This is a genomic window from Leptospira fletcheri (genome assembly GCF_004769195.1).
GTDB classification, from domain to species: domain Bacteria; phylum Spirochaetota; class Leptospiria; order Leptospirales; family Leptospiraceae; genus Leptospira_B; species Leptospira_B fletcheri.
This window is the reverse complement of the sequence record NZ_RQET01000010.1, coordinates 1-173,944: the sequence shown is the minus strand read 5'-3', so window position 1 is coordinate 173,944 and position 173,944 is coordinate 1. Positions and strand designations below refer to the sequence as shown.

The window sequence follows — 173,944 nt, the reverse complement described above, 5'->3', positions numbered from 1 at the left end:
AGAAAAGGCAGAATCCAAAAAACCAAATGCCAATTTGTTTCGGGTAGATAATAAGAGAAAAAGAAGCTCTGAATATCAATACCCAAGTAATCCTTAATGAAACCGGGAAAGACCATTCGTTTGTCATAACCATTGTGAAAACTCTCTTCTCGTAACATATAACTCACACTTTGGCCGAGCGTAATTGATGAAGAAATAGCAAGTGAAGCCCAAAGCAGGAATTTTTTCCAAATACGTTGATCTAAATCGGTTATTGTATATATATCCAAGACCCCTCGGATCGAAATGAAATGTATGATAGGTAATATGGCAATCCAATACCTACCTACGGGACAAGCCCCTAAGGAATATGTTATATGGATTATGTTCTGCACGTGACCGGAGGCAATTAATAGAATTGTGAAGAATCCTTCGCCAAATTTATTTCTATAGATCATTGCGAAACCGATCGGAAAAAAATACACCAAAGGATTCAAAGGCAGAATCCCATGATCTACGTCAAAAATGTAGTATCCTAAGTACCGTTGGACTATGTTTTTCAGACTGGTGTCTTGAGAGGAATAGTGCGAAATGCTGCCGTAAAGTGCAATGTTATATCCGATGAATAATAAGATAGAGATGAAATATGCAGATCCTCCTGTTAGCACAGTTTTAATTTCATGCCGCATTTGCCATGCCCAATAAGAGAAAATAATTAGAGAAGCTGCCGCGAATTTAATATGTGCAAAAGGCAAAAGAGCGCAGAGTATAGGGATTACCTTCGAATATTTTTGAAAAGACCTTATGGTCAATAAAGCATAAGATAAGAAGATAATTGCAGAAGCCAGTGTTTCTGGATAGATTTGATTTGAATAAGCCAGAGTCGGCATGCTTACGAGAAATAAGCAACCAATCAAAATAATAAAAAATCCTTTCTTCTTTCGAATGGATAAATAACAAACAAGTGCTCCGGTGATCGAGCTCAGAAAAATCATACTTATTTTTGCGACTAACCAAGGGATCGGTAAAATAGTTCCATGTTGGTTTAAAACTGCCGGTAATAGAACTGCAGATAGGAGAGGATAGTGGATCGGAGGTTCTGCACCGTCTTTTAAAACTACCGTATGATGGTCGAAGTTTCTGAAAAGAAGAGTGTTATGAATGTTTTGATATTGGTTTCTCAAATCAAGGTCGTGATCTTCTAACATCGATTCTGCTATTAGTAAATATTGCGGCTCATCACCGGTCATTTGCTGCCGAAGTTGGCTGAGTGCAAGAAAATATAAGGAAAATATGAATAGGGAAAGGTTAGTGAAAGAAAGGAATTTGTCTCTTGAAAATGAGCGAACTGCGACTAAAACAGCGATCAATGAAGATACAAATATAAGAAGTATGATGGAATAAAAAAGCTTAGATTCGGAGGACTTTTTCTGGTCTACAAAAATTACTTCGCTTTCCGCTAAGGGCTCTTTCAGTGAAAACTTGAGATTGGCTATACTTCTTTCGGAAGCGAACTCGATTTTAGTTGGGGTTGCCGTTATTTGCCACTTTCCAAGGTGATTGCTTCCTTCAAAAGCCGTTAAGGTTATGGGATTTTTCGTAAAGCCTGTTACGAAAAATGTGAATTTCTTATCTTTACCTTTCGCAAAACAGGCTCCAAAATTCTGTCCTTGAACGGAGTAGGAGTTTCCCTCTTGCCATAGATTTATAGGAGGTGTTTCACAATACGTGTTTCCGTTCAATAGATAAATAATTGGAGGAAAGAGGGATAAAAAAAAGAAGAAAAGAGGTACCCATAAAATCGCTTTTCGAAAATTCAATGCCGACATCGCTTGCCCTAGTAATTGCATTTATTGAATCTATATCGAAAGACGTGAAGAAGAATTTTTAGCATTGTCCCGTTAATTTGTAGATATTTCATTCCAAATAGGGCAGCAACAGTTCTTGAAAAACTTGGTTCCTTGGAACAGGGGATCAATTATTATTGATTGATTCAAAATCAATCTTTGAAGCGCAATTCCGCGATTAAATTTAAAAAATGAAATCCTAGTAATGGGTAGTGAGATTTAGGTCAAATCTGCTCGAAGACTAAGCGGGGTTAGTACGGTAGACTGATGAGGAATATAGTCGGTCCTGGATATTATTTCTAAATGTGAGTGGTTGTTAGGTTTACAGAGAAATCTTTGCAGGTAAAATTTTGGACTACTTTATGCCTAACCGCTGTTATTCTCCCGCTTTTGAATTGCGATAAACTCCTCAAAGGTCAAAACCTTGGTGCTTCTCAGAATTCCCCGTAGAGTCTGAAATTCCTTTTTGTTCGGGCTTGTAGAAACCTCTTTCGAACTCCCCGCTACTAAGATCGCTTCAAGGGTCAGAAGATTCTCCGGTACTTTTAAGGACTTTTCTATCTTGGTTCGATCAGTTTTCGAATGCTCCAAGGTATACAGTAACTTACTCAAACTATCGATTTCGTTAGATAACTCTGAACTCCAGTTACAGGATTTCTTCTTTTGGTCCCAGGATAGGAGCGGGGTATCCGGCGCCAGGATGCCGTACACCCGAAGAGTGGTAGGCCCGACGAAGGAAAGAGATTTACGATACTCTAAGGGAATCATATCCACCAATTCAAGAATTAAATCCTTCCAGTAGGATTTCTTCTGACTCTTTGGTTCCTCCGCCGAAATGCCTATCTCCAATTCCTTTATGATGCTTTCTATTCTACCACTTTGGATGTTTCTTACGATCTTCCAGACTTCGTCAGAAACGTCACCTTGGGATTTTTTGAAGAGTCTCAGGATGCTTTTCTGATCCAGTTCGTTAAGATCCGAGAAGTTGGCTTCTTTGGAAAGGATAGATTCAATCTTTCCAGTTTCAGATGGCGGGATTTTCGAAATCCTGTGCTTGAACACAAAGTCTTCTGCAAGCCTCCAGTCGCTCTCTGTTCTACTTGTAAAGACGCTTGTAGTATACTTGTGAAGCTCATCCACGTTTATGATTACGGTCGATTTCTCCTTCTTATTCCGGATGACTTCCGTATTCCCGGTCGTTAGCTTGATTGAGAAATTCCTCTTATCGGACCCTGAAGAAGAAGCTTTAACCTAGTAATAGTACGGACAGACATTTCGCAACTTCTCGGTTACTATCGGCAACTTCTTGGGTCTCATTTCGCTTAATGCAGAATCGAACTCATTTCGAGTTCATGAAAGAAATGTAACATATCTGAGAAAGAAAATGCTAAGGAATCTTCTATGTCTCACTCGGATCTTCTTTCCGCAATCAGCGGGACACTTCGCTCTAAAAAACAATCGAATGTCCCGGTACAAATGCGCTTTTTTAATATGTTACGGGGATTGATAGTCCAAGTAGTCCATATAGACGAGCAAGGAAATCGAATTCTTTGGTGCGAGCTTTCGTATTATGCCCAGCAAACGATTACAACTTTCCAGGGGGCAAGTTATGAGGTTCGATCGGTACTTGGAGGAGCGATTATTTGTGCCGGGACAGTTCCGGAACCGCCGAAGCTGCCACATATCCCCCGTTGGGATTTGATGATCCATCAATATCAGTTCGCTCAGCCGAACCAGATCGGAGACGTACCTAAATCGAGTAGTACGATCATCATTCCTCCAAACAGTCCTCGGGTTCTCGTAGGCTACAGTGAAAATGCAGGGAATACAATATTAAGGATACAATATTGGGAAAGATCTCCCGAATCGATTTCCCTGGCTCCGAAACATAAACACGTAATCTATAGTTCTCAACAGGCGGGTACAACTTGGTCTTCTTCTTCGGAAGAGACTTTGGCTGAAGCGGCCAGCTTGAGCGTAGGTGCGGGCATTGGAGCTTTTTCCGTCAGTGCGAGCGGCTCAGTGAGCAATAGCAGTACTACGGGATTTAGCGCAACTGAGGAATCGGATTCGGAAACTCAAATAGAAACCAGAGTGGAGAATACTACACAGCACGATATTATCGCATTCGAATGGCGCCTTGTGGATGAAACTTTGGTCATCCACAAGGATAAATATTTGGCTTCCTACGCAGTAGCGCAAAGCCCTTCCGTCATCGAAGTATTAGAGTTCTCTCCTGGAAAAGAATTCATCGAGCAGCTGGAACTGACTTTGATTGAAAGCATTACTAGCGACCGGTCCGGTTTACTCCCCGGTGAATTCGGTCAAAAGTTGGAAAAAGCGCATTCAGTAGAGGAAGGGAGAACTAGAATATCATGAATCCATTATATGTAAAAGCAATGTACGGAAAACTCCCCTCGGTGCCGAAGGGAAATCCTGTTACAGTCACCGTGAAGAACAGTCTATCCGTGGATGTGATGGGTTTTAAATTGGATCAGTACGGTATGCGGGACATTCTTTTTTTCCCTTCCTTCTGGGTCCAAGCGGGAAGTTCCATCGAGTTTTCTCCCCAGAAACCTCGTATTTCAGAATGGGTCCTACATCCAGGGGATGCTCTTTTGTTCACAGAGGTCGTAACCGGCGCTTTTATTTCCGCAGCATTGGTCTCCGATGAGGCGAATCAAACCATCCAACTGACTCAATCGATTCTTTGTGATCCGAACGATATCGGACCTTTTCCTAGGCCAAATCCGGAGATCGGGATCATCGTTCCTACGAACGGCCCAAGGGTCCTCGTGGGGCTAAATGCGGGTGGAAAGTTAGTTCGCTCCCAATATTGGCAACGTTCCGCGGATTCGATTACCTTAAAACCAGGTATGAAACGGACAATCGAACATACAGTGCGTTCCGGTAAGACTCAAACTTCCAGTACTCAGGATACGTTTGAAGCTGCAGTTAATTTATCCGCAAATGTAGGATGGGGAGTGGTTAGCGCAAGCGCCTCAGCGGATCTATCCTACAGTTCTTTGAAGTCCAGCTCGTTTACCATATCTCAGCGGAGTACTTATACCGTTATAGATATTTTTGAGAATATATCCACAGAACCGATGACGATTTTCGTGTGGCAGCTGATAGACGAGTTGGTCAGCATCGATTGGCAGAAAGACAAGGGTTATTTCGTGAAAGGAACCGTGAGCAATGTGCTCACTCCTGCCATTGTATGTACTGTCGGGCCGAAAAATGAAATCAAGATCGGTTATACTGCAGGAAAGATGATTCGATTGGAGAAGGAATAAAGAATTATGGGTGATGCGGAAAAACTTCGCCCTTTTTTGAAAGAGGCAAGGCGGCTATTAGAGGAGAAAAGGGACGAAATTATTTCCGTCGGTTTTGGCATTGGAACTGTTAGCAACGAGAAAAATGGAGGGTATGACGGAACAGGATTAGGAATCCTTCTTATCGTACCAGACTTTGCGGAGATAGACGATTTTCCGGAAAAGATTTCGGTTCAAATCAAGGGAGAATTAAAGTCCGCTCCGACGATCCTATGGCAGATGGCTCCTCCCGGGACAATGATCCCAAATAACAAGCCGCCGGATCCGGTTCGCAAGCAGAAACAGGATCCCTTGGTGGGAGGCATCAGTATTAGCGGAGGTACCGGCCCTTGGTACAATCGACAGAATCCTTCCGCCGGAACCCTCGGCATGGTAGTGAAACAAGGAGCTAAAAAGGTACTTTTAACAAATGCTCATGTCGTACGTAAATGGGATCGAAGTGAAACTTTAAATAATCGAGTGTTCCAGCCGGGTTTGGGCGATGGTCTCGGACACAAGGAGTCGCTTTGGATCGGTAGGCAAACCAAAAAATACCAAAATATATATAAAGAAAAAACATACATTGATGCTGCAATCGTCTCCCTTAGGGAAGGGGACGACAAAGCAAGAAGAGCGGATTTAAAGACACTGGTCCATAACGAACCCGCGGTGGCCGCCGGAACAACTAAGACAAAATTGTTTTCTCCAGTTCAAAAATCCGGTCGAACTACAAATGTCACGAATGGAATCGTACGATGCATTGGATTGGAGTGGATTTCAAATTTTCGGGACGATCATACTAAGTCGGGGATCGTAATCACTCCTAAAAAATCCAACCAATTATTTGCAGAGCATGGAGATAGCGGTTCGGTAGTACTTTCGAAGAATGGAACTCCCGTCGGTTTATTATGGAGGGGAGAATATTTCAAACAGCCCCGTTCTAAAAAGCCGGATGATTTATGGCAGATGGTATTTGCATCCCCTATAGGTCTTGTGTGCGAAGCTTTAAATATCCAGTTCCCGATGTCGGAAGGTCTTGAGGACGAAGATGCGAAGTATGTTCGTATCGTGCGACACCAGGAAAAGTCACGACCCTTTTAAGAAATTCTGCAAGGTGATAGGATTTGTCCGGTATTTCTTCGGATCGGGAAACGTGCTATTTCCGGTTTTTCGCGAGCTGTGGATCATTCTTGGTACGATCGATCGAAATTTAATCCATCACTTATATCATCGATCGTTTTCAATGTGCAATCGGAGAGTTTTGACCAAGTCTCATTCTTTTTGTCGCTATCTATCCTGCTATTTGATTTTTTAACTTTACATGTTAAATAGTTGGCGCTTTTCGAATTCAATTCGCCGGTATTCCGCCAGGTACTATTATAATCATAACCGATGAGTCTTAAGGCGGAGCTTTGGTACCAAAAAATATAAGTATAATCCCAAGTGTTCCATGTGCCAGCGTTGGCCCAATATCCAAGGTTAATATACAATGTACCTTTGGTAATTACGGGGCATGAGGAAAGAGGGTCGTTCATTGTCGGGACCGTATACCGAGGAATGAAAGAATGATTTTCTACGGCTAATCTAAATCCTCCTTGATTCGGAAGCCCAAGTGCAACGACCAAAATACGAGGATTTGAATTCATCGTATCAACTCCGATTCCATTTCGATTCGCAATAATTTTTTTGCTATCATTTTGATGTAGCAAGAGAACCAAATCCGGAATTGTATCTTTGCTAATATCACCGGTTTGTTCGCATTCAATGATCCAGCCTTTGGGAACAAAATCTTTAGAAGATTTCCCGGTCCTTGCCAATTTGGGAAAGGCAGAATCCGGCATCGGGGGAATCTCAAAGTCGGTATTTTCTTCGGCTCTTAATGTCGAGAAATGAATCAATAATAGACAAATACACAATAGAAAAGCATTCATCCATTCGATCTTTTTAAAGGATACATTTGTCATATTGAAAATGTTCTTTATTTTTAAGGAACGATAGATAACGTCCAGAATATTTCGCGCTTGCTAATATCAGGAAAGGGTCTCCTTACGCGCCCAAAAACGTTGTTCGTGTGAAATTGCGGTTCAAAGTCGTTAGGTGAAAGGAGCAGGTATCAAATTTCGATTCCAAGGATTCTTGCCCTTTTTTGCTTATGAATCAATTGTGTCGTTCGGAGACAAACATGAAAAACCGTGGTAATCGGAAAGCAAAAACAATTCCTTCTCATTCGATCGATGGACCAGAGCCAACCCGTCTTGCTATTTCTCCACGGTGGACCCGGTAGTCCAGAAACGGGGCTTGTCCGCAAGTTCCATTCTGAGCTGAACGACATTATACTGTCGTTTTGTGGGAGCAACGAGGTGCAGGGCGATCCTACTCGTTTACGGAATCTTCCACTTCCCTGACCCTGAATCAGTTCATTCAAGATACGTACGAAGTCACTTAGTATCTGAAAACAAGGTTTCATCAAAATAAGATCTTCCTAGTCGGACATTCGTAAGGGTCTTACCTTGCAATGCAATCATAGCCGCCGGACTGCTTGTGAACACTAGTAAGCAGGAAGCGATATCGTATGACTGTACTCTCCGGCAAGCGAGAGAGGAGAATCATTCCGAGGCTATTCAGGCGCTCGAAGCCGTCGATTCTTACGGGCAGAGATGATTTTCAGACTCCTTTTGAGTTATCCCTAGAATATTACAAAGGTAAAGGCCCAAAAGAAGAAATGGCTTTGGTTCGAAAACTAGGCTCACATGCAGATTTTTGAAGAATCGGAAAAATATATCGATTTGATGCTGCATGATGTGCGGACACTTGCTCAGTAAATTGGACTACAATTTTCTGTCGGCCTTGATAGATTCGAAAATAACTTATTTTATGGATCGAATCCTTGTGCGTTTCGAAGAGCGGAATACGATCGAAGGTCTGTGGCCGTAAGTAGCTCGAAACGTCCTGCTGAAATGAGCGGAGTCCGAAAATCCCGCTATATGTGCGGCCTCCGTAAGATTCACGGATTTAGGCATGTTTCTTGCGGCGACTTTTAGTCTTAGATTCAGTATGTATTTCCGGACGGAAATAAATAACGTTTCCTTAAATAGATGCCGGAATCTATCCTCCGATAAGTTCACCAATTTTGCGAGTTTCTCGAGTTTTATTTCCTGTGGATGCGGTATTAACGCAAGAGAATGCAGGTGGTTTACGACCGTCATCACTCGCGGGTCCAAAGAGCGTCCTTCTTTGTACGGAAAAATGGAGCCGAAGACGGTCTCTACTATATATTTCAGTATTTCGTAAACTTCTTCGTCGGTCGTTTCCTCCAGCATGGCTTTTTTTACGAGTTCGCTCAGGTTGGGAATTTTTCCGGAATCGAATGTTTGGACGCCTCCCTTCATCAATCCCTCGATCCGTCCGAAAAGTTCCGAATCCGGGTCGATGTATAAATTCATTACGTGGGTTTGCTTTGCCATCTCTCGGTAGATCCGGTTCGGAGGGAGGAATGCTCCGGTGAATTCTATCGAGGTTCCGTCGGAAAGGTAGAGGAAGGCAGGTTTCTCAACTGAAATCAGGATGGAGGCGGCATAAAGACTGTGCAAAGCGGTGGTTTCCTCCCATGCGGCATAGAGAACATGCGAATCCCATATATAAAGGGAGTTTTTCATTACGGAACCCCGTTGCATAAAAATAAAATCAAAACCACAATTTCAGCCTTCGAGCTTATCTGAAAGCGAAAGAAGGGAACGGAATAAATATTTCCAATAGCCGAATTGTTCAAAACAAAATAGCCTGTTTAACCGCTTCATTCAAGCAATACCTCGCCGCGATTCGTATACTGAAATCGAAGATCCTGAAAAGAAAGAAATTTCGGTAAAGGATCATCGGTATCGTTAAGTGACTCGCTCAGTTCTCTCCGCGTCTTTAAGTCTTCTGAAACCTTTTTGAGGTTCAGAAAACGGACGCGGGATTTTTTTACCTTAGCGAAAAACGGAGAGGGACCATGAAGAATATAGGAGTGATAGGGGCCGGACAAATGGGATCCGGTATATCGCAGGTTCTGGGACAGGCTGATTATAATGTTAAGTTATATGACATCAGCGAACATCAACTGGATAAATCGATTGTTACAATAGAAAGGAATTTGTCCAAATTGTTCCAAAAAGGAAGCCTCCCCGAGGCGAAGATTCGGTCGACTCTTTCGAATATAAGGAAGGTCTCGAATTTATCCGATTTCGAGGATTGCGATTTCGTCATAGAAGCCGTCAGCGAAGACGAAAGAGTCAAGATTCATATATTTGAAAAACTTGATTCTCTGGTAAAAAACGGTGCAGTTCTCGCTTCCAATACCTCCTCAATCTCGATTACCAGGATCGCTTCCGCAACCAACCGTCCTGCAAGCGTGATCGGACTTCATTTCATGAATCCTGTTCCGTTAATGAAGCTGGTAGAAATCATACGGGGTCATAATACCTCGGACTCAACCTTCCAAAAAGCCAAAGAATTGGTCGGGCATTTGGGAAAGGAATCCTGCGTATCGGAGGATTATCCCGCCTTTATCGTAAATCGCGTCCTGATTCCTATGATCAACGAAGCGATCTTCGCGGTTTACGAGGGCGTAGGGAAACCTGAGGAAATCGATAAAGGAATGAAGTTGGGTACCAACCAACCTATGGGTCCCATCACTCTCGCCGATTTTATCGGTTTGGATACCTGTCTTGCCGTTATGAACGTATTGTTCAGCGGATTTAAGGAACCCAAATATCGCCCTTGTCCTCTGCTCGTAAAGATGGTTGAAGCGGGACATCTGGGCAGAAAAACCGGACGCGGTTTTTACCGCTACGAAATCTAGAAAGGATACTAATCGGGGAAGTTAAGAAATGGATTTTCTATTAAACGAAGAGCAAATCATCCTCCAGGATAACGTTCGTCAATTCGTGAACGAAAAGATTAAACCGATCGCTTCGATCATCGATGCGGAGCACAAGATTCCGGACGAACTGATCGGCCAGATGGCCGATATGGGTTTTTTAGGAAGTTATCTTCCCGAGAAATACCAAGGAGCAGGATTGGATATCCTCTCCTATATCCTCATCATCGAGGAAATCTCCAAAGCTTGTGCGTCCACAGGAGTGCTCATCTCGGGTCATACTTCCCTGGCTTGCGATCCTATTTATAGGTTCGGGAGCGATCGGCAAAAGGAGAAATGGCTTCCGGATCTCGCGACAGGTAAGAAGATCGGATGCTTTTTGTTAACCGAACCCGATGCGGGAAGCGACGCGGCGAATCTAAGCACCACATATAAGAGAGACGGTGAATCTTTCGTCATTAACGGAAGCAAGAATTTCATTACGAACGGAGCATTTCTCGGAACCGGAATCGTTTTTGCGAGTTCCGATCGAAATCTGAAGCACAAGGGAATTTCCGCCTTCATCGTAGATCTGAAAAGCCCAGGAGTCGTGATTCTCAAAAACGAAAGTAAAATGGGGATCCGCGGGAGTTATACTACCGCATTCGCGTTAGACGAAGTAAAAATTCCCGCCGAGAATCTGTTGGGTGAGGAACACCAAGGTTTCAAAGTAAGCATGGAAACCTTAAACGGGGGAAGGATCGGAATCGCAGCCCAAGCATTGGGAATCGGCGAAGGCGCTTTCGAAAGATCTCTTCAGTATGCAAAGGAAAGAAAACAGTTCGGAAAACCCATAGGAGATCTTCAGGCGATTCAATTCAAATTGGCCGACATGTATACTCGGCTGGAACAAAGCAAAATGCTTACGTATCGAGCCGCTTGGGCAAAGGACCATCTTCCCAGCTACGCGATGGAATCCGCCATGTGTAAGGTTTCCGCTTCGGAAGCGGCCACTTTCGTGACGAAGGAAGCTCTTCAAATTCACGGAGGCTACGGTTTTATCACCGATTACGAAGTGGAACGTATGTTTCGCGACGCTAAAATCACGGAAATCTACGAAGGGACCAGCGAAATCCAGCGCGTAGTGATTTCTAAAATGCTTCTTCAATACAAATAAATACATCAGTAATTTATAAATTACTGGAAATTAGATTAGACATATTTTACCGGAATAGAGGATGAAATGAAGACTGCGGATACGGAAAATTTACAAGAGAAACATGAAAAAGGGAATCACGGATCGATCAGTTTCGTGAATCGAGAAAAGAATGGCGACTTCTCCACCTCCATTTTATTTGCGGGCCAAGGAAGTAATCCGATCCCGGAATTGCTTTCCCTTTACGAAACGGAGGGAGAAAATTCGGAATTCTTTTCCTCTTTATTTTCCGTTGTCGAAGCTTGCATAAGCAAGGTCGATTCGGAGAATTATTCTTTTTTGTATCCTCGGGGGTTTTCCCTACGGGAATGGTTTCAAAATCCGGAAGAAATCCCGAAAGAGCTTCTTCTGCGTTCCTCGCTATACAGTGTGCCACTGGTATTTGCCGCTCAAGCGGGAAACTTATTCCGCTTTTTAAGAAACGGAGAAGATTGGCGAGAACTTAGAAAGCGCGCGAGCGGAATCTACGGTCATTCCCAAGGAATTTTTGCCGGGCTATTGTTTTCTTCCTCGAACGACAAGGCTTCCTTTCTTCATCATTTCGAAACCATTTTTGCTGCTATGTTCTTTCTGATCTATAGGGCTCAAATCCTATACCCCGACATGCCGCTGGATCCGGAAACGACGCGTCGGTTCGGAAAAACAGGAGAAAAAGCTTCTTCCATGGCCCAGATGCGTTTTCCGGAATCGAACGGACGGATAGAGGATATTCTGAAAGAGTATAACTCTTCTTCGAAGTCCGACAAAATATGTCTTTGTTTACTGAATAATTCCAGCGATAAGGTTTTCGGAGGATCGCCCGAGGCGTTACTGAAATTCCGGGATTATCTGTCTCGATCCGGATTCGAAGGTTTGAAGACCTGGAATTTCGTCAACGCGTCCCTGCCTTTTCATTCCTTCTTTCTGAGTGAAGTCGTAGAAATCGTTCAGTCCGATTTTTATCGGATCGGATTTTTCCCGAAAGCAGAGGAACTTGCAATTCCGTTATACGATACGAGAGACGGATCCGATCTCCGTTTGTCGCATAAAAATCTTTCCTACGAATTTGCCGCAATGGTTGCGAGAGATATGCTAGATTGGAATCGGACTCTTTCTTCCCTGCTTTCGAGGGACGGAAAACATCTTTTCCTTTCTTTCGGTCCGGGAGAATTCGTGGAGAAACTTACCGTTCCTTTCCTAAAGGGTCGCTCGGTCTTGGTGAAAAACCTGAGCCAAGAGGAGGGGTTTCGAGCGTATACGAGATCCCGGGATTTGGCGTTTCCAGACGCATGGTCCGACTACGCCGTCCGATTCGCGAAACTTCCCTCAGGACAGGACTTTCCACTCAACCGTTATTCCAAATGGACCGGGCGTCCTCCCGTATTCGGAGGTGGAATGACTCCATCGACAATGGAACCCGAGATTGTCATCGCCGCGGCAAAGGAAGGCTACGTTGTAGAGTGGGCCGGGGGAGGTCAGGTTACAGAGGATTTATTTCGCGCGAGATTGAAAAGGGTGCAGGACGGCATTCCTTCCGGATGTGGGATCGTGATCAATCTGCTCTATCTAGATTCTTATCTTTGGAATCTGCATGTTCCATTGGTCAAGAAATGCAAATCGGAGGGGTTTCCGATCGAAGGCGTAACCATCTCCGCCGGAATTCCGGATACGGAAGAAGCGGTTACATTATTAAACGAATTTGCTTCCTTAGGAATCTGGTTGAATTCATTCAAACCCGGAACCGTAGAACAGGTGCAAAAGGTGTTGAAGATCGCCGATAAGGTTCCGCACCTCACTTTGATGATGCAGATCGAAGGAGGGGCAGCCGGTGGACACCATAGCTGGGAGGAATTGGAGGATTTAGTCCAAAGCACATATGCCTCCATTCGAAAAAGATCCAACGTAATTTTGGCAGTGGGAGGAGGTATCGCTTCTCCCGAAGACGCAGCTCTTTGGTTATCCGGAGATTGGGATTCGAAAGTAAGAAAGCCGGTAGATGCGGTCTTTCTCGGTACGAGGCTAATGTCCGCACTGGAATGTATGACGTCCCTCCCGATCAAGGAAGAGCTGGTCAGATTGTCCGGCTCCAGGGATTGGAAGAAAACCAAAGATGGAAAGGATGTCGGCGGAGTTATTTCGGGTAAATCCGGATTAGGCGCTGATATTTATTATGCTTCGAATCTCTGGACGGAACTTTCTGATTTGGCGGAAAGGCTGACCAAAGGTATAGAACCGAAGGAGGCTCGCGAGAACATCGGGAAAAACCGGGAAAAGATATTAAATCTTTTGAATCAAACCGCTAAGCCTTATTTCGGAGATTTGGATTCTATGACCTATCATCGAGTCCTTAGAAGGTATGTGGAGCTGGTATGTCCTGGAGAAAAGCTTCGCTCACCCGAAGGGAATTGGCCGGACCATCCTTTCATCGATCGAAGTTTCAGATCACGTCTCCAGGAGCTGGTGTATCGTTTCGAAGGGCGACTGGTATCCGAAGAATCGGACGCTTCTTCCTTGCTTCAAGATCCGAAGGAGTTAGACGATCCCGAAAAATTCCTCGAAGAATGGGGGAAAAAATATCCGACAGGCGAGGGCACATATCTGCTTCCGGAAGATCGGGAATTCTTTCTGGATGTTTGCAAACGTTCCGGCAAACCGGTCAATTTCGTTCCGGTACTGGACGAAGATCTGGTACGTTGGATTCGTTCCGATTCGCTCTGGTATTCCCATTGTATCGGAATGCGTCCGGAAGCATGCGCTTGGATCCCCGGTCCTAGCGCACTGGTCGGAATTCAGAAAAGCAACGAGCCCGTCGCTCACATTCTGAAGAACTTCGTAGAAGGGGTAAAAGGGAAAGCGGAAAGGGTAGAGTCGGATTTTTGGAAGGATTTCTTGCCCGCTTCTAAAACGGTAGATCCGAATCAAATTCAGATCCTGAAGACCGAGGATCGCAAGGAAGTCAGAAGGGTCGTCGGAGAATTTCCGGATGCAGCGGAGTGGGTCTCCTTCTTAAGCTCGCAAGGAAGGGGTATCCTTTCTGCGGCTCTCTCCTATCCCCGCTTGGGTGGAAAGATCTCCGATATTCCCACGCTATTTTCGTCCGAAGAATACGAACGCTTCTCTTGGAAAACGGATGATTTCGGTAGGTTCACGGAGATATCCGCTTTTGGGAAGGACAAGGAAATTCCTTCCGTTCGATTTACCGCTCTGGACGAGAACAATGCAGAGCTAGTCCTTTTTTTCAATCACCCTTCCAAGCAGAAATCGATTCCTTTTAAGAGACGAATCTATTCCGAAGGTCGTCCGAATTCCATAATTCTAGAAGACTTGGGTTTCCGTGCAGATTCGATTTCGGATTTTTACGAAAAAGTCTGGGGCTTGGACGGTACGTCCGATTTTAGACCTATATACCGACGTCCGAATCCGTCTTCATTGATTTCACATAACGAATTCGTTTTAACGAACCAAGATATAGTCGGGTTTAGAACGGCCACAAACGATTATTTCCGTAAGGATTTGGCGGAAGGAGAGTCGCTTACAGCTCCGTTATCGATGGGAGTCGTCTTCGGTTGGAAGAGTATGATTTCCTCTTTGTTTTCCTTTTCCAAAGTGGATCTCTTTAGGCTGCTTCATCTATCCCAGAAATTCAAATGGGTTCCCGAGTTTTCCGATCTTAAGGCTGGAGATCGGGTTTTATGTTCTTCTAGAATTTCGAAGGTGGATAGACTCGGGGATTCTTTGGTTCTCTATGTCTCCGGAAATATCAAGACGGGAGAGAAGTCGCTCGCAGAATTTGAAACCGGATTTCTATTGAGAGGAAAAACAAACAATCTTCTTCGTTTCGATTCTATTCCTATCGATCATTGCATTCTACTAAACTCGGAGGCGGAAGCGGATGCCTTCCGTACCATCTCCTGGATATCGAAACGGAGTAATGCGGATCCGGTTCAGGTCGGGGACATCGTTCATTTCCAATCTTCGGATGTACTTTCCATTGAAGGAACTTCGAAGAGGAGATTCAAGGCGGAAGGGAACATTTTTAGGACGGATTCCCGGGGAAACCGATCCGCGTACGGGAAGTTTCGGCTTTTTGAGAAGTTCGATCAGGAACGAAAATCCAGCATCAATCGAGTTTTCGAAACGTTTCAGAATTCGCGCTCGGAACAACCGTTGGCAAAAAAATATAGGATCGTTTCGGAAACGTTTCCTGCCCCTAGTTCGATGGATTCCTATTCCGTCTTTTCCAAGGATGCAAATCCGATTCATACGGATCCTAAATTCGCGAGACTGGGCGGGTGGAACGGTCCGATCGTGCACGGCCTATGGACTTCCTCTCAGGCAGTGAGCATCCTGATTCGATTCGCATGCGGAGGAGATCCGAGACGATTGGTTTCCTTCGAGGAAAGGTTCGAATCCCCGGTTTCTACGGACGAGGAACTAAGACTGAATGCATATCACATAGCGCAGCAGGAAGGAAATCTGGTTCTGGAGGTTTCCGTCGAAAACGAAAAAGGGGAGATGAAGCTTCGTGGTAAGGCGCTCGTATCTCCCGCGAAAACCGCATACGCATTCACCGGCCAAGGTTCGCAATCGCAAGGAATGGGAATGAAGCTTTTGGAGGAATTTCCGGAAGCTCGAGAGATTTGGACGCAGGCCGAGAAGACCGCTACGAAAGAATTCGGTTTTTCTTTGCTGGAAATCGTACGAAACAATCCCACGTCGATTTATTGTGGAGGGAAAAATTGGGTGCATCCGAAAGGAGTGCTGCACTTGACCCAATTCACTCAGGTAGCCCTCGTGGCAAAATCTCTCGCGGATTGGGCGATTCTGAAAAAGAGAGGCTACTTGGTACCGAATTCTCCGTTTGCGGGACATTCGTTAGGCGAATTTTCGGCTTTGGCTGCGAGGGGATTTCTCCGGTCGGAGAACGTATTCAACATCGTTTATAACCGCGGATTCACGATGCAAAGGCTGGTTCCGAGAGATCCGGAAGGAAAAAGCGATTATGCGATGAGCGTCGTTTTGGGGAACAGACATGTCGGCTTAGACCAGGAAAAGATTCTACAACTCGTAGAGGAGGCCAAGAGTAAAACGGGCCTTCACTTGGAAGTAGTGAATTATAATATTCGAGATAAACAATATTCAGTTACTGGAAACATAAAAGCCTTGGAACAGCTTGAAGCGGATTGCAAAAAATTCGCCCGGGGCAAAAAGACCACGATTCGACTGGAAGGAATCGACGTACCGTTCCATTCCAGGATCCTATTTTCCGGAGTTTCCGAGTTCAGAAATACGCTAGAGAAAAATATTCCGAAGGATCTTCCTTTGCATGATCTGGACGGCAAATACATTCCGAATTTGGTAGCCCTTCCGTTCGGTTGCTCGGAGGATTTTCTTAAAAAAATCCACGAAACGTCCGGTAGCGAAAAGATCGCGGAACTCATGAAGCTGAAACAGAAAGACCTGGATTCGAACGAAATTCGAAGAGTTATTCTGATCGAACTTCTAGCGTACCAATTCGCGATGCCCGTCCAGTGGATCCGCACGCAGGAACTTCTATTCGGAGAGATGGAAATACGACGTTTCATCGATGTGGGAGCGAGAGGGGATTTGGCGGGGATGGCAAGGCAGAGCCTAAAAGAAAAAATCGATTCCTCCGATTTCCAAATTCTACATTTAGAAGAGAATCGGAATGAGGTTTTTTACGAAAAAGAGGATACCTCGGAAACGGAATGGACCAGGAAGTTCGACACCGAAGATATCGCCGTAGAGGAAGTTCTCCCGAAAGAGGTTCCTGCAAAAGCGCCCGAAGAGATATCGGTACAATCTATCCCTTCTTCCTTTGCGTCCGGATCTTTGGAACCGGTTCATTTGCCTTTGGCAAAAAAGGACGCGTTATTCGCGTTGATCTCTTTGAAAGCGGGAATCAGAGCGGAAGAGATTTCCGAAACGGCCAGCTTAGACGAGTTGTTCGGAGGAAATTCCTCTAAACGGAACCAAGCGCTTGCGGATATCGGAGCGGAATTTCGGACGAATGCGTTGGATGGAGCTCATGACAAGTCTTTGAAAGAACTGATCCAAGTTCTAAACGACAAAGCTGTCTACGAGCAACCTGGACCTTACCTGAGGAATTCTTTCGAAGATATGATCAAAAAGTTCTTTCCACCCGATGTAGGTAGAAAGGAAATTTTTCGCCATCTGAAAGAGGAAAGACTTTTGTCGGAAAGCGGGGTTTTTGCCGCAAGTTCATATCTTCCTCTTTTGGCGAGGGAGGGAGATTCTCTCGGAAAGGGAAAGCTGAGTCCGATCGGGTTAAAATCCAGGATTGCGGGATCGAAAGAAGCGTATAGATGGTTGGACCAAGCCTTGGATCTATTTGCTGTCTGGAAAAATATCTCGATCCCTAAAAAGGAGCATTCCCTTGGCATCGGAGGTGGAGGATTGAAAGTGGACGCCGCTGCTTTGGAAGCGTTAGAGCGGAAATACTTCGGCCTCGATGGTGCCTTTGCAAAATCTCTCCGAGAACTTAAGAAAAGACTTTTGGATGAGGACCCGTATTCGGAATTCCTTTTGCAGGATCTGAATTCTCTGGAGAACGCTCGTTCTACCGTACCAGTTTCCGCGGATCAGATTCCTCCGATCTTTTCGGAAAAGAAAATCGTATCTTTCCGGAATTCTCTACAATGGGCCAAGAAGAGAATTCTGGTCCGTGCGGCGGAATTTTCGAAAGGGGAGATTTCCGAATTTTCGCCCGAAGACCTTCTCTACTTCCGAAACGTCGTCAATGCGGAGCTGGAAGAAGTCTTGGATTTTTGGAGAGAAAAATTCGAATCTAGGATTCAAAATCCAAGGAATGCAGAGGAAGCGGATCGGAGCGGGATTGCGAGTAGAGAGTTTGCTCGTTTGGTTTCGCGGATTCGCGGAAAGGAAAACAAGAATCCCATTTTCGTTTATCCACGTCTTGTATTCCGTCCGACTCTTCGTGAAACAGAATCGGGGTCCTTTCTTTGCGAAGAAATCGAGGTGAAATCCGATCCTTGGTCGGGGAGACACTCTCGGGTATCCGTTCTAGAAACAAGCGCCGATTCCGGAAATTCCTTCCGTGCGGACGCGAAGACTACTCAAGAATTTACCAGAGTATTAAACGAACTATGCAGATTGGGCGTCTCCTTCGCGGGTAAAAAGGTACTCGTTACAGGAGCCGGACCGGGTTCCATCGCATTGGAGACGGTCAAGGCGTTTCTACTCGGAGGGGCGGAAGTCGTTTTGACCACAACTTCGTATTCTTCCGAAAGGATCCAATTTTATAAGCGGATTTTTCAGCGCTTCGGGGTAAGAGGAGCCTCGCTGGAAGTGGTTCCGTTCTCACAGGGTTCGTTTGCGGACGTTCGTTCCCTTTCCGAGCGATTCTCGGCAAAAAAATGGTATCCTGATTTTCTTCTTCCATTCGCGGCGGTCGGAGAAGAAAACACAGTATCTGCGTTAGACGATTCCTCTTTACTTTCTCTTCGAGTCATGCTGATCGGAGTGGAAAAATTGATCGGTGAACTGGGAAGGGCTAGGATCGCTTCCGACGTTTCCGAAGGAAAACTCAGTGTGATTCTTCCGCTTTCTCCGAATCACGGAATGTTCGGAAGAGATGGAATGTATTCCGAGACTAAAATCGGATTGGAAACCTTGTTCCGGAAAAGATTTTCCGAAAGGGAAGAATGGGGAAGCTCAGTTCGCATATTAGGATCCGTTATCGGATGGGTTCGGGGAACAGGGCTTATGGAAGCTAACGATCTGCTCGCTCCTATACTAGAGGATAAAACCGGCATTCGGACTTTCTCAAAAATGGAGATGGGATATTTGTTGGTCGGCTTAGCTGCCTGGAGTCAGAGAAACCAATCTCCGGAAGTGGTAAAAGCGGATTTTACGGGAGGTTTGCGAAACGTAAACGGATTAGGAGAAATACTCGCAGAGAGTAGAAGCGAAGTCGTAGCTCGGTCCAAAAGGAATTCGGAATTTCGATCCATCCTTCGGAATCTAGAAGAGCCACGGAAAGAAAAGAGAATTCGAAAATTCCCTGGTCAAGGGTTGCGTGTTCCCGGGATTCCATCAGATGCGGATCTGAGGGAATTCAATAGCGGACCAATTCCAGAACTGGAAAAAATGGTGTGCATCGTCGGATACGCGGAGATCGGTCCTGGCGGGAGTTCTATGACCCGCTGGGAACTGGAAAAGAACGGGAGTCTATCTCTCGAAGCGAGTCTCGAGATGGCTTGGATGATGGGTTACGTTCGTTACCAAGCTGGGGAAAAAGGACGGGTTTGGACGGACGCGCAAACCGGAGAGGAAATTCCGGAATGGCAAGTAAAGGAAAGGTACGAATCCGAGATCTTGAAACATTCCGGAATCCGAATCGTGGAGAAAAAAAGTTCCGGATTCGATCCTACATCCATACCAGTCTTCACAGATATCGTGCTTGAAGAGGATTTTTACATTCCCGTATCCGGACCGGAAGAAGCGGCGGAACTTAAAAAAGCGGAACCCGAAATCACAGAAATATACCATAACGCTCCATCCGAGAAATGGTTTATTAAACGAAGAAAAGGATCCGTCCTCAAGGTCAAGAAGGCTGCCGGACTCCAAAGACGCGTGGCCGGGCAGATTCCTGACGGTTGGGATCCTGAAAGGTACGGAATCCCCAAGGATCTAGTCAGACAGGTGGATCCGGTTACGGTCTTTAATCTCTACTGTACTTGCGAAGCCTATCTTCGAGCTGGACTGGATCCGTTCGAACTTTTCGAAAACGTTCACCCAAGCCAAGTGGGAACGAGCGTAGGTTCCGGAATGGGGGGAATGCAGAAACTGAAGAGATTGTTTCTGGATTATCGGTTGGGAGAAGAAAGACAGCACGATGCCTTGCAGGAGGCGTTGATCAACGTGAACGCCGCTTGGGCGGTAACGACATATGCCGGGATTTACGGGGTCATGCAAACTCCCGTCGCGGCTTGCGCGACCGGAGGAGTATCCTTGGAATTGGCGCGCGATTCCATCCTTTCCGGAAAAGCGAAATTCATGATCGCAGGAGCCTTCGACGATCTTGCAGAAGAAAGCATGATCGGTTTCGGAGATATGAATGCGACCGCGAATACGGACGATATGGAGGCAAGCGGAATCGATCCCTCTCGCGTATGCCGTCCGAACGACGTCCGAAGAAACGGATTTTTGGAATCTCAGGGTGGCGGGGTCGTTTTGTTGGCGAGAGGGGATTTGGCTTTGGCAATGGGGCTACCGGTTTACGGAATTCTAGGATACGCTGCTTCTAGAACGGACGGCATTCAGACTTCCATTCCCGCACCGGGGCTAGGACTACTTTCTCTAGCTGCCGAATCCAAAACCGAGATTTCTCCTCTCAGACAAGCGCTGGAAAATTTCGGTCTGGATGCGGACGCGATCGCGGTCGCTTATAAGCACGATACTTCCACTAAGGCTAACGATAAAAACGAGAATAAGTTGTTGTGCACTATTATGGGAAAATTGGGAAGAAGGCCCGGAAATCTTTTGCCTGTCGTTTCCCAAAAATCTCTCACAGGTCATCCGAAAGCCGGTGCCGCGATGTGGCAGACGATCGGACTTCTGCAAGCGATCGAGGAAGGGACCGTTTCCGGAAACAGAAATCTGGAAGACGTGGATTTCGATATGAACGCGTATTCGCAAATCTGTTTTACGGACGAATCCATCTCCTTCGGTAGGCACGACTGGAAGGCGGGAATTCTGACTACATTAGGATTCGGTCATATAGGAGCCTTGGCATTGCTTTTGCATCGCAACTTTTTTTGGACGAAGATTTCCGCGGACCAAAAAAAAGAATATCTGCAAAAACTCGAGAGGAGGAACACTTTCGCCCTTCGTAAATATAACGAAATCCGTTTAGACGTCGGCGAGAAACTTTACGAAAGAAAAACGCATTCTTTCGTAGATACGGAGCGGGAGGAATCGGTTCTTTTAGATGCGGAATTCCGTCTAGGCGCTCAATCGCCGGAAAATCGGACGGCGGAATCGTTTTCTTTTTCCCCGGAGTCTGCAAAGCGCTAAGGAGGAAGAGATGAAAAAGACGGAAATTCCAAAAGACGAATCCGAATCGATCGCTCTTGCGCAAGGAATCTCGGAGATAGAATTCCATCGTACGAAACTGAAGGAGCTGAACGCGACTTTTCGTATGAAGGCGTTCAAATCGCAGAAGAGACAGGGTAAACTTCAGAAAGTGTTGGTTGCAAACAGAGGGGAAATCGCCAAGCGTTTTTTCTTCGCACTGCACGAGGAGGGAATCCGATCCATTGCCGTGGTTGCGGACAAAGACCGGGGACAGTCCTGGTTCGAGTTCGCGGACGAAGTGGTTTATATAGGAGAAGCGAAGAATTATGCCAGCATACCGGTGATCTGTGCCGCCTTGCTCGAAAGCGGAGCGAATGCGATATATCCCGGTTACGGTTTTCTGTCCGAAAATTACGAATTCGTAGAAATGTTAAGCGAAGTACAAACTTTCTACGAAAGGGAAATCGTTTTCATGGGTCCGAAAGCTTCCGTTATGCGGAAAGTCGGAAATAAATTGGACGCTAGACATTTGGCCAACCAAAACGGCGTTCCTCTGTTCCTAGGCTCCGGTTCCATAGGAGGTATAGAAGAGGCTCTTAGAGAAGCGGAGCGGATCGGGTATCCGATCATCTTAAAACTCGATGCCGGGGGAGGCGGAAAGGGAATGCTTGTCGTTCGTAATCCGGCGGAACTGGCGCCCGCGATCGAAAGCGCCATTCGGATCGGGAGAAGTTCCTACGGAAACGAGACCTTCTACTTGGAAAAATTCATAGAAAGGCCGGCGCACTTCGAAGTACAGATTTTTAACGGAATCGCAGTCGGAATCCGTAAATGTGCGGTGCAGAGGAGAAATCAAAAGATCATAGAGGAATCGGGAGAACATTTTCTACCTCATTCGACCCAACTCCAGTTGCTTTCTAGCGCGGAGAAAATAGCGGGACTTTCCGGATATTCGAACGATTGCGGAGCCGGTACGGTCGAGTTTCTTTTGGATCGGGAAACCGGCCAATTCGGATTTTTAGAAATGAATACCCGCCTGCAAGTGGAGTATGCGGTTACGGACCAATCGGTGGGAGTGGATTTGGTCAAATGGCAAATCTTTCTTTTCGACGATCGCGAAGATCACATCCCGTACCATTCCGCTTTGCAGTCCAGATTTCGCGAGCGAGAACATTCGATCCAGTGCCGGATTTATGCGGAAGATCCGTACCAAAATTATTCTCCTTCTCCCGGAAAAATCAAAGAACTGGAATTGCCTACGTTCAACGGAATACGTTGCGATTTCGGTTTCAAAAAAGGGGATAGTATACCGGGAGAATTCGACCCCATGGTCGGAAAGCTACTCGCATTCGGAAAGAATCGATTCGAAGCCTTGCAGCGCATGGAACGGGCTTTGAGCGAGATTTATATGAGGGGAATCACTTCCAATATCGAACAACTTCTTTCCGTGATACGACATCCGAAATTTCGGGAGGGAGACTACGACAATCGGTTGCTGGACGAATTTTCTGAATTGGTTTCGGCGAAGACGGATCTTTTGGAGGAATCCATAACCTACGCCTGCATCGGGGAAAGTCTTCGGGAAACGGGACGATCGGTCGCGGAGATTTTTAGGGAACGGAATTTGACTCAACTCATCTATTCAGATATGGAAACCGAATCCCCAGTACATTATAAAGTTTTTATCAACGATTCTTCCTATAACGTTTTTCTTTTGCGGACCGGTATATCCGAATTCTGGATCGGAGGAGAAGGACTTTCACTCAGGCGTGTTCGGGTCAGCAGATATTCTAGAGACGGGTTTCAATTCTTAGCCGAATCCGGAGATAGAAATGTTTCCGTAAAGATCGATGCGAAACCGAATTTTCAATTGATCCGTTTTTTCGATTCCAAAGGGTCCGTGCGGTATTCCCGCCTAAAAATCACCTCCGAAGGCAAACAGGATTCAGGAGATGACGCCGGGGTTCTTCGGTCCCCCTTCCAAGGAACATTCGTAAAATTATGCGATGATCCTGAAACCGGAAAGCCTTGGATATTAGGAAGTGGAATCAAAAAGGGAGATTCTCTCATCGTTATTTCGGCCATGAAAATGGAAACGCTACTCAAGGCGCCCGTCGACGGAACCTTATCATATCTGATTGAAAAGGGAGATCTCAACAGATTGATTCAAGGAAATACCGCTTCCGGTCAAATTCTAGGAAAGAGTTTTGGGGAAGGGGAAATTCTCGCAAAAGTGACATCCAGTCAATCAGAGCTCGAACCCGAAATCTCTTCCCTGCAACTTCCATCCAAGATCGGACAACAGAACGGGAAGACAGAAACCTCTTCTTCTCTATCTAGACTGGAAAAATGGAGCGATGTTCCCACGGACGTATCTGAGGATCACGAAGCGGATTTTATGAAAAAACCCTATTCCGCGATCCAGAGGAAAGAGGTCCGTCTCCTGCTGAGGTCTTGGTTATTGGGATTCTGCTCCGGATCGGGAACAAAGAGTAAAATATCCTGTCTTCTAAAAGGACTGGAAAAAGAAGAGATCCTGAAAAATCAGAAAGAAAGAAGCGAGTGGGAAGATTTTGTCAAATTGTTCTTCCGGTATATCGTTCTGACGAAACGATTATTTTCGTCCGATTTTCTTCCGGGTCGCTCCCATTTCAGCGAATTGCAAAGAGCGTTGATCCACTGGGATCAAGAAGGATTTAAGCCGGCAAAGGAACCTGCAAAACTTCTATCCAGACTGTTTGCCTTTTACGGAGCAAAACCTTGGACGCAATTTCGTCGGATGCAAGACCAAGGCATCGCCTTCGGTTATATATTATCCGCCTATAAGAATCAGTTGGCTCAGCCGGATTTCTATGCAGAGATACTTTTGGCGTTGGAGCCGTTCCTCCCGGAAGCCAAGTCTTTTGACATCTTTCTCCACGAGTTGCTTGCGTTGGAGGAAAGAGACAGAGACCCCAAACTCGAAAAAATACTGAAAAGAATTCTGAACAAAAGAAAATCCAATTCGTTTAACATTCCAGAAGGAGTAAGGACTCTCGCCAAACGTCACCAGTCCAAATACCTGATTTTTACTAAGGATCCGATGAACTTAGTTTCAGAAGGAGATTTCAATCCGGGGAAACTCTCGGAATTCCGATCCGACCTATTTTTCGCTTCCGAAAATCTACCGGAGAAATTTGAGGATCTTCTTTCCAAAAAATTGGATTATTGGAAAGGTAGAACGCAAATTCGCCGATTGGAATTCCCCTCCGAAAGATATTTTTTATACCTAACGGAGTCAAAGGGAAAAACCGAACTTCTGCTCATTGCCCGACTGGAATCGGACCCTTCGGAAAATACCGGGATCGACTCGGAAGGAAAGTTCTATAACGAAAATCTGGAAAACGAATGCATTGCCGCTGTATCTTTACTCGCTGTCGCCAACCGTTTTCATTCCGCGTCTTCGATACGTCTGGAGCTCGTAGTCGAAAAAAGGGAAATACCGTTAAAGGATGATGCTTCTCCAGCGAGAGACTTAGAACATGACATTCTAAGAAATAGCGCCGCTTCTATACTGGAGTTTTTCCTCCATGCGGATTATTCCGGACTGATTTTGGAAATCATAGATGCTTTCGATAAATCCAAAATTTATTCCTTCTTTTTTAGGGATGGAAAGCTTCGGATGGATATATTAGGAAAAGAAGATATAAGATTCCCTTATTCTAAGGAAATCGAATCTAAAAATTCCAAAATGTACGAAAAAGGGAAATGGCCCCTGGAAAGATGGGTGGAGGAAACGTTCGATTCCGATTCCTTTCGCGAGATCCGGATTCCGGGACTTGATTTCCCGGAAAACAATGCAAACGGGATGATTCCGATCGGCGCGAAGATTTTCGTGGGAAAAATTTCCGGACAAGAAGCGGTATTTTTCTTCAAAGACTCGAGAGTTGCAGGAGGTGCGACAGGGGATAAGGAGGGAAGAAAATACTTCGCTGCTGCGTGTATTGCCTATCGGATGGATCTTCCCCTTTACGTTTGGAACGACGGAGCAGGAGCGAATATCAAAGAGGGAATGGTCTCCCTGAACCGTGCAGCGGAAGGATTTTTCGTGAATTCTCTTTTGACGGGACGAGTACCAGCCAGGGAATTTATGGCAGCCATAGAATCCCACAACGATCCTGCGATTTCCGAATTGTTTTCCGCGATTCACGGATTGGAAGATCTGAACTTTCGGCCGTATCTTCCGGAGGATCGACCGTCGAGGTGTTTGGTCGTCGCAGTCGGTGTGGGATCTTCTACAGGATTGGATGTGTACGGTTCCTCCCAAGCATCTATACAAGTTCTATTGGACGAAGAACAGTCCTATCGCGTTTTGACGGGAGCTGCCGTGATCGAGTCCGTAACCGGGGAAAGGTTTACCAATTACGAGATCGGTGGAGCGAAAATTATGGGTCGGGGTAGCGGCACGGTGGACTTCGTCGCGAACGATAAGGTCCACTTGATTTCGATCCTTTTTCGGATTCAGAAAATCCTTTTCGGATCTCCGAAAAATCGATGGGAAGAAATTGCACCGCTTCCCGAAAGAAATTCTACCACCAATCAGGAGATAACGCGTCGGGACGTCATATCTGAATCGACTCTTCGATCCTTATCCGATGAAGGTGATTTTTTAGCGATCAAGGAAAACTATTCGGGCGGGGAAGCCTTGGTCGCAGGGCTTTTGAGACTGAAGAAAGTTCCTCTCGTAGTCCTAGGACCGAGATCGGAGTTCGGATTCCACTCCTACCCATCATTAATAAAAGCGAAAGAATCCTTGAGGATTGCGCAAAAAACCGGAGCGGGAATCCTTCTGGTTTATGGAAGGACTTGGTTCAGCAACTCCTATCTGGAGGACGGAGAATCGTTCCGGATCGGTAGAGATATATTAAATCTTTTGTCCGCCAACCGGGAGCCGGTTCTTCATATCGTTAAAGATTCGAAAAGTCTAAAGTTATCCGAAAATACGATTTCAGGAGACGTATGGATTCTCATCGAAGGAAGCCGGAAGGAAAAACAGGAACTGCCGGCTGGATCTGTTTTCAAGACCCCGACGTTCCTCGTCAGTGACGAACGAACGGCTTTTTCGGTCGCTAGAGACGTCTTTTCCTTGCTTCGTTATAGAAATCGAATCCAAGAAAACCCGGTTCCGAGTGGTATACCGAGTCTACCGAAAGATCTCAGCCAGGCTTATGATATGCGCTCTTCCATAATCGAACCCACTTTGGATGAGGGTACGTTTTTGGAATTCTTTCAAACCGATCCAGGGTCGAGTTTGATCACGGGACTAGGCAGGATCGCCGGAAAAACGGTGGGAATCATCGCGGACCAACCGAAAGACGGAGGGGCGCCAGATGCCTCCGGAACGGAAAAATTCCGAATCTTTATGGAATTTCTATCCAAATTCGAACTTCCTTTGGTGATGCTTTCCGATGCTCCCGGTTTCGTGCCGGGGCTGAAACAGGAGAGACTTCGAATCCAGCAGATCGGAGGAGAGTCATTGGATATCAATGTTCTTTCCAAGAATCCGGTCGTATCCGTAGTTCTACGACAGAATTACGGAGGAAGACAAATTCATGCATTTAGCGGATTCTTGAGACCGGGAATTTCCTATTGCTCCATGAAAGAAAGTACACTAGCGGTGATGGGAGCGTTTTCGGCGTTCGATCTTTTTCACGGGGGAAAAGTAGCGCGCTTGGAAGAAGAGGGGAAGAAAGAAGAAGTGGAAACGCTACGGAAAGAGTTTTTAGAATCGTTTCGAAAGAAAGCAAAAGCTTCTCAGGACGCGTTATCGACAGGAGTGGTTGATCAATTGTTCGACGAGATCTCGGAGTTAAGAGGCGCGATCTTAGAGGGGCTTTTACAAGCAGAGAAGAGGTGTAGGGATTGGAATGCACGTAGGTTTTCGTACGAGTCTAACGAAGAAATCTTTCCTTCGTGTAAAGAATGAGAAAGAACAAGGATTTTCTCAGACATTTCTTATTATAAAATATTTGTTGTATTATAATATGAAAAAACCTACCGAAAAGGTTTAGCCGAATCTTTCAAATAAATCCGCCGGATTCAGCCGTAGCGTTCAAGTTCCGGAATCTGATCACTGCTATACTCTAGGTTGCAGTGAAAAGGAAACTTTTCAAAGCGAAAAGCCCTACGCGAAAGGAAGAACGAAATATGAGAACGTTGGCCGATTTATTCAAAGATTCCGCCGAAAAATTCGGAGGAAAAACCGCTTTTCGCTATCGAGATCATCAGAAAAGGATCTCCGAACTTTCCTATTCGGAATTGTATTCGTCCGCGCTCTCTTTGGCAGAGGCGTTGATCTATTTGGGTTTAAAGCAAAAGGAACATGTGGCTATCCTTTCCGACAACCGAGTCGAGTGGATTATAGCGGATGCATCCGTTTTACTTTCCGGATGTGCCGACGTCCCAAGAGGTTCCGATATTACCGATACCGAAATCGTTTATATTCTGAATCATAGCGAAAGTAGAATCGTCTTCGTCGAAAATTTGAAACTACTGAACCGAATTTTGCGGAATCAATCGCTTCTGGAGTCGGAATCCATCTTTATATTGCTCCAGAGTCCGAAGGACGAGGAAACGGGGGCATATAATATCTACGATCTTATCGAAAAAGGGCGTGCCTTACGACAGAAAGGATCTCGCAAGGTGGAAAGCAGGATCAGCGAAATCGGATCGGAAGACCTTTTTACGATCATCTATACTTCCGGTACCACCGGAAAGCCGAAAGGTGTACAACTGACTCATTCCAATATGATCCACCAAATAAGTGCGGTTGTCCCGTTACTCGAATTGGGGGAAGAGGACAGAGCGGTTACAATATTACCGATCTGGCATATATTCGAAAGATTTCTGGAATATTGCTGCATCAGCGCGGGGGCCTCGACTTTTTATTCGAATCTTCCGGAGCTAAAGCAAAATCTGTTGGAATATAAACCTACGATATTCGGTTCCGCTCCGCGAGTTTGGGAAATGCTCGCGAACGGAATCCTCGCCAAGATCAACGATTCCGCCAGAACGAACGCTCTGAGTAGAAGATTATTCCATCTGTCCTGTTTCTACACGAGAACCGTCGGAAAGGCGAAAGCTTTTTTGACCGGGAACGAACTGGATCTGAGCGGTAGAAATGCGGTATGGACCGTATTCAGAGGAATCCAGATGACAACGGTCTATTTACTTCTCGGACCGTTTTATCTATCGGTTCTTTTTTCCGCTTTGGGATTCTGGTTCAGCATCCATTCTTATTCTTACGAATTTCCGTTACTATCCTTCCTCCTAGGCGCTATTTTTTCAGTGTTGAACAGCTTTATGTTGGATCGATGGATTTTGTCGAAGTATAGAGTCATGCTTACTGGCGGGGAACTCAGGGTTCCGATTTCGGGAGGTGGCGCGTTGCCGAACCGAGTGGACGTATTTTTGGATTCGATCGGTATCCGGATTTTAGAAGGTTATGGAATGACGGAAACTTCTCCGACAATTTCCATTCGTAGATTCCGTCGAATGGTATTGGGCAGTGTAGGGCACATCCTACCGAAGACAAGATTACAGGTACGATCGGAAACGAACGAAGTGTTATCCGAAATCGACGATTCCGGTAGGTTCGTACAGGGTAGGCCGGGAAGAAAAGGAATCATCTTCGTTCAGGGACCGCAGGTGATGAAGGGATATTTCAAAAGCGAAGCGGAAACCGAGGCTGCCCTTAAGGGAGGCTGGATGAACACGGGGGATTTGGGGATTATCGGTTTTAATCACACTCTTACGCTTGCCGGAAGGGCGAAGGAGACCATTGTGCTACGAGGCGGGGAAAACGTCGAACCTGTACCGATCGAGGCTTGTCTTCAATCTTCCGAATTCATCAGTCAATGTATGGTAATCGGTCAGGACCAAAAAAATCTGGGCGCCATTATCGTTCCGGATTTCGAGGCATTACAAAAATGGGCAAAGGATCGGAATATCAGATCTTCTTCGACAGCGGATCTGTTAAAGAATCGGAAAGTAATAGATCTCTTCCGAAGCGAAATCAAATCCTTAAACAATTCGAAGTCCGGATTCAAGTCGTTCGAGCAAATTACCCCTTTTTTGTTGATTGAAAAAACGTTCGAAGTCGGGGACGAACTGACGAATCTACAAAAACTGAAGAGATCCGTAATTTTAGAGAAGTATCGCGAAAGGATCCAAAGCTTGTACAGAGTTGCGGAATTCAATGGAGCCTTGAACGGTCCGTTTGTCGAATGACAAGCCGATAAAAATCTATACTCGGAAAGAGATGGCTCTGGGAAAATTTCATGGATTTCATATACTTAAACTTCTATTCATTCGGCTCCACTCTTGCCGGCCTGTTCTGTCTTTATATAGCGATTTTCTTTATTACGATTAAGGAAAGAAGTCCAGCCGCATTGATTCTGGGAGGAGCGGGAATATCGGCCGCTCTTTTTCATTTCGCCTACGCCGTAGGTTTTATGACCGTCGAGGTCTGGGGGGTGTATCACCGCTGGTTGGTCATACCGACCGCGTTAATGACCTTCTCACATTTGGTCCTTGTGTTCTTTTATTTCCCTTCCCCCAAATATGAAAGGTTCGGTCTCTCCTTATACTCGATTCTGCTTTCCGTAATCGGAATCATTGCAGTTTATTATATCGCTATTTCTTACCACAGTGTCGGAATTTTCGTCCGGGGAAACCATTATCGCGATTTCGAAACATATTCGTTCTACAAGTACTACTCCATAATCGTTCTGGTCTACAATACCGTTTTTGTGGCGGCCGGAATTTGGAGAGCGTTTTCGGAAAGAGGACGGGAAAGAAGGGCCGTAATTTACATGCTTCTGGCCTTCTGCATGATCTCGGTGATCCCGGCCTTAACGAACGCTTTAAACAGAAACGGCTCGATTTCGAGGATCGTATACCAACAGGCGGTGGACCTTTCCTTTGTGATCGGATTCTTTCTATTGCTCGTGATCTACCTGAATATTTCGAAAGAAAAAACGACCGTTTTGAGTAGGATCATCGGAATCTCCATGGCTACGTTCTTTCTTGTGTTTCAAATCGTGGCTTATCTTATTCTGAACGAATACGAGGCGCAGTACGATAAGATCCGTTTTCAAGAGGCGAAACTGATCGTTAAAAATAAGGAACAACCGGCGGATCTGAAATACGTTCTTGCATACGGAACGATTCCCGGAGAGTCCGTAAGAGATACGGAGGTCGCTCAGAATACGATCCCGAAGATCCAAAACGGAAATAAAGAAGCCAAACTTTTCCTTCTTAGGTCCGCGTTAAGCGATATGAAAAACGCCTCCGGAAAAGAGAGATGGAAAAAAGCCGAATTTCTGTTTTCGGGCTTCGAAACGGACCAAAACGAGTTTTTGTCGTATCGGGAGGGTCTCCGCGAATTTCTACTCTCTCGGGAGGAAAAATCGATTTCAGATTCTGAAATGTCCGGATTCTTCGGAGATATCAACGGGTTCGTCACGATAGCGGGAAATAAGCTCGTCCAACTTCCCGACAAAAGGAACGAAAGTGCAGTACTCGCAATTTTGAATTCGGGCAAACCTGGACTTTCAGCGATGATGAAAATCGCAGGCGGTAAGTATTCTGAGGCTCGAAGGAAAGGCGTATCTTCGGAAAAACTCTCCGTACTTTTGTCCGAATCCCTTTGCCCTGCCTATTTCGAAGGACAAAGAATCTATCGGGGAATGAACGATCGGGATCGCACCGGAACGAGTTCACCGGAATATTTCGTTTCCTATTTCATTCAGGATGAAACGACTCAAACCGTATACGAAGTCGGTTTCGATTATAAGGTCTATCGAGGTTATATACATTCACCTTCTTCGATATTAGCGGTTTGTCTGATTTCCATCATGTTTGTCGTTATCGTAGGATTCAAATATTTCTTCAGATACGCCTTGATCCGTCCGATGAACGACGTCGTCGCGGGATTGCAAGCGATTCACTCCGGAAATCTTCAATACAGACTCGTTCCGAGCGTGGAGGACGAGATCGGGTTCATCGCGCGCTCGTTCAATCATATGGCGGACAGCATTCTGGTTGCTCGGGACAATCTGGAAAAATACGCACAGGACCTCGAAAACAAGGTAAATGAAAGAACGAAAGAACTCCAGCACTCGTTAACCGAAGTGAAGGATCTAAAGGAACAACAGGACGGGGATTACTTCCTCATGTCTCTTCTTTTGAAGCCTTTGGGAGTGAATCGGGCAGCGCAAGAAAACGTTAAGGTCGAATTCTTTACTGAACAGAAGAAGAAATTCAAATTTCGTAATTATGATTCAGAAATCGGAGGGGATATCAGTACCTCGAAAAGAATCTTTTTACGCGGAAAAAAATATACGGTCTTTTTGAATGCGGACGCCATGGGTAAGTCCATGCAGGGAGCCGGCGGGGCACTCGTACTGGGAGCCGTCTTCGAGGCGATCCTGGAACGGACGAATCTGATCGAATCCGTACGGAATCATTCCCCGGAAAAATGGTTGAAAGACGCGTTTCTGGAATTGCATAAGGTTTTTGAAAGTTTTGACGGCTCTATGCTGGTTTCCTTGGTTCTAGGATTGGTGGACGACGAAGTCGGAATCCTTTATTATGTGAACGCAGAGCATCCATGGACGGTACTTTATAGAAACGGAGTCGCAAGCTTTATCGAAAGCGAAATGACGTTCCGCAAATTAGGAACCGGAGGGATTAACGGTCATATATATGTGAAAACCCTTCAACTGGAGCCGGGAGATGTGATCATCGCCGGATCGGACGGACGTGATGATTTTATGCTGCTTGGAAAGGACGATAAGAAATTAAACGACGACCACACGAAATTTCTAGAATTCGTGCATCAGGGAACGGGATCTCTCAGGAAAATATACGAATCGATCACTTCCAACGGTAGGCTTACGGACGATCTTTCTCTGGTGCGTATCGCCTTTAAAGAGGAAAACGTAAATGTTCCGGAAGCGAATCCTAATAGGGATTTTTTAAAAAATACGGAACTTGCCGGGATGTTTCGGCAGGCCAAACGGATCGCACAGACGGAAAATTTCGGCGAAGCGATTCCAATCTTCCAAAAATTAGAATCTCTTCATAATAGAGTTCCTCTGATCAAGAAATACCTTACGCTTCTGCACCTTCGCAAAGGATTGTACCGGGAAGCCGCACATTATGCGGAAGATTATTTGAACTTGGATCCCTTAGACAATGAGATGCTTTACTTCATATCTTACACTTTGAAAAAATGCCGTGAATTCGAAAGGGCTGCCGATTTTGGAGAACGCTTGAGGCTACGAAATCCGTCGCACTTTAAGAATCTGTTGAATCTTTCCGGCATTTACATGGCTTTGAATGATCCGAACAAGGCGGAAGCAATTGCAAACGATGCTTTCTCGATCGATCCTGAGAATTTGAAGGTGAATTCTTTTCTGGAGACCTTGAAACGAAGAAGGGATTAGAGGTGGTTCTAAAAATGCCCTTTTTCCCGAACAGGATCGGCTTGCTCGAGAGTCAGTACAGTTCATTTATCCCTAGTTGAAAAATGGAGACGGAATATTTCCACCTCATTAACTTCTATTTTATAGAGCCCAACTCGATTTTCAGAGTCACAGGTCCATCCTCCGGAAGTGCGCGCGAGGATTTTCCTTTTGCTTGGATCCGAAAACTGCATTCCCGCAGGGTTTTACCGGAAGTTTTGCCCGGCTCCAGCTCGCCGCCGATCTTGGCTTTCGCCAGATTGCATTCGAACAAAAGAAGTAAAAGAGGAAAAAGCAGTATTATAGAAAATATGTTCAGCGGATTCGCAAAAACGGATTTCGATCGATTTTAAATCACCGAAAAACACGGAAAGAACGGAACCGGAGTTTTCCTGGAAAGGTTGGATCAATCGATCTTCCGAAACGGAAAAGTCCTTTCCGATCTCATTCATGCGGATGGTATCCGAAAGTTCTTGTCTCATTCGTGCGCGATTTTTCGGATTCTGTCGTCTATTTTCTTTCCGTTTTTTCGAAAGGAAATACCGCTTCGTAGTAGTTCCGTATGCAATATGAAACGCGTACGTACTGGCTAGACGACGATAAAAAGCGAAGACAGTCCTGAATCTCTTTAAAGGCAAGCACGTCAGAATGTCGTTTTATAGAATCAGTAATTTTCCGCTTTCGGAAAAGAAAAATATTGAAACCGGCGATTTTCATCCGGAATAAGGTGCAAGTCTTGGAAGAGGAGCACTCCGAAGAGTTCCAAAATTCTGTGAGTTTCGATGCTAAAGTGTAGCGCCGGACCCACTCCCACCCAGAAGTTAATATTGCTATACTGGGAAGCTTCCTCACATTTCCGAAGTAATACGGAGTAACATGTATTTGCATTAATGGTTAGCATTCCGATCGTTCTTGGCCCTTTTTTCCCATCGCGAAGCAATACTTCCGGAAAATCATCGTTCGGCCAATTTTTTAAAGGGTGTGATATGCTCGAAATCTTTGAACCCTGTTTTCCGTACGCAGTGGAGATTTCGATCGGCATTTTAGCGATTCCCAATCCCGTGCCGAGAATTCCCAATTCTACGCCGGCTCCGATTCCGTAGCCGACTTTGAGTACAAAAATATCCACCACTCCTTTCAAAATGTTACCGAAGTATTTAAAGGGAAAAAGCGCGATATTTAGAATACTGTAGTCTCGGATGGTCGAATTTTTCGCGTTAATCCGCGATACGGATACATTGAATTTCGATTTGATAGGATATGGAGCAAACAAGTCATATTGCTTCAAAATAGCCCGTGCTTTCTGTAGGTAGAGTACGGATTTATTGATATGTTCTTTGTACCCGCTGTCATCAAGACTTAGATCTAAAGCACCTCTAGCGTTCTCCGATTCCGCTAATTCGAGCAAACCGTTCAACGTATTTTCCACATAAAGATTCGCCGATTTGGAAGTGGTTTGCACTTTTTGTTCGATTCTTCTTTGGTAATTCTCATAAGTAGGGTTCTTTTTCGGAAAAGTTAGATATTCCTTGGCATCGTCGTTTGCTTTTTTGTACAGGGAATATGCTATGGAAAAATTCAATTTTCTGTATTCTTCATCGGCTTCCTTTTCCATATACTTCATGGAGGCCAATTTGACCTCCGCAATACGGGATCTAAGGTTTTCCAATATGACGACTTTGTTTTTATATTCTTTTTCCTCCAGGATTTGGCTCGAGAGTTCCTTATAGGATTCGAAATACTGGTCCAATTTGGCTTGTGATATGGAGATTTCCCTGTTCAAGTCCACATCGATCACCGATATCTTCGCCTGGAAAAAACCGAAATAAGCATTGTCCGTCTTTTGTGAAATATAGGTTAGAAGTCCTTGCAGTTGGTTTTGGTATTCTGCACTCAAGGATCGGATCGAAGATGCGGATTTTGAATAGATTTCAATCGATTCGCGGTATTTTTTTTGTGCAAGAAGTCGATCCGCCGTAAGCAAGTATTCGTTTATTTTGTCTGTCAATGCGGACAAATTTGTATCCCCAGTGGAAAAATTATAGGCTTCGATTTTTTCAGGGGAAATTGCGTTCAATTTTATTTTCGGGATTTCAAAAGATATTTCTTCGGGTTTCGGCGCATTGAGTTTGTTGATGGAATATTTTACATCCTTGACTTTTTTCGCAATTTCGTCCGCGTAATAATCGAACTGGTAGGAAACCAGAGGAATCGTTTCGGAAAGAAAAACTTCGAACCCTTCAGCGCGCGAAGTTCGTTTTACCGCTTTGATCGTTAAAAGATAGTCGTTTGAACGAAGGGAAAGATCTCCGGATACCAAAATATCGAAATCTGCCAAAGTCCGAAGATTGTCTAGACCCTCTTTTGTCCCGAATCCGGAAAGTTGCAGAGACGCTTGATTTACGAGAGAGCCCATCGCATTTTCGCTCATGACAATGAACTCGTTTTCCGATCGGTCGATCAGTTTGAGCGTCAATAGATTGGTTAATGCCTCTGTTGTGTCTCCGGAGACATTCCCCCCATGTCGAACGGATTGAAGGAAAAGTTTCGGCGATTTGGAAGATGACGTTTTGTCCATCGCGACAGGAACGGTCTGCATCTTCGTGGAAGCGCAACTTAAAATGAGAAAAATAGCTGCAATCGAAATCTGTTTCAAAGAAGAATCCTAGTTTTGATTATGAGTTTTGTATAAAATTGTCTATATAAGAAAAATGATTTATTGATATGTGTTGAATTATCTTTGAAATTGTAAATAATTTAATATAATTATGACTTGAATTTTTACCGATTTTTTATATAGACATGTACCGACTCAGAAAGAGCGGAGCGTTTTATTTTGTTCGTAAGAATAGCGCCGTTGGTACTTCCAGATTTTGGATTCGGACAAACGAACTTTTTTTTCCAAAAACGAATATGTCTCTTTCATTTAAGGCTTTTTTTCTCTAAGTATGCAACAGAAGAGTCATAAATCCTTTAAATAAGGAGAAAAGTAAATATTTTTATTTCATTTGGGCTAAAATTTGCTATATAAAGAAAAATAAATTTTGAAGTTACTACGGTCAAAATCGTTTCGTTCGTTTATAAGCTTTTTATAAAACGAATGAATATTTTCCAGATCTCATCCGTTTGGAACGACTTTCAAAATGTAAGCAAAGGATTTTCGCGGGTTTGATTGACAAAGATGAAAATCGCATTTAGAAATCCGAAAGGAACAGGGGGGTTCGTTATGATCGACCACACGGGGCTTCAAGTCAGTAATCCGGCTGCAAGTCGAAATTTTTATGAGAAAGCGTTGGCACCGGTTGGATATAAATTATTAATCGAAGTGCCGAAAGAATTTACGGAAGGAAAAGAGGTTTTGGGTTATGGGGAACCTTCTAAGGCCGATTTTTGGGTAGCAGAAGGAATTCCCAATTCCCCTCGTTTGCATATCGCGTTTCGAGCGCAGCATCGCGGGATCGTGGACTCTTTTTATAAGGCAGCGTTGGCGGCAGGAGGAAAGGACAACGGGCCACCGGGATTGAGAGCGCATTACCATAAGGATTATTATGCGGCTTTCGTCCTGGATCCGGACGGGCATAATATCGAGGTCGTATGCCATCACCCAGAATCCTCCTAAATTTCCCGGTCAAGTTCGGATTTTTGCGTGCGACCAGGATTCGATTTTGGTATATTCCTAATGTTTTGATCTCCGATTTTGGATCTTCGGATATACTATTTTTTTAGGAGAAGATTTCCTTGTCTACCCCCGATTTTCGTCTACTTTTTGAATCGGTTCCAGGACTCTATTTGGTGTTGGATCCTAAATTGAATATCATCGCGGTGAGCGAGGCATATCTTTCTGCCACCAAGACGGTTCGGTCCGAAATTTTAGGGCGGTGGATCTTCGACGTTTTTCCGGATAATCCTTCGGATCCGTCCGCGACCGGAGTTAGCAATTTGCGAGATTCTTTGGAAGCGGTTTTAAGGGACAAGAAACAGAACGCGATGGCGGTGCAAAAATACGATATCCGCTTACCGGAATCGGAAGGAGGACACTTCATCGCCAAATACTGGAGCCCGGTGAATTGCCCAGTTTTAGATTCCGCGGGTAATACGATTTATATCGTTCACCGAGTAGAAGACGTCACCGAATTCGTGGAACTCAAAAATTCGGAGAATCAAAAGAGCCAGATCACCGAAGAACTGCTTTCCAAAACCGCCTTGATGGAATCGGAAATCTACCGGCGTGCCCAAGAAGTACAAAAAGCGAATAAGCTGCTGCTCCAAGCGAACGAGGAATTGTCCAGAAGAGAAAAAGAATTGCAGCAATTGTACGAAAGATTGCACGAAATGAACCAATTGAAATCTCAATTCTTTGCGAATGTCAGTCACGAATTGAGAACTCCTTTAACTCTGATCCTTGCCCCTTTACGAAAACTGATGGCAAAGGAAAGCATAGGCGAAACGTATCGTTCCGATTTTCAGGTGATGGAAAGGAACGCCCAGACTCTTCTAAAGCACGTCAACGATCTACTGGATATTTCTAAGGTGGAAGCCGGAAAGATGAACGTAGAGTATGCCGAAGTCGACGTATCCAAATTATTACAAAGAATCGCTTCCCATTTCGATTCCGTTGCCGTCGAACGTTCCATCCTATTCGATGTGGAAACATCCGGGCAATTGTTTGCGGAATTGGATCCGGCAAAGGTGGAAAGGATATTTTTAAATCTGATTTCGAACGCGTTTAAATTCGCTCCCGTAGGGGGAAAGGTCTCCTGCTCCGCGAAAAAAATGGGCGATGTCGCCATGGTCCAAGTGAGCGATAACGGTCCGGGAGTTCCCGAAAAACTTAGGGAAGCGATTTTCGAAAGATTTCGACAGGTGAACGAAGGGGATTCCCGTTCCTTCGGAGGGACCGGCTTGGGGCTTGCGATCGCAAAGGAATTTGCGGAACTCCACTACGGTAGAATCCATGTGGAGGAAAATCCGGGCGGGGGAGCTCTTTTTCAACTTAGCCTTCCCTTAAAAGCGCCGACTTCCGTGACACTTGTAAACGGAGATGAAAACGAACTCTCTCAAGCTACTTTATTGGGTACCTTGCACGAGTTTCGACGTTACCAAACCGATGAGAGGCCGGATCTCGAAGATACCAATCTACCGAGCGCCCTGGTAGTGGAAGACAATCCCGAGATGAGGGAATATATATTCGATACGCTGAAGAGCGAATTTAACGTAACCATGGCGGTAAACGGAAAAGAGGGATTGGAAAAGGCGATTCACATCGTTCCGGATGTTCTGATCACCGATATCATGATGCCTGTGATGAGCGGAGATATCATGGTCCGCGAAATCCGAAAAATACCGGAACTGAATCGGATGCCAATCCTTCTACTGAGCGCCAAGTCGGACGACGATTTGAGGATTAAATTGCTGCAGGAAGGCGGCCAAGACTATGTTTTAAAACCTTTTCTCCAAGAGGAGCTTTTAGCTAGGGTAAGAAATTTCGCCGCTCTCAAGAAGGCGCAGGAAGATTTGGAACAATCCAACCGCGAAATGGAGGCCTTCAGTTATTCGATTTCCCACGACCTGCGTTCTCCTATTCGTGGCATTGAGGGATTGGGGAAAATCCTGTTAGAAGATTATTTGGCCGTACTGGACGAGGAAGGGCGCAAAATGCTTTCCGTTATCGTTAGTACTGCCACGCATATGGCTAGGCTTGTGGACGATTTGCTTTCCTTTCACAAGGTAACGAAACTAACGGTAAATTTCCAAGAGATCGATACCTCCAATGTTGTGGATGAAGTCTTGACGAGTCTAAAAAGCGAGTACTCGAGCGAGAAGTACCGTGTGGAAATCGGAGAATTGCCTCGGATCTTCGGGGATTCGACGACGATTCGTCAAGTCTGGATGAACCTTTTGTCGAATGCGTTTAAATATTCCTCTAAGAGGGAAAATCCGGAGATTCGGATCGGATGCAAAAGCGAAAACGGAGAAAACGAATTCTTCGTAAAAGACAATGGCGCCGGATTCAATCCCGAATATGTCGATCGGCTATTCAAGGTATTCCAACGTTTACATTCGATCAACGAATTCGATGGGACCGGCGTAGGATTAGCGATTGTAGCAAGGATCGTGAGTCGTCACGGAGGAAGAGTGCGCGCGGAAAGTACCGTCGATCAAGGAGCAACATTTTACTTTTCTCTTCCGAAAGTGAAATGAAGGGTTTGGAGGGAAGGAAATCCTGAATACTTTGTATGCCATGTAACGTGTCTGATATTCGCACTTTAGGTGGATAAAAGAGCTTTCCCAAATTTCAGAAAAAAGTTGCGATATATCGTTTTTATCGGGTGAATTTTTTGATTGCGTTTCAATCCAAATTGTGTCTTTTTTCTAGGGCAGGATTCTTTGATGCGACATCCGTACAATGCATCCGAGCTTTTAATTTTGGAAGGAAGGATGAAAGTCAGTTATCTAAGTTTCATCGTTTGTTTTTGGTTGGTTTCCGCAGGTTGCACTGGGATTAATTATTTATATATGGTTGGAATCACCCCGAACACCAATCCGACGAAAGATTATGCGAACCTATTTTATCTGTACGCGAAAGGAGGAGCTATCATTCATAGCGGCACGGTACCTGGTTCCATCGGGAGAAATGCGGAGGGTAAACTTTCCGGTTCTAGTTGCTCTTATAATATAATGCGTTTCATTTCCTACGGAGACTCCTCGATCGAAGCTGCTAAAGCGAAGGGGAAAATTTCCAGGGTTGCCGCAGTCGAATATGAGCAATTTGCTGTGTTAGGAATCGGCTATCATAGTTTTTGTACGATTGTTTTCGGATCTTCGAACGACTCCAATGTCCCAGATTGGAAAGCCGATCTAGAAAAGCCTGCTGCCGGAAAGAAAAAATAAATTAGGAACGAAAATCGAATGGGAAAAAAATCATTTTTATACATCCTCTTACTAGGAAGTTTTGTGCAGCTTTTCGATTGTGCACCGATCGGTCCGTCGGGGGGATTTTTATTCAGTGACTATAAATTTCCGGGAGAAATTAACTCTTCCAACAACATACCAACAACCAAAAAAGCCGAAGGCTGCCAGTACAATGTATTGAGCGTGGTGACCTGGGGAAGCGCAAGCGCAGGGCGAATCGCGATGGAAAACCGGATTACTAGAATTGCAACAATAGACCATTCCACCATGAGTATTCTATACCTTTACCAAGACTATTGCACTATTATAACAGGAGAATAGGAAAGAATGAATCGAACCAAAGTTTTTTTAAGCATGATTGTCTCCGCTTTTCTACTTACAGGCTGCGCGAGTACTCCGTTACCGGCACTTATTTTCAATTCTTCCGAGCACCATGTCTCCGGTTCCCCGATTACCGGACCGACGGACGTAAAGATCCTTAAGAGCGGAAAATCTTGCAGCAACTACTCCATTCTGAATTGGCTCTTCTATTCGGGCGGAGAAGGGAGTATCGAAGAAGCGATGAAAGACGGAAAAATCACAAAGGTTGCAGTCGTGGATAAGAGTGCGTTTTCCATCCTGAGCTTTATATTCTCCCGGGAATGCGTGCTCGTTTTCGGAGAATGATTCTTTTTTCTCTCAGAATCCCCTGGAAATTTCAGGGGATTCTGGTATTTCCTTCTTTGAAATTCTAGATAAAAACTTACCTTCCTCTTCCTGCCTTGTTCGTGCCGCGTTCTTGCCGAGTTTTTTCAAATCGTTTTTAGACCAAAAACCTAGCTTTCCGGGCTCCAACACGTGATTTCCTCCCCCAAAAATCATCTAAAAGGCAAAAAAGACTTGCTGTAGAAATAAAATACTATATATATGTTACCTTATGAAAAGTTTAGTTTATCTGGAACGAATTTCGTTGGTTCCCGTATTTAAAAACACTCTTCATGCAGGAACTCCTACAAAGTCTCCCGATCCGCGCAAAATGAGAGACACCCTTTCTTTCTTGGAACGTGGAAAAGCGAGTAAAATCTTTGTTTCCGTAAAGGGAGATGCGTGGAAGAATTTCGGAATTTTCGACAAGGACCGTTTAGTAATCGATCGACTCAAGGAAATGGAAGATGGGTCCGTCGTATTGGTTTATAGCCGAGGAAATTATTTGTTTCGTAAAGTATCCGTCACTATATTGGGAACTTTTCTTCTCGGACCTGAGAAAGGGAATACTCCGATTCCGATCGATTTGTTGGAAGAGAGGATCTTGGGTGTTGTAACGGGGATCGTTCATCGAGTTTCTTAGTGTCGTACCGTTTTCTTTTGATTTGTAGCAAAAATTTGCCGTCCCAAAGCGAACTTTTTTCTATAAAATTTTAGGAAAGATACGATCTGAGAATGATTTTAACGCTTGGTAGAATCTGAAAGAGTGAGAAAATATTAGAACCCCAGCGGAAAGGCGCTCGACAGGAAGTTCGTGTGAAATCGTCTTCCCAAGGTATCCGCTAAGGAGAATTGAAAATGGATTGGGAGCAAACAATCAAAATGCTTTTTGCATTGGCAATATTAGGCTTCGGCTTATACACCCAATGGCCGAGGAGAAAAACGAACCAGCAGATCAAAGAGGAGATCAATCGTCTTTAGTTTTTATCGTTCGAAACGGAAGGATCCCTTCCGGATAGTGACGCCGAAGAAAAGCAGGGGCAGAAAATTGCCCTTGCTTTCCGTCGATGGATTTAACGGGTTAGGATTTCGATCCCGTTTCCGTGATCCCAAAGACCCTCCAGAACTTTTCCTCCTTGTTTTACGGTATATACTTTCGGAGTACTATCCCCCCAATCCGCATTGACTGTGTCTCCATCCAGCATCGCGGTTCCTTGGAAACGGATTCCCACCGACCAGATTACGTCATAACTGCCGATATCGTTTTTCTTAAAGGTCACCGTTCCTTTGTATTTGGTACCGTTCGGATTGATTCCTTGCGCTTTATACGTTCCGCTTATGTCGAGTGGTGCTTCCGCCACCGTTACACCGAAAGCCGTAACCAAAATTACGATTACAGCTAACGCTAGTATTCTTCTCGAAAGCCTTAACATACGACCCACCTCCTGCGGTATCCTTTGGATCTTAGACCTCTTTCCGAAATTCTCAACCCGGTTTTTTTCCATGCACGAAAATATTACTGAACATTATCATTTGTATTACATATATATTACAAATTAAGAGAAACAGTATCTATCCGTTATGTAGTACGCCTCCTCTGAAATCATCTCTTTCCGAGGCAGAGATTGGCGGGAACGGGAAAGCTCTTTAATCCGAATGATTTTCCACGTCTTTAGCGAGTGGAGAGTGGAAGGATTTTTTGAACTTGAAGTAGATTTGTCGAAAGGGGAGCAGGTAGATGGAAGTTAGCCTAGAATAATCCAGAGGATTCAAATTCTTTAAACCGAAATCTGTAGATTCTTTCTCTTTCGGATCCGGAATATGAAGGCTACCCCAAATCAAATCCCAGAATGCGAACGTAACTCCCAGATTCCTGTTTTGTAAATCCCTGTCTTTACTATGGTGTGTCTGGTGTTGGGCCGGGCTTAGGATAATATGACTGAGCCAGTTCGGAAAATGCAGAGAAACATGCGAATGCCTCAGATTCGCATACAAGTTGAAAACGAAAACCCCCGCGTTGACGCCGAGAAAAGAGGTCATCGTGATCCCTTGAGGATAAAGATAAGTCGCAATTCCAGTCACGAGACCGGAACCGATCGCTCCGCAAGAATTCACCAAAATTCCTTCTATCGGATGTACTCTATAGACCGTCAGGGGATTCAGTACTTCCGCGGAATGGTGGAATTTATGAAATTCCCATAAGTAGGAGTTTTTATGCATCATCCAGTGCGCAAAGGATCTGCCGAAATCGTTCAGCAACCAGAATGCTATGGAATAGATTCCGATTCCCAATATGCTCGGAGATTCTCCCAGTTGGAACCAACCGAACAAGAAGATCAGGCTTCGGTTGAATATCGAAGCTACTGCTAAGGCTGAGACCACGAAATATCCGAAGGAAAGAGGGAAAAGAATCGTATTCAAAAAATAATATTTATAATCCACGATCGCGGATGGATGGAACCAGACTTTACCGGAGAAGATGTTCCCTAAGTATTCCCGAGTAGAAAATCCTCTCCGGCGAACGCTTCTCCAGATGACCAGAAAAAGCGTGATTAAGACGGAAGATACAAGGTAAGCCCAATAGATTTTGACCGAAGGTACGAACAGGATTCGGATCGGATTTAAAATCGCGGAGAAAAGATTCGAAAGATGCAAGTCCATGGGGCTTTGCTTTTATTAAAGAAAGCCCCATTTCTAAGGTCAACCGGTTTTAAGCGAGGATCCGTCCGTGATCTATAACTCGTTCGCGTCGACCAGCAGGAAATTCGGAGAAACCTGTCTGAGTTTTTTTAAAGAATAGGAGCCTTTGTCCGACTTTACCTTCATTTTCCAAACGAGACAATCCAGAGAATCCGGAGCATTCCTGATTTCATCGTACAGTCTGGCGGAAAGCGAATTTCTACCGATTCCGGAATAGGTCCTTGCCAACCAAAGTTGAGCCTGTTGTTTTCGGAAGGGAGAAGATTCCAGTCTTACGGTTTCTTCCAAGAGATAGGATCCTTTTTGGAATTCCCCTTTTTCGATGTGCAGGATTCCGCGTAGGAAAAGAAGGGAAGGGTCCGAGTCCGATCCTTTGTCAGCTTCCTCCAGCCGATCCAGCATATCGTCGATTCCTCCTAACTTCGGATCGTCGTTTATCAGCATCGCTTCCTTGTAATATTCTATCGCTTTTTTCTTTTCTTTCGTTTTTGTTTCTTGGCTCTTTCCTTTCTTCCCTACGGATTCGTCTTTGGATTTTTTCGTCAGAGAAGGGAAGGTGTAGCCGGGAGCTGCATCCCAGCGCATGGGAATTTCAAGATACGGACCGCTTCCGGTCGGAGCGAGTCCCACAGAAACGTAAAGTTTCTCCGCTTCAGGGCTCATGACTACGGATTTGACCGAAGTGATTTGTCGTATCGTGGAACCCATGGTCCGGGATTCTCCGCTTGTAGGATCTACGGAATCGTTCAATAAGTTCTGGAGGTCTTTTACAGTAGTTCCTTTCGACTTCTGTTCCGCCAGAAGTTGAGTGGCCCTCTGGAATCTGCTGCGGGTATGGTGGCAAAAGGAAGGAGCTGCCAAGAGTTCTCCATCCTGCAGCTTCGGGCTGAAATAATGGTTCGTATTCACCATGCTTTCCGATTTTCTATCGGAGTAGGTGACTTCCACATTTCCGAAATTGGTTTCGATTACGGCGGCTTTGGAACCTTTTTCGTTGCAGTTGGTGAGGATCGCGCCCCAAGTCGAATTGATTTTGTATCTCTTAGCGAGGGAAACCGCTTCTTCGATACTTCTGGATTCCGAGATCATTTTATGACCGAAATCGACCACTCCTAAACCGCTGAATCCTACCTTTTTGTGGAATCTAGTGTGAAAAGACAAAGTCAAGCCCGCTTCGTTGAATGCGGTGATTCCCGGGACGTCCGCACCTCTGCAAGCGACGTAGCCATAGCGAATTCCCGTATCCGTCGGATTGCAGAAGACGACGATGGGTCGTTTGTCCCAGACTTCCACTCCCGGAAAATCGAAATTTCGCGCGTGATATAAGTTCTTATCTTTGCTTTGATTCCCCCATACAGCAACACTTGTACAAGCCGGCACTAGCTGAGGATTCAACAACGGCTCCAAACGACGGAGTTCCGGCAGCACGCGGAGCATTCCCATGATTCCGACCGCGTTTTGAAATGCGTCCATCGTGAACATTTCCTTTTCTATGCTCGACCGGATCCCTGCGGCTTTGAGAGCGGCCAGAGTTCTCTTGGAATATTCCGGCCAACGGTGGGAATTCATTTTGGCCTCGGCCAATTTCATGCTTAGAGAAACGAATCCTTTGGAAAGTAAGTTTCGATTCTTTCTGGGTAAACTGCCCAACAAAAGGTTTTGCGCCATCACAGGATAAAAATCGAAGATCGGTTCGTATTGCCCGATCTCCCGCATGATCTCTCCGAATTGTCTTCCCATCTCTTCTTGGGTTCCCTTTAGCTGGATCACCGCCAGCGGAATCGTTTTTGCTTCCATAAGGAACGATTTTATCCGGATCCGAAAAAGATTCGACCGGACCGATAGGTCCAACCGTTTCATCCGATCGGATGGGACTTAACCTCCGAAAAATGGATAGAAAATGGGGTTTGCCCGTCGGAGAGTGTCCGTTCAGATTCATGGAACTCCTCCAAAGTTGTCTAAAATCCTTCGTTTATTTCGGATCGGGCCTGTCGTTCCTATATTGTTTCTTGGAATGGACCAAGAAAAGGCGCGCGAATCGGACCCTTATATTCGTGACATTCCTTACCGGAGCGACCCTGCTTCGATATGCTTGGTATTTCGATCGTCTTTATTTCATTTCCCCTTATCTTTTTCTTTTCTTATACACCGGAGTATCTTCCGTAGGTCCCGTTCTCTGGAGTTATGTGAATTCCCGTTTGGTAGAGGAATGGGAGGAGGCGGACCTTTCCTTTTCGGTTCGGAGGCAATGGCCCCATCTGATTCCGGCGGTACTATTCGCATTTTCCGAAATTCTATTTTTTACCCAGGATTCCGAAAGACTTCGCGAATTGATGTCCAGTAGCCAGAAGGAGTTCTCCTTGGATTGGATTCACTTGGCCGCAATCCTAGCCTCCATTCAAGTTTCTTCATACTCAGTCGCTTGCCTATGGATTTATCATAAAGTGAGTCGAAAATATGAGATCTACGAGTTGAAACTGGTATGGGTGGTATTGCTTTTACCTGTGGTCGCCAATTCCTTTATCGGTGCGGCCTTTTTTCTGAAGAACATGTTTTTATTCGAATTAGGCGCCGGCTGCGTGAGCATGATTTTGGTGCTGATGTTCGTATTGAGGGAAAGGAATCCGGACTTTTTCGACGAAATGAGGACGGTGATCCGCAATTCAAAATACCAGAATACCGCATTGCTTCCTCAGGAGATCAAACAAGCGGACGAGAAGCTGCGCCGTATCATGGAAGAGGAATTCGTTTATCGGGACAGCGAACTTCGGCTGGGGGATTTGGCTGCAGGACTGGGCTTGAGCCTTCACCAGACCTCAAGGTATTTGAACGAGATACAGAGAATGACCTTTTACGAACTCATCAATCGATATCGGGTACAGGAAGCCTGTAAACTTCTTCTCTCCCAAGCGGACAAATCGGTATTGGAGGTGGGCTTCGAAGTCGGATTCAATTCCAAATCCGCCTTCAATTCCCAGTTTGTCCGAGCGATGGGGGTGTCACCCGGAATTTACAGAAAAAACAAATCTTCGAGTCCGCCAAAAACATAGTTCATTCTCCTTTTGAGAAATAAGTTTTTCCTTTACCTACGTCTTGGGAAATTCGAATTTACCTCTATGCAAACCGGATCGAAGAAAACGTATCTTACTCTGTTTGCATTGGCTTTGCTTCTAACCGTCTGTAAGCAGGAAGAAACCGATGTCTCTTATCAACCGAACGGGTCCGGCACCTTAGATTTATCTAAGCGTGAGATCTTTCTCGGCTCGAAAACGATCCCTCTGGACGGACAATGGAATTTTTATTGGAACCGCCTAATCCCCGTTGTCGGGGACGGATCGAATCCCTTCTGGAAAGGAGGAGAAAAGGCTCGCGTCCCGGAAGTTTGGAATCACTTATCCTTCCAAGGGAAAAGGTTGGACGGAATCGGTTTCGCATCCTATCGATTGAAACTCTTTCTACCTCCTGACTCCCAGCCATATGCGATTTCCATCCCGGATCTTGGTACATCTTATGAATTCTATGCGAACGGCCTTCTTATTGCGAGCGCCGGAAAAGTAGGCAAGGATCCGGAAACCTCGACCGCCGGTTACAAACCACAGATCGCGGTCCTTTCCGGCAAGAACCTGGACTTGGTTCTGCACATTTCCAATTTTCAAAATCGTTGGGGAGGATTCTGGAGTTCGGTCCGTGTAGGGCACTGGTCCGATGTGTTAAGCGAACGGGAAAGGAGTCTTACCGTGGATATTTGTCTGGCTATGATCGCAGCGATCATGTCGGTCTATAACCTTTTCCTTTATTTTTTTAGAAGGAAAGAACCGGCTCCCTTGCTTTTTTCCCTGCATTGTTTTCTGATTCTCTGCAGGATCCTGACTACCGGAGAGAGATTGGGATACCGAATCCTAGGAGATTCCCTTTGGGAATATTCCAATAAGCTGGAATATTTTTCCGTCTACGCTTCCGCTCCTACGCTGTACGCTTTCTTGAATCGATATTGTCCCACCGAGTTCTGGAGAAGATTCGGTCTATGGTTGACTTCCCCGTATTATATAATATGCGCGTTAGTTCTTTTTTTTCCGAATCGATATTATACTCTGACTCTTTTTCCCGCTTCAATGTATGCACTCTTCGTCACCATGCCGACTTGGGCAATCCTGTTAAGCCAGGGGATTCGACGAAACTTGGAAGGTGCCGCCATCCTCATGCTAGGATATGCGGTGATCACGCTTTGTACGATAGGCGATATTTTAAACAGTATGGGACTTTTTCGGATCCATTATCTGATTCCGTACGGTCAGATTTTTTTGATCGTTTGCTATTCGCTCTTGATCTCCAAGATTTTTTCCGTGTCTTTCCGAAAGTCGACGGAACTCTCCTCCAAAATGAAATCCTTAGTCTCGTATACGAGAGAAATCATGTTATCCTCTTCTTACAGGCATTCCGCTCATTACGTATTAAGCATACTTTCCGAAACGGACAGGAAAGGAAGCAGGGATAAAATACACGTCTATCTGGAAGATTCAAAATCCTCCTCCTGGAGAAAATATTCGACGGATGGCGAGCGAGTATCCGAGGATCTGATGTCCGATCAGGAAATGGAGAAATACTTAGGCTGCGATCCGTCCGCGTTAGAAAAGCCGTTTATCAAAGAAAAAAGATTCATCGTTCCGGTCCGGCATCCGATTTCAGCTCGCCTGCTTTTGGATATTCCCTTGCATAAGGAATCTTTACAGGATTCCAGTTTGGATTGGGTTCAGGGAATCGCAGATGCTTTCGCATTTTCCATCCAGAATATCAATAGACAGGACCGGGACAAATTAGCGATCATCGGAGAATTGTCCGCGGAAATCGTGCACGATATTGGGCATCATATCATGATCTTGCGGCAACACCTGAGAAATCTAGGTGAGTACGAGGAAAAAAGGAAACAGGCTGCGGTCCGGCAAGCAGAAAAGGAAACCGAAGCTCTCTCCAATTTATCTTTGGACATTCTGGACGTATCGAAAAACAGGATTATTCTAGACCTGCAGAACGTTAAAATCGGGGATTATTTCCGCGAGATACGGGACGACCTTCGCCATTTCTTTTTGTCCCTGGAAAAGGAAATGAAATTAACGTGTACGATTCAAGCGCGCGGGAAATTCAAATTAGATCCTTTCCGGATCCGAAGGCTGATCTTCAATTTGGCCAAGAACGCAGCGGAAGCTACGCCCCAAAAGGGGCTTTTCAGCATTCGCGTGGAAAAGGAATCGAACATTCTGTATCTGATCTTCGAGGATAACGGATCCGGCTTTAACTCGGATTTAAAAGAGAGATTGTACGAGCCCATGGGTATCCTGAGTAGCTCCAAACCTCACGGAGCAGGGTTAGGGCTTTCGATCATTGGAAAAATCGTATCGGCTCATGGAGGAGAGATTCTGATCGATTCGGGCAAGGGGAGGGGCTCCAGGTTTACGATTCTATTGCCCGAATCAGGGGTTTAGGCGGCGTCATAAAAAATCCGGGGATTTCAACTGAAAGAGAATCTTGCTCAATTCTACCATATTACTAATTTCTAATTTTTTAAAAATTGAAGTGCGATGGGATTCCACTGTGCGCACGCTCAAATTCAATTCTTCCGCGATTTCACGGTTGAGTTTGCCTTTGGACAGAAATTTCAGAATTTCGGTTTCCCTCTGCGTCAATCTCCGAATGATCTCCGCGGCCTCCCGTAATTGTTCCGTGTCATATCTAAAACTCGTGATCTCTCCGGGAAAAACCTTTCCGCCTTTCAGGATTTGGCGTAAAGAGGATAGAATGGATTCTATCGGCTCGCTTTTTAATATATATCCGTCCGCGCCTGCCGCAATCGCATTCTGAAGATAAGACCAATCTCGATGCATGGTCAGAAAAACCACTTTCAGATCCGGGAATTTCCGTTTTACCGAGTCTATTTCCTGGATACCGTTTTCATTTTCGAGGGACACGTCGCAAATCAATAAGTCCGCCCTGGAAAATCCCATTAATCGGATTCCATCCTTTATGGAGGAGGCGGTTCCGCAAACTTCGTATCCGTCCAAAGATTCGATCTCCGACTGTAAGCCGGAGCGTATGAGAGGATGATCGTCAATAATGAAGATTTTCTTCGAAACCTTGAGGCTCATTGGTTTTTCTTTTAACAAATCGGAATTTTAGGATCAATCCGGAAATGCACGATCCTGGTCGCTTCCGGAAATTTCCGTACTCTCTTAATTGGCTTGAAAAATCGATTCGCCTTCGTTCTGAGATCCGTATCCGGGCGTAGTGCAAGTGGTTTGCGCGTAGGACCCAATGAATCCGAAACCGCTGATATTATAATAATTCCGAGTATTGATCCCTCCCGTAGTCGGGTAGGTGCATCTTCCGGTTCTATTCGGAAGGTTTGAAGCATTCACAGTGGTGCAACTGTCGGGCACGTCTGCGGCGGAACCGCTCCCCATAAAATCGTAGCAAAGACTTTGGGAATTGATTTCGTTGAATGTGGAAGCCGGAACGATGGACCCGTTCGCTATGTTCGTACTGAAGCTCGTTCCCAAACCCCCGGCATATTTCACCTGAAAGATATAGTTGCCGGTGCTGCTTAGGGTCACTTTCTTAAACTGAGCCGCGCTCGTATTGGATTCCACGATCGTTGTCGGTCCGGACGTCGGAGAAGTAAAATAATAGAAATTTAAACTAGTAGCAGAATAACCGAATGTGTTGAACAAATGGTCTCCCGTCACGGAAGTATTAAAGGAGAAAAAACTGCTAGGATCCTGGGGAGAAATCGGGCGGATGAGTCCGTTCGGTTGTCCGATCGTAATCGCAACAAGAGGTCGATAACGGGCCGTTTTGGAAATGAATACGGCTCCTTTTTGGGTCACTACGATAGGCACTGTGGTATTTTCGGAAATTCCTGAAATGGTAGGCATGACAAATTGGAGCCCGGTGGACCCGACCAAAGTGATTCCGGTCGCCTGTACCGAGCCTATGGTTACGGTATAATCGGATGCAATCCCGGAGAAAGTATAACCGGTGATCGTATTTTGGGAACCCGGAAAGCCCAAATCGAAAACGAAATCCGCTATTTGGGAATTCAAAAGCAGAAACGCCAATAAGGTTTGGTTATCGTTCCCTCCGTTCCCGTGACGGCATTTCATGGCTCCAGTCATGGTGATCGCGAGCAAACCTAAAATCGCTTTCCAGTATTTCCAATTTATCGACATCTGTGTCCGACCTGTTGTCCGTTAATAATAAAGATTATGTTCTTTTTTGAACGGCTTCGCTATCCGTACGAGTACGGATCTTCGGTCGAAAACCATCGGAATTTACGAAGAAAATTCTGATGGAAATGAGAAAAAAATCCTACGAATGTCGAAATTTCACGGGGTGGAACGACGGTAAGGAGAACAAAAAAATTCGTTCTAAAACCGCAAGATAGGGAGTATGAAAATGAAGTACCAACTTCTAATTTATATAGATGAAAAGCTCGAGGCATCCAGATCCAAACAGGAGCTGGAGCAAAGGTCTGAGGATTACACCACCTATACTCAGGAACTTTTAAAGTCCGGAAAAATGGTCGGAGGAGACAGGCTCCATCCTACCTCGTCCGCCGCAACGGTGAAACTTCGGGAAGGAAAAAGAATCACAACCCACGGACCTTTTGCCGAGACAAAGGAACAACTCGGAGGTTACTATTTAGTGGACTGTTCGAATTTGGACGAGGCTTTGGACTGGGCCGCAAAATGCCCCGGAGCCAAGCATGGAACCATGGAAGTTCGACCAGTCTATGACCTGGGACCGAAACCGAATTGATTTCGAATTTCGCACAAGAACGAGAAAAGAAGGAGTCGAACGATGGAGAATTCGGAAAAGACGATTTCCCAAACCATCGAACGGATCCATAAAAGCGAATACGGCCAAATCCTAGCTTCCCTCGTAAACACGTTCGGAGACTGGGATTTGGCCGAGGAAGCTCTTCAGGAATCCTTCTTGGCGGCAGTCCAACAATGGGAACAGCAGGGTGTTCCGAAGCGACCGGGAGCCTGGCTCCTCGTAGTTGCCCGAAGAAAAGCCTTGGATAGAATCCGTAAAAACAAGCCAGTCACCGTAGATCCGGGAAATTTGGAGAATCGATCCTTTTCTTCCGAAAGAGAAATCCAGTACGAGGAGGAAGAAATTGCGGACGAAAGACTAAAGCTGATTTTTACCTGCTGTCACCCCGCTTTACCCATGGAACATCGGATCGCTCTCACTTTGCGCGCATTAGGCGGATTAACCACGCAGGAAATCGCTTCCGCTTTTCTGGTTCCTGTTCCGACCTTGGCGCAAAGACTCGTCCGAGCAAAGAAAAAAATCAAGGAATCAGGAATTCCTTTTTATATTCCGCCTATCCACTTACTACCGGAACGAATCGAATCCGTTTTGGCGGTAATCTATCTGATTTTTACGGAAGGATACGCGTCCACAAGCGGCGACGTGCTGATCCGCAAGGAATTGTGCGACGAGGCGATCCGACTTTGCAGAATGCTGGAAATTCTGATTCGAAAGAATCTGCTTTCTCCAGATATTCCGGATGAGGAGTTGAGCGAGGTTTGGGGACTTCTCTCCTTGATGTTGTTAAACCACTCCAGAAGAAATTCACGGATCGATTCTTCCGGAAGGATCGTATTGTTAGACGAACAGGATCGGACATTATGGAATCGGGAGGAGATCCAGGAAGGCTTGGCCTTATTGCAAAAAGCGCTTTCCTTAGGTAGTGTCGGTCCCTACCTGGTGCAGGCAGCGATCGGTGCGGAACATGCGATTTCCTCGCATTCCTCCCGGACGGATTGGAAGAAAATTGCCGAATGGTATGAGTTGCTTCTAAAAATGGAGGACACCCCCGTAATACGGCTCAATCACGCGGTGGCGGTCTCTATTGCGGAAGGCCCGGAAAGAGGCCTCCTTTTGTTGAGCGCTCTCGGAAAGGATCTCTCTTCTTACGCACCGTACTATCTGGCCGTAGCCGACGTTCAGAAAAGATTAGGTTCGTCAGAATCGGCAAAGGAATCCTACGCGCAGGCGTTGGCTTTTACAAACAACGAAGTGGAAAAGGAATTCATCCGATCCAAATTCGACGAAACCAGATAAAAAGGTCTTATTTTTTGACGAAGGTCAGGAAATGCTCCACTTCCTTTTTGGATCCAACGATAAAAGTCGTCCTTTCATGCAGTTCGGAAGGTTGTAAATCGAGGATTCTCTTCCCTTCCACTGTTACGGCCATACCGCCCGCTTGTTCCGCGATCAAAGCCATGGGTGCGACCTCGTACAAAAGTCTCAATTTTCCTTTGGGGTATTTGGAAGACTTCGTATCATTGGGATATAGGAAAATTCCGCCCTTCAATAAATTCCGATGGAAATCCGCGACGAGAGAACCGATATAACGAGCCGATTGGGGCTTTCTTCCGCCCTCAATGGACTTGATGTCTCTGATGTAATTTTTCACTTCGTCGGACCAGTAATTATAATTTCCCTCGTTGATGGAATAGATGCCTCCCGATTCCGGCATTTTCATTTCCGGATGAGAAAGAATGAATTCTCCGCAGGAAGGATCCAAGGTAAAGCCGGAGACTCCTTTTCCGACTCCGACCGAGAGAACCAACATGGTGGAAGAACCGTAGACGATATAACCTGCGGCTCTTTGTTTGGCTCCCTTTTGGAGAAGGTCTTCCTTCGTGCCCGGGGTTCCTTGGGGAGAACTCCTGAGGTGGACCGAAAAAATCGTTCCTATTGAAACGTTTGCGTCTATATTGGAGGATCCGTCCAGAGGATCGATCGCGATCGTATATTTTCCGATCTTATAGCCGGCAGGAACGGGGACAATGTCCTCCTGTTCTTCGCTACCCATCACGCATAAATGTCCGCAGCGGGTCAACGTATGCGTGAAAATCCGATCCGCATATTCGTCCAGTTTCATGACCGTCTCTCCCTGGACGTTCGTCTGATCGGTGGAACCGAGAATATTGTCCAGAAGTCCGGCCTTTCTTACTTCTCGGGAAACGATTTTGGCTGCGTAGACCAAATGGCTCATCAATGCCGTAAAATCCCCCGTTGCCTGAGGAAGTTTTAATTGCTCCTCGATCAAATACTGAGATAAGCTCATTAATTGGGTGGGGTGGGCGCTGGTCACTGGATTTTCCTCATCGATTCAAAGATCTATAACCCGGTTATGAAATCGCGACCCGCCAGGAAGACAAGTCGGAAAAAAGCTGAAAATCCTGCCCGACCCGTCGATATTTACATTAGCCGTGGATTTTCCTCCTACGAATAAGAATCAAATTCCGGACGTATTCGAAGAGTTTACGAACCAGTTCCTGAGGGATGTTAAGAATTCCTTGAGTACGCAGATGGTGCTTACTCATTTCTATTTTCAGGATCTTTCCCAGTATTTCCGTCTGTTGGGAGAGCAAAAATCCGGGGAAATCATAGAAGAGCTAAAATCCGTAATCCAAGCCCACTTGCGTCCTTATGATAAATTGTACGTGCTGAATCCGAGATCTGTTCTTACTTTTTGCCCGGATTGCAAGTTGGAAATCGTAAAAAGCAGATTCGACGAAGTGATTTTTCAAGTGAATCACCTGATCATCGATTACGAGATTCGGTTCTTAGAGATTACCGAACCGGTGGATTCTTTTCGTCCTGTGTACGAAAAGTTGCTACAACCGCTGGTCGGGCATTAAAACCGTTTTTCCGAAAAATTCTCTTTTTGCACCGAAAAATCTGTCTCTTGCGATCCGTGCATTGTACCGTAAATCAAAAGGTGAGGCTACAAACGGATGGAAGAGACGGCAAAGAAATTTAGATCCACATTGGAACGTTATATCAATTACCGTGGAATCGACATCATCCTCACCCTAAAAGATGGTACGGTGATCGAATTGGATAAAAACCGTAGGATCGACGGAGAATTCGTCATCAAAAACGGCCAGTTCGGAATTGAAGCGACGATCGAACTACGCGAAATCCAGAAAGCGGAGTTTTATGCCGCTTAAAGCAGCGATTGCTCGGATTTCCTCCCCCAGAGGAAACTTGCGATTTCTGTCAGGACCGGCAGAAAAGGGATTCGATTTGACCAAGGATGGCAAAATCCCCCGTTTTTGTTCAAGAAAAGTAGTTTATTTCCATTGACAAGAAAACATCCTATAAGAAAGTAGTAAATCAGGGGCTTCTCGCCCTAATTTCCGGACCCAAAGTTGATCTCTGGGATCGGGTTTTCCTGCCGTACGGCCGAAATCCGCATTTCCGGTATTAAAAATCCGAACAGGAGGAGTTCCACCGAATGGTAGGAATCATCGTAAAGGAAGGAGAATCCATCGAATCCGCACTCAAGCGATTCAAAAGAGATTGCGCGAACGCAGGAATCATGAGCGAAATCAAACGTCGTGAATTCTACGAAAAACCGAGCATCAAAAAAAAGAAAGCACTCGAGTCCGCGAAACGCAAATTAGAAAAGAAAAAACGCCTTTTTTCTCGCAAGGACCGCGGTTAATCCGCGTTCCGGCGTTTCGAACCTAAAAAGGGGAGAGGGATGTCCCTACAAGCTAAGATCAATGAAGACCTGAAAGAGGCGATTAAGACAAAACAAGAGCCTCTATTGTCCACGTTACGGCTGTTAAAAGCGGATATCCAGTATGAGCTCACGAAGACGGGGGCTCAGCAGCTCATCGATGAGCAAATTATTGCTTTGATCAAGCGCGGTTATGTAAAGAGGAACGATGCGATTCAGATGTATGAAAAAGCGAATCGCACCGATTTGGCGGATAAAGAGAAGGCGGAAGCGGAAGTCTTAAAGTCTTATCTTCCTCCGGAAGTTGGCGAAGAGCAGATTTTAGCCGCTCTGGAAAAAATTATCGCGGAAGTAAAACCTACCGGGCCGAAGGATATCGGCAAGGTCATGGGGAGAGTCATGGCCGAATTTAAAGGGTTGAACATAGACGGGTCCAAGGTATCTGCGATTGTAAAATCCAAACTTTCCTAAGCGGGACAGTCCATTGCAATTCCAAAGGGAGTTTATCGACCGAGTACGCAGGGAAGTTCCCATTGAAAGCTATATCAGTAGGTTTGTACCCCTACAAAAAAGGGGAAAAAACATGGTGGGACTTTGTCCGTTTCACCAGGAAAAATCCCCGTCTTTTAACGTATCTCTAGATAAACAATTCTACCATTGCTTCGGATGTAAGGCTTCCGGAGATATTTTCCAGTTCGTGATGAGTTATGAACGGGTGGATTTTCAGAGGGCAAAGGAAATTCTTTCCGAATATTCCGGAATCGCCATCCAGGAAAAAGGACGAGAAGAGCAGGAAAGAACCGAGCTTTTGTATAAGGTAAATCGAAAAGCGCTGCAATTTTACTTGGACATGATGCGTTCTCCGCAAGGAATTCCCGCCCGCGAATATCTCGGTTCCCGCGGATTAGGAGAGGAACTCCAGAAAAGCTTTCAGCTCGGCTTTGCACCAGCCGGTTTCCAGAATTTGATTCCGAAAGTCTTTTCCAGCAAGGAAGAAATCAAGGCCGCGATCGAAGTAGGATTGGTTCGGGAGTCCGAGAAAGGCAGGGAACCTTACGATTTTTTCCGCGAACGGATTATGTTTCCTGTGTTGGACTTGTCCGGAAGGGTGATCGCTTTTTCCGGTCGAATCCTTGGTCCGGGAAAGGAAGCGAAATATGTGAACAGCCCGGCTTCCTCCATTTTCGATAAGGGACGGACGTTTTACCATCTGTACCAGGCAAAAGAAAGCATCCAGAAATCCAGAACTGCAGTGCTGGTGGAAGGCTATTTAGACGTGATCGGGTTGGTTTCCAAGGGGATCGAGAACGTGGTCGCCAGCATGGGAACTGCGGTGACGGAAAACCATATCAGAAATATGAAAAAATTCGCGGATCGTTTCCTTCTGCTTTTGGACGGGGACTCGGCCGGAAGAAAGGGGGCACTTCATGGAGCCGAACTCTGTCTAAAGGAAGGTTTGGAATGCTCCGTCGTTATGCTTCCCGAAGGCAAGGATCCTTTCGATCTTTCCAAAACATTCGGGCGCCAGGAATTACAGAAATTATTGGAATCTGCCGTTCCGGCTTCTTCCTTCGTGGTGGATGAATTGCTGGAAAAAACGGATTCTCGGGCTCTTCCGGAAAAAAAACGAAAGGCCCTGGATAACCTATACCAATTTTTACGCGGTTTCAATCGTGATTCCGATCGGGAATTTTTCCTAGGTTTGGGCGCGAGAAAGTTGGGCATCAGTATGGATGCGGTTTTGCGAGATTATAAAGGGGGCGGAGCCAAGTTCGCACCTGCCGGGTCCGATAATAAAGTGAAGCCCGGAGTGAAGAAAAGCGGTCCAACCGCTGCGGAAACCTGTGAGAGAAAATTGGTCGCGCTACTCGTCAGAATGAATTCGCTTTTCTCCTTTTCCGAAGAGATTTCCTCCATGGAATTTTTGGATCCCAAAAGCGCCTTCCTTTGGGATTTTTTATACACGAGATACGTAAGCGAAGAGGAAATTTCCCCCGCGTCCGTCCTGTCTTCCGAGATTCCGGGAGAATTCAAGGAAGCGATCGCGCCGTTTCTGTTGGAAGATTCCGAAATGAGTCGAGAGGACGCAGCAAAGGTTTTCGGCTTATTGACGAAGCAACAAAAGGTATTCGTGAACGACGAAAGAATGAAGGAACTCGATCGGGACTCCACTCTGGACCAGATGGAGAAACTTACGAGATTGGCATATTACAAGACCGAGAAAGAAAAACTTTTAGCGCACATTCGCGACGCAGGCTCGGCGCTATGATAGAGGAAATCCCATGATGGAAAATTTACAAAGCATGCCCGAAGTTCAGAAGATCATCGCGATAGGAAAGGCGAACAGCGAAATTTCCTACGACGAGATCAACGAGATACTTCCGGACAAGATCCTAAACTCCGAAAAGATAGACGACGTCTTCACTCTTCTTCACGAGATGGGAATCGAAATCGTGGAGGAATATACCAGGAAAACTTTGGAACCTTCTTCCTCCACGGTTCTTAAAGACGATCCCGGTCTTGTGCCCGCTAAACCGGCGAGAAAGAAAAAAGAATCCGCCTCGGCTGCGGGCGGTTCGGAAGATCCGATCCGACTCTATCTGAAAGAGATCGGAAAGGTAAATCTTATCTCCGGGGAAACGGAGGTCTTTCTCGCCAAGAAGATAGAGAAGGGCGAAAAGATCATCGAAGAAACCATCCTCGGTTCCTCGATTTTACGCGCCAACTTCATCAAACTTCTTCCTAAGATCCGCAGTAAGAAGACGAAGGTCTACGACTTAGTTCGCGTGGATAAGATGTACGCGATGAACGCGGAAGAAGCGAAGAAGCTAGAAGAGCTTTTTTTCAAAAACATTTCCGTCATCCAAGAGCAGGAAAAAGTACTGCAAGAGGCCCAATCCCGGATCCGCAAATATTCCGAAAATTCCAAGAAATATAAGGAATTTAAGGAGAAGATCGATGTTTCGAAAGGGATCATCGATACGGCGATCCGAGAACTGGGAGTGTCCCAAAAGGAAATCCAGAAAATCTCGCAAAAGATCAAATCGATGGTCTTTCGCATCAAGGAAATCGATCGTCATTTCCTGAAAATCAAGGCTCAGTACGGCTACGACGTCCGCGATATCAAGGCCTTCAACCGTTTCATCGAGAAAAACGAGAAGTTGGACGATATCGAAAAGATGATGGGCGTCTCCATAGACGAAGTCCGCGAAGTCATCAAAGACATTCGAAACAACGAAAGAAAACTGCGCCGCATGGAGCAGGAAGCCGGTTCCTCCGTCCAAGAGATCAAGGACTGGGGAGAAAAAATCATCAAAGGGGAAAGGGAGATCGCGCAGGCCAAAAAGGAATTGGTCAAGGCGAATTTAAGATTGGTCGTTTCCATCGCAAAACGTTATGCGAACAGGGGAATGCATTTCTTCGATCTCATCCAGGAAGGAAACATCGGTCTGATCAAGGCGGTGGACAAATTCGAATATAAGAAGGGATATAAATTTTCCACATACGCCACCTGGTGGATCCGCCAAGCGATCACTAGAGCGATTTCCGATCAGGCGAGAACGATCCGGGTCCCTGTGCATATGATCGAGCAGGTCAATAAGGTGATCCGCGAAACGAGATTGTTCGTACAGGAATTCGGAAGAGATCCTTCCAACGAGGAGATTGCGGAAAGACTCGGTTGGCCCGTACAAAAAGTGAAGGCCGTTAAAAACGTCGCCAGGGAGCCGATTTCTTTGGAAATTCCCGTAGGTTCGGAAGAGGATTCAGAATTAGGCGACTTCATCGAAGACAAGGATGTGGAATCTCCCGTGAATTCCGCGGCGTCGAGTATTCTTGCGGAGCAGATCAGACAAGTTCTTCATACCTTGCCTGCGAGGGAACAGAAAGTCATCCGGATGAGGTTCGGTTTGGATGACGGTTATCCACAAACGTTAGAGGAAGTCGGATACCAGTTCAAAGTGACCCGGGAGAGGATCCGTCAGATAGAGGCAAAAGCGCTGCGAAGACTCCGCCACCCGTCCCGTTCCAAGAAACTTCGGGATTATATCGACTAAGAGCCTTTCGAACCTGCAAAGGACCGGACGGGAAACCGTCCGGAATTCTTTTTCCCTCCGGAAAAGTGCGGTTATTTTTTTCCCTTTTCCCAGACACTTCCCGACAAATTGCGTATCAGTAAGAACGCGGATTCTTCCTGTTTTTTACGCTCCGATTCTTTCCAGCCTAGATGTTTAGAAAGGATTTGGGCGACGGGCGAGACCAATTTTTCCGATAATTTCAAATCTAAAAATTGGACTCGGAACCTGCGTGCGATCACGTCCGTCACGGTCAGAGCGAATTCCTCAACTGCAAACCACTCCACTTCCTCTTTATAATAGCCGGATCCTGGAAGTAAAAGGGAAGGTTTCTTTCCTAAAACGGTAAAGACTTCCCCACCATAGGCATCTTGGAGACGTTTTGCAGTCTCGGGAGAAGTTTTGTACATCTTTTGGATTTCCGAATGAAGTTCTTCCGAATAGCCTTTTTTTCCGGGAAACTCGTAGTGGTAGGTATTGCAGCCGGAATTCGGCGCAAGATTTCCCTCTTGAACGACGCGATCGATCAGGTCCTCGGACATTTTCCGGTAGGTCGACCATTTTCCTCCTCCCATCGTAACCAGGCCGGAAGGAGAGACCAAGATCACCTCCTCCCTGGAGATACTTTTCGTATCCTGGTTTCCTTCCGGCGAGATGAGAGGTCGGATCCCTGCATATACCGAAAGAATATCTTTTCGTTCCAATTTTTTTTCAAGATAGTCGGAACCCGTCTGCAGAAGAAATTCCACTTCCGATTCCAGGGGCAGAGGATCTTCCGAAATCTCATGGACGGGAGTGTCCGTCGTACCCAGCACCACATGGTTTTCCCAAGGAATCATAAAGACCACGCGACCGTCTTTCGTTTTGGGAATGATCAGAGCCGTATTGCATGGAATGGTTTCTTTTTTGAATACTAGATGAATTCCTTGGCTCGGGGAAAGCACGCGATAGGTCCTAGGATCGTCCTTCAAGCGGATGTCGTCCACCCAAGGCCCGGTGGCATTGATCACCACCTTCGATTTGACTTCGATCGTTTGACCCGAAAGCAGGTCCTTGATTTTTGCTCCTGCGATTTTTCCGTTCTTTTTTTGAAAAGATACGAGTTCCGTTCGGTTGAGTACTACGGCTCCTTCCTTTCGAGCGGACCTAGCCAATAGTACGTTCAGCCTGGAATCGTTAAATTGGGAATCGTAATATACGATTCCTCCGGCCAGATGCTCCCTCTTTAAGGCGGGAAAATCCTTGAGGACTTCCTCTTTGGAAGCCCTTTTGTGAGCGGGGAGTCTTCCTTTCCAAGCCAGAATGTCGTACATGGTCATTCCTATGCTATAGTACGTTTTTTCGTAAAATTTATAGGTAGGAAGAACGAAGGGGAGAGGTTTTACCAAATGGGGAGCGTTTTCCAGGAGTCTTTGTCTCTCCGTCAGGGCCTCGTGGATGAGTTTAAAATGAAATTGGGCAAGGTATCTGACTCCGCCATGAATGAGCTTCGTGGAGCGAGAAGAAGTGCCCGAGGCAAAATCCGATTTTTCAATCAATGCAGTTTTCAAGCCTCGCAAACTTGCGTCGAGCGCCGCCCCCGCGCCGGTAGCTCCTCCGCCAAGGATCAAAACGTCGAATTCCGTTTCCGAGAGGTTCTTAAATCCGGCTTTGCGATCTTGTTTTTGCATTCTTAGTTTCTTCCTGCTTTACAGACTGGTTTCCGCCTGCGAATTTGCAAATAGATTTCCTAAATCGGAACGACTTAAAGGACTCCATGGACCCAAAGAAACAGATAGAGATCATCAAACGCGGTTGCGTAGACGTTATCAGCGAAGAGGAACTTCTGTCGAAACTCAACCGTAAGAAAACTCTGAAAATTAAGGCGGGTTTCGACCCTACCGCCCCGGACCTGCACCTCGGGCATTTCGTTTTACTCAGAAAGATGAGACACTTCCAAGAGTTAGGTCATGACGTTCAATTTTTATTGGGTGACTTCACGGCCATGATCGGAGATCCGACCGGAAAATCCGAAACTAGAAAGCGCCTTTCCAAAGAGGAGGTTCTGGAAAATTCCAAGACGTACCAAAACCAAGTCTTTCAGGTACTGGATCGGGAAAAGACCAGGATTGTGTACAATTCGGAATGGTGTTCCAGAATGAATTTCGAGAACGTACTTGTGCTTTCCTCTAAATACAGCGTTGCTCGACTTTTGGAGAGGGACGATTTCAGTAAACGTTATAAATCCGGGCAACCGATATCATTGATCGAATTCCTGTACCCTCTGGTCCAAGGTTACGATTCGGTGGAAATGGAAGCGGATGTGGAATTAGGCGGTACGGACCAAAAATTCAATCTGCTCGTGGGTCGCGATTTACAGAGAGAATACGGAAAAGAACCCCAGTGCGTTTTGACCGTTCCTCTTTTGGTAGGATTGGACGGAGTCAGGAAGATGTCGAAGTCGCTCGGCAACTACGTAGGGATCACGGAAGAACCCATCGAAATGTTCGGCAAATTGATGTCCATGGCAGACGATTTGATGTGGAACTATTTCGAACTATTGACCGACCTAGCCATGGACAAGGTCGAAGAGCGAAAAAAAGGGATGGAATCCGGAAATCTTCATCCTAAGGAAGTGAAGACGGAGTTAGCCAAACTGATTATGGACCAATTTTCTCCGGAGGAAAAAAATCGGGAAGCGATCGAAGAGTGGAACAAGGTTCACAATCCTAAATCCAGGGCGGTCCCCGAAGAAGTTCCGGTCGCCAAATTAGGAGAGGAGTTTTTTTCGGAATCTCAAAATCCCCAATTGGTCTGGGTTTTGGCCAAGTTGAATTTTCTTCCTTCGGTTTCGGAAGGAAGAAGGATCATCAAGGCTGGAGGAATTTATGTCGATGAGGAAAAGGTCGGAGACGAAAAATTTACCATTTCTAGGGGCGGAGAGTACTTGATTCGCCAGGGTAAAAAGGGAAAATTCCTCCGTTTGGTCACCTGAGATCCGACGTTCAAGATATGCTCAGCGAAGAAGAATCCTCCGTACTTTCTAAAACCATTAAGGAAATCCAGGATACCGGAATCGAATCCGAGGAATTGGAGAGAAAGTTTCGTATGATTCGCTTGGTTTCCTCCGGAATCTTCTTTTTCATTCTGATTTTGACTACCGTATTCGCCTTAGCGAGACGTTTGGATTCCCTGCAAAATACGGTGGAAACCCAGAATAAAGTCATTTCCGTACTTTCCGAGGACATCACAAGCCTTAGATTGGAGGAGCAGCAGCGGGAGGAAGAAGTGCTCCGTTTTAAATCCTCTTTATTGGACGACGTGCCGGAAGGAGACCTTCAGGAAGAGGTGGATAAGAATTTCTCTTTGCTGGAACATTCCTTAAGCGCGAGGGGCACCGGAAAGAATATCACGAGAGGAAATCCGAATTTCAAAGAAATCGCACTTACTTTCGATTTGGGCACCGGAGAGGATTTACAGATTCTTTACGAATTCATGAATCGATTTCCCATCAAAGTCACTTTGTTCGTTTCCAACGAAAACCCCGCAAAAAAAGGGGGGTCCCTATTTTCGAGCACGAACATCACGTATTTGCGAAAGTTGTCTGGAATGAAAGAAAGAATCGTGTTCGGAAATCACACTTGGAGCCATTATAATTTACCTAGAAGCCTAAAAGAACCTTCCCTGAGAAAGCGGGCCTTGTTGAGTTACGTGGACGACGAGATTCCAGATATGGACGATCTGTTGGTGGAAATGAAATCCGTTGAGGAAAGATTTAAGACTCTAACGGGAAAAGAATTAACCAAATATTATAGACTTCCTTATGGGGCCATCGATCCGATTTTATTGGACGTATACGCAGAACACGGATACGTGAATCATATTTTTTGGAGCAATAACAACGTCGGTTCTCTGGATGTCCCCGACTTCGTTTATAAAAAATACATCACGAGAAGAGACTCCAGCGGAAAAATCAAACTGATCCCGAATCCACATTACAAAACAAAGCAGGAAATGTTGGATTTTCTCTATCGCTGGGAAAAGTCCGACAAGAACGGGATGAACGGCGCCATCATTCTCATGCATCTAGGCTCGCCTAGACAAACGGAAAAGTTGATCTATATTCTACCCGATTTCATCCAAGCCATGATGGATAAAGGATACAAATTCGTCACGGTTCCGGAAGTGTTGAACGACAAACAAGATTGAGATCGGACTTCGACTGGTTCTTTAGTCTAGAACGGGACCGGAAAGTTCCAGCGAGTCGTTGAATCCAAACATCTTCGTGTCCTTCAACCTGTCCACGTACAGCACCCCTTTCAAATGGTCGCATTCATGTTGAAAAACGACAGCCTCATATCCTTCCAACACTTCTTCGTGACGGTTTCCTTTTTCGTCCATCCAAGTAACGCGGATCTTGTTCGGTCTTTCCACGAAACCGCGCATGCCGGGAACGGACAGGCATCCTTCCCAATTTCCGTCCACGGATTCCGTCAAAGGAGTGATCTCCGGATTGAGTATGACCCTTTCTTTGACTCGGGAACTTTCGGGATAATCCTCCTTGGGATCCGTTCCGACGACGACCATTTGTTTCAGAATTCCGATCTGAGGCGCCGCTAAACCGACTCCTTCGGCATGTCTCATCGTATCGAACATGTCCCGGATTAACTTCTTGAATTCTTTCGTCTGCAATTCGTCGGTGTGAACTGGTTTGCAACCCTTGCGGAGAAGCGGGTCGCCGATTTTGAGAATTTTACGTATGGACATATCTATTAAAATCTTGTCCTAGACTTAGACCGTTTTTGAACAGTATTATTCCGAAAGGAGTCTAGGATTTTCCCGAGTTCCTTCCTGTCGGGGACGGAAAATCTAGGATTCCGGGACTCCCATCGGTAAATTCTAGGATTTGCGGCCAGTTTAGAAAGGAACTCCGACTGGTCGGAAAGAGGAAGAACAGTTCTAGGCAATACCATTCCCAAGGGGGGAAGTACGGGGGCCGAATAAAAATCGGAGGAATCGAATTCGGAGAGGATTCGATCCAAGGCGAAAGGTTGGAGAAAAAATCCCGGTAACAAATGCAAGTTCTTTAACAGCCAATCCGTCTTTTCTAAAAAAGGAATCCGAAAACCCGAAATCGGAGGAGGATTCGGAAAGACTAGGAATAAAAATTGTATTTTTTCCGGGAGTTTTTGAGCGATTTCCCAAGCGAATCTTACGGAAAAACCCTCCGCTACGATTCCGATCTTTTTTTTCCTAGAGGAAATCGAATCCAGCAATTGGGCAAAGGTATCCTTCCCCAGATTTTTAGGCGGAGTCGCTAGAGTAAAGTACGTACCCTTTCTCGGAATCGGCTCTTCCGACTCGTTGGAAAGATGCCATAGGTCCCGAATCCAGAGGATTTCTTCCCCATTGGGAGAACCCGTATCCGTAAAAGTCCAATGGTTATCGTTCATAAGTCCCAAAAGATATTGACAGTGGCCGTGAAAAGTAAGTAGTTATAGGGAAGAAAACGGGAGGGTGTTGGAGACGAGGGGAATCGAACCCCCGACCTTTTGAATGCCATTCAAACGCTCTCCCAACTGAGCTACGTCCCCTCGGGCCCAAAGATTCCACGGGAAGGCGTGCTGTCAATAGATAATTGTTAGGAGCACATGGATGAGCGAATCCATAGAGGAATTAAAGAAAAAAATAAAGATTCAGAACGACATTATCAAGGGCTATGAAAAAGTCCTAAGGCTCAACGAACAGGAATTAGAGAATGCGGACGAAATCATCCGGATGTACGAGACGATCATCCAGTACTCCGGCCAAGAATTAAAGAATGTGAAAGAAGCTTTCGACGCTACTTCCATAGTCACGAATCTTTCCAGAGACGAACTTATTACCGCAATGAACAGAATTAAGGAATTGGAACTCACCAATAAAAAACTGCGGGAAGAATCTCTCAAGTTCCAATCTTAAGCGTTTCACACTTGTCCCAAGTCAAAAAACAGGAGACTCTACTTCGAAGCCGTCCGGACGGCTCCCTCGTCTTAGAGGAAGGAGAGGGAGTCTCCGCTATCTTCGAAAGTTTTTTGCGGGAATCGATCGGACTTACGCACGCCGAGAGTGGAGCCGTATTCTCACGGTTTCATTCCGGCGGACTCCGACTGGTGTCAGGATCTTCGGACAAGGATTTGGTGGAAGCAGCGGATTGGGTGTTTTCCCACGATGGAAAAGATCTGTTGCTCGATAGAGGAAAATCTCCTCCTTGGGCAAAGAGTTCTTCTCCGGCTCCTCTTATCGTCTGCAAATTGAAACTAAACGGGCTCGGGGATCCCGCTCAGAAAGAATCCGCTTATGCGGTTTTAGTACTGAGAGGGAAGCGAACCCTAGATAAGTTCGCTAAGACCGACTTCGAACTTTTACGAACCACCTGTAGAACCATCGGAAGACTTCTGCGCGAATCCTACGTTTCGGGGGATTCTTCTTTAGTCACTCTCTCCTTATTGGCAACGACTCAGTTGGTTCTTGAGGCGGCTCAGGCCAAAAGACAGTCCGAACGTTTCGATTTTTTATTAACCGAAGTGATCCGCGTATCCGGCCTGATCAATTCCTCCTTGGATCTGTCTCAGCTTTTGGAAGCGATCATGCTTTCCTCTAAAACGGTATTTCGAACCGAAGCTTGTAGCGTACTTCTCCTAGATGAAACCAAGGAACACCTTTACTTTCATACGGTCTTGGGTGAAAAAAGCGAAGCCGTCACGAAGATGAAAGTACCAGTCGCAAAGGGCGTGGCAGGCTTAGTCGTCCGAGAAAGCAAACCGATGATCATCAACGACGCGCAGAACGACGATCGAGTCTATAAGGAAGTGGATCGGGTTTCCCAATTTACGACTCGGAATATCATGGCTGCTCCGCTGGTCGCGAACGACGAAGTGATCGGAGTTATAGAAGCGATCAACACCGTGGACAGGGAGGCGTTTACGAACGAGGACCTGGAACTTTTCCTAAGTTTTTCCGGAACCTCGGCTCTTGCCATACAAAAGACCGGACTGCTGCAGAACTTGGAACTCGCAAACAGGGACTTGAGAAAAAAAGTCTCCGAGCTCGAATCTCTTTTCGAACTTTCGCATGCGGTGACTCAATCTAGAAATCGATTAGGTCTTGTTCGGAAGACGATCCGCATGGTACACCACGAACTGGACGCCACTATTTCGGGAATCTTCCTGTACAGCCTTAGCAGAGAGGGAAGCATCAGTTGCGCCTTTTTTGACGGAGTACACGAAAGGATCGATCGGATTCCCGAAGCCGAGATCGAGACTTCGCAGATTTTCGCGAGCATTCGAGAAGGGCTACCCATATTGAAGCGGGATATTCTAAACCAACCCTTTCCTCACTCTCTGGATAGAACCTATCTGAAAGGTTCCTATATTATCGTTCCGTTATTTCTTTCTAGCGGGGAACCGTACGGCGCCGTCACTGTGGCGGATCGTAAGGACAAACTGTCCTATAGGGATTCCGATTTTCGCCTTTTGCAAACCATGGCCTCCCAAGTCACGAAGGGATTCGAAGCGTTTCGATTGCGGAACGAGATGCTAGCCAAAAAAGCGATCCAGCAGGAAATCGATATCACCCGAAAAATCCAGCAGAATATTCTTCCTTCCGAAAAAGTCTTTCTATCCAATTTCGATTTGGGAATTCTTTCCTACCCGGCCAAAGATGTGTCGGGTGACTTTTACGATTACTACCAATACAGCGACGGACAATATTCCTTTTTGGTCGCGGATGTTTCCGGAAAAAGTCTTCCCGCTGCGCTTTTTATGGCGATGAGTTCCTCGATCATCCGCACTCTCGCGAGAAATCACGACCTGACTCCGGAGGAAATCTTACGTCAGGGAAACGAACTCATTTTCGAAGATTCCCATTTCGGGATGTTCGTAACCGCTTTCTTTATCCATTACAATCCGTCCATCTTTACTGTGGAATATGCATCCGCCGGACACAACGATCAGGTTTGGATCAAAGAAGACGGATCCTACGAATTGATTAAAGGCCAGGGTCCTCCCTTAGGAGTGATTCCAACGGCGAAATATAAGGGTGGAAATTTCAGAGTGCGCCCTGGCGACATCGTAGTTCTCTATACGGACGGGGCGGTGGAAGAAAAGGATCCTCAGGGTGCGGAATTCGGTCTGGAAAGAATGATCGAAGAGATCAAAATCAGACGCCATCTTCCGTCCAGACAGATCGTTCAGGAGCTCTATTCGATCATTCGAACTTTTTCGGGCTCCAAAGAACCGTTCGACGATTTTACAGTTTTGCTTCTGAAATTCAACGACGACTTCCAGTTTTACCGCACATTCGACGCAAATACCTCCCAGATTCCGGTATTTCGGGAGTTCATCTACGATACGATCAAAGTCAGAAATTTGGACGAGGCTTTTCGGGACGATATACTTCTTGCTTGCGACGAAGCCGGGACGAATATAGTGATGCACGGATATAAGGATACTCTACTCAGAAATCCGAAATTCGATTGTAAAATACGCTTTACTGAAGATTCTATCACGATCGTCCTCACGGATTCCGGCGCTGGATTCAATCGATCTACGGTACAAAACCCTTCGATCGAGGAAAATCTATCCGGTAAAAGGAAGGGAGGATTCGGTGTGTATTTAATCGAAAAACTGATGGACTCGGTGGACTATAACACCGAAGAAGGGCGGAACATTCTGACCCTCAAGAAAAACTTTCGCTAGCGGCGGTTGAAAATGGAGCTTACTGTAGAAATCAAAGGGAATTCACGAGTCGTTCATCTGATCGGAAACATGGACGTTCACAATACCCATAAAATCGAACAGGCGTTCATGGAACATATCAATAAAGCCGGCGAATCAAATATCGTTCTGGATATGTCCAACGTGGAATTCGTTTCTTCGGCAGGCTTGCGTGTGATCGTGGGATCCTTACGCGTCTGCAAGGAACGTGAAATTCAGCTCAAATTGGCTGCGCTGCGTCCGGCAGTCCGCAAGGTATTCGAAATCATCGATATGGATTCCCTTTTTAAGATTTACGACACGGTGGATTCCGCCTTAAAATAAAGCGGGATCGTTTCCGTTATTAACCGAAGCACTTAGATCCCTCTTCGGTCTCGCATTGCGCTTACTGAAGCTAGGGGCTTCCTTTATTTTCCGCTTTCCTCCCTGGCCTTTTTAAAAAAACTGTGTACCGGCAAGCCTCGGCCCGTATAGAATCGCCTTCCAAAGCAAACGGCGGACATACTTCGTTCAAATTCCGAGGAGAGCCATTATTCCCAACGGACAGGAACAAGCATGTCGGAACAAACCTATTCCCTGGAAAATCCCTTCCTCAATCCTTCCGGACTCCACCAAGGCGCCGTTTCCGGAGGCATCTACGAAGAAGCCAATGCAATGGGCAAGGAATTGCTTGCCAAGCCTTTGCAGGGAGGCGGAACGGATCGGATCCTGGTTCAGCATTCCAAAGGACGGATGACCGTTTGGGAACGTATCAAGGTTCTGACAGAATCCGAACCGAATATTCTATATCAGAATTGGGGAAAAAATTTAGACGGAGCCTCTCTCGTCACCGGAATCTTAAACATTAACGGAAGAGACGTCGCCGTTTACGGACACGACTTTACCTTGCGTGCCGGATCCATGGATGCAACCAACGGAAGTAAACTTGCCAGATTGATCTATATGGCGGGCGAACATGGAATTCCTCTCATCGGAATGAACGACTCGGCAGGAGCTTATGTTCCCGCGGGAGTCGGAGGTTTGGACGGGTATTCGGAAGCGTTTACAGCCTTGCGTAAGATCAGCGGGGTGGTTCCGAGCATCATGCTTATGTTCGGGTTCAACGCAGGAGGCGGATCATATCTTCCCCGTCAGGGATCTTTTATGATCCAATCCGAAAACACCTTTTTCGGTCTGACCGGTCCCGGAGTGGTCAAATCGGTATTGGGAGAGGATATCTCCGCAGACGATTTAGGAGGTCCGAAAGTACACGGGCAAAGCGGAGTGGTGGATCTCGTCACCAACGACGAGTTAGGCTCTCTTCGCACCTCGCTTCGATTGCTATCCTATCTCCCGAATAACAACTCTTCCTTCGCGCCTTTCCATCCGACTTCGGATCCCACGGATCGGTTCATATACGAGGAGGACATTCTATTCAAGAAGACCTTCAATTCACCTACAGGGATGAATACTCCCTTTGACATTACTCTTTACATTCAGAACATCTGCGACCACGGACAGTATTTCGAACTGCAACCCCAGCGCGCCAGAAATCTGGTCACTGCCTTCGGAAGAATCGGAGGTCACGTAGTAGGGTTCGTGGCAAATAACTCCGCGGTATCCTCCGGACAGATCGATATCGCCGCGGCAAGGAAAGGAACCAGATTCATCCGATTCTGCAACGTTTATAATATCCCGGTGATCTTCCTGGAAGATACCACAGGATTCCTCCCCGGAAAAGAACAGGAGCATAACGGAATCGTTTTAGAAGGACGCAAGCTATTGGATTCCATTATAGATCTTAGAACACCTCGTCTGACTCTGATCATTCGTAATGCATTCGGGGGAGCCTATGCTTCCTTTAACTCCTACCATACGGGCGCGAATATGGTATTCGCATTGCCGACCGCAAGAATCGCGGTTATGGGTCCCGCAGGAAAGGATTACGTCTATAAGGATGAAATGACCGCCATTCACAAAGAGTTTCAGGAAAATCTGAAAAAAGGAATGGGGGAAAAAGAAGCGGTCTCCATAAGGGATAAGAAATTCCAAGTTCTTTCCCAACAATATGAAAAAGAGCTGATGAACCCGAAAGAGGCGCTTTCCCTGGGTTCCGTTTCCAGAATCGTGCTTCCGGGAACGACTCGAAGCATTCTATTCCAGAATCTTGACTACCTAGTCCGTCACTATAAACCGGCACCGATGTCCGGACCACAAAGGGAGTTCGAATAAGAACCGATGATCGACTACCAAAACCGACGCATTAAATTCCACGAATCTTCTTCCCCATGGATCCGATCTTTTTCGCTCGAATCCATCAAGTGCTTAATCGTTTGTCGCGGCCCGGTACGTAAGGAAGCGATGGAGATTTTCGACCTGATCGGAATCCGCGAATACGGGATCCTTCTTTCCGAAAAAGATTCGGTGGTTTATCCCATGTCCTTGGCCCCCGAATTGAGAGGATTCCGATTTCCTTCCAATATCCATCGCGTTCCCGACTATATGGGAGCCGGAGCGGAAGAAAAGGCGGCTAGAATCAAACAGATTATCGGGATCGCAAAAGAGAACCAATATACTCACATTTTCGCCGGCTACGGCTTCATGGCGGAAGACGCAGAATTTATCGAAGCCGTAGAAAAGAGCGGAATCATCTTTATGGGACCCTCCGCATATGTGGCCCACCAAGCCGGTTCTAAGGATGAGGCCAAAAAATTGGCCCGGAAGTTGAACGTTTCCGTCACTCCCGGAGTAGATAATATCTCCGCGATTTGTCTTCTAAAAAAAGCGAAGGACAAGTCGGCGTTGGAAACGCTCGCAAAGGAAAAAGGAATCCCCTTTACCTTCGATTCTTCCAAGAGTTTGGAAGACAATGCGGAAGCACTGCTATATCTAGGATACGATAGGATCATAGAACTGGTGACCATCGCGGATCTGCAAATGCAAGCCGAGTTGGAATGCGCCGAGATCTGGAAAAAATACTCTTCGAACCGAATCCGTTTTAAATACGTCGGAGGCGGAGGAGGAAAGGGACAACGGGTAGTCGCGCAACCGGAAGAAGTCAAAACCGCCGTTCAGGAAATTCTATCCGAATCCAAAGTGACCGCTCCCGGATCCAACCGGAACTTTTTGATAGAGTTGAACATCGAAAAAACTAGGCACAACGAGATACAATTAATCGGAAACGGAGAATGGTGTCTAGCCCTAGGCGGAAGAGATTGTTCCGTGCAGATGCACGAACAAAAACTTTTGGAAATTTCTCTGACCCAAGAGCTTTTGGAAAAGGAAATCGAAACCGCGGAAAAAGTCTCCCGTAAGAAAGCGGAGATATTAAAGGCCGATCTGAAAGTTCTGAAAGAAATGGAGGAACAATCCGAAAGATTCGGCGAAGCAGTAAAACTGAACAGCGTTTCCACATTCGAGTTGATCGTAGAAGGAACAAACCATTTCTTCATGGAGATGAATACCCGGATTCAAGTGGAGCACAGGGTGACCGAAATGGTCTATACTCTGAAGTTTATGAATCCGGAAAATAAGGCGGAATTTTTCGTAGTAGACAGTTTGATCGAAGCGATGGCGTTGATTTCGCTTCACGGAAAACGTTTACCGAAACCCGCTCGCTCCGTTCGAAACGTTTCCGGCGCGGAAGTGCGAATCAATGCCACCAATAAAGCCATCCAACCGCACGCTGGTGGAATTATCCTGAATTGGTCAAAATCCTTGCCGGAAGAGATTCGTGACGACCAAGGTATTTCGGTACGAAACCCGGATACGGGCCTCTTCGTTCATTATCGGGTCGCCGGCGCTTACGACTCCAATATAGCTCTTCTCATAACGTACGGATCTACCCGGGAAGATAATCTTCGCAAACTGGGAAATATTCTGCGAAAAACGGAATTGAGAGGGCAGGACCTTCAGACGAACCTGATCGTACATTACGGATTGATTAATTGGATTCTAGGCAAGGATCCTATGTTCAAGCCTTCCACCGCGTTTATGATCTCGTACTTGGCTGCCGTAGGTTCCTTAGAAGCCCTGGCAAAGGACGTGGACTTAGAAGTAGCGTGGAAGAAAGTAGGTTCCTCCGGTCCTGTAGAAGCGAAAAAGACGTCCGGTCGAAAACTGACCTTGATCACAAGACCGCTCGGAGATCTGCTTTCCGACGCACATCTTTTGGCGGGCTTTTTAGGATACCACCTGAACAGGTCCTGGAAGCTGGAAAAGGAAAACGTAATATGGCTTAGAAACCCGCTTCACGTCCTTTCCGACCTTTATACGTATCTGAATATGGAAGGGGAACTTCACCAATCTCCGTCCGAAAAGATTTGGGACCACGATGATCAAATCCTGAAGACGGGTCTCGCCTTCTATTCGGAATTGGAAAAACGCACCGGTACCAAAGCGGATTCCGCCGAATGGGATTCCTTTTTCGCCGCAAAGAAAGCGCCCGCAGAATTCGACGATGTACTTTGGTCCCGTGCGATTTCCTCCCACAAAGGTTTCCAGATCGGATTGGAGCTATTGAAAATCATTCCGAATCTAGGAAACAGGTCCAGATTTTATACACTTTCCGTAGACGAAAATCTAGAGCCCGTAATTCCGGACGAATTCAAGAATGCCGCCACTAGAGACGCTCTTATTAAGTATTTGGCGCCGGCTCCTAAAGCAAGCTCGGATGAGATCGTATCGCCCATGGGGGGAATGTTCTACTCCAGGGAAGCTCCGGACCTTCCTCCAATCATCCAGGAAGGGGACCATTTTAAAGCCGGACAAGCTTTGTTCATCGTCGAAGTAATGAAAATGTTCAATAAGGTTACGGCTCCTTTCTCCGGAAGAGTTAAAGAGATCGTATTGAAAGAAAGCGACGGCAAGATCATCCAGAAAGGCCAGACCATTTTTAAAATCGTTCCAGACGAAATCCTAAAAGTGGAAACGCCGGAAGAAATTCAGGAGAGAAAGAACAAAACGACCCTCTCTCTTCTTTGAGAATCCACAAATTCCAGGGAAAGACTTCCGGAAGTACCGGGAGTCTTCCTTGGAATCTCCCGGAAATTTCAGGAAGATTCTGTTCCCGGAAATTTTCACACCTTTTATTTTTTCCTTCCGATCTATAATTTATCCCCTAAAATTATACCAAAATCGATAGCGCGCTTAACGTTTTCGGTTTATAATATGTCCCGCCCCCGAAATAAAATGAAGAAAGTCAAATATTTAGAAAATCTAATAATTGACATCTTATTCAAAAATTGTATTAATCTTTCCATAAATTAGCAAATAAAATAATACATACCGGAAAACTTCGACCCACGGTCGAGCGGGAGTATAGCAGGAGAGCCGAACCGATGGATGTTACTTTTCTGACAGGTATTTTAGTATTTTGGACCAGAGTCAATAGAACACGTATTTCCGGGAGAAATCGCTTTGGTTTCAAAGAAAGTGTAATTATGGGAATTACATTCCATTCGAATGAGGGAGCTTGATCGATGAACAACGCTCATTACACCGAAGCAAATCTGCTTGAATCCGGAACGGAACTGAGACTGCTGATTTTAAGTTCCTCGCAAAGTCTGTGGAAAACTGCGGAAACAAAATTATCCGATTTTTCCACAAATCTGGTCCCGGCGGATTCATATGAAGAAGCTCTGAAAGATATTATATCAACCACTCCCGATCTGTTACTTGTGGAGTACGAAACGGTCTCAGAAAATCTGCACACGAGACTTTCTCTTCTTCATAAGCTTTGTCCGGAAAGTCTATTTTTGTTCGTATTGCCTGCAAAGGCCAGGATTCGAACCCTGGAAGGTTATGATTGGATTTGGAGCTATTTGCGGGAGGAAACGCTTAACGAGGATTTATCCTCCGAAATCTCGACGGCGATCTTCCACATCCTAGAATTAAATCAAAAGATCAAGTTACAGAGTGCAAAAAAGGAAAATCTGTCTTACGAATTGGAATGGTTGGTCTGGAAAGAGTCCATTTCCGTTACGAATGATTTGCAATTGGGAAAGGGAATCATTCACAATCTTGCCAATAGTATGTTTCAAGGAATCGGAATCGGATCCTTGGTCGGCCAATTGGACCTCTGCGAGTTCTTTATGAAAAAGGACGAGGAATGCACTCGATTGCCCGAAAAACTGATGGATGTAGTTTTGAGCACTAAGGATGCCCTTCGAGAAAGAATCGATCAGATCGAATTCTTTAAAAGATACCTGGACCTAAACGTAGAAAGGGTGCCGATGTCATCTTCGGAACTGAGGGATTCCGTGGAGAGAATCGGAAAAGAACTCCTTCCTACTTTTCGGATTAAAAATCATACTCTTTCGATTTCCGACCCGTTCGAACCCTCCGTTTTCCATTGCAGCTCGGAGTTTCTCAACTTTTCGCTGTATGAAATCTTAATTAATGCGATGAAATTCTCTCCTGAGGGTTCCGAGATCGCGGTTTCTTTCAATGTGACGGAGCAATACAGCAGCTTGCTCGTCAAAAATTCTCCTAGTCGATCTACAAACGGAATTTGCGGCGTTCCGGAGGAGTATTATCATAAAGTATTCGAACCTTTCTTTCGTATCAGTAATCTGTACGATGAGCGTTTTTATACGAAAGAATTAGGGATGGGGATCGGCCTAAATGTGGTACGAAATCTTGCCAAGCAGATCGACTGCAAAACCTATCTCTACGAAGTCAAGGGAAGCAGAAACAATCTTCCCGGTCGAGAGGTTGTGATCGAGCTCAAATTCAAAAACGTCTCCTCCGAATCGGCGTCCGAGCTATAACGAAAGCAATGAAACGCTCGGAAAAAAGGATCCCGCTCGGCAGGGGAATCTGCTATGTTACCGATTTTCAGTCGGCAAATTTCTCCTCGTTAGATTCCGAGGATCCGATCGCCGGGGATTTCGTGAGATTTCTATTCAAAAAATACGAAGGTATTCTGGCCAGAATGCCGTTCGATACGGTACATATAGGTACGTTTCAATTGGAGGATCCGGAACGTTTCCATTCGGTTCGTAAAACGGGAAAGGTTTTTTATCTAAAGGACATCCGCAATTCGGAAGGAGAGAATCCAGAAGACGAAAACCCATGGGACGATAATAAATTCATAAAGGAATCTCCAGAAGTTCTTAGGGAAAGATACAAAAACGAAAATATAAGATCCGAGTTGATCTTACCTATCTTCATTCGTGAAAAATCCACATCCAGTCCGTCGCCGTTCGCCTATCTTTGGCTTCAAAGTAAGCAGAAAGGAATTTCAGAAGAAATGTTAACCGAAATGATGGACATAACCGCACAGATGTCCGATCAGCTAAAAAATCCCTCAAAGCAGACATTCGCAGGCAAATTTGCCGTTTCTGACATTTCACATAATGGTGTCGGTTTTTCCCTGACGGGCGATCTCCTTCGTGAAACACTCAATCAGCACGAAAGCTACGATTTTACGCTACATTTGCCGAATCAGAAACCCTTTTTGCTAAACGGGTCTTTGCGTTGGTGGACCAAAGCGGAGGAGGGAACGGTCAAGGTCGGATTGAAAATCGATTGGACAAACTTCGAAGAAGCGGAACGTTCCAGATTCGAAGGTTCCCTCCTCGGGATCGTAAGGAAGGAAGAAGGAGTACCTATCGGTGCGGGCAAACTATCGGAAGAAAAGGAAGAGATTTTTAGAAAAGTCTTATATTTGGACGATGATCCAACTTCTTTATCCAGGATGTCGGTTTTATTCCAAAAACAACGGATACAACTGATTACGGCTTCCTCGCTTTCGGAAGCGTTTTTTAAATGCAGCTTAGAGACCCCGGCGATCATCATCAGCGGAATTAAGTGGCAGGGGATGGAAGACTTGGTGGTGTTGAAAGCACTTAGGAAAGTATCTCCCGGCTGCCTGGTAATTATCTATTCCGAATACGAGGTCGCATCACTTAGGATGGTCTCTTATAATTGGATCTGGGCGCAATTGAGAAAGCCGGAACAGGAAAAACAATTGTTACAATCCACCTTGGATGCCGTCGAATGTTATCAAAGCAAAATCCGAAACTATCGCGCGGTTTTGGAAGACGAATCCTCTCTTTCCGGTGAAATAGATTGGCTTTTGTGGAAAGATTATCAAAGAAATTCGGATCAGATGACGATCGGAAAAAACATATTGAATAATATTTCGCATAGTTCCGCTCAAGGATTGGGTCTAGGTTCGCTTTTGATCAACCTCGATCTGGCCGAAATCTGCATGAAGAGGGAAGACGGAGAAGTTCTGATCCCGAACGACCTAATGCGCACCCTTTTGGAAAACAAGAATATGATGCGTAATTGGACGGATAAATTGGAGAACCTAAAGAGCCTTTTCGATTTGAAGATCGAGGATGAGGCCATAGAGATGAGGAGGATACAGGAACTCCTGTCTCAGACAATAACCTCCGTCGATAAACTCGCCCAGATAAAAAACAATCAGATCTCCTTCGAAAGTAAATTTCCGGATCGCGTAGTGAATAGCAACGGAAAGTTTTTAACGTTTGCCGTTAAGGAACTTTTAATTAACGCCATGAAATTCTCTCCTGAAGGCGCGCACATACAGGTAATGTTGTATGCCGACGACAAAAACGTCAGTATCGGTATCTTAAACGAAATCGACGGAGGAGAAACAGGCAAATCGGGGATACCGGAAAAATATTCGGATAAGGTGTTCGAACCGTTTTTTAAATTAAATCATATATATGACGAGCGTTTCCACAAGGAGGATTTCGGATTCGGCATAGGGCTGAATATGGTCCAAAATCTGGGACGGCAAGTCGGATGTTCCGTCCGCTTAAGCGAAGTGAACGACTACACGGGAGCCAAAATCCGCCGAAAGGTAGCTGCGGAAATCAAATTACCCATACTACATTCAGTTCAATAATTTTCCCGGAAGTTTAAAGCTCATGGAATCCTCCCTGGAATCGGGGAAGAGTTGGACTTCGACTCCGGGATAAAAATGTCTGAGCTTCTCTATAATTTCATCCACCAAAATCTGCGGAGTGGAGGCTCCTGCGGTGATTCCGAGAATGCTGATTCGATTCTTTTCCAGATATTCCTTATCCAGATCCTCCGAAGAGGTAACTTTAAAGGAGGACGGCCTGGACTTCTGCGCCAATTGGAGGAGCCGTAAGGAATTGGAACTATTATCCGCTCCGATCACAAGCATCGCATCTATGGAATCCATCATTTGGGCCACGGCTTCCTGTCTTTCGGTTGTCGCATAACAAATATCGTCTTTGGCGGGGTGTTCTACGGAAGGGAAAAGTTCCGAAATCCGATTTACGATGATCTGGGTGTCGGCGACGGAGAGGGTGGTCTGCATCAGGTATGTGATCGGTTTTTCCGGATCTATCCGATCCGCAAGCTTCTCCACGTCCTCGGGCGATTCGACCAAATACATTCTTGCTTCTCCCATGGTGCCGATGGCTTCATCGTGACCCTGATGGCCTATGTAGATGATTTGATATTCGTCTTTGTAGCGTCTCGCTTTGCGATGCACCCGAGTCACGAGGGGACAGGTAGCGTCTCCGACTTTCATGTTTCTAAGTTTTGCATCTTCGACTACGGTGGGAGAAACTCCGTGAGCCGAAAAAATCACGGTGGCGCCGTCGGGAGCTTCGCCCAATTCGTTGATGAAGCGGATCCCTCTTTTCTTCATGTCTTCCACCACTCGACGGTTGTGAACGATCTCCTTCCGTACATAGATCTGTTCATCGGACTGAGCCTGTACCTGTTCCACGTAGGAGATGGCGTATTTCACTCCGGCACAAAAACCGCGAGGATTTGCCAGATAAATGGTTTGCAACATGAGTAACTTCAGCTTCCCCGATCCAGGTCGCGACGCGCAAGCATTTTAAGTCCGCAAGATCTTCCCTAAAAACATGCCATTTGCCCTTGAAAAGGGGACCGGATAATCAAGTTCCTTAGCGTGAAAAAGGGACATAGAAATCGAAAGAAGGAAGAATTCTTTTATCCGATCGTACCAAAAAAAGTGTCTTATCGGTTTTTCGGAACCAGTCGATCCAAAATGTGAAGAGGTCAAGGAAGACCTCTAGGAAAGTCACATTCCTCGAAAGAGGATTCGGATTCAAGGAGGAACCGAATGATTATTAACCACAATATCAGTGCCATTTTCGCTCACAGAACGTTGAAGTTCAACAGCGAAAACATGACTAAAGACATCGAGAAATTGTCTTCCGGTATGAGAATCAACCGTGCCGGAGACGACGCATCGGGTTTGGCTGTGTCTGAGAAGATGCGGACCCAGGTCGGAGGTTTGCGCAGAGCGGAACAGAACACTGAGGACGGTATGTCGCTGATCCAAACGGCAGAAGGGTATCTCCAAGAAACCCACGAAGTCGTCCAAAGGATTCGCGTCCTCGCAGTTCAAGCCGCCAACGGTATCTACACCGAGGAAGACCGTCAGCAAATCCAAGTGGAAGTCTCCCAGTTGATCGACGAGATCGACAGGATCGCTTCCCAGGCCGAATTCAACAAGATGAAACTCCTGACCGGAGCTTTTGCAAGGTTGAATCCGACCGCAAGTATGTGGTTCCACATGGGTGCGAATATGCACCAGAGAGAAAGGGTATATATCGAAACGATGAATACCGCGGCTTTGGGCCTCAGAAACCCGACTGTCTTGACCTTTATCTCTCTTTCTACGGCGGGAAAAGCCAACTCCGTAATCGGATTGGCGGACGATGCACTCAGGCTGATCTCTAAACAGAGAGCGGACTTGGGCGCTTACTACAACCGTCTGGAACATGCCGCTAAGGGGTTGATGAACGCTTATGAAAACATCCAAGCAGCAGAGTCTCGGATCAGAGATACGGATATGGCTGAACAAATGACCAGCTTTACCCGTTACCAGATCCTGACTCAGGCGGCCACTGCGATGCTCGCACAAGCGAACATGAAACCACAAACCGTGTTGCAGTTACTCAAGTAACCTTCCGGTAGCTTCTCGACCGGTTTTCTAACCGAGAGCCGGTCGAGAGGACCTTAAGCGAATGCAGGTTCTTTCGACGGGACCGACGGATTTATAATTTTGTTATAAATCGCCGTACGACTCTGAAGCCTAACGTTCTAAACGCGGACCGTTGGGCTTTTTTTGTACTAAAAATCATTGTATTTGTAACGGCTGCGGATTTACTCGGAAGGGATTCACTTTAGGGAGACCCGCTTGGAGTTCCTTTTCAGATCCGTTCCTTTTTTGACCTTCCTGTATTTTTTTCTTCTGCTTTTCGGTCTAGGTTCTTTTCCATTAATCGACTGGGACGAGAATATTTACGGCGCCGCCTCCAAAAGCATGTATCTATCCGGGGATTTTTTCCGGATTTCGGTAAACGGACAACTTTTCACGGAAAAACCTCCTCTTTATTTCTGGTTGGCTTCTTTCTCTTATTTTTGTTTTGGTCTGAACGAATTTTCCACACGTTTTCCTTCCGCGCTCAGCGGTCTTTTGGCCTTCGTTTCCGTTTTTTGGCTGGGAAAAAAACTGAAATCCTCCTCGTTCGGATTGGTTTGGGCATTGGTATATTCTTCGTCCCTTTTGCCTTTGGTGCTGGCAAGAACCGCTTACATCGATCACCTGTTCAATACCTTTATCTTTTTAGGTTCGGCGGGATTGATTCTCTATGATCAGAAATCCAGAAAAGGGGAGGAACAAGCTTGGATGTATTCCGCCTTTGCCTCGTTTTGTATGGCATTGGCAGTATTGGCCAAAGGACCCCTCGGACTTGCCATCCCGGTCGCTTCCTTTTTGGCGATGAGAGTCGCGGAACGTAGGTTTCGAATTTCGTTTTGGCACGTAACGATCGGAATCGTAATTTTCATTTCCGGTGTTTCTTCCTATTATCTCACCGACTATCTCCTACATGGAAGAGAATTTCTAGACGGCTTTCTGGAATTTCAAAAGAAACTTTTAACGAAGTCTCTGGAATCGCATACCGGTCCTTGGTTTTACCATTTCATCGTAGCCTTAGTCGGATTTTTTCCGTGGACTCCCTTTCTGTTCGCTTATCTCAAGAGGGAAAACCTGGAACTGCTCCGAAAGGAAGAACTTCGCTCTCCTGCAATCTTTCTCTTAAGCTGGACGGTCTTAGTACTACTGATCTTTTCCATCGTAAAAACGAAACTTCCCCATTATTCCTCTTCGTTTTACTTTCCTCTTTCCTTCTTCGCTGCCGTCTTACTGGAAGAGAGGGGAAAAGAATTTTTGGATCAGAAAAAAGGATTCTTCCTGGCTGTCGGCATTTTCGGCGCCTTCCTGTCTTTGCTTTTCGCATCCCTTCCTCTTGTGGCGGAATACCTGATCTCTCAAGGTACGTTTTCGGAGTCCAAGGTTCCAACTTTTTCCTGGACGGACGCTCTTCCGGGAATCCTGCTACTCTTAGGACTTTCTACCTCCGTTTTGTCGGTATTCCTTCTTCCTTCCGGAAAGGATTTGGTGCGTCGCTTTCTCCTTCCTGTTTGGTTGACGCTTCTCCTCTTTCTCTCCTCTCTTTCCTTGACTCTCGTTCCGAAAGTATTGGCTTTGCTGCAGGACAAAAACCTTCGTCTGTTTGACCGGGCAATACAGGAGGGGGGAGAAGTCGTATTTTATAAATACCTATCCTTTTATCCTATGTTCTATCGGGATCAGAAAATCCATATCATAGGAAGTTACAAGTTCTTGGACGAGACGGAAATTCTGACCGAACCTCAGGAGAAAAAACTGTTTTTGATCGGAAACGAAAATAGTCTTACGGAACTGACCTTTCTCTATCCAAAGAAGAGGTTCGAACCTGTAGCTAAGGACGGAGGATTGATTCTAGTTCGTATTTGGAACGCGGAAAAACCGCGTTAAGACTTATCGAATTTCAACAATTGGAGTTCGAAATTGAATCTTTGGATTTTCGATACCGTATGCAGGATCAGTCCGATCGAAAAATTCAGAACGGAGACCACCATCAATCCGGTGGCTAAAACAGCCAGAGGGACGTGGTATACGTACCGGTAGCGGAGAAAATCCAGTATGGCTGGGGCGCCCGCCGCAATAGCCGCTAGTAGAGATAGCACGGATAAAAAGCCGAAAAAATGCATGGGCTTATAATCCTTGAAAATCCAAAGGATATGATTCACTACGCGATAACCGTCGCTAATCGTATTCAATTTGGAAACGCTTCCCGCCGGCCTGTCCTTGTAGGATATGGGAATCTCTCGGATCGCAAAACGTTTGTCCAAGGAATGGAGCGTCATCTCTATTTCCAATTCGAATCCGGAGGATAAGACCGGGTAGTTCTTGATGAACTTTCGGGAAAAGACACGATAACCGCTCATCGCGTCCTTTAGCTTCGCACCGAAAAGAAGGTTGATAATGGCGATCACAAGATTGTTTCCCAAAGAATGGAATCTACGCTTGTTTTCCTTGTGATAGATTCCTTGGCTCAATCTGTCCCCGACGACCATATCCAACTCTTCGGTTTCCAAGGCGTCGATCAGCTTTTGAACTTCCTCGGCAGGGTAGGTGGTATCGGCGTCGGTCATCACGTAAATGTCGGCTTCCGCATAGAAAAATGCCTTTCGTACCGCGTTCGCTTTTCCTTGTCTCTTTTCCGACAACACCTTCCCTTTGATTTTGTTTTTTTTCAAAGTTTCGGCAGCGATGGAATTCGTTCGATCGGAGGAGTTATTATCTACGATCCAGAATTCCGCCTCGGGCAATTCCTGATAAAAAGCGAGAATCGTTTCTCGGATCGTGATTTCCTCGTTGTAGGCTGGGAGGATGACTGCAATTTTTTTAGATTTCAATTTTCTTAGACCAGTGAGAAACGCGAATCCGGTGAGGAGGATCGTATCCTTCTCCTTCGTTTCAAATCTAAACTTTTTCGGGAAGGAGAACGCAACAATCTTTTCGGAAAAAGAGGAAATCTTGGGAATTGGAAAGACAAATTGACGTCGGAACAAATATATAGCAATCTGATTGCAAGCAAATTCCCCCGAACACAATACGAGAGGTATCTCTTAAAATTCCGATGTGGAAACGAGTTCTGATCTATTTTCTCCCCGTTCTTCCGCTTTTCTTTTTCGGATGGATCGTCTGGGCGATTCTTTTCCTACGTTCCCCTTTAAAAATGAAACCTCACGGAGAATGGAACAAAGGAGAGTTATCGAATCCATACGCGGCCTCTAAGAAAAAAAAATGGACCAAGGCCGCCATCCATTTACATACGAATCAAGCTTGGTTTACGCCTCTTCGCAATTCCCCGGAAGAAGTTGCGGAAGTATATGCAAATCACGGATACGAATTGCTCGCGTTTACGGATTACGAAAAGATCACCCGCGTTCCCTCGGGAAAAATCGCCGGATTGTCGGGATACGAATGGGGAAGAAATTTTCGAAAACGGCACATGACCGTTTTAGGTTCCCGAGAAGTGGATCACGATATGTTCCCGCTGTATTCTTCTCCCGAAAACATCCAATGGGAAATCGATCTGCAGAATCGGAAAGGGAATTTCGTTACGATCAACCATCCTTCCTTATACGACAGTTTCCCCCTTCCTTTTTTGGAAAAGTTGAGCGGCTACAATGCGATCGAAGTCCTTTCCCCCTTCGGAGATATCCTGGAATATTGGGATCGACTCTTAAGCCTAGGCGTGTCCTCTTTTTGCATGGCAAGCGACGACCTGCATTACCTTCCCAAAGAGGAATACCTAAAGGTAACGAAAGATTCCTTTCCGTCTCTCCGAGAATTCGCCACGAAGATGTCGGACCAGGACGGAGAATCCTTGATGAGATACGTTCTGATCAATTCGGATTCCTTGGAAGAAAAGGATATCCTTTCCTCCCTGAAAGCGGGTAATTACGCCTGCGTTCGGAAGATGGACCGAGTATTGGCGGATCCGAAACTCAAAGTCTTCGGTATTCGGAACGGTAAAGAGGTTTATTACGAATTCGAGGACCTCCCTTTAACCGTTGATTTTATCGGGAAAAACGGGAAGCTCCTTTCCAGATCCTATGGGCAAAAAAAGGGGAGTTATCGTTTTCAACCGGAGGATCTTTATGTTCGAATCCAAATCGTCTTCCCCACTGCGGTGGTCTTAAGTAACCCGTTTTATCAAAAGTGACTTTTTTTCTTGACAAAGCCGTCCCGGATTCAGTCAGATCATTGTGATGCATTCCTCCAAGAAAGTGGCCGGAATTTTACTCCTGGGCTTTGCGCTTCAGGTTTCCTGCGCTTCCTTGGCTAGTCTTTTCGGCATTTGCCCGATAGACAGTTCTCAGAAACGTTTCCAAACAGTCGCACAATCGGAAGCGGGCGTTCCACTCTGTCATACGGACCGATCCTCGCAGAAAGAACCCTCGGAATCAGAATCTGGAGATTGCTGCCAAAAGGATTTTACGGCTTCCTCGGAAGACTCGGTTTTCAGAGTTTCCTTGGATAAGTTGAAGATGGAAATCATTTCCCTCCCGTTCTCTCTTCCGGTACAAGCGAAATTAGAGAATCCATCTTTCCACAGTATTGCTGCCAACCAGAGCGGTTCCTTTTCCAAGATCCGTATATACAACTTTCTACAAGTTTTTCTAATTTAATCCGACGCTTTTCAATTCCCCTTTTTTAACTTTGGAGGATTTTATGAGCGTACTACGCATTCTTTTTCTATCATTTCTATTCCTTCTCTCCTTTTCCGTCTTCGGAGAGAACAAAAAGTTGGAGGACATTCTGGAGATTCTGGCAACGGAACATCCGGAAGCGAAGACTCTTGCCGGCGTTTCACACGCGCACAAATCGCATTCGGAAGCGTCCGGAATCTTACCGGATCCGAAAATCGGTTTCGCTTATCGTAATTATCCGACTCGAAACGGTTATTCGTTAAACGGAAACCGAGCCTTGGATACTCCCACCATGACCGGAATCGAATTTTCCGTTTCCCAGGAGTTCCCGTTTCCCGGAAAATTAGGAACGGAGAAACGGATTTCGAAGATCATGGAAGCCGAGGCCGGCCTGGGATATCAGGTCGGAGTCAATCGGATGTTGGGTGATTTTTTTATCCGCCTAAATCGCTATAAAAGAGCGGAGAGAAAGAAGGAATTCAATTCCAGAATTCTGGAACTCCTGGGAGTCCAAAAATCCGTTTTGGAAGGCGCCTATTCCTCCGGGTCCGTTCCTTTAACGGGAGCGTTGAAGGTTTCCGTAGCAAGGACGGAAGCTCTGGAAAAGCAGGAGGAATACAACACTCTTCTTAAGGATCTGACCTCTCAACTGGAATATTACCGGATCGAAAATCGAATTTCCTCGAACGATTTTTACGGGATCGACCTGGAATCCTACTTGGAAGAAAGCGTACGCAGATTGGGAGAGATCGCCGGTTCCGGAAAATCGGCAGCGGAGGAAACTCCGGATTATAAAATTCTAATCGAAGAGGAAAAAAGACTCAAAGAACAATCCAAGCTGACGAAGTATTCTCTGGCTCCGCAAACGGAAGTGTTCTTCTCTTACATGAAAAGAAGGTCTCAAACATTTGCGGCGGATACCGGGCCTTTGAATTACGGACTCATGGATACGACGGAATACAGAGGAGATCTTTTCAGCGTAGGCGTAAATATGAGGGTTCCGGTCTGGTCCGCTTTGAAATGGAATTCCATCACGGGAGAAACGGAACATCTAGCGGAAGTGGGAAAGGATTCCGTAGACAAAACCCGCTCTCAATTGGTATCGGAAATCACCCGAAACATGGAATTGATCCGGGGAACCTCCAACCAGATCCAAATCATCGAAAAAAAATTACTTCCGGAAATGGAGAGAATCGTCCGTGCAGGATCCTCTCTATATGCGCCCGGAAAAGCAAACCTACAGGACACGTTGGTTTCGCAGGTGGAAGTCTGGAATACCAGAATTCGATTAGAGGACTTGAAAGAGCGCAAAAACGAGACAGTTTTGAATCTTCTCAAACTCTTAAGCCTGATCTACCGCGAACCGAAAATCCCGAGCCATGAAAAACATGGATGACCGATAGGGAAATTTATAGACAATGAACGCTTTCAATCAACCGAAGACCAACCGATTTATCTCCGACCTGTTTGGACAAACGAAAAGCCTCGTTTTCAGAACGACGCTCTGCGCACTCCTCGTCTCGACGATCTTTTGCGCCAAAAAAAAGGAAATTTATTATTGCCCTATGCACCCTACCTATACTAGCGACCGACCCGGTACCTGCCCGATTTGCGGAATGGACCTAGTCAAAAAGGGTGCCACGGAATTGAATCAAAAGAAGGATCCGGAACGTTCTTCCGAATTAGAAACCGGAAACTCATCCGAACAATCCGCGAACGAATTTTTTCTTTCCGAAGAGAAACAAAGATCCATCGGAATCAAAACGGACAAGGTGTTACGACGGAATCTTACCAAAAAGATAAATCTATATTCCAATGTGGCCTACGATCCGGATTTGTATGCGGCCTTGATGGAATACAAGGCGGCGCTTAGATCGTCCGAGCTCTTTCCCGAAACGGGATCTTCGATCACAATCACGAACCTACAGCTACGTTTAAGGCAGTTGGGTCTGTCGACGGAGCAGATCAGAATCTGGACTTCCGGCCAAAGAGACCCGTCCGAATTGATCCTAGGTGGGAAGGGGGGAAAGGCTCATATCTATTCTCAAATTTACGAATCGGATCTTTCCAGCGCGAAGGCGGGACTTACGTTTCGTTTCAAAACGGAAGTATATCCGAACATCGAATTCGAAGGAAAAATCAAAAGCATAGATACGATCCTGGATAAAAATAACAGAACGCTCCGACTGCGAAGCGAAGTATCGGACCCTAAACAGCTTTTGAAACCTCAGATGTTCGGGAACGGAAACATAGAAATCTCCTTTTCCGCGATATTAAGCGTTCCCACCTCCGCAATTTTGGATACGGGGACCAGAAAGTTGGCTTACGTCCGCACCGGACCGGATCGATTCAGAGGAGTGGAAATTCGAACAGGAAAAACGATAGAGAATTGGACGGAAGTTCTATCCGGATTGGAGGAAGGGGATACTGTCGTGACCGAATCCACTTTTTTAATCGATTCCGAGGCGAGGATTCGTCTAGGCGATTCGGGCGAACATAAGCATTGATCCGGAGAAAAAAATGATCCAGAACATAATTCGATTTTCCGCAAATAATAAATTTTTAATCTTGCTGTTCACGTTGGCGCTTCTCGTCGCTTCCTACGTTTCCATGAAAACGATTCCCTTGGATGCGATCCCCGATCTTTCGGATACGCAAGTGATCGTATATTCCAGGTGGGATAGAAGCCCGGACATCATCGAAGATCAGGTGACGTATCCTATCGTTACCGCGCTGCTGGGTGCGCCCAAAATCAAGGTAGTGCGCGGTTTTTCCGATTTCGGCTTTTCGTACGTATACGTGATCTTTCAGGATGGAACGGATATATACTGGGCCCGTTCCAGGGTTCTGGAATATCTTTCCCGGATCCAAGCTCAGCTTCCGCAAGGGGTAAAAACGGAACTCGGACCGGATGCGAGCGCAGTAGGATGGGTGTTTCAGTACGCCTTGGTAGACACGACCGGAAGTCAAACTTTGGCGGATCTTCGGACCTACCAGGACTTTCACCTCAGATATCTCCTGAATTCCGTCCCCGGAGTCTCGGAAGTAGCCGGAATCGGCGGATTCAAAAAGCAGTACCAAATCACGGTACATCCCAACGCTTTAAGATCCTATAATGTAGGATTCGAAACTCTCGTCCAGAAGATCAAGGAGAGCAACCAGGAGACGGGCGGTCGTCTTTTGGAAATTTCCGGAGCGGAATACATGGTCCGAGGAAGGGGTTACCTCAGGTCCTTGCAGGATATAGAGAACATCCCGCTATCGACGGACGTGAACGGCACTCCGATTTTACTCAGGAACGTCGCCTCCGTACAATTCGGTCCGGATATCCGTCGGGGGATCGCCGATTTGAACGGGGAAGGGGATGTAGTCGGCGGCACTATCGTAATGCGACACGGTGAAAACGCACTCTCCGTGATCGAAAGAGTGAAAACGAAATTGGAGGATCTCAAGAAGAGCCTTCCGTCCGGAACGGAAATCGTAACCACATACGACCGGTCCGAACTGATCGAGCATGCCATTTCCAACCTAAAATTCAAACTCGTGGAAGAAATGCTGATCGTCTCGTTGGTCATCCTTTTGTTTCTATGGCATTTTCCTTCCGCGATCATTCCCATTTTAACGATCCCGATTTCGGTAATCATCGCGTTCATTCCCATGAATCTGATGGATATCAACGCGAATATCATGTCTTTGGCGGGGATGGCAATTTCCATAGGAGTACTGGTGGACGGAGCGATCGTAGAGGTGGAGAACGCTTATAAGAAATTGGAGGAATGGGAATCCGGCGGAAGAAAAGGGGATTACCATCTGATCCGTTTGGAAGCTCTGCTGGAAGTAGGTCCTTCCGTTTTCTTTTCCCTTCTGGTGATTGCGGTCGCATTCTTTCCGATTTTCACTCTCGTCGATCAGGAAGGACGACTTTTCAGACCTCTCGCTTATTCTAAAAATATCGCGATGGCGGTCGCCGCAATTCTTGCCATCACGTTAGATCCCGCTTTCCGGATGGTTTTTACCAGAATGGAACCTTTCCAATTCAAAAGCGCGATTCTCTCCAAAATAGCCAGCACGTTGTTGGTCGGAAAATATTATCCGGAGGAAAAACATCCTGTCAGTAGGATATTATTTCGATTGTACGAACCGGCATGTCGTTGGGTTCTGAATCGACCCAAGACGACGATTGTTTCCGCAATTTTAGCGATCTTAGTCAGTGTCCCCGTTTATTTCAGCCTGGGATCCGAATTCATGCCCCAATTGTATGAGGAATCCTTGCTGTATATGCCTACGACTCTACCGGGGATATCCGTAGCGGAAGCGGAAAAGCTGCTAGTAGTGATGGATCGCAAACTCAAATCGTTTCCGGAAGTCAAAACGGTATTCGGTAAAGCTGGTAGATCGGATACAGCGACGGATCCCGCTCCTTTTTCGATGATGGAAACCGTGATTCTTCTCAAGTCCAAGGAAGAATGGCGGGAAGGAAACCGCTTTTATTCCGGATGGCCGAAGCTGCTCCAAGCCCCTTTTCGTTTATTCATCAATCCGAAACTCAACAAGGACGAGCTCGTAGATCTGATGAATCGAGAGATGCAATTTCCCGGTGCGACGAACGCGTGGACTATGCCGATCAAGACGAGAATCGACATGCTGAGTACAGGAATGAGAACCCCGATCGGGATCAAGATCTTAGGCTCTTCCCTAGAGGAGATCGAAAAGATCGGAGTGCAGATAGAATCCGTCTTAAGAACCGAAAAGGACGTACGTAGCGTATTCGCCGAGCGGACAGCAGGCGGATATTTTTTGGATATCCAACTGAGACGGGATAAGCTGGCAAGATATAATATTTCGGTCGACTCGGCCCAACAGATCGTCGTTGCCGCGATCGGCGGGGAACCCGTGACACAAACCGTCGAAGGACGGGAACGATTCTCAGTCAATGTCCGTTATCCCAGAGAATTAAGAGACTCGGTCGATAAGATCCGATCCATACTCGTTCCGACCAAGGAATTCGGTCATATCCCCGTCGGAGAAATTGCGGACGTAACTACAAAGACCGGGCCTTCGATGATCCGAGACGAAAACGGATTTTTGGCGGGATACGTCTACTTGGATACTTCCACCTCCGATATCGGGGGCTTTGTGGATCGGGCCAAACGAACGGTGGCGGAAAAAATCTCCATACCTGCGGGGTATTCCATCGTATGGAGCGGTCAGTACGAGAATATGCTCCGTGTCAGGGAGAGAATGAAGTACATCCTGCCTCTGACTCTGTTCGTTATTTTCCTTTTGATCTATCTGAACACGAAGTCCTACGCCAAGACTTTCATCGTCCTTTTGGCCGTACCGTTTTCACTGATCGGAGCAGTATGGCTTCTTTACATACTAGATTACCAGGTGTCTGTCGCGGTTTGGGTAGGAATGATCGCCTTAATGGGACTGGATGCGGAGACAGGAGTTTTTATGCTCCTATATCTGGATCTCTCTTACGAAAGCGCGGAACGTACCAAAGGCTTTTTGACCCGAGAAGATCGCATCCTGGCCGTGATCCACGGAGCCGTTCATAGAGTACGTCCGAAAATCATGACCGTACTTGCCGCTATGATGGGACTCCTGCCGATCATGTGGTCGGACGGAACCGGTTCCGACGTAATGAAACGGATCGCCGCTCCTATGGTAGGGGGTCTGGTAACCAGCTTCCTTTTGGAACTGCTCGTCTATCCCCCCATCTATCTGCTCTGGAAGGAGGGAAGATTCGGTCGATCGGTTCCAGCTAAGAAAGAAAGTTCGGACCTTTCTCTCGTCCGCGACTTGGCGCCGGAAAAAACAAAACGTAAGAGATAACGGAGAAGATAAAAACGTATAGCTGCTTAAAAAATAGACAGTATAAAGGAATGTTCCATTTTTTCAATTTTCATCTTGCTAATACGGCTTCCGACTTCTAGAATATGTAAAGGCGGACCAAGAAAAACAAATTGGAATCGATCCGCCGCCATTGGAGACAAAATGAAAAAACTGTTAGTTGCAACTCTAATGTTGACCATCCTTCCGTTGGTCAACATTCACGCCTTCAGCGAGCTTGAAAAACTTCTGATCGCCGAAGCTACGACCCCAGAACTGAAGAAAATTGCGAAAGACTATTTTCTGAGAAAAGCCCAAGACCAAAAGGAATTGGCCGAAAAATATAGAAGCATGAGCAATTTGAATCGTGGAGGAAAATCCACTTCGGAAGATTCCGAAAGGAAGAAGTACAAACAACTCGCCGATCATGTAAGCCTGGAATCCGCGAAGTACAAAGAGCAGGCGGATAAGTTCTAAATCATCCCCTGCAACGGTTGCCGACGGAGAGGGTTTTTTTGCCAAACTCTCTAGAAGCCGTCGGTAACCGGAATCGTTCTAATCCAGAGAAACGGTTTCCACCTGATTGTATTCCGGAACTTCCACCGCCCAAGAGTATTCGGTTTCTATCTTTTTCTTCAGCCCTTCGGCTCCGTCTTTTTCACCGTGAACCACGAAAATCTTAGGCTGAGTTCCTTTTAACTCTGACAGCCAATCCAACAATTCTCCCTGGTCTGCGTGGGCCGAAAATCCTTCGATCATATCGACGGAACAAAGGACAGGATGCCATTTTCCGCGAATTTTGATTTCTTTTTTTCCTTCCCATAACTGTCTCCCTCTGGTTCCTTCCGCTTGGTACCCTGCGAGGAGAATCAGAGAATTTTTATCCTTTAAGGTTTCCTCTAAATAGGTCAAAACCCTACCTCCGGTGACCATTCCGCTTCCTGCAATTACGATCTTCGGCTCTTTTAAGGCGGAAATCCTTCTGGATTCATCCGGGCGCTGCACGATCCGGATCTGTTCGCAAATCTTTTCTAAATCGTCCCGATTCAGTTTATGCCAACCTTCTCCTGCGCGGCGGAAGACTTCTAGAATATGCTGGCCCATAGGAGAGTCCATGTAGATCGGAATGGAAGGGATCCGTTCTTCGGTGCGCAATTTCCAAAGCAAATACATGAGGAGCTGAGTTCTTTCCACGGCAAAACTGGGGATGACGATGGTTCCGTTTTTGCGATGGAATTCGTTGATCAAGGAGACCAATTTCCCCGCCGAGTCTTCGGAATGTATCCGATTTCCGTAGGTAGATTCGATCAGAACCACGTCAGCTTGCTTCGGCTTTTTGGGAGGAAACAGAAGAGGATCTTCCTTTCGACCCAAATCTCCTGAAAACACGAAAGTCTTGTTTTTCACCCGGATCTCGATCGAACTCGCTCCCAAAATATGACCCGCATAAAAAAAGCGGACCCGAATTCCGGGAAATAGCTCAAAAGGAGCGTCTAACGTTTGTTTTCGAAAATGGGAAATCGTTTTTTCCACATCTTCGGAATCATAAAGGGGGAGGGCGGGAGAATGTTTGGAGTATCCGTGCTTATTGGCCGCTTCCGCATCTTCCTCTTGCAATCGGGCGCTATCCTTCAGGATGATTTCCGCGATTTCAAGCGTAGGTTCCGTTCCGAAGATCTCTCCGGAGAATCCCGATTTTACCAATCGGGGAAGGTACCCCGTATGATCCAAATGCCCGTGAGTCAGTAAAACCGCATCGATATGCGCCGCCTCCGGAGGGAGTGACTCCCAATTTCGAAGCCTCAGTTCCTTGATCCCCTGGAACAATCCACAATCGATGAGTACATTCTTTCCCAAGGCCTGGAACAAGAACTTGGAACCGGTAACCGTCCCCACCGCTCCTAAAAATCGTATGCTCGCCACTTCGGAATTCATTCTAAGGTCCGTCGGCCTCCCGAAACTTTACAAAAAGTTATAAAAAGGCCCGCATTCTTCGCGGGCCTTTCGTTTCAATTTTGTAAATTCTTTCTCCTTACTAGAAATCCAGCAAGAGAAAATGTATAGGAACGGTTTTACTAAAAATCAACCGAATCTTTCGCTAAGCAACTTGACTACTTGCTCCGGTCTCATATTCGCTTGCGCGAGCATGGCGACCCCACTTTTCGTTAAAATCTGATTTTTCGTAAATTCAACGATATGTTCCGCCATATCCGCGTCGCGAACCCTACTTTCTGCGGCGACCATATTGATATAATTCGCCTGTAGACCTTCCGCTGTGATTTCGAGACGATTGTAGTACGCCCCCAAATCGGATCTCTGTTTGTTGACTCTCTGGATCGCGTTGTCCAAAATTCCGATCATCGAGTTGGAAGAGGCAGGAGTGGACAAAGTTTGCTTCTTCCCGTTGTTTTCCAACTGGAGAGCTGCCGCATTCATCGCGTCCACGAAGATCTCCAATCTTTCATTTTGGTTCGGTCCCACATGCAATTGGATGGGATTCTTGGATTCCTTGGAATAGTTCCCGCTCAGAGGCCGAATCTTGTTGAATTCCGCGGATTTTCCCAAGCGATCCACTTCGTCGATCAATTGGTCCACTTCCAGTTGGACCAATTTCCGATCCTCGTCGGAATAGATGCCGTTGGAGGTTTGGATGGAAAGTTCTCGGAGTCTCTGGAGAATATTATTCACCTGCTCCAAGTTTCCTTCCGTCACTTGGATAAAGGAAACTCCGTCCATCACATTCCGTTCCGCTTGAGCAATCCCGCGGATCTGAGTTCTCATTCTTTCCGAAACGGAAAATCCGAGAGCATCGTCCCCGGCGCGGTTGATGCGCATTCCTGTGGAGAGTTTCTCCGCAACTTTGTCTTGGTCTTGATTGACTGTCTTCAATACGTTATTCGTACGAAGAGCACCGATGTTGTGATTGATAATCATCGACAACCTCCCTGTAGAAGAGGCTCGGATCCGTCCGAACCTATATTTCCGGCTCTTTTGAGGGGAGGGAGCCCCCCAGGCGACCGGGTTCCACTGCGAATTCCACCCCTCTTTTTCCGAAGGGACGGACTTTTTTTCTATCTCCCGTTAAAGACACTAAGCGAAAAAGGCGATACTGTCTATAAGGGAATTTGTACTTTCATTATATCTTTTTGCGGTTGCACTGCAACTTTTTTTCCCGAACCCCTCTCTTTTGCTAGGGAAAATTCTACGCCTTCCCGGATTTTGTCCCTTAATTCCCGTTATTTATGAAGATTTATACCAAAAAAGGGGATTCCGGTACGACTTCTTTGGCCTCCGGAACCCGCGTTTCCAAAGGTGACATTCGAGTGGAATTGTACGGCACAGCGGACGAATTGAATTCCGTCCTGGGTGTGGCCGTTTCTTTTTTAAAGACTTCTTCCGAGCTAAAAGGGATTCTGGATCGGATCCAAAATTTGCTTTTTGAATTGGGTTCCGAATTGGCCGGCTTTCATAAAAAGGACGGCACCTCCTGTATTTTAGAGGAGGACGTCCTACAATTGGAACAAGAAATAGACGCTTGGGAAACATCCCTAGTTCCCTTAAAGCATTTCGTTCTTCCCGGAGGATCGCAAGCGGCGGCATTCCTACATGTGGCTCGCACGATCGCAAGAAAATTGGAAAGGGATCTCGTAAAAGCAAAGGATGGAGGATCTCCCATCCATCCCGAAAATCTACGGTTTTTAAACCGGCTTTCCGACCATCTTTTCGTAGCGGCACGTTACGCGAATTTTGAATCACAAGTACAAGAACCTCAATGGAAATCCAGAGCCAAAGGAAATTGAGACATCCCAAAGGCCTTTTTCTCCTATTTTTCGTAGAAATGTGGGAGCGGTTTTCCTTTTACGGAATGCGGGCCTTGTTGGTCCTTTTTTTGACGAAGTCCTGGTTTCTCGCCGACCAGGAAGCCAATCGAATTTACGGGATTTATAACGGGCTCGTATATTTGACTCCGATTTTCGGAGGCTTTCTTGCGGATCGATTTTTAGGTTATCGGATTTCCATCTTTTTAGGCGGGCTCCTGATGATGCTTGGCCATCTCTCCCTTGCCATAAACGGAACTGAAACGTTTTTTCTGGGTTTGGGATTGCTTATTCTAGGAAACGGATTTTTCAAACCCTGCATTTCCACGGTCGTAGGGAAAATTTACGAGCTGGAGGGAAAGGCGGATCTGAAAGATTCGGGGTTTACGATCTTCTATTTCGGAATCAACCTAGGCGCGGTCCTTGGTACCTGGGCCTGTGCCAATATCGCCGAAATTTACGGCTGGCATTTCGGATTCGGTGTGGCCGCTTTGGGAATGCTTACCGGTCTTCTCATTTTCGGAACCTGGAGTTCTGTTCTTCCGAAGAATTCTTTCGTGCCGGGAGCGGCGTTAGGCGGTTCTGCAGAAGCGCAAACGGAGTCGACTTCCGCGATCGCAACTCGGGATCGGATCCGAGCGATTCTTGTGTTCTCGGGAATTACGATCATATTCTGGGCCTCTTTCGAGCAGATGGGATCTTCCTTGAATCTGATCATAGACAGGTATGTGGATCGGAATTTATACGGGTGGACGATCCCGGCTGCGAATTACCAGTCTCTGAATCCGATCTTCGTCATTCTGTTTTCATTGGTCGTGTCCGGAGGTTGGAAAAAACTCGAATCTTCCGGGATTCACGTTTCAAGCGTGGTGAAGTTTTCCATGGCTCTGGTGACTTTAGCTTCGGGGTTTTTAGTTTTGTGTCTAGCTACCTCTTTGACCCAAGGAAAATTTTCCTCCTGGTGGATCATTCTCGCGATCCTATTGCATACTTTCGGCGAACTGTTTATTTCTCCGGTAGGCCTTTCCCTAATCACGAAATTAGCGCCGCCAAAATCCGGGTCGATGATGATGGGAATTTTTCTCTTATCCAGTTTTTTCGGTCATTTGATCGCGGGAGAATTGGCGGGGACCATGGGAGGAAGGGATCATCTGTCCGAATTTTTTCTTCTCTTCGTGATCGTGCCGGGTTGCACTGCTTTCATTCTCTATCTCTTCCGAAAAAAATTGGAATCTTGGATGCATGGTGTAAGATGAAGCCAGTTTTTTTCGCGGTCCTATTTCTGAGCTTTCCGATCTCTCTCGCTGCGGATCCGTTTCAAGACCTGTTAAAACAGGACTTTTCCAAAAGCCAAAGCTTACTCATCCAAAATGCGGTATTCCAAAAGATCGGCCGTAGAGCGAACGAAAAGGAAGTTCTTCAGATCGCGAAAAATCTGATCCCTTGGGCTGTTTTGGAAGGTCTGTCTCCGGAAACGGTCGCGGATCTGATCCTGAAAATGGATACGGCCCGAAAATTCGGTTTCTCTTTCGAGGAGTCAGAAGACGCGATTCCCGTTTCCGCAAAACGGGAAATCCCGGAAAAGGATTTTCCCTATATCGTTCTTTACCTAAAGGAAACGAGCCAAGCCAGAATCTCTGAAGAGGTGCGGAATCGTTTTTTGGACACCGCTTTGGAAAGAAACTGGTCCGGTTTTTCCGTCTTGGCGGCTGGGAGGGCTCTGGCCGCGGGCAAATTGGTGGATTTTCCCCAGAACCGATTGGCGACAAGGATCCTAAATCGTTTCAGCCCGAAAGGTCCCAAAGAACCCTGGTCCAGATGGGAATCCGATTTTAAATCGGTTCTCGACGGAAAATTGGAAGGAACTTCTTATATTCTTTTATCGAATTTGAAAAAATTGCATTCTCAGACGGAAAAAGGAGAGGGGGGTTCTCTTTCCAAAGCGAGATCCGTAGAAAATTCGTTAAACGAAGTAGGCCAAATCGTGATCGGAGACCGACCGAAATTCGAGCCGATTTCCGAACCTCCGCTTGTTCCGAATCTTCCCGAGCCGAACGAGCCTGTCCCACCTCACAGCGAGGAGAAGGAGGATTGGCATGTTCTTTCCGCTTCGACTCTGAAAAAAGTCGCGGGAGAATGGGTCGGAACTCCTTACAAATGGGGGTCTTCGGCCAAGACGGGAACGGATTGTTCCGGATTCACATATAGGGCCTTGACCGACGGACGGATCGGAGTTCCGGAAAGACTGGTATCGAGGGCTTCTAGCGCTCAGTCGAAACTGGGTGTTTCGGTGGAACACGACGAAATGAGAGCGGGGGACCTGATCTTTTTTTCGGCATCTCCCAGCCAGTCCAAAGTGACTCATGTCGGACTCGTGCTTTCACCCAAGGAGTTTGTCCACGCATCCTCGACCAGAGGAGTGATCTTCGATCATGTGGATTCCAAATGGTGGTTAGAACGTTTCGTTCTTTCTAGAAGATTGTTCAGCAAAGTGGTAGAGTAGATTTCGGAACGCAAATTCAGGAAAGAGAACTTCGGAATCTCTCATTCTCCTAGATTCATTTCCTCCACGATCCAAAGTAAAACCTTGGCTTTTTGCACGGGATCCGAGTTGGACAGAATCTCCTGTTTTTTATCAAAATCGAAGTTTAATATGGATGAGATGAAATCCACCGGAAAAGGATGCCCCCAAAGATCGTTCATTCTAAGAATGAGTTCTTCCTGAGCCCCCTCAGAAAGCAGGATCCGTTTGGTCAGAGAAAGGATGCGATCGAATAAATCCCGAAAAATCTCGTTTTCGGTACGGGAGCGTTCCGGAGGAATTTTTTCCACGATCCCGATCCGAAACGGGTCCAAAGTCTCATACCCGCTCAGTCTTGCGATCCCCTTTCCTTCCAATAAGATATTCGAGCGGCCGTCGGGGAGCGGGTCCTTTCGGACGATGGTTCCCCAGCCGAATACCGTCTCGATTTCGGGATGAGGATCGTTGTTTTTCAAGGATTCCATCCGAATCGGAGCGACCGCCATCTCTTCCCCCGACTCGGAACAATAATCGAGCATCATCCTGTATCTAGGTTCGAAGATGTGCAGAGGCAAAAAAGTTCCCGGAAAGAGAATGATGCCCGGCAATGGAAAGATCGGGATTGTAGTTGTTGACACCGAAAGAATATCCTAACCATTTGAAGGGAAAACGCAAACGAATTTGCTGAAAGCCCGGTCCAAAATTGTACTCGATAAAAAAGAATCTTTACCTTACCGCCGCAAATCGTCTCTCCGGGACGAAAATCATCGTCATCGGAGACCTCATTTTAGACGAATATCTCTTCGGTGAAGTGAATCGGATCTCTCCCGAGGCCCCGGTTCCCGTGGTTTGGGTCCGGAAGGAAAAAAGAACCTTGGGAGGCGCGGGAAACGTCATTAAAAATTTATCCCGTTTTGGGGTCACTTCCGTCGTTTTGGGAAGATCCGGAAACGACGAAACCGCAAACACTTTAAAGGAATTATTGACCCAAGAGAAGACCCATGCGGAAGGCAATAAAATCCTTCTTTCGGAAAACGTGCCGACCATCTTAAAAACCAGGGTGATCGCAGGCCACCAGCAGGTGTGTCGGATCGATCGGGAAGAAACCCATTCCCTAACTAACTCGGAAGAAGAGGAACTGTTCCGAGCCTTTTCCGAAAGGATCGACCAGGCGGACGCGGTTGTACTCTCCGATTACGATAAGGGAACCCTCACCCCGAAATTGATCCGGGAAGTCATCTCCCTTTCGGTTGCCAAAAAAAAGATCGTCACTGTGGATCCTCAAGTTTCCCATTTTTTCCAGTATGAAAAAGCAAGTATTCTGACTCCAAACCATCACGAAGCCGGTAAGGCTCTCGGGAGAAAATTGGAAACGGATCGAGAGGTGGAAAGCGCAGCGAAGGAGATTGCGGTCCGATTGGGTTCTCCTTCCATGATGATTACGAGAGGGGAAAAAGGGATGAGTCTGTATTTGGCGGCCGAAGACAAAACCCATCATATTCCAACGGTTGCCAAGCAGGTGTTCGACGTGACCGGAGCGGGAGACACGGTCATCTCCGCATATACCGCTTTTCGAGCCGCCGGTTTAACGGAACTAGAGTCGGCACTGGTTTCCAATGTTGCGGCAGGGGTCGTCGTAGGAAAACTGGGCGCGGAAACGGTATCCCTTTCCGAATTGCAGGACGCTCTGGAAAAAAGGGGAATCCTCACTTGAGTCTTTTAGAAGAATGCCTGGAAAAGATCGTTCCGTTTTCGGAAGCATCTGCCCATGCAAATCGAATCCGGACCTCGGGAAGGATCGTCTTTACCAACGGAGTCTTCGATTTGATTCATAAGGGACATCTGACCTATTTGGCGCAAGCCGCCGAACTGGGAGATTTCCTCTGGGTAGGATTGAATTCGAACGAGTCCGTTCGTAGACTCAAAGGTCCGGAGAGACCTGTAAACTCGGAAGAAGACCGGGCCCTTCTACTCTCCTGTCTTTCCTTCGTGCATACGATCACCGTGTTTTCCGAGGAAACCCCTCTAAATTTAATTTCCCAAATCCGCCCGAACGTCCATACAAAAGGTGGAGATTATGATCCGGAAACCCTTCCGGAAGCGTCTTTGGTGAAAAATCTAGGCGGGGAGGTTCGTATCCTTCCGTTTGTCCAGGGATTTTCCAGCACGGATCTCATCCGGAGAATCCGAGGGATCTAAATCGTCCCGGGGAGAAATTCCAACCTTCCGATTTCCGGGAAAATTCCGCGAAATTCGGAGTTGGTTTTTCCAGAACCGAGAAAAACCCTGTTCCCCAAGGAAGGAGAGGGAATTGTCCAAGACCAAATTTATTTTCGTCACCGGAGGAGTGTGTTCCTCTTTAGGAAAGGGGGTTTCCGCCGCTGCTTTAGGTTGCCTTCTCGAAAGTAGGGGGTATTCGGTTTCTCTCCAAAAAATGGATCCCTACATCAACATAGACCCGGGAACGATGAGCCCGTACCAACACGGAGAGGTCTATGTAACCGAAGACGGAGCCGAGACGGACCTGGATCTGGGTTATTACGAGCGTTTTACCAAATCTAAGTTTACGCGTAAGAATTCCATTTCGACCGGCCAAATCTATAACACCGTAATCCAGAGGGAACGCAAAGGAGATTACCTAGGCAGGACGGTCCAGGTAGTACCTCATATCACGAACGAAATCAGGAACCGCATCTATACTCTCGCGAGGGAAAACGCGACCGATTTCGTGATCGTAGAAATCGGCGGAACGGTGGGGGATATTGAATCCATTCCTTTTCTGGAAGCCATACGCCAGATGCGCTATGAACACGGTCCCGCGCATGTATTATTCATCCATGTTACCTTAGTTCCCACGATCACCGTTGCCGGAGAGGCGAAGACGAAGCCTACACAACATTCCGTAAAGGAATTACTCGCTTTGGGAATCCAGCCGGACATCCTGATTTGCAGAGTCAATCAGCCGATGGGAAAAGAAATGAAGGGAAAAATCTCTCTCTTCTGTAACGTTAAGGAAGAAAACGTGATCTCGGCCTCCGATATCAGCACTTCCATCTATGAAATTCCTAAAATGTACAAAGAAGAAAAGCTGGACCAGGTAGTGTTGAAGACCTTGGGAATGGAACTGGGTAGATCCAATTTTGCGGAGTGGGAAAAGATCATAAAAAGCATCCAGTCCGCAAAATATACGGTTCAAATCGCAGTAGTCGGAAAATACATATCGTTACACGACGCGTATCGCTCGGTCTACGAAAGCCTTTCCCACGGAGGGATCGCCAACGAGGCGAATGTGGAATTCGTGAAAGTGGATCCGGAGAAAGTGGACAAAACGAACGTAAAGGATCTCTTAAAGGGAGTGCAGGGGATTCTGGTTCCCGGAGGATTCGGAGATCGCGGTATAGAAGGTAAGATTCTAGCCATCCAATATGCTAGGACGAAGGGAATTCCCTTTTTCGGAATTTGCCTGGGAATGCAGTGCGCGGTGATCGAATTCGGAAGAAACGTTTTAGGATTGAAAGAGGCAAACTCCACGGAATTCAGACCTGATTCTCCGGATCCGGTGATCTCTCTCATCGAAGAGCAAATGGATATAGACCAAATGGGAGGAACCATGCGTTTGGGTTCCTATCCTTGTAGGATTCGTAAAAATACTTTGGCTTTTACGGAATACAAACAGGAGTTGGTTTACGAGCGCCATAGGCACAGATTCGAATTTACGAATCGTTACCGTGAAGCCTTCGAAGAAAAGGGGTTGGTCTTTTCGGGAATTTCTCCCGATGAAAACTTGATCGAAATCGTAGAGATTCCGGATCATCCTTGGTTCGTAGGGGTCCAATTCCATCCGGAATTCACGGGCAAACCTACGAAACCCCATCCCTTATTTGCCGGATTCATCCGCGCAGCGGTCAAACTAACTAGGAAGGTATCATGAGCGATCGAACTGCCACTAGCCGGGACTTTTTGGACGGCACCAAAATCGGAGGAGATCATCCTTTTTTCCTTATCGCAGGTCCTTGCGTAATGGAAAATCAGGACCTCTTGGATCGGGTCTGCGGAGAGATGGTCGGAATTTGTTCCGAGCTGGGAATTCCCTACGTTTTTAAAAGCAGTTTCGATAAGGCGAACCGTTCTTCGGTCAATTCCTATAGAGGACCCGGTCTTGCCGAGGGAATCAAACACCTGGAATTCATTAAAGGAAAATATAATGTTCCCGTATTGACGGATATCCACGAGACTTCTCACATCTTACCTCTGAAGGACGTGTTAGATATCTACCAAATCCCGGCCTTTCTCTGCAGACAAACGGATTTGATTTCCGAATCCGCTAAGACGGGCAAATGGGTCAACGTAAAGAAAGGACAGTTTCTTTCTCCGCAAGATTGCAGGCATATCAAAACGAAAATACAGGAATCGGGATCGGAAAAATACATGGTCACCGAGAGAGGGACGACTTTCGGATACGGAAATCTGGTCTTCGACGGAAGGACAGTACCTATTCTGCACCAATATGATATACCGGTGATCTTCGACGCCACCCATTCCGCACAATTACCCGGAGCCGCCGGAAATAGTACGGGAGGGCAGAGAGAGTTCATCCCCAGTATCGTCAGGAGCGCCGTCGCATTAGGAATCGAAGGGCTATTCATGGAAGTGCATCCCGATCCGGAAAAGGCGTTGTCCGATGCCACGACCCAGTATCCGATCTCCCAAATCAAATCCCTTTTGAAAGAGCTGATCGGTTTGGATCGGTACGTAAAACGGGAAATCCTGAATTCGAACGAATCTAACTAAAATAGAATTCGGTGCAGCCGTGAAACTCCGTCTTTCCTTCTTAAAAAATCTCGATGCAGAGACGGTGCAAAAATACCGGATGTACGCCGGAGTCGTTCTAGGGATCGCCGCAATCGTAGCCTTCTTTTTGGTGGCTGGAAAGAAGGAAGCGAAATACACGCGGGTGGAAAACGAAAAAGAATCCGGTGCGACGGTATCGTTTAAAAAGTTCGAAAGAGACCAGTACGATCAAAGCGGTATCCTGAATTGGAAATTACGTGCGGATGAATCCTACGTTTTCGTCGGAGAAGGAAAAACCGTATTGTACGAGATAGACTTCGATCAGTTTGAAGAAGGTAAGTTCAAATCGAAACTGACCGGAGACAAAGGGGAAATCAACCATTCCACAAAGCTGATGGTACTAAACGGCAATATAAGGTTGGTTACGAACGAGGGAAGAACCTTATTGGCCAAATCTCTGGAATACAATACCGAAACCAAAAAACTATCTTCGGACGAAGAAGTGGTCGTGGAAGCGGACGGAACTAGAATCCGCGGAATAGGATTGAGAGCCGACAAGGATCTGAACAAGTTTACCATCCTTCGTCCGACCGCCATTACCCAAGGCGGAACCAATCCACTTTCCACGGCTCAGTGAAACTGATTATGGTAAAACGGGCTTTTCCATTTTTCTGTTTTTTTCTTTTATTATTTACGAACTTTTTATCCTCTCATGTTCGCCCGCCTTTGCTTTTTTCTCCGGATTCGTTGGAAAGAAAACCCATACTAGGAGTCGGGGAACCAGATCCCGCTAGAAAAGAAAGTTTTCCCACGTATTGGGGAGGAAGTTCCCTAACTCAGGAGGACAAACAGATCCAGGGAGTTAAGGTGACTTATTTTACTTTGGAAGGAGGCGCCTGGATCCAACACAAAAAGGTGAAATTATCCGCCTCCAAGATAGAGGTATTGGGCAAAGACGCATATAAAGCTTTTCTAAAGAACGGCGTGGAAGTGGACGACCAGGAAAACGGAACCACCCTGAGAGCCGGATCCGGAGATTACGATAAATATGCCGAAATCGTCGTAATCAAGGAAAGACCGAGAATGTTTTTCAAGGATAAAAGCGGTAAAACCACGGTGATCTCCGCACAATTGATCGAAAGACAACTCAGTACAAAGATCACGAAATTGACCGGCGGAGTCGTCATTTCCCATCCTGATGTCACCATTCTCTGCAAAGAGGCATTGTTTCAGGAATCGGAAAATCTGATCACGACGGATCCGAATCCGTTTCTGGTTTCCAAAGATCGATATTTGACCGGGGAAAAACTTTCCTTCTACACGAACGACAATAGGATCCTATTAGAGCAGAATACGGTGCTTTTTCAGACCTCGTATGAAAAACGACAATCCGAAAACGAGGAGGAAACCACCGAAAAAGTGATCACCATTCTTAAGGGAGATCGTTTGGAAAGCTCCTCCGACGAGAAAGGAGAAAGAATCGTCACTCTGAAAGGAAATTCCACCGTGCTCAGAAAACACCTCAAGATCACTGCGGACATTCTACAATCCGTAGGCACGGATTCGCATACGATCCGAGGTAAAAACAACATCAAGATCGAAGATCGGGAAAACCGCCTTATATTGTACGGGAATGTCTTGGATTACTTCCGAAAAGAGGAATACATGCATATTACCGATGACGGTAAAATGGAATTTCTGGACTCCAAAACGGGAGCGGTAACGACCACGATGACCGCCCAGGAATTCGAACGTTTTTTGGACAAGGGAGAGACGGTCATACGAGGGAATGTGCTCATCAAAGCGAAAGGTTCCCAAGCGATGGGTGAATACGCCACTTATGTGGAGGAAGAGGAAATCATTTATCTGGAGGGAAATCCGAGAATGGATCGGGCCGGTAAGATTTTACGGGCGGGAAAAATCCTCTTTTATCCTAGGGAAGGGCGGGCGATTCTGACCGAAGGAGTCCATCTAGGAAATTAGGAGACAAATGGGTACGACGATCCGTTGCCAAAACCTCGTAAAGATCTATAATAAGCGGAAGGTCGTGGACGGGGTCACCTTTGATATCAAAAAAGGGGAAGTGGTCGGTCTTCTGGGACCGAACGGAGCGGGAAAAACCACGTCTTTTTATATGTCCGTGGGTTTCGTTCAACCGGACTCGGGGCAAGTATTCATAGATAACCAGGACGTCACCGAGTTTCCTATGCATACTCGAGCCAAACTAGGAGTGGGATATCTCGCTCAGGAAGCCTCTATCTTTCGAAAGCTCACAGTCGCGGAAAATCTAGAAGCTATTTTAGAGACTCTGGAAATATCCAGAAGTGAAATCGTACAAAGAAGAGACGAATTGCTTTTGGAACTGCAAATTATGCGGGTCGCAAATCAAAAAGGCTATACTCTTTCCGGCGGTGAACGGAGAAGATGCGAAATCGCGAGGGCCTTGGTTACAAAACCGGATTTTATCCTTCTTGACGAACCTTTTGCAGGGGTGGATCCTATAGCGGTTAAGGACATCCAGACCGTCATCAATAGCTTGAAGGAAAAAGGCCTGGGAATCCTGATAACGGACCACAACGTGAGAGAAACCTTAAAGATCACCGATCGGGCTTATATCATGCATAGCGGTAAGATTCTCATCGCAGGAACTCCCAAGGAATTGGTGAACGACAAAGAAGCGAAGCGAATGTATCTAGGCGAGGATTTTAAACTGTGAATTTAAACCATCAGCTCGTCCAAAAGCAGACCCAAAAACTGGTCATGACTCAGGACCTGCGCCAGTCCATTGAGCTATTGCCTCTCTCCACGGTGGAGCTCGCGGACAGAATCAGCGCCGAGTTGGTGGAAAATCCTATGCTTGAAGAGGAGGCTTCTTCCGAAAGAAGCAAAAATCCGGAACTCTATTCCTCCGACGATCTTAGAAGAAAAGAAAAAAACGATTTTATAAAGAACTCCGACGTAGGTTGGCAGGATTCCTTTACTCTGGATCGACCCCAAGCCCGCGGATCCGACGCTTCGGACCGGAACCAGAAATACATAGAATCTTCCCCGAATGCACAATCTTTGTCGGAGCATCTTCTCTGGCAGCTCAGGATTTCGCCTTTGAAGGAAAAGGAGATGGAAATCGCCGAGATTCTGATTTCCATGTTGGACGACCGAGGCTTTATTCCGAAGACGGAGCAGGAATTATCCGCGGAAATCAGCGTCCCCGTAAAGACGATCCAAAAGGTGCTAGGGCAGATCCACCAATTGGATCCTCTGGGAATCGGTGCTAGGAATATCCAACAGACACTGCTCGTCCAATCCAAAATCCTGAGGCCGAACGACGAAAAACTACACGACCTGATCGAAAATCATTTAAAAGATCTGGAAAAATTGGATTACAAAGGAATTTCCAAGAAAATGGGGATTTCCATCGAAAACGTGGAGGCGATGGCGGCGGAAATCAAAAAGCTCGAACCTTTCCCCGCGACTTTATACAATCCCAAAAAACCGGATTATATCCTGCCCGATGTGATCGTCCGGGAAATAGGTGGGGAATTTAATATTCTGTTAAACGACGAATGGCTTCCCAAATTGAAGATAAACAAAGAATATAAAGGTTTTTTAAAAAAAGGCGCCAAAGATTCGGACAAAGAATATATCTCCTCCAAGCTGAATTCCGCCGAATGGCTGATTCGATCGGTCAACCAAAGAAGACAGACATTGTACAGGGTCGTCTCCGCTATCATAGAACTTCAAACCGAATTCTTTAGAAAAGGAGTCCGGCATCTTAGGCCCTTGACCTTGAAGGATATCGCCGAGCGTTTGGAACTCCACGAGTCCACTGTTTCCAGGATCACTTCCAACAAATATATCCAAACGTCTTGGGGAATCCTAGAGCTGAAATGGTTTTTTTCCTCGGGCTTGAAATCGAAAAGTTCCGAAGGGGGAATGGAATCTTCGAAAACCATCCACGATATGATCCGTAATCTGGTAAAGGAGGAAGATCCCGAAAACCCTCTCTCCGACCAGGAGATCGTGGAATTGATCGAAAAAAAAGGGATCGAGATCGCGAGACGAACCGTAGCTAAGTACAGAAAGATCCTGAAGATTCTCCCTTCCAACCAAAGAAAAAAAGTGAAATCCCTGGAGGCAAGATAACGGGAATGTCTGTGCCAGGAATCAACGTATCGAATATTTTAAAAGACCATCCGGAATTAGGGCTGAAGTTGATCGCCGGGGAAACCGGTCTGCAAAATCGGATTCATAGTTCGGAAATCAATCGACCGGGTCTCTCCTTAACAGGATTTTACGAGAGTTTTGCCCACGATCGGATCCAAATTTTCGGGAAGGGGGAATGGGCCTATCTCATTTCGAGAGAAGGAGACGGACTCAATCAGATCGCTTCGGAATTTTTCCATTTTCATCTGAATTGCATCATTTTTACCCATGGAAATTCCGCACCGCCCATATTCGTGGAATATTGCAACCGCCTGAATATTCCACTCTTGGTTTCGGACGTATCCACGCATAAATTCATCACTCTGATTTCGCAGATATTGGATCGTAGCCTTGCGCCCAGGACCATGAGACATGGAGTATTGATAGAGGTATTCGGTATCGGTATTCTGCTGTCGGGAAAAAGCGGAGTCGGAAAAAGCGAAACCGCCCTAGAACTCATCGAGAGGGGGCATCGATTGGTCGCCGACGATATGGTCGAGATCAGGCGGCTTTCCGAAAGTTATCTGATAGGAACCTGTTCCGACCTTCTCCGTCACCACATGGAAATCCGCGGACTGGGTATATTAAATATCAAAGATATATTCGGAATCGGTTCTGTCCGCGACCATAAATTGATCGAGCTCATCATCCACTTAGAAGAGTGGTCGGACGAAAAGGAATTCGATCGAACGGGTCTGGAAAATAGGACCGAAGAGGTTTTGGGTGTGCTTATTCCTCTTATCAGATTGCCGGTCCGTCCAGGACGGAATATTCCGATCATCGTAGAAACGGCGGCAATGAATCAGAGGTTAAAGAAGCTGGGCAAAAATGCCGCAGCCGAATTCAGTCAGAAATTGAATATCTATTTGCAGCAAGGTAAAGTTGAGAGAAATCCACCTCAAAATCAATGAAAATAGTACGGGTATGCACGCCCGACCGGCCTCCGTCTTCGTAAACTGCGCGTCCAAATTTCCTTGCGAGGTTTTGGTTTCTAAGGAAGGAGTGGAAGTGAACGGAAAAAGCATTATGGGTTTGATGATGCTCGCCTTAGCACCGGGACAGGAATTTTCGATCCGGGCGACCGGCGAAAAAGAATCCGAAGCCATCGATGCGTTGTCCAGGCTGGTAACGGACGATTTTGCCGTATGAACCTTTTTCCGGTTCGAAACGAGGAGAACCGATACTATCTCAGAGATTTTTTTATTCTTTTCGGCGTGGTCGCCGTCGCCGTCTTCGCAGCGGAAATTCTGCACTTCCACAGGGCGGAAGATGCGAGTATTGTGGATCGAATCCTGGTCTACGTTTATTATACGATTCCTCTATTCACTTTAGCCATAGCTGTCTCCTATTTTTATAGAAACAAAAGAAACCTGGAAACGGGCAGACTTAAAAGTTCCATCCGCTACCGTCTCTCCTTGGCCTTCCTGTTCGTGGCAATGCTTCCTTCGATCCCGATCTTTTTCCTTTCTTCGAACGTAACAGGAAGACTGTTCGAGGGATTTTACGGTTTGGATATAGGACAAGCCTTGGATGCCGGGGATTATTTCATCGGCAAGGAATTGCGCCAGGAAAAGCAGGATCTGAAAATCAAAGCCAGGCTTTTTCAGAACCTGATCAAGAAAGAAAATACGAATGTCAATTCCTTGGTGAGAAGGGCTTACGAACTGAATCTAATTTCGGATCCAGAATATTACCTAGGCTGGTATGAAAAGGGAACTCCCGTCCTCGAAACCCGTTCTTTGAAGGTTCCGCCGGACGGATCCGCATTCCTCGCGATGGAAGGGGAGACGATCGAGGAAAATCTTTCCGTTCACCCTTCCCAATCCCATTATTTCCTGAAAATTCCCTCTCCCGATCGCACCAAATACCTTTTGCTCGGAAAAAGGATTTTCGTCGGAGAAGAAGAGAAAGCGTATTCGCTTTTAAATACGAGAAAGAATTATCACAAGGCCGACCTGGCAAAAGAAAGACTTCCTTATGAATTACGAGTTACGATCAGCCTGATGATCATCATCGTATTTCTGCTTTCCATCATATTCTCCCTTATTTTCGCCAGAAAGATATCCAGACCCATCATAGACTTGGCCAATGCGACGCAAAAGGTTTCCCTAGGAGATACGGATATAAATCTTCCTCTGACAGAAGGAGGAGAGATCGGCGCTTTGGTAGAATCCTTCAATCAAATGGTGAAAGATTTAAAGTCCAAAAATCGCGAGTTGATGCATATACAGCGCGTCGCAGCCTGGAAGGAAGTCGCCCAGAGAATGGCGCATGAAATCAAGAATCCACTCACCCCGATCCAGTTGTCGGCGGAGCGAATTCGAAGAAAATTGGATGCGAGCGTGCCGATCCCTTTCCAGGAAATCGTCGCCAAAGGAACGGAAACGATCGTAGGACAGGTCAAGATCCTGGAACATCTGGTAAACGAATTCTCGGAATTCGCGAGAATGCCTGCGCCCAGATTGATCAACCAGCATCTGGAACCGATCGTTTTGGAAAGCGTCAAATTGTACGAGCATACGCCCGGAATCCAGATCGAACTCCAATTGTCTAAAAATCTCCCGGAGATTTTTTTGGATAAAAAACTGTTTTTAGGAATCATGAATAATCTCTTCAAGAACGCTGTGGAAGCGATCGCAAGGAAAAAGGCGAAAGGCGAGTTATCAGGAATCGGAAAGATACGGGTTTCCACAAAATTGGAGAGAAGGATCATGAGAAAATCCGTGGTTCTAATGATAGAAGATAATGGCACTGGAATTCCGAACGAGTACAGATCCAAAGTTTTCGAGCCGTACTATTCCACTAAGGAGGAACATACCTCCGGTATCGGTCTCGCCATCGTACAGAAAACTGTGATTGACCATAGCGGCCATATCTCGGTAGATTCTTCCGAATTGGGAGGCTGCAAATTTCGGATAGAACTACCGGTAGCCTGACAGTTTATGAAGATATTCATCGTTGACGACGAACCGGAAATCAGAAAGTCCCTCAAGGATATCCTCGAGGATGAAGATTATGAAGTGGAACATTTTGCCAACGGAAGGTCCTTTCTAAAACAATTGAAAACGGAAAGACCGGGCTTGGTGCTTTTGGACGTCTGGCTGGGGAAGGAAGACGGACTCGTTCTGTTGGACGAATGCAAGAAGATCTATCCGACTCTGCCCGTATTGATGATTTCCGGACACGGGACCATAGAGTTGGCCGTTCAAGCCACCAAAAAAGGAGCTGTGGATTTTTTAGAAAAGCCTCTATCGATCGAAAAAGTTCTGGAAGCGGTGGAAGGCGTGCTCGCGCGCCAGGAAAGGACGGAACTCCCAGAAATCAAATTGGAATACGACGAGATTCTGGGAAATTCCTTGGCGATCCAGAAAGTAAAGTTCGCGATCGCTCAAGCGGCCGCGACGAACGCAAGAGTGTTCATATACGGAGAGAACGGTACAGGCAAGGAGTTGGTTGCACGAACCATCTTCAAAAATTCCAAGAGAAAGGACCAACCCTTCGTCGAGATTAATTGCGCAGCAATCCCTGAGGAATTGATAGAATCGGAATTGTTCGGATACGCAAAAGGCGCGTTTACCGGAGCGATGGAATCTAGGATCGGAAAATTCGAAGCCGCCAACGGCGGAACGTTGTTTTTGGATGAGATCTGCGATATGTCTTTGTCCACCCAGGCCAAAGTTCTCCGAATTCTGCAGGAACAGAGATTCGAAAAATTGGGAAGTACGGAAACGGTTTCCGTGGACGTACGAATCATAGCGGCAACCAATATTCCCGTGGAGGAAGCGATCCGGGATGGAAAATTCCGCGAGGATCTCTATTATCGTTTGAACGTGATTCCGATCGTCATCCCTCCGTTGCGGGACAGAAAACCGGATATACCGCTCCTTGTGGACCATTACGTAGGTCTCACTTTGGCGGAAAACAACCTTCCCCCTAAAAAAATCGAAAAGGAAGCTCTCTCCCTCCTAGAGAATCATTTTTGGCCGGGAAATATCCGTGAATTGAAAAACGTGATCGAAAGACTTTGCATATTGACGGTAGGCGATTCCATTCGGGCACAAGACGTAAAGGATTCCCTGACGGGATTTTTGAAAGCAAACGATCTTGTGGAAAAAGGGGATTTCAAGCGGGCCAAAGAGGAATTCGAGAAGCAATATATTATAAAAACATTGCAGATGAACGAAGGAAACGTATCCAAGACATCCAAAGCTTTGGGAATAGAAAGGTCTCACTTGTATCGTAAGATGAAATCTCTCGGAATCCAGACGGAAAACGTCCATGACTAAATCCGGAGGAACACTCGCAGAACTTAAGTTGATTCTTCAGGACCTCAGATTCCTGATCCAAAAGAGGGAAATTCCCATACGTAGGAAACAGGGAGAGCCTGATCCCGAAACCATGGAATTATCCTGGAGGGAAGATTGGAATTCCACGATCGGGCAATCGCTAGGACAGACTCCGACCTTAACCGAAAATCCTTCCCATACCAGAACTCCGCCCAAAAACTTGGACAGAAATCTTTCCTGTAAATTATGCCCGGACAGACTCAGTGCGATACGACATTTCCTCGTTAAAGGAAGAAAAAAGGTTTTAGTGCTCCATTATTCGGGAGAATTCCAGGCGGGAAAACCTTCCTATGCAAAAACTTCCCCCCAGCAAATTTTCCGCTCCTCAGAGGCCGAAGAACTTTTCGATCGACTGGTCCGGAAGCAATTCGGATTTTCGATGAGAGAATTTTACTACCAAGAATTTCCCGCTTGTCTTTTCGCACAGGATAAATCCTCGGAATCGGATTGGAAGAGAAGGACGGAAAATTGCAAAGAACAAGCCAACGAAACAATCCGCCAGGAAAACATCGTCGGAATCATTCTCTTGGGCGCCGCGGCAACCTTGACCTTCGGAAAAGACCAGGCGGCGGTACTTCTCGGAAAGACGACCGAATTTTCTCCCGGAATTCCCATGGTGGTCCTACGTTCTCCCGAGGCGATTTTAGCTGCGGAAGAAAAACGAAAGAGGACGTCTTCCGAAGATCCTAGTTTCCAGGAAGCGAAGAAGAAGGAAATCGAAGTCAAGGAAAGCGTACTTTCCCAATTGAATCTATTTCATTCGCTTATCAAGGACAGAATTTGATTCGCTACGCCGAAATCGCCTTCGACCTACCCATACAAGAAGACACCTTCACTTACGAAGTAGAACCAAATACGCAGGTCGGAGTACGGGTTCTGGCCCAGCTCCGAGGGAGGAAAGAAGAAGGCATCGTAATTTCTACGCATTCCAACGAACCCAATTACTCCGTCTTAGCCGTGGAGAAAGTAATCGATAAGATACCGATCGTCACGGAAGACCAGATCCGATTGGCTTATTGGATGAAGGAACAGTACCTCTCTTCTTTAGGCGAATGCATTCATAAAATGATTCCGAAGGGTAGAAGACATTCGAAAGTTACATTTTCGGAAGCGGAAGTCGAAGCGGAACCTCTACCTCTGAACGAGGAGCAAAATAAGGCGTTTCGGGGAATCAAAAAAGATTTCGGAAAAGAATCGGTCCATCTTCTCTTCGGAATCACAGGAAGCGGAAAAACGGAGGTCTATCTACATTTGATCCGGGACCTCTTAAAGGAAACGGACCGAGGAGCGCTCCTGCTTGTTCCCGAAATCGGATTAACGTACCATATTATCCGAAAATTAGAAGCGGTCTTTCCCGGCCAAGTCGCCTTACTCCATTCCGCTCTTAAGGTCTCGGAGAGATTCAAAGCGTACACGGACCTGCTTCTCGGCCGTAAGAGGATAGCCGTCGGGACCAGGTCCGCGGTCTTTTCTCCCGTCCCGAAATTGGGACTCGTCATTATAGACGAAGAGCATGACGGTTCCTTTAAGGAACATTCCAGTCCCAGATACCATGCCCGCCAAGTCGCTCTCCAGAGATGCAAAGAAAATCGGGGGGTATTGGTTCTGGGGTCGGCGACGCCGGCACTCGAAGTCTACCATTTGGCGATCAGCGGAAAGATCGGATTACAGGTGTTGAGCAAGCGCCCAGGAAACGCGATCCCGCCCGTCGTACGGATCGTGGAAAACAAAAAGGAATCCCGTCTTCTTAGCTCGGACCTTACGTTCGCGATCAAACAGAGATTGGACAGAAAGGAACAAGTCATTCTGTTATTGAACCGAAGAGGTTATAGCCCTTTATTGTATTCGGAAAGGGAAAAATCCTACGTTCCCTGTCCGAACTGCACTTCTCATCTTTGCTTCCACAAAAAAGGAACCGTGATCTGTCATCTTTGCGGTTTCAAAGATCTCTTATCCAGATTGGAAGCTCAAAGGGGGGAAAATCTGATCCTCCTGGGAACCGGAACACAGAAATTGGAGGAACACCTTCTCGAGTCCTTTCCGGGTTCCAGAATCGAGAGATTGGACCAGGATTCGATCCAAGATCGTTCGTTATTAACCGAAGTGATCGATCGACTCGTAAAAGGGGAAATAGATATCCTGACAGGCACCCAGATGATCTCGAAGGGCTTAGACGCGGGAAGAGTCACTCTCGTGGGAGTTCTGAACGCGGGTATAGGTCTGGGCTTGCCCGATTTCAGAGCAGGTGAAAGGATTTTTTCCTTGATGACCCAAGTCGCGGGAAGAGCGGGGAGGGCGGAGTTGCGAGGAGAAGTCCTGATAGAAACGCATACTCCCGACCATCCAGTCCTACAAATGGCAATCCATCAGGATTACGTAAAATTTTACGAATCCGAACTACCGATCAGAAAAGAATTGTTTTATCCTCCGTTTTCCAGATTGGTCAGAGTTCTCGCGAGATCGACGGACGAATCCGCCTCCGCCAAAACGATCGAAACGGTTTCGGGCCTGCTTCAAAAACACCTTCCGGAACCGAATTCCGTCCTTCTCGGTCCGGCACCCTGTCCTTTCTATAAAATAGATAAGAATTTTCGAAACCATATCCTGATCAAGACATCCTCTCCGGGAAAGTGGAGAGAAATCTTACGACAGGAAATCCGCCCCTTAAAGATTCCGAAAAACGTTTACTTGGAATTGGATTTTGATCCTGTGGATCTAGTCTGATGAAAATCGCTTTTTTCGGCACGCCGGAACATTCGGCCAAACTTTTTCGTTCTCTGCTCGAAACTCCCGGGATCGAGATCCTATTCGCCGTGACGAATCCGGATCGGCCGAAAGGCAGGAGCAAAACTCCCGTTTTCAGCCCGGTCAAGCAGGCCGCTTTAGAGAAAGGCTTACCGGTATTTCAATTCGAATCGATCCGAAAAGAAAAGGAAAAAGCTCTGGAGGAATTTTCCCGCTATTCCGCAGAACTCTATCTGGTTTTCGCATACGGTTCCATATTGCCGAAAGAGGTATTCGAATTTCCTCGATTCGGAACGATCAATCTGCACGGTTCTCTTCTTCCGGATTTGAGAGGGGCTTCTCCCGTTCAAACCGCTCTTTGGAAAGGTTACGACAAGACAGGAATCAGCATCCAGTACATCGGAGAGAAAATGGATGAAGGGGATATTATCCAGGAAGCGGAAATTCCGATTTCCCTCCAGGATGATACAGGAACCTTGATGGATCGAATTACGGAATTGGGAACGGAACATCTAGGAAAACTTCTCGCCGGACCGAGAACGAACCCTTTTGCTTCCCGGCCTCAGGATCCTTCCTTGGCAACCTATTGCGCGAAAATCAAACCCGAAGATCGAATTTTGGATTTTACAATTTCTGCAAGGGAAGTCCACGATCGAATCCGGGCTTTGGCCCCCGAACCGGGAGCAGTTTGTCGTTTCCGAGACAAGAGGCTCGTCCTTCACCAAACCAAGTGGACGGGGGAAAGGGACGAGGGGGTTCTACCGGGGAAATTGAAACGAATGGACAGAAAAACCCTTCTTTTCCAGTGTGGAGATGGTCTGTTCCTGGAAATCCTTTCCCTCCAACCGGAAAATAAGAACCGTATGAGCGCCTCGGATTTCCTAAACGGTTTCCGTATCACAGAAGAGGACCGGTTCGAGTGACAAAGGAAGAATTCCGTTCCAAATACCTCCCCGTCGGAGGTTATTTATTATTCATCGCTTTCGGCTTAGTCGTTTTTTTTATCGCAGCCTTCTTGGTGGTTTTCGTACGGACCAAGAGCGCCACTCTCGTTGTGATGCCGGATGTAGTGGGAAAGCCTTACAACGAAGTCCACAACGAGCTGAACAGACTTCAATTGAAAGTACGCTTGGAATCCAAAAGATATCCGGATAAGACGGACGGAATCATCATCTACCAATCCATCCGTCCCGGCAGAGAGATCGAAGCCGGTTCCAAAGTTTCCTTAACCGTTAACGTGGGATTGGATCGTTTGGTCATGCCAGAGCTCAAAGGACAGACCCTAGCTTCCGCAAAAAATGCGATGGAAAAAGTTCTTTCCGGAGAAACGTACGTTTCCTTGCAACTCGGAGGAATCACCTACGTGGAAGCGAAAAACGGGGAATTGCCGGATACGGTTGTGGATCAAATCCCGGAAGCGGGAAAAAATACGACCGCGAGAGAGAAAGTGTTTTTGTTAGTCACCAAGGCCGCCGGAAAGAAGAAAGAGGGAGATCCGCAGACTTTCGAATTCAAACCGGGGGATTCTTACGTGTTTGCACAAAGAGTTTTGGCGAGGAACGGAATTCCTTCCAAAGCGGAAATTTTGGAGACCAAGTTCCGTCCTGAAAACGGGAAAATCGAATCCGTACAAAAAAACGGATCGGAATACAAATTCAAGGTATTCTACTTTGAACCGGAAGATCGGATCGAAAGCGGGTATGAGAGATTCGAATATAAGATCTCCGATAATGGAATTTACAAATTGGTAGTGAAGGACCAAAAGGACGCTTCCAAACAGTTGGAAATTTCCGCACCCACGCAATACCAGGAAGGCGAAAAACTCCAAACCGTATTTTATCGGGCCGGTGACGTGACCCTGGTTTTGCTGGACCAGTCCGGCTCAAAAGTAAAATCAAAAGATTACGAGAACGAACTTTGAAGATATCCGCCTCCATTTTAGCAGCTCAATTAACTTCTCTTTCCTCCCAAATCCCTTCGTTTCAACAAGAAAGCATAGATCTGATCCATATGGATGTGATGGACGGAAATTTCGTTCCTCAGATCAGCTTTGGAGAAGCGATCACGAAGGAAGTCAAAGGAATGACCTCTATCCCTTTGGACGTTCACCTGATGGTGGAAAAACCGGAAAACCACGTAGCAAAATATTTCGAACTCCATCCTTACTGCATTACCTTTCATGCGGAAACCACCCGTTTTCCGATCCGGCTCGCCCAGGAAATCAAAAAGAGCGGAACCAAAGTCGGAGTTTCGCTGAATCCGGGCACTCCGGTACAGGTTCTGGAAACACTGCTGCCTTACTTGGATTTGGTGCTGATCATGACTGTGGAGCCCGGCTTTTACGGACAGAAATTCGTGGACGGAGGCTTGGAAAAAATCCGCAAAGTCAAATCCCTAATTTCGTCCTTTCCCATAGAACTAGAAGTCGATGGTGGAGTGAACGATTCGAATATTCGGGCTCTCGCGGAAGCAGGCACGGATATTTGCGTAGTTGGGGCAGGCCTATTCAAAACCGGGACACCCAATGACAACGGCAAAAAACTCAAGAAAATCGCGGTAGGCGCAGCCTAGCTTCTCGTAATAGAAAAAATCCAAGACCTTTCCCCCTTCGCAAATGGGATATGTTCTTGACATAAGAGTTCCGTTCTAAAAAATGGCTTATTGAGGCGGACCGGATTTCGGCTCGCCTTCCTATCCAAACGAAGGATTTTTACTTTGGTTAAGATTAGACTACAAAGAACCGGAGCCAAAAACAACCCGCACTACCGGGTCGTGGCCGCAGACAGTCGTTCTCCGCGTGACGGAAAGTTCATCGATATTCTCGGACATTATCACCCTGCCGAAATCAAGGAACAGACCACGTTAGACAAGGCAAAAGTTTTAGACTGGCTTAGAAAAGGCGCCCAACCTACCGGGACCGTTCTGAACCTCATTAAAAACGAGGGAATCTGGGCGGAATACAAACAAGCCGCTAAGAAATAATGGAAGAATTAGTCCGTTATATCGTTACTTCTCTAGTGGACCATCCGGAAGAGATTTCCGTAACGGAAATAGAAGGCGAAGAACAAACCGTTCTGGAGTTACGGGTTTCTCCCAAAGACGTGGGAAAAGTGATCGGTAAAAACGGAAGAATCGCAAAGTCTCTCCGTGCGATCCTTACGGCAGCCTCGGTGAAGGCCGGCAAAAATATCTCCTTAGAAATTATTGACTGACGACCGGATTCTTGTCGGAAAGCTGGGCAAACCTTTCGGATTGAAAGGTTTGGTCCGGCTGGTAGCACAGGATAGTTCGGTTCCTTCTCTCCAACTCCCTCTTTCAGTCAAACTCAAGTTCCGAGGAAAACCGGATATGGATCTGGTCTTACTCGAAGCAAAGGTTCATTCCGGTAAAATCCATCTTTTGTTCCAGGGTTATTCTACACCCGAAGACTCAGCGAAATTGACAGGGGGGGATCTATTTGTCGATCCCAGCCATTTTCCGCCTAGCAAAGAAGGAGAATTCTATCTTTTTGAACTGAAAGGGTTGAAGGGAATCCGGGAAAATGGAGAAGATCTAGGTTGGACTCTCGTAGATCTTATGGAAAATCCTGCCCATCCGATATTGGTATTTCAAGCTCAAGAATCGGATCAAGAGGAAATTCTTATTCCATTTCTGGAAATCTATGTAGGCGAAATACGCTTGTCGGAAAAGAGGATCGTACTTAGGAATCCGGAGGTTTGGAATGAAGTTTAATTTCATCACGCTATTCCCTTCTAAGATTCAGTCCTATTTTGCCGAAGGCCTGCAGGAAAAAGCGATCCGAGCCGGGATCTTTTCCGTTCATACCGTTCACTTACGGGATTACTCCAATAACAAACATTTCAAGGTGGACGACACCCCTTATGGGGGTGGGCCAGGAATGTTATTAAAAGTGGAACCGGTGCATTTGGCATTGCAATCTCTGGGGGAACAAAAAGGGCTGGTGATTGTTCCGACGCCTTCCGGAATTCCTTTCACACAAGAGGTCGCAGTTCGTCTAGCCAAACGAAAAGGTCCGATCACTCTGATCTCCGGATATTACGAAGGCATCGACCATCGAGTTTCCGAACATCTTGTTGACATAGAGCTATCCCTTGGAAATTATGTAATTTCAGCCGGAGATTTGGCCAGCCTTTGTATCGCGGACGCCGTGTCCAGGCTTTTGCCCGGATTCATGGGCGACCAAGAAAGCCTGGAAGACGAGTCGCATAACGATCAAAACGTATTGGAGTATCCTCAATACACGAAACCCTCCGAGTACAACGGATGGAAAGTTCCGGAAGTTTTGCTGAGCGGAAATCACGCTGCGATAGAATCCTGGCGTGAGAAGAATAGAAAAAGAATCGACCCCGAGAAAACGAGGAATCTATGAAAGAACTTCTGAAAGGCGGATTGCCCACGGATCAAAATCGCACCCTGAATTTCAACGTCGGGGACACCGTTAAGGTACATTATAAAATCCAAGAATCCGGAAAAGAGCGCATTCAGGTATACGAAGGAGTAGTCATTTCCATCTCAAACGGCGGAAACGGAAAATCTTTCACGGTTCGTAGGATCTCCTATGATGTAGGTGTGGAAAGGGTTTTCCCACTGTATTCTCCCAGAATCGCGAAGATCGAATTGATTCGGAAAGGTCGAGTTCGTCGTTCTAAATTGTTCTTCCTACGGGAACGCTCAGGGAAATCCGCTCGTATCCGCGAACTGAAAGGCGGTAAAATTCTGGTTGCAGAAGATAAAAAGCGTCAGGCTGCGGAAGAAGCTGCAGCAGCTTCCGCTGCGACTCCTGCTTCCGAATAAGAATTGCCCGCGGGAAACTTCGAACCCGAAGAATCCCGTTTTTACCCGCAAGGAATCCCTTGCGGGATAGATGAAGCCGGTCGGGGCCCTTACGCAGGACCTCTCTCTATCGCTCTCGTTTCCTTTTTTCCCCAACAATTCGATTCGATTCTAAAGGGCGCTCTTTTACCAGGGTTAGACGATTCCAAGAAACTCTCGGAATCCAAGAGGGAAAGACTCTATTCCGAAATCCTGGAAATCGCTCCCATTCGTTGTCACACTTTCGTTTCCCATTCCTACATCGACCGTTTCGGAATCAATCGTGCAGTACTGGAAGGAATCGCTAAATGTTACAGGTTAGCGCTCCGTTCTCCGATCACAAAAGAAAGGGGGGAACCGTTCCTGCTCATAGACGGAAATTACAATTTTTCCAAATATGTCGAATCCAACTTTCTTCGGAATAGGTCACACTATTATACGAAAGGGGATTCCCGGATCGCAAGTATAGCTGCGGCTTCCATTATCGCAAAGGTTGCCAGGGATCGCTGGATGAGAGGAATCGCTTCCAAATTTCCAGGGTACGGTTTCGATTCCCATAAGGGTTACGGAAGCGCAAATCACGAAAAAGCGATCCGAGCCTTGGGTCTCTGTAGAATCCATCGTTTGTCCTTCACGAAAAAATTCCAATGAGTCCGATCCCGCCAATTCCATTTTATCCGAAAGAATTTCCCAGAACACCGAACGTGAAAGGACCGGAAGCCGATCCAGTCAAAAACATGGATTCGATCGGATTCGTGCGGCTGATTTCCCATCCGGAAGCGTTCGATGGAGAATCCAAGGAAGCGCCTTTCTTTCGTGTTTGGGTCAGGGAGGGAAGCCGGGAAGGAAAGGCTGTTCTATTTTGGGAAGGACAAAACAGGGAAATCAGAACCGAAACGCCTTTAATCGAAGGGGAAGAACTGAAACTGGAAAGGTTTTTAACCCAACAAGGTACTAAGTGGAAAATACTAGAAAGGCGACTAACGGAAGGGGGAGAAATCGAAGAGCCGATCCCGCTCTCCAAAACGGGCGTTCTTGCCACATTGGAAAAACTGCTGAGACAAGAAGACGGGCCCCAGTCTCAGGAGGGAATCCTTTCTTTTCTAAAGACGTATTTTCCATTCTTGGATTGGAAAGGGGAAACTCCCTTTTTTTCCTGGAAATTGGGAGAAGAAGACCAAGCCGAGGGTTATCTAGGGAAGGACCAAAAAGGGAAAATCTTCGTGCTTAGGATCGAGTCTAAAAATGGTGGGCCGAGTCTCTATCGCTTCCATTGGAAAAAGGAGGACGCTACGGACTTGATTTTAACCGCAACTTATAGTAGCTTTAAAATGTACTTGCACATGGGGGAAAATCGGAAAAAATTCAGGGAATTTCTGGAGAAAAACGGAGTAAAATTCCGGGAGGTTCGAATTTCGTACAAACCTTCCTTTCAAAGGAGGGAATGGAGCGCTTGAAGCTAGGAATCGCCCTTAAATTCGTTCCGAAACAAGATACCGCACCGAAAGTCGTCGCGACCGGGGAAGGTTTTTTAGCCGATCACATTCGACGAGTGGCAGAGAATCATCGGATTCCTATCGTATCCAATCCGCCTCTAGCGGAGTCCTTATATTCTCTCCAGGCAGGAGAGGAAATTCCGGAGAATTTGTATAGAGCTGTAGCGGCGGTTTTCGCATACTTGTTAGGAGAAAACGAAGCAGGCGAAATGTTTTAAGGAATTGAAAATGAAAAAAGTAAGTGTTGCGGAACTGAAACCGGGGATGAGATTCACCAAACCCGTTTATCTGGACAAGGAAAACCTTTTTATTACTTCCAATACACCGATCACGGATTCCGATTTGGAAAGGTTGAAGAGGTTCGGAATCACGGAAGTGCTTACTCACGGGGATCCTTTGCAAATCAATACGGATCCGGAATTTTTAGAAACCCAGATAGAGGACGTCATTCTAAGCACGATCGTAGATGAAGACCTTCTACCGCTCAAGGGAATCTACGACAACCTGAATCGAATCAAGATCCAATTTTCCTCGTTGTACAAAGCCACGTTCAACGTAGTTCAGGACGTATACAGAAAAGCGGCCGAAGAGAAGACCTTCGAATACGGTCCGATCCGGGACCAAGCCGAGGCAATGGCGGACTTCGTAAGAACCCACAGCAATCTTTCCTATCTGATCTTAGGGATGAACAACCCGGGGTATTATCTGTATAACCAGATCACAAACTCCACTTTTTACGCTCTCATCATCGGGAAATTGCTGGATTATTCCCGCCCAAAAATGGTGGACCTTGCTATTTCCTGTTTGGTCGCAGACGTGGGGATGACAAAGGTTCCGGCGACCATTTCCGAAAAAACGGACCAACTGAACGACGAGGAATACAAATCGATCCTAAAACACACCATCATCGGATACCAAATTCTGACCCAGAGGATTAAGATCAAGAACAGCCTAGCCGTGGTAGCTCTCCAGCACCACGAAAGATACGATGGAAAAGGGTATCCGCAAAAATTGGCGGGAGCGTCCATCGAAGAAGCGGCGAGAATCTATGCGATTGCCGACAATTTTTCCGCGTTGATCACGAACCGTCCGCATCGCAAAAGGATTCTTCCGCACGAGGCGATCAAGTCCATGATCAGCATGGACGTGGGAAAGTTCGATTTAAAAATCGTGCGCACTTTTCTGAATCACGTATCCCTATACCCGGTGGGATCCTGCGTGGAACTTTCCGACAAGCGGATCGGGATCGTGCTTAGCTCCAATCCGGATAAACCTCTCAGGCCTAGTATCCGCATTCTAAAAGACGAATACGGAACTTTCGTTCGCCATCTCATTCTTGTGGATTTGGTGAAGGAGAACCATCTCTTTATCGTTAAGGCTCTGGACCTGCAGGACGTTACGGGCAGTCACTGATACGATCGAGTTCTGAAACATTCCGTCCCCGAGCTTTCCGGAACCGTTCCAAATATGAATCGTTTCCGGGAAAATCGAGCGAAAGGAATTTTAGGCGAGGAGATCGTTACCTCATTTCTCATACGGGAAGGCTACACCGTTCTTACGCGGAACTTTCGCATTCGAATCGGTGAAGCGGACATAATCGCCCGAAAGGGGGAACACCTTTTCTTTATAGAAGTCAAGTTCTGGAGTTCTACCGGGTTCTCCCATCCGTTGGAAGTCTTCTCCGTAGGAAAAAGAAGAAAGATGCGCGCGGTCGCCGAGGCTTATTTGAACAAGAACGTTTCCTTGAAGGGGTGTTCTGTCTCTTTTTGTTTGGCCTTTTTAAACGAAAAAAGGGAACTGAATTTTTATCGTAACCTATTCTGAAAACCATCGTTAAGGCTTCCGGCATTCGAGTCGATTTTCGAATTGTCTGCGGGTTCTCAAGGATGAGGACCTCAAATCGTTACAAGGAAGTAACTATGAAAAGCATCCAAATTCTCGGTAACCTGGCCGAGACCGATCCTTTCGGTCCCGATCCGGTCATTCTGAGAAAACGAGGAATTCCGATCAAAAAGCGGAAATTCGAGGACTACAAAAAGAAAATCGAGGACGAAAGTTATATCGATTTTGCGATCGATAAGATCGCTATGGAACTCTCGCATTTCCTGTCCAAATAACCACAAACACAAACACGTCGAAAGAACCTAAGTTCAGGCAGCGGCCCTGTTTTCCGGAAACCATCCGGAATTCAGGAAAACAAGGGCCTCCTCCAAATCCCTCTCCTCAATCTCGTTTCTCCCATCTAAATCCGCGATCGTTCTGGCGATCTTCCGTAACTGGAGCATTTTCCGAATACTTAAGCTTCTTTTACGAACCGCTTTAGAAACCAATTCCTCCGATTTGGAGGAAAGAGGGATCCACCTAAGTATTTCCTCTCCTCTAAGTCTTCCGTTATAGAGTTTTCCCGTTGCTGCCAGAAGTCGTTTTTCCTGCCTCTCGGAAGCCGATCGGATCGATTCCCTAAGTCGGACGAGATCTATTTTTACTCTTTCCCGGTTCGGTTTACTTCCGGTGCCTAGATGGAGAAAAATTTCGATTCGGTCCAAAAAAGGACCGGTAATCGCCGACTGGTAGGATTGAACTTTCGAAATTTTGCAAATACAAACATCATGCGAGGATTGGTAGAATCCGCACGGGCAGGGATTGGTGGCTCCGATCAGCAAAAAGGGAGAAGGGTAGGTGACCGAACCCGAGATTCTAGAAACCGTTATATAACCCTCCTCCATAGGTTCCCGCAAGGCCTGCAAATGATTCGGTTTAAACTCGGCCAATTCGTCCAAAAAAAGAATTCCATGACCCGCTAAAGTGACTTCCCCCATGCGTAAGGAACTGGAACCGCCCACGAGAGCCACGTCCGAAGTCGTATGGTGAGGACTCCGAAAGGGTCGCGATGCTTCCGGAACGACGATCTGTTCCTGAAGGGATCTTAAGGATAATAGGTCCAGGGCTTCGCTTTCCCTAAGCGGCGGTAGAAGCGAATACCCCAAGCGGGCCAACATGCTTTTTCCGGCGCCGGGCGGGCCTGAAAGTAGGCAGTGGTGCCAGCCCGCAGCGGAAATCTGAACGGCTCGCAAACCCGGCATTTGGTCCCGATAGATTTCCAACGAGTCCGGAAGCTGTTGGAATTTGATTCGGACGGAAGTTTTGGGCTCCGACAAAACCTTTCCCGATAAAACGGATTCCAGCTGATTGAGATGCTTGATCGAAATCACAGGAATACGGGTTTGTAACGCAGCTTCCTCCCGATTTTCCCAGGGAACGACAACCGCACGATACGATCCGGATTCCAACTGCCTCAGAATGTGTAAAATCCCCCGGACAGGTTTTACGCTCCCATCCAATCCGAGTTCCCCGAGCCAGAGGAGATTCTTTCCCGTTTCCGGGTCCGGGCATTGGCCGGTGAGGTGCAAAAGTCCGACGGCAATCGGCAAATCCAGATATGTGCCCTGTTTTTTACGACTGGCGGGGCCCAGATGCACCAAAACATTTGCGAGAGGAGATTCGAATCCGCTATTTTCGATGGCGACCCGGATCCTGTCCGAAGATTCTTTGATAGAGGTGGCCGCCAAACCGGTAATCGTAAATCTAGGAATCCCTCGTTTTACGTTCACCTCCACCTGTACAGGAAACGCCTGGGTCCCGTCCAAAGAAGCGCCTTTCAATCGAATCAGTCTGTTTTCCTGCATGCGCAAACAGGTGCAAGAAACCCGGATTCGACCGCTTTTTTTCGAAAAACTAGTTTATCCCTTCCGGTAACCGAGTAACCTATGCCAGAAATGGTGCGAATCCTCGTTTTTCTACTGGCTTTGCTGACCTTCCAGTGCGGCTCCCGGTTGATCAAACAGGATAAATTATCCAATATCAATACTTATTACCAAGATAAGGTCTATGCCTTAAAGCGGGACACCAAAGTTTCCGCGACGGAGACTTTTAAAAAGGGAATGTTGGTGCGGATATATATAGAATCGACTCCCTCTCTCATAAAAGTCAAATGCTTCCCCGCTGACCAAAAGCGGGAGCACGCGATCGGAAGGTTATTGGCTTACCAGGTGAACGAGGATTTCGAAAAAAGATCCATTAAGATAGAAGATTTGGATAAACTGATCGACAATGAGCTCACGGAATACAAAAAGAAAAAGTAGGAGACCGAATCTCCCCGGTTCAAGAACCGAAGTACGGCGGACCGATATTAAATACGTGAACCGGACGATTCTCTATCTTCCATTGATCTCTGCCCTAGTCGCTTCCTCTCTATCGGCGGATCCGTTAAAGAATTACGATTCTGCGATCAACGATTACGCAAGCAAAGACTCCTCCTTTTTTACCGATCGGGAAGAAAGGAAAATCAAACAATTGTTCTCCCAATCTCCCGAAGAGTGGCAGGCAGATAAATATTCCGCAGTCAGTTATCATAAAGACAAATCGAATCTAGAATTGCCGTCCTTTATCAATATTAATCCGATCATTTCCTCCAGAATCGTTCACCAGAGCGGAGTCATCATCAAGAATTACGTCGTAAAACCGAAGGATACGTTATTCCGGATCGCAAAAAGCCTGAAAACCACCGCAGCGAGGATCACGGAAGCGAACGGATTACAAAAAGGATCCGTTCTTAAGGTCGGACAGAATTTAAACGTTCCGGTCAAGGTAGCGAATGCCACCAGACAAAAAATAGAGCACCGTAGAGTTTTTCTGACTCCGGTCGTAAATTCGCGTGTCACTTCCCGATACGGACGGAGAAAGGATCCGTTTCACACGGGAGGCGGCGGTTATCATACCGGAATCGATTTAGCCGGGCCGCAAGGAGCGCCGATTCTCGCGTCCGCGGATGGAACGGTTTCCTTTGCAGGTATTAACGGCGGATACGGAAACAGCGTGATCGTAGACCATGGCAACGGCTACAAAACTATGTATGCACATTGTGCGAAAATAACCGTGGAGCAGGGAACCAAAGTCCGCGCAGGCACGGTCATAGGTGGAGTAGGTCGCACCGGTTCTGCCACTGGTTCCCACCTTCATTTCGAAGTGTTTCTGAATGGAAATAGGATCAACCCGGAGATCGCCCTAAGGAAGACTTTGAAGATTGTCACTAACCTGGAGACAGGAAAAGTGGCGAAACTCTAAAACCTCCGAAGAAAGTACTTTGAAAGTATGGTTCCGTTCCTTCCACCCGATAAAGGGCGAAATCGTACGAAAGGTTCAAATCACCACTACCCATGAACGCGTTTTTTATCGAGCTACGGAAAAATACTTTTTACGCACTGATTCCGATCGTAATTTTATTTTCCCTTTCCCTGGCTTATCTGTTCCGGGGAGTGCTCCTATTATTTCTTACACCCGACATCCAGACGGGAGCTTCTAATGCACCTGTTCGTAGGACGGCTCCTCCGATCACAATCGCTATGTCCTCTTACGAGGAGATGGTGACCGGAAACCTGTTCCGGGGTAGTCTCGCTCCGGTGGGCGAGGCTGCGGCAGGAGCGGAAGGAGGTGCCCCTCCGGATTCCGGAGAAGGGGAAGATATGCGGGTTACGGGGACTCTCAGCGGGCATTGGAGCTTTGCCAGAGTCACGATTCTGGAAAAAGGAAAGCAGGCCGCAGAGGAATTCGCGACCGGGGAAACGGTCGGCGGTTATAAAATCAAGACCATCAACCTGACTCATGTTGTACTGGAAAAAGGGGGAGGCTCCCTAAAAGTGGAAATCGGCCAGACTCCCGGAGAGGCCAGGACGAAGCTGGCGGGCGGTCCCCCAGGCGCTGCGGATCCTGGCGCTAAAAGCTCGGGAGATTCCATCCGGAAAGTCCTTTCCAGACAGGACGTGAATAAAAAATTGAAGGATCCTACCGCCATATACAAGAACGCCAGGTTCGGTCCTTTTATGGAAAATAACGCGATCACCGGATACAAAATCTATAGTATAGGAAACGACCATATTTTCTACGCTCTGGGAGCCCGTAGTGGAGACGTGGTCCGAAGGGTAAACGGAATGCCCTTAAACGAAACGGAGAAAATGTTGGAGATCTGGAACTCCGTCAAAAATGCCGAAAAAATATCCGTAGATGTGGAAAGAGGAGGGAAGGTGCTCTCCTATGAATTTATCATTCGAAATTGAAGGTTGCATGCGTAAGTTAAATCCAAAAGTCAAATATCTAAAGACGGCAACGATTACCCTGTTGCTTTTGATGACTTATACAGAGACAATACATTCCCAATCCACAAAGAAAGGGACCAAACGTTCGACTCCTACGGAAGACTCCAAAGAAAGGACTTTCTTCGCAAATTGGAGAGATACGGAGCTGAACGATTTCTTAAAAGGGATGAGCGCCATCCTAAAGAAGAATATCCTTTTGGATGAAAGCCTGAAAGGAAAGAAAATCACCATCATCTCTCAAAAGGAAATTCCCGTTAAAAACGCCTTCCCTTTTATGAAGGCAGTTCTGGAATCTATGGGGTTCGCGATCGTAGAAGAGGCGGATCTGATTACGATCGTAAAAATGAAGGATGCTCTTGCAAGATCCTCCTTTATCCGTGTGGGCAAGGAGCCTATTTCGGAGACGGAAGCGACCGACAATCGGATCATCACCCAAATCATTCCCGTAGAGAACGTTAAACCGGAGGAACTAGAGCCGGTTTTAAAGAGGCTGACATCCCCGAATACGGATATCATCGTTTACAGGAACACGAATACCATCGTGCTTTCCGGATCCACAGCCGACATCAATAAATTATTGATTTTAGTAAACGAATTGGACGCCAAAGCGAGCGAAGGCACTCCCGGGTCTGTGTCTTCCGCCGGAGACATTCATATTTATACTTTAGAGCATAGCGAGGCCGAAAAAATCGCCGCTACTCTGATTAAATTGGACAACCCCGTCGTCGGAGACCAACCCACACCGGTTTCCAACCAGCCGGGAGTTCCTCCTCCCCCGCCTGCAAAAGTGGAAAAGATCAAGGCGGTTTCCCACAAAGAATCCAATTCTGTCATTGTCACGGCTACCGAAGCGGAATGGAACGAAATCCGGAAAATCATACGAATCTTGGATTCTTCCAGAAAGCAGGTTCTGTTGGAAGTTCTGATCGTGGAACTTTCTTCCAACGACCAAAACGATTTCGGTATTGATTGGCGTTACCTAAACCAGGGACCGTACGGACAATTCAACTCCGGTCTCGCGAAGGAAGGAAATATCATCAATTCCAGCGGGAGAATGAATCCGAATGTGAATACGCTTTCCGGCTTCTCTCTCGGATTCGTCCAAGCAGGCTCCCAGCAGATCTTGGGGATTTTGAGTGCGAATCAAGGAAACGAGAATTTCAACGTTCTTTCGGCACCGCAAGTGCTGACCTTGGACAACCAGGAGGCCGAGATCAACGTCGGGCAGGACGTTCCGGTCCGTACCCAAAGTAGAAACGCGGGTTTGGGAGGGGCAAACGCGGTCACAGTCGACCAATACGAGTATCGTCCGACCGGAATCAAACTGAAATTCACACCGCATGTAAATAAGAACAATAAGATCACTTTGGACTTACTCCAGGAAATTAAGAACATCGCCTCCATCGCGCTTTCCGGAGGAAACCCAACCTTCAATAGAAGGGAAATAAAAACGACGATCACATTAGACAATCGACAAACGATCGTGATCGGAGGTCTAATCTCCAGTGATAAGGAGAAACGGCTGATCAAGATTCCACTTCTGGGCGATATCCCTTATTTGGGATGGGCATTCCGAAGAACTACGGAGCAGAATAAGAAGACCAATCTAATGGTTTTCATTACTCCACATATTTTGGACAATCGGGAACTTGCGGACAAGATGACCGCCAAGAAAAAGCTCCAGCAAGAACGTTACGAACTGGAGAGAGAAAAGATCCTGAATCGGGAAACTACGATCAAAGAAAGAGGGGAATAGAAAATGAAAACTCTAGGCGATATACTCGTCGAAGAGGGAATCATCTCCCCGAAGGATCTGGAGGATTCTCTCAAGCTCCAGAAAAAAAACAACCTCTCGCTCGGACATATCCTGCAAAAGAAAGGGATAGCGGGGGAAGTGGACGTTCTCAAAGCCATGGCTCGTCTGTACAGGATGAACTTCCAGGAAAAGCTGGAGTTCAAAGGGATGGAAGAGGCATACCAAAAAATCCCTTTGAAACTCATCCAAAAAAGTAGACTCGTCCCTTTCGAAATTTCCAAACATACCGTGAAAGTGGCGATCTCGGATCCGAGCGATCTTCATCCGATGGACGACGTGCGTTTTTCTCTCCGGGAATTTAAGGTGGAGTTCGTGCTCGCGCCCGAGCCAGAAATCATGAGAATCATACATTCTCATTTCGATACCACTTCCGCAGCGGCCAAAGACCTTCTAAACGAGATGGAGGGAAGCTTTTCGGAACTTGCGGAAGGTTTCGATAACGAGACCATCGATTTGTCGGACGACGCTCCGATCATCAAGATGGTAAACGTCATCCTTTCGCAAGCGGTAAACGAAAGAGCTTCCGATATACACGTCGAGCCTTACGAAAAAAGTCTAGTCGTTCGTTACAGGATAGACGGGATTCTGCACAATGTACTCAGTCCTCCGAAATCCTATCACGCCGGAATCACGTCCCGTATCAAGATCATGTCCAACCTGAATATCGCGGAGAACCGTCTTCCCCAAGACGGAAGGATCAAACTCAGATTGGCGGGAAAGGACATCGATATCCGCGTTTCCACGATTCCGTGCCAGTTCGGAGAGAGGATCGTAATGCGTCTCTTGAACAAGACGGATCAGAAATATTCCCTCGAGACCATGGGCTTTTATTCGGATCTGTTAAAAGAACTCCGGTCGCTTATCTACCAACCTCACGGAATCATTCTTGTGACCGGTCCGACCGGTTCCGGTAAATCCACGACCTTATACTCCGCTTTGACGGAACTGAATACGGAAGAAAGAAACATCATCACCTGCGAAGACCCGGTGGAATACCAGATCGACGGCGTTTCCCAAATGCAGATGCAGGAAAAAATCGGTCTCACTTTTGCGACCGGCCTTCGTGCCATCCTAAGACAGGACCCGGACATCATCATGGTCGGAGAGATTCGGGACGAAGAAACGGCACGGATAGCCATCCAAGCGTCTCTGACAGGACACCTAGTATTCTCGACCTTGCATACGAACGACTCCGCATCCGCGGCAACACGACTCGTGGATATGGGAATCGAGCCGTATTTGATCACCTCCACCGTCTTAGGGTTCATGGCCCAACGTCTGGTACGTACGATCTGTCCGAAATGTAAGACTTCGTACAAACCTTCTCCAGCGGAACTCGAATCCTTAGGTATTCCCCGGAAATCGTTGAAAAACGGTCTTCTGCATAAAGGGGAAGGTTGCAATCATTGTATGGGAACCGGATTCAAAGGTAGGACAGGGATTTACGAACTTCTGATCATAGATACCCAGATTAAGAACGCAATTCTAGCCGGACTGGACACTACTAAAATCAACGATATCGCGAAAGAAGAGGGATTCGTAACGATGCGCGATTACGGAATACGCAAGGTTTTGGACGGAGTCACGACTCCAGACGAAGTATTGAGAGTGACCTAAAGCGATATTAGAATGGCCTTATATACCTACACTGCCTTTAACCGAAAAGGAAAGGAAGAAAAAGGGATCATCGATGCCCCGAATATCCAATCCGCCAGAACGAAATTAAAGTCCAAGGGACTCTATGTGCGTCAGATCTCGGAGGACGCGGAAAGAAAGGATCGGGAACTCTTTCCTTTCCTGGCAAAGTTTCTGTACAGAGTTCCCCGCAAAATCATCGGAATGTTCTGTCGCCAATTGGGAACCCTAGTCGGAGCGGGAATCCCTTTGGACAAATCCTTGGCGAACATAGTAGAACAGACGGATCACGAAGTATTCCGAAAGGTCGTGGTCGCCATGCAAGCGGATATCACGGAAGGAAGTTCCCTTTCCGAGGCGATGAAAAAACATCCGGATATTTTTCCCAACCAATACCCGTCCCTGGTTTCCGTAGGGGAAAGGACGGGGGATTACGAAACCGCTCTTATCCGTTTGGCGGAGATGGAGGAAAAAAACCAGGAATTAAAATCCAAGGTCACCACTTCTCTCGTGTATCCCATCATCATTTTCGTGCTCCTGCTTGCAGTGGTCGTTTTCCTTCTAACGACCGTCGTCCCCCAGATTGAACAACTGTTTATTCAGTTCGACGCGCCCTTGCCGTTAATCACGAAGATCGTGATCGGTAGCTCCAAGCTAGTGACCAATTGGTGGTTTTTGCTATTTCCTTTCGTATTCCTCTGTATCGCAGGATTCCTTTATTACAAGAGTACTCCGGAAGGAAAATTGTCCTGGGAAAGATTCGTGCTTCGGATACCGATCATCAGTAATCTTTCCAAAAAAGTACTGATTTCCAATTTCGCCAGGAATCTGGGGATCTTACTTACCAACCGGGTTCCTCTCATCATATCCCTGCAAATCGTGGAGCAGATCGTCAACCATTCCATCTTCGGGGAGGAAATCCGAAACGCCTCCTCTAGAATCCGGGAAGGGGAAAAACTTTCCGCCTCTTTCCTAAGTTCGGAGATCCTTCCCCAGATGGTTTTAGGAATGATGTCCGCGGGAGAGGTCTCGGATCGGGTACCCGAAATGATGAACAAGCTGGCCGAAATCTACGATTCAGAAGTCGATAATTCGTTGAAGGCGATGACTCAAGCAATCGAGCCTCTGATGCTCGTCTTCATGGGTTTTGCGATAGGTATCATCATGGCTTCCATCATAGTTCCGATGTTCAGCTTGACCCAGAATTTAAAAGGCATATAGTAAATTAAGATAGATAGGAGACCGGCTTTGAAAACGGGAAACAAACGCAGAAGAGGATTTACTCTCATAGAATTAGCGATCGTCGTCGCGATTCTAGGGGCGATAATGGCGATCATCATCTCAAGCATCAACGTGGGAGATATCAAAGATGACACAGCCTCCATGGAACTACGCAAGGAAGGTCGCGAAATCCAAATGCACCTGGAAAGGTACGCGCAAAAATTCGGAAATTACCCTAGCGAAGAGCAGGGTCTGGAGGCCCTCGTAGAAAAGCCAACGACCGGAGACGTTCCGGAGGACTGGAGACCGATGGCCAGCAATAAGGATATCATCAAAGATCCGTGGGGGACTCCTTATAAGCTCAAGTTCAACGAATATGGCGAGATGCAAATCATCACTCTTGGCAAAGATAGACAGGAAGGCGGAGAAGGCGTAAACGCCGACTTCAACATTCTAAAAGAGGAAGATTACCCTTCTCAATTCAAGAAAAAATAATCCACCATGATCGGGAGGAGGAAAGGCAGGAATAGCGGCTTTACTTTGATCGAAATCGCGATCGTCGTATTCATAGTAGGGACGTTGATGATTCTGGTTCTTCCTTCCGTCGCAAAAATATTCACCCCCGGCTCCCAGGAAGAAGCGACGATTTTGCATAATGTGGTCACCTTCTGTTACAGAAGGGCAAAATTGAACCAAAGGACCGTCTTTCTGGAATTGAATATCGACGACGAAAAATACAAAGTTATAGAAGTGGAAAGAGGGGAAGAAGGGATGGTCGAGAAACCTCTCTTCGAAGATAAAGAGCTTCCCTCCTCATCCTCCCTAGTGGATATCATGGATGCGCGCGGATACAGGTACGTAAAAGGAAAGGTCCGTATTCCTTTTTCCCCCTTGGCCGTCTCCGAAGATTTTTACATCCATTTGGGTCCTGATCCGGAGATAAAGAGGACATTGATCGTTCGAAGATACGGAGGAAAATCCGAAATTCGAGAGGGAGAAGCGGTAGTGTCCCAGGAAGATCTAGATTGGTACAAACAACATGACACCTATGGTACTAGCTCTCTTTAAAACTCGGAAAAGAAAATCCGTCCGTCGCGGAAAGCGATCGGGCTTCACTTTGATCGAAATTACGATCGCCTTATTGATAGCCGCAGGTTGGATCGCCTTCGTCCTGAGAACGGTCGGAGACGGAATCCGACTGAAGAGATTAGCGACCCTCCAAACGGAGGCGGTCCATTTAGCTAAGATCAAGATGGCTCAGATTGAATCCGCAAGTATCCTACAAAAGGACGTTTCTTCCGGAGATATCCCCGGATATAAAGGATTTCGTTATACTACGATCGTAAACGAAGAGGATTTAGATTTGCTCAAACTCGCCGGCAAGGGGGGAAAAAAGCCGGAAGATCTTCTGGGAGGAGGGAATTCCGAAATGAATAAACTGATCGCCCAGAGAACCGGAAACAGTCAGGGCTCCGCTACCGGAGGGTTGATCAAAGTATTCCATATCTACGTGACGATCGAGTATCCTACCGGAGAAAGAAACAACCAGGGTGATCTGAAGCGGGAAAAATACACGGTGGAAACCTTTAAGGCCTCGATGAATTGATGCGAAAAATGCGCGTTCCACGATCTAAGATTCCCCTACTTCGGCGTAGGCATCGCTCGGGATTCACGTTATTGGAGCTTTCGATCGTCGCAATGCTGTTAGGCGGAATGCTAGTGATGATTTTCGGTACTTATACTTCCCTATTGCGAATTTCCCGTGACAATTCCAGCGAAGAAGGTGCGGACCGTCAACAAGCAATGTCCGCTCTGGAAAACATACGCAGTACTCTTGCCATGACCTTCTTCTTTCAAAACGAAAAAAGACTAGTGTTCGTAAGCCGGAGAGGAAGAAAATCCGAGGATGGAACCAAGCACCCGAAGGAAAGCAGTAACGATTATTTCATCGTTTTTTCCGCAGTACATCCTAATTCGGAAGAAACCGCTCTTCCGGAGGTCCGCGAAGTGGAATACTTTTTAAAGCAAGGGGAGGAGGGAAGAGGCTATCTATTGATGCGAAGAGAGGATCAAATCGTGGACAAATATCCTTTCGCCGGAGGTCAGGAGTACGTACTTTTAAGCGGAGTAAAAAGCCTCTCCTTTAAATTTTCGCGGACGGGTTCTAAATGGGAAGAGGAATGGGACTCCAGAGAGGCAAAGAACATTCCGAGATTGATCCGGATCGAAATCGTAGCGAAGATCGGTTCTGAGGAGAGAAGGTTCGAGACTCTTGCCTTTCCGGGAATTCTGTACAAATGATTTTGCATAGGGATAAAAAAAATCTAAGATCGAACGGACTCCGCCATTCGCGTCGTAGAGGAGCCATCGTAATCCTTCTCGTAGCGGGGATCGGAATGGCAGCGATCACCACTACTTTGGATTTCGCGGATCGTACCATCAGTGAATACAAAATCTCAAAGGGGGAAATGTCCGGATTCAGGGCGCTGCTTTTGGCGAAGGCTGGATTCCAGGGCGGTTTAGGAGCTCTCAGAAAAATTCCGGAAGAGCAATTGTACAAATCCGGTTTAGGCCTGAACCCTCCTCCCGTTCCGCTCGGCGGAGGATTTATCTACTACAAACTTCAGGGAGAAGACGGAAAAATCAATTTGAACTCCGTCTTTAACGCGGATACTAAGGACATCAATCTTCGGAACCAGGAAATGGCACAACGTTTACTGGAACGCTTGGGTTTGAAACGGGAATTATTGACTCCATTGATCGATTGGATCGACGACGATTCCCAGGGCAATACGGAAGCCTCTTATTATGAAAAATTGGTTCCACCCAGAAAAATCAAGAACGGGTATTTGTATTCCTTGTCCGAACTCACCTCCGTAAAGGGGTTCGACCCTAAGATCGTCTACGGCTCCCAGAAACCGGCGGATTACGCGGAAAAATACTCCAAGGAATTCATGTCGGAAGAGGAAAAAGTTCTAATGAACGAGTCGGATTTCGTTTTGGCCAATAATTACACCGCTTTCGTTCCTTACCAACGCAACTACGACGATAGAATCAACTTGAATGCCGCACCTTACTTCGTTTTAATGTCCCTATCCGATTTTATGACCAGACAGGCCGCGATGAAGATTCTCAAATTGAAGATTCAAAAGGGCGGCTATCTCAAGGACACGAAAGATATAGAGAATCTACCCGAATTTCAGGTTCCTTCCGTAGGTGGCATAACCTTATATAAAGAATTGGCGGGGGAGGGAACCGATGTATCCGGTGGAAGGATCAAAACGAAAGGGGAGATCTTTCGGATCACCGCGGTCGGAGAAGTTTCAATGGATACAGGAAGACAGTCGGAAGAACCGTCCTCCAAATCCGGAAAAATCGCCGTCCGACGGATCACGGGGATTTTCGATCTTACGAACAATATGATGCTATACTATAGGGAAGATTGATGTTCCTTTACGAAAAATTCCTGACCATCGATTTCGGCACAAGTTCCGTCAAAGGCGCCCTTTTTCAAAGGGTCATGGGGAACCTCACGATGCTTCGCGCCGAATCCATGCCGATTTCCAAAATGGAAGAAAGGGAATACGAAACCAACCTTCTCCGATTCTTAAATACGTATTTTCCGGGGGAAACTTCGGTAGTGCTAGCCCTTTCGCTGGATAAGCTATTTATCCGGGAGATCACCATCCCCCTCACGACAGAAAAAGCCGTCCGCGAAGTAATTCCTTACGAAGTGGAAAGCAGGGTTCCTTTTCCCATGGAAACCGTGGAAGTATTGGGATCGATTTGGAGAATCGATCAGGAAAAATCCGACGTCATCACTTACACTGCTCATCACGGAGAATTCGATACTTTAGCGGATCCGTTTCGAGAAACCACCACCGTTTTTCGCGGAATCTTCGTGGACTCGGTATGCCTCGGTTCCATCATTGCAAAACATTCGGGTCGGGAAATTCCTTTTGCGAATGCGGCACAAATCGATATAGGCGGCAGTACGAGTCTCCTGAATATCACTCGGGATGGAAAGATCGTGCACACCCGGTTTCTTCCGTTCGGCGGACAAAACTTAACAGAGGAAATCGCGAAAGGCCTTAAGATAGATCCCGAAAAAGCGGAAGCTTTAAAAACAAGTCTCCAATTCGAGCCCTTCCATCCTCCCGAAGACGGATTGAATCTGTTTGCGAAGGAATACAAACTCAAAATCGCGGATTTAAAAAAGGCGTTCGGGATCGTTCAGGATTTTTTCGAGAGGTTAGCAGAGGAAGCGAGAAGAAGTTTCCTTTCCGTGGGGGACACGGAGCGTCCGGAGGCACTTTATCTCTCCGGAGAAGGAAGTAAGATCAAGGATCTAGATTCATTTCTAGGAGAAAAATTAAGTCTGCAAATCCGGAGGTATGATTTCATTCCCGGAGATATCGATCGTTTTACGACCTGCTTCGGCATGGCTTATCAATTGATCTTATCCCGTAGAGCGAAGGTCGACTTTTTGGAGACTCCCTATGTGAAAAAGTTGAATAAGAACTTATTCGACTTCTCCGCGTTTCGACCCCATCTGATCCTCGCTGGAATTTCTTTGGCCATATTTTTGGGAGTCTTCTTTTTAGGCATCGTTTCCGATCGGAGAAAACTTGCCGCCACGAACCGTATCTTGGCGGAAAAGGTAAAGTCCGCGATCGGAACCTCTGTACCGGCGGATACGGACCCTTTGGAATATGCAAGAAAGTTAAAGGACGAAGCAAAAAATCGGACGGAACTTTATCGGAAATATCTATCCAAACCGAGTGTATTGGACGTTTTTTACGAAATCTCATCCAAATTTCCGGATCCCGGAATGCAAGTGTTCCAATTTCAGAGTTTTACGTACGACAACGGCCATATAGCCATCCAAGGGCGGGTAAACGAATATTCTGAAATCGGAGTCATCCAAAGGTCCTTGGAAAATTCCCAGATGTTTAAGAAAATCACGATAGAAGACAATCGGATCAATCCGGGTTTAAAAACGTACAAAGTAAGCTTTACAATTAAGATGGAGGTCGCACCGAAACTCGGCGATTCCGAACGATAGGTCGAACGGTTTTTATGTGGGAAAAACTGGAACCTCGCGAAAGACTTTTGCTTCTCGCCGCAGGAGGAATGGTTCTCCTTGCACTTTTTTTCATCGCGGGAAGGAAGGTCTACCGACTCCGAACGGAACTTTCCGAAACGGTCAATGATACACCCGGCCAATTAGCCAAGCTGGATAAGATCATAGGAGAATACATGTATTTTAGCACCCTGGATACGACAGGAGGGGAAAGGGATCCGAGCGAATTCTCTGGCAAATTGGAGAAAATATTCCTGGATCACGGGGTGAAGGATCGCATTTCCACGATGAAGCCCATTCCCGCCAAAGATATAGATAAGGGAAAATACCAAGTCCTGGTGTTCGACGTGAATTTTAGGGGAGTTACTCTCGAATCCATGATGAAAGTGGCGTACGACATCGATAAAAACAAAAGAGTGAACGCAAAAGTGGAATACTTTCAGGTGAGCAAGCCTTATCAGGATCGAAATACCTACGACGTGAACATGAAGATCGCCGCATACAGCGGGAAAGCGAGGTAATCTGCAAATGCCTCGGGAAAAATCCATGGAAGACCAAGAAACCCTTTCCAACGAGGAAGAGGAATTTCTGACTATGGAGCTGGAGGAAGTCCCCGAAGAGGAAGAGGATCTCCAGCCACGATTTACCGTAAAACAAAAGCTGATATTAGCTGCGACGGGAATTTTCTCCTTCGTAATCTTCGCGTTCCTACTTTTTCCGTATGAAAATATCGTCCGCACCGTCATCAATTCCGGATCCGGAGTCTCCTCGGCGCTCTCGTTTCGTGAATTGAAAGTATCCGTACTTTTCGGAGAAATATCGGCCAAGTCCTTGGAGATAAATGCTCCAAGTTTCCGAATCAAAGCGAATGAAGCCGGAATCCGCGCCGGTCTGATCTCTCTACTTCGCAAAAAGATCAACGGAGAATTTAAAATTCTAGGAATCAAATTCGATTATGACGGCAATCCTCTCGGAACGATCGATTCCTTAAAAGGCTTTCTGAAGCTCGATTCCGCAACCCTTCCGATCAGCCGACAAAACGGAACCTTCCAACTAGAAATGCCTTCCGGTAGTAGGGGATTTTTACCGGGAATGCCGGAACTTCCGGTATTGGATAAACTCGAAAATTTCCGGATCAATAAACTTTCCTTAAAGTCTAGATTGAACCAAGGGAATTTGGATATAGACGAATTCGTTTTAGAAACTTCCGTGGCAAGGTTTGACGTCAGCGGAAATATCCGTCTTTCCGATTCCTTGGGATTCTCCCAATTGAATCTTCGGGTCTGCCTGGAATTGGAACGGAATTTCGCTTTGGAAAGAGAGGACCTGGCAGGTATGTTAGCACTTCTGGAAAAGAACGGAGGAGGCAAGTGCATCCCAGTCAATGGTCTATTACAAAAACCGGAAGTAAAGATCCCCGGATTGAGCGGAAACACTGGAGGTGGGCCCGCCGCCGGTCTATAAAAATCCTTTGGATGGAATCATCTATAAAAAAGCCCCCGTGGAGAATTTCCAGGGGGCTTTTTTAGCGCCGCGCTAAATTCAAAGCGCCCTATTTTTTATTCGGGCTTTCTGCTCTTCGTCGTCGCCGTGTTCTCTCTCAGGAACAGCCTGTGGTTGCACCGCAGGACATACATTTGAGACAGGAACCGTTACGAACCATCTCGAAAGAACCGCATTCCGTGCAGGAGTCTCCGGTATACCCTTTGATTTTCGCCATTTTGATTTCTTCCATCAACGCTGTTCCGGATGCGGGCTTGATCATCTGGGAATAAGAAATCGTTTCGGGTTCCGGACGATGGATTTCCGTCGACGAAATTCCCGAAGCCGGTGCCACAGAAGTCGAAGTGGGACGTATCGACTCGGAAGATTTTCTGGATCCGATCTCGTCCCCCCGGAGGTCCTCCGGCGCCACTTGTCCAAGGTCATACCTGCCCAAATACGTAATCGCGAGTTCTCTAAAGATGAAATCGATTACGGAAGTGCTCATTTTAATATGTTTGTTTCCGGTGACGATTCCGTTCGGTTCGAATTTGAAGAAGGTGAATGCATCCACGAATTCCTCCAAAGGAACACCGTGTTGCAATCCTAAAGAAACGGAAATCGCGAATGCATTCATCAAACTTCTAAATGCAGCTCCTTCCTTGTGCATATCCACAAAGATTTCCCCGATCTGTCCGTCCTCGTATTCTCCCGTCCGCAAGTAGACCTTGTGTCCACCCACCACGGCTTTTTGGGTATAACCCGCACGTCGGTTCGGCAATTTCCTACGATGGGAAATGTACTTGTAGATTACCTTTTCCGCAAAGGCCGCAGGATCTTTCGCGACCGCCGCTTCCGAAATCTCCTCTTGTTCCTCCAATTCGATTCCGTTCAGTAATTCCAAAACGGAATTCAAAGGCTGGGAAAGTTTGGATCCGTCACGGTAAAGTGCGTTCGCCTTCACCATCGCTTTCCAGGAAAGATAATACGCATTTTTAATGTCTTCTACGGTCGCGTCTTCAGGCAGGTTGATCGTTTTAGAGATCGCACCGCTGATAAACGGTTGGGCCGCTGCCATAATCCGGATATGAGACTCGTAGGAAAGGTATCTCTTTCCGTATTTTCCGCACTTGTTCGCACAATCGAATACCGGATAATCCTTCTCCTTCAGGTAAGGTGCGTTTTCGATCGTCATGGTTCCGCACACGTAATCGTTCGCACGATTGATCTCGTCCTTGGTAAAACCCAAGTATTCCAAGAGATTGAATCCGAAAGAATCATAGGATTCTTTCGGAACTCCCAGACCTTTTTGCAGGAAATCCTCGCCCAAATTGAACTTGTTAAAAGCAAAATTGATATCGAAGGCGAGGGGAAGAGAAGCCTCCACTTTTTCCAGAATCTCGTTCGTAAACCCTTTCTCTTTCAGACTTTGGGTATTGACTACCGGGGCTCCGTTCAAAGTCGCATGGCCCTTACAGTAGTTGATGATGGATTCGATTTCCGCCGGGGAATATCCTAATTTTCTTAAGGCCAACGGTACGGATTGGTTGATGATCTTAAAGTAACCGCCTCCTGCCAGCTTTTTGAATTTTACCAATGCAAAATCGGGCTCGATTCCGGTCGTATCGCAATCCATGACCAAGCCTATCGTTCCAGTGGGCGCAATCACGGTAACCTGTGCATTTCTGTACCCGAATTTTTCGCCTAGTTCCAAGGCTCGGTCCGAATCTTCTTGTGCAGCTTTGAGCAGATAGGAAGGACAAAAAGCCGGATCGATTCCTACCGGTTTGATCGTAAGACCTTCGTAATCCTGGGAGGGAGCATTGTATGCGGCTCTTTTATGATTTCGAATCACACGGAGCATGTGCTTTTTATTTTTTTCATATCCGGGAAAGGGGCCGAGTTCCTTGGCGATTTCCGCAGAAATAGAGTAGGCGGTCATATGCATAATCGCAGTGATCGCTCCTGTAATCGCCATTGCCTCTTTGGAATCGTAAGGAATTCCGAGGATCATGAGAGCAGAGCCCAAATTCGCATACCCCAAACCTAGAGTACGGAATTTATAGGAAAGTTCCGCGATTTCTCTGGAAGGGAATTGCGCCATTGTTACGGAGATTTCGAGGATCATCGTCCAAAGTTCGCATAGGTAACGGAATCCTTGGACATCGAATACGAGAGTTTCCGGATCGATGAATTTCTGTAGGTTGGCGGAAGCCAGGTTGCAAGCGGTGTTGTCCAGGAACATGTATTCCGAACAAGGATTGGATGCGTGGATATCTCCATCTTCCGGACAGGTATGCCATTCGTTAATCGTAGTATGGTACTGGGTTCCCGGATCCGCAGAGGACCAAGCAGCATAGGAAATCCTGTCCCAAAGTTCCCGAGCTCGGATCGTTTTTGCCGGCTTCGGAGCTCTCTTTTCTTTCAGAGCTTTTTCCTTTTCCGTCCTATTGTATAGGTGCCAGGGTTGGTCCTGTTCCACCGCAGTCATAAATTCGTTCGGCAAACGCACCGAGTTATTGCTATTCTGACCGGAAACGGTATTGTACGCCTCGGATTGCCAGTCGGTAGTCAGTTCTTCGAAAAGAATTTCTTTATAGCCCTGTCTAGCGAGGTCGATCACTCTCTTGATATAATTGTCCGGAATCAGAACCTTCTTCGCTTCCACGACCGCCTTTTTTAAGGCAGGGTTCTTTTTCGGTTCGAAACGATCCGAACCTTCCATTTCGTAACACGCTTTTATGATAGAATTCAGGTGGCGGTTATTCAAAATCGATCCGGTAACGAGAGAAGCGACTTTCTTCTCTTCTTCCACCTTCCAGTCCACAAAACGGTCGATGTCCGGATGATCCACATCTAGGCAGACCATTTTAGCGGCACGGCGAGTCGTTCCTCCCGATTTGATCGCTCCGGCGGCTCTGTCTCCGATCTTCAAGAAGCTCATGAGCCCGGAACTTTTTCCTCCTCCGGAGAGCGATTCGTTTTCTGCCCGAAGGTTGGAAAAATTCGTCCCGGTTCCGGATCCGTATTTAAAGAGGCGCGCTTCTCTCACCCAAAGGTCCATGATTCCGCCCTCGTTTACGAGATCGTCATCCACGCTTTGGATAAAGCAAGCATGCGGTTGGGGGTGTTCGTACGCGGAAGTCGATTTTACGAGTTTTCCCGTCCTCGGATCCACATAAAAATGTCCTTGGGATTTGCCGTCGATTCCGTACGCCCAGTGAAGTCCCGTATTGAACCATTGGGGAGAATTGGGTGCCGCCATTTGTGAAGCGAGCATGTAAACAACTTCATCAAAGAACACCTTGGCGCTTTCTTCATCGCTGAAATATCCGTATTTGTATCCCCAATAGGTCCAGCAACCGGCCAATCTGTGGAATACTTGGAGAGCAGAGGTTTCTCCCCCGAAACGATCTTCCTGTTTTAAGGATTCTAACTTTTCTAGGTCCGGTTCGGAGCGCTGGAGCCAGCTCGGAATTCCTTTTTCCTCCACTTTTTTGAGGTATTTCGGGACTCCTTTTCTTCGGAAATATTTCTGAGCTAAGATATCCACCGCTACCTGGGACCATTGCTCGGGTACGAGAATGTCTTTTGCTTCGAAAACTACGGAACCGTCCGGATTAGAAATCCTGGAATTCCGTTTGGCCCAGTTCAATTTTGTGGAAAAGCCTTCTGACGGCTTAGTGAAATGTCTATTTAGCTTCATAGCATGCTCCTCATATGAAACTCCGATCGGATCTATAGCGTTTTTTGGATTATGTCACGCTATTCCAGCTTTCTAAAACTTCCAAAGCATTTTTTACAAACAGTTCTCGATTCCCTAGAATTTTCATTGGAAGAAAGAAAGGAAAAACGCCTATGTCTCAAAGAATTTTCATTGCCAACCTACCCCAATTCGAAAAAATGGGCCTCGTACCGAGGAAACTCCCCTTTAGCTCAGTCGGTAGAGCAAATGACTGTTAATCATTGGGTCGCTGGTTCGAGCCCAGCAGGGGGAGCCATCCCGTTTTTTCCTTCCGTTTGATCGAAATCCCGATTTTCTCCTACCAACAATGTATTCCTTTAGACGAGAAACCGCCGTCGTTTGTTTAGTCTTTTGCTCCTTTTTCTGATTCTTCCCTCAAAATGGAGAAGGCCCTTTTTTTCTTAAGAATTTGCTAAAAAAGAAAGTTTTTGCGATCGGAAGCTCTTTTTAGGGAGCCGAACTTACCAGAAGAGGATCCAACTATTATTGTTTCGATTTTTTTGAGAGACCCAGTGCAATTTCAGACCTTTCCGATCCTACTCTTTCTTCTCCCGGCTTTCTTAGCGACTTGCCATAACAAAAGCAGCTCCACGACGGAAAATGATTCGGCAGCCGCTTTGCTGTACTCCGCATACGGCGCCAGCTTTACTCCCAATCCCACAGGCGGATGTGCGGATTCTTCCGTACCCAATATCGTGAGAGGAAGTTCCGTTACGATTACGAGTCAAAATTACACGTATTATTTTTACAAATTTACCGGAGACAATACGGCGACCGAAACCTTTACGGTTTCTGTCAGCTCGGGGGAAGCGGATCTTTGGATCGGAGCCTCCGGTTATAGCATGACCCCTTCCGATTTTAGTCAGGTGGAATATAGGAGCGAGAACGTAGGAAACGATTCGATTTCGGGGGTATCTACGGCAAATCTCGCCATTCGATGCGTGGTAGTTCCCGTTTCTACGGGAGGAGGGTTTACTTTAACCGTTCAATGAGGGGCTCAGAATTTCCTGTACAGAAAACTCGCGAACATGCAAAAACCGTATAGGAACATACAAACGGTGAATATTCTCCCGTTCAGAAAAGTCTTCCATCGCTCGGAATCCACTCTGGTATAGGCGAAGAACAAGAGGCAGAATCCGATTCCGGTGGGAACTCCCATCGGATGGTATTCCAGAGATCTTGCGAATTCTCCCCTGAAAAAGCATACGATCGCTCTGCCCATACCGCATCCGGGGCAATCCGTTCCGAACCATTGTTTCCACCAGCAAAGGGTAAACCAATGCTCGGATTCCGTATCCAAGCTCAAAACACGAGAAACCAAGACGGCAGCAAAGACGCCGACCGAGAACGATAGATTCGGAAATGCCTGAATTCGGTCGAAAATCTTCGAAAAGCCGACCGAAAAGATCGGAGGGCTTTTCGAAACAACCGAAGAATCAGGCAGCTTTTGCAGGACCCTGGTATTTTGCATCGGAGAAGGCGAGGATGAAATAACCGATTCCGAGTATGAAGAATAAAACGGCAAATCCTGCGGATTTTCCGAACGCTTTGGCCAACTCGATCGCTACTAAGATCAATACGACCAAGTTAACGCAAGGAATCAGAAATAATACGATCCACCATACCGGTTTACCCACGATTTCCAGCAAAACCACTAGGTTGTAGATCGGAACGATCGCTGCCCAGCCCGGTTTGCCTGCTTTTTGAAAGATCACCCAGTTCGCTGCCAAAAACGCGATGATGATCACTGCATAGACTAGAATCCCGACAATTCCTACTCCGGAATTTCCTTCCATAGGTTTTCTCTCCCAAAATCAAAGAATTTCGGAAGGAAATCACTTTTAAAAAATAAATCAACAAAAAAATGACTAAATTTCATATGGAAATCGCATGAATCGGATGCTTGTATTTCTCGCGGCTACAACTATTTAGAAAAGCTCTTCTTCTTCGGCCGGGGGAGGAGAAACAGCCCTGCCGGAAGATTCGCTTTTAGGAAGGGCCGTTTTCTTTTGCGACTCTCCGGAAGCGTTTTTAGACAGGTATTCGATTTTGCCTTCCGCTTCGGCCAAGATCCCTTGGCAAAGTCCTCTCAATTCCATCCCGCGCTCATACGCTTTGATCGACTCTTCCAGAGTCAATTGGCCTCTTTCCAGTTTCTCCGCGATTTGTTCCAATTCGGATAAAGCCTGTTCGAAACTAATATCAATTTTCTTTGCCATTCAATTCACCTCGATTTACGACTCGGAGCCTTCCTCCGGAAAGGATCACTTCCAGTTCCTCATCCATTTTCACTTCCGCAGGAGAAGTTACGACTTGTTTCTCACGGGTACGTAAAACGGCATATCCTCTGTTTAGAGTCCCCAAGGGAGAAAGTCCCTCGACCTTTCCGGCCAGCAATTCGAATTGCTTTCTTTTTCTTTCCAACAACGCCCGAAAGGTCAGTGGAAGTCCTGTGGATAAGGGCAGAAGTTTTGCCCTGGCTTGCATCAGAAAATTCCGTCCTAAAAGCTGTATCCGAGAGCCGGTCTCGTCCAAACGGAGAATCCGATCGTTCAACATAGATTTCGGATCGGTAAACACCATTTTGTTCGTCAAAATTCGGAGTCTTTCATTTAGGTTTCGCACCTGGTTTTTAAGCGCGGATTCCAAGCGGCTTCCGAATTCGGAAAGCTCCGATTCGACGACTTCCATTTCCGGAACCGCAATCTCGGCGGCCGCGGTCGGAGTCGGAGCGAAGGCGTCGGCAGCCAAGTCGGAAAGTACGGAATCGATCTGGTGTCCGACCGCGGAAATGATCGGAATTCGAGATTCAGAAAAAGCGAGAACGACCCTTTCGTCGTTAAAAGCAATCAAGTCCTCGAAGCTTCCACCGCCTCTTCCCGCGATGATCACGTCCACCGCCCAAGCCGGATCGTTCAATTCCCGAATCGCACCGACAATCGACTCGGGAGCTCCGTCACCTTGCACCAGACAGGGGGAAATCAGAATATTGATTTTAGGAAACCGCTGTTTGGCGATCCGAATGATGTCCTCGATAGCGGCTCCCGTAGGAGAGGTAGCTACTCCGATCGTCCAGGGGAAGGCGGGGAGCTCCCTTTTTTTCTCCGGATCAAAGACTCCTCGCGAAGCAAGTTTTCGCTTCAGCTCCTCTATCTTTACGAGGAGATCCCCTTGTCCGACTTCCTCCACTCTGGACACGTTCAAATTGTATTGTCCGCGGGGTTCGTAGACGGAGATGCTTCCGTACGCCCGGACCTCCATCCCGTTTTCCAGGGAGCGCCCTTTGTATCTTCCGTTGCTATAAGAAAAGAAAGTGCAGGCCAAAAGGGATTTGGGATCCTTTAGATTGAAATAGATATGTCCTTGGTGGGATCTGGAAAGATTGGAGATTTCCCCCTGGACCCAAACGTTCCGCAGCAGATCCGGGCCTGTCAGGAGCTGCTTGACTATGGAATTGACTTCCGAAACGGAAAGAGGTTTTGAATCTTCCACGAAAATTCGTTTATCCGATCCTCATCGGGCGAAAAAATCTTTTCGGTAGAGTTTCCAGAAATCCCAGAGGATTACGATCAAGGTCACAGCTACGGGACCTAATACCAGCCCCATAATTCCGAATTGCTGTATTCCCCCGATCAAGGAAAGAAAAATGAGTAATGGGTGGATGCGCAGCTTTTTATCCAGCATTTTGGGTTTTACGACATTTTCTAAAGCGAGATAGAACGTAAGACCCGCCGCCATAAAAAGGCCGGCTCCCCAGATATTATTTTCAATAAACATAATATACAATCCGATCGGCAGCCAGACCACGGAAGTGCCGATCACAGGGATGATGGAAAAAAAGGCAGCTAAGCTAGCATAAAGAAAAGGATTCGAGATCCTGGCAAACACAAGGAGAACGTATATCGCCGCTCCCTGCATAATAGAGACGATCAAATTTCCGCGAAACACCGTCTGGACCGCGGAGGCGATCTTTCTTCCTACCTGTTCTTCCAATTCGCGGGAAAAAGGAAGATTTTCCAGGATGAATCTCTCCACCTTCCTTCCGTCCTGGTACAGAAAGAAAAGCAGAAGGAGGGAAAAAAACAAATTCATGATGATCCCTGCAGGAAGATCGATGGAGCCGAGAATCAAAGAGGAAGCGTTGCTCAATACGGCGTAGAGACTGTCCAAGTTCAGTATGTCTATATAACTCCTTGCAAAGTCGCCGTAAATCTCCGACAATTTCACCCAAAAGAAAGGATTGTCCGTAATCAGATCCGTGAGCATATTCAAGCTCATCAAGGTCTCGATGATCTTATCCTCCGAAAGGGAAATCCGGATCTTGAATAATATGGACAAGGACTCGTCGATCAGAGTGCGGATCACGAAATAGGAGGGCAAAAGGACGATCATGCATACGAATCCGATCATGATCCAGGGGGCCAAAAAATCCAACTTCAGTCCCACCAATTTACGCAACTGTTTGTATTGCTTTCTCGTAGCCAGGTATAAAATCAGTGCGACTAAGGATGAATAAAAATAAGGACGGAGAACGACAAACAAAAGCGTTCCCGCACCGATAAACAATACCCCTAATAGGATATTGAATGCTGTTCTATTCGGATCGTCGGCTCCCGTCCTGAATGCCATCAAAAACCTCCGGATTTGCGATAGAAAAGTTTGACCGTGGAGCCAGACCCGTCGGGAGAGATGGAAATAGCTACGGTCTTCCGATTCATTCCTTCCACTAAATACAGACTTTTTTCGGGAGATTTCTGGTTTTGGAGCACTTTGAAATTCAAAAAGCCGAAAACGGTTTCGTAATAGATTTCCATGCGAGGCTTAGAGAGGGAATGATTCAACACCACCGCCGATTCTCTGGTTTCGAAAATACGCTCCGATCTTAACTCCGTAGAATACAAAATCTTGGAATCCTTCGGGACGAAATCGGACGGAATCGAGGCGGGCGCTTTGTAAGGACTTTCCTGGTACGTTAAACGATTGTGTCTGAAAATCCGGGCCTTTTCCTTGGGAAGTTTCCGAGTCGGAGGATCCTGGTCGAAAAGAGAAGGTACGGTCTCCTGCTCCGCAAGAACGGGGACAAGGGCACCGAAAAGCAAAAAGCAGAAAAAGATTCCGTTGCAAAGGAAATGAAGAAGACGCACGAATTTTAGTTGAACCAAACGCTCCCTCTTTGACAATCTTTTTCTTAAGCCCAAATGGTAGGATTCGAATCTAGCCTCCAACAACTCCTGGACTGGGTCGCGAGTCTTCCCTCGATTTTAGTCTGGTTCTTCTTCGCGTTTTCCAATCTGACCGAAAACATATTTCCGCCTTGGCCGGGAGACACGGTCAACGCTTTCGGAGGTTTTCTCCTAGCGAAAGGTTCGATCGGATTTTGGGCATTGACCACGAGCACACTCGTCGGAAATCTAGCGGGCGCCTGGATCATGTATTCCTTCGGCCACCGTCTTTTAAACTGGCTGAAACACAAAACGTTTCCCTTTAAGGCGGATTTGTACGACGAGGAAGCCATACAAAAAACCTTGGCCTGGTTTTCCAGGAATAGCGTCGTGGTCGTGATCTTTTCGCGTTTCTCCGCGGGAATCCGCTTTTTCGTTTCGATCATAGCAGGAATCGTGGAAATGAATCCTCTGCTTTTCTTCGGTTGTTTTGCATTCGGTGTTTCCGTTTGGTGTGGGATCCTGATCGGAGCAGGCTTTTATCTCGGAAAGCATTGGGAACTGGTGTTGGAATTCCTTGCCGTCTACAACCAGATCATCACAGGATTGTTCATCGTCGCTCTCTTGGGGTTTTTGTATCTGAAGTACGGAAGGAAATCGAAGAGCTCCAAAGTCATTGGTTCAAAGCACGATCCAGAGTAATTAGAAAATCGGAATGCAGTTCCGATACCTCCTTGGGCACCTCTATTTTGCGCGCCATTTCCATCAGGTTGTCCGGGTCTATGACCTTTCCTTCGAACCATTCTCCCGCCATTTCCCCCGCGATCTTCAATACGGAGGAAAGATCTAGAATTCCATAATGAACCAAGAGCAATGAAAATCCCAACGCTCCGTCCGTCGCGACGTAAGGCTTGATTCCGGGCATTTTCCAAGGATCGATTCCGGACGGAAGAGCGCTCTGTACGTTCCACCGCATCTCTTCGGTGGACGGCCCCATTTCGGTCTTGTTGACCAGCACGATTTCCACAGGATTCAAATTTCCGTGGATGCTCCGATTTTCCTCCGCCAATTCCCGGATGAGCTTGGCATTGTCTCGAGTGATCGCGTCCCTTCCCAAAAAATTCAGACGGTACAGATAATCCTCCAATTCCTTTCCTTCCATGGCGCCCGTGAGAATCAATTGGTACAGGGTGAAAATCAGGTAGTCGCTTTCCGTATTGTCACCGAGAAGAATTTCCTTGGCTTGGGTAGGCAGATAAATTCTATCTCGGAGTAAAATCGTGAGTTTGTACGCGAGTTGGTCGAAGAGGCTCTGGAAAGAAGAACCGGCGAATTTGCGAACTCTTTCCAAGGCTCCCCAAATCCCATCGGTCAAAAAACGGGCGGGGTGGGAGAGGCTATCCCAAAATTTATCCACCATTCCTTTTAAAGTACCTTCCAAATACTTCAAATGAAGGGACTCCGTTCTGATTTCCTGGGCTCGGAACGTCTGCAAAAGGGTCCTCCGAAAAAAATGAGGACTGGCGGAAATAAAACAGAGAGGGGTCCCATTCGTATTTTCTCTCAATTCCCGAAAAAAAGCGGGCATCCCTGGCAGAGGTAGTTTCTGCTCCGGAGTTTCGAATAGGGTGGAAATCTTTCCCTTATTGGAATGGATATCCGTCGCCAGATAGGTTTGGTCTATATCCGAAGTGGTTACGAGTCCGGAATAATCCTCAGGCAGGATACGCAAAGCTCCCATTCCGATCAGGCTCTGGGAAACGAGCTCGTGCTTTCCAGGTGCATTTAGGTACGCCAAATCCTTTCCGAATTGTCTGTAGGAATCCGGTTTTAGGAAATGAATGTGGAACATATAGTTCCCGGGCTTGAGGGGAAAGGTAAACTCGTGAAAAAAGAAGCCGCTTTCGTCCCCTCGGATTTCCGGAGATCGGTGGACGATTTTTCCGGTTTCATCCACGATTTCGGCCAAAAGGATCGGTTTTCTTACGGATTCCAGCCCATAATCCAAAAACGGCGTGATCTCCTTTTCCTGACCTTCAAACAAACCGGTCAAAAGATTCCAACGGGAGGAATCCTTCATTTCCTCCGTGATGCTGAGATCCAAAACTTGGCCGCGTATGTAATAACGGTTTTCCCTTCCGAGAGTCCCTCCGCAAATCGCGGCCCTTCTTTTATCCGTGTAGCGGAGAAGTTTACGTTCCGTTTCGTCTGTCACGTTTTCCGGATCCCTTTGTTCCATTTTTGAGAAAGGAAACTCTATCACGGGGTCCCTAAAGGGAAAGCAGAAAATCCAATTTCTTTCTTTTCGCCCCGGTTCCGACTGCTAGGATGGTCCCAGAATGCCAAAGGGGAATTATCCGAAAGGCGGCAAGCCAAAAGGACCGAAGGTGATCTATGTACGTAAACTTCGGTTCGAAGAAGCCTATCGGGTTCTAGACTCGGGTATTCAGGAAGCGTTTCTAAAAGGAGAAACGCTTGTGGAAGTGGTGCACGGAATCGGAGAGGGAATCTTAAAAAGGATGACCGAAGATTATATCCAGAGTCACGATTTCCTGAAAGTCTTGGAGGACGGCGGACTTTCTATCGGCAATCCTGGCTCCACCTTGATAGAGATCATGGGTCCGTCCGCGCAAGACCTAAAGAAATATTTAAAATGACCGATTTTCGACCTAACATCCAAATCCTCGACGTGACCTTGAGAGACGGGGAACAGACGCGAGGAGTCAGTTTTTCCGCATCAGAAAAATTGAATATTGCAAAATTTCTACTGCAAAACCTGAAGGTTGATAGGGTGGAAATCGCGTCCGCAAGGGTATCCCAGGGAGAATTCGAAAGCGTCCGAGGAATCATGGAATGGGCCAAGTCCGAATCTCTGGGAGATCGAATCGAAATCCTCGGATTCGTGGATTCCCGACGCAGCGTAGATTGGATTCTCGCCTCAGGTGCAAAGACTTTGAACCTTCTCACGAAAGGTTCCCTGAAACATCTGAAAGGACAATTGATGAAGAGTCCTCAGGAACACTTTTCGGACGTTTCGGAGACGATCCGATACGCGGTCCATAGCGGATTGAGCGTGAATATTTACCTGGAAGACTGGTCCAACGGATATCTGAATAGTCCCGAGTACGTCTACGATTTCGTTGCACATCTTTCCAAAGAACCCGTGGGGAAAATCTTTTTACCGGATACTCTGGGCGTTCTTTCTCCCGAGGAGACTTTCTCCGGTGTGGAATCTCTGGTAAAACGTCATCCGAATCTACATTTCGAATTTCACGGTCATAATGACTACGATCTTTCCGTGGCAAACTGTCTGTTCGCGGTGAAGGCGGGCGCAAAAGGAGTTCATGTCAGCGTGAACGGGTTGGGGGAAAGGGCCGGGAATTCCCCTCTGGAAGCCGTGATCACCGCGCTACACGACAAAGGAAAGGTACTCACGGGAGTGGAGGAAAGGTACATCACCGAAGCGAGTCGACTCGTGGAGACATTCAGCGGAAAAAGAATTTCCTCCAATCGTCCGGTTGTGGGAGAAGACGTTTTTACCCAAACCGCGGGAGTGCACGCTGACGGTGACAAAAAAGGAAATCTATACGCGAATCCGATCCTTCCGGAACGTTTCGGCCGGAAGAGAAGTTATGCTTTAGGAAAACTCGCCGGAAAAGCGAGCATTTCGGAAAACCTGAAACAGCTCGGACTAGTACTTTCTCCCGAAATAGAACGGAAAGTTTTAGAAAAAGTGATCGAGCTGGGGGACCAAAACAAGACGGTAACTCCGGAAGATCTTCCGTTCTTGATCGCGGATGTTTCCGGAAGCAGCGGAGTGCAAGCGCTGAAAATCACCGGTTGTAGATTGAATTCCGGATTAGGAACCAAGCCTAGGGCCCAAGTGGAATTGGAATTGAACGGGAAAAAATTCTCCGGATCGGGAGAAGGAGACGGAGGATACGACGCATTCATGACCGCTCTGTCCGGAATCCTAAACCAAGCCGGAGTCAATATGCCGCGACTCGTAGACTACGAAGTGAGAATTCCTCCCGGAGGAAAAACGGATGCCTTGGTGGAAACCATGATCACATGGAACCGGGCTCCGGAAAATCACGAAGAGGAAAATTTTAAAACCATAGGCGTGCATTGCGATCAGACCATCGCTGCGGTCTTTGCTACGGAGAAAATGCTCAATATCATTCTGCAAGCATGGCACAGTTAAAACTTCTGATCGTCGGCCTGGGAAACCCGGGAGCTAAGTATGAGCGGAACCGGCACAACGTAGGTTTTTTACTGCTCGATGATCTAGCCAAAGAATGGGGGGCAGCGCTCCAAACTTCCAGTAAGGAAGAAAAAACCAAAATCGATAAAAACGGGATTTTCTTTTATCTGCTGAAACCTCTGGAATACATGAATCTTTCCGGAAGAGCCATCGCCGAGACAGCGAGAAAAAACGGAATTCCGCCGGATAATATCCTAGTATTGCATGATGAGGTCGATTTTCCGTTTTCCAAACTGAAGTTCAAACAAGGCGGCGGTCACGGGGGACACAACGGCCTCCGTGATATCATCGAAAAACTCGGATCCTCGAACTTTTTCCGGTTGAGATTCGGGGTAGGAAAGCCGGGAGAAAGTTCCCTGACTGCGGATCACGTTTTGTCGAATTTCACGAAAGAAGAGTGGGAGAGACTTCCGGGCCTGTTTTCAGACTCCAAGGAAAAAATCGCGAACTGGGTTCGGGAAAGAGAAGTCCTTTTTCAAAAAGCCTCCGATAAATAAACTATATCTCCGGGAGGAACGGAATCTTCTCCGGAGGAAAAACGATTTACGGAGCCTGACGTGAGCGAATACACCTTGGCGGTCCCCAAATTCCCTTCCGAAATCCTGACAAAAGCCGCTCACAGATTCCACGAGTATCTTCGCATAGAAAAGAACTATTCACAAAATACGTTAAACGCATATCTCTTGGATTTGAAATCCTTTTTCGAATTCTGCCAAAGCGAGCAAATCGATATCTATGCCTTGGAGGCGGTGGACGTTCGTTCCTATTTCGCGTTTCTATCCTTAAAACAGGGATTGGACAGAAGGACCCAAAGCCGCAAACTTTCCAGTTTACGGACATTTTACAAAGTCATGTTTAACGACGGAAAGGTTCCATCGAATCCGATCCTATCCGTTCAATTTCCCAAGACCCGGAAACAGATTCCGAAAAACTTCCGCATCCAAGAAACCGAAGAAATCCTGGAATTCGAGGAGGAAGGTAGGACGTCAGAAATTCTGAACCTCCGGGACAAAGCGATCATAGAGGTTCTATATTCCGGCGGTCTACGGGTATTCGAGTTGGTGGATGCCACTTTGACTAGATTGTCCCAGGATCGTACGATCCTAAAAGTTTTGGGGAAACGTAGAAAGGAAAGATTCGCGTATTTAGGAAAGGAAGCGGTCGAAAGTCTATCCGCATATTTGGAAGTCCGTCCCAATTTCCGACCGCAATGCGAAGAAATTTTTCTAAACCAAAAGGGAAAGAAACTGACGACACGGGGGGTCCGTTATATTCTGAACGAAAGAAGGAAGCGGATGGGATGGGATAAACCCATCACTCCCCATAAATTCCGACACACCTTTGCTACGGACTTACTCGATGCGGGAGCGGACATTCGAGCTGTCCAGGAGCTTTTGGGCCATTCCTCCCTTTCTACTACTCAGGTTTACCTGAGCGTAAGTAAGGAAAAGATCAAAGAGGTTTATAGAAAGGCCCACCCTCATGCAAAACGAATCGATTCATGATCCCAACAAAATATATGCTACCACCATCCTTTGCGTACGGCGGAACGGAAAAGTCGCCATAGCCGGAGACGGCCAAGTTTCCTTCGGAAATACGGTGATGAAAAACTCGGCCAGAAAAGTCCGGAAACTCTACGGAGATCGGATCGTTTCCGGCTTTGCAGGTTCGGCTGCGGACGCATTCACCTTATTTGAATTATTTGAAAAGAAGGTTCACGAATTCGGTGGAAGCCTTTCCAGAAGCGCTGTAGAATTGGCTCGCGAATGGAGAACCGATCGGATGCTCCGCCGCTTAGAAGCCATGCTGATCGTGGCGGATAAGGACGATTCCTTTTTGATCTCCGGCACCGGAGACGTGATTTCCCCCGACGACGGAATTTTGGCGATCGGCTCGGGAGGGAACTATGCGCTTGCCGCGGCAAGAGCTCTCTTCGGGACCACTCCATTGGAACCTGCCCAAATCGTAAAAGAAGCAATGCGTATCGCGGCGGATATTTGTATTTATACGAATCATAATATTATCGTCGAGGAAATCAGCGTATGAGTGACAGGAATCCGGTTTCTCAAGAAGTTTCGGACGAGCCTAGATTGAGAGAAGAAGACCTCACTCCTAGAGAAATCGTCGCGCGCCTGGACGAACATATCATCGGGCAGAAGAGCGCAAAAAAAGCGGTCGCGATCGCACTCAGAAATAGAACACGCAGAAGAAAGCTCGATCCCGAGTTGCGCGAAGAGATCTATCCTAAAAACATCATCATGATCGGGCCGACAGGAGTCGGCAAGACGGAGATTGCACGGAGACTTTCCAAACTTTGCGGCGCGCCTTTCCTGAAAGTGGAAAGTACGAAATTTACGGAAGTAGGATACGTGGGCAGGGATGTGGAAAGCATCATCCGGGATCTAGCGATGGTTTCCCTGAATTTGGTAAAACAGGAATTCAGAAAGGGAGTGGAAGCCAAGGCGAAAGAAAGGGCGGAAGAGGCTTTGCTGGATATTCTACTTCCGTTTCCGATCAAACCGGCTTCGGATCCGCAGACTACTTCCATAGGATTCGCGACCAATGTGGACGAAGAGGAAAGAAAGCGCCGTTTTTCCGAAACCAGAGAAACGATGCGGAAGAAGTTACGTTCCGGAAAACTCGACAACCAAGAAGTGGAGTTGGATCTTCCGCAAGCGGGAACTCAGGGTTTGCCCATGCTCCAAGTTTTCGGAGCGGGTAACATGGAAGATTTAGACAATCATATCCAGAATGTCCTAGGCGATCTGATGCCGAAGAAGCAGAAGAAAAGAAAACTTTCCGTCCAAGAAGCTCTCAAGGCTTTGGAAGAATCCGAAGCGGAAAAACTTTTGGATCCGGACAAGGTCCAGCGGGAAGCACAGAAACGCTTGGAAGAGATGGGTATCGTCTTTTTGGATGAGATAGATAAAATCGCAGGAAGAGAAGGAAGAGTGGGGGCCGACGTTTCCAGAGAGGGGGTCCAACGCGATCTTTTGCCCATCGTCGAAGGAGCGACCGTAAACACCAAAATCGGTCCTATAGCGACGGACCATATCTTATTTATCGCCGCCGGAGCCTTCCACATGTCCAAGCCTTCGGATCTGATTCCCGAATTGCAGGGACGTTTTCCGATCCGAGTGGAATTGGAAAAATTGTCCATGGACGACTTCGAAAAAATTCTAACCGCTCCTAGATCTTCTCTGACTCGACAATACCAAGCACTGTTGCAGACGGACGGGATAGAGATCGATTTTTCCCCCGATGGAATCCGGGAAATCGCGAGAATGGCCTACGATATGAACGAAAAACACGAAAATATCGGAGCTAGAAGGCTGAATACCATCATGGAAAGGTTATTGGAAGACGTCAGCTATGACGGCCCGGACCTACCACCGGAAAAAAGAAAGGTTTTAGTGGACCAAGCCTACGTGGAATCCAAACTGAAAGGGATCGTAGAAGATAAGGACCTAAGTCGCTACATCCTATAAGGAACCGGCCCGATTAAAAGGCCAGTTCCTTGAGTGCGGAAAGAGGATATCTCATATATACGGTGGTAGTTCTGCTACCCGTGGTGATGGTCAAAAGATCCAGAGGGTTCAGGCCCATGGTATAAAATCCTTCGTCGATCATCGCGATCCCGAATCCAGCGCTTTCCTTTTCGTCCAAAAATTCCGGACGGAAAAAATCCGCGGAGTTTCCTTTGTCGAAGAGTTCTTTGTGTTTCAATCTGGATTCTTCTATCCTACCGAAATCCATATTGTGGATGGGGGAATCGTTTCGGATCCTGAGATTCAATTCGTTCTCCGTGATCCGGATTTTTACGGAAATATTCATCCGATTCTTTTCCAATTTAGATCGGACGTTCGTAAGGAACTCTTTTTCCTCCGGAACAAGAACCTGTTTTTTGGCGCGGATCCGATCTTCTAATTGGAGAACGTTTTGCACTTGCCTTTTGATCTTTTCCGGAACCACGTATCTTTGCATCGCATCCCGGAGAGGGGACGTATCTAAGATGACTTCCAAAAGCTCTTCGGCTTCTTCTTGGGTGTCGCCCAAATTCGAGAGTTTCTTCAGTAGTTCGTCGCGGAAGATAATATGCCTGATATTACCTTTAATCGCATTCAGGAGAGCCTCCATCAACCCGCTGAAAAGGTGGAAGGCCGCTAAGGGATTCGCTCCAATCTCGTCTAAGATCCCGTTTACCAGCTCGGAAAGTATGTCCCGGGTCGGTTTTGTAAGTCCTTTCAACTCAAGGTGAAAAAACTTTCGCTTTTTAAGATCGGAGATGTTTTGGAGGATTTCAGCCCCTTTGAGGACAGATTTCTGGTTTGCCATAAGAGGGAACTTGGAAAATTTAGTACACGATGGCTGCGGGACCCCGGTTCGGCAAGCTGGTTTTAAGAAGATGTCCCCAAAAACCGAAGATTTCGAGCTGATCACTCCCGACTTGGGAGATACCGACAAAATCGAGCTGGTTCGCTGGAATGCTCGTCCTGGCGAAACGATAGAAGTGGGCCAAGAAGTCTGCGAATTAGTGACGGATAAAGCTTCCTTTCCGATGGAATCTCCGGTCCAAGGCGTTTTGTCCGATATCTTTAAGGAGAGAGGCTCTATCGTTTCGAAAGGAGAGATCCTAGGAGTGATCCGGAGGGAAAGAAAAGAGTGAAATTGGTCCATTTGTCGGACCTGCATTTTCCCGTTCACCTTCCTTTGACGAGTCTCAAAGGTAAGATGGTGCCCGGGTATTTAAACTACTCCCTTCGACGTAAGAAGAAATACCCCCTTCGGTTATGGGATTCCCTCGTGGAAACCGTACTTTCTCTGGATCCGGACGCCATCGTAATTTCGGGAGATATCACGAACGTCTCCCACTTGACCGAATACTTCGGCTCTCTGGAACATTTAAAGCCTTTGTTAAACGAAAAAACGTTTATGATTCCCGGAAATCATGATCGCTATACGCGAGCGGCTGTAAGCGGGCCGGTTCCTTATTACGAAAAATTCTTTTCGCAATGGATGGGGGATCAGGTTCCCGGAAGTTCCGGTTACCTTAGATGGAAACGGATCGGAGAGGTATGCCTGATCGGGTTGGATTCGAATAAGCCTTTATCCGTATTGAACGCTTACGGATACGTGGATCCGACCGTCGTTCGCCACGCTCTGGCCTTCCTACGAGAGAATCGAATAGAGAAATACGTACTCGTGTGCCACCATCCGATTTGGAATCCTCCGGAACGCCAGGAATCGGCAGGACATAGGATGAGGAACCGGGAAGAGATCGCCGAAATTCTAAGGGAATCCCCGCCCTTGGCTTATTTGCACGGACATGTGCATACAAATTGGGTCAAAAAACCGGGAAAGAAGAAACCATACTACGTGATCAATTCCGCCTCCAGTACCAGAACTTCCGACCTAAGGCATGAATGCGGTTTTCACGTATTGGAAACCGGACAAAAAACTCCGGAAATCAAGCGCTTCATTTATTCGGAGCAGACGTCCAAATTTATAGAAGCAGCAACGATCTTATACGAAGAAAAGGAATAAAATGGCCGGCAAAATACAACCGATCGAAGTTCAAAGAGAACTCACGAAAATCAAACACCCGGAACTGAAAAAAGACATCGTGTCCTTAGGCATGGTCGCCTCCCTGGAAATCGGGGAAGAAGAAACGAACATACTCGTCAAGACTCCGAACCAAGATAGGCGTGTACAGATCGGACTGGAAGCTCAGATCCGACAAATCCTGTCCAAAAAGGAAGGGATCGGGAAGATCAAGATCAAGTTCGAAGTGGATCCCAAACTCCAACTGAACGATTCGAACCGGATCGTCGGAGTTCAAAAAGTCATCGCGATCGGATCCGGAAAAGGGGGTGTGGGAAAATCCACAGTCACTGTCAACCTAGCGGCGGCAGCGGCAGCTCAGGGCTATAAAGTAGGCGTCATGGATGCGGATATCTACGGTCCCTCCATAGGAAAAATGTTCGGTATCAATGGTCGAGTCGCCTTGAAAGCGGAAGAAGATAAGATTTATCCTCTGGAAAAGGACGGATTAAAAATCATCTCCTTCTCCTTTCTAATCGATGAAAAGCAGCCCGTGGTCTGGAGAGGACCGATGTTAGGAAAGGCGGTAGAGCAATTTTTATACGATATCGTTTGGGGTGACTTGGACTTTCTATTTATCGACCTTCCACCGGGCACCGGAGACGTGCAATTGTCTCTAGCCCAATTGATCGATTTAGACGGAGCCGTTTTGGTTACCACTCCTCAGTCCGTGGCGTTACTGGATGCGAATCGCGCCGCTTCCATGTTCCAGCAGGTGAAGGTGCCGATCCTGGGAGTTGTGGAAAATATGAGTGAATTTGTGTGTCCGAACTGTGGCCATTCCACTCCTATCTTTTCTCAGGGGGGAGGGAAGATCCTAGCTCAAGGAACCGATGCGAAATTCTTAGGCGGAATTCCTCTGACTATGGATCTAATGAATGCCGGAGAATCCGGAAAGCCGCTCGTGTTCCAAGATCCGAACGGCAAAGTCGCCCAAGCGTACAAAAACGTCCTAGAAAATCTCAGAGAAGAGATAAAAAAGTGGGAATGAAAGCGGATCGTCAGTCTGTTAATACAGGAGAGGAAAGCAGTGAAGTTTGAGAAAGGCTCCGAAAAGAATCCATCCGGAAACCTCATCGTTTACTGTAACGTTGTGGGAGAAAATCCTCTTTATCCGGGCGGAAAAATCATAGCATCCAACGTAGTAGTCAGTTTCTTAAGGATCGGGGAAAACTTTCCTGTGGTAACGTTCCCCCCCGTTTCTTTGGACAGTTACGAAGATCTGAAACGGATCATCTCGGACAACTACGATAAATACGATGTGGTCAAGATCAAAGATTTCGAAATGCCCGTGGAACAGGAAGATTCCAATTCCTATATCAAGGAAAGAATGGACCACTTCGAAAACGTAGTGATCCGTTATGTGGAACTTTGCAAAAATCGGGAAGGGAACTCGTATTCTCCGGGAGAAAAAGAACCGGAAGGAGTCCGTGATTACCTGGATTCCTTGGCAAATTTATCCTTAAAAGTAAGACGCTCCAGCGGAATCGCGAGAGAAGCCTCGCTTTTACACATGGAAAAATTGGTGGAGAATTTTGCCGGGAAACACCCGGAATTCGACCTTCATAATTTCAGAAAGGCTCTAGAAGTTCCCGGTCAAACCGGAGAAGAACTGATCGGATTGTACCTGCAAAAATTCAACGCGATCTCGTATGAAAGGTACGAAGACGCTTCTTCTCTGAACAAACGGATCCAACAGATCGAATCTGTAAATTCCTGATTCCAATTTTATCAGGAAGGCTACGTTTTAGAGAATCAGGTTCGTTCCGTGGCTTTTCGGAGTTTCCGGATTCCATCTAGGATACAAATCCACTTCCTTACCCAAGAGCTTAAAAATACGGGAGGCAATAAAATCTCCCAGATCGTCCAGACTTTTCGGCATCTGATAAAAGCCGGGAGAGGCGGGTAAGACGATCGCGCCGGCATCGTGAAGTTCCAACATGGTTTGAAGATGAATCCTATTATACGGAGTCTCTCTTGGAACGAGGACCAATTTTCTTCTTTCTTTCAGGCTGACGTCGGCCGCACGATCGATCAGATTTTCGGTGACTCCGGACCGGATGGATGCCGCCGTTTTCATCGAGCAGGGAACGACCACCATTCCCTCCCAGGTGTTGGATCCGGAAGCGATGTCGGCACCGATATCCCCGTAGGATCGAACATGGAACCTGTGTTGTAGTTTAGGTTTCCATAATGTGCCTACGAATTCCAATATTTCCTCCGCGTTAGTGACGGAGGTTTTATATTCTTCCTGAAAGACACGAACAGAAGCGGGGCTGGCGACGATCCAACTTTCTCCGTCCATTTCCATGAGAGCCCTGAGAAAGCGAGCCGCGTAAATGGAACCGCTCGCGCCGGCCATCGCCACGACCAACTTGCATTTTTCATTCATGGCAATATTCTCCCCCGGATCAGATTCCAAGTCGTCGTAAGGAATCCGAGATTTCTCTCAATTTTTCCAACAGGATCCCCGCAAAGAGTACGACCGAAATCCAGGAATGGATTCCGTAAAACGCAGGCGGAAAAATTCCATCCTTGTTCTTTCTCGCGATCCATTGCTCTCCCGCCATGAGAAAGCCGGTCGCAAACCAAAAGATCCAGAAAATCCCGGATAGTTCCGACTCATATCCTGCCCATGCCAAAAAGCAAAGAGATAATACATGAGAGAACCTAGAAATCCAAAGGGAATTCTCCAATCCGAAAAAAACCGGAACCGAATGCAGCCCTTCTTTCTCATCAAAATCCTTGTCTTGCAAAGCGTATAAAATATCGAAACCGGAAAGATTGAATGCGAGTCCGAGCGTCCACAAGACCGGAATCCAGGAGAACTCCTCTCGCAATGCGATCCAAGTCGCCAACGGGGCTAATCCGATGGAAAGTCCCAGATAGAAATGGCAAAGGAAGGTGAAACGCTTGGTATAAGAATACGTGAGAAGCAGAAATAGAGTGGGGGCAGACAAGTAAAAGGACAGAGAATTCAAAAACCAACTTCCTACAAAAAAAAGAAGGGCCGACAAAAGTATGAACACGATCGCCGCTGCGTCCGAAATTTTCCCCGCCGGAATCTCCCTGTTTGCAGTTCTAGGATTCTTGGAATCGAAACTTCGATCCGCCCACCGATTGAAACCCATGGCTGCACTTCTCGCTCCGACCATACAAACCAGAATCCAAAAAAACTTCATTCCCCATTCGCCGAGAGTCAGCCCCGGAGTCCTTAAAAAAGCGAGAATGAATGCAATTCCAGCGAACGGAAGAGCAAAGAGCGTATGGGAAAATTTTACGAATCTTCCGTATTTGCCTAAGATATCTAGTACCGAAGAAATCATTGCTTTCAAAATCTTAAAAAGCGAAGTACGAGGAAGCAGATTTTTGATTTTCGTTTCGAAAAAGGATGATTTTTTCCGCGAATCAAAAATGCTCGGAAGATATGGTTTCTAAGATAGGGGGAAAGCGTATTTCTCCGGTACAACGAGAGGAGATACGGACGGTTTTGAACCGCATTTTGAAGAGTCCGAGTATGCACTCCAAATGGTTGAATACTCTTTCTCTCATGGAGCATATAGGTTCTCGGAAAATTCACGCCTCCCAAACCGGTCATGCAATTTCCGAAATGGTGTTGAGACACGCGTCCGAGGAAGCTAGACACGCAGCCTTCTTTAAAAAACTAGCTTTGCAAGTCCGTCCGGAAGGATCGGAGAATTACGACGAGGCCTCCTTATTGGCCGGAACCTCCGCGGTATTTTACTTCCAAAGATTGGATTCCATAGTGAATCGGGAACTTTCCTCCGATGAAATTCCGGGCGACCTCCGAAAATTTCTTTGTTATCTGTACGTTACCAAGTTGATCGAAGAAAGAGCCGGAATCGTATATGAAGAATACGAATCCTGCCTAAGAGAAAGCGGAAACGGAATCTCGCTCAAGACAATACTAAAAGAGGAAGAAAATCACCTAAGGGAAATGAATCGTCATTTGGAAGAACAGGATCCTGATTTCCATAGGAGAACGGAGAAATTCCGGGAAAAGGAAGCGGGACTCTTCGCGAAATTCTTCGTCTCGGTCCAAGAAAAAACCGCTTAACACGGACGATCGGAATACTGGTCAAGAAGGAAAAAATCGATATGTCCCAGCCGATCATTCGGATTTTTCTGTCTTTCCTTCTTCTTGGACTTTCTTCGTTCCCGATTTCCGCCCAAACCGACGTACAGGATAGAAAAGACGTTCCGATCGGAATCATCGTCTACTGCTCCTCTTCGGAAAAAATCTCCCAAAAGGATCCGATTTGGGAAAGGAATCTTTCCCTTTGGTACAAAGCCTACAAAAAAAAGAAGCAAGCGGAAGGCGGAGGAGCTTTTCTATTAGGTTCTTTTCCGATCAGCTCCGCAAATTCCGAAGAAGAACGAAATCGTCTCCGCAATGCGATCGGATTCGATATAATGTTCGACGGTGCTTCCGCAGATCTCTCCCCAAAAAAGGCGTCTAACGTTAAAAAAGCGGGAAGCAAAAAAGCAGTTCGAAGAAAGAAAAATCGCGGAGACAAAAATTCCGGTTCAAAAACAGAGAAGCCGTCGACCTCCGTATTAGGGCCCACTCAGGCGTTCGCAAGAACCGAAGCGAATTTAAACTTTCTATTCTATTCCTCCTCCTTTTCACCTTCCACGGACTCGCTCTCCGTTCGGAAGGAATTCAGATCCCAGCTCCTGAAATGGATCGGCGAAATGGAAAATCACTTTTTACTGATACAGGATTTCGATCCATCGTCAAAAGAGGATCCGAATCAGGTTGCGGAAGAACTTCGCTCCTTACGTGCCCAAGGAATCGGATCCCTGCCTTCGGTAATTTTGCTGACCCGTCCGAGACCATTGCGTTTTTACGAGGGTGAATACACGTTCGGCTGCGGAGCCAATCCGAACTCCCTCCGATTGGTCGCATTGGAATTGTTTTTCAGGAACGGAAAATTGATCCGAATCGCCGAGGAAACCTATTCGCTGAACTCGGCGGATTCCAACAAACCTTGGGTCCTCGAATAAGACGGCCGCCCGTCTATCCAACAAACGAATTTACATATTTCCGCCGCGAAGAACATTGACCTCATGAGTCTCAATTGCGGAATCGTAGGTCTTCCGAACGTAGGAAAGTCCACCATCTTTAATGCGCTGACTAAGGCGGGCGCGGAAATGCAAAATTATCCTTTTTGCACGATAGAGCCGAATAAGGGAATCGTGGAAGTTCCGGATACTCGCTTGGAAAGATTGGCCGAACTTTACAAACCGCAAAAAACGATTCCTGCAATTATGGAATTCGTGGACATCGCGGGCTTGGTCAAAGGCGCAAGCCAAGGAGAAGGATTAGGAAATAAATTTCTTTCCCATATCCGCGAAGTGGACGCGATCTGCCACGTAGTACGCGCTTTCGAAGATGAAAATATCACCCATGTTCACGGTAAAATCAACCCCGTAGAGGATGCGCAGGTCGTTACCTTGGAATTGATTTTCGCGGATTTAGAATCGGCAGAAAAACAGCACCAAAAGATCGCACGAAACGCAAAAGCCGGAAACAAGGAAGCTCAGGAAACGGTCGCGGTTCTGGAAAAAATCCTGAACGTTCTTAAAGAGGGCAAACCCGCCAGGTTGACCGAGATCAAACCGGAAGAGAAGAAAATCGTCAAAACCTTCAATTTAATCACTTCCAAGCCGGTCATGTACGTAGCGAATATCAGTGATAAGGCGGCGACTCAAAATGATAACCCTTTGGTCGAAGCGGTAAAAAGAATGGCGCAAGAAGAAGGAGCGGAGGTCGTCACTCTCTGCGGAAAATTCGAAGAAGAAATTTCCGGCCTTTCCAGAGAAGAACAGTCGGAATTCCTGACCGAAATCGGAGAAACCCAAAGCGGTCTAGACAGAATGATCCATGCGGCCTATAAGCTGCTCGGCCTTTTGACTTTTTTCACGGCGGGAGAGCAGGAAGTGAGAGCCTGGACCACCGATTTAGGAAGCACGGCGCCTGTCGCTGCTTCGGTCATTCATACCGATTTTGAAAAAGGATTTATCCGCGCAGAAGTGATGAAGTTCGAAGATCTGGATAGAACCGCAAGTCCCGCCAAAGTAAAAGAAGAAGGGAAACTCCGTCTGGAGGGAAAAGAATATTTGGTCCAAGACGGGGACGTAATCTATTTTCGAGTCAACGCTTGAGAACCTTAGGTTGTCTTTGACGTCAGTTTTTCGCCCAGGACCTCTTTTCTAAATGAATTCGGATTCGTGCCGGTCAATTTTTTGAATTCCAAATAAAAGGCGGATCTGGAGCTGAATCCGGAACGGGAACCGATCTCGGTAGTGCTTTCTCCCGGAAGTTCCATGAGTAGATTTTTTGCCTCCTCGACCCTGTATTGGTTGATCAAAGACGGAAAACTGGTTTTGAATTCCGTGTTAATGAGTTCGGACAATTGGTGGATCGTGATTCCCAATTCCCGGGCGAAATGCTCCTCCTTCAAGGATTTCGTGAGAAAAATCTTTTCCGATTCCAATAATTGGCGAATCCGCTGGACGAAATGATTCACGTCCAGAGAGGTCAGGTGAGACTTCCGGGAGGCTCCTTCCGCTTCCTCCCTTCTTCGAATAATCTCCCTTGATAATAGGGAGGAAAAAGCGGTCAGGAAAGGGATAAAATACAGCACACCGTAAACTGCGATCCGATTGAAAGGATAAAAATCGAAATGGAAGATCGTTTTATACAGATCAAGCATGAGGAAAATTCCCCAAACGGATAGGAATAGGAGATCGTAAGCACTCCTAGGTCGGACTAAGGAGAAATGTGTCTTAACGAAATATAGGATCATCAAGCCGTAATTCGCCACAAGGATCAGAATCCGATGGTCGTACCAAAACTCGTAAAGCGGGATCAGCGGATATAAAACTCCGGCAAAGCATACGATCCAAAAAAGAGGAGACCGATACACGGTCCCACCGTCCTCCCTGTCCCATGTGGAAAGATACAAGAAGAATGCGATATGAGTGATTCCCAAAAATAGAAAATAACTATGTCGGAATAAATTGTTCGCATTGCCTGCAATCGAAGCAAATTCCTTTCCATGAAGAAAATACAGGGTGACTACTACAGAAAAAAGATACAAGGGGAGGGATAAAAAGACGCTCTTTTTGGTTTTTATATAATAGAAACAGTTATAACTTAAGGATAAGAACAGCACGAATCCCATAGTTACGAAGATAACGGAGCGCAATCTTACCCCCATCATATAATCCGCCTCCGTCCGAAGGCGGATCGGATAGTTGATGTCCTCGTTAGAGCGGACATACAGATAAAAAGTCCTCTCTTCTCTAGGTTCGAGACGGATATTAAAATGAGGAAGAGGGGAAATCAAATCGTCCCATAGAGGATCCACATCGTAACCCGCAAAACCGGCTTCGAATTTTCCTTCCAGATCGATGGAACAAAGTTCCGCGTCCGGAACGTTCAACCATCCTAACACTAAAGTCCGATGAATGGCCGATTCCCCCGAATTTGCCAAACGGAAACGAAGCCAATTCCCGTTGGGATTCCGCTTTACTCTAACTACTTCTCCCGAGTTATGGTGCCATTCCATCCGGCTCAATGCCTCGATGGTTTCCGACTTGCAGTTCAAAAATTGGGAGCCGCGATAACGATACTCGATTTTAGAACTGATGTTTTGAGGAGGAGAAAGCTCCTGCGTTAGCCGAATTACGTCGGCAACTTGGTTTGAAACGACGGGATTCGACAGAATAGGAGTCGTTAGGCAAAATAGAAAAGGGAGAATAAGAGAAAAAGTTTTTGCTATGGCTCTTTCGATTCGCGGCCTTTTCTCTTCGGTTGCATTCACTTTTCAGGATCTTCCTTCTCTATTTCTTTGTACCAGACTCTCTTGGCAGGTCCAGAGGAACAGTAAAAAGTATAAAGAAAAATGAGAACATCGTCATTCTATTTTTTGAATCTAGATTCAGAGTTTCGATGATAATAGTTCGGAATTATGATTCCGAAATAGAGTTTTCAAAACTTCCATAATTATAAACTTGGATTCGATGCAACACGGTTTAATCAACCAAGTTTAGAAATTAAGACGTTTCTCATCTCGAAAATTCCCGTTTCCTTCTCTCCCTTCTTTTCGATGGCTTTTTTCTAAAAAGCCGGATTCCTTAGGTCATTCTGGCATACGACCTATCAGTTTCTGAAAAAACTGCTTATTCCTTAGACAATCATCTCGAATCGCTGAAAATACTCTCATTTTTTGCGATTTGAAATATTTTTTGGTGTCCAAATTTATAAGTTTGGAAGGCTATGTAATACTTATATTCCTTCTCGGATCCGTGAGAGCTTGGTTTTTCCTTCCAAAGAGGGGACTTCGGCTCCAGGACCGAGAATCCAAGGAGATTTTATGGATATTCATGCCGTTGTGGAGAACATCCTAAACCCCCCAGTATTGTTTTTCTTCCTGGGGATGGGAGCGGTACTTTTTAAATCTGATCTCGTGATTCCGGATCAGATCGGAAAGTTCTTCTCGATGTTTTTGCTGTTCTCCATCGGGTTCAAAGGTGGACACGAACTCTTCAAAACTCCGTTTACCCAAGAGCACTTTTTTGTTCTCCTGGGTTGCGCGGTTATGGCGACGATCGTTCCCATCTACGCCTACTACATTCTGAAGATAAAACTGGATCGTCCGAATGCGGCCGCTCTGGCAGGATCTTTCGGTTCCATCAGTGCCGTTACGTTCGTAACCGCCGGCGCTTTTCTACATAACGTAGGACAGGAATTCGGAGGATTTATCGTAGCCGGTATGGCTTTGATGGAATCCCCCGCGATCGTCGTAGCCGTTTTACTGGATAGAATAGGACGCAACAAAGCGGAAGGCGGCGGAAAAAACGGCTTTTCCTGGAAACATCTTCTTCATGAAGCTTTCTTCGGTTATTCCATTTACCTCTTGTTAGGTGCTCTTTTCGTGGGATACTTCACCGGGGAATCCGGATGGAAAAAGGAATCTCCTTTTTCTGAAAACCTGTTCCAAGGGATCTTAACCTTGTTCCTTTTGGACATGGGGATCTCCGCGGCAAAACGCTTCAAGGAATTGGCTCACGTAGGCTCCTTCCTGATCATCGCGACTTTGATCATCATGGTAATCAACGTAAGCTTAGGCCTAATCCTGGTAAAAGTGATCGGAATGCCTCTCGGAGACGCCTTCATGTTTACCGTGCTTTGTGCTTCCGCTTCTTATATCGCGGTGCCTGCAGCAATGAAGGGCTCCATTCCGGAAGCAAATCCGAGTATTTACCTAACGGTGGCTCTCTCGATCGTATTCCCGATCAACATTGTCGCCGGTATTCCGTTATACTATTACTTAGTAAAAACGATCCTCGGCGCGTAACCGGACAAAGTGTGTTTCTTTAAATACAAAAACAAAAGTTTAAAGAAAGGTAAATAAAAACCAAGCGACACCCGGTTCTCGGAAACGGGAACCGGACTTCTCGTGACAAGCGAAATAGATGAACGCGAGTTTCGCCATCGTGCATGGCGTATGAATCAAAAATCCGGATGATCCGGTAACAAAACGAAACTCGGAGGAAGAAAATGAATATTCCCAATCTTGAAAAGGACCGGACGGTTCGATCGTCTGTATCGGTTCTGATCCACGTCTCCGCTCTTGTTCTGTTCGGTTTGCCGACAATTGCAATATTTGGACAGGATAAGCCGACAGAAGTTGCGCAACCACAAATACAAGTGCAACCTCAGCCGACTGCGACGACACCGACGACCGCAGCACCTGCTGCTGCCGGCGCCAATGCGGAAGACGAGAACTACGTATCTCCCTTGAAAACAAAGGGACTCACTAGCGAATTCAATCGAGCCGTCTTGATCGATCCCGAAATCAGTAAAAAATTCTCAACAAATAAGAAAGGATGGCTGAACGATTGGATACGGGTCGGCGCATATGTTCGACCCAGATACGAGGACAGGGAAAACCTAGGCTTCGATCGCGCAAATAAGGGCAATGTTTCCCGGATTATGCAGACCACTCAGCTGTTTTTCATCTTGGATCCTAGTCCTTACTTTACCATGAAAGTAAACATTCAGGACGCCAGAGTTTGGGGGGGAGAAACCCCGGCATCCGTCGGGGACGTCCGTGCAAATACCTTTGCTTCCACCGGAAACTTCGTGGTTCCGGGACAAGCTTCGATCAATCCAGCGGGGGCCACTTCGATCAGAGAGGCCTGGTTCATGATTAAAAAACTACCTCTGGATGCGAAAGTCCAGATCGGTCGCCAAATCCCCGTTTACGGAGACCAAAGGTTGATCGGAGGCGCCAACTGGACGATCAACGGTCTTTCCTTCGACGGTGCGAGAATCATGTTCGACCGCGATTCGTTTAACATCCATTTCTTCGGATACAAGTTGGTTTCCAACGCTAGCGGTCCGAATAATGTGCTTTCCGCTAGTTCGCCGATTACGTACACTGATCCCACGACCGGAAAAACGGTTACTACTACCGGAAATCCGGACCAATATTTGGCAGGAACTTACAATACGGTGAAAGCGAAAGATTGGTTTTTAGTGGACCTGTATTCCTTCGGAGTCTTGACTCACAAAACTCCGATTTCTCCCGCAGGAACGCTAACCACTCCCTCCGCCGCCGGAGCCGATTTGACGCCGAATGCTTGGAATAAGCAGCAGAACAACCTGATCACTTCGGGTTTCCGTATTTCCAACCGGACCGTAAGTAATTACCAATCCATTCCCGTTTGGGGTGGATGGGATTGGACCGTTGAAGCTGCTTGGCAGTCGGGAGCCACGGGAGCAAGAGTGGACAATCTTGTCGCAGGACAGGACGTGACATTGCCTCTTACCGTCAACGGCGTCACTTATAACGGAAGCGTAGCCGGTACCAAAAATCAGAAATATGCCGGAGAGTTTTTCGTTTTACAGACCGGGTATACGTTCTTCGAAAGATTGCGTCTCGGGGTCCAGTACCAGTACGCTTCCGGAGACCATAACCGTACAGATGCGACCAATTCCACGTTCCAAACGATCGCAAACCCTCGTTTCGGTATTATCCCGTATTTCAACAACGTCGCCGGCTTGTCCGAAAACATCGGCGTTAAGAACCTGATCAGCAAATCCGTTCATATGTCCTACAAATCGGAGCACTATGGAACCTTTTTCGTATCGTACTACTCTAACGATAAGGCACAGGTGCAGGACGCTTGGTATGCGATCAACGGTACGGCGAATACCGGAGCTTCTACAGAAGCAAACAACGGCGTAACGAATTCTTCCGGCCAAACGGTTTATACCTTAGGCAAATTAGGAAAGAATATCTATAACGAATTCGACCTTGCCTGGAATTACGTGATCAGCGAATATACGTCCGTTTGGCTCGGAGCAGGATTCTTGTCGGCAGGAAGCGCGGTTAAAAACCAAAAGAACGCTTTGTATACCTACACGGTTGGAAATGATGGCTCTGTGACCCTAACGCCCACTGCGGTCCTGAACCATATGACCACGCCTACGGTCTACGGTCCTGCGGGAGCGGCCTCCCAGGCAAAAATGTTCTACGTGCAGTTCAACGCGTTATTCTAAAATCGAACGGGAGTATTATGACGATACTTGCTTACCTTGCAGTCGCGGCTTCCTTACTAATACCCTTCCTAATCGGAAGGGTATTAGGAGTGGACTTCCTCGGAGCGGATAGCTCGATTTTTATCGGTTTATCCCTCCAGGCATTCCTGGGAGCGTTCATTTCCCTTTACGTTGCAGGATATGAAAAAGAGAGAAAACCCCTGGTATTACTGGGATATTCTCTCTTTTTTTTGAGCACAGGATTGTGCTATCTTGTAGGAAAAAGCCTTTGGCTCATCCTGTTTTGGGAACTTTCCACGATTACCGCCTTCCTCCTGTATCTGGGAGGGAAATGGACGGACTCTTCGGTTCGCAGTTTCGTCGCTCTGGTTTCGGCAGGCGGGGTGGGTGCTTTTTGCTTCACCTTTTGGATCTTCGCCTCCGACCCTGCCGTCGGTTTGTTTTTCCTGATCATCGGCCTTTTGATTAAGTCCGCCTTTTTCGGGGTCCATTTTTGGTTACCGGAAGCGCATGCGGGAGCTCCCGCTCATGCGTCTGCGGCTTATTCCGGCCTATTGGTCAATCTTCCTTTAGTGCTTTTCTCGAAATTCGCGTTGCCTCTTTTATCCGGGACATTCTACGCCACCGTTCTGATTCCGATCGCCGCGATCGGAGTTCTCTGGGCCGGGATGACGGCTCTTTTCAGCAAGGAGATCAAAAAATCCATCGCATACAGCACGGTGGAAAACATGAACCTTCTCTGGTTGAGCCTTTTGCTTTCCGGTTATTGGCAGTCCAGCGAAGTGGAAGGGCTCAGGCTTCTCAGTAAAGCCTTTACGGTTCTATTTTTGATTTCTCTCGTCCATCATAGTATCAGTAAAACGTTTCAATTCCTTTATTTCGGTTATCTCTCCAAACTATCCGGATCTTCGGCAGTGGACGAGAGCACCGGGGTGGGAAGAAGTAGCGCAATCCCCACATTTTTGGCGAGCCTGGGAACTCTCAGTTTCCTCGCGATTCCAGGAACCACCGGATTTCTTTCCGAGGCGACATTCATCAAATTGCTTTCGGCGGTAGTCGCCATACCCGGGACGAGTCCTTTGTTGGTCCTGCCTTTATTGATTCTGGTCTGCACAGGATTGGCGTTAGGCGCAGCATCCCATTTAAGATTATTTTTGGGTCTCACACTTTCCAGACCCCGAAAAAACTTCGAAGACCACGGAAGAAATCTTCCCGTTTCCATCTCTCTCGGTTTTATAGGCGCCTTTATTTTCCTGGCTCCTGCGATCTTTTTCGCGTTCGTAAATCATTATGCGACCCTGAAAGTCGACTGGCTAGAGGCGGATTGGTTCCTCGGACTCGGAATCTTGAATCTTGTCGGATTTGTACTGCTTTTATCGGTCGGAGTTTTGGGACTTCGGCATAGAATCAAGCAGAGAAAACTTTGGGATTGCGGCGGTCAATTCGGAGGAGCCGAAGTCGCCATCGGCCCTTCCGCGATCTCGGATCCTTTGCTATCCCCCTTAGGAAGATATTTCGTGGATAAGAACGGAATATCCCTATTCGACCAGAGTTTCGCACGCATTCTGATCAAATCGATCAGCGCAGCAAAGGCGAAAATTGTCGGAGCTGACGACGAATCCATTTCGATCAATCTGACTTATTCATCGTTAACCGTATTGGCCATTCTGACCGTTATCATCGCGATCCGATTGGCCGAAGGAGATATATGGAAGCAAATTCTTTCCCAGTGGATGCACTGATCCGCGTCATTTCCTTCATTACTCTTCCGTTTTTATGCGGAGGGATCATCCAAAAAATCCGCTCCTACGGACAGGGTAGAAGGGGAGCGCCCGTCCTACAGATCTTTTACGATACGATTCGAATGATTCGGAAATATCCGATCGACGGACCTTTTTCCGGATTCTTTACGGAAAGTTCGGCGATCTTCGTATTCACGTTCGGAGTGGCCTTGTGGTCCTTGGTTTCGTTCGAATGGGCTTCTCTCCTTTTGGTCCCGTTTTTGATCGGGATGATTCGGTTCGCGACCGTCGCCTACGCGGTGGAAAACGGAACCTCTTTCGGAGGAATGGGGGCCGCCAGGGAAACTCTTTTGTACGTTTTGGCGGAACCGATTCTGATTTTGGTTCTTGTAGTCTTCGAATCGAATCTGGTATTCCAAGCGAGCATTCCGAATCTGGCATTCGGCTTTCTGTTTTTGATGGGAGCCTTATTAATCGTTCTCTCCGATCTCGCAAAACCCCCGTTCGACGATCCGAGAACCCACTTGGAACTGACCATGGTTCACGAAGCGATGCTTTTAGAGGCTTCGGGAAGAACCAGGGCCTTTTTCGAGCTCGCTCACCAGTTGAAAACGGCTTCCTTGGTTCTGCTAATCACCAAATTGGGTTTGGAACACGTTGAGATCTTCCTGAATCTGATCACGAATCCGGTCGTAAGAGAGCTTTCCGTAACCGGGGGAGCCCTTTTCCTGTCCGCATTGATCGGTTATTGGGAAGCGAACAGCACGAGAAGAAAGTGGGTTTGGATCCCCGAATTGCTCGGGTTGAACTTTATCTTCATGCTGATCTTGGGCATTTTACTCAAGCTAGGATAAAATAATGGCAACAGATTTCAGCTACCTTATCATTCTCTTAACGGGAGTAGTCGCTCTTTTAGAAAACCGTCTGAAACGGTTAGTCATATTGATCGGTATCCAGGGATTCCTTTTATTGATCCCATTGTACCAGGAAGAAAAAGGAGATACGTTTCATTCCGTTTTCCTGGCGTTGATGGTGATCATCTTTAAAGGACTACTCACCCCCGCCATTCTGTATTGGACTGCGAGAAGAACGAATTCCGCGGAATCCACTTATCCGAAAGTAGGATACTTTCCGACGCTGATCCTTCTCTTTATCGGCGCGGTCGTCAGTTATACGTTTATAGGGGTGATCCACTCCTTCTTCGGAAACGACCATCCGTACGGATTTCACTTCGTGCTTCTACTCATCTATGTCGGGCTCGTAGGTTTCGTGGTTCGGAGAAATTGGTTCGGAATCGTCGCCTGCTTCAGTATCTTCGAAAACGGGATCTTCCTTCTTACGTTGCTCCTTAAATCGGGAGTTCCTCTGGGAAGCGAATTCGGTTCCTTCATCGACGCAGTCCTAATCATCGGCGCCGGCGCCGCTCTCCGGATCAATAGTGAAAAAGGAAAGGAGGAAACTTCGGCATGAGTTTGGAAATTCTATACGGAATCGGGTTCGCCGTTTTTGTACTGGTCTTTTTGACCTACGTTCTCGCTCCTACCCGGAATCAAACGAACTTACCTTTTTGGTCGGTGCTCCTCGTTCTCTGCGCCGGATTGAACTTCGTCGCCTGGAACGAAAAAGATGCGACCCTACAGTGGGTCCTGATCGAAGGTACCACTTTCGTTGGTTCTCTTCTGATTTCCTCCAGTAGGACGCCTAAGTCCTATCCGATCGCTTGGAAATTCCTTTTGATCAACTCTTTCGGCCTCGGTATCGCGTTTTTAGGGATCATTCTAATTCTCGCAGCCTTCCACGTAATCAACCAACCTGTGGAAGTGCTCGTGGCAAACATCTCGGAACATCCAGAGATCATCTGGGTGGAAGTCGGACTCTGGCTGGCCATTTTCGGTTACTCCGCAAAGTTAGGTCTGTTTCCGAACCACGTTTGGATCGAGGATACGTATGGGGAAAGCCCGACTCAGGTTTCCTCTTTGCTTTCCGCCTTTATCCCAGTTTCGGTTTGCTTCGCATTGAGACCTTTCGTTCACCTAGACCATCAGCTTTTCCCGCATACGTTCAGCGGAGCGGACGGCTTATTAGTGCTCGGAATTATCACGATACTGATCAGCATCTTCGCAGTGTACGACAGGGATGATATCCGCAGGATATCGGCAAAAGTGGCTCTCTTTCACACCGGCGCTTTGGCAGTGATTCTTTGGATGGACTTGAGCGACAACATATTCTATTTCGTAATGGCTTCCAATCTGGTCGTGAAGTCCCTTCTGTTCATCAGCATGGGAATCGTCCGTATGGACGCGGGCAAGAGGGAGTTGGGTAAGATTCTCCAGTCCGATGCGATCAATAAGCCCGCTTTGTCCCTGTTTATCCTCTCGCTGTTTCTCGCTTTCGTCATGCCGGGATCGCCCGTGTTCGTAAACGATATCGTGCTCATCAAAGCGGGTCAGATCGGAGGCAAAGGACTAGTGATTTTGGTTCCGATCCTCGGATTGGTATTTTTCGGAGTGATGCTGTATAAAATCGCTCCTTTATTGAATTTGAAAGGTCGGACTTTCCAAAAAGAAAATTCGACGATCTTACGAATCCGAATGACCAATGGATTCTTCCTCCTTCTCCTTCTGCTCGGAACCGGGTGTTGGGGCTTCTTCTTATTAGTCCAGGGGGTTTTATGAAAACTGTTACCGGAATTTTTCACAATAAAGAGACCAAGCATACTCATCGTTATTGGCTTACGAACGATGGAATCGAGCAGGAAACTCTATCCAAAGCCAGCGAAAAATCTCTGATTGAAGATCATACGAATCCGATCTGGATCCTTCGACATAGCCTCGGTACCGACCAAGGACCCGAAGATTATTCTTCCATCGACTTCGAAAAATACCTTTCCCAGGATAGAAAACATTTGCTGGAAAGGTTCGTAACTAAGTCGGGAATCAAGGATCTAGTATACAGAGGAATTAATGTGCCGGTGCCGAATTCCTTTTACAGCCACGCAGTCGGTCCGATCCACGCCGGAGTGATAGAACCCGGGCATTTCCGATTCATCGTAAAAGGGGAAGAAATCCAAAATCTAGATATTCGTTTGGGATTCCAAAAAAGAGGCCTAACCGAATTGATGAAAGGCTTGGACAAGGATTCCATCGCGCCGTACGGAGAAGCAATTTCGGGAGACTCGACGATCGCTTACGGTATCGCATTCAGCAAAGCGTTCGAAGGCGCTCATGCGATCTCGGTTCCGCAAGAGATCGATTTTGCCCGTGCCGTTCTCTTAGAAATCGAAAGAATCGCGATCCATATAGGAGATATGGGAGCCATCGCAGGCGATGTAGGATACTATCCTTTACAAGGGGTTTGCTCTATGCAAAGAGGGATTCCGTTAGGTGTTATGGAAGCATTGACCGGAAACCGCTTCGGAAGAGGCGCCTTATCTCCGGGAAAAGTTCGGTTGAAAAAACAGATCAGTGCAGAGTTTCTATCCGATTTGGCGGGAAGAATCGCGAGTGTGACCAAGGATGTGGCTTCTCATTTCGAAAGATCCGCGGAAAAATCCACGAACCGGGAAAGACTACAAGTCTGCGGGACCGTACTGCAAAAGCAGGTCAAAAATTTAGGCTTTGTAGGTATGGTGGAAAAATGTACCGGTTTGTCCCGCGATTTAAGAAAGCATGATCCTTCCTATAAAATGACCCCTGAACCTCTCCACGTCGATATACATCATTCCGGACAAATGAGAGGAGATGCCTGGTCCAGGTTTTATCTCAGATACCAAGAACTGAAAAACAGCGGTGAATGGTTGGCTTCCGCTATTCCTATGTTGATCGAATTTCCGAAAGCCGCCGCGGCTTTTGCGAAAGCGAAAGCTTCTAAGCCGAAACCCGGAGTGTATTTCGGGTCGGCGGAAGGATGGAGAGGGCCTGTTTTGATCGCCGTGCAACTGGACTCCGCAGGCTCTGTCCAAGAAGCATATGTCAGAGATCCCTCCGTAATGAACTGGCACGCTCTTGAACTGGCAGTCCGCGGAGAGAACATCGGAGATTTCCCTTTGAATAATAAATCTTTCAATCTCAGCTACGTAGGTGTGGATCTATGAAATTCTTTTACGAAGTACTCAATATTTTCAGACCGGCTAAGAATATGGACTTTAAAAAGGTCCAGCCCACGAATCCTAACGCGAGAGGAATTCCTGTCCCGAATTTCAAAAAAGGGACGTCCTGTCTGGAATGCAAGGCTTGCGAAAAAGTCTGTCCGACTAAAGGTGTGGAAATCGTTTCCGCTAAGGAGATCGTATTCGATTACGGAGCCTGCCTTCAGTGCGGTCTCTGTGCGGAAGCGTGCGGAGAGGATAAAATCGAAAACTCCGGTTTTATCCATGTTTATTCCGTAGATAGAAAAGCTCTTGTGGTCTCCTATGTGGACGGGACTCCGACGGAATATTCCGAAAACGTTACGGAAAACGTAAACGCCTTCCGCAAAATCACTCGGAACACCGGATTCCAATACCGGGAAGTCGCTGCTAGCGGAAATAATTCTACCGAAGCGGAAATCAATGCGAGCTTTAACGCCGTGTTCGATAGCGAGGCCAGTATGGTACGGGTCGTAGCTTCTCCTAAGCATGCGGATGCTTTGGTCTATGCGGGTCCTGTCGGTCCGAATATGGAAGTTCCCCTACAAATCGCTTGGGATACGATGCCAGAAACGAAAGCTCTCATTGCCTGCGGGACGGAAGCCGTTTCCGGAGGACTTTTCGAACTGGGAAAATTACCCAAGGAACCGGATCTATTTATCGGGGGAGATCCACCCAGACCGGACGTGATGATCAGCGCCTTTCGATATCTGATGGGCAAGAGAAAATATTCTTTTCGAGAAGAACTTTCCAAATTCGTAGAAGGAAGAAAGAAACGCTGAGCAGAACGAATTCATAAAACTTTCGTTCTTAAAATTTCGCCGTTCAACAAGCTTTCCGCTTCAACCCGGAAAGCTTTTTTATGTACCCTCCGAGGTTTTAGCGGAGACATCGATCTTTCCCGCCGAGTATAACGCCTCCCGAGTTCTCAGGCCGATGGAGGAAAAGCGATCCTCGCTATTTAATCCTTCGATGATACTTACCGGATAAGAGATTCGATGGTCCGATTCGTTCGTACGGACGGGATAGAACCTCTTTTGATCTCGATAAGAATAAGTGGTGAGAATGACGATTTCTTCGTTCGTGAATACTTCATGCACGTTACGAAGCATCGTATTCATTCTAGACGCGATGTTTTCGTTGAAATCCTCCCAAATCCTGAGTTGCCCGGAATTCTCCACATTCAGATGCACGATTACGGGATAGGGTTTCGGATCTTTCTTCCTGTTTTTTTCCAAAACGTTTTTGGCTACTACGATCGCGTTCGTATCCTCTCCTCGACCGGTTTTGACCAATACGGCTTTGTTCCGTTGTAAAAGTTCGAATCCTTCTCCGTAACAAATGATTTCCTCGGCGTGGTCGAGGTATTTCCATCTGTCCGCTTCCTCTAATGCGGATATCTTATTCTTTTGGTAACAAGAATAGGACAAATTCCAGAGAGTCTGGTAGAGCAGGGGAGCGAGCAAGGTACGGGGAAGATCCTTTACTTTAGAAAATTTATGAAGGAGCGCATTTAATATTTCCGGCTGGATCAATTTTTGCGAATGATACTCTTCGGAAGAAACGATGGCGGATATCTCCCGAATCAGGAAAGACTTCATGGAAAGGGAAGTGGAATATTCATCGAAGAAAGACGCTACATTCCCGGAAAAAAGTTCCGCCGGAGTTCGAAAGTTCACATTGCGGGAGATCGCAGGATCTTTTACGGGATATTTTAGAAAAAAAGAATGAAATACTTCCGAAGGTATCTTCAATCCGAATTCCGAAACGAGCTCCCGGGTATCTATCTTATTCCCGTCTTCGAAAATAAGAGACTCGGACATCAGATCCGTATTCGTTTTTCCTTCGATTACGTAGAGTTTATCTTTGGAAAATACTTTTCTCACAGCCTTTGTCTGTTCACTAATCGCCTTTAGCGCAGCATCCTCGTCTCCGTGATGTGCCGCACAGCCCAATCCCTGAATGTCCGAATGGTGCATGTAGGCGATGAAAAGAGCCGGCATTCCCGGAGTGTTGCATACGGCGTCGTTGACCACTCTATCGATCCGATTCCAGAACCAGAAATTGTTCATATTCGTGGACACTATGTTTCCATCCGTTCTACCGAAACGGATCGTCGTGACAGGGTATCCTTTTAGTTTGCTACCGTGAACTCGACCGTCTATGCATTTGGTTACCAAGACTTTCGGCGCTCTCAGACTGAATTCCCGGATCACATGCCTCATCCTACGGATTGTCTCGGATTGAAGCACGTTTTCCGCAAGGTATCCTTCTATGTATTGGTGCGCTGGATTCAAGTCTGCCCTCCGAAAAAATCGAACGATTCCAAGAAAATAAAGGTATAGATACAATACTCGTTTGTCACTAGATTTACACAGAAATTACGGAGCATTCTCTTCTAGGAGAATAGACGTTTTTCGCTTCGTCTTTTTTTCGCATTCGGTATCCTCAGAAAATCGCAAAAGTATATTCAATTTTTATAAAACTTCTATCGCAAAACCAAGGAGTCCGGTTGCGAATATCCTGTAGAGAGAAACATAAAGACAAGATTCTTTTCTTCCCGTGAGTCTTTCAAATCAGAAGGCCTTTCTTTCTAAATCAAATGAGACATAATAAATCAACAAAAGCCGGAAATCCTGCCGTTTCACACTAGAGGGGGTAATCTCCATAGGGGAAGAAAATTGGGATAAAATGTATAAAAATAGTTTGACGTGAGTGGAGACGTAATTAATGTGGATTTCACACCG

Annotated in this window: 144 protein-coding genes and 2 tRNA genes; 112 read left to right on the top strand and 34 right to left on the bottom strand. The window is 46.6% G+C overall.

Annotated features, from left to right (window positions below; all coding sequences use genetic code 11):
* Nucleotides 1-1,808 (bottom strand): hypothetical protein (locus EHO60_RS14470; protein WP_135768921.1); only part of this gene is annotated, 1,808 nt, incomplete at its 3' end.
* 384 nt (nucleotides 1,809-2,192) lie between these two features.
* A complete protein-coding gene (locus EHO60_RS14465; RefSeq protein WP_135768920.1) occupies nucleotides 2,193-2,888 on the bottom strand; it encodes a Shedu anti-phage system protein SduA domain-containing protein in 696 nt (231 codons plus the stop codon).
* A 639-nt stretch (nucleotides 2,889-3,527) separates the two neighbouring features.
* Between EHO60_RS14465 and EHO60_RS14460 the strand changes: the two genes are divergently transcribed.
* Genes EHO60_RS14460 through EHO60_RS14450 form a run of 3 tightly spaced genes read left to right on the top strand, consistent with a single transcriptional unit; the run spans nucleotide 3,528 to nucleotide 6,241 of the window.
* Nucleotides 3,528-4,205, top strand: a complete 678-nt coding sequence (locus EHO60_RS14460; protein WP_135768919.1) for a hypothetical protein — start codon at nucleotides 3,528-3,530, stop codon at nucleotides 4,203-4,205.
* On the top strand, nucleotides 4,202-5,122 hold the full coding sequence (locus tag EHO60_RS14455; RefSeq protein ID WP_135768918.1) for a hypothetical protein: 921 nt from the start codon (nucleotides 4,202-4,204) through the stop codon (nucleotides 5,120-5,122). Before EHO60_RS14460 ends, EHO60_RS14455 begins: the two co-directional genes overlap by 4 nt.
* Before the next feature lie 6 nt (nucleotides 5,123-5,128).
* Entirely contained in the window at nucleotides 5,129-6,241 is a 1,113-nt protein-coding gene (locus tag EHO60_RS14450) for a chymotrypsin family serine protease (protein WP_135768917.1), read from the top strand.
* Nucleotides 6,242-6,324: 83 nt separating this feature from the next.
* Here EHO60_RS14450 and EHO60_RS14445 read toward each other — a convergent pair whose 3' ends face one another.
* Together EHO60_RS14445 and EHO60_RS14440 are read right to left on the bottom strand one after the other, a co-directional pair.
* Nucleotides 6,325-7,104: a hypothetical protein gene (locus EHO60_RS14445; RefSeq protein ID WP_135768916.1), complete on the bottom strand. Its 780-nt coding sequence runs from the start codon at nucleotides 7,102-7,104 to the stop codon at nucleotides 6,325-6,327.
* Nucleotides 7,105-8,007: 903 nt separating this feature from the next.
* Nucleotides 8,008-8,796 (bottom strand): AraC family transcriptional regulator, encoded by a 789-nt coding sequence (locus EHO60_RS14440; RefSeq protein WP_135768915.1) that lies wholly within the window; start codon nucleotides 8,794-8,796, stop codon nucleotides 8,008-8,010.
* A 335-nt stretch (nucleotides 8,797-9,131) separates the two neighbouring features.
* Between EHO60_RS14440 and EHO60_RS14435 the strand changes: the two genes are divergently transcribed.
* From EHO60_RS14435 to EHO60_RS14410, 6 genes are all read left to right on the top strand, one after another.
* Nucleotides 9,132-9,980, top strand: a complete 849-nt coding sequence (locus EHO60_RS14435) for a 3-hydroxyacyl-CoA dehydrogenase NAD-binding domain-containing protein (protein WP_135768914.1) — start codon at nucleotides 9,132-9,134, stop codon at nucleotides 9,978-9,980.
* Nucleotides 9,981-10,008: 28 nt separating this feature from the next.
* Nucleotides 10,009-11,154: an acyl-CoA dehydrogenase family protein gene (locus EHO60_RS14430; protein ID WP_135768913.1), complete on the top strand. Its 1,146-nt coding sequence runs from the start codon at nucleotides 10,009-10,011 to the stop codon at nucleotides 11,152-11,154.
* A 66-nt stretch (nucleotides 11,155-11,220) separates the two neighbouring features.
* Complete coding sequence (locus EHO60_RS14425; protein ID WP_135768912.1) at nucleotides 11,221-21,252, top strand: type I polyketide synthase; 10,032 nt, start codon at nucleotides 11,221-11,223, stop codon at nucleotides 21,250-21,252.
* Nucleotides 21,253-21,262: 10 nt separating this feature from the next.
* Nucleotides 21,263-27,217: a carboxyl transferase domain-containing protein gene (locus EHO60_RS14420; RefSeq protein WP_135768911.1), complete on the top strand. Its 5,955-nt coding sequence runs from the start codon at nucleotides 21,263-21,265 to the stop codon at nucleotides 27,215-27,217.
* Between the two features lie 221 nt (nucleotides 27,218-27,438).
* Nucleotides 27,439-29,520: an AMP-dependent synthetase/ligase gene (locus EHO60_RS14415; protein ID WP_135768910.1), complete on the top strand. Its 2,082-nt coding sequence runs from the start codon at nucleotides 27,439-27,441 to the stop codon at nucleotides 29,518-29,520.
* A gap of 50 nt (nucleotides 29,521-29,570) precedes the next feature.
* Nucleotides 29,571-32,741, top strand: a complete 3,171-nt coding sequence (locus tag EHO60_RS14410) for a SpoIIE family protein phosphatase (protein WP_135768909.1) — start codon at nucleotides 29,571-29,573, stop codon at nucleotides 32,739-32,741.
* 682 nt (nucleotides 32,742-33,423) lie between these two features.
* Here the strand turns inward: EHO60_RS14410 and EHO60_RS14405 are convergent.
* Nucleotides 33,424-35,415 (bottom strand): hypothetical protein, encoded by a 1,992-nt coding sequence (locus tag EHO60_RS14405; protein WP_135768908.1) that lies wholly within the window; start codon nucleotides 35,413-35,415, stop codon nucleotides 33,424-33,426.
* Nucleotides 35,416-35,985: 570 nt separating this feature from the next.
* On the opposite strand from EHO60_RS14405, the gene EHO60_RS14400 reads away from it, so the two are divergent.
* From EHO60_RS14400 to EHO60_RS17330, 7 genes are all read left to right on the top strand, one after another.
* Nucleotides 35,986-36,378, top strand: a complete 393-nt coding sequence (locus tag EHO60_RS14400; RefSeq protein ID WP_135768907.1) for a VOC family protein — start codon at nucleotides 35,986-35,988, stop codon at nucleotides 36,376-36,378.
* Between the two features lie 113 nt (nucleotides 36,379-36,491).
* Nucleotides 36,492-38,960, top strand: a complete 2,469-nt coding sequence (lvrA, locus tag EHO60_RS14395; RefSeq protein ID WP_167880235.1) for a hybrid histidine kinase/response regulator LvrA — start codon at nucleotides 36,492-36,494, stop codon at nucleotides 38,958-38,960.
* Nucleotides 38,961-39,197: 237 nt separating this feature from the next.
* Nucleotides 39,198-39,650 (top strand): adhesin Lsa14, encoded by a 453-nt coding sequence (gene lsa14, locus EHO60_RS14390; RefSeq protein ID WP_135768905.1) that lies wholly within the window; start codon nucleotides 39,198-39,200, stop codon nucleotides 39,648-39,650.
* An 18-nt stretch (nucleotides 39,651-39,668) separates the two neighbouring features.
* Nucleotides 39,669-39,992, top strand: coding sequence for a TRL-like family protein (locus EHO60_RS14385; protein WP_135768904.1), 324 nt, complete (start codon nucleotides 39,669-39,671; stop codon nucleotides 39,990-39,992).
* Nucleotides 39,993-39,998: 6 nt separating this feature from the next.
* Nucleotides 39,999-40,337 carry a TRL domain-containing protein gene (locus EHO60_RS14380; protein WP_135768903.1) on the top strand — a complete coding sequence of 113 codons (339 nt, stop codon included), beginning with the start codon at nucleotides 39,999-40,001 and terminating at the stop codon, nucleotides 40,335-40,337.
* A 250-nt stretch (nucleotides 40,338-40,587) separates the two neighbouring features.
* Nucleotides 40,588-40,998: a S24 family peptidase gene (locus EHO60_RS14375; RefSeq protein WP_135768902.1), complete on the top strand. Its 411-nt coding sequence runs from the start codon at nucleotides 40,588-40,590 to the stop codon at nucleotides 40,996-40,998.
* Nucleotides 40,999-41,213: 215 nt separating this feature from the next.
* Entirely contained in the window at nucleotides 41,214-41,336 is a 123-nt protein-coding gene (locus EHO60_RS17330) for a hypothetical protein (RefSeq protein WP_281283060.1), read from the top strand.
* 92 nt (nucleotides 41,337-41,428) lie between these two features.
* Here EHO60_RS17330 and lfb1 read toward each other — a convergent pair whose 3' ends face one another.
* The 3 genes from lfb1 to EHO60_RS14360 all read right to left on the bottom strand — a co-directional run bounded on the left by lfb1 (nucleotide 41,429) and on the right by EHO60_RS14360 (nucleotide 44,852).
* Complete coding sequence (lfb1, locus tag EHO60_RS14370; protein ID WP_135768901.1) at nucleotides 41,429-41,788, bottom strand: LIC10280 family protein; 360 nt, start codon at nucleotides 41,786-41,788, stop codon at nucleotides 41,429-41,431.
* A 214-nt stretch (nucleotides 41,789-42,002) separates the two neighbouring features.
* Nucleotides 42,003-43,016, bottom strand: coding sequence for a sterol desaturase family protein (locus EHO60_RS14365; RefSeq protein WP_135768900.1), 1,014 nt, complete (start codon nucleotides 43,014-43,016; stop codon nucleotides 42,003-42,005).
* Nucleotides 43,017-43,088: 72 nt separating this feature from the next.
* A complete protein-coding gene (locus EHO60_RS14360) occupies nucleotides 43,089-44,852 on the bottom strand; it encodes a C45 family autoproteolytic acyltransferase/hydrolase (protein WP_246028326.1) in 1,764 nt (587 codons plus the stop codon).
* 257 nt (nucleotides 44,853-45,109) lie between these two features.
* Here EHO60_RS14360 and EHO60_RS14355 point away from each other — a divergent pair, with 257 nt between their 5' ends.
* Nucleotides 45,110-46,105: an AraC family transcriptional regulator gene (locus tag EHO60_RS14355; RefSeq protein WP_342776002.1), complete on the top strand. Its 996-nt coding sequence runs from the start codon at nucleotides 45,110-45,112 to the stop codon at nucleotides 46,103-46,105.
* A 66-nt stretch (nucleotides 46,106-46,171) separates the two neighbouring features.
* Nucleotides 46,172-48,535, top strand: a complete 2,364-nt coding sequence (locus tag EHO60_RS14350) for a sensor histidine kinase (RefSeq protein ID WP_135768899.1) — start codon at nucleotides 46,172-46,174, stop codon at nucleotides 48,533-48,535.
* A gap of 6 nt (nucleotides 48,536-48,541) precedes the next feature.
* Here EHO60_RS14350 and EHO60_RS14345 read toward each other — a convergent pair whose 3' ends face one another.
* Nucleotides 48,542-49,195 (bottom strand): response regulator, encoded by a 654-nt coding sequence (locus EHO60_RS14345; protein WP_135768898.1) that lies wholly within the window; start codon nucleotides 49,193-49,195, stop codon nucleotides 48,542-48,544.
* 84 nt (nucleotides 49,196-49,279) lie between these two features.
* Entirely contained in the window at nucleotides 49,280-50,275 is a 996-nt protein-coding gene (locus tag EHO60_RS14340) for an IPT/TIG domain-containing protein (RefSeq protein WP_135768897.1), read from the bottom strand.
* Nucleotides 50,276-50,501: 226 nt separating this feature from the next.
* Between EHO60_RS14340 and EHO60_RS14335 the strand changes: the two genes are divergently transcribed.
* Both EHO60_RS14335 and EHO60_RS14330 read left to right on the top strand, forming a co-directional pair.
* On the top strand, nucleotides 50,502-50,864 hold the full coding sequence (locus tag EHO60_RS14335; protein WP_135768896.1) for a YciI family protein: 363 nt from the start codon (nucleotides 50,502-50,504) through the stop codon (nucleotides 50,862-50,864).
* A 42-nt stretch (nucleotides 50,865-50,906) separates the two neighbouring features.
* Complete coding sequence (locus tag EHO60_RS14330) at nucleotides 50,907-52,181, top strand: RNA polymerase sigma factor (RefSeq protein WP_135768895.1); 1,275 nt, start codon at nucleotides 50,907-50,909, stop codon at nucleotides 52,179-52,181.
* A gap of 7 nt (nucleotides 52,182-52,188) precedes the next feature.
* Here EHO60_RS14330 and fbp read toward each other — a convergent pair whose 3' ends face one another.
* On the bottom strand, nucleotides 52,189-53,193 hold the full coding sequence (gene fbp, locus EHO60_RS14325) for a class 1 fructose-bisphosphatase (RefSeq protein ID WP_135768931.1): 1,005 nt from the start codon (nucleotides 53,191-53,193) through the stop codon (nucleotides 52,189-52,191).
* Between the two features lie 145 nt (nucleotides 53,194-53,338).
* Here fbp and EHO60_RS14320 point away from each other — a divergent pair, with 145 nt between their 5' ends.
* The 6 genes from EHO60_RS14320 (at nucleotide 53,339) to rpoD (ending at nucleotide 58,652) form a co-directional block, all read left to right on the top strand.
* Nucleotides 53,339-53,770 carry a hypothetical protein gene (locus tag EHO60_RS14320; RefSeq protein ID WP_135768894.1) on the top strand — a complete coding sequence of 144 codons (432 nt, stop codon included), beginning with the start codon at nucleotides 53,339-53,341 and terminating at the stop codon, nucleotides 53,768-53,770.
* 96 nt (nucleotides 53,771-53,866) lie between these two features.
* Entirely contained in the window at nucleotides 53,867-54,082 is a 216-nt protein-coding gene (locus EHO60_RS14315; RefSeq protein WP_135768893.1) for a hypothetical protein, read from the top strand.
* Between the two features lie 287 nt (nucleotides 54,083-54,369).
* A complete protein-coding gene (gene rpsU, locus EHO60_RS14310; protein ID WP_008591132.1) occupies nucleotides 54,370-54,579 on the top strand; it encodes a 30S ribosomal protein S21 in 210 nt (69 codons plus the stop codon).
* Between the two features lie 39 nt (nucleotides 54,580-54,618).
* A complete protein-coding gene (locus EHO60_RS14305; protein WP_135768892.1) occupies nucleotides 54,619-55,068 on the top strand; it encodes a GatB/YqeY domain-containing protein in 450 nt (149 codons plus the stop codon).
* Nucleotides 55,069-55,081: 13 nt separating this feature from the next.
* Nucleotides 55,082-56,866, top strand: coding sequence for a DNA primase (gene dnaG / locus EHO60_RS14300; RefSeq protein ID WP_135768891.1), 1,785 nt, complete (start codon nucleotides 55,082-55,084; stop codon nucleotides 56,864-56,866).
* Between the two features lie 16 nt (nucleotides 56,867-56,882).
* Entirely contained in the window at nucleotides 56,883-58,652 is a 1,770-nt protein-coding gene (gene rpoD, locus EHO60_RS14295; RefSeq protein WP_135768930.1) for an RNA polymerase sigma factor RpoD, read from the top strand.
* A 71-nt stretch (nucleotides 58,653-58,723) separates the two neighbouring features.
* Here the strand turns inward: rpoD and EHO60_RS14290 are convergent, their stop codons facing one another.
* Nucleotides 58,724-60,340 (bottom strand): glycerol-3-phosphate dehydrogenase/oxidase, encoded by a 1,617-nt coding sequence (locus EHO60_RS14290; protein WP_135768890.1) that lies wholly within the window; start codon nucleotides 60,338-60,340, stop codon nucleotides 58,724-58,726.
* Between the two features lie 86 nt (nucleotides 60,341-60,426).
* On the opposite strand from EHO60_RS14290, the gene tyrS reads away from it, so the two are divergent.
* Together tyrS and EHO60_RS14280 are read left to right on the top strand one after the other, a co-directional pair.
* Nucleotides 60,427-61,644, top strand: coding sequence for a tyrosine--tRNA ligase (tyrS, locus tag EHO60_RS14285; protein ID WP_135768889.1), 1,218 nt, complete (start codon nucleotides 60,427-60,429; stop codon nucleotides 61,642-61,644).
* Nucleotides 61,645-61,661: 17 nt separating this feature from the next.
* Nucleotides 61,662-62,858 (top strand): polysaccharide deacetylase family protein, encoded by a 1,197-nt coding sequence (locus EHO60_RS14280; RefSeq protein WP_135768888.1) that lies wholly within the window; start codon nucleotides 61,662-61,664, stop codon nucleotides 62,856-62,858.
* A gap of 21 nt (nucleotides 62,859-62,879) precedes the next feature.
* Here the strand turns inward: EHO60_RS14280 and def are convergent, their stop codons facing one another.
* The 3 genes from def to EHO60_RS14265 form a co-directional block, all read right to left on the bottom strand.
* A complete protein-coding gene (gene def, locus EHO60_RS14275) occupies nucleotides 62,880-63,416 on the bottom strand; it encodes a peptide deformylase (protein WP_135768887.1) in 537 nt (178 codons plus the stop codon).
* A gap of 5 nt (nucleotides 63,417-63,421) precedes the next feature.
* Nucleotides 63,422-64,102, bottom strand: a complete 681-nt coding sequence (locus EHO60_RS17295) for a hypothetical protein (protein WP_246028325.1) — start codon at nucleotides 64,100-64,102, stop codon at nucleotides 63,422-63,424.
* A 68-nt stretch (nucleotides 64,103-64,170) separates the two neighbouring features.
* Nucleotides 64,171-64,243, bottom strand: a tRNA-Ala gene (locus tag EHO60_RS14265).
* A 61-nt stretch (nucleotides 64,244-64,304) separates the two neighbouring features.
* Between EHO60_RS14265 and EHO60_RS14260 the strand changes: the two genes are divergently transcribed.
* The 7 genes from EHO60_RS14260 to EHO60_RS14230 all read left to right on the top strand — a co-directional run bounded on the left by EHO60_RS14260 (nucleotide 64,305) and on the right by EHO60_RS14230 (nucleotide 76,265).
* Entirely contained in the window at nucleotides 64,305-64,610 is a 306-nt protein-coding gene (locus EHO60_RS14260) for a hypothetical protein (protein ID WP_135768886.1), read from the top strand.
* 11 nt (nucleotides 64,611-64,621) lie between these two features.
* Entirely contained in the window at nucleotides 64,622-67,387 is a 2,766-nt protein-coding gene (locus tag EHO60_RS14255) for a SpoIIE family protein phosphatase (protein ID WP_135768885.1), read from the top strand.
* A 12-nt stretch (nucleotides 67,388-67,399) separates the two neighbouring features.
* A complete protein-coding gene (locus tag EHO60_RS14250; protein ID WP_135768884.1) occupies nucleotides 67,400-67,729 on the top strand; it encodes an STAS domain-containing protein in 330 nt (109 codons plus the stop codon).
* A 231-nt stretch (nucleotides 67,730-67,960) separates the two neighbouring features.
* On the top strand, nucleotides 67,961-69,616 hold the full coding sequence (locus EHO60_RS14245) for an acyl-CoA carboxylase subunit beta (protein WP_135768883.1): 1,656 nt from the start codon (nucleotides 67,961-67,963) through the stop codon (nucleotides 69,614-69,616).
* A gap of 6 nt (nucleotides 69,617-69,622) precedes the next feature.
* Complete coding sequence (locus EHO60_RS14240; RefSeq protein WP_135768882.1) at nucleotides 69,623-72,367, top strand: ATP-binding protein; 2,745 nt, start codon at nucleotides 69,623-69,625, stop codon at nucleotides 72,365-72,367.
* Nucleotides 72,368-72,864: 497 nt separating this feature from the next.
* On the top strand, nucleotides 72,865-74,154 hold the full coding sequence (locus EHO60_RS14235) for a sensor histidine kinase (protein WP_135768881.1): 1,290 nt from the start codon (nucleotides 72,865-72,867) through the stop codon (nucleotides 74,152-74,154).
* An 8-nt stretch (nucleotides 74,155-74,162) separates the two neighbouring features.
* On the top strand, nucleotides 74,163-76,265 hold the full coding sequence (locus tag EHO60_RS14230) for a DUF1577 domain-containing protein (RefSeq protein WP_135768880.1): 2,103 nt from the start codon (nucleotides 74,163-74,165) through the stop codon (nucleotides 76,263-76,265).
* Here EHO60_RS14230 and ispH read toward each other — a convergent pair.
* Entirely contained in the window at nucleotides 76,254-77,192 is a 939-nt protein-coding gene (gene ispH, locus EHO60_RS14225) for a 4-hydroxy-3-methylbut-2-enyl diphosphate reductase (RefSeq protein WP_135768879.1), read from the bottom strand. The genes EHO60_RS14230 and ispH overlap by 12 nt on opposite strands.
* A gap of 294 nt (nucleotides 77,193-77,486) precedes the next feature.
* On the opposite strand from ispH, the gene EHO60_RS14220 reads away from it, so the two are divergent.
* Together EHO60_RS14220 and EHO60_RS14215 are read left to right on the top strand one after the other, a co-directional pair.
* Nucleotides 77,487-78,335 (top strand): flagellin N-terminal helical domain-containing protein, encoded by an 849-nt coding sequence (locus tag EHO60_RS14220; protein ID WP_135768878.1) that lies wholly within the window; start codon nucleotides 77,487-77,489, stop codon nucleotides 78,333-78,335.
* A 234-nt stretch (nucleotides 78,336-78,569) separates the two neighbouring features.
* Nucleotides 78,570-80,234, top strand: a complete 1,665-nt coding sequence (locus EHO60_RS14215) for an ArnT family glycosyltransferase (RefSeq protein ID WP_135768877.1) — start codon at nucleotides 78,570-78,572, stop codon at nucleotides 80,232-80,234.
* On the opposite strand, the gene EHO60_RS14210 is transcribed toward EHO60_RS14215, so the two are convergent.
* Nucleotides 80,231-81,178: a glycosyltransferase family 2 protein gene (locus EHO60_RS14210; RefSeq protein WP_135768876.1), complete on the bottom strand. Its 948-nt coding sequence runs from the start codon at nucleotides 81,176-81,178 to the stop codon at nucleotides 80,231-80,233. The two genes, EHO60_RS14215 and EHO60_RS14210, sit on opposite strands and share 4 nt — an antisense overlap.
* A gap of 224 nt (nucleotides 81,179-81,402) precedes the next feature.
* Between EHO60_RS14210 and EHO60_RS14205 the strand changes: the two genes are divergently transcribed.
* From EHO60_RS14205 to EHO60_RS14180, 6 genes are all read left to right on the top strand, one after another.
* Entirely contained in the window at nucleotides 81,403-82,494 is a 1,092-nt protein-coding gene (locus EHO60_RS14205) for a CehA/McbA family metallohydrolase domain-containing protein (RefSeq protein WP_135768875.1), read from the top strand.
* A gap of 43 nt (nucleotides 82,495-82,537) precedes the next feature.
* Nucleotides 82,538-82,960: a hypothetical protein gene (locus tag EHO60_RS14200; protein WP_167880234.1), complete on the top strand. Its 423-nt coding sequence runs from the start codon at nucleotides 82,538-82,540 to the stop codon at nucleotides 82,958-82,960.
* 43 nt (nucleotides 82,961-83,003) lie between these two features.
* A complete protein-coding gene (locus tag EHO60_RS14195; protein WP_135768873.1) occupies nucleotides 83,004-84,377 on the top strand; it encodes a TolC family protein in 1,374 nt (457 codons plus the stop codon).
* Nucleotides 84,378-84,399: 22 nt separating this feature from the next.
* Nucleotides 84,400-85,488, top strand: coding sequence for a heavy metal-binding domain-containing protein (locus EHO60_RS14190; protein ID WP_135768872.1), 1,089 nt, complete (start codon nucleotides 84,400-84,402; stop codon nucleotides 85,486-85,488).
* A gap of 13 nt (nucleotides 85,489-85,501) precedes the next feature.
* Entirely contained in the window at nucleotides 85,502-88,819 is a 3,318-nt protein-coding gene (locus tag EHO60_RS14185; protein WP_135768871.1) for an efflux RND transporter permease subunit, read from the top strand.
* Nucleotides 88,820-88,981: 162 nt separating this feature from the next.
* Nucleotides 88,982-89,293, top strand: coding sequence for a hypothetical protein (locus EHO60_RS14180; RefSeq protein WP_135768870.1), 312 nt, complete (start codon nucleotides 88,982-88,984; stop codon nucleotides 89,291-89,293).
* Nucleotides 89,294-89,371: 78 nt separating this feature from the next.
* On the opposite strand, the gene EHO60_RS14175 is transcribed toward EHO60_RS14180, so the two are convergent.
* Together EHO60_RS14175 and EHO60_RS14170 are read right to left on the bottom strand one after the other, a co-directional pair.
* A complete protein-coding gene (locus tag EHO60_RS14175) occupies nucleotides 89,372-90,751 on the bottom strand; it encodes an MBL fold metallo-hydrolase RNA specificity domain-containing protein (RefSeq protein WP_135768869.1) in 1,380 nt (459 codons plus the stop codon).
* Between the two features lie 147 nt (nucleotides 90,752-90,898).
* The gene (locus EHO60_RS14170) at nucleotides 90,899-91,750 is read right to left on the bottom strand and encodes a flagellin N-terminal helical domain-containing protein (RefSeq protein ID WP_135768868.1); all 852 of its coding nucleotides are present in this window, start codon (nucleotides 91,748-91,750) and stop codon (nucleotides 90,899-90,901) included.
* Nucleotides 91,751-92,058: 308 nt separating this feature from the next.
* Here EHO60_RS14170 and EHO60_RS14165 point away from each other — a divergent pair, with 308 nt between their 5' ends.
* The 3 genes from EHO60_RS14165 to EHO60_RS14155 are packed head-to-tail and all read left to right on the top strand — an operon-like array spanning nucleotide 92,059 to nucleotide 95,137.
* Nucleotides 92,059-92,616 carry a cob(I)yrinic acid a,c-diamide adenosyltransferase gene (locus EHO60_RS14165; protein WP_135768867.1) on the top strand — a complete coding sequence of 186 codons (558 nt, stop codon included), beginning with the start codon at nucleotides 92,059-92,061 and terminating at the stop codon, nucleotides 92,614-92,616.
* Nucleotides 92,589-93,890 carry a peptide MFS transporter gene (locus EHO60_RS14160; RefSeq protein WP_135768866.1) on the top strand — a complete coding sequence of 434 codons (1,302 nt, stop codon included), beginning with the start codon at nucleotides 92,589-92,591 and terminating at the stop codon, nucleotides 93,888-93,890. Before EHO60_RS14165 ends, EHO60_RS14160 begins: the two co-directional genes overlap by 28 nt.
* Nucleotides 93,887-95,137, top strand: coding sequence for a C40 family peptidase (locus EHO60_RS14155; protein ID WP_135768865.1), 1,251 nt, complete (start codon nucleotides 93,887-93,889; stop codon nucleotides 95,135-95,137). The genes EHO60_RS14160 and EHO60_RS14155 overlap by 4 nt, the downstream gene beginning before the upstream one ends.
* Nucleotides 95,138-95,178: 41 nt before the next feature.
* Here the strand turns inward: EHO60_RS14155 and EHO60_RS14150 are convergent, their stop codons facing one another.
* Entirely contained in the window at nucleotides 95,179-95,802 is a 624-nt protein-coding gene (locus EHO60_RS14150) for an LON peptidase substrate-binding domain-containing protein (RefSeq protein ID WP_210409378.1), read from the bottom strand.
* 56 nt (nucleotides 95,803-95,858) lie between these two features.
* Here EHO60_RS14150 and rfaE1 point away from each other — a divergent pair, with 56 nt between their 5' ends.
* From rfaE1 to EHO60_RS14010, 28 genes are all read left to right on the top strand, one after another.
* Nucleotides 95,859-96,869, top strand: a complete 1,011-nt coding sequence (gene rfaE1, locus EHO60_RS14145; RefSeq protein ID WP_135768863.1) for a D-glycero-beta-D-manno-heptose-7-phosphate kinase — start codon at nucleotides 95,859-95,861, stop codon at nucleotides 96,867-96,869.
* Complete coding sequence (gene rfaE2 / locus EHO60_RS14140) at nucleotides 96,866-97,354, top strand: D-glycero-beta-D-manno-heptose 1-phosphate adenylyltransferase (protein WP_246028324.1); 489 nt, start codon at nucleotides 96,866-96,868, stop codon at nucleotides 97,352-97,354. Before rfaE1 ends, rfaE2 begins: the two co-directional genes overlap by 4 nt.
* A 112-nt stretch (nucleotides 97,355-97,466) precedes the next feature.
* The gene (locus EHO60_RS14135; protein ID WP_135768862.1) at nucleotides 97,467-99,086 is read left to right on the top strand and encodes a CTP synthase; all 1,620 of its coding nucleotides are present in this window, start codon (nucleotides 97,467-97,469) and stop codon (nucleotides 99,084-99,086) included.
* Complete coding sequence (gene kdsA / locus EHO60_RS14130; protein WP_135768861.1) at nucleotides 99,083-99,946, top strand: 3-deoxy-8-phosphooctulonate synthase; 864 nt, start codon at nucleotides 99,083-99,085, stop codon at nucleotides 99,944-99,946. Before EHO60_RS14135 ends, kdsA begins: the two co-directional genes overlap by 4 nt.
* Before the next feature lie 79 nt (nucleotides 99,947-100,025).
* On the top strand, nucleotides 100,026-100,583 hold the full coding sequence (gene lptC, locus EHO60_RS14125) for an LPS export ABC transporter periplasmic protein LptC (RefSeq protein ID WP_135768927.1): 558 nt from the start codon (nucleotides 100,026-100,028) through the stop codon (nucleotides 100,581-100,583).
* Nucleotides 100,584-100,591: 8 nt separating this feature from the next.
* Nucleotides 100,592-101,929 carry a hypothetical protein gene (locus EHO60_RS14120; protein ID WP_135768860.1) on the top strand — a complete coding sequence of 446 codons (1,338 nt, stop codon included), beginning with the start codon at nucleotides 100,592-100,594 and terminating at the stop codon, nucleotides 101,927-101,929.
* A gap of 7 nt (nucleotides 101,930-101,936) precedes the next feature.
* Nucleotides 101,937-102,662 (top strand): LPS export ABC transporter ATP-binding protein, encoded by a 726-nt coding sequence (gene lptB, locus EHO60_RS14115; RefSeq protein ID WP_135768859.1) that lies wholly within the window; start codon nucleotides 101,937-101,939, stop codon nucleotides 102,660-102,662.
* Nucleotides 102,659-104,089, top strand: a complete 1,431-nt coding sequence (rpoN, locus tag EHO60_RS14110; protein WP_135768858.1) for an RNA polymerase factor sigma-54 — start codon at nucleotides 102,659-102,661, stop codon at nucleotides 104,087-104,089. The genes lptB and rpoN overlap by 4 nt, the downstream gene beginning before the upstream one ends.
* Before the next feature lie 5 nt (nucleotides 104,090-104,094).
* The gene (gene hprK, locus EHO60_RS14105) at nucleotides 104,095-105,060 is read left to right on the top strand and encodes an HPr(Ser) kinase/phosphatase (protein WP_135768857.1); all 966 of its coding nucleotides are present in this window, start codon (nucleotides 104,095-104,097) and stop codon (nucleotides 105,058-105,060) included.
* Entirely contained in the window at nucleotides 105,032-105,298 is a 267-nt protein-coding gene (locus tag EHO60_RS14100) for an HPr family phosphocarrier protein (protein ID WP_135768856.1), read from the top strand. The genes hprK and EHO60_RS14100 overlap by 29 nt, the downstream gene beginning before the upstream one ends.
* On the top strand, nucleotides 105,295-107,085 hold the full coding sequence (locus tag EHO60_RS14095) for an LIC_11548 family sensor histidine kinase (protein WP_135768855.1): 1,791 nt from the start codon (nucleotides 105,295-105,297) through the stop codon (nucleotides 107,083-107,085). The genes EHO60_RS14100 and EHO60_RS14095 overlap by 4 nt, the downstream gene beginning before the upstream one ends.
* A gap of 6 nt (nucleotides 107,086-107,091) precedes the next feature.
* Nucleotides 107,092-108,435 carry a sigma-54-dependent transcriptional regulator gene (locus tag EHO60_RS14090; protein WP_135768854.1) on the top strand — a complete coding sequence of 448 codons (1,344 nt, stop codon included), beginning with the start codon at nucleotides 107,092-107,094 and terminating at the stop codon, nucleotides 108,433-108,435.
* The gene (locus EHO60_RS14085) at nucleotides 108,428-109,279 is read left to right on the top strand and encodes a hypothetical protein (protein WP_135768853.1); all 852 of its coding nucleotides are present in this window, start codon (nucleotides 108,428-108,430) and stop codon (nucleotides 109,277-109,279) included. The genes EHO60_RS14090 and EHO60_RS14085 overlap by 8 nt, the downstream gene beginning before the upstream one ends.
* Nucleotides 109,276-111,219 carry a replication restart helicase PriA gene (priA, locus tag EHO60_RS14080; protein WP_135768852.1) on the top strand — a complete coding sequence of 648 codons (1,944 nt, stop codon included), beginning with the start codon at nucleotides 109,276-109,278 and terminating at the stop codon, nucleotides 111,217-111,219. The genes EHO60_RS14085 and priA overlap by 4 nt, the downstream gene beginning before the upstream one ends.
* Nucleotides 111,219-112,163: a methionyl-tRNA formyltransferase gene (gene fmt / locus EHO60_RS14075; RefSeq protein WP_135768851.1), complete on the top strand. Its 945-nt coding sequence runs from the start codon at nucleotides 111,219-111,221 to the stop codon at nucleotides 112,161-112,163. The genes priA and fmt overlap by 1 nt, the downstream gene beginning before the upstream one ends.
* Nucleotides 112,160-113,161: a PASTA domain-containing protein gene (locus EHO60_RS14070; RefSeq protein WP_135768850.1), complete on the top strand. Its 1,002-nt coding sequence runs from the start codon at nucleotides 112,160-112,162 to the stop codon at nucleotides 113,159-113,161. The genes fmt and EHO60_RS14070 overlap by 4 nt, the downstream gene beginning before the upstream one ends.
* Complete coding sequence (gene rpe, locus EHO60_RS14065) at nucleotides 113,158-113,811, top strand: ribulose-phosphate 3-epimerase (RefSeq protein WP_135768849.1); 654 nt, start codon at nucleotides 113,158-113,160, stop codon at nucleotides 113,809-113,811. The genes EHO60_RS14070 and rpe overlap by 4 nt, the downstream gene beginning before the upstream one ends.
* Before the next feature lie 144 nt (nucleotides 113,812-113,955).
* Nucleotides 113,956-114,222: a 30S ribosomal protein S16 gene (rpsP, locus tag EHO60_RS14060; protein WP_135768848.1), complete on the top strand. Its 267-nt coding sequence runs from the start codon at nucleotides 113,956-113,958 to the stop codon at nucleotides 114,220-114,222.
* Nucleotides 114,222-114,452 carry a KH domain-containing protein gene (locus EHO60_RS14055; RefSeq protein ID WP_135768847.1) on the top strand — a complete coding sequence of 77 codons (231 nt, stop codon included), beginning with the start codon at nucleotides 114,222-114,224 and terminating at the stop codon, nucleotides 114,450-114,452. Before rpsP ends, EHO60_RS14055 begins: the two co-directional genes overlap by 1 nt.
* A complete protein-coding gene (gene rimM, locus EHO60_RS14050) occupies nucleotides 114,445-114,972 on the top strand; it encodes a ribosome maturation factor RimM (protein ID WP_135768846.1) in 528 nt (175 codons plus the stop codon). Before EHO60_RS14055 ends, rimM begins: the two co-directional genes overlap by 8 nt.
* Nucleotides 114,962-115,630, top strand: a complete 669-nt coding sequence (trmD, locus tag EHO60_RS14045) for a tRNA (guanosine(37)-N1)-methyltransferase TrmD (RefSeq protein WP_135768845.1) — start codon at nucleotides 114,962-114,964, stop codon at nucleotides 115,628-115,630. The genes rimM and trmD overlap by 11 nt, the downstream gene beginning before the upstream one ends.
* Nucleotides 115,627-116,055, top strand: coding sequence for a 50S ribosomal protein L19 (rplS, locus tag EHO60_RS14040; RefSeq protein WP_135768844.1), 429 nt, complete (start codon nucleotides 115,627-115,629; stop codon nucleotides 116,053-116,055). Before trmD ends, rplS begins: the two co-directional genes overlap by 4 nt.
* A gap of 3 nt (nucleotides 116,056-116,058) precedes the next feature.
* Complete coding sequence (locus EHO60_RS14035; protein WP_135768843.1) at nucleotides 116,059-116,724, top strand: ribonuclease HII; 666 nt, start codon at nucleotides 116,059-116,061, stop codon at nucleotides 116,722-116,724.
* The gene (locus tag EHO60_RS14030) at nucleotides 116,721-117,530 is read left to right on the top strand and encodes a hypothetical protein (RefSeq protein ID WP_135768842.1); all 810 of its coding nucleotides are present in this window, start codon (nucleotides 116,721-116,723) and stop codon (nucleotides 117,528-117,530) included. Before EHO60_RS14035 ends, EHO60_RS14030 begins: the two co-directional genes overlap by 4 nt.
* Nucleotides 117,518-117,787 carry an EscU/YscU/HrcU family type III secretion system export apparatus switch protein gene (locus EHO60_RS14025; protein WP_135768841.1) on the top strand — a complete coding sequence of 90 codons (270 nt, stop codon included), beginning with the start codon at nucleotides 117,518-117,520 and terminating at the stop codon, nucleotides 117,785-117,787. The genes EHO60_RS14030 and EHO60_RS14025 overlap by 13 nt, the downstream gene beginning before the upstream one ends.
* A 10-nt stretch (nucleotides 117,788-117,797) precedes the next feature.
* Entirely contained in the window at nucleotides 117,798-118,982 is a 1,185-nt protein-coding gene (locus EHO60_RS14020) for an HD-GYP domain-containing protein (protein ID WP_135768840.1), read from the top strand.
* A 54-nt stretch (nucleotides 118,983-119,036) separates the two neighbouring features.
* Entirely contained in the window at nucleotides 119,037-119,393 is a 357-nt protein-coding gene (locus EHO60_RS14015) for a YraN family protein (RefSeq protein WP_135768839.1), read from the top strand.
* A 95-nt stretch (nucleotides 119,394-119,488) separates the two neighbouring features.
* Nucleotides 119,489-119,686: a hypothetical protein gene (locus tag EHO60_RS14010; protein WP_135768838.1), complete on the top strand. Its 198-nt coding sequence runs from the start codon at nucleotides 119,489-119,491 to the stop codon at nucleotides 119,684-119,686.
* A gap of 33 nt (nucleotides 119,687-119,719) precedes the next feature.
* On the opposite strand, the gene EHO60_RS14005 is transcribed toward EHO60_RS14010, so the two are convergent.
* Complete coding sequence (locus tag EHO60_RS14005; RefSeq protein WP_135768837.1) at nucleotides 119,720-121,255, bottom strand: YifB family Mg chelatase-like AAA ATPase; 1,536 nt, start codon at nucleotides 121,253-121,255, stop codon at nucleotides 119,720-119,722.
* Nucleotides 121,256-121,345: 90 nt separating this feature from the next.
* Between EHO60_RS14005 and EHO60_RS14000 the strand changes: the two genes are divergently transcribed.
* The 14 genes from EHO60_RS14000 (at nucleotide 121,346) to gspN (ending at nucleotide 134,940) form a co-directional block, all read left to right on the top strand.
* Nucleotides 121,346-121,711 (top strand): type II secretion system-associated lipoprotein, encoded by a 366-nt coding sequence (locus tag EHO60_RS14000; protein WP_210409376.1) that lies wholly within the window; start codon nucleotides 121,346-121,348, stop codon nucleotides 121,709-121,711.
* Complete coding sequence (locus tag EHO60_RS13995; RefSeq protein ID WP_167880232.1) at nucleotides 121,680-122,693, top strand: M23 family metallopeptidase; 1,014 nt, start codon at nucleotides 121,680-121,682, stop codon at nucleotides 122,691-122,693. The genes EHO60_RS14000 and EHO60_RS13995 overlap by 32 nt, the downstream gene beginning before the upstream one ends.
* Before the next feature lie 92 nt (nucleotides 122,694-122,785).
* Complete coding sequence (locus EHO60_RS13990) at nucleotides 122,786-123,682, top strand: general secretion pathway protein GspC (protein ID WP_135768834.1); 897 nt, start codon at nucleotides 122,786-122,788, stop codon at nucleotides 123,680-123,682.
* A gap of 7 nt (nucleotides 123,683-123,689) precedes the next feature.
* Complete coding sequence (gene gspD, locus EHO60_RS13985; protein WP_135768926.1) at nucleotides 123,690-125,477, top strand: type II secretion system secretin GspD; 1,788 nt, start codon at nucleotides 123,690-123,692, stop codon at nucleotides 125,475-125,477.
* A 3-nt stretch (nucleotides 125,478-125,480) separates the two neighbouring features.
* The gene (gene gspE, locus EHO60_RS13980) at nucleotides 125,481-127,154 is read left to right on the top strand and encodes a type II secretion system ATPase GspE (protein ID WP_135768833.1); all 1,674 of its coding nucleotides are present in this window, start codon (nucleotides 125,481-125,483) and stop codon (nucleotides 127,152-127,154) included.
* A gap of 12 nt (nucleotides 127,155-127,166) precedes the next feature.
* Entirely contained in the window at nucleotides 127,167-128,393 is a 1,227-nt protein-coding gene (locus EHO60_RS13975; protein ID WP_135768832.1) for a type II secretion system F family protein, read from the top strand.
* Nucleotides 128,394-128,420: 27 nt separating this feature from the next.
* Complete coding sequence (gene gspG / locus EHO60_RS13970; RefSeq protein ID WP_135768831.1) at nucleotides 128,421-128,888, top strand: type II secretion system major pseudopilin GspG; 468 nt, start codon at nucleotides 128,421-128,423, stop codon at nucleotides 128,886-128,888.
* A 6-nt stretch (nucleotides 128,889-128,894) separates the two neighbouring features.
* The gene (locus tag EHO60_RS13965) at nucleotides 128,895-129,461 is read left to right on the top strand and encodes a type II secretion system protein (RefSeq protein WP_135768830.1); all 567 of its coding nucleotides are present in this window, start codon (nucleotides 128,895-128,897) and stop codon (nucleotides 129,459-129,461) included.
* Complete coding sequence (locus EHO60_RS13960) at nucleotides 129,442-129,999, top strand: type IV pilus modification PilV family protein (RefSeq protein WP_135768925.1); 558 nt, start codon at nucleotides 129,442-129,444, stop codon at nucleotides 129,997-129,999. The genes EHO60_RS13965 and EHO60_RS13960 overlap by 20 nt, the downstream gene beginning before the upstream one ends.
* Nucleotides 130,000-130,007: 8 nt before the next feature.
* Nucleotides 130,008-130,694 carry a type II secretion system protein GspJ gene (locus EHO60_RS13955; protein WP_167880231.1) on the top strand — a complete coding sequence of 229 codons (687 nt, stop codon included), beginning with the start codon at nucleotides 130,008-130,010 and terminating at the stop codon, nucleotides 130,692-130,694.
* Entirely contained in the window at nucleotides 130,691-131,839 is a 1,149-nt protein-coding gene (locus EHO60_RS13950) for a type II secretion system minor pseudopilin (RefSeq protein WP_135768829.1), read from the top strand. Before EHO60_RS13955 ends, EHO60_RS13950 begins: the two co-directional genes overlap by 4 nt.
* Nucleotides 131,839-133,458, top strand: coding sequence for a cell division FtsA domain-containing protein (locus EHO60_RS13945; protein ID WP_135768828.1), 1,620 nt, complete (start codon nucleotides 131,839-131,841; stop codon nucleotides 133,456-133,458). The genes EHO60_RS13950 and EHO60_RS13945 overlap by 1 nt, the downstream gene beginning before the upstream one ends.
* A 14-nt stretch (nucleotides 133,459-133,472) precedes the next feature.
* Nucleotides 133,473-133,997: a hypothetical protein gene (locus EHO60_RS13940; RefSeq protein ID WP_135768827.1), complete on the top strand. Its 525-nt coding sequence runs from the start codon at nucleotides 133,473-133,475 to the stop codon at nucleotides 133,995-133,997.
* A gap of 25 nt (nucleotides 133,998-134,022) precedes the next feature.
* Nucleotides 134,023-134,940, top strand: coding sequence for a type II secretion system protein GspN (gspN, locus tag EHO60_RS13935; RefSeq protein ID WP_425460304.1), 918 nt, complete (start codon nucleotides 134,023-134,025; stop codon nucleotides 134,938-134,940).
* 136 nt (nucleotides 134,941-135,076) lie between these two features.
* Here gspN and EHO60_RS13930 read toward each other — a convergent pair whose 3' ends face one another.
* On the bottom strand, nucleotides 135,077-138,664 hold the full coding sequence (locus EHO60_RS13930) for a vitamin B12-dependent ribonucleotide reductase (protein WP_135768825.1): 3,588 nt from the start codon (nucleotides 138,662-138,664) through the stop codon (nucleotides 135,077-135,079).
* Nucleotides 138,665-138,883: 219 nt separating this feature from the next.
* Between EHO60_RS13930 and EHO60_RS13925 the strand changes: the two genes are divergently transcribed.
* A tRNA-Asn gene (locus EHO60_RS13925) sits at nucleotides 138,884-138,959 on the top strand.
* Nucleotides 138,960-139,215: 256 nt separating this feature from the next.
* Nucleotides 139,216-139,695 carry a hypothetical protein gene (locus tag EHO60_RS13920; RefSeq protein ID WP_135768824.1) on the top strand — a complete coding sequence of 160 codons (480 nt, stop codon included), beginning with the start codon at nucleotides 139,216-139,218 and terminating at the stop codon, nucleotides 139,693-139,695.
* 5 nt (nucleotides 139,696-139,700) lie between these two features.
* Here the strand turns inward: EHO60_RS13920 and EHO60_RS13915 are convergent, their stop codons facing one another.
* From EHO60_RS13915 to EHO60_RS13890, 6 genes are all read right to left on the bottom strand, one after another.
* Nucleotides 139,701-140,024 carry a DUF2752 domain-containing protein gene (locus tag EHO60_RS13915; protein WP_210409374.1) on the bottom strand — a complete coding sequence of 108 codons (324 nt, stop codon included), beginning with the start codon at nucleotides 140,022-140,024 and terminating at the stop codon, nucleotides 139,701-139,703.
* A gap of 115 nt (nucleotides 140,025-140,139) precedes the next feature.
* A complete protein-coding gene (locus tag EHO60_RS13910; RefSeq protein ID WP_135768822.1) occupies nucleotides 140,140-140,499 on the bottom strand; it encodes a DUF5684 domain-containing protein in 360 nt (119 codons plus the stop codon).
* A 132-nt stretch (nucleotides 140,500-140,631) separates the two neighbouring features.
* A complete protein-coding gene (locus EHO60_RS13905) occupies nucleotides 140,632-140,922 on the bottom strand; it encodes an exodeoxyribonuclease VII small subunit (RefSeq protein ID WP_135768821.1) in 291 nt (96 codons plus the stop codon).
* Nucleotides 140,906-142,195, bottom strand: coding sequence for an exodeoxyribonuclease VII large subunit (xseA, locus tag EHO60_RS13900; RefSeq protein ID WP_135768820.1), 1,290 nt, complete (start codon nucleotides 142,193-142,195; stop codon nucleotides 140,906-140,908). Before xseA ends, EHO60_RS13905 begins: the two co-directional genes overlap by 17 nt.
* Before the next feature lie 21 nt (nucleotides 142,196-142,216).
* The gene (locus EHO60_RS13895) at nucleotides 142,217-143,332 is read right to left on the bottom strand and encodes an AI-2E family transporter (protein WP_135768819.1); all 1,116 of its coding nucleotides are present in this window, start codon (nucleotides 143,330-143,332) and stop codon (nucleotides 142,217-142,219) included.
* Complete coding sequence (locus EHO60_RS13890) at nucleotides 143,332-143,865, bottom strand: hypothetical protein (protein ID WP_246028322.1); 534 nt, start codon at nucleotides 143,863-143,865, stop codon at nucleotides 143,332-143,334. Before EHO60_RS13890 ends, EHO60_RS13895 begins: the two co-directional genes overlap by 1 nt.
* A 36-nt stretch (nucleotides 143,866-143,901) precedes the next feature.
* Here EHO60_RS13890 and EHO60_RS13885 point away from each other — a divergent pair, with 36 nt between their 5' ends.
* Nucleotides 143,902-144,567 (top strand): DedA family protein, encoded by a 666-nt coding sequence (locus EHO60_RS13885; RefSeq protein WP_135768818.1) that lies wholly within the window; start codon nucleotides 143,902-143,904, stop codon nucleotides 144,565-144,567.
* Here EHO60_RS13885 and EHO60_RS13880 read toward each other — a convergent pair.
* Nucleotides 144,539-146,080, bottom strand: coding sequence for a phosphatase domain-containing protein (locus tag EHO60_RS13880; protein WP_135768817.1), 1,542 nt, complete (start codon nucleotides 146,078-146,080; stop codon nucleotides 144,539-144,541). The two genes, EHO60_RS13885 and EHO60_RS13880, sit on opposite strands and share 29 nt — an antisense overlap.
* Before the next feature lie 124 nt (nucleotides 146,081-146,204).
* Here EHO60_RS13880 and EHO60_RS13875 point away from each other — a divergent pair, with 124 nt between their 5' ends.
* The 6 genes from EHO60_RS13875 to hslU are packed head-to-tail and all read left to right on the top strand — an operon-like array spanning nucleotide 146,205 to nucleotide 151,617.
* Complete coding sequence (locus tag EHO60_RS13875) at nucleotides 146,205-146,522, top strand: Smr/MutS family protein (RefSeq protein ID WP_135768816.1); 318 nt, start codon at nucleotides 146,205-146,207, stop codon at nucleotides 146,520-146,522.
* On the top strand, nucleotides 146,519-148,069 hold the full coding sequence (gene cimA / locus EHO60_RS13870) for a (R)-citramalate synthase CimA (RefSeq protein ID WP_135768815.1): 1,551 nt from the start codon (nucleotides 146,519-146,521) through the stop codon (nucleotides 148,067-148,069). Before EHO60_RS13875 ends, cimA begins: the two co-directional genes overlap by 4 nt.
* The gene (pth, locus tag EHO60_RS13865) at nucleotides 148,057-148,626 is read left to right on the top strand and encodes an aminoacyl-tRNA hydrolase (protein ID WP_135768814.1); all 570 of its coding nucleotides are present in this window, start codon (nucleotides 148,057-148,059) and stop codon (nucleotides 148,624-148,626) included. The genes cimA and pth overlap by 13 nt, the downstream gene beginning before the upstream one ends.
* A 60-nt stretch (nucleotides 148,627-148,686) precedes the next feature.
* Nucleotides 148,687-149,634: a tyrosine-type recombinase/integrase gene (locus EHO60_RS13860; protein ID WP_135768813.1), complete on the top strand. Its 948-nt coding sequence runs from the start codon at nucleotides 148,687-148,689 to the stop codon at nucleotides 149,632-149,634.
* Nucleotides 149,612-150,175, top strand: a complete 564-nt coding sequence (gene hslV, locus EHO60_RS13855) for an ATP-dependent protease subunit HslV (RefSeq protein ID WP_135768812.1) — start codon at nucleotides 149,612-149,614, stop codon at nucleotides 150,173-150,175. The genes EHO60_RS13860 and hslV overlap by 23 nt, the downstream gene beginning before the upstream one ends.
* Nucleotides 150,172-151,617 carry an ATP-dependent protease ATPase subunit HslU gene (gene hslU / locus EHO60_RS13850; protein WP_135768811.1) on the top strand — a complete coding sequence of 482 codons (1,446 nt, stop codon included), beginning with the start codon at nucleotides 150,172-150,174 and terminating at the stop codon, nucleotides 151,615-151,617. Before hslV ends, hslU begins: the two co-directional genes overlap by 4 nt.
* A gap of 13 nt (nucleotides 151,618-151,630) precedes the next feature.
* On the opposite strand, the gene EHO60_RS13845 is transcribed toward hslU, so the two are convergent.
* Nucleotides 151,631-152,464 (bottom strand): hypothetical protein, encoded by an 834-nt coding sequence (locus EHO60_RS13845; RefSeq protein ID WP_135768810.1) that lies wholly within the window; start codon nucleotides 152,462-152,464, stop codon nucleotides 151,631-151,633.
* 70 nt (nucleotides 152,465-152,534) lie between these two features.
* Here EHO60_RS13845 and EHO60_RS13840 point away from each other — a divergent pair, with 70 nt between their 5' ends.
* The 4 genes from EHO60_RS13840 to EHO60_RS13825 are packed head-to-tail and all read left to right on the top strand — an operon-like array spanning nucleotide 152,535 to nucleotide 155,450.
* On the top strand, nucleotides 152,535-152,795 hold the full coding sequence (locus EHO60_RS13840) for a lipoyl domain-containing protein (protein ID WP_135768809.1): 261 nt from the start codon (nucleotides 152,535-152,537) through the stop codon (nucleotides 152,793-152,795).
* On the top strand, nucleotides 152,792-153,673 hold the full coding sequence (locus tag EHO60_RS13835; protein ID WP_135768808.1) for a metallophosphoesterase family protein: 882 nt from the start codon (nucleotides 152,792-152,794) through the stop codon (nucleotides 153,671-153,673). The genes EHO60_RS13840 and EHO60_RS13835 overlap by 4 nt, the downstream gene beginning before the upstream one ends.
* Nucleotide 153,674: 1 nt before the next feature.
* Complete coding sequence (locus tag EHO60_RS13830; protein ID WP_135768807.1) at nucleotides 153,675-154,721, top strand: Mrp/NBP35 family ATP-binding protein; 1,047 nt, start codon at nucleotides 153,675-153,677, stop codon at nucleotides 154,719-154,721.
* A gap of 39 nt (nucleotides 154,722-154,760) precedes the next feature.
* Nucleotides 154,761-155,450 carry a hypothetical protein gene (locus EHO60_RS13825; RefSeq protein ID WP_135768806.1) on the top strand — a complete coding sequence of 230 codons (690 nt, stop codon included), beginning with the start codon at nucleotides 154,761-154,763 and terminating at the stop codon, nucleotides 155,448-155,450.
* A 27-nt stretch (nucleotides 155,451-155,477) separates the two neighbouring features.
* Here EHO60_RS13825 and EHO60_RS13820 read toward each other — a convergent pair whose 3' ends face one another.
* Both EHO60_RS13820 and EHO60_RS13815 read right to left on the bottom strand, forming a co-directional pair.
* Nucleotides 155,478-156,122 (bottom strand): UbiX family flavin prenyltransferase, encoded by a 645-nt coding sequence (locus EHO60_RS13820; protein WP_135768805.1) that lies wholly within the window; start codon nucleotides 156,120-156,122, stop codon nucleotides 155,478-155,480.
* A gap of 19 nt (nucleotides 156,123-156,141) precedes the next feature.
* Nucleotides 156,142-157,056, bottom strand: coding sequence for a UbiA-like polyprenyltransferase (locus EHO60_RS13815; protein ID WP_135768804.1), 915 nt, complete (start codon nucleotides 157,054-157,056; stop codon nucleotides 156,142-156,144).
* A gap of 101 nt (nucleotides 157,057-157,157) precedes the next feature.
* On the opposite strand from EHO60_RS13815, the gene EHO60_RS13810 reads away from it, so the two are divergent.
* From EHO60_RS13810 to ychF, 3 genes are all read left to right on the top strand, one after another.
* The gene (locus EHO60_RS13810; RefSeq protein ID WP_135768803.1) at nucleotides 157,158-157,808 is read left to right on the top strand and encodes a hypothetical protein; all 651 of its coding nucleotides are present in this window, start codon (nucleotides 157,158-157,160) and stop codon (nucleotides 157,806-157,808) included.
* Nucleotides 157,809-157,849: 41 nt separating this feature from the next.
* Nucleotides 157,850-158,758, top strand: coding sequence for a hypothetical protein (locus tag EHO60_RS13805; RefSeq protein WP_135768802.1), 909 nt, complete (start codon nucleotides 157,850-157,852; stop codon nucleotides 158,756-158,758).
* Nucleotides 158,759-158,821: 63 nt separating this feature from the next.
* A complete protein-coding gene (ychF, locus tag EHO60_RS13800; protein WP_135768801.1) occupies nucleotides 158,822-159,919 on the top strand; it encodes a redox-regulated ATPase YchF in 1,098 nt (365 codons plus the stop codon).
* 5 nt (nucleotides 159,920-159,924) lie between these two features.
* On the opposite strand, the gene EHO60_RS13795 is transcribed toward ychF, so the two are convergent.
* A complete protein-coding gene (locus tag EHO60_RS13795) occupies nucleotides 159,925-161,583 on the bottom strand; it encodes a helix-turn-helix domain-containing protein (protein ID WP_425460303.1) in 1,659 nt (552 codons plus the stop codon).
* A gap of 552 nt (nucleotides 161,584-162,135) precedes the next feature.
* Between EHO60_RS13795 and EHO60_RS13790 the strand changes: the two genes are divergently transcribed.
* From EHO60_RS13790 to EHO60_RS13755, 8 genes are all read left to right on the top strand, one after another.
* A complete protein-coding gene (locus EHO60_RS13790; protein WP_135768800.1) occupies nucleotides 162,136-163,119 on the top strand; it encodes a sodium-dependent bicarbonate transport family permease in 984 nt (327 codons plus the stop codon).
* A gap of 203 nt (nucleotides 163,120-163,322) precedes the next feature.
* Nucleotides 163,323-165,329, top strand: a complete 2,007-nt coding sequence (locus EHO60_RS13785; RefSeq protein ID WP_135768799.1) for an alginate export family protein — start codon at nucleotides 163,323-163,325, stop codon at nucleotides 165,327-165,329.
* A 17-nt stretch (nucleotides 165,330-165,346) separates the two neighbouring features.
* Nucleotides 165,347-167,071 carry a proton-conducting transporter transmembrane domain-containing protein gene (locus EHO60_RS13780; protein ID WP_135768798.1) on the top strand — a complete coding sequence of 575 codons (1,725 nt, stop codon included), beginning with the start codon at nucleotides 165,347-165,349 and terminating at the stop codon, nucleotides 167,069-167,071.
* Nucleotides 167,038-167,925, top strand: coding sequence for an NADH-quinone oxidoreductase subunit H (locus tag EHO60_RS13775; RefSeq protein WP_135768797.1), 888 nt, complete (start codon nucleotides 167,038-167,040; stop codon nucleotides 167,923-167,925). The genes EHO60_RS13780 and EHO60_RS13775 overlap by 34 nt, the downstream gene beginning before the upstream one ends.
* Before the next feature lie 4 nt (nucleotides 167,926-167,929).
* Nucleotides 167,930-168,541, top strand: a complete 612-nt coding sequence (locus tag EHO60_RS13770) for a formate hydrogenase (RefSeq protein ID WP_135768796.1) — start codon at nucleotides 167,930-167,932, stop codon at nucleotides 168,539-168,541.
* Entirely contained in the window at nucleotides 168,538-169,746 is a 1,209-nt protein-coding gene (locus EHO60_RS13765; RefSeq protein WP_135768795.1) for a proton-conducting transporter transmembrane domain-containing protein, read from the top strand. The genes EHO60_RS13770 and EHO60_RS13765 overlap by 4 nt, the downstream gene beginning before the upstream one ends.
* On the top strand, nucleotides 169,743-171,164 hold the full coding sequence (locus EHO60_RS13760) for a hydrogenase large subunit (protein ID WP_135768794.1): 1,422 nt from the start codon (nucleotides 169,743-169,745) through the stop codon (nucleotides 171,162-171,164). The genes EHO60_RS13765 and EHO60_RS13760 overlap by 4 nt, the downstream gene beginning before the upstream one ends.
* Nucleotides 171,161-171,979: an NADH-quinone oxidoreductase subunit B family protein gene (locus EHO60_RS13755; protein WP_135768793.1), complete on the top strand. Its 819-nt coding sequence runs from the start codon at nucleotides 171,161-171,163 to the stop codon at nucleotides 171,977-171,979. Before EHO60_RS13760 ends, EHO60_RS13755 begins: the two co-directional genes overlap by 4 nt.
* Nucleotides 171,980-172,057: 78 nt before the next feature.
* On the opposite strand, the gene EHO60_RS13750 is transcribed toward EHO60_RS13755, so the two are convergent.
* On the bottom strand, nucleotides 172,058-173,494 hold the full coding sequence (locus tag EHO60_RS13750; protein WP_135768792.1) for a hypothetical protein: 1,437 nt from the start codon (nucleotides 173,492-173,494) through the stop codon (nucleotides 172,058-172,060).
* Between the last annotated feature and the right edge of the window lie 450 nt (nucleotides 173,495-173,944).

Coding starts and splice junctions, on each gene's coding strand:
- EHO60_RS14460 (WP_135768919.1), top strand. CDS start 3,528: ATGATCCATCAATATCAGTTCGCTCAGCCGAACCAGATCGGAGACGTA.
- EHO60_RS14455 (WP_135768918.1), top strand. CDS start 4,202: ATGAATCCATTATATGTAAAAGCAATGTACGGAAAACTCCCCTCGGTG.
- EHO60_RS14450 (WP_135768917.1), top strand. CDS start 5,129: ATGGGTGATGCGGAAAAACTTCGCCCTTTTTTGAAAGAGGCAAGGCGG.
- EHO60_RS14445 (WP_135768916.1), bottom strand. CDS start 7,104: ATGACAAATGTATCCTTTAAAAAGATCGAATGGATGAATGCTTTTCTA.
- EHO60_RS14440 (WP_135768915.1), bottom strand. CDS start 8,796: ATGAAAAACTCCCTTTATATATGGGATTCGCATGTTCTCTATGCCGCA.
- EHO60_RS14435 (WP_135768914.1), top strand. CDS start 9,132: ATGAAGAATATAGGAGTGATAGGGGCCGGACAAATGGGATCCGGTATA.
- EHO60_RS14430 (WP_135768913.1), top strand. CDS start 10,009: ATGGATTTTCTATTAAACGAAGAGCAAATCATCCTCCAGGATAACGTT.
- EHO60_RS14425 (WP_135768912.1), top strand. CDS start 11,221: ATGAAGACTGCGGATACGGAAAATTTACAAGAGAAACATGAAAAAGGG.
- EHO60_RS14420 (WP_135768911.1), top strand. CDS start 21,263: ATGAAAAAGACGGAAATTCCAAAAGACGAATCCGAATCGATCGCTCTT.
- EHO60_RS14415 (WP_135768910.1), top strand. CDS start 27,439: ATGAGAACGTTGGCCGATTTATTCAAAGATTCCGCCGAAAAATTCGGA.
- EHO60_RS14410 (WP_135768909.1), top strand. CDS start 29,571: ATGGATTTCATATACTTAAACTTCTATTCATTCGGCTCCACTCTTGCC.
- EHO60_RS14400 (WP_135768907.1), top strand. CDS start 35,986: ATGATCGACCACACGGGGCTTCAAGTCAGTAATCCGGCTGCAAGTCGA.
- lsa14 (WP_135768905.1), top strand. CDS start 39,198: ATGAAAGTCAGTTATCTAAGTTTCATCGTTTGTTTTTGGTTGGTTTCC.
- EHO60_RS14385 (WP_135768904.1), top strand. CDS start 39,669: ATGGGAAAAAAATCATTTTTATACATCCTCTTACTAGGAAGTTTTGTG.
- EHO60_RS14380 (WP_135768903.1), top strand. CDS start 39,999: ATGAATCGAACCAAAGTTTTTTTAAGCATGATTGTCTCCGCTTTTCTA.
- EHO60_RS14375 (WP_135768902.1), top strand. CDS start 40,588: ATGAAAAGTTTAGTTTATCTGGAACGAATTTCGTTGGTTCCCGTATTT.
- EHO60_RS17330 (WP_281283060.1), top strand. CDS start 41,214: ATGGATTGGGAGCAAACAATCAAAATGCTTTTTGCATTGGCAATATTA.
- lfb1 (WP_135768901.1), bottom strand. CDS start 41,788: ATGTTAAGGCTTTCGAGAAGAATACTAGCGTTAGCTGTAATCGTAATT.
- EHO60_RS14365 (WP_135768900.1), bottom strand. CDS start 43,016: ATGGACTTGCATCTTTCGAATCTTTTCTCCGCGATTTTAAATCCGATC.
- EHO60_RS14360 (WP_246028326.1), bottom strand. CDS start 44,852: ATGGAAGCAAAAACGATTCCGCTGGCGGTGATCCAGCTAAAGGGAACC.
- EHO60_RS14350 (WP_135768899.1), top strand. CDS start 46,172: ATGCAAACCGGATCGAAGAAAACGTATCTTACTCTGTTTGCATTGGCT.
- EHO60_RS14345 (WP_135768898.1), bottom strand. CDS start 49,195: ATGAGCCTCAAGGTTTCGAAGAAAATCTTCATTATTGACGATCATCCT.
- EHO60_RS14340 (WP_135768897.1), bottom strand. CDS start 50,275: ATGTCGATAAATTGGAAATACTGGAAAGCGATTTTAGGTTTGCTCGCG.
- EHO60_RS14335 (WP_135768896.1), top strand. CDS start 50,502: ATGAAGTACCAACTTCTAATTTATATAGATGAAAAGCTCGAGGCATCC.
- EHO60_RS14330 (WP_135768895.1), top strand. CDS start 50,907: ATGGAGAATTCGGAAAAGACGATTTCCCAAACCATCGAACGGATCCAT.
- fbp (WP_135768931.1), bottom strand. CDS start 53,193: ATGAGCTTATCTCAGTATTTGATCGAGGAGCAATTAAAACTTCCTCAG.
- EHO60_RS14315 (WP_135768893.1), top strand. CDS start 53,867: ATGGAAGAGACGGCAAAGAAATTTAGATCCACATTGGAACGTTATATC.
- rpsU (WP_008591132.1), top strand. CDS start 54,370: ATGGTAGGAATCATCGTAAAGGAAGGAGAATCCATCGAATCCGCACTC.
- EHO60_RS14305 (WP_135768892.1), top strand. CDS start 54,619: ATGTCCCTACAAGCTAAGATCAATGAAGACCTGAAAGAGGCGATTAAG.
- rpoD (WP_135768930.1), top strand. CDS start 56,883: ATGGAAAATTTACAAAGCATGCCCGAAGTTCAGAAGATCATCGCGATA.
- EHO60_RS14290 (WP_135768890.1), bottom strand. CDS start 60,340: ATGCAAAAACAAGATCGCAAAGCCGGATTTAAGAACCTCTCGGAAACG.
- tyrS (WP_135768889.1), top strand. CDS start 60,427: ATGGACCCAAAGAAACAGATAGAGATCATCAAACGCGGTTGCGTAGAC.
- EHO60_RS14280 (WP_135768888.1), top strand. CDS start 61,662: ATGCTCAGCGAAGAAGAATCCTCCGTACTTTCTAAAACCATTAAGGAA.
- def (WP_135768887.1), bottom strand. CDS start 63,416: ATGTCCATACGTAAAATTCTCAAAATCGGCGACCCGCTTCTCCGCAAG.
- EHO60_RS17295 (WP_246028325.1), bottom strand. CDS start 64,102: ATGAACGATAACCATTGGACTTTTACGGATACGGGTTCTCCCAATGGG.
- EHO60_RS14260 (WP_135768886.1), top strand. CDS start 64,305: ATGAGCGAATCCATAGAGGAATTAAAGAAAAAAATAAAGATTCAGAAC.
- EHO60_RS14250 (WP_135768884.1), top strand. CDS start 67,400: ATGGAGCTTACTGTAGAAATCAAAGGGAATTCACGAGTCGTTCATCTG.
- EHO60_RS14245 (WP_135768883.1), top strand. CDS start 67,961: ATGTCGGAACAAACCTATTCCCTGGAAAATCCCTTCCTCAATCCTTCC.
- EHO60_RS14240 (WP_135768882.1), top strand. CDS start 69,623: ATGATCGACTACCAAAACCGACGCATTAAATTCCACGAATCTTCTTCC.
- EHO60_RS14235 (WP_135768881.1), top strand. CDS start 72,865: ATGAACAACGCTCATTACACCGAAGCAAATCTGCTTGAATCCGGAACG.
- EHO60_RS14230 (WP_135768880.1), top strand. CDS start 74,163: ATGAAACGCTCGGAAAAAAGGATCCCGCTCGGCAGGGGAATCTGCTAT.
- ispH (WP_135768879.1), bottom strand. CDS start 77,192: ATGTTGCAAACCATTTATCTGGCAAATCCTCGCGGTTTTTGTGCCGGA.
- EHO60_RS14220 (WP_135768878.1), top strand. CDS start 77,487: ATGATTATTAACCACAATATCAGTGCCATTTTCGCTCACAGAACGTTG.
- EHO60_RS14205 (WP_135768875.1), top strand. CDS start 81,403: ATGTGGAAACGAGTTCTGATCTATTTTCTCCCCGTTCTTCCGCTTTTC.
- EHO60_RS14195 (WP_135768873.1), top strand. CDS start 83,004: ATGAGCGTACTACGCATTCTTTTTCTATCATTTCTATTCCTTCTCTCC.
- EHO60_RS14190 (WP_135768872.1), top strand. CDS start 84,400: ATGAACGCTTTCAATCAACCGAAGACCAACCGATTTATCTCCGACCTG.
- EHO60_RS14185 (WP_135768871.1), top strand. CDS start 85,502: ATGATCCAGAACATAATTCGATTTTCCGCAAATAATAAATTTTTAATC.
- EHO60_RS14180 (WP_135768870.1), top strand. CDS start 88,982: ATGAAAAAACTGTTAGTTGCAACTCTAATGTTGACCATCCTTCCGTTG.
- EHO60_RS14175 (WP_135768869.1), bottom strand. CDS start 90,751: ATGAATTCCGAAGTGGCGAGCATACGATTTTTAGGAGCGGTGGGGACG.
- EHO60_RS14170 (WP_135768868.1), bottom strand. CDS start 91,750: ATGATTATCAATCACAACATCGGTGCTCTTCGTACGAATAACGTATTG.
- EHO60_RS14165 (WP_135768867.1), top strand. CDS start 92,059: ATGAAGATTTATACCAAAAAAGGGGATTCCGGTACGACTTCTTTGGCC.
- EHO60_RS14160 (WP_135768866.1), top strand. CDS start 92,589: ATGGAAATCCAGAGCCAAAGGAAATTGAGACATCCCAAAGGCCTTTTT.
- EHO60_RS14155 (WP_135768865.1), top strand. CDS start 93,887: ATGAAGCCAGTTTTTTTCGCGGTCCTATTTCTGAGCTTTCCGATCTCT.
- kdsA (WP_135768861.1), top strand. CDS start 99,083: ATGAGCGATCGAACTGCCACTAGCCGGGACTTTTTGGACGGCACCAAA.
- lptC (WP_135768927.1), top strand. CDS start 100,026: ATGTACGCCGGAGTCGTTCTAGGGATCGCCGCAATCGTAGCCTTCTTT.
- EHO60_RS14120 (WP_135768860.1), top strand. CDS start 100,592: ATGGTAAAACGGGCTTTTCCATTTTTCTGTTTTTTTCTTTTATTATTT.
- lptB (WP_135768859.1), top strand. CDS start 101,937: ATGGGTACGACGATCCGTTGCCAAAACCTCGTAAAGATCTATAATAAG.
- hprK (WP_135768857.1), top strand. CDS start 104,095: ATGTCTGTGCCAGGAATCAACGTATCGAATATTTTAAAAGACCATCCG.
- EHO60_RS14095 (WP_135768855.1), top strand. CDS start 105,295: ATGAACCTTTTTCCGGTTCGAAACGAGGAGAACCGATACTATCTCAGA.
- EHO60_RS14090 (WP_135768854.1), top strand. CDS start 107,092: ATGAAGATATTCATCGTTGACGACGAACCGGAAATCAGAAAGTCCCTC.
- EHO60_RS14085 (WP_135768853.1), top strand. CDS start 108,428: ATGACTAAATCCGGAGGAACACTCGCAGAACTTAAGTTGATTCTTCAG.
- fmt (WP_135768851.1), top strand. CDS start 111,219: ATGAAAATCGCTTTTTTCGGCACGCCGGAACATTCGGCCAAACTTTTT.
- EHO60_RS14055 (WP_135768847.1), top strand. CDS start 114,222: ATGGAAGAATTAGTCCGTTATATCGTTACTTCTCTAGTGGACCATCCG.
- trmD (WP_135768845.1), top strand. CDS start 114,962: ATGAAGTTTAATTTCATCACGCTATTCCCTTCTAAGATTCAGTCCTAT.
- rplS (WP_135768844.1), top strand. CDS start 115,627: ATGAAAGAACTTCTGAAAGGCGGATTGCCCACGGATCAAAATCGCACC.
- EHO60_RS14030 (WP_135768842.1), top strand. CDS start 116,721: ATGAGTCCGATCCCGCCAATTCCATTTTATCCGAAAGAATTTCCCAGA.
- EHO60_RS14025 (WP_135768841.1), top strand. CDS start 117,518: ATGGAGCGCTTGAAGCTAGGAATCGCCCTTAAATTCGTTCCGAAACAA.
- EHO60_RS14020 (WP_135768840.1), top strand. CDS start 117,798: ATGAAAAAAGTAAGTGTTGCGGAACTGAAACCGGGGATGAGATTCACC.
- EHO60_RS14015 (WP_135768839.1), top strand. CDS start 119,037: ATGAATCGTTTCCGGGAAAATCGAGCGAAAGGAATTTTAGGCGAGGAG.
- EHO60_RS14010 (WP_135768838.1), top strand. CDS start 119,489: ATGAAAAGCATCCAAATTCTCGGTAACCTGGCCGAGACCGATCCTTTC.
- EHO60_RS14005 (WP_135768837.1), bottom strand. CDS start 121,255: ATGCAGGAAAACAGACTGATTCGATTGAAAGGCGCTTCTTTGGACGGG.
- EHO60_RS14000 (WP_210409376.1), top strand. CDS start 121,346: ATGGTGCGAATCCTCGTTTTTCTACTGGCTTTGCTGACCTTCCAGTGC.
- EHO60_RS13995 (WP_167880232.1), top strand. CDS start 121,680: ATGAGCTCACGGAATACAAAAAGAAAAAGTAGGAGACCGAATCTCCCC.
- EHO60_RS13990 (WP_135768834.1), top strand. CDS start 122,786: ATGAACGCGTTTTTTATCGAGCTACGGAAAAATACTTTTTACGCACTG.
- gspD (WP_135768926.1), top strand. CDS start 123,690: ATGCGTAAGTTAAATCCAAAAGTCAAATATCTAAAGACGGCAACGATT.
- gspE (WP_135768833.1), top strand. CDS start 125,481: ATGAAAACTCTAGGCGATATACTCGTCGAAGAGGGAATCATCTCCCCG.
- EHO60_RS13975 (WP_135768832.1), top strand. CDS start 127,167: ATGGCCTTATATACCTACACTGCCTTTAACCGAAAAGGAAAGGAAGAA.
- EHO60_RS13965 (WP_135768830.1), top strand. CDS start 128,895: ATGATCGGGAGGAGGAAAGGCAGGAATAGCGGCTTTACTTTGATCGAA.
- EHO60_RS13960 (WP_135768925.1), top strand. CDS start 129,442: ATGGTACTAGCTCTCTTTAAAACTCGGAAAAGAAAATCCGTCCGTCGC.
- EHO60_RS13955 (WP_167880231.1), top strand. CDS start 130,008: ATGCGCGTTCCACGATCTAAGATTCCCCTACTTCGGCGTAGGCATCGC.
- EHO60_RS13950 (WP_135768829.1), top strand. CDS start 130,691: ATGATTTTGCATAGGGATAAAAAAAATCTAAGATCGAACGGACTCCGC.
- EHO60_RS13945 (WP_135768828.1), top strand. CDS start 131,839: ATGTTCCTTTACGAAAAATTCCTGACCATCGATTTCGGCACAAGTTCC.
- EHO60_RS13940 (WP_135768827.1), top strand. CDS start 133,473: ATGTGGGAAAAACTGGAACCTCGCGAAAGACTTTTGCTTCTCGCCGCA.
- gspN (WP_425460304.1), top strand. CDS start 134,023: ATGGAAGACCAAGAAACCCTTTCCAACGAGGAAGAGGAATTTCTGACT.
- EHO60_RS13930 (WP_135768825.1), bottom strand. CDS start 138,664: ATGAAGCTAAATAGACATTTCACTAAGCCGTCAGAAGGCTTTTCCACA.
- EHO60_RS13910 (WP_135768822.1), bottom strand. CDS start 140,499: ATGGAAGGAAATTCCGGAGTAGGAATTGTCGGGATTCTAGTCTATGCA.
- EHO60_RS13905 (WP_135768821.1), bottom strand. CDS start 140,922: ATGGCAAAGAAAATTGATATTAGTTTCGAACAGGCTTTATCCGAATTG.
- EHO60_RS13895 (WP_135768819.1), bottom strand. CDS start 143,332: ATGGCATTCAGGACGGGAGCCGACGATCCGAATAGAACAGCATTCAAT.
- EHO60_RS13885 (WP_135768818.1), top strand. CDS start 143,902: ATGGTAGGATTCGAATCTAGCCTCCAACAACTCCTGGACTGGGTCGCG.
- EHO60_RS13875 (WP_135768816.1), top strand. CDS start 146,205: ATGCCAAAGGGGAATTATCCGAAAGGCGGCAAGCCAAAAGGACCGAAG.
- cimA (WP_135768815.1), top strand. CDS start 146,519: ATGACCGATTTTCGACCTAACATCCAAATCCTCGACGTGACCTTGAGA.
- pth (WP_135768814.1), top strand. CDS start 148,057: ATGGCACAGTTAAAACTTCTGATCGTCGGCCTGGGAAACCCGGGAGCT.
- hslV (WP_135768812.1), top strand. CDS start 149,612: ATGCAAAACGAATCGATTCATGATCCCAACAAAATATATGCTACCACC.
- hslU (WP_135768811.1), top strand. CDS start 150,172: ATGAGTGACAGGAATCCGGTTTCTCAAGAAGTTTCGGACGAGCCTAGA.
- EHO60_RS13845 (WP_135768810.1), bottom strand. CDS start 152,464: ATGGCAAACCAGAAATCTGTCCTCAAAGGGGCTGAAATCCTCCAAAAC.
- EHO60_RS13840 (WP_135768809.1), top strand. CDS start 152,535: ATGTCCCCAAAAACCGAAGATTTCGAGCTGATCACTCCCGACTTGGGA.
- EHO60_RS13830 (WP_135768807.1), top strand. CDS start 153,675: ATGGCCGGCAAAATACAACCGATCGAAGTTCAAAGAGAACTCACGAAA.
- EHO60_RS13820 (WP_135768805.1), bottom strand. CDS start 156,122: ATGAATGAAAAATGCAAGTTGGTCGTGGCGATGGCCGGCGCGAGCGGT.
- EHO60_RS13815 (WP_135768804.1), bottom strand. CDS start 157,056: ATGATTTCTTCGGTACTAGATATCTTAGGCAAATACGGAAGATTCGTA.
- EHO60_RS13810 (WP_135768803.1), top strand. CDS start 157,158: ATGGTTTCTAAGATAGGGGGAAAGCGTATTTCTCCGGTACAACGAGAG.
- EHO60_RS13805 (WP_135768802.1), top strand. CDS start 157,850: ATGTCCCAGCCGATCATTCGGATTTTTCTGTCTTTCCTTCTTCTTGGA.
- ychF (WP_135768801.1), top strand. CDS start 158,822: ATGAGTCTCAATTGCGGAATCGTAGGTCTTCCGAACGTAGGAAAGTCC.
- EHO60_RS13790 (WP_135768800.1), top strand. CDS start 162,136: ATGGATATTCATGCCGTTGTGGAGAACATCCTAAACCCCCCAGTATTG.
- EHO60_RS13785 (WP_135768799.1), top strand. CDS start 163,323: ATGAATATTCCCAATCTTGAAAAGGACCGGACGGTTCGATCGTCTGTA.
- EHO60_RS13780 (WP_135768798.1), top strand. CDS start 165,347: ATGACGATACTTGCTTACCTTGCAGTCGCGGCTTCCTTACTAATACCC.
- EHO60_RS13775 (WP_135768797.1), top strand. CDS start 167,038: ATGGAAGCAAATTCTTTCCCAGTGGATGCACTGATCCGCGTCATTTCC.
- EHO60_RS13770 (WP_135768796.1), top strand. CDS start 167,930: ATGGCAACAGATTTCAGCTACCTTATCATTCTCTTAACGGGAGTAGTC.
- EHO60_RS13765 (WP_135768795.1), top strand. CDS start 168,538: ATGAGTTTGGAAATTCTATACGGAATCGGGTTCGCCGTTTTTGTACTG.
- EHO60_RS13760 (WP_135768794.1), top strand. CDS start 169,743: ATGAAAACTGTTACCGGAATTTTTCACAATAAAGAGACCAAGCATACT.
- EHO60_RS13755 (WP_135768793.1), top strand. CDS start 171,161: ATGAAATTCTTTTACGAAGTACTCAATATTTTCAGACCGGCTAAGAAT.